181 protein-coding genes, 1 other RNA gene and 4 pseudogenes (2 of these 186 only partly in view) are annotated in these 230,686 nt (G+C 60.4%); 97 read left to right on the top strand and 89 right to left on the bottom strand.

Features of this window, described 5'->3' with window-relative positions; translation table 11 throughout:
* A protein-coding gene (locus HU730_RS07975) for a DUF1329 domain-containing protein (RefSeq protein ID WP_034126328.1) crosses the window boundary here: on the top strand, nucleotides 1-1,163 show its 3' portion. The gene continues 202 nt to the left of window position 1, outside the view; 1,163 of the gene's 1,365 nt are visible here — the last part of the coding sequence; its start codon lies off the left edge, out of view; it ends in the stop codon at nucleotides 1,161-1,163.
* A 311-nt stretch (nucleotides 1,164-1,474) separates the two neighbouring features.
* Nucleotides 1,475-4,204: a LuxR C-terminal-related transcriptional regulator gene (locus HU730_RS07970; RefSeq protein WP_186527587.1), complete on the top strand. Its 2,730-nt coding sequence runs from the start codon at nucleotides 1,475-1,477 to the stop codon at nucleotides 4,202-4,204.
* Between the two features lie 9 nt (nucleotides 4,205-4,213).
* Here the strand turns inward: HU730_RS07970 and HU730_RS07965 are convergent, their stop codons facing one another.
* The 4 genes from HU730_RS07965 to HU730_RS07950 are packed head-to-tail and all read right to left on the bottom strand — an operon-like array spanning nucleotide 4,214 to nucleotide 7,647.
* Nucleotides 4,214-4,771: a PqiC family protein gene (locus HU730_RS07965; protein WP_034126330.1), complete on the bottom strand. Its 558-nt coding sequence runs from the start codon at nucleotides 4,769-4,771 to the stop codon at nucleotides 4,214-4,216.
* Nucleotides 4,772-4,785: 14 nt separating this feature from the next.
* Nucleotides 4,786-6,435, bottom strand: a complete 1,650-nt coding sequence (locus HU730_RS07960; RefSeq protein WP_054897006.1) for an MlaD family protein — start codon at nucleotides 6,433-6,435, stop codon at nucleotides 4,786-4,788.
* On the bottom strand, nucleotides 6,416-7,060 hold the full coding sequence (locus tag HU730_RS07955; protein ID WP_014716963.1) for a paraquat-inducible protein A: 645 nt from the start codon (nucleotides 7,058-7,060) through the stop codon (nucleotides 6,416-6,418). Before HU730_RS07955 ends, HU730_RS07960 begins: the two co-directional genes overlap by 20 nt.
* The gene (locus tag HU730_RS07950; protein ID WP_186527571.1) at nucleotides 7,057-7,647 is read right to left on the bottom strand and encodes a paraquat-inducible protein A; all 591 of its coding nucleotides are present in this window, start codon (nucleotides 7,645-7,647) and stop codon (nucleotides 7,057-7,059) included. Before HU730_RS07950 ends, HU730_RS07955 begins: the two co-directional genes overlap by 4 nt.
* A gap of 155 nt (nucleotides 7,648-7,802) precedes the next feature.
* On the opposite strand from HU730_RS07950, the gene HU730_RS07945 reads away from it, so the two are divergent.
* From HU730_RS07945 to HU730_RS07930, 4 genes and pseudogenes are all read left to right on the top strand, one after another.
* Entirely contained in the window at nucleotides 7,803-8,447 is a 645-nt protein-coding gene (locus tag HU730_RS07945; RefSeq protein WP_186527570.1) for an MBL fold metallo-hydrolase, read from the top strand.
* A 178-nt stretch (nucleotides 8,448-8,625) separates the two neighbouring features.
* On the top strand, nucleotides 8,626-9,396 hold the full coding sequence (locus HU730_RS07940; protein WP_019816951.1) for an OmpA family lipoprotein: 771 nt from the start codon (nucleotides 8,626-8,628) through the stop codon (nucleotides 9,394-9,396).
* Between the two features lie 184 nt (nucleotides 9,397-9,580).
* Nucleotides 9,581-9,739, top strand: a pseudogene (locus HU730_RS07935) (cell envelope biogenesis protein OmpA); the annotation flags it as partial.
* Between the two features lie 184 nt (nucleotides 9,740-9,923).
* Nucleotides 9,924-10,082: pseudogene (locus HU730_RS07930) on the top strand (cell envelope biogenesis protein OmpA); the annotation flags it as partial.
* Nucleotides 10,083-10,284: 202 nt separating this feature from the next.
* Here the strand turns inward: HU730_RS07930 and HU730_RS07925 are convergent.
* From HU730_RS07925 to HU730_RS07910, 4 genes are all read right to left on the bottom strand, one after another.
* A complete protein-coding gene (locus tag HU730_RS07925; RefSeq protein WP_003188655.1) occupies nucleotides 10,285-10,866 on the bottom strand; it encodes a BON domain-containing protein in 582 nt (193 codons plus the stop codon).
* Nucleotides 10,863-11,456, bottom strand: coding sequence for a phosphoheptose isomerase (locus HU730_RS07920; protein WP_007904374.1), 594 nt, complete (start codon nucleotides 11,454-11,456; stop codon nucleotides 10,863-10,865). Before HU730_RS07920 ends, HU730_RS07925 begins: the two co-directional genes overlap by 4 nt.
* Before the next feature lie 93 nt (nucleotides 11,457-11,549).
* On the bottom strand, nucleotides 11,550-11,921 hold the full coding sequence (locus tag HU730_RS07915) for a YraN family protein (RefSeq protein ID WP_034126335.1): 372 nt from the start codon (nucleotides 11,919-11,921) through the stop codon (nucleotides 11,550-11,552).
* On the bottom strand, nucleotides 11,921-13,732 hold the full coding sequence (locus tag HU730_RS07910) for a penicillin-binding protein activator (RefSeq protein ID WP_034126336.1): 1,812 nt from the start codon (nucleotides 13,730-13,732) through the stop codon (nucleotides 11,921-11,923). Before HU730_RS07910 ends, HU730_RS07915 begins: the two co-directional genes overlap by 1 nt.
* Nucleotides 13,733-13,908: 176 nt before the next feature.
* On the opposite strand from HU730_RS07910, the gene rsmI reads away from it, so the two are divergent.
* The 18 genes from rsmI (at nucleotide 13,909) to lpxC (ending at nucleotide 33,434) form a co-directional block, all read left to right on the top strand.
* A complete protein-coding gene (gene rsmI / locus HU730_RS07905; protein ID WP_020301255.1) occupies nucleotides 13,909-14,814 on the top strand; it encodes a 16S rRNA (cytidine(1402)-2'-O)-methyltransferase in 906 nt (301 codons plus the stop codon).
* Between the two features lie 96 nt (nucleotides 14,815-14,910).
* Nucleotides 14,911-15,264: RNase P RNA component class A (rnpB, locus tag HU730_RS07900), an RNA gene on the top strand.
* A gap of 355 nt (nucleotides 15,265-15,619) precedes the next feature.
* A complete protein-coding gene (gene mraZ, locus HU730_RS07895) occupies nucleotides 15,620-16,075 on the top strand; it encodes a division/cell wall cluster transcriptional repressor MraZ (protein ID WP_004371993.1) in 456 nt (151 codons plus the stop codon).
* Between the two features lie 2 nt (nucleotides 16,076-16,077).
* Entirely contained in the window at nucleotides 16,078-17,019 is a 942-nt protein-coding gene (gene rsmH / locus HU730_RS07890) for a 16S rRNA (cytosine(1402)-N(4))-methyltransferase RsmH (RefSeq protein WP_087149552.1), read from the top strand.
* Nucleotides 17,016-17,309 carry a cell division protein FtsL gene (gene ftsL, locus HU730_RS07885; protein WP_003188663.1) on the top strand — a complete coding sequence of 98 codons (294 nt, stop codon included), beginning with the start codon at nucleotides 17,016-17,018 and terminating at the stop codon, nucleotides 17,307-17,309. The genes rsmH and ftsL overlap by 4 nt, the downstream gene beginning before the upstream one ends.
* The gene (locus HU730_RS07880; protein ID WP_019816949.1) at nucleotides 17,309-19,051 is read left to right on the top strand and encodes a penicillin-binding protein 2; all 1,743 of its coding nucleotides are present in this window, start codon (nucleotides 17,309-17,311) and stop codon (nucleotides 19,049-19,051) included. Before ftsL ends, HU730_RS07880 begins: the two co-directional genes overlap by 1 nt.
* Entirely contained in the window at nucleotides 19,051-20,514 is a 1,464-nt protein-coding gene (locus HU730_RS07875; RefSeq protein ID WP_054898899.1) for a UDP-N-acetylmuramoyl-L-alanyl-D-glutamate--2,6-diaminopimelate ligase, read from the top strand. The genes HU730_RS07880 and HU730_RS07875 overlap by 1 nt, the downstream gene beginning before the upstream one ends.
* Nucleotides 20,507-21,877, top strand: a complete 1,371-nt coding sequence (gene murF / locus HU730_RS07870) for a UDP-N-acetylmuramoyl-tripeptide--D-alanyl-D-alanine ligase (RefSeq protein ID WP_186527700.1) — start codon at nucleotides 20,507-20,509, stop codon at nucleotides 21,875-21,877. The genes HU730_RS07875 and murF overlap by 8 nt, the downstream gene beginning before the upstream one ends.
* A complete protein-coding gene (mraY, locus tag HU730_RS07865; RefSeq protein ID WP_003188670.1) occupies nucleotides 21,877-22,959 on the top strand; it encodes a phospho-N-acetylmuramoyl-pentapeptide-transferase in 1,083 nt (360 codons plus the stop codon). Before murF ends, mraY begins: the two co-directional genes overlap by 1 nt.
* Nucleotides 22,960-22,965: 6 nt before the next feature.
* On the top strand, nucleotides 22,966-24,312 hold the full coding sequence (murD, locus tag HU730_RS07860) for a UDP-N-acetylmuramoyl-L-alanine--D-glutamate ligase (protein WP_105225801.1): 1,347 nt from the start codon (nucleotides 22,966-22,968) through the stop codon (nucleotides 24,310-24,312).
* A gap of 8 nt (nucleotides 24,313-24,320) precedes the next feature.
* Nucleotides 24,321-25,532 carry a putative lipid II flippase FtsW gene (gene ftsW, locus HU730_RS07855; RefSeq protein WP_161793210.1) on the top strand — a complete coding sequence of 404 codons (1,212 nt, stop codon included), beginning with the start codon at nucleotides 24,321-24,323 and terminating at the stop codon, nucleotides 25,530-25,532.
* Nucleotides 25,522-26,592, top strand: a complete 1,071-nt coding sequence (gene murG, locus HU730_RS07850) for an undecaprenyldiphospho-muramoylpentapeptide beta-N-acetylglucosaminyltransferase (RefSeq protein WP_003188675.1) — start codon at nucleotides 25,522-25,524, stop codon at nucleotides 26,590-26,592. The genes ftsW and murG overlap by 11 nt, the downstream gene beginning before the upstream one ends.
* On the top strand, nucleotides 26,585-28,033 hold the full coding sequence (gene murC / locus HU730_RS07845; RefSeq protein ID WP_003188677.1) for a UDP-N-acetylmuramate--L-alanine ligase: 1,449 nt from the start codon (nucleotides 26,585-26,587) through the stop codon (nucleotides 28,031-28,033). Before murG ends, murC begins: the two co-directional genes overlap by 8 nt.
* Nucleotides 28,030-28,986, top strand: a complete 957-nt coding sequence (locus HU730_RS07840) for a D-alanine--D-alanine ligase (RefSeq protein ID WP_186527699.1) — start codon at nucleotides 28,030-28,032, stop codon at nucleotides 28,984-28,986. Before murC ends, HU730_RS07840 begins: the two co-directional genes overlap by 4 nt.
* A gap of 4 nt (nucleotides 28,987-28,990) precedes the next feature.
* A complete protein-coding gene (locus HU730_RS07835; RefSeq protein WP_019816943.1) occupies nucleotides 28,991-29,860 on the top strand; it encodes a cell division protein FtsQ/DivIB in 870 nt (289 codons plus the stop codon).
* A gap of 15 nt (nucleotides 29,861-29,875) precedes the next feature.
* Nucleotides 29,876-31,138: a cell division protein FtsA gene (gene ftsA, locus HU730_RS07830; protein ID WP_003188682.1), complete on the top strand. Its 1,263-nt coding sequence runs from the start codon at nucleotides 29,876-29,878 to the stop codon at nucleotides 31,136-31,138.
* A gap of 75 nt (nucleotides 31,139-31,213) precedes the next feature.
* Nucleotides 31,214-32,410 (top strand): cell division protein FtsZ, encoded by a 1,197-nt coding sequence (ftsZ, locus tag HU730_RS07825; RefSeq protein WP_003188685.1) that lies wholly within the window; start codon nucleotides 31,214-31,216, stop codon nucleotides 32,408-32,410.
* A gap of 112 nt (nucleotides 32,411-32,522) precedes the next feature.
* A complete protein-coding gene (lpxC, locus tag HU730_RS07820; protein WP_003171886.1) occupies nucleotides 32,523-33,434 on the top strand; it encodes a UDP-3-O-acyl-N-acetylglucosamine deacetylase in 912 nt (303 codons plus the stop codon).
* Nucleotides 33,435-33,607: 173 nt separating this feature from the next.
* On the opposite strand, the gene HU730_RS07815 is transcribed toward lpxC, so the two are convergent.
* The 6 genes from HU730_RS07815 to HU730_RS07790 all read right to left on the bottom strand — a co-directional run bounded on the left by HU730_RS07815 (nucleotide 33,608) and on the right by HU730_RS07790 (nucleotide 43,282).
* Nucleotides 33,608-35,104: a sensor domain-containing diguanylate cyclase gene (locus HU730_RS07815; protein WP_054898815.1), complete on the bottom strand. Its 1,497-nt coding sequence runs from the start codon at nucleotides 35,102-35,104 to the stop codon at nucleotides 33,608-33,610.
* Between the two features lie 161 nt (nucleotides 35,105-35,265).
* Nucleotides 35,266-36,588 carry an OprD family porin gene (locus HU730_RS07810; protein ID WP_096143161.1) on the bottom strand — a complete coding sequence of 441 codons (1,323 nt, stop codon included), beginning with the start codon at nucleotides 36,586-36,588 and terminating at the stop codon, nucleotides 35,266-35,268.
* Nucleotides 36,589-36,969: 381 nt separating this feature from the next.
* On the bottom strand, nucleotides 36,970-38,334 hold the full coding sequence (locus tag HU730_RS07805) for a heavy metal sensor histidine kinase (RefSeq protein WP_096143162.1): 1,365 nt from the start codon (nucleotides 38,332-38,334) through the stop codon (nucleotides 36,970-36,972).
* Nucleotides 38,324-39,016, bottom strand: coding sequence for a heavy metal response regulator transcription factor (locus HU730_RS07800; RefSeq protein ID WP_003188690.1), 693 nt, complete (start codon nucleotides 39,014-39,016; stop codon nucleotides 38,324-38,326). The genes HU730_RS07805 and HU730_RS07800 overlap by 11 nt, the downstream gene beginning before the upstream one ends.
* 7 nt (nucleotides 39,017-39,023) lie before the next feature.
* On the bottom strand, nucleotides 39,024-42,119 hold the full coding sequence (locus HU730_RS07795) for a multidrug efflux RND transporter permease subunit (protein ID WP_096143163.1): 3,096 nt from the start codon (nucleotides 42,117-42,119) through the stop codon (nucleotides 39,024-39,026).
* The gene (locus HU730_RS07790; protein ID WP_096143164.1) at nucleotides 42,116-43,282 is read right to left on the bottom strand and encodes an efflux RND transporter periplasmic adaptor subunit; all 1,167 of its coding nucleotides are present in this window, start codon (nucleotides 43,280-43,282) and stop codon (nucleotides 42,116-42,118) included. Before HU730_RS07790 ends, HU730_RS07795 begins: the two co-directional genes overlap by 4 nt.
* Nucleotides 43,283-43,495: 213 nt before the next feature.
* Between HU730_RS07790 and HU730_RS07785 the strand changes: the two genes are divergently transcribed.
* On the top strand, nucleotides 43,496-43,729 hold the full coding sequence (locus HU730_RS07785) for a hypothetical protein (protein ID WP_034126350.1): 234 nt from the start codon (nucleotides 43,496-43,498) through the stop codon (nucleotides 43,727-43,729).
* Between the two features lie 162 nt (nucleotides 43,730-43,891).
* Nucleotides 43,892-44,674, top strand: a complete 783-nt coding sequence (locus tag HU730_RS07780) for a transporter substrate-binding domain-containing protein (protein ID WP_096143165.1) — start codon at nucleotides 43,892-43,894, stop codon at nucleotides 44,672-44,674.
* 262 nt (nucleotides 44,675-44,936) lie between these two features.
* Here the strand turns inward: HU730_RS07780 and HU730_RS07775 are convergent, their stop codons facing one another.
* The 5 genes from HU730_RS07775 to HU730_RS07755 all read right to left on the bottom strand — a co-directional run bounded on the left by HU730_RS07775 (nucleotide 44,937) and on the right by HU730_RS07755 (nucleotide 49,432).
* Nucleotides 44,937-45,680 carry a YkgJ family cysteine cluster protein gene (locus HU730_RS07775; RefSeq protein ID WP_096143166.1) on the bottom strand — a complete coding sequence of 248 codons (744 nt, stop codon included), beginning with the start codon at nucleotides 45,678-45,680 and terminating at the stop codon, nucleotides 44,937-44,939.
* 108 nt (nucleotides 45,681-45,788) lie between these two features.
* Nucleotides 45,789-46,271 (bottom strand): GNAT family N-acetyltransferase, encoded by a 483-nt coding sequence (locus HU730_RS07770; protein WP_096143167.1) that lies wholly within the window; start codon nucleotides 46,269-46,271, stop codon nucleotides 45,789-45,791.
* 3 nt (nucleotides 46,272-46,274) lie between these two features.
* On the bottom strand, nucleotides 46,275-47,177 hold the full coding sequence (locus HU730_RS07765) for a chemotaxis protein (protein WP_014716988.1): 903 nt from the start codon (nucleotides 47,175-47,177) through the stop codon (nucleotides 46,275-46,277).
* 176 nt (nucleotides 47,178-47,353) lie between these two features.
* Nucleotides 47,354-48,328 carry a D-glycerate dehydrogenase gene (locus HU730_RS07760; RefSeq protein WP_096143168.1) on the bottom strand — a complete coding sequence of 325 codons (975 nt, stop codon included), beginning with the start codon at nucleotides 48,326-48,328 and terminating at the stop codon, nucleotides 47,354-47,356.
* 144 nt (nucleotides 48,329-48,472) lie between these two features.
* Complete coding sequence (locus HU730_RS07755) at nucleotides 48,473-49,432, bottom strand: LysR family transcriptional regulator (protein ID WP_034126355.1); 960 nt, start codon at nucleotides 49,430-49,432, stop codon at nucleotides 48,473-48,475.
* A gap of 181 nt (nucleotides 49,433-49,613) precedes the next feature.
* On the opposite strand from HU730_RS07755, the gene HU730_RS07750 reads away from it, so the two are divergent.
* Genes HU730_RS07750 through HU730_RS07735 form a run of 4 tightly spaced genes read left to right on the top strand, consistent with a single transcriptional unit; the run spans nucleotide 49,614 to nucleotide 54,374 of the window.
* Entirely contained in the window at nucleotides 49,614-51,125 is a 1,512-nt protein-coding gene (locus tag HU730_RS07750) for an efflux transporter outer membrane subunit (protein ID WP_096143169.1), read from the top strand.
* A 10-nt stretch (nucleotides 51,126-51,135) separates the two neighbouring features.
* Complete coding sequence (locus HU730_RS07745) at nucleotides 51,136-53,313, top strand: FUSC family protein (protein ID WP_096143170.1); 2,178 nt, start codon at nucleotides 51,136-51,138, stop codon at nucleotides 53,311-53,313.
* Nucleotides 53,303-53,503 carry a DUF1656 domain-containing protein gene (locus HU730_RS07740; protein WP_096143171.1) on the top strand — a complete coding sequence of 67 codons (201 nt, stop codon included), beginning with the start codon at nucleotides 53,303-53,305 and terminating at the stop codon, nucleotides 53,501-53,503. Before HU730_RS07745 ends, HU730_RS07740 begins: the two co-directional genes overlap by 11 nt.
* Before the next feature lie 10 nt (nucleotides 53,504-53,513).
* The gene (locus HU730_RS07735) at nucleotides 53,514-54,374 is read left to right on the top strand and encodes an HlyD family secretion protein (RefSeq protein WP_186527698.1); all 861 of its coding nucleotides are present in this window, start codon (nucleotides 53,514-53,516) and stop codon (nucleotides 54,372-54,374) included.
* A gap of 309 nt (nucleotides 54,375-54,683) precedes the next feature.
* Here HU730_RS07735 and HU730_RS07730 read toward each other — a convergent pair whose 3' ends face one another.
* From HU730_RS07730 to HU730_RS07720, 3 genes are all read right to left on the bottom strand, one after another.
* Nucleotides 54,684-55,265, bottom strand: a complete 582-nt coding sequence (locus HU730_RS07730; RefSeq protein ID WP_186527697.1) for a dual specificity protein phosphatase family protein — start codon at nucleotides 55,263-55,265, stop codon at nucleotides 54,684-54,686.
* A 323-nt stretch (nucleotides 55,266-55,588) separates the two neighbouring features.
* Nucleotides 55,589-55,990 carry a DUF4440 domain-containing protein gene (locus tag HU730_RS07725; protein ID WP_186527696.1) on the bottom strand — a complete coding sequence of 134 codons (402 nt, stop codon included), beginning with the start codon at nucleotides 55,988-55,990 and terminating at the stop codon, nucleotides 55,589-55,591.
* Nucleotides 55,983-57,170 (bottom strand): MFS transporter, encoded by a 1,188-nt coding sequence (locus HU730_RS07720; protein WP_034126359.1) that lies wholly within the window; start codon nucleotides 57,168-57,170, stop codon nucleotides 55,983-55,985. Before HU730_RS07720 ends, HU730_RS07725 begins: the two co-directional genes overlap by 8 nt.
* Before the next feature lie 111 nt (nucleotides 57,171-57,281).
* Between HU730_RS07720 and HU730_RS07715 the strand changes: the two genes are divergently transcribed.
* Nucleotides 57,282-58,139 carry a LysR family transcriptional regulator gene (locus HU730_RS07715; protein ID WP_186527695.1) on the top strand — a complete coding sequence of 286 codons (858 nt, stop codon included), beginning with the start codon at nucleotides 57,282-57,284 and terminating at the stop codon, nucleotides 58,137-58,139.
* Here HU730_RS07715 and HU730_RS07710 read toward each other — a convergent pair.
* Nucleotides 58,136-58,948: an SDR family oxidoreductase gene (locus HU730_RS07710; RefSeq protein WP_186527694.1), complete on the bottom strand. Its 813-nt coding sequence runs from the start codon at nucleotides 58,946-58,948 to the stop codon at nucleotides 58,136-58,138. The genes HU730_RS07715 and HU730_RS07710 overlap by 4 nt on opposite strands.
* Before the next feature lie 14 nt (nucleotides 58,949-58,962).
* Entirely contained in the window at nucleotides 58,963-59,427 is a 465-nt protein-coding gene (locus tag HU730_RS07705) for a hypothetical protein (protein WP_034126362.1), read from the bottom strand.
* 403 nt (nucleotides 59,428-59,830) lie between these two features.
* On the opposite strand from HU730_RS07705, the gene HU730_RS07700 reads away from it, so the two are divergent.
* From HU730_RS07700 to HU730_RS07675, 6 genes are all read left to right on the top strand, one after another.
* Nucleotides 59,831-63,781, top strand: coding sequence for a Tc toxin subunit A (locus tag HU730_RS07700; protein WP_186527693.1), 3,951 nt, complete (start codon nucleotides 59,831-59,833; stop codon nucleotides 63,779-63,781).
* Nucleotides 63,782-63,817: 36 nt separating this feature from the next.
* Nucleotides 63,818-68,644, top strand: coding sequence for a neuraminidase-like domain-containing protein (locus tag HU730_RS07695; RefSeq protein WP_186527692.1), 4,827 nt, complete (start codon nucleotides 63,818-63,820; stop codon nucleotides 68,642-68,644).
* An 8-nt stretch (nucleotides 68,645-68,652) separates the two neighbouring features.
* Nucleotides 68,653-73,191 carry a SpvB/TcaC N-terminal domain-containing protein gene (locus HU730_RS07690; protein ID WP_189673600.1) on the top strand — a complete coding sequence of 1,513 codons (4,539 nt, stop codon included), beginning with the start codon at nucleotides 68,653-68,655 and terminating at the stop codon, nucleotides 73,189-73,191.
* Entirely contained in the window at nucleotides 73,188-75,980 is a 2,793-nt protein-coding gene (locus tag HU730_RS07685; protein WP_217862440.1) for an RHS repeat-associated core domain-containing protein, read from the top strand. The genes HU730_RS07690 and HU730_RS07685 overlap by 4 nt, the downstream gene beginning before the upstream one ends.
* Nucleotides 75,981-76,076: 96 nt before the next feature.
* Nucleotides 76,077-78,791 carry an RHS repeat-associated core domain-containing protein gene (locus HU730_RS07680; RefSeq protein WP_169921934.1) on the top strand — a complete coding sequence of 905 codons (2,715 nt, stop codon included), beginning with the start codon at nucleotides 76,077-76,079 and terminating at the stop codon, nucleotides 78,789-78,791.
* Between the two features lie 445 nt (nucleotides 78,792-79,236).
* Complete coding sequence (locus HU730_RS07675) at nucleotides 79,237-79,701, top strand: hypothetical protein (protein WP_034128770.1); 465 nt, start codon at nucleotides 79,237-79,239, stop codon at nucleotides 79,699-79,701.
* A gap of 128 nt (nucleotides 79,702-79,829) precedes the next feature.
* On the opposite strand, the gene HU730_RS07670 is transcribed toward HU730_RS07675, so the two are convergent.
* The 13 genes from HU730_RS07670 to yaaA form a co-directional block, all read right to left on the bottom strand.
* Complete coding sequence (locus HU730_RS07670) at nucleotides 79,830-81,281, bottom strand: mannose-1-phosphate guanylyltransferase/mannose-6-phosphate isomerase (protein ID WP_034128771.1); 1,452 nt, start codon at nucleotides 81,279-81,281, stop codon at nucleotides 79,830-79,832.
* A gap of 186 nt (nucleotides 81,282-81,467) precedes the next feature.
* Entirely contained in the window at nucleotides 81,468-82,124 is a 657-nt protein-coding gene (locus tag HU730_RS07665) for an alginate O-acetyltransferase AlgF (RefSeq protein ID WP_032893493.1), read from the bottom strand.
* 17 nt (nucleotides 82,125-82,141) lie between these two features.
* A complete protein-coding gene (locus HU730_RS07660; RefSeq protein ID WP_054921024.1) occupies nucleotides 82,142-83,314 on the bottom strand; it encodes an alginate O-acetyltransferase in 1,173 nt (390 codons plus the stop codon).
* A gap of 11 nt (nucleotides 83,315-83,325) precedes the next feature.
* Complete coding sequence (locus HU730_RS07655; RefSeq protein ID WP_003188730.1) at nucleotides 83,326-84,858, bottom strand: MBOAT family protein; 1,533 nt, start codon at nucleotides 84,856-84,858, stop codon at nucleotides 83,326-83,328.
* A gap of 189 nt (nucleotides 84,859-85,047) precedes the next feature.
* Nucleotides 85,048-86,157 (bottom strand): mannuronate-specific alginate lyase, encoded by a 1,110-nt coding sequence (locus HU730_RS07650; protein WP_186527690.1) that lies wholly within the window; start codon nucleotides 86,155-86,157, stop codon nucleotides 85,048-85,050.
* 8 nt (nucleotides 86,158-86,165) lie between these two features.
* On the bottom strand, nucleotides 86,166-87,614 hold the full coding sequence (locus HU730_RS07645) for an alginate O-acetyltransferase (RefSeq protein WP_186527689.1): 1,449 nt from the start codon (nucleotides 87,612-87,614) through the stop codon (nucleotides 86,166-86,168).
* An 11-nt stretch (nucleotides 87,615-87,625) separates the two neighbouring features.
* Nucleotides 87,626-89,194: a mannuronan 5-epimerase AlgG gene (gene algG, locus HU730_RS07640; protein WP_186527688.1), complete on the bottom strand. Its 1,569-nt coding sequence runs from the start codon at nucleotides 89,192-89,194 to the stop codon at nucleotides 87,626-87,628.
* Nucleotides 89,194-90,684: an alginate export family protein gene (locus tag HU730_RS07635; RefSeq protein ID WP_034128776.1), complete on the bottom strand. Its 1,491-nt coding sequence runs from the start codon at nucleotides 90,682-90,684 to the stop codon at nucleotides 89,194-89,196. The genes algG and HU730_RS07635 overlap by 1 nt, the downstream gene beginning before the upstream one ends.
* Complete coding sequence (gene algK / locus HU730_RS07630) at nucleotides 90,681-92,219, bottom strand: alginate biosynthesis TPR repeat lipoprotein AlgK (protein WP_254914020.1); 1,539 nt, start codon at nucleotides 92,217-92,219, stop codon at nucleotides 90,681-90,683. Before algK ends, HU730_RS07635 begins: the two co-directional genes overlap by 4 nt.
* 8 nt (nucleotides 92,220-92,227) lie before the next feature.
* On the bottom strand, nucleotides 92,228-93,394 hold the full coding sequence (locus tag HU730_RS07625; RefSeq protein ID WP_034128707.1) for an alginate biosynthesis protein Alg44: 1,167 nt from the start codon (nucleotides 93,392-93,394) through the stop codon (nucleotides 92,228-92,230).
* A gap of 37 nt (nucleotides 93,395-93,431) precedes the next feature.
* Nucleotides 93,432-94,901 carry a mannuronan synthase gene (gene alg8 / locus HU730_RS07620; protein ID WP_034128706.1) on the bottom strand — a complete coding sequence of 490 codons (1,470 nt, stop codon included), beginning with the start codon at nucleotides 94,899-94,901 and terminating at the stop codon, nucleotides 93,432-93,434.
* A 103-nt stretch (nucleotides 94,902-95,004) separates the two neighbouring features.
* On the bottom strand, nucleotides 95,005-96,321 hold the full coding sequence (locus HU730_RS07615; protein ID WP_034128705.1) for a nucleotide sugar dehydrogenase: 1,317 nt from the start codon (nucleotides 96,319-96,321) through the stop codon (nucleotides 95,005-95,007).
* An 879-nt stretch (nucleotides 96,322-97,200) separates the two neighbouring features.
* Nucleotides 97,201-97,980 (bottom strand): peroxide stress protein YaaA, encoded by a 780-nt coding sequence (gene yaaA / locus HU730_RS07610; RefSeq protein WP_034128704.1) that lies wholly within the window; start codon nucleotides 97,978-97,980, stop codon nucleotides 97,201-97,203.
* Between the two features lie 241 nt (nucleotides 97,981-98,221).
* Between yaaA and HU730_RS07605 the strand changes: the two genes are divergently transcribed.
* The 6 genes from HU730_RS07605 to moaE all read left to right on the top strand — a co-directional run bounded on the left by HU730_RS07605 (nucleotide 98,222) and on the right by moaE (nucleotide 106,450).
* A complete protein-coding gene (locus HU730_RS07605; RefSeq protein WP_034128703.1) occupies nucleotides 98,222-99,346 on the top strand; it encodes a polysaccharide deacetylase family protein in 1,125 nt (374 codons plus the stop codon).
* 339 nt (nucleotides 99,347-99,685) lie between these two features.
* The gene (locus tag HU730_RS07600) at nucleotides 99,686-101,080 is read left to right on the top strand and encodes a PhoH family protein (RefSeq protein WP_005785025.1); all 1,395 of its coding nucleotides are present in this window, start codon (nucleotides 99,686-99,688) and stop codon (nucleotides 101,078-101,080) included.
* A 295-nt stretch (nucleotides 101,081-101,375) separates the two neighbouring features.
* Nucleotides 101,376-105,104: an autotransporter serine protease gene (locus HU730_RS07595; RefSeq protein ID WP_186527687.1), complete on the top strand. Its 3,729-nt coding sequence runs from the start codon at nucleotides 101,376-101,378 to the stop codon at nucleotides 105,102-105,104.
* Between the two features lie 181 nt (nucleotides 105,105-105,285).
* Nucleotides 105,286-105,759 (top strand): cyclic pyranopterin monophosphate synthase MoaC, encoded by a 474-nt coding sequence (moaC, locus tag HU730_RS07590; protein ID WP_186527686.1) that lies wholly within the window; start codon nucleotides 105,286-105,288, stop codon nucleotides 105,757-105,759.
* Nucleotides 105,756-105,998: a molybdopterin converting factor subunit 1 gene (gene moaD / locus HU730_RS07585; RefSeq protein ID WP_032903342.1), complete on the top strand. Its 243-nt coding sequence runs from the start codon at nucleotides 105,756-105,758 to the stop codon at nucleotides 105,996-105,998. Before moaC ends, moaD begins: the two co-directional genes overlap by 4 nt.
* Nucleotides 105,999-106,000: 2 nt before the next feature.
* On the top strand, nucleotides 106,001-106,450 hold the full coding sequence (gene moaE, locus HU730_RS07580; protein WP_054921052.1) for a molybdopterin synthase catalytic subunit MoaE: 450 nt from the start codon (nucleotides 106,001-106,003) through the stop codon (nucleotides 106,448-106,450).
* A 144-nt stretch (nucleotides 106,451-106,594) separates the two neighbouring features.
* Here the strand turns inward: moaE and rhlB are convergent, their stop codons facing one another.
* Nucleotides 106,595-108,061, bottom strand: a complete 1,467-nt coding sequence (rhlB, locus tag HU730_RS07575) for an ATP-dependent RNA helicase RhlB (RefSeq protein WP_034128699.1) — start codon at nucleotides 108,059-108,061, stop codon at nucleotides 106,595-106,597.
* A 95-nt stretch (nucleotides 108,062-108,156) separates the two neighbouring features.
* Entirely contained in the window at nucleotides 108,157-108,813 is a 657-nt protein-coding gene (locus tag HU730_RS07570; protein ID WP_034128698.1) for an alpha/beta hydrolase, read from the bottom strand.
* A 346-nt stretch (nucleotides 108,814-109,159) separates the two neighbouring features.
* Between HU730_RS07570 and HU730_RS07565 the strand changes: the two genes are divergently transcribed.
* The 4 genes from HU730_RS07565 to HU730_RS07550 all read left to right on the top strand — a co-directional run bounded on the left by HU730_RS07565 (nucleotide 109,160) and on the right by HU730_RS07550 (nucleotide 113,328).
* Nucleotides 109,160-110,191 (top strand): amino acid ABC transporter substrate-binding protein, encoded by a 1,032-nt coding sequence (locus HU730_RS07565; protein WP_034128697.1) that lies wholly within the window; start codon nucleotides 109,160-109,162, stop codon nucleotides 110,189-110,191.
* Between the two features lie 72 nt (nucleotides 110,192-110,263).
* Entirely contained in the window at nucleotides 110,264-111,445 is a 1,182-nt protein-coding gene (locus HU730_RS07560) for an amino acid ABC transporter permease (RefSeq protein ID WP_054898976.1), read from the top strand.
* A gap of 10 nt (nucleotides 111,446-111,455) precedes the next feature.
* A complete protein-coding gene (locus HU730_RS07555; protein ID WP_014717022.1) occupies nucleotides 111,456-112,553 on the top strand; it encodes an amino acid ABC transporter permease in 1,098 nt (365 codons plus the stop codon).
* A 10-nt stretch (nucleotides 112,554-112,563) separates the two neighbouring features.
* A complete protein-coding gene (locus HU730_RS07550) occupies nucleotides 112,564-113,328 on the top strand; it encodes an amino acid ABC transporter ATP-binding protein (RefSeq protein WP_010444394.1) in 765 nt (254 codons plus the stop codon).
* A gap of 235 nt (nucleotides 113,329-113,563) precedes the next feature.
* Here the strand turns inward: HU730_RS07550 and HU730_RS07545 are convergent, their stop codons facing one another.
* Both HU730_RS07545 and HU730_RS07540 read right to left on the bottom strand, forming a co-directional pair.
* Entirely contained in the window at nucleotides 113,564-114,052 is a 489-nt protein-coding gene (locus HU730_RS07545) for a type II toxin-antitoxin system MqsA family antitoxin (RefSeq protein WP_186527868.1), read from the bottom strand.
* Entirely contained in the window at nucleotides 114,049-114,360 is a 312-nt protein-coding gene (locus tag HU730_RS07540) for a type II toxin-antitoxin system MqsR family toxin (RefSeq protein WP_054897719.1), read from the bottom strand. The genes HU730_RS07545 and HU730_RS07540 overlap by 4 nt, the downstream gene beginning before the upstream one ends.
* Before the next feature lie 159 nt (nucleotides 114,361-114,519).
* Between HU730_RS07540 and HU730_RS07535 the strand changes: the two genes are divergently transcribed.
* Nucleotides 114,520-115,179, top strand: a complete 660-nt coding sequence (locus HU730_RS07535) for a FadR/GntR family transcriptional regulator (RefSeq protein ID WP_096143434.1) — start codon at nucleotides 114,520-114,522, stop codon at nucleotides 115,177-115,179.
* Nucleotides 115,169-116,434, top strand: coding sequence for a CynX/NimT family MFS transporter (locus HU730_RS07530; RefSeq protein ID WP_186527867.1), 1,266 nt, complete (start codon nucleotides 115,169-115,171; stop codon nucleotides 116,432-116,434). The genes HU730_RS07535 and HU730_RS07530 overlap by 11 nt, the downstream gene beginning before the upstream one ends.
* Here HU730_RS07530 and HU730_RS07525 read toward each other — a convergent pair.
* The 8 genes from HU730_RS07525 to HU730_RS07490 form a co-directional block, all read right to left on the bottom strand.
* Nucleotides 116,431-117,075, bottom strand: coding sequence for a DUF1120 domain-containing protein (locus HU730_RS07525; RefSeq protein ID WP_054897722.1), 645 nt, complete (start codon nucleotides 117,073-117,075; stop codon nucleotides 116,431-116,433). The genes HU730_RS07530 and HU730_RS07525 overlap by 4 nt on opposite strands.
* Nucleotides 117,076-117,086: 11 nt before the next feature.
* Nucleotides 117,087-118,226 (bottom strand): DUF1120 domain-containing protein, encoded by a 1,140-nt coding sequence (locus HU730_RS07520; RefSeq protein WP_186527866.1) that lies wholly within the window; start codon nucleotides 118,224-118,226, stop codon nucleotides 117,087-117,089.
* A gap of 11 nt (nucleotides 118,227-118,237) precedes the next feature.
* Nucleotides 118,238-120,664 carry a fimbria/pilus outer membrane usher protein gene (locus HU730_RS07515; RefSeq protein WP_186527865.1) on the bottom strand — a complete coding sequence of 809 codons (2,427 nt, stop codon included), beginning with the start codon at nucleotides 120,662-120,664 and terminating at the stop codon, nucleotides 118,238-118,240.
* 126 nt (nucleotides 120,665-120,790) lie between these two features.
* Nucleotides 120,791-121,495, bottom strand: coding sequence for a fimbria/pilus chaperone family protein (locus tag HU730_RS07510; protein WP_034128691.1), 705 nt, complete (start codon nucleotides 121,493-121,495; stop codon nucleotides 120,791-120,793).
* A 31-nt stretch (nucleotides 121,496-121,526) separates the two neighbouring features.
* Nucleotides 121,527-122,150, bottom strand: coding sequence for a DUF1120 domain-containing protein (locus HU730_RS07505; protein WP_230633879.1), 624 nt, complete (start codon nucleotides 122,148-122,150; stop codon nucleotides 121,527-121,529).
* Between the two features lie 86 nt (nucleotides 122,151-122,236).
* Complete coding sequence (locus HU730_RS07500) at nucleotides 122,237-122,860, bottom strand: DUF1120 domain-containing protein (RefSeq protein WP_186527864.1); 624 nt, start codon at nucleotides 122,858-122,860, stop codon at nucleotides 122,237-122,239.
* A gap of 12 nt (nucleotides 122,861-122,872) precedes the next feature.
* Nucleotides 122,873-123,487 carry a DUF1120 domain-containing protein gene (locus HU730_RS07495; RefSeq protein WP_186527863.1) on the bottom strand — a complete coding sequence of 205 codons (615 nt, stop codon included), beginning with the start codon at nucleotides 123,485-123,487 and terminating at the stop codon, nucleotides 122,873-122,875.
* Between the two features lie 33 nt (nucleotides 123,488-123,520).
* Entirely contained in the window at nucleotides 123,521-124,276 is a 756-nt protein-coding gene (locus HU730_RS07490; protein ID WP_346345348.1) for a DUF1120 domain-containing protein, read from the bottom strand.
* Nucleotides 124,277-124,545: 269 nt separating this feature from the next.
* Between HU730_RS07490 and HU730_RS07485 the strand changes: the two genes are divergently transcribed.
* The 6 genes from HU730_RS07485 (at nucleotide 124,546) to dacB (ending at nucleotide 131,551) form a co-directional block, all read left to right on the top strand.
* Nucleotides 124,546-125,364 carry a response regulator gene (locus HU730_RS07485; protein ID WP_186527862.1) on the top strand — a complete coding sequence of 273 codons (819 nt, stop codon included), beginning with the start codon at nucleotides 124,546-124,548 and terminating at the stop codon, nucleotides 125,362-125,364.
* Nucleotides 125,365-125,560: 196 nt separating this feature from the next.
* Nucleotides 125,561-126,196 carry a response regulator transcription factor gene (locus HU730_RS07480; protein WP_034128686.1) on the top strand — a complete coding sequence of 212 codons (636 nt, stop codon included), beginning with the start codon at nucleotides 125,561-125,563 and terminating at the stop codon, nucleotides 126,194-126,196.
* A 422-nt stretch (nucleotides 126,197-126,618) separates the two neighbouring features.
* Nucleotides 126,619-127,089 carry a nuclear transport factor 2 family protein gene (locus HU730_RS07475; protein ID WP_054897730.1) on the top strand — a complete coding sequence of 157 codons (471 nt, stop codon included), beginning with the start codon at nucleotides 126,619-126,621 and terminating at the stop codon, nucleotides 127,087-127,089.
* Between the two features lie 37 nt (nucleotides 127,090-127,126).
* Complete coding sequence (locus HU730_RS07470; RefSeq protein ID WP_096143429.1) at nucleotides 127,127-127,432, top strand: GIY-YIG nuclease family protein; 306 nt, start codon at nucleotides 127,127-127,129, stop codon at nucleotides 127,430-127,432.
* Nucleotides 127,433-127,515: 83 nt separating this feature from the next.
* Complete coding sequence (locus tag HU730_RS07465) at nucleotides 127,516-129,930, top strand: TonB-dependent receptor (protein ID WP_186527861.1); 2,415 nt, start codon at nucleotides 127,516-127,518, stop codon at nucleotides 129,928-129,930.
* 157 nt (nucleotides 129,931-130,087) lie between these two features.
* A complete protein-coding gene (gene dacB, locus HU730_RS07460; RefSeq protein WP_186527860.1) occupies nucleotides 130,088-131,551 on the top strand; it encodes a D-alanyl-D-alanine carboxypeptidase/D-alanyl-D-alanine-endopeptidase in 1,464 nt (487 codons plus the stop codon).
* Nucleotide 131,552: 1 nt separating this feature from the next.
* On the opposite strand, the gene HU730_RS07455 is transcribed toward dacB, so the two are convergent.
* Nucleotides 131,553-132,332, bottom strand: a complete 780-nt coding sequence (locus HU730_RS07455) for an IclR family transcriptional regulator (RefSeq protein WP_186527859.1) — start codon at nucleotides 132,330-132,332, stop codon at nucleotides 131,553-131,555.
* 120 nt (nucleotides 132,333-132,452) lie between these two features.
* Here HU730_RS07455 and hmgA point away from each other — a divergent pair, with 120 nt between their 5' ends.
* The 4 genes from hmgA to HU730_RS07435 all read left to right on the top strand — a co-directional run bounded on the left by hmgA (nucleotide 132,453) and on the right by HU730_RS07435 (nucleotide 137,180).
* The gene (gene hmgA / locus HU730_RS07450; RefSeq protein ID WP_186527858.1) at nucleotides 132,453-133,736 is read left to right on the top strand and encodes a homogentisate 1,2-dioxygenase; all 1,284 of its coding nucleotides are present in this window, start codon (nucleotides 132,453-132,455) and stop codon (nucleotides 133,734-133,736) included.
* A gap of 3 nt (nucleotides 133,737-133,739) precedes the next feature.
* Nucleotides 133,740-135,026 carry a fumarylacetoacetase gene (fahA, locus tag HU730_RS07445; protein WP_034128679.1) on the top strand — a complete coding sequence of 429 codons (1,287 nt, stop codon included), beginning with the start codon at nucleotides 133,740-133,742 and terminating at the stop codon, nucleotides 135,024-135,026.
* A gap of 12 nt (nucleotides 135,027-135,038) precedes the next feature.
* Complete coding sequence (maiA, locus tag HU730_RS07440) at nucleotides 135,039-135,674, top strand: maleylacetoacetate isomerase (protein WP_034128678.1); 636 nt, start codon at nucleotides 135,039-135,041, stop codon at nucleotides 135,672-135,674.
* A 147-nt stretch (nucleotides 135,675-135,821) separates the two neighbouring features.
* Nucleotides 135,822-137,180 (top strand): aromatic acid/H+ symport family MFS transporter, encoded by a 1,359-nt coding sequence (locus tag HU730_RS07435; RefSeq protein WP_034128677.1) that lies wholly within the window; start codon nucleotides 135,822-135,824, stop codon nucleotides 137,178-137,180.
* 114 nt (nucleotides 137,181-137,294) lie between these two features.
* On the opposite strand, the gene HU730_RS07430 is transcribed toward HU730_RS07435, so the two are convergent.
* Entirely contained in the window at nucleotides 137,295-138,098 is an 804-nt protein-coding gene (locus HU730_RS07430) for a transglutaminase family protein (protein ID WP_034128676.1), read from the bottom strand.
* 187 nt (nucleotides 138,099-138,285) lie between these two features.
* Between HU730_RS07430 and HU730_RS07425 the strand changes: the two genes are divergently transcribed.
* Nucleotides 138,286-139,305, top strand: coding sequence for a Glu/Leu/Phe/Val dehydrogenase dimerization domain-containing protein (locus tag HU730_RS07425; RefSeq protein ID WP_034128675.1), 1,020 nt, complete (start codon nucleotides 138,286-138,288; stop codon nucleotides 139,303-139,305).
* Between the two features lie 55 nt (nucleotides 139,306-139,360).
* Here HU730_RS07425 and HU730_RS07420 read toward each other — a convergent pair whose 3' ends face one another.
* A complete protein-coding gene (locus HU730_RS07420) occupies nucleotides 139,361-139,621 on the bottom strand; it encodes a YebG family protein (protein ID WP_003188807.1) in 261 nt (86 codons plus the stop codon).
* A 330-nt stretch (nucleotides 139,622-139,951) separates the two neighbouring features.
* Here HU730_RS07420 and HU730_RS07415 point away from each other — a divergent pair, with 330 nt between their 5' ends.
* Nucleotides 139,952-140,440 (top strand): phosphate-starvation-inducible PsiE family protein, encoded by a 489-nt coding sequence (locus HU730_RS07415; RefSeq protein ID WP_003188808.1) that lies wholly within the window; start codon nucleotides 139,952-139,954, stop codon nucleotides 140,438-140,440.
* On the opposite strand, the gene HU730_RS07410 is transcribed toward HU730_RS07415, so the two are convergent.
* The 3 genes from HU730_RS07410 to HU730_RS07400 all read right to left on the bottom strand — a co-directional run bounded on the left by HU730_RS07410 (nucleotide 140,437) and on the right by HU730_RS07400 (nucleotide 143,759).
* Entirely contained in the window at nucleotides 140,437-140,754 is a 318-nt protein-coding gene (locus HU730_RS07410) for a DUF3509 domain-containing protein (protein WP_034128674.1), read from the bottom strand. The two genes, HU730_RS07415 and HU730_RS07410, sit on opposite strands and share 4 nt — an antisense overlap.
* 277 nt (nucleotides 140,755-141,031) lie before the next feature.
* Entirely contained in the window at nucleotides 141,032-142,321 is a 1,290-nt protein-coding gene (locus HU730_RS07405) for an HAAAP family serine/threonine permease (protein WP_034128673.1), read from the bottom strand.
* Between the two features lie 61 nt (nucleotides 142,322-142,382).
* Nucleotides 142,383-143,759, bottom strand: a complete 1,377-nt coding sequence (locus HU730_RS07400; protein ID WP_034128672.1) for an L-serine ammonia-lyase — start codon at nucleotides 143,757-143,759, stop codon at nucleotides 142,383-142,385.
* 137 nt (nucleotides 143,760-143,896) lie between these two features.
* Here HU730_RS07400 and HU730_RS07395 point away from each other — a divergent pair, with 137 nt between their 5' ends.
* Nucleotides 143,897-144,844 (top strand): LysR substrate-binding domain-containing protein, encoded by a 948-nt coding sequence (locus tag HU730_RS07395; protein WP_054897740.1) that lies wholly within the window; start codon nucleotides 143,897-143,899, stop codon nucleotides 144,842-144,844.
* Between the two features lie 213 nt (nucleotides 144,845-145,057).
* Nucleotides 145,058-145,468: an HPF/RaiA family ribosome-associated protein gene (locus HU730_RS07390; protein WP_003188815.1), complete on the top strand. Its 411-nt coding sequence runs from the start codon at nucleotides 145,058-145,060 to the stop codon at nucleotides 145,466-145,468.
* A gap of 54 nt (nucleotides 145,469-145,522) precedes the next feature.
* Here the strand turns inward: HU730_RS07390 and HU730_RS07385 are convergent, their stop codons facing one another.
* Nucleotides 145,523-147,034 (bottom strand): MFS transporter, encoded by a 1,512-nt coding sequence (locus HU730_RS07385; protein ID WP_186527857.1) that lies wholly within the window; start codon nucleotides 147,032-147,034, stop codon nucleotides 145,523-145,525.
* 104 nt (nucleotides 147,035-147,138) lie between these two features.
* On the opposite strand from HU730_RS07385, the gene HU730_RS07380 reads away from it, so the two are divergent.
* Complete coding sequence (locus HU730_RS07380) at nucleotides 147,139-148,011, top strand: LysR family transcriptional regulator (protein WP_127880860.1); 873 nt, start codon at nucleotides 147,139-147,141, stop codon at nucleotides 148,009-148,011.
* Nucleotides 148,012-148,143: 132 nt separating this feature from the next.
* On the opposite strand, the gene fecA is transcribed toward HU730_RS07380, so the two are convergent.
* The 3 genes from fecA to HU730_RS07365 all read right to left on the bottom strand — a co-directional run bounded on the left by fecA (nucleotide 148,144) and on the right by HU730_RS07365 (nucleotide 152,128).
* Entirely contained in the window at nucleotides 148,144-150,480 is a 2,337-nt protein-coding gene (gene fecA / locus HU730_RS07375; RefSeq protein ID WP_186526458.1) for a TonB-dependent Fe(3+) dicitrate receptor FecA, read from the bottom strand.
* Between the two features lie 221 nt (nucleotides 150,481-150,701).
* Nucleotides 150,702-151,643 (bottom strand): FecR domain-containing protein, encoded by a 942-nt coding sequence (locus HU730_RS07370; RefSeq protein ID WP_034128667.1) that lies wholly within the window; start codon nucleotides 151,641-151,643, stop codon nucleotides 150,702-150,704.
* Nucleotides 151,640-152,128 (bottom strand): sigma-70 family RNA polymerase sigma factor, encoded by a 489-nt coding sequence (locus HU730_RS07365; RefSeq protein WP_014717061.1) that lies wholly within the window; start codon nucleotides 152,126-152,128, stop codon nucleotides 151,640-151,642. Before HU730_RS07365 ends, HU730_RS07370 begins: the two co-directional genes overlap by 4 nt.
* Nucleotides 152,129-152,299: 171 nt before the next feature.
* Between HU730_RS07365 and HU730_RS07360 the strand changes: the two genes are divergently transcribed.
* The 5 genes from HU730_RS07360 to HU730_RS07340 are packed head-to-tail and all read left to right on the top strand — an operon-like array spanning nucleotide 152,300 to nucleotide 156,059.
* Nucleotides 152,300-152,602 carry a DUF3649 domain-containing protein gene (locus HU730_RS07360; protein WP_096143408.1) on the top strand — a complete coding sequence of 101 codons (303 nt, stop codon included), beginning with the start codon at nucleotides 152,300-152,302 and terminating at the stop codon, nucleotides 152,600-152,602.
* Entirely contained in the window at nucleotides 152,599-154,173 is a 1,575-nt protein-coding gene (locus tag HU730_RS07355; protein WP_186526459.1) for a PepSY-associated TM helix domain-containing protein, read from the top strand. The genes HU730_RS07360 and HU730_RS07355 overlap by 4 nt, the downstream gene beginning before the upstream one ends.
* Nucleotides 154,173-154,499: a DUF3325 domain-containing protein gene (locus tag HU730_RS07350; protein ID WP_034128665.1), complete on the top strand. Its 327-nt coding sequence runs from the start codon at nucleotides 154,173-154,175 to the stop codon at nucleotides 154,497-154,499. The genes HU730_RS07355 and HU730_RS07350 overlap by 1 nt, the downstream gene beginning before the upstream one ends.
* A gap of 7 nt (nucleotides 154,500-154,506) precedes the next feature.
* A complete protein-coding gene (locus HU730_RS07345; RefSeq protein ID WP_054897746.1) occupies nucleotides 154,507-155,085 on the top strand; it encodes an RNA polymerase sigma factor in 579 nt (192 codons plus the stop codon).
* Nucleotides 155,082-156,059 (top strand): FecR family protein, encoded by a 978-nt coding sequence (locus HU730_RS07340; RefSeq protein ID WP_186526460.1) that lies wholly within the window; start codon nucleotides 155,082-155,084, stop codon nucleotides 156,057-156,059. Before HU730_RS07345 ends, HU730_RS07340 begins: the two co-directional genes overlap by 4 nt.
* A 230-nt stretch (nucleotides 156,060-156,289) precedes the next feature.
* Here the strand turns inward: HU730_RS07340 and HU730_RS07335 are convergent, their stop codons facing one another.
* Entirely contained in the window at nucleotides 156,290-156,640 is a 351-nt protein-coding gene (locus HU730_RS07335; RefSeq protein WP_054921114.1) for a glutaredoxin family protein, read from the bottom strand.
* Nucleotides 156,640-157,644, bottom strand: a complete 1,005-nt coding sequence (yejK, locus tag HU730_RS07330; protein WP_003171997.1) for a nucleoid-associated protein YejK — start codon at nucleotides 157,642-157,644, stop codon at nucleotides 156,640-156,642. Before yejK ends, HU730_RS07335 begins: the two co-directional genes overlap by 1 nt.
* A 396-nt stretch (nucleotides 157,645-158,040) precedes the next feature.
* Between yejK and HU730_RS07325 the strand changes: the two genes are divergently transcribed.
* Nucleotides 158,041-158,322 (top strand): HU family DNA-binding protein, encoded by a 282-nt coding sequence (locus HU730_RS07325; protein ID WP_003188840.1) that lies wholly within the window; start codon nucleotides 158,041-158,043, stop codon nucleotides 158,320-158,322.
* Between the two features lie 182 nt (nucleotides 158,323-158,504).
* On the opposite strand, the gene rlmF is transcribed toward HU730_RS07325, so the two are convergent.
* From rlmF to HU730_RS07300, 5 genes are all read right to left on the bottom strand, one after another.
* The gene (gene rlmF / locus HU730_RS07320) at nucleotides 158,505-159,521 is read right to left on the bottom strand and encodes a 23S rRNA (adenine(1618)-N(6))-methyltransferase RlmF (RefSeq protein ID WP_034128662.1); all 1,017 of its coding nucleotides are present in this window, start codon (nucleotides 159,519-159,521) and stop codon (nucleotides 158,505-158,507) included.
* A gap of 239 nt (nucleotides 159,522-159,760) precedes the next feature.
* The gene (locus HU730_RS07315; RefSeq protein ID WP_054897749.1) at nucleotides 159,761-162,607 is read right to left on the bottom strand and encodes a valine--tRNA ligase; all 2,847 of its coding nucleotides are present in this window, start codon (nucleotides 162,605-162,607) and stop codon (nucleotides 159,761-159,763) included.
* A gap of 210 nt (nucleotides 162,608-162,817) precedes the next feature.
* Nucleotides 162,818-163,192 (bottom strand): hypothetical protein, encoded by a 375-nt coding sequence (locus tag HU730_RS07310; protein WP_057976113.1) that lies wholly within the window; start codon nucleotides 163,190-163,192, stop codon nucleotides 162,818-162,820.
* A gap of 7 nt (nucleotides 163,193-163,199) precedes the next feature.
* Nucleotides 163,200-163,628, bottom strand: coding sequence for a DNA polymerase III subunit chi (locus tag HU730_RS07305; RefSeq protein ID WP_034128659.1), 429 nt, complete (start codon nucleotides 163,626-163,628; stop codon nucleotides 163,200-163,202).
* 176 nt (nucleotides 163,629-163,804) lie between these two features.
* Nucleotides 163,805-165,295 (bottom strand): leucyl aminopeptidase, encoded by a 1,491-nt coding sequence (locus tag HU730_RS07300; RefSeq protein WP_034128658.1) that lies wholly within the window; start codon nucleotides 165,293-165,295, stop codon nucleotides 163,805-163,807.
* Between the two features lie 284 nt (nucleotides 165,296-165,579).
* On the opposite strand from HU730_RS07300, the gene lptF reads away from it, so the two are divergent.
* From lptF to tadA, 11 genes and pseudogenes are all read left to right on the top strand, one after another.
* On the top strand, nucleotides 165,580-166,698 hold the full coding sequence (lptF, locus tag HU730_RS07295; RefSeq protein WP_034128657.1) for an LPS export ABC transporter permease LptF: 1,119 nt from the start codon (nucleotides 165,580-165,582) through the stop codon (nucleotides 166,696-166,698).
* The gene (gene lptG, locus HU730_RS07290) at nucleotides 166,691-167,770 is read left to right on the top strand and encodes an LPS export ABC transporter permease LptG (RefSeq protein ID WP_003188851.1); all 1,080 of its coding nucleotides are present in this window, start codon (nucleotides 166,691-166,693) and stop codon (nucleotides 167,768-167,770) included. The genes lptF and lptG overlap by 8 nt, the downstream gene beginning before the upstream one ends.
* Before the next feature lie 257 nt (nucleotides 167,771-168,027).
* Entirely contained in the window at nucleotides 168,028-169,827 is a 1,800-nt protein-coding gene (lepA, locus tag HU730_RS07285) for a translation elongation factor 4 (RefSeq protein ID WP_032877619.1), read from the top strand.
* 5 nt (nucleotides 169,828-169,832) lie between these two features.
* Nucleotides 169,833-170,687 (top strand): signal peptidase I, encoded by an 855-nt coding sequence (lepB, locus tag HU730_RS07280; protein ID WP_003188855.1) that lies wholly within the window; start codon nucleotides 169,833-169,835, stop codon nucleotides 170,685-170,687.
* A 144-nt stretch (nucleotides 170,688-170,831) separates the two neighbouring features.
* Nucleotides 170,832-171,521: a ribonuclease III gene (rnc, locus tag HU730_RS07275; RefSeq protein ID WP_003188856.1), complete on the top strand. Its 690-nt coding sequence runs from the start codon at nucleotides 170,832-170,834 to the stop codon at nucleotides 171,519-171,521.
* Nucleotides 171,514-172,416 carry a GTPase Era gene (gene era, locus HU730_RS07270; RefSeq protein ID WP_005785147.1) on the top strand — a complete coding sequence of 301 codons (903 nt, stop codon included), beginning with the start codon at nucleotides 171,514-171,516 and terminating at the stop codon, nucleotides 172,414-172,416. Before rnc ends, era begins: the two co-directional genes overlap by 8 nt.
* Before the next feature lie 195 nt (nucleotides 172,417-172,611).
* On the top strand, nucleotides 172,612-173,301 hold the full coding sequence (recO, locus tag HU730_RS07265) for a DNA repair protein RecO (RefSeq protein WP_034128656.1): 690 nt from the start codon (nucleotides 172,612-172,614) through the stop codon (nucleotides 173,299-173,301).
* 51 nt (nucleotides 173,302-173,352) lie between these two features.
* Nucleotides 173,353-174,096, top strand: a complete 744-nt coding sequence (gene pdxJ, locus HU730_RS07260) for a pyridoxine 5'-phosphate synthase (protein WP_032893404.1) — start codon at nucleotides 173,353-173,355, stop codon at nucleotides 174,094-174,096.
* Between the two features lie 26 nt (nucleotides 174,097-174,122).
* Nucleotides 174,123-174,209 (top strand): annotated as a pseudogene (locus HU730_RS26620) (outer membrane lipoprotein carrier protein LolA); the annotation flags it as partial.
* 116 nt (nucleotides 174,210-174,325) lie between these two features.
* A complete protein-coding gene (locus tag HU730_RS07255) occupies nucleotides 174,326-175,708 on the top strand; it encodes a multicopper oxidase family protein (RefSeq protein ID WP_060763777.1) in 1,383 nt (460 codons plus the stop codon).
* Nucleotides 175,708-176,199: a tRNA adenosine(34) deaminase TadA gene (gene tadA, locus HU730_RS07250; protein WP_034128654.1), complete on the top strand. Its 492-nt coding sequence runs from the start codon at nucleotides 175,708-175,710 to the stop codon at nucleotides 176,197-176,199. The genes HU730_RS07255 and tadA overlap by 1 nt, the downstream gene beginning before the upstream one ends.
* 117 nt (nucleotides 176,200-176,316) lie before the next feature.
* On the opposite strand, the gene cmoB is transcribed toward tadA, so the two are convergent.
* From cmoB to lon, 5 genes are all read right to left on the bottom strand, one after another.
* A complete protein-coding gene (gene cmoB, locus HU730_RS07245; protein WP_060763775.1) occupies nucleotides 176,317-177,273 on the bottom strand; it encodes a tRNA 5-methoxyuridine(34)/uridine 5-oxyacetic acid(34) synthase CmoB in 957 nt (318 codons plus the stop codon).
* Nucleotides 177,270-178,013 (bottom strand): carboxy-S-adenosyl-L-methionine synthase CmoA, encoded by a 744-nt coding sequence (cmoA, locus tag HU730_RS07240; protein WP_186526461.1) that lies wholly within the window; start codon nucleotides 178,011-178,013, stop codon nucleotides 177,270-177,272. The genes cmoB and cmoA overlap by 4 nt, the downstream gene beginning before the upstream one ends.
* 36 nt (nucleotides 178,014-178,049) lie before the next feature.
* A complete protein-coding gene (locus HU730_RS07235) occupies nucleotides 178,050-178,706 on the bottom strand; it encodes a lysoplasmalogenase (RefSeq protein ID WP_186526462.1) in 657 nt (218 codons plus the stop codon).
* Between the two features lies 1 nt (nucleotide 178,707).
* On the bottom strand, nucleotides 178,708-179,097 hold the full coding sequence (locus HU730_RS07230) for a protease inhibitor I42 family protein (RefSeq protein ID WP_186526463.1): 390 nt from the start codon (nucleotides 179,095-179,097) through the stop codon (nucleotides 178,708-178,710).
* A 197-nt stretch (nucleotides 179,098-179,294) separates the two neighbouring features.
* Nucleotides 179,295-181,715 carry an endopeptidase La gene (lon, locus tag HU730_RS07225; RefSeq protein WP_096143395.1) on the bottom strand — a complete coding sequence of 807 codons (2,421 nt, stop codon included), beginning with the start codon at nucleotides 181,713-181,715 and terminating at the stop codon, nucleotides 179,295-179,297.
* A gap of 332 nt (nucleotides 181,716-182,047) precedes the next feature.
* Here lon and HU730_RS07220 point away from each other — a divergent pair, with 332 nt between their 5' ends.
* Entirely contained in the window at nucleotides 182,048-184,384 is a 2,337-nt protein-coding gene (locus HU730_RS07220; RefSeq protein WP_186526464.1) for a bifunctional diguanylate cyclase/phosphodiesterase, read from the top strand.
* Between the two features lie 126 nt (nucleotides 184,385-184,510).
* Here HU730_RS07220 and HU730_RS07215 read toward each other — a convergent pair.
* The 5 genes and pseudogenes from HU730_RS07215 to HU730_RS07195 all read right to left on the bottom strand — a co-directional run bounded on the left by HU730_RS07215 (nucleotide 184,511) and on the right by HU730_RS07195 (nucleotide 191,875).
* Nucleotides 184,511-185,920, bottom strand: a pseudogene (locus HU730_RS07215) (pyridoxal-dependent decarboxylase).
* Between the two features lie 34 nt (nucleotides 185,921-185,954).
* On the bottom strand, nucleotides 185,955-186,800 hold the full coding sequence (locus HU730_RS07210) for a 2OG-Fe(II) oxygenase (RefSeq protein ID WP_186526465.1): 846 nt from the start codon (nucleotides 186,798-186,800) through the stop codon (nucleotides 185,955-185,957).
* 166 nt (nucleotides 186,801-186,966) lie between these two features.
* A complete protein-coding gene (locus HU730_RS07205; RefSeq protein WP_034127999.1) occupies nucleotides 186,967-189,384 on the bottom strand; it encodes a glucose/quinate/shikimate family membrane-bound PQQ-dependent dehydrogenase in 2,418 nt (805 codons plus the stop codon).
* Between the two features lie 225 nt (nucleotides 189,385-189,609).
* Nucleotides 189,610-189,825, bottom strand: a complete 216-nt coding sequence (locus HU730_RS07200; protein ID WP_089041319.1) for a hypothetical protein — start codon at nucleotides 189,823-189,825, stop codon at nucleotides 189,610-189,612.
* 31 nt (nucleotides 189,826-189,856) lie between these two features.
* Complete coding sequence (locus HU730_RS07195; protein WP_096143392.1) at nucleotides 189,857-191,875, bottom strand: TonB-dependent receptor; 2,019 nt, start codon at nucleotides 191,873-191,875, stop codon at nucleotides 189,857-189,859.
* A gap of 169 nt (nucleotides 191,876-192,044) precedes the next feature.
* On the opposite strand from HU730_RS07195, the gene HU730_RS07190 reads away from it, so the two are divergent.
* Together HU730_RS07190 and HU730_RS07185 are read left to right on the top strand one after the other, a co-directional pair.
* Entirely contained in the window at nucleotides 192,045-192,278 is a 234-nt protein-coding gene (locus tag HU730_RS07190; RefSeq protein ID WP_003188882.1) for a VF530 family protein, read from the top strand.
* A 4-nt stretch (nucleotides 192,279-192,282) separates the two neighbouring features.
* On the top strand, nucleotides 192,283-192,909 hold the full coding sequence (locus HU730_RS07185) for a Pr6Pr family membrane protein (RefSeq protein WP_186526466.1): 627 nt from the start codon (nucleotides 192,283-192,285) through the stop codon (nucleotides 192,907-192,909).
* Between the two features lie 98 nt (nucleotides 192,910-193,007).
* On the opposite strand, the gene HU730_RS07180 is transcribed toward HU730_RS07185, so the two are convergent.
* Together HU730_RS07180 and HU730_RS07175 are read right to left on the bottom strand one after the other, a co-directional pair.
* Entirely contained in the window at nucleotides 193,008-193,775 is a 768-nt protein-coding gene (locus HU730_RS07180) for a siderophore-interacting protein (protein ID WP_072447586.1), read from the bottom strand.
* On the bottom strand, nucleotides 193,772-194,281 hold the full coding sequence (locus tag HU730_RS07175) for a PadR family transcriptional regulator (protein WP_186526467.1): 510 nt from the start codon (nucleotides 194,279-194,281) through the stop codon (nucleotides 193,772-193,774). The genes HU730_RS07180 and HU730_RS07175 overlap by 4 nt, the downstream gene beginning before the upstream one ends.
* A gap of 462 nt (nucleotides 194,282-194,743) precedes the next feature.
* Here HU730_RS07175 and HU730_RS07170 point away from each other — a divergent pair, with 462 nt between their 5' ends.
* The 5 genes from HU730_RS07170 (at nucleotide 194,744) to HU730_RS07150 (ending at nucleotide 200,461) form a co-directional block, all read left to right on the top strand.
* Nucleotides 194,744-195,244: a CS1 type fimbrial major subunit gene (locus HU730_RS07170; RefSeq protein WP_054897684.1), complete on the top strand. Its 501-nt coding sequence runs from the start codon at nucleotides 194,744-194,746 to the stop codon at nucleotides 195,242-195,244.
* A 112-nt stretch (nucleotides 195,245-195,356) separates the two neighbouring features.
* Nucleotides 195,357-197,879 (top strand): CS1-pili formation C-terminal domain-containing protein, encoded by a 2,523-nt coding sequence (locus HU730_RS07165; protein WP_186526468.1) that lies wholly within the window; start codon nucleotides 195,357-195,359, stop codon nucleotides 197,877-197,879.
* Nucleotides 197,880-197,900: 21 nt separating this feature from the next.
* The gene (locus HU730_RS07160; RefSeq protein WP_054922508.1) at nucleotides 197,901-199,148 is read left to right on the top strand and encodes a hypothetical protein; all 1,248 of its coding nucleotides are present in this window, start codon (nucleotides 197,901-197,903) and stop codon (nucleotides 199,146-199,148) included.
* A 66-nt stretch (nucleotides 199,149-199,214) separates the two neighbouring features.
* Entirely contained in the window at nucleotides 199,215-199,973 is a 759-nt protein-coding gene (locus HU730_RS07155; protein WP_072447588.1) for a pilus assembly protein, read from the top strand.
* Between the two features lie 5 nt (nucleotides 199,974-199,978).
* On the top strand, nucleotides 199,979-200,461 hold the full coding sequence (locus HU730_RS07150; protein ID WP_034127990.1) for a CS1 type fimbrial major subunit: 483 nt from the start codon (nucleotides 199,979-199,981) through the stop codon (nucleotides 200,459-200,461).
* Nucleotides 200,462-201,254: 793 nt separating this feature from the next.
* Here the strand turns inward: HU730_RS07150 and HU730_RS07145 are convergent.
* Nucleotides 201,255-204,353 carry a transglycosylase domain-containing protein gene (locus HU730_RS07145; protein ID WP_186526469.1) on the bottom strand — a complete coding sequence of 1,033 codons (3,099 nt, stop codon included), beginning with the start codon at nucleotides 204,351-204,353 and terminating at the stop codon, nucleotides 201,255-201,257.
* Between the two features lie 183 nt (nucleotides 204,354-204,536).
* Between HU730_RS07145 and HU730_RS07140 the strand changes: the two genes are divergently transcribed.
* Both HU730_RS07140 and HU730_RS07135 read left to right on the top strand, forming a co-directional pair.
* Nucleotides 204,537-209,117, top strand: a complete 4,581-nt coding sequence (locus HU730_RS07140; RefSeq protein WP_186526470.1) for a hypothetical protein — start codon at nucleotides 204,537-204,539, stop codon at nucleotides 209,115-209,117.
* 376 nt (nucleotides 209,118-209,493) lie between these two features.
* On the top strand, nucleotides 209,494-210,912 hold the full coding sequence (locus HU730_RS07135; RefSeq protein WP_034126435.1) for an amino acid permease: 1,419 nt from the start codon (nucleotides 209,494-209,496) through the stop codon (nucleotides 210,910-210,912).
* A gap of 334 nt (nucleotides 210,913-211,246) precedes the next feature.
* Here HU730_RS07135 and HU730_RS07130 read toward each other — a convergent pair whose 3' ends face one another.
* From HU730_RS07130 to HU730_RS07115, 4 genes are all read right to left on the bottom strand, one after another.
* Entirely contained in the window at nucleotides 211,247-212,377 is a 1,131-nt protein-coding gene (locus HU730_RS07130; RefSeq protein ID WP_034126436.1) for an OpgC domain-containing protein, read from the bottom strand.
* Between the two features lie 125 nt (nucleotides 212,378-212,502).
* A complete protein-coding gene (locus HU730_RS07125; protein WP_186526471.1) occupies nucleotides 212,503-212,799 on the bottom strand; it encodes a cupin domain-containing protein in 297 nt (98 codons plus the stop codon).
* Nucleotides 212,800-212,860: 61 nt separating this feature from the next.
* Nucleotides 212,861-213,145, bottom strand: a complete 285-nt coding sequence (locus tag HU730_RS07120) for a putative quinol monooxygenase (RefSeq protein ID WP_054897692.1) — start codon at nucleotides 213,143-213,145, stop codon at nucleotides 212,861-212,863.
* A 12-nt stretch (nucleotides 213,146-213,157) separates the two neighbouring features.
* Nucleotides 213,158-214,777, bottom strand: a complete 1,620-nt coding sequence (locus tag HU730_RS07115; protein ID WP_034126439.1) for an FMN-binding glutamate synthase family protein — start codon at nucleotides 214,775-214,777, stop codon at nucleotides 213,158-213,160.
* Between the two features lie 256 nt (nucleotides 214,778-215,033).
* On the opposite strand from HU730_RS07115, the gene HU730_RS07110 reads away from it, so the two are divergent.
* Both HU730_RS07110 and HU730_RS07105 read left to right on the top strand, forming a co-directional pair.
* Nucleotides 215,034-215,912: a hypothetical protein gene (locus HU730_RS07110; protein ID WP_052199946.1), complete on the top strand. Its 879-nt coding sequence runs from the start codon at nucleotides 215,034-215,036 to the stop codon at nucleotides 215,910-215,912.
* A 161-nt stretch (nucleotides 215,913-216,073) separates the two neighbouring features.
* The gene (locus HU730_RS07105; protein ID WP_034126440.1) at nucleotides 216,074-216,346 is read left to right on the top strand and encodes a type B 50S ribosomal protein L31; all 273 of its coding nucleotides are present in this window, start codon (nucleotides 216,074-216,076) and stop codon (nucleotides 216,344-216,346) included.
* Between the two features lie 20 nt (nucleotides 216,347-216,366).
* Here the strand turns inward: HU730_RS07105 and HU730_RS07100 are convergent, their stop codons facing one another.
* The 4 genes from HU730_RS07100 to HU730_RS07085 are packed head-to-tail and all read right to left on the bottom strand — an operon-like array spanning nucleotide 216,367 to nucleotide 222,431.
* On the bottom strand, nucleotides 216,367-217,746 hold the full coding sequence (locus HU730_RS07100) for an ATP-binding protein (protein WP_034126441.1): 1,380 nt from the start codon (nucleotides 217,744-217,746) through the stop codon (nucleotides 216,367-216,369).
* Nucleotides 217,743-219,560 carry a DAHL domain-containing protein gene (locus tag HU730_RS07095; RefSeq protein ID WP_186526472.1) on the bottom strand — a complete coding sequence of 606 codons (1,818 nt, stop codon included), beginning with the start codon at nucleotides 219,558-219,560 and terminating at the stop codon, nucleotides 217,743-217,745. The genes HU730_RS07100 and HU730_RS07095 overlap by 4 nt, the downstream gene beginning before the upstream one ends.
* Nucleotides 219,557-220,522 (bottom strand): cytochrome c peroxidase, encoded by a 966-nt coding sequence (locus tag HU730_RS07090; RefSeq protein ID WP_186526473.1) that lies wholly within the window; start codon nucleotides 220,520-220,522, stop codon nucleotides 219,557-219,559. The genes HU730_RS07095 and HU730_RS07090 overlap by 4 nt, the downstream gene beginning before the upstream one ends.
* Before the next feature lie 34 nt (nucleotides 220,523-220,556).
* Nucleotides 220,557-222,431 carry a GGDEF and EAL domain-containing protein gene (locus HU730_RS07085; RefSeq protein WP_186526474.1) on the bottom strand — a complete coding sequence of 625 codons (1,875 nt, stop codon included), beginning with the start codon at nucleotides 222,429-222,431 and terminating at the stop codon, nucleotides 220,557-220,559.
* Between the two features lie 199 nt (nucleotides 222,432-222,630).
* On the opposite strand from HU730_RS07085, the gene HU730_RS07080 reads away from it, so the two are divergent.
* A complete protein-coding gene (locus tag HU730_RS07080; protein ID WP_186526475.1) occupies nucleotides 222,631-223,944 on the top strand; it encodes an HD domain-containing phosphohydrolase in 1,314 nt (437 codons plus the stop codon).
* Here HU730_RS07080 and HU730_RS07075 read toward each other — a convergent pair whose 3' ends face one another.
* Complete coding sequence (locus HU730_RS07075; protein WP_060763760.1) at nucleotides 223,945-228,126, bottom strand: hypothetical protein; 4,182 nt, start codon at nucleotides 228,124-228,126, stop codon at nucleotides 223,945-223,947.
* 197 nt (nucleotides 228,127-228,323) lie between these two features.
* Between HU730_RS07075 and HU730_RS07070 the strand changes: the two genes are divergently transcribed.
* Nucleotides 228,324-228,734: an NUDIX domain-containing protein gene (locus HU730_RS07070; protein ID WP_060763761.1), complete on the top strand. Its 411-nt coding sequence runs from the start codon at nucleotides 228,324-228,326 to the stop codon at nucleotides 228,732-228,734.
* Nucleotides 228,731-229,231, top strand: coding sequence for a GNAT family N-acetyltransferase (locus HU730_RS07065; protein ID WP_060763762.1), 501 nt, complete (start codon nucleotides 228,731-228,733; stop codon nucleotides 229,229-229,231). Before HU730_RS07070 ends, HU730_RS07065 begins: the two co-directional genes overlap by 4 nt.
* Before the next feature lie 132 nt (nucleotides 229,232-229,363).
* Here HU730_RS07065 and metR read toward each other — a convergent pair whose 3' ends face one another.
* Nucleotides 229,364-230,281, bottom strand: coding sequence for a transcriptional regulator MetR (metR, locus tag HU730_RS07060; protein WP_034126449.1), 918 nt, complete (start codon nucleotides 230,279-230,281; stop codon nucleotides 229,364-229,366).
* 182 nt (nucleotides 230,282-230,463) lie between these two features.
* Here metR and HU730_RS07055 point away from each other — a divergent pair, with 182 nt between their 5' ends.
* On the top strand, nucleotides 230,464-230,686 hold the beginning of the coding sequence (locus HU730_RS07055) for an alpha/beta hydrolase (protein WP_034126527.1). Its footprint extends 797 nt past the window's final position; the window shows 223 of its 1,020 coding nt (coding positions 1-223); the start codon lies at nucleotides 230,464-230,466; its stop codon lies off the right edge, out of view.

The raw sequence follows: 230,686 nt of genomic DNA, 5'->3' as shown, positions 1-230,686 counted from the left end.
CCCGTGGTTTCCTCGCCAACCCGTATGCCAGCGAGCAACCGCAGTTCACCATCACCGCGCAGAACGTCGAGCAGTACAAAGACAAGCTGGCCCCCGGGCAATATGCGATGTTCAAGCGTTACCCGGACAGCTTCAAGATGCCGGTGTACCCGACCCATCGCGGCGCCACCGTGCCGGCGGAGGTGTTTGCCTCGATCAAGAAAAACGCCACCACCACCAACCTGGTGTCCGGCGGTAACGGCCTGGAAAACTTCGAAACCGCCGTCCCGTTCCCGATTCCCAAGAGCGGCGTCGAGGTTATCTGGAACCACATCACCCGTTACCGCGGCGGCAGCGTGACCCGCCTGGTTACCCAGGCCACCCCGCAAACCAACGGTTCCTATAGCCTGGTGTACTTCCGCGACCAGTTCGTGTTCCGCGACAAGATGAAGGACTTCGATCCGAAGAACCCAGGCAACGTGCTGTTCTACTTCAAGCAGCAAGTGACTGCGCCAGCGCGCCTGGCCGGTGGTGTACTGCTGGTGCACGAAACCCTGGACCAGGTCAAAGAGCCGCGTTCGGCCTGGGTCTACAACGCCGGGCAGCGCCGTGTGCGTCGGGCGCCGCAAGTGTCCTATGACGGGCCGGGTACTGCCGCCGATGGCCTGCGCACCTCCGATAACCTCGACATGTACAACGGTGCGCCGGACCGCTACGACTGGAAGCTGGAAGGCAAGAAAGAGATGTACATCGCCTCCAACAGCTACAAGGTCGACGATCCCAAGCTCAAGTACGCCGACATCATCAAGGCTGGCCACATCAACCAGGACCTGGCTCGCTACGAGCTGCGCCGGGTCTGGCACGTGGTCGCCACCTTGAAGGAAGGCCAGCGCCACATCTACGCCAAGCGTGACTTCTACATCGACGAAGACACCTGGCAAGCAGCGGTGATCGACCACTACGACGGTCGCGGCCAACTGTGGCGCGTTGCCGAAGCACATGCCGAGAACTACTACGACAAGCAAGTGCCGTGGTACGCCCTGGAAACCCTCTACGACCTGCAGTCCGGCCGCTACCTGGCCCTGGGCATGAAGAACGAAGAGAAGCAGGCCTATGACTTCGGCTTCACCGCCAGCACCAGCGACTTCACCCCAGCGGCCCTGCGCCAGGACGGCGTTCGCTAACTGATCGCTCCCACGCTCTGCGTGGGAGCGCTTCCCGTGACGCTCTGCGTCACGCCTCAAAAGTCGACGCGCAGCGTCGAAGTCTGTATTCCTACGCAGAGCGTGGGAACGATCATTCCTGGATGGGCGCGTTGTTTTTGAGCGCTTCGCGAGCAAGCTCGCTCCTACTTCTTTCCAGGAGGCTGGACGGGATATTTCTTGTCGCAGTTCTTTTTCAGCCATTTGTTGCAAAGATCTACAATCCCGCCGCTTTTACCGCTAGTCTGCGGACATCTGCAATGCCGACAACAGCCTTCTACAAGAGCCCGGCGATGACTGATCTGTCCCGAACCCATGGGCCTGCCAGTGTGGTGATGCCGACCCTGGAAGGCCGCTTCTACCGGCCCCCGCTGCCTGACGGCTACGTGCTGCGCCCGCGCCTGTGCGAACGGCTGAATGCGGGCCTTGATGGGCGACTGCTGCTGGTCAGCGCGCCCGCGGGGTTTGGCAAGAGTTCGTTGGCGGTGGAGTTCTGCCAGGGCTTGCCTGCCCAGTGGCAAAGCCTGTGGTTGGGCCTGAGCCCTCGGGACAGCGACCCCGGCCGTTTCCTGGAGCGGCTGCTCGACGGCTTGCAACAGTATTTCCCGCAACTCGGCGCCCAATCCCTGGGGTTGCTGAAAATGCGCCAGCGTCACCAACCCTTTGCCTTCGAAGAATGGCTCGATGGCCTGCTCGACGAACTGGCAGTGCACCTGTCTGCACGTTCGCCGTTATTGCTGGTGCTGGATGACTATCACCTGGCCCAAGGCCCGGTGCTGGATCGCTGCCTGCAGTTTTTTCTCAATCATTTGCCTGATGGCCTGGTGGTGCTGGTCACCAGCCGGCAGCGTCCGGACTGGCACCTGGCACGCCTGCGCCTGTCGCGGCACCTGTTGGAACTGCGTGAGCAAGATCTGCGCCTGACCCATGACGAGTCCCTGGCGGTGCTGGATGGACACGGCAATGCATTGCGCGGCGAGGCGTTGGAAAACCTGATCCGCCGTAGCGAGGGCTGGGTCGCCGGCCTGCGCTTTTGGCTGTTGGCGGCCTCCGAAGCCGGCAGTGAGAGCGCCTTGCCGCAAAGCCTGCACGGTGGCGAGGGTCTGATTCGCGATTACCTGCTCGAAGAAGTCATCGACTGCCTGCCTGCGGAGGTACAAGCGTTCCTGTACGACACCGCACCTCAGGAGCGCTTTTGCAGCGAACTATGCGACGCCGTCCGCGAGGCCCATGACAGCGCAGAAATCCTGCGCTATTTGCAGGCTCATCAAGTGTTCCTGGTGCCGTTGGATGAGCAAGGCCATTGGTACCGCTACCACCACTTGTTCTCCGACCTGCTGCGCACCCGCCGCGAGAAAAGCGCCACCTTGCCGCCGGCCAGTTTGCACTTGCGCGCCTGTCGCTGGTTTAACGCCCAGGGCTTGATCGACGAGGCGGTGGAGCAGGCGCTGCGGGCCGGGCATCTGGATGTGGCGGCGAACCTGGTGCAGAACCTGTCCGAAGAGCAACTGCTGGCAGAGCAGAATGTGGGCATGCTGTTGCGTTGGAAGATGGATTTGCCCGACAGCCTGCTGATCAGCACGCCACGTTTGATCGTGCTGTATAGCTGGGCGTTGGGGCTGGCGTGCCAATTGGATGCGGCACAGGAGCTGTCCAGTTACCTCAGCCGCTTCCTGCCTGCCCCGTCGGCCACCGCGCAAAAATCCATGTTGGCCCAGTGGTTGGCGCTGAGTGGGATTATTGCCCGTGGGCGTGGGGACCGTGAGCTGACCCAGCGCTATTGCCAAGAGGCGTTGGAAAGCCTGCCGCAAAAGCGTTACGGCCAGCGCCTGATGTGCCTTTCGACCCTGTCCAACCTGGCGATCGTCGATGCCGACCTGTGGCGCGCCCGTGGCCTGAACCGCGAATCGTTGGAACTGGCGCAGCGCGTCGGTAACCCCTTGTTTGAAGCCTTGGCCCATTACGACCGGGCCCGGGTACTGCAGGCGCGGGGGGAGATCCTGCGTTCCCTGGATGAAGTCCGTCAGGGCCTGGAGCGCTTGCATGGGCTCGCCTCCCAACGCCTATATGCCGTGCGCGCGCGCCTGTCGCTGTACGAAGGCTACCTGCTGCTGGTGCGTTACCAGCCCGAGGCCGGCCTGGCGCGTTTGCGCGCCGGCCTGGCCGAGGCCCGTGCCTGCCGCGATATCAGCGTGCTGATCGGGCACTGCGTCATCGCCAGCTTCGAAGGGCGGCGTAGGGAGTTTGCCAATGCTTTTGCCGAACTGGCCGAGGCCGAACGCTTGATGCACATCTGGGATGTGCCGCCGATCTATTACCTGGCGATGATCACCCTGATCAAATGCGAGTTGTGGCTGGCCCAGGGGCGCACTGACCTGGCCGACGCCTGGCTGGCGCGCCTGGGGCAGACCTACAACGGCGAGCACGCCGCGGCGGCCCCCGAGTTTCATCCGCACCTGCCGCAACATATCGAGCTGCAACAAGCTGCGCTCGATGCCACGCGCCATCAGCCCGACAGCGCGCTGCAACGCCTGGAAGCGTTGGCCCAACAGGCCCATGACAGTGGGCGCCAGATGATTGCCCTGATGGCGCTGGTCCAGCAGGTGCAGTTACTTCTGGATAATGGCCTGGAAGCCAAGGCCCGGCCGGTATTCGCCCGTGCCCTGGAAGCCGGTTCGGGCGGTGCGTTGCAGCCGTTTCAACGGTTGTTGGAGGGTTATCCGCAGTGGATGCGCGATCAGTTGGGCAAGGATTCCCATGGGCTGCTCAATCAGAGCTTGCTGGCGTTGCTGCCCCAAGCCAGCGCAGTTGAAGCCACACCTCAACAGGAAACCCTCAGCACCCGAGAGCTGGCGGTGCTGCAACTGATTGCCCAAGGCTGTTCAAACCAGGAAATCAGCAACCAGCTGTTCATCTCCCTGCACACGGTGAAGACCCACGCCAGCCATATCAACAGCAAGCTCGGCGTGGAGCGTCGTACCCAGGCGGTGGCGCGGGCCAAGGCCATGGGGTTGTTGGCCTGAGCCCTGGGTTCATGGCGTGGTTGGGCAGCCTTTGAGTGAGGTGTCGACGGTCTGATTGATCAGCGCCGCGAAACGCTTGAGGTTGTTCTGATGCGCCACCACCAACTCGTCGATGCTCGGCCCGGCAGGTGATTGCAAGGTGGTGCGGCAGGTCAAGGCCGGGCGATCGCCATTGACTTGCCTCACGCGCCAGCGCACATCGAGCAATGCGTACTGCCCCGGTACCGAGTCAAACCGCTGCACGTCTACGCGCAAAGCCACGGCTTGCCGGGCTTTGCTGTTGGCTAATTGATCCACCAAGGCGCTCCTCAGTTCATCGGCGAGGGTGGCGGCCCACCACTGGGTTTCAAGAATCGCCAGGCCGCTGTCGCCCTGGCGGATAACGATCTGCGCGCGGTCGACCTGAGGCGGCACGCTGATGCTCTCAATGCGCACACCGCCGGCCTCTGCTCGCGTACTCGGGCTCAAGTGCGCCGGGGTCAGGGTATGAAAAGCGATGGGTTCACTGCGGCAGGCACCGAGCAGCAGCAGGGTGCTCAGCAACGTGATCTTCAACGGCAATGTCATGGCGGCTCCAATGGTCATTTGCGGGGTGGCCCTTGCAGGTCCGTCGGTGCGGCGTTATCGGGGCGGCCGCGAATCAGCGACTCCGGATGCCGGCCCAGGTAATCCGAAAGCTCGCGCAGGGAGCGCGACATGCGCCCCAACTCGTCGAGGGTCTGGGTCAGTTGTTCACGCTGCGGCGAGTCTTCGGCCAAGGTTGAACTGGCCGATTGCAGGGTCTTGCTCACGTCGGCCAAGGTCGTCTGCACACCCGGCAGCGTCTTGGCGTTGAATTGCGCCAGGCCCTTGCGCAGTTCGACCAGGCTGGCGTCGAGGTTGCCGGCAATGCGCTCGACAGGCAGTTGGCTGATCTTGTTGACGATGCCTTCGAACTTCTCTTGCAGTTGTTCCAGGTTGCCCGGGATCGTGGGGATGCCCACGGGGCGCTGGTTCGGGTCGAACGCGACTTTCTCGGCCTTGGGGTAGAAGTCCAGGGCGATGTACAGCTGGCCGGTCAGCAAGTTACCGCTGCGGGCCTGGGCGCGCAGGCCGTTTTCGATGAAGGTGCCGATCAGGCGTACGCCGGCTGCCTCATCGTCAGGGTTATTGTTCATGGCCTTGAGCAACTTGGTGTGGGCCTCGCCGAGCAGTTGCGGGTAGATCACGATGCCGACATTGACCGGGAAAGTGCGTTTCTTCGCATCGAAATCCAGGTTGATCGATACAACCCTGCCGAACTCGACGCCGAGGAACTCCACCGGCGCGTCGACTTTCAGCCCACGCAGGGCCTGATCGAAGCGCAGGACCATGTATTGCCCCTTGCCGTTGGGCGGGGCGAGGGCGCTTTGCTGGTCTTCGAACAAGTCAAAGCTGCGACTTTCTTCGGCCGGTTTGTCATTGGGGTTGTAGGGCGGCGCCTGGAAGGCAATCCCACCCATCAACATGGACGACAAGGATTCGGTTTTCAGCGCAAAGCCATTGGCACCGACGCTCAAGTCGACGCCGCTGGCATTCCAGAACCGCGTGTTCTCGGTGATGTACACATCATTGGGCGCATGCACGAAGATTTCGACATTCACGCCCTTGCCCTCGTTGTCCAGCTCATAGGCCACCACCTGGCCCACCGGGATCTTGCGGTAATAGACGGGGGAGCCGATATCCAGGGAGCCCAAGGCCTGGGTGTGCAGCGTGAAGCGCTTGCCCGGTTCGCCGTAAGTGATGGGCGGCGGGTTTTCCAAACCGGTGAAGTGCTTGGCGCGGGTCTCGGACTGGCCGATGTCCGCGCCGATGTAGTCGCCGGACAACAACGTGTCGATGCCCGACACGCCGCCTGCGCCAATGCGCGGGCGCACCACCCAGAATTTCGAATCTTCGCGGGTGAAGCTTTCGGCCTGTTTGACCAGCTCGACGGTGGCATTGACGCTTTTCTGGTCATCACTCAGAGCTACGGCGGTTACTTGGCCGATCACCACGTTGCGGTATTTGACCTCGGTTTTGTTGGCAACCAGCCCGCTGCCGGTCTTGAAGTTGAGGACGATGGTCGGCCCTTGTTGCATGACGCTGTGAATCACCAGCGAGATCCCCACCAGTACGGCGACAATCGGCACGATCCAGACCAGCGAGACACTGAAACGACGCGTCTTGATCACGGGTTGCCCCGCAGGGGTGTCAGCCTTGGATGAGCTCATCCGAGGTCTCCTCGTTATGTGGGTTTTCCCAGATTAGCCGGGGATCAAAGCTCATGGCCGCGAGCATCGTAAACACGACCACCAGGCCAAAAAACAGAATGCCCAGGCGCGGTTCTATCGTGCCCAGGGCTTGAAACTTCACCAGTGCGGCCACCAGGGCGACCACGATGACATCGAGCATCGACCAATAGCCGATCAGTTCGATAAACCGAAACAGCTTCGAACGCTCCTTGCGCGCCCACTGGCTATTGCGCTGCACAGTGACCAGCAGCAGCCCCAGCGACAGGAACTTGATGCCCGGCACGGCAATGCTGGCGATGAAAATGATCAGCGCAATGTCCCAGGCGCCATGCTGCCAGAACTCCAGCACGCCGCTCATGATGGTGCTGTCTGCGCCCGAGCCGAGCATGGTGGTGTTCATCACTGGCAATAAATTGGCCGGGACATAAAAGGCGAGGGCGGTGAGCATGTAGGCCCAGGTTCGGGTCAGGGACTGCACCTTGCGCCGATGCAACGCGGCGCCACAGCGGTCGCACTCGGTGGGCTCAAGGCGCATGTCGCAGGGCTGGCCGCAGGTGTGGCACAGGCACAGGTTCAGCTCGCGGGCGGTGGGCGGTGAATTCATACGGTGTCCCACAGGTCGCGCAGATCGCGCCCGGCAATGCGGATCAGCAACAGGCTCAGGGCGGCCAAGGCGAACAGGCCGGTGCCAGGGATCACATCCAGCATGCCGGCCAGCTTGAAGACCGCGACCATCGCGCCCAGCAGGCACACCTCCAGCATGCTCCAGGGCCGGAGTGCTTCGAGCCAGCGCATGCACAGCTTGAATGCCGGCGAGCGCTTACCGGCCAACGCGAAACTCAGCACCCAGATCAGCAAAAGCAGCTGAAACACCGGCGCGATAATGATGGAAATCGCCGCGACCAAAGCAATGAACGTAATCGGCCCCAGGCTCAATGCAACGACTGAATCCCAGAGCGTCGCGCTGTTTTTCAAGCCCTGCAGGCTGATGCTCATCACCGGATAAAAGTTCGCAAAGGTCCACAGCACTGCGGCGGTCACGGTCAGGGCGAGACGTTGCTGCACCGACAGGCCGTTATAGCGCTGCAGCACGCCAAAACAACGCACACACAGGGCTTTTTGATGTTTGGCGAGCGTGACTTTCTCGTACACGCAGTCGCAGTGTTCGCAGATGATCTGTTGATTCGCCATGGGTGTTGCTCCAAATACGACTGACTGCAGCAGGGGATTTCAATGGCGCTTGCGTAGCTTAGCAGCGGATGGACCGCGTAATCGACTCCTTCCAGAGCAGGGCCAAGCTACACCATACTGCACTTGGAACGCGCCAGAGAGCTTGCAGGACACTCATGACTATTGAAAAACAACCGTTGATTCGCGAAACCTTCCCCGTCGGCCCGTTGCAGTGCAACTGCACCATCATTGGCGACCCGATCACTAAAAAAGCCATCGTAGTCGACCCCGGTGGCAATCACGAGTTGATCCTGGCGCGCCTTGATGCGCTGGGACTGAAGGTGGTGAGCATTATCCACACCCATGCTCACCTCGATCATTTCCTCGCCTCCGGGCAATTGAAAGAAAAGACCGGCGCCACGCTGCATCTGCACAAAGATGATCAATTTCTATGGGACAACCTGGAAATGCAATGCCAGATGTTTCGCGTGCCCTACGTCCCGGTACCGTCGCCGGATCGCTGGCTGGAGCATGACGAAGAACTGGCCTGCGGCTGTGGCGTAGCCTTGCACACCCCAGGGCATACGCCGGGCTCGATGAGTTTCTGGTTCGCCGACGCCAAGCTGTTGATCGCCGGCGATACCTTGTTTCGTCGCGGCGTAGGGCGCACGGACTTATGGGGCGGCGACCAGGCGACGATCGTGCGGTCGATCAAGCAGCGCTTGTATTCGCTGGACGAGGGCGCGACGGTGGTCACTGGGCATGGGCCGGATACGTTGCTGGGCGATGAGATGCGGGAGAATCCTTTCGTGCGTGCGTGATGGGTTGTCGGCTCTGATACAAGCCGGTACAGACACACAGACACAGGCCCGAGCCAAAGACAGCTATGCTTTACGCACCCCTCCACGGAATTTTTGCCGTTTGTCGCGTTCCAAACTCGGCACAGGTCCATTGCCAATGTCCTCTGCATCACAGAATGCAAAAGTAGGAGCTTCCTTCATGTTCACTCCGCGTCGTCTGCTTGTTGTCGCTACCGCCGTAGCCCTGTTGTCTGGCTGCGCCTCACCTAACCCTTATGACGGCAGCCAGGGACAGGCCAGCAATGGTTCCGAAAGCGGCATGAGCAAAACCGCCAAGTACGGCGGCCTAGGTGCGCTGGCTGGTGCATTGGCCGGTGCGGCCATCGACCATAACAACCGTGGCAAGGGCGCGCTGATTGGCGCAGTCGTTGCGGGTGCCGGTGCGGCGGGCTATGGCTACTACGCCGACCAGCAAGAGAAAAAACTGCGTGAAAGCATGGCGAACACCGGGGTCGAGGTGCAGCGCCAGGGTGACCAGATCAAGCTGATCATGCCGGGCAACATTACCTTCGCCACCAACTCGGACGCGATCTCCAGCAGCTTCTACCAGCCGCTGAACAACCTGGCCAACTCTCTCAAGCAGTTCAACCAGAACACCATCCAGATCGTTGGCTACACCGACAGCACCGGTAGCCGCCAACTGAATATGGACCTGTCCCAGCGCCGTGCGCAGAGCGTGGCCAACTACCTGACCTCCCAAGGCGTTAATGGTGCCAACCTGAGCGCACGCGGTGCCGGCCCGGATAACCCGATTGCCAGCAACGCCGACGTGAATGGCCGTGCGCAGAACCGTCGCGTCGAAGTCAACCTCGGCCCGATCCCTGGCCAGCAATACGGCCAGCCTGGTCAGCAGCAGGCGCCACAGCAGAACAACCAGTTCCAGGGCAATCCGTACCAGCAATACCAGTAAACCCTGGGCACTAAAAAGGGCGCCGTGCAGTCAATGCACGGCGCCCTTTTTTGATCGTTCCCACGCTCTGCGTGGGAATGCCCGCTCGGACGCTCCGCGTCCCACTGATGGCGCAAAAGTCGAGGCTTGTGCGGTGACGCGGAGCGTCACGGGATGCGTTCCCACGCAGAGCGTGGGAACGATCATTGCCAGCAACGCCGACGTGAATGGCCGTGCGCAGAACCGTCGCGTCGAAGTCAACCTCGGCCCGATCCCTGGCCAGCAATACGGCCAGCCTGGTCAGCAGCAGGCGCCACAGCAGAACAACCAGTTCCAGGGCAATCCGTACCAGCAATACCAGTAAACCCTGGGCACTAAAAAGGGCGCCGTGCAGTCAATGCACGGCGCCCTTTTTTGATCGTTCCCACGCTCTGCGTGGGAATGCCCGCTCGGACGCTCCGCGTCCCACTGATGGCGCAAAAGTCGAGGCTTGTGCGGTGACGCGGAGCGTCACGGGATGCGTTCCCACGCAGAGCGTGGGAACGATCATTGCCAGCAACGCCGACGTGAATGGCCGTGCGCAGAACCGCCGCGTCGAAGTCAACCTCGGCCCGATCCCTGGCCAGCAATACGGCCAGCCTGGTCAGCAGCAGGCGCCACAGCAGAACAACCAGTTCCAGGGCAATCCGTACCAGCAATACCAGTAAACCCTGGGCACTAAAAAGGGCGCCGTGCAGTCAATGCACGGCGCCCTTTTTTGATCGTTCCCACGCTCTGCGTGGGAATGCCCGCTCGGACGCTCCGCGTCCCACTCTTGGCGCAAAAGCTGAAGCTTGTGCGGTGACGCGGAGCGTCACGGGATGCGTTCCCACGCAGAGCGTGGGAACGATCAGGCAGCTTCGATCTACATCAGTCGATGTATTCGAATACCTTGACGATCTTCTGTACGCCCGACACGCCTTGCACCAGGTTGGCGGCGCGGGTGGCTTCTGCCTGGGTCAGCAGGCCCATCATGTAGACGATGCCGTTATCGGTGACGATCTTGATTCGCGAGCCTGGCACTGCACTGTCGGTCAGCATCTGGGCCTTGATCTTGGTGGTCAGCAAGGCATCGTTGCTGATGGCCAGCAGAGTGATCGGGTCCATGACTTGTAGTTCGTTGTGGACCTTCTTGACGCGTTGCACGCCGGCAGCGGCTTGCTCGGCCTGGGCCTTGAGATCGGCGCGGGGTGTTTGGCCTGCCAGCAGGACCACGCCGTTGAAGCTGGTCACCACGATGCGCGAGGCACCGTTGCCCAGGTCGGTAGCAGCCTTGGCGACGTTGACCTTAACCTTGGTTTCGATCAGCGAATCATCAATGGTGCTGCCGAAGGTGCGCGTGCCCCGGTCGTCCTGAATAGGGGTGTCCCGTGTAGCGGTGATAGCCGAGCTGCAGCCGCTGATGGCGACGCACAGCGTAATGGCCAAAAGACTGAGGCGATTAACGGTCATTCTTCACTCCCGAACAGTTGGCTGTCGATCAGATCGCACAGGCAGTGGATCGCCAGCAGATGAACTTCTTGGATACGTGCAGTGACATTGGCCGGGACGCGAATCTCCACGTCCTCGGGCAGCAGCAGCGAAGCCATGCCGCCGCCGTCGCGACCGGTCAAGGCTACGACAATCATTTCGCGATCATGTGCGGCCTGGATCGCTTGAATAATATTTGCCGAGTTGCCGCTGGTGGAAATCGCCAGCAATACATCGCCCGGCTGGCCTAGGGCGCGGATCTGCTTGGAGAAGATTTCGTTGTAGCTGTAGTCGTTGGCGATCGAAGTGATCGTCGACGAGTCGGTGGTCAATGCAATGGCCGGCAGGCTCGGGCGCTCGCGTTCGAAACGGTTGAGCAGCTCGGAGGAAAAATGCTGGGCATCGCCGGCCGAACCACCGTTGCCGCACGAAAGCATTTTGCCTTCGTTGAGCAAGGCATTGACCATGACCTGACTGGCTTGCTCGATGTGCGGTGCAAGTACGTCCATCGCCTGTTGCTTGGTGTCGATGCTGGCCTGGAAAAGCTGGCGAATTCGGGATTGCATGTCCATCTGTGTGACCTTAAGTAGCGCGGCTGTTTGGCACAGGTAGTGTGCAGCCCGCAATGCAAAGAGCAAAAGTGAGTGGTGAGGGTGCCCGGCGAATCAGCTGTCGAAGGCATTTTTAAGCCAGGTCAGATCAGCTGTGCCTGACGGGGTGCTTTCCATTGCAACCACATCGAAACGGCAGGGGCGGTCAGCCCAGCGATGCTCTTTTTGCAGGAAAAACTGCGCAGCGAGTATCAGCTTTTGACGCTTGCGCTCGTCGATACTGGCGAGCGCGCCACCCCATTGTGCGTGTTTTCTGTAGCGGACTTCGACGAATACTACTGTATCGCCGTCAAGCATGACCAGATCAAGCTCGCCGCGTCTACATAACCAGTTCTGCGCCAGAAGGCGCAGACCCTGTTGTTGCAGGTAATCGAGAGCATGCAGTTCGGCATCCTTGCCGCTTTGTGCGCTGGACCGCTGGGGCATCAGCGCGGGGTATCGGGCAGGCGCTGTATTTCGCCGCCGACGAACTTCGCCCAAGGCATCTGGCGGTCCACGCGCTGGTTGGCGCTGATGCCCAGGTTGCCCGAGAGGCCGTCGACACGGGTGTCAGGCAGTGCCTTGAGCTGGCCCAGGCGTGGTGCCAGGCGATAGGCATCGACGCCCATTGCGTAAAGGCGGCCCAGGCTGCCATTGGCTTGCGGCCATTGCGCCGCAACCTGGTTGCGCAGTGGGTCGGTGGTGTTGAGCAACCAAGGGGTTTCGCAGAACATCACGTTGGTCATGTCCAGGTACTGGTTACGGTCACCGCTGGCACTGAACACGTGGGAGGTTGCGTACACCGGCACATCGCCGGCGTATTGGAAGTTCAGGGTCGGCTTGATCTGCTGGGCCAATTGTGGCGTGACGGCCAGGAAGATGAACTCGATGTCCTGGCGACGCGAAGGCTGGGCGGCTACGTCGGTGCCTACTGTGCTTTGCAGGCTCTTGGCGCGGCCTTCGCTCTTGCGCAGTTGGAACAGATCGGCGATCTGCTGGGCCAAGGCAACAGGCTGATCGACATATTCAACGCCCATGACGGTGCCGCCATTGGCTTCCCAATCCTGGCGGAACGCTTTATAGACACGCTCACCCCATTCGCCACGGGGCACCATGGCGGCGGCGCGGTGCAGGCCGTCGGCACGGGCACGGCGCGACACTTCGCGGGCTTCGTCTTCAGCGGCCAAGCCGAACTGGAACAACTGCGCCGGGCCCTGATCGGTCTCGCTGTAGTTCAGGGCGAGGGTGGTGATCGGCAACTGCGGGCGTGCGCTGAGTTGCTTGACCAGCGGTTTTTCCAGCGGGCCGACGACCAGTTGCACGCCGGCGGCCTGGGCCTTGGCGTAGAAGTCGTCGAGGGAGCCCAGGCGCGAGCTGTCATAGAACTCGATGACCGGTGGCTTCTGCCCGGCTTGCTCAGCCTGGTAGTGAGCCGCCATGAAGCCTTCGCGCAGCGCTTTGCCCACAGCCGCCAGCGGCCCTTCCTGCGGCAGCAGCAGGGCGATCTTGTTCAGGGGCTGGCTGGCCAGTTCCTTGAGCTTGGTCAGCGGCGCTGGCAATTGCACTGCAGCCGGGTGGCCCGGGTTCTGTGCGCGCCAGGTGTCGATGGCGGCTTGTTGTTGCTCCAGCGTACCGGCGCCCTTGACCGCCTGGGCCAGGGTGATCCAGCCATCGAGTGTCGGGTTGCCAGTGGCTTGCAGCTGTTCGGCTGGCAGCGCGGCAATCAATACCCAGATGGCCTCGTGGTTGTTGTTGGCAGCCTCACCCGTCAGCAGGGGCGCCATGGACACCCGCTCGCGAGCGGCGGCGAGGGTCTGCCCATCGGCTTCATAGGCACGTGCATGTACGGTACCGGTGCGGATCTGCTGGTCGGTCGGCAACTCCTTCAGGCTTTGCAGGCTGGGGTGGTTCAGCGCTGCCAAGGCCGCCTTGGGCTGGTTGCGCCCCATGGCCAGTTCTGCGGCCAGGGTGCTGGCAAATACTTGCGCGGCTGGCTTCAGGGCGTCCAGGGGCACTTGCGCAAGGATCTGCGAGGAGCGGCCGGGGTTGTTCTGCTGGTAAGCCAGGTCTGCCGCGCTCAGGCGCAGCAACGCGGCTTTTTCTGGCGTCTTGGCGTTCGTCGCCTGTTCGAGCAGTTGCTCGATACTGGCGTCGGGCGTGCGTGGCAGTTCGCCAAGACTGGAGGAGGGCGAACTGGCGCAAGCAGCCAGCAAGGCAGCGAGGCAGAGGGCGGAGAGCAGCCGCAGGCAAGCGATCATGTAAGTGTTCCTGATACCGATCAAATTAGCGTGGAAGTGTACCCAAGCACTGGCCCAGGCGCGATGTTCATGGCGTTAAACCGTGGATTTAGGTCGTGCAAATGTTGTGTTTAGCTAATGGTGGCTGAAACGGCATCGGCCGTGATGGCATATTTTCAAGGCGTCTACGCGCTACAATGTGGCTTTTGCCAACCATCGAGGTGTGCGCTTTGACTGCTCCAGGTCCTTTGAATTCCACTGCTGGCTCGCTTTTTGTGGTGGCGACGCCCATTGGCAACCTGGACGACATCAGTGCCCGGGCGCTGAAAGTGTTGCGCGAGGTGAAATTGATCGCGGCAGAAGACACGCGGCACTCCCAACGGTTGATGCAGCATTTTGGTATCAGCACGCCATTAGCGGCCTGCCACGAACACAACGAACGTGAAGAGGGTAGCCGCTTTATCACACGTCTTTTGGCGGGTGATGACGTCGCGCTGATTTCCGACGCGGGCACGCCCCTGATTTCCGATCCTGGTTACCACCTGGTCCGCCAGGCCCGTGCCGCTGGTATCAATGTAGTGCCTGTTCCCGGAGCTTGCGCGCTGATTGCTGCATTGTCGGCCGCCGGGTTGCCCTCGGACCGCTTTATCTTCGAAGGCTTCCTGCCCGCCAAGGCTGTAGGGCGTCGGGCGCGTCTGCAGGCACTTAAAGAAGAACCGCGCACCTTGATCTTCTATGAGGCTCCGCATCGTATCCTTGAATGCCTGCAAGACATGGAGCTGGTGTTCGGCGGTGAGCGTCTGGCCTTGCTGGCCCGAGAGTTGACCAAGACCTTCGAAACCCTCAAGGGGTTGCCGCTGGAGGAGCTGCGAGCGTTTGTCGAGGGCGACAGCAATCAGCAACGTGGCGAATGCGTGGTGTTGGTAGCAGGCTGGACCGCGCCGGAGAATGAAGATGCGGTGGGCAGCGAGGCGATGCGCGTCCTCGATTTGTTGCTCAAGGAAATGCCACTCAAGCGCGCCGCCGCCCTGGCAGCGGAAATTACCGGCGTGCGCAAGAATGTGTTGTATCAGGTCGCGCTCGATAAGCAGAAGGCCGAATAGTTCCAGGGGCAAATCTGTATTTCGTCTGAACGTGATGGCAATGCCGCACTTTTAATACTTGTCCTCAAGCCGCCGTGCCGTTAACCTGCGCGGCGGAGAGTCGATTGGACAGTCGCTGCCCTCTATGAAAATTAGGGGGGGGAGGAAAGTCCGGGCTCCATAGGGCGAAGTGCCAGGTAATGCCTGGGAGGCGTGAGCCTACGGAAAGTGCCACAGAAAATAACCGCCTAAGCACTTCGGTGCCGGTAAGGGTGAAAAGGTGCGGTAAGAGCGCACCGCACGACTGGCAACAGTTCGTGGCTAGGTAAACCCCACTTGGAGCAAGACCAAATAGGGTCCCAAGGCGTGGCCCGCGCTGGGACCGGGTAGGTTGCTAAAGATGTCCAGTGATGGCCATCGTAGACGAATGACTGTTCAAGACAGAACCCGGCTTACAGATCGACTCTCCACCTTTTTTCCTTGCGTTCGAATCTCGTGCGCAAACCCGGTAGTAACGCAAGAATCCCTCCCTGCCAAATCATTGGCAGATGCATCTTCGTAATACCAAAAAAATCTTACTCTTAATAAATTACTTTAACTTTAGCCTCTAGCTCTCTGAGCTATTTGCCGTTGTTGAGTCAAAAACATCGCCAAACTCTCGTTTCTCCTCCTTTTGCACTCCTAAATCTCCGTTCTGTAAGGCTTTTCCTTGAATACGCGCCTTGACGGTGTGGTGGGCGCATTCCTATAGTGTGCGCAAGTGGCGGAAAGTGGCACAAAGTGGGTTTTTTGAACGTAAAACGCTAAAATTTGGAGAAACGCATCTGTGTTTCGCGGAGCTAACGCTATCAGTCTCGATGCAAAAGGCCGTCTCGCCATGCCGAGCCGGTATCGTGACGAGCTCATTTCGCGAAGTTCAGGGCAGTTAATCATCACGATTGACGCCGTTGACCCCTGTTTATGTGTTTACCCTCTCGATGAGTGGGAGTTAATTGAAACCAAGTTGCGCGCGCTGCCTTCATTGCGTGAAGAAAACCGCCGCCTCCAGCGTTTGCTGATCGGTAATGCCGTTGACCTTGAACTCGATGGCAGCGGTCGTTTCCTGGTGCCGCCGCGACTGCGCGAGTATGCCAGGCTCGACAAGCGCGCAATGCTGGTAGGCCAACTGAACAAGTTCCAATTGTGGGACGAAGATGCCTGGGATGCTGTGTCTGCAGCGGACCTGGCTGCTATTCAACAACCGGGCGCCATGCCTGATGAACTGCGTGATTTGATCCTGTGACTATTGATAGCGGCTTTAACCACATCACCGTACTGCTTGACGAAGCCGTTGAGGCTCTCGCCGTACGTGCCGATGGCTGCTATGTCGATGGCACATTCGGCAGGGGCGGGCATAGTCGGTTGATACTCAGCCAGCTCGGGTCCGACGGCAAACTCCTCGGGTTCGACAAAGACCCTCAAGCGATTGCCACCGGGCAAGCGCTAGCGGCCGAAGACGGCCGCTTTGTCGTTGTGCAGCGCAGCTTTGCCGAGCTGGGTGCCGAAGTTGCCGAGCGCGGTATGGCGGGCAAGGTGGCCGGGGTTCTGCTCGACCTGGGCGTGTCTTCGCCACAGCTCGACGACCCGGAGCGCGGCTTCAGCTTCATGAACGACGGCCCCCTCGATATGCGTATGGACCCCACTCGTGGGGTCAGTGCCGCACAGTTCATCGCCACCGCGCCGGTAGAAGAAATCGCCCGTGTGTTCAAGGAATACGGTGAAGAGCGCTTCGCCGGTCGAATGGCGCGTGCCGTGGTCGAGCGCCGCGAAATCCAGCCGTTCGAACGCACCGCTGACCTGGCCGAAGTGCTCAAGGTCGCCAACCCTGCCTGGGAAAAGGGCAAGAACCCGGCCACCCGCGCATTCCAAGGGTTGCGCATTCACGTCAATAACGAATTGGGCGATCTGGAAGCCGGCCTCGAAGCCGCTCTGGATGCTTTGGAAGTGGGCGGTCGCCTGGTGGTGATCAGCTTCCACTCCCTGGAAGACCGCATCGTCAAACTCTTCATGCGTCGTCTGGTAAAGGGCGAGTCCGATAACCTGCCGCGTAACCTGCCGGTGCGTTTCGAAGCCTTCGTGCCGAAAATCAAAATCCATGGCAAAGCGCAGTTCGCTTCCGAAGCCGAACTCAAGGCCAACCCACGTTCCCGTAGCGCCGTCATGCGTGTTGCGGAGAAATTGCGGTGAGCAAGCTTTTCGCCAAGCCCCTCCCGGGCGGCAGCTTCTTTATGTTGCTGCTGTTTGTCGGCGTGCTGGTGTCCGCGATAGCGGTGTCCTACAGCGCCCACTGGAACCGTCAGTTGCTCAATACCCTTTACGGGGAATTGAGCGTGCGCGACAAAGCCCAGGCAGAATGGGGCCGGTTGATTCTTGAGCAAAGCACCTGGACGGCCCACAGCCGTATCGAAGTGCTGGCTACCGAACAGTTGAAGATGCACATCCCAGGCGCGGCTGAAGTTCGCATGGTGGCGCCATGATGAAACTCGAAGGGGCACTCTACCCATGGCGCTTTCGCCTGATGCTCGGCTTGCTGGCATTGATGGTGGGCGCGATCGTCTGGCGCATCTTCGATCTTCAGGTCGTCGACCGCGACTTCCTGATCGGCCAGGGTGACGCTCGCAGCCTGCGGCACATCCCGATTCCTGCACACCGTGGCCTGATCACCGACCGTAACGGCGAGCCTCTGGCCGTCAGTACCCCGGTGACCACCCTGTGGGCCAACGCCAAAGAGCTGCAAGTTGCCAAGGACAAGTGGCCTGAACTGGCCGCTGCCCTCGGGCAGGACCGCAAGGCCCTGACCGAACGCCTGGAAGCCCAGGCCAATAAAGAATTCATCTACCTGGTTCGTGGGCTTACCCCTGAGCAAGGCCAGCAAGTGCTCGATCTCAAAATTCCCGGCGTCTACGGCATCGAGGAATTTCGGCGTTTCTACCCGGCCGGTGAAACCACCGCGCACATGGTGGGGTTCACCGACATCGATGACCACGGCCGCGAAGGTGTCGAACTGGCCTACGACGAATGGCTGGCCGGGGTTCCGGGCAAGCGTCAGGTCATCAAGGATCGGCGCGGCAGACTGATCAAGGACGTCCAGGTCACCAAGAACGCCAAGGCCGGCAAGCCTCTGGCGTTGTCGATCGATTTGCGTCTGCAATATCTGGCCAACCGCGAACTGCGTAACGCGATCATCGAGAACGGCGCCAAGGCCGGCAGCCTGGTGATCATGGATGTGAAAACCGGCGAGATCCTCGCCATGGTCAACCAGCCCACCTACAACCCGAACAACCGCCGCAACCTGCAGCCGGCGATGATGCGTAACCGCGCGATGATCGACGTGTTCGAACCCGGTTCGACCATGAAAGCCATCTCCATGAGCGCTGCCCTGGAAACCGGCCGCTGGAAACCCAGCGACAAGGTCGAGGTTTACCCAGGCACCTTGCAGTTGGGCAAGTACACCATTCGTGACGTGTCCCGCACCGAGGGGCCAGTGCTGGACCTGACCGGCATCCTGATCAACTCCAGTAACGTCGGCATGAGCAAGGTTGCTTTCGATATCGGCGGCGAGACCATCTATCACCTGGCGCAAAAGATCGGCCTGGGGCAACCCACCGGCCTCGACTTCCCGGGCGAGCGGGTCGGTAACCTGCCGAACTACCGCGAGTGGAGAAAAGCCGAGACTGCCACGCTGTCCTACGGCTACGGCCTGTCGGTGACCGCCATCCAGTTGGCCCACGCGTTCTCGGTATTGGCCAATAACGGCCGTATGGTTCCGCTGAGCCTGATCCACGTCGACGAAGCGCCAAAAGCCACCCAAGTGATCCCGGAAAACGTCGCCAAGACCATGCAAGGCATGCTGCAACAAGTGATCGAGGCACCGCGTGGCGTATTCCGCGCCCAGGTGCCGGCGTACCACGTTGCTGGCAAGTCCGGTACGGCGCGTAAGACCTCGGTGGGCACCAAGGGCTATGCCGAAAACTCCTACCGTTCTTTGTTCGCCGGCTTCGGCCCGATGAGCGACCCACGCTATGCCATCGTCGTGGTCATCGACGAGCCTAGTAAAGCCGGCTACTTCGGTGGCCTGGTTTCGGCGCCGGTGTTCAGCAAAGTGATGTCCGGCACCCTGCGCTTGATGAATATCACGCCGGACAACCTGCCGCCGACGCAACAAGCCAACGCTGGTCCACCGGCTGCCGCTGTTAAAGCCAATGGAGGGCGCGGCTGATGTCTCTTAGCCTGAACAAGATTTTTGCCCATGCCGGCCACGATCTGCTGATTCGTGAGCTGACGCTGGATAGCCGTAATGTACGCGCCGGTGACCTGTTCCTGGCGGTACCTGGCGGCAAGCTCGATGGCCGTGCGCATATCGCCGATGCCCTGCAACGCGGTGCGGCTGCGGTCGCCTATGAAGTGGAAGGCGCCACCGTGCTGCCGATCACCGATGTGCCGTTGATTCCGGTCAAGGGCCTGGCAGCGCAGTTGTCCGACATCGCCGGGCGTTTCTACGGTGACCCGAGCCGTCAACTCAACCTGGTGGGCGTGACTGGCACCAACGGCAAGACCAGTGTGACCCAGTTGGTTGCCCAGGCTTTGGACCTGCTGGGTCAGCACTGCGGCATCGTCGGCACCCTGGGCACCGGTTTCTATGGCGCGCTGCAAAGCGGCCTGCACACCACGCCAAACCCGATTGCCGTACAAGCGACCCTGGCCGACCTGAAAAAGGCCGGTGCCAAGGCGGTAGCCATGGAAGTGTCTTCCCATGGCCTGGACCAAGGGCGTGTCACCGCACTGGCTTTTGACGTGGCCGTGATGACCAACCTGTCCCGCGATCACCTCGACTACCACGGCACCATGGAGGCGTACGCCGCCGCCAAGGCCAAGCTGTTTGCCTGGAATGACCTGAAGTGCCGGGTGGTCAACCTCGACGACGCATTCGGCCGCCAACTGGCGGGCGAAGGGAGCGACGCGCGCCTGATCAGCTATAGCCTGCAAGATGCCAGTGCCTACCTGTATTGCCGCGAAGCCCAATTCAATGATGAAGGCGTGCGCGCCACATTGGTGACGCCGCAGGGCGAGCACCACTTGCGCAGCACCTTGCTCGGGCGGTTCAACCTGAGCAACGTGCTCGCCGCTATCGGTGCACTGCTGGGCCTGGACTATGCCCTGGATGAAATCCTGCGCGTACTGCCAAAGCTGGAAGGCCCGGCTGGTCGCATGCAGCGCCTGGGTGGCGGTACACAACCGCTGGTGGTGGTCGATTACGCCCATACTCCGGACGCCCTGGAAAAAGTCCTCGAAGCGCTGCGCCCACATGCCAAAGGCAAACTGCTTTGCCTGTTCGGTTGCGGCGGTGATCGCGATCGCGGCAAGCGCCCGTTGATGGCCGAAATTGTCGAGCGCTTGGCCGATGGCGTACTCGTCACCGACGATAACCCGCGCAGCGAAGACCCGAGCCAGATTTTCGACGACATCCGTGTCGGTTTCAAAGACGCCTCCAACGTCACTTTTGTGGCTGGTCGCGGCGCCGCCATTGCCCAGTTGATCGCCGGTGCCGGCGCGGACGACGTAGTGGTGCTCGCGGGTAAAGGCCACGAGGACTATCAGGAAATCAACGGTGAGCGCCATGCCTTCTCCGATCTGGTCGAGGCGGATCACGCCCTGACCGCCTGGGAGGTCGCCCATGCTTAAGGCGATGACGTTCAGCGAACTGGCCCAGGCCCTGTCGGCCCGTGTGCTGTCGAGCGACTGCACATTCACCGGCGTCAGTATCGACAGTCGTAACATCCAGCCGGGGCAGCTGTTTGTCGCCCTGGCCGGCCCGCGTTTCGATGGTCACGACTACCTCAACGACGTTGCCGCCAAAGGTGCCGTCGGTGCCTTGGTACAGGGTGAAGTGGCCGATTCTGCCTTGCCGCAATTGCTGGTAGCCGACACCCGCCTGGCCCTGGGCCAACTGGGTGCGCTTAACCGTGCTGCTTTTGATAAGCCGGTGGCGGCCATTACCGGTTCCAGCGGCAAGACCACGGTCAAGGAACTGCTTGCAGGCGTCTTGCGTACGCGCGGGCCGGTACTCGCGACCCGTGGCAACCTGAACAATGATTTCGGCGCACCGCTGACCCTGCTCGAATTGGCCCCGGAACACACGGCGGCAGTGATTGAACTGGGGGCTTCGCGCATCGGCGAAATCGCCTACACCGTGGCGCTGACCCAGCCTCACGTGGCGATCATCAACAACGCCGGTACCGCCCATGTCGGTGAGTTCGGCGGCCCGGAAAAAATCGTCGAAGCCAAGGGCGAAATCCTTGAGGGCCTCGACGCCTCGGGCACTGCGGTACTGAACCTGGATGACAAGGCCTTCGAGACCTGGCGTGTACGCGCCGCCGGTCGCAAGGTCCTGACGTTTGCAGTGCTGAATGCTGCAGCCGATTTTCACGCCTCCAACATCAATGTCGATGCCCGTGGCTGCCCGTCCTTCACCTTGCACACCCCGCAAGGTGATGAGCACGTGCAGTTGAACCTGCTGGGCAACCACAACGTCGCCAACGCCTTGGCCGCCGCCGCTGCCGCCCATGCCCTGGGTGTGTCGCTGTTCGGTATTGCCACCGGCCTGGGCGCGGTGCAGCCGGTCAAGGGCCGCACCGTGGCGCAACTGGCTGGCAACGGCATGCGCGTGATTGATGACACTTACAACGCCAACCCGTCCTCCATCAATGCCGCTGTGGACCTGCTCAAAGGCTTTGATGGGCGCAAGGTGCTGGTGCTGGGCGATATCGGCGAATTGGGCGATTGGGCTGAACAGGGCCACCGTGAAGTCGGCGCCTATGCCGCCGGCAAAGTGGACGCGCTCTACGCCGTTGGCACAAACATGGCCCATGCGGTCAACGCTTTCGGCCCTGGCGCGCGGCATTTCCCGAGCCAGGCCGAGCTGATCCAGGCGTTGACGGCGGCTGAACATGACAAACACACAACCATTTTGATCAAGGGATCGCGCAGCGCGGTGATGGAAAACGTCGTCGCAGCCTTGTGTGGCTCAAGTACGGAGAAACATTAATGCTGCTGCTGCTGGCTGAGTATCTGCAACAGTTCCACAAAGGCTTCGCGGTCTTCCAGTACCTGACCCTGCGCGGGATCCTGGGTGTGCTGACCGCGCTGTCTTTGTCACTGTTCCTGGGGCCGTGGATGATCCGCACCCTGCAGAACCTGCAAATTGGTCAATCGGTTCGTAACGACGGCCCGCAGTCGCACCTGTCCAAGTCCGGCACGCCGACCATGGGCGGTGCGCTGATCCTGTCGTCCATCGGCGTCAGCACCTTGCTCTGGGCCGACCTGCATAACCGCTACGTGTGGGTGGTGTTGCTGGTGACCCTGCTGTTCGGTGCCATCGGCTGGGTGGATGACTACCGCAAAGTGATCGAGAAAAACTCCAAGGGGCTGCCAAGCCGCTGGAAGTATTTCTGGCAGTCGGTGTTCGGCCTGGCCGCCGCGATATTCCTGTACACCACCGCGCCAAGTGCCGTGGAAACCACCTTGATCATCCCGATGCTCAAGGATGTGAGCATCCCGCTGGGTGTGGGCTTTGTGGTGCTGACCTACTTCGTGATCGTCGGCTCCAGCAACGCGGTGAACCTGACCGACGGCCTCGACGGCCTGGCGATCATGCCGACGGTGATGGTGGGCGGTGCGCTCGGCATCTTCTGCTACCTCTCGGGTAACGTGAAATTCGCTGAATACCTGCTGATTCCTTATGTGCCGGGCGCCGGTGAGTTGATCGTGTTCTGCGGCGCCTTGATCGGTGCCGGCCTGGGGTTCCTGTGGTTCAACACCTACCCGGCACAAGTCTTCATGGGCGACGTCGGCGCACTGGCGCTGGGCGCAGCCTTGGGCACCATCGCGGTAATCGTTCGCCAGGAAATCGTGCTGTTCATCATGGGCGGTGTGTTCGTGATGGAAACCCTGTCGGTGGTCATCCAGGTGGCGTCCTTCAAGTTGACCGGGCGTCGTGTGTTCCGCATGGCGCCGATTCACCACCACTTTGAACTCAAGGGCTGGCCTGAGCCACGCGTGATTGTCCGCTTCTGGATCATCACCGTGATTCTGGTACTGGTCGGCCTTGCCACCCTGAAACTGAGGTAGAAACGAGTGTCCCTGATCGCTTCAGACCACTTCCGCATCGTTGTCGGCCTCGGCAAGAGCGGCATGTCGCTGGTTCGCTTCCTGGCGAACCGTGGCACGTCGTTTGCCGTAGCTGATACGCGGGAAAATCCACCGGAGCTGGTCACGCTGCGCCGTGACTACCCGCACGTGGAAGTGCGTTGTGGCGAGCTGGATGTCGAGTTTCTGTGCCGTGCCGACGAGCTCTACGTGAGCCCGGGCCTGGCCCTGGCGACACCGGCCCTGCAAGCAGCTGCGGCCCGTGGCGTGAAGCTGTCTGGCGATATCGACCTGTTCGCACGCAACGCGAAGGCGCCGATCGTGGCCATCAGTGGTTCCAACGCCAAAAGCACCGTCACCACCCTGGTCGGCGAGATGGCAGCGGCGGCGGGCAAGCGTGTGGCCGTCGGCGGCAATCTTGGCGTGCCGGCCCTGGACCTGCTCAGCGACGACGTCGAGCTGTATGTGATGGAATTGTCGAGCTTCCAGCTGGAAACCACCCACGACCTGGGCGCTGAAGTGGCGACGGTATTGAACGTCAGCGAAGACCATATGGACCGCTACAGCGGCCTGCCGGCTTATCACCTGGCCAAGCACCGGATCTTCCGTGGCGCCAGGCAATTTGTCGTCAACCGCCAGGATGCCCTGAGCCGTCCGCTGATGGGCGAGGGCATGCCCTGCTGGACCTTCGGCCTCGGCAAACCGGACTTCAAAGGCTTCGGCATTCGTGAAGAGAACGGCGAGAAGTACCTGGCGTTCGAATTCCAGAACCTGATGCCGGTACGCGAACTGAAAATCCGTGGCGCACACAACCAGTCCAATGCCCTGGCGGCCTTGGCACTCGGTCACGCGGTTGGCCTGCCATTCGACGCCATGCTCTCGAGCTTGCGCACGTTTGCCGGGCTTGAGCATCGCTGCCAGTGGGTGCGCGACCTCAATGACGTCAGCTATTACAACGACTCCAAAGCCACCAACGTCGGTGCAGCCCTGGCGGCCATCGAAGGCCTGGGTGCCGATATCGACGGCAAGCTGGTGCTGATCGCCGGTGGTGATGGCAAGGGTGCCGACTTCAAGGACCTTAAAGCGCCAGTGGCCGCCCATTGCCGCGCCGTGGTGCTGATGGGCCGCGATTCGGACCTGATCGCCGCCGCCCTCGGTGACGCTGTACCGCAAGTACGCGCAGCTTCCCTGGACGACGCCATTGCCCAGAGCAAAGCCCTGGCCCAGCCTGGCGATGCGGTGTTGCTGTCGCCCGCGTGCGCCAGCTTCGACATGTTCAAGAACTATGAAGAGCGCGGCCAACTGTTCGCCCGCGCCGTGGAGGCTTTGGCATGAGCCTCAATCTGAGAAACATCATCAAGCCATACCCGTCGCCGATCATTACCGGGCGCGGCATTGACCTTGATTTCCCTATGCTCGCCGGTTGCCTGGCGCTGCTCGGCCTGGGCCTGGTGATGATCACTTCGGCGTCCTCGGAAGTGGCGGCCGTGCAGTCGGGCAACACGCTGTACATGATGATCCGCCACCTGGTGTACCTGGTGATCGGCCTGGGCGCCTGCATCGTCACCATGATGATTCCGATTGCCACCTGGCAGCGACTGGGTTGGTTGATGCTGATCGGTGCGTTCGGCTTGCTGGTCATGGTGATCGTCCCGGGCATTGGCCGCGAGGTGAACGGTTCGATGCGCTGGATCGGCTTCGGCGCGTTCAACGTGCAGCCTTCGGAAATCGCCAAGGTGTTCGTGGTGATCTACCTCGCCGGTTACCTGGTGCGCCGTCAGAAAGAAGTACGCGAAAGCTGGATGGGCTTCTTCAAGCCGTTCATCGTGCTGCTGCCCATGGCTGGCCTGCTGCTGATGGAGCCCGACTTCGGGGCCACGGTCGTGATGATGGGCGCCGCCGCCGCGATGCTGTTCCTGGGAGGGGTCGGGCTGTTCCGCTTCACCTTGATGGTGGTGCTGGCGGTGGCGGCCGTGACCATTCTGGTACAGGCGCAACCCTATCGGATGGCGCGTTTGATCACCTTTACCGACCCCTGGTCCGACCAGTTCGGCTCCGGCTACCAGTTGACCCAGGCGCTGATCGCGTTCGGTCGCGGCGAGTGGCTGGGTGTGGGCCTGGGCAACAGTGTGCAGAAGCAGTTCTACCTGCCGGAAGCCCACACCGACTTCGTGTTCTCGGTATTGGCCGAAGAGTTGGGTGTGGTGGGCTCGCTGTGCACCGTGGCTCTGTTTGTATTCGTCTGTGTGCGCGCCATGTACATCGGCTTGTGGGCCGAGAAGGCCAAGCAGTTCTTCGCCGCCTACGTTGCCTATGGGTTGGCCTTCCTGTGGATCGGCCAGTTCCTGATCAACATCGGCGTGAACGTCGGCCTGCTGCCGACCAAGGGCCTGACCTTGCCGTTCCTCAGTTACGGCGGCAGCTCGTTGGTGATTTGCTGCGCCTGTCTCGGGTTGTTGCTGCGTATCGAGTGGGAGAGTCGCACCCACCTGGGCAGCGAAGAGATGGAGTTCAGCGAGAGCGACTTCGCCGAGGAGCCGACTCATGGGCGCTAACGTGCTGATCATGGCGGGCGGTACCGGGGGGCATGTGTTCCCGGCCCTGGCCTGCGCCCGTGAATTCCAGAACCGTGGCTACACCGTGCACTGGCTGGGTACGCCCCGTGGCATCGAAAACGAATTGGTGCCCAATGCCGGTTTGCCGCTGCATTTGATCAACGTCACCGGGTTGCGCGGCAAGAGCAAGTTGTCATTGCTCAAGGCGCCGTTCGTGTTGCTCAAGGCGGTCATGCAGGCGCGCAAGATCATTCGCGAGTTGAAGCCGGTGTGTGTGCTTGGCTTTGGTGGTTATGTGACCGGCCCTGGTGGCGTTGCGGCGAAACTCGCGGGCGTGCCGGTGATCGTCCATGAACAGAACGCCGTCGCCGGTACCGCCAACCGCCTGCTGGTGCCATTGGCCGCGCGGGTGTGTGAAGCCTTTCCGAAAACCTTCGCCGCCTCCGACAAGCTTCGCACCACCGGTAACCCGGTGCGTACCGAACTGTTCATGGCCATTGCGCGTGACGCGCTGGCGGGGCGCAAGGCTCACCTGCTGATCCTGGGCGGAAGCCTGGGTGCCGAGCCACTGAATAAATTGCTGCCTGAAGCCGTTGCGCAACTTCCTGAGGATGTGCGCCCGGAGATCTTCCACCAGGCCGGCAAGAACCACGATGAAGTCACCGCCGCGCGTTATCGCGAGGCCGGTGTAGAGGCCAATGTACAGCCCTTCATCAAAGACATGGCCCAAGCCTATGGCTGGGCCGACCTGGTGGTCTGCCGCGCTGGTGCGCTGACCGTCAGTGAACTGGCGGCCGCCGGTCTGCCGTCCTTGCTGGTGCCTTTGCCCCACGCCATCGACGATCACCAGACCCGCAACGCCGAATATTTGGCCGGGGAGGGCGCTGCCTTCCTGCTGCCGCAAAGAACGACTGGCGCCGCCGATTTGGCCGCACGCCTGACCGAGGTTTTGATGCAACCGGAACGACTCAACAGCATGGCGAGCACCGCAAGCCGCCTGGCCAAACCTGACGCAACCCGCACCGTGGTCGATATCTGCCTGGAGGTGGCCCATGGTTGAGAATCAGAAAGCCATGCCGCAACCCGAGATGCGCCGCATCCGTCGTATTCACTTCGTCGGTATCGGTGGCGTGGGCATGTGCGGGATTGCCGAAGTGTTGCTGAACCTGGGCTACCAGGTGTCCGGCTCGGACTTGAAAGAGTCGCCGGTCACCGAGCGCCTGAAGTCCTTTGGCGCACAGATCTTCATCGGCCACCGTGCCGAGAACGCCGCCGAGGCTGACGTGCTGGTGGTGTCCAGCGCCGTGAATACTTCCAACCCGGAAGTGGCCACCGCCCTTGAGCGCCGTATCCCTGTGGTACCGCGTGCCGAGATGCTTGCCGAGCTGATGCGCTATCGCCACGGCATCGCCGTGGCCGGTACCCATGGCAAGACCACCACCACCAGCCTGATCGCCTCGGTGTTTGCCGCCGGTGGCCTGGACCCGACCTTCGTCATCGGTGGCCGCCTGAATGCAGCTGGCACCAATGCCCAACTGGGTACCAGCCGCTACCTGATCGCCGAAGCCGATGAAAGTGACGCGAGCTTCCTGCACCTGCAACCGCTGGTTGCCGTCGTCACCAACATCGACGAAGACCACATGGCGACCTACGACGGCGACTTCAACAAGTTGAAGAAAACCTTCGTCGACTTCCTGCACAACCTGCCGTTCTACGGGTTGGCGGTGGTGTGCCTGGACGACCCGGTGGTGCGTGAAATCCTGCCCCAGGTCAAACGCCCTACCGTGACCTACGGCTTCAGCGAAGACGCCGACGTGCGCGCAATCAATGTGCGCCAGGAAGGCATGCAAACCTTTTTCACCGTGCTGCGCCCCGATCGCGAGCCTCTGGACGTGTCGGTGAACATGCCGGGCAATCACAACGTGCTGAACTCTTTGGCGACCATCTGCATTGCCACCGATGAAGGCGTCAGCGATGAAGCCATTGTCGAGGGCCTGTCGCGCTTTGCCGGTGTGGGCCGTCGCTTCCAGGTCTACGGCCAACTGCCGGTCGAAGGCGGTGACGTGATGCTGGTGGACGACTACGGGCACCACCCGACCGAAGTTGCGGCCGTTATCAAGGCCGTGCGCGGTGGTTGGCCGGAGCGCCGGCTGGTGATGGTGTACCAGCCGCACCGCTACAGCCGCACCCGCGACCTGTACGACGATTTCGTCAATGTACTGGCCGATGCCAACGTGCTGCTGCTGATGGAAGTCTACCCGGCCGGTGAAGAACCGATCCCGGGCGCTGACAGCCGCAAGCTGTGCAACAGCATCCGCCAGCGCGGCCAGTTGGACCCCATCTACATCGAGCGTGGCGTGGACCTGGCGCCTATCGTCAAGCCGCTGCTGCGTGCCGGTGACATCCTGCTGTGCCAGGGCGCCGGTGATATCGGTGGCCTTGCGCCCAAATTGCTGGCGAGCCCGCTGTTTGCAGCCGCCGCCAAGGGGAAGTCGAAATGACCACTGATTACGGCTCCCTGTTTTCCACCCTTGCGCCTGCCGACTTCGGTCGCGTGGCCGTGTTGTTCGGCGGCAAGAGCGCCGAGCGCGAAGTGTCGCTCAAGTCCGGCAATGCGGTGCTTGAGGCGCTGCAAAGTGCTGGCGTGAATGCCTTCGGTATCGATGTGGGCGATAACTTCCTTGCCCGCCTGCAGGCCGAGAAGATCGACCGTGCCTTTCTCATTCTTCACGGCCGCGGCGGTGAAGACGGCAGCATGCAGGGCCTGCTCGAATGCGCCGGCATCCCTTACACCGGCAGCGGCATCCTCGCGTCGGCCTTGGCGATGGACAAGTTGCGCACCAAGCAGGTGTGGCACAGCCTGGGCATTCCGACCCCACGTCACGCCGTACTGTGCAGTGAAGACGATTGTATTTCTGCGGCCAAGGAACTGGGCCTGCCTTTGATCGTCAAACCAGCCCATGAAGGCTCCAGTATCGGCATGGCCAAAGTGAACTCGGCCGCCGAATTGATCGACGCATGGAAAGCGGCAAGTACCTACGATTCGCAAGTGTTGGTGGAACAGTGGATTTCCGGTCCCGAGTACACCATCGCCACCCTGCGTGGCCAGGTATTGCCGCCCATCGCTTTGGGCACGCCCCACACCTTTTATGACTACGACGCCAAGTACCTGGCTTCCGATACTCAGTACCGGATCCCGTGTGGGCTCGAAGCAACCAAGGAACAGGAATTGATGGACCTCACGGCGAAAGCCTGTGAGGCGCTGGGTATCGCCGGTTGGGCGCGGGCAGACGTGATGCAGGATGACCAAGGGAATTTCTGGTTCCTTGAAGTCAACACCGCACCGGGCATGACCGACCACAGCCTGGTTCCCATGGCAGCCCGTGCCGCCGGTCTGGATTTCCAGCAGTTAGTGCTGGCGATCCTGGCCGACAGCATTGAGCCAAGAGGCTAAACACATGAACGGCGCATCGCTTCGTCATCAGCCCCCACAAGCACCGAGCCGCAAGCCGGTGCCACGGGGTGCAAGCCGAATGGTGGCTAAAGAGCCGATGTCGGCGCGCCTGCCAAAAGCCAACTTTGGTTTTATCAAGGCGCTGTTCTGGCCGGTGCTGCTGGTGGTGCTGGGCTTTGGCACGTACGAAGGCGCGCAGCGTCTGTTGCCGTATGCCGACCGGCCGATCACCAAGATCAGCGTGCAGGGCGACTTGAGCTACATCAGCCAGCAAGCGGTACAGCAGCGCATCGGCCCATACCTGGCGGCGAGCTTCTTTACCATCGACCTGGCTGGCATGCGCTCGGAGCTGGAGCAGATGCCGTGGATCGCCCACGCCGAAGTTCGCCGGGTATGGCCGGACCAGGTCACGATCCGCCTGGAAGAACAACTGCCCGTGGCCCGTTGGGGCGATGAAGCGCTGTTGAACAACCAGGGCCAGGCGTTCACTCCGCGTGAGCTGGCCAACTATGAACACCTGCCGCAGCTGTTCGGGCCGCAGCGGGCGCAGCAGCAAGTGATGCAGCAGTACCAGGCCTTGAGCCAGATGCTGCGGCCACTGGGCTTCTCCATTGCACGCCTGGAATTGCGTGAGCGGGGCAGCTGGTTTTTGACGACCGGGGCAGGCAGTTCCGGCCCGGGCATCGAGTTGTTGCTGGGACGCGACCGCTTGGTGGAAAAGATGCGCCGCTTTATTGCCATCTATGAAAAAACCTTGAAAGAACAGATTACGAACATTGCGAGCGTCGACCTGCGTTACGCCAACGGCCTGGCCGTCGGCTGGCGTACACCGGCTGCGCCCACGGCAGCACAACCCGCTGTCGCGAAGAATTAAGAAGAGGCAGGACCCATGGCAAACGTGCAAAGCGGCAAAATGATCGTCGGTCTCGATATCGGCACCTCCAAGGTGGTGGCGCTGGTGGGCGAGGTCGGGGAAGACGGCGCGATCGAAATCGTCGGTATTGGCACGCATCCGTCCCGGGGCCTGAAGAAGGGCGTGGTGGTGAACATCGAGTCCACCGTGCAGTCGATCCAGCGCGCCATCGAAGAAGCGCAGCTGATGGCCGGTTGCCGGATTCACTCGGCGTTCGTCGGCGTGGCAGGCAACCACATCCGCAGCCTGAACTCCCACGGCATCGTGGCGATCCGCGACCGTGAAGTCAGCTCGGCCGACCTTGAGCGCGTCCTCGACGCTGCCCAGGCCGTGGCGATCCCGGCGGACCAGCGCGTGCTGCACACCCTGCCGCAGGACTACGTGATCGACAACCAGGAAGGCGTGCGCGAGCCCCTGGGCATGTCGGGCGTTCGCCTGGAAGCCAAGGTCCACGTGGTGACCTGCGCCGTCAACGCCGCACAGAACATTGAAAAATGCGTGCGCCGCTGCGGCCTGGAAATCGACGACATCATTCTCGAGCAGTTGGCCTCGGCCTACTCGGTCCTGACCGACGACGAAAAAGAACTGGGCGTGTGCCTGGTGGACATTGGCGGCGGCACCACCGACATCGCGATCTTCACCGAGGGTGCGATCCGTCACACCGCCGTGATCCCGATTGCCGGCGACCAGGTCACCAACGACATCGCCATGGCGCTGCGCACACCGACCCAGTACGCCGAAGAAATCAAGATCCGCTACGCCTGCGCCCTGGCCAAGCTGGCCGGTGCCGGCGAGACCATCAAGGTGCCAAGCGTGGGTGATCGTCCACCTCGCGAGCTGTCGCGCCAGGCCCTGGCCGAAGTGGTCGAGCCACGCTACGACGAACTGTTCACCCTGATCCAGGCTGAGCTGCGCCGCAGCGGCTACGAAGATTTGATCCCGGCCGGCATCGTGCTGACCGGTGGCACCTCGAAGATGGAAGGCGCGGTCGAGTTGGCCGAGGAAATCTTCCACATGCCGGTGCGCCTGGGCGTGCCCCATGGCGTGAAGGGCCTGGGCGACGTGGTGCGTAACCCGATTTATTCCACCGGTGTGGGCTTGCTGTTGTACGGGCTGCAAAAGCAGACCGACGGCATTTCCCTGTCGGGCCCGAGCATCCGTGACAGCTACCGCAGCGACGACGAGGCGAAAGCGCCATTGTTCGAGCGGCTGCAGGCTTGGGTAAAAGGCAATTTCTAAAGATTTACCGCGACACCGCAACACCCGCAATAAGCAGTAGGCGAAAAAACTAGAGAAAATGAAAGGAGAGGGAACATGTTCGAACTCGTAGACAACATCCCCGCTAGCCCGGTTATCAAAGTAATCGGTGTCGGCGGTGGCGGCGGCAACGCTGTCAACCACATGGTCAAGAGCAACATTGAAGGCGTTGAGTTCATCTGCGCCAACACTGATGCCCAGGCGCTCAAAAGCATCGGCGCGCGGACCATCCTGCAATTGGGCACCGCGGTGACCAAAGGCCTCGGCGCTGGCGCCAATCCGGAAGTCGGCCGTCAAGCCGCCCTGGAAGACCGCGAGCGTATTGCCGAAGTGCTGCAAGGCACCAACATGGTGTTCATCACCACCGGCATGGGCGGCGGTACCGGTACCGGTGCTGCACCGATCATTGCCGAAGTGGCCAAGGAAATGGGGATTCTGACCGTTGCTGTCGTGACGCGTCCGTTCCCGTTCGAAGGCCGCAAGCGCATGCAGATCGCCGACGAAGGTATCCGTCTGCTGTCTGAAAGCGTCGACTCGTTGATCACCATCCCCAACGAGAAACTGCTGACCATCCTGGGCAAGGACGCAAGCCTGCTGTCTGCGTTCGCCAAGGCTGACGATGTACTGGCCGGTGCCGTTCGCGGTATCTCCGACATCATCAAGCGTCCGGGCATGATCAACGTCGACTTTGCCGACGTACGTACGGTCATGAGCGAAATGGGCATGGCGATGATGGGCACTGGCTGCGCCAGCGGTCCGAACCGTGCACGCGAAGCCACCGAAGCGGCCATCCGCAACCCGTTGCTCGAAGACGTGAACCTGCAAGGCGCACGCGGCATCCTGGTGAACATCACCGCCGGTCCCGACCTGTCCCTGGGTGAGTACTCCGACGTGGGTAGCATCATCGAAGCCTTCGCTTCCGAGCACGCCATGGTCAAAGTCGGTACCGTTATCGATCCGGACATGCGCGATGAGCTGCATGTAACCGTGGTTGCTACCGGGCTGGGTGCAAAAATCGAGAAGCCTGTGAAGGTCATCGACAACACCCTGCACACCAGCCAGGCCAGCCAGGCAGCTGCCGCTCCAGCCCCTGCTCGCCAGGAACTGCCGTCGGTCAACTACCGTGACCTGGACCGTCCGACCGTGATGCGCAACCAGGCTCAGGCCGGTGCTGCGGCGTCCCGTAGCCCGAATCCGCAAGATGACCTGGACTACCTGGACATCCCGGCATTCCTGCGTCGTCAGGCCGATTAATGGAATGTATCAGGGCTATGAAGGTGATTGGTGTTCAGCAAAGGTCTGGTCTGCTATTATCGCCAGCCTTTGTTGATACCAGTTCGCAATTTGCGCTGAAGCGGTCCAAGCCATGATTAAACAACGCACCCTGAAGAATATTATTCGTGCCACAGGTGTAGGTCTGCACTCCGGGGAGAAGGTATACCTGACCCTCAAGCCTGCACCTGTCGACACCGGCATCGTGTTTGTGCGTGCCGACCTGGACCCTGTGGTGCAGATTCCTGCTCGCGCGGAAAACGTTGGCGAAACCACTATGTCGACCACATTGGTCAACGGTGACGTCAAAGTGGACACGGTGGAGCACTTGCTCTCGGCCATGGCTGGCCTGGGCATCGATAACGCCTACGTCGAGCTCTCCGCGTCCGAAGTCCCGATCATGGATGGCAGCGCTGGCCCCTTCGTATTCTTGATTCAATCTGCCGGCCTGGAAGAACAGGACGCAGCCAAGAAGTTCATTCGCATTCTGCGGGAAGTGACAGTAGAAGACGGCGACAAGCGCGCCACCTTCGTCCCGTTCGAAGGCTTTAAAGTGAGCTTTGAGATCGATTTCGATCACCCGGTATTCCGTGACCGCACCCAAAGTGCAAGCGTGGATTTTTCCAGCACTTCGTTTGTAAAAGAAGTCAGCCGCGCCCGCACCTTTGGTTTCATGAGTGACATCGAGTACCTGCGCAAGCACAACCTCGCACTCGGCGGCAGCGTGGAAAACGCCATTGTGGTCGACGCGGATGGTGTACTGAACGAAGACGGCCTTCGCTATGAAGACGAATTCGTGAAGCACAAGATCCTCGATGCAATCGGTGACCTCTACCTGCTGGGCAATAGCCTGATAGGCGAGTTCAAAGGCTTCAAGTCGGGCCACGCCCTTAACAACCAGCTGCTGCGCAAGTTGATTGAGCAGACAGACGCTTGGGAAGTCGTGACCTTCGAAGATGCCAGCACCGCACCGATCTCTTACATGCGTCCCGTTGCGGCGGTGTAAGTAACAACTCTCTTTCTTTAGTTTTGAAAGGCTACCTTCGGGTGGCCTTTTTTTATGCCCGACGAAGATCCAAATGTGGGAGCTGGCTTGCCTGCGATAGCGGCCTGCCAGTTAGCTTATAGGTAGCTGACCCACCGCCATCGCAGGCAAGCCAGCTCCCACACCTGACCTCATCAGTTTGAGGTTTTTGAAACATCCACTATCCGGTTACGGCCGCTGTGCTTGGCCTGATACAACGCCTGGTCAGCCTTGAGCAGCAGGTCTTCAAGGGAGATACGGCTGTGCTTCTGCCAGGTACTCAGTCCGATGCTCACAGTGATCGGTTGCTCATCCCCGGCCACTCTCGGCAAGTGCTGGACCCCCTTGCGGATATGCTCGGCGATCACCCACGCGCCCTTGGCGTCGGTATTGGGCAGCACCACCGCGAACTCTTCACCGCCATAACGCGCCGCCAGGTCGGCAGGGCGGCGGATATGGCTGGCGATCACATGCGCGACTGCACGCAACGCCTCATCGCCGCCCTGGTGACCATGGCGGTCGTTGAAGGCCTTGAAGTGGTCCACATCGATCATCAGTACGCTCAACGACTCGGTGGAGCGTTGTGCCCGGTCCCATTCCAGCCGCAAGCGTTCGTCCAGCGTGCGACGGTTGGCCAGGCCGGTAAGGGCGTCGGTGGCTGCCAGTTCTGACAGCACCTGTTCAGCCCGATGGCGGCGGCGCAACTCCATGCACAGTGCCCAAGTCAGCCACAACAGGCCCACGCACAACACTCCGGTCGCGATGCTGACCAGCCACGCCGCACGCCGCCAGGGTGCGAACATTTCATCGCTGGACAAGGCCACCGCCACGATCAGCGGCAAGTTGCCCACATTCGAAAAACTGTAGAGCCGTGCCTGGCGATCGACACTGGAGATACTTTGGAAGCTGCCGTCCCGTTCGCGCAGCATGCGCGCCACATTCGGGCGCTGGCTCAGGTCCTTGTCGACGATATCTGCTTCCAGCAGAGGCTCTTGCGCCAGCAGGATGCCTTGGTGGTTGAGCAGGTTGATGGTGCTGTTGCTGCCGATGTTCAAGCTGCTGAACAACTGATGAAAGTACGATAGGCGCATGGACGCGACCGCCACTCCCAGGAAACGCCCATCCGGTGACGAAACGCGACGGCTGAACGCGATGCGCCAGGGGTCGGCACACTGGCAGCGCGCCATGAACGGGCGGCTGATATACAAGCCCAGGTCGGGGTTGGTGCGGTGCGCCTGAAAATAGTCCCGATCGGCAAAGTTACCCAGCTTTGGCGTGAGCAGGGACGAATCGGCAATCACCTCGCCGGCCGGGTCCAACAGCAGGATATCGCCCTTGTACGGCGCCGCTGCGGAACGATCAAACAGCACCAAGTGCCTGATGCTCTCTGAAACGTCTTGCAGGTCGGTGCGCTCGGTGGCGCTGATCAAGCCTTTGAGGGCCATGTCGTAAAGTTCGACATTGCGCAGCACGTCCGCGTCGATCAATTGAGTGATGGTATTGGCGGTGCGCTTGGCCGTCTGCAGGGTATTGGCATGTTCACGAATCAGCAGCGCAGTGACGACCCCCACGATCAGCAACACCGTGAGCGTACTGCCCAGGATCAGCAGGCGCTCCGGGCGGCGGTTGGGGCGGGTAAGGCTTGAACTCATCGGGCACACTTCTGCGTTGAGAATGCCCTTAGCGTAGTAGCAACTCTTAAATATGGCTGTAGGAGCGAGCTTGCTCGCGAAAACTCACAGACGCCGCGTTTATTCAGGAAGCACGCGTTATCGTTAACGTTTTTCGCGAGCAAGCTCGCTCCCACCTGTACTCAGAACACGTTGATCGGGTAATCCACGATCACACGGTATTCATCCACATCGCGGTCCACTGCAGAGTAGCCATTGCTGCCGCGATTGGTCGCCCATTGCAGGCGCACGGCCAAGTCCTTGGCCTTGCCGCCCTGCACCACATATTTCAGGTCGATATCGCGCTCCCAGTGCTTGGCGTCCTTGCCATCGGCGCTGTACCAGTTGCTGTAGCCACGACTGTTGGGGTCGACCTTGGTCAGGTCGGTCTTGCCGCTGATGTAGGACACGGCGGACGTCAGGCCGGGCACGCCGAGGCCGGCGAAGTCGTAGGCGTACTTGAGCTTCCAGGAGCGCTCGTTGGGCCCGTTGAAATCCGAGTACTGCTGGGAGTTGTCCAGGTACACGCTGTCGCCCTGGGTGATGTAGTCGAACGGCGTGTTGCCATTGACCCGCTGATAAGTCGCCGTGACGCTGTGGTTGCCCACGCCCACGGTGAAATGCAGGCTGTAGGTGTTGTTGTCGATATCCCCCAGCAGCGATTGGCCGGTGTCCTGGGTATGGTAGTAGTGCAGGCCGGGCGTCAGGCTGACCAGGTTGTTCAGGGCATAGGTGTATTCCACGTCGTAGTAATACTGGTGCCAGACGTCCTTGAGTTCGGAGGCGTACAGGTTGCTGGTCAGCCCCTCGATCCCGCTGAACGACACGCCAGCCCAGTCCAGATGCTGGCTGTCGGTGTTGGCGGGCAGTGTGCCGTAGCTGGTGCCGATGCGCCGATGGCCGCTCTGGTTGTAGAGCTTGGTAAAACTGGCCTGGCCACCTTCGATCATCCAGCCGTCAAAGCTGTGGTTGGTCAGGCTCACGCCACGGAAAGTCTGCGGCAACATGCGCGTCATGCCGCCGGCGATCACCGGGTTGTTGAGGAACAGGTCGCCGGCTTTCAGTTCGGTGTCGAAGGCGCGCAGCTTCAAGGTGCCGCCAGCCGTCGAGAACGAACCCGGCGCTTTGCCGTTGCCGCTGCCATACGGAAGGATGCTGGAACCATCCGTACCACCACCGCCGTCGAGCTTGAGGCCGAGCATGGCATTGACGTCCAGGCCGAAGCCGACGGTGCCCTGGGTGTAGCCGGATTCGAAGGTGCCGATAAAGCCCTGGCCCCATTCCTTGCTGTCATCGGTATGAATATCGCGCCGGTCGCGGTTCATGTAGTAGTTGCGGGTGTTGATCGTGAGGTGTGAACCCTCGACGAAACCTTCGACGGGCGGGGCGTCTGCCGCGTGGGCAAGGGGGACGATCGTTGCTGCGATTGCGAGGAATAACGGGGTGAACGTCAGCGAGTTCTTCACCGGTGGAGCTCCTTTGGTCAATCATGAACGGCCAGTGTCGTGGGGGTGTGCCCGGCCTTTTTTCACGGCAAAAAAAAGCCGCTGAAGTCAGCGGCTTTAAGACAGATTCCCAGTGTAGAGCCCTGGAAATAAGTCGAGGGAAATTCGGGTGAGTGGTCAGCTGCCTTTGCCGTCGCGCTCATCGATGCGTCAAAGTAACGCAGGCGAGCGGTGCGATACAGAGTGTAACAAGATAATAACTATTGCCCAAACCGCAACAGTGAGGGCCATGGGATCTTCTGTGGGAGCTGGCTTGCCTGCGATGCAGACACCTCGGTATGCCAGGCCTACCGTGGTGATGCTATCGCAGGCAAGCCAGCTCCCACATTTTGACCGAGTTGTTTAGATCGGCAGGGTGATACCAAACGTATTGCCACCGCCTTCACTACGCACAAACACATCCCCCCCATGCATCAACGCAATCGCCTTGACGATGGCCAGCCCCAGCCCATGATTGGCCCCGCTGTTGCTGCGCGATGCATCCACCCGATAGAAGCGTTCGAACAGGCGTGGCAAGTGTTCGCTGGCAATGACCTCGCCGGGGTTGGTCACGCCAATCGTCACCTGGTGTGCCTGCACTTCAATGTGCACGTCGATGACGTGCCCCGGCGCCGTGTGTTGCACGGCATTGCTCAGCAGGTTGATCAGTGCGCGACGCAGGTGGGCCTTTTCGATCTGCACTACGGCATCGCCGTGCACGCGCACTTCGACCTGGGCGTCTTCGAGGATGAAGTCCAGGTAGTCGAGGGTGGTGGCCACTTCATCGGCCAGGGCACTTTCGATCAGCTTGGTGGCCTTGCTGCCCTGGTCGGCGCTGGCGAGGAACAGCATGTCATTGATGATCGAGCGCAGCCGTTCCAGCTCTTCCAGGTTCGATTGCAGCACCTCGAAATATTGCTCCGCCGACCGACCGCGAGTGAGGGCCACCTGGGTCTGGCCGATCAGGTTGGTGAGCGGCGAGCGCAGTTCATGGGCGACGTCGGCGTTGAACGATTCCAGGCGCGAATACGCCTGCTCGACACGGTCGAGGGTGGCGTTGAACGAATTGACGAACTGGCTCAATTCCGGCGGCAGCGGCGACAGGTGCAGGCGCCCGGAGAGTTTCGGCGGCGCAAGCTTTTGCGCCTCATCCGAGAGTTTGCCCAGGGGCTTGAGGCCGATACGCGCGACCCAGAACCCCAACAGTGCCGCAAGTACCACACCGACCAGCGCCAGGCTGACCAATGCCACCAGCAAGTGATGCTGGGTGGCGCGGAAGTTCTCCGTGTCGATGGCAATCATGAAGCGCAGCGCCGGGCGCTGTTCCTTGGCTGCAAACTGGCTGACCAGCACCTTGAAGGGATAATCGTGACCCGGCAGGCGCAGGTCGCGCTTACCCGTGGCGCCCTCGGCAAAGGCACGAATCTGCGCATCCGGCTCACCGTATTCGTAGCTCGGGTCGCTGCTGACCACCCAGAAACGGATACGCTTGTCTTCTTCCCCCAACAGCTTGAGCTTGGACCTGATCTTGGCCCAATGCTCCGGCGTGCCGAAGCGATTGATCGACGACTCCAGCACGCTGTAGCGCGCATCCAGCTCGGCACCTGGCAACAACCCCAGGCCACGGTCGACCTGCTGGTACAGCGCGCCGCCGATCAACAGAAAGATCAGCAGCGCCACCAGGGTGAACATGCCACTCAGGCGCAGGGCGATGGAATTAGCGACCACTGTGGTTTTCCTGCATGCGGTTCTCCAGCACATAGCCCATGCCACGAATGGTGTGCAGCAGCTTGTGTTCGAACGGCCCGTCGAGCTTGGCGCGCAGGCGCTTGATCGCCACTTCCACCACGTTGGCATCGCTGTCGAAATTGATGTCCCAGACCATCTCGGCAATCGCAGTCTTGGACAGGATCTCGCCCTGGCGCCGCGCCAATACGCTGAGCAGCGAGAACTCCTTGGCGGTCAGGTCCAGGCGCAGGCCGTTACGGCTGGCCTTGCGACTGATCAGGTCGATCCACAGGTCTGCGACGGTGACCTGCACCGGTTCGTGGCCGCCGCTGCGGCGGGTCAGGGCTTGCAGGCGGGCCACCAGTTCCAGGAACGAAAACGGCTTGCCCAGATAATCGTCGGCGCCTTCGCGCAGGCCGCGGATGCGGTCTTCAACGCGCTCGCGAGCGGTGAGCATGATCACCGGCGTCTGCTTGCGGGCGCGTAAGGCACGCAACACACCGAAGCCATCCAGGCCGGGCAGCATCACGTCGAGCACGATCACGGCGTAATCGTTTTCCAGCGCCAGGTGCAGGCCCTCGATACCTTCCCGGGCCACATCGACGGTGTAGCCTTGCTCGGTCAGGCCGCGGTGCAGGTAGTCCGCGGTTTTTTCTTCATCTTCAATAATCAGGACGCGCATGACCGCCTCAGTGTGTGGTCGCCAGCGTCAGCGCTGGTTTGGGCCTGTGGAAAAAACGTTCAAGGTACAAGTATATGACCGGCGTGGTGAACAGCGTCAGCGCCTGGCTCACCAGCAAGCCACCGACCACCGCGATGCCCAGCGGCTGGCGCAGTTCCGCCCCGGGGCCTGCGCCGAGCATCAACGGCACGGCGCCGAGCAACGCGGCAAGGGTGGTCATGATGATCGGCCGGAACCGCGTGACGCAGGCTTCATAAATCGCATCTTCGGGCGGCAGCCCGCGTACCCGCTGCGCCTCCAGGGCGAAGTCGATCATCAAGATACCGTTTTTTTTCACGATGCCGATCAGCAGCACCAGGCCGATCAAGGCCATGATCGAAAAGTCCTGTCCCAGCAGCCACAGCATGATCAGCGCACCGAGGCCCGCCGAGGGCAGGGTGGAAATGATCGTCAGCGGGTGCACAAAACTCTCATACAGCACACCCAGGATAATGTAGACCGCTACCAGCGCCGCGAGGATCAGCCAGGGTTGGCTGGCCAGCGAGCTCTGGAACGCCTGGGCCGCACCCTGGAAGTTGCCGATGATTGTGCTCGGCATCCCGATTTCGTTTTTGGCCTGGTCGAGCATGATCACTGCATCGCCCAGGGCCACGCCGGGCGCCAGGTTGAACGACAGGTTGGCAGCAGGGAACATGCCGTCATGGCTGATGGACAACGGCCCGACCGTGGGCGGGTCGACTTTGGCCAAGGCCGACAACGGCACCATCTCGTTGGTCAATGGCGAGCGCAGGTAAAAATAGTCGAGGCTTTCGGCCTTGCCGCGCTGTTGGCTGTCCAGTTCAAGTATCACTTGGTACTGGTTGATCTCGGTCTGGAACTCGTTGATCTGGCGCTGGCCGAAGGCGTCGTACAACGCCTGGTCGACATCGGTGGCGGTCAGCCCGAAACGTGCGGCGGCCTGGCGGTCGATGCTGATATGGGTGATGCTGCCGCCCAGTTGCAGGTCGTTGGACAGGTCGCGAAACGCCGGGTTGGCGCGCAGTTTTTCGGTGAGACGCTGGGTCCAGGTGTTCAGCGTCGGGCCGTCGTTGCTCTTGAGCACGTATTGGTACTGGGCGCGGCTGGGGCCGGAGCTCAGGTTGATGTCCTGGCCGGCGCGCAGGTACAGCACGATGCCCGGCACCTTCGCCAGTTGTGGGCGGATGCGGTCGATGAACTGGCTGGCGGACACATCGCGCTCACTGCGGTCTTTCAAGGCGATCCAGAAGCGGCCGTTGGCGATGGTCTGGTTGCTGCCGGTAACGCCCACCGAATGGGAAAACGCCTGCACCGCCGGGTCGGCCTTGACGATCTCGGCCAGGGCCTTGTGCTTGGCGACCATGTCCTTGTACGACACATCGGCCGCCGCTTCGCTGGTGCCGAGCACGAAACCGGTGTCCTGCACCGGGAAGAATCCCTTGGGAATGAACACATAGCCGACCACCGCCAGGGCCAGGGTTACCACGAAGATCGCGGCCATGCTGCGTTGGTGCGCCAAGGCCCGGCGCAGGTTGCGCGCATAGCCGGCCAGCAGGCGTTCGCTGAAGCTGGGTTTGGCGTGGGCAGGGTGGGTAGGGGCACGCATGAACAAGGCGGCCAGCGTCGGGGCCAATGTCAGCGAAACCACCACTGAAATCAGAATGGTCGCGGTGGCCGTCAACGCAAACTCCTTGAACAACCGACCGACCACTCCGCCCATGAACAGCAGCGGAATAAACGCCGCCACCAGCGAGAAGCTGATGGATACCACGGTAAAGCCAATTTCTCCCGAGCCCTTGATCGCTGCTTCGCGCTTGCCCAGGCCTGCCTCCAGGTGCCGATGGATGTTCTCCACCACCACAATCGCATCGTCCACCACAAAGCCCACGGCGATCACGATGGCCACTAGAGTCAGGTTGTTCAGGCTGAACCCCATCACATACATCAGGGCGAAACTGGCCACCAGCGAGACACCCAGCACCGCAGACACAATCAGCGTCGCCGACAGTTGACGCAGGAACAACGCCATCACCGCCACCACCAGCAGGATGGCGATCAGCAGGGTCATTTCCACTTCGTGCAGTGAGGCGCGGATAGTCTTGGTGCGATCGGTCAACACGCTGACCTGCACCGAGGCCGGCAACATGCCTTGCAGGCGCGGCAGCTCGGCTTGAATGCGGTCGACGGTGTCGACGATGTTGGCGCCGGGCTGGCGCGAAATCACCAGGTTCACCCCAGGCGTATCGCCGGACCAGGCTTGTACGTAGGCGTTTTCCGAGCCGTTGACGACGTTGGCGATATCGCGCAGTTGAACTGGCGCACCGTTCTTGTAGGAAACGATCAGTTGGCCGTATTCCTCCGGGTGAAACAGCTGGTCGTTGGTCGACAGGGTGGACACGCTGTTTTCGCCATAGATCGCGCCCTTGGCCAGGTTGAGGCTCGACTGCTGGATGACCAGGCGTATATCGGCGAGCGTCAGGCCAATGGCCGCGAGCTTGTCAGGGGAGGCCTGCACGCGAATCGCCGGGCGTTGCTGGCCGGTGATGTTGATCTGGCCGACGCCGTCGATCTGGCTGATCTGGCGCGCCAGCAGGGTTTCCACGTAGTCGCTCAGCTCGGTGCTGGGCATGCTGCTGGAACTGACGCTGAGGATCAGCACCGGGCTGTCTGCCGGGTTGACCTTCCTCCAGGTAGGCAAGCTCGGCATGTCGCTGGGCAGCTTGCCGGACGCGGTGTTGATCGCGGCCTGGACTTCCTGGGCGGCGGTGTCGATGCTTTTTTCCAGGGTGAACTGCAGGGTCAAGAGGCTGGAGCCCAAGGCGCTGCTGGAGGTCATCTGGGTCATGCCGGGGATGGCGCTGAACTGCACCTCCAGGGGCGTGGCCACCGATGAGGCCATGGTGTCCGGGCTGGCGCCGGGCAGTTGCGCGGTGACCTGTATTGTCGGGAATTCCGCTTCCGGCAGTGGCGCGACGGCCAGGTTCGGGAAGGCAATAATCCCCAGCAACACCAACGCGAAGGTCAACAGCAGGGTGGCGACCGGGTGATCAACGCACCAGGCCGAGGGCGACCGGCTGGCGCTCATGGCTGCACCTGGGCGTTGGCGGTGTGGATCACTTGCGGCGGCTCCTTGAGCACCTCCACCTGCGCACCGGCCTTGAGCCGCGATTGCCCGTCGCTGACCAGCACATCGCCGGCCTGCACGCCTTTGATGATATTGATGTCGCTGTTCTGGTAGGCGACCTCCACCGGCACCACCTCGACTTTTTCAGCGCTTACGCGGTACACGAAATGTGAGTCCAGCCCGCGCTGCACCACGGTCGGCGGTACCACCAGGGCGTCCTTGTCGAGGGCCGTCTGGATTTTGATGGTCACCAGTTGTCCCGGCCATAGCTTATGCGCCGGGTTGCTGAACTCGGCCTTGGCCCGCAGGGTGCCGGTGGTGGAACTGATCTGGTTGTCGATCAGGCTCAGGTGGCCTTCGCCGAGCAGATCGCCGGTCTGGCCATCGGTGTCGGCGCCCAGGTAGGCGTCGACGGTGGCCCGGGTGGGGGCGGCGATCAGGCCCTGCAAGGTCGGCAGCATCTGCTGTGGCAGCGAGAACTCAACGGCAATCGGGTCGAGTTGGGTGACGGTAAACAGCCCCTGGGTGTCGCTCATGCGCAGGAAGTTGCCTTCGTCCACATTGCGGATGCCCACGCGGCCGCTGACCGGGGAGCGAATCTGGGTATAGGAGAGTTGTACTTGAGCCGCATCAATGGCCGCCTGATTGCCCTGCACCGTGGCCTTGAGCTGGTTGACCAGTGCCTGTTGCTGGTCATAGGTCTGTTTCGACACACCGTCGTCGATGCTTAGCGCCTTGTAACGCTTGAGATTGACCAATGCCACTTGCAACTGTGCCTGGCTTTCGCCCAATTGAGCCTTGGCCTGGTCGAGGCTGGCGCGGATCGAGCGGTCGTCGATGGTAGCCAACAGATCGCCAGCTTTCACCGATTGGCCTTCCTTGACCAGCAACTGGGTGAGGATGCCGTCGATCTGCGGGCGAATCATCACGCTGTGCAACGACAGCACTGAGCCTATGCCGCTGACAAACCTGGGAACGTCCTGTTGCGCGACGCTCACCACCCGTACCGGGATCGCCGTGGGCGCTGCCAGGCGGGGCTTGGCAGACCGTATTACTGCCCAGGCGGCCACCGTCAATACCAAGAGGATGCCCACCATCAGGGCCGTGTTTCGTTTTATCTGCATGGGAGGTGCCGGGCGCAGTTGCACGTTTTAAGCTGCAAGCTGCCAGTTGAAGGTTGGGTAGCTGCTTTATAGCCCGGTAATGCGGTCAGCACGGTGACGCCAAACTGACAGCCGCGACAGCTAGCGCTTTTTACTTGTGGCTTGAAGCTTACCGCTTGCCGCTTTGCCCCCGTATACTGGCGCTTTTACGCCTATCGCTGCGCCGGAGCCCCTATGACTTCCCCAACCCAACCCCCTGTCGACGCGGCTGACCTCGTCGATTCGGCCACCGCCGACGGCGTTGAAAAAGCCGAGATCCCGGCGTTCAAGTTCCCCTTCAAACCGGGTGAGCTGGCTGGCGCCAAGAATGCCAGCCAGCCCTGGTACAAAGGCGGCGCCAAGAACGGCCATACCAAGACGCCAGGCATGGCGCCTCCGGGCACTCGCCGCTCCATGGGTAAACGCTAAGATTAAAGCGTTGCGTGCGTTATAGGCAGTTGCCTACATCGCCCGTGGACATTTCTGCTTGTAGGTCCGCGACCGATTCTTGAAAGCTTGCACAGCGTTTGCTTCGTCCCGATGACACTCATCGGGGCGTGGTGAGTCAGCTTTCCGGAAAAGGACATTCCCGTGGCCCTGATACACCTTTGTGCGGTGCTTGCCCTCTTGCTCTCGACAAGTGTCGTTGCCGCCGACGCCCAACCTCGGCGTGAAATCCGTTTCGCCGTCGCCGCGCATTTTCCGCCTTTTCAAAGCCGCAATTCCCAAGGGCAATTGGTGGGGCTGAACATCGAACTGGGCAATGCCCTGTGCGAGCAGCTCAACGTGCGCTGTACCTGGGTTGACCAGATCGTCATGGAGAATTTCCCCGCCCTTGAAGCCAGGCAGTTCGACGCGATCATGGGCATGGCGCCCACCTGCAGTCGACGGCGACGGGTGAGTTTCACCCGTGATCTCTACCCGATCACCACTCGGCTGGTGGCGCGTAAAACCTCGGGCCTGCGCCCTAATCGACGGTCGCTCAGAGGCAAGCGTGTCGGGGTGCTGGTGCGCAGTAATCGGGAAGCCTTTGCCCTATCGCAGTGGGCGCCGGCAGGGGTAATCATCAGGAGTTTCTGGCTCAACGACCAACTGGTGCAGAGCCTGGTTTCGGGCGATATTGATGCGACCCTTCAAGGCGCCGTGGAGATCCGAGAGGCCCTGCTAGACACGCCCCAGGGCTTGGACTTCAATTTCATGGGGCCGCCTGTGTCGTCTGGCCTGCTGGGTAATAGCGTGGCGATTGCGGTGCGAAAAACCGATACCGCGTTGCGTAATGAGCTTAATCACGCGTTTGAGCAACTGATGCACAATGGCGAATACCAACGCATCCTCCAGCCCTATCACCTCGATGTGTTGCCTGCCCATCCATGAGCGCTAATGTGTGAGTGCAACTCTGTTCCCGAGAGGCGCCTATCTACCTGACACTCCGAGCTCCAAATGTGGGAGCTGGCTTGCCTGCGATGGCGGCCTGGCAGCCTGCGACTATCTAGCTGACACCCCACAGTTGGATCGAGGGGCGTCAGGGAAATTGTCGTCGAATGGTAGGCCGTCGCGGGAGCAAGCTCCCTCGCCACAGGTCCAGCGTCGCGCTGAAGTTGAGTAGATACCTACGCCAAAATAAGGCCGTAGTAGCCTAAGCCGCCCTCAACGAGATAAATGCATAATTGGCCGGCACCTCAGTGGCAATTTGCGCCCCGGCATCCAACACCTGTTCAGCGATGTCCATCCCCGACACATGAAACACCCATTCATTGGCCATTGCCGGCTGTTCAAGCGCCTGCTCAATGGCCTGGGCAAACGCCTGCATGTCCGGCAAGTACGCGGTGAACCCGTCGCCCTTGAGTGCGGTCGTGCGAATGCCAAGCAACGCGCACACCGCTTCTTTGGTCTGCACGTCATCACGGTCGGCCTGGCGTGAACGGCGAATCAGTTCGGCCAGTTGCGCATCCATCAACTCACCACCGACGATCAGCGCAGGGCCTTGCTCCCAGGATTCCGGCGGGCAGTCCTTGGCGCTTGGGTTCAGTGGGATATGCGGGTTGATCTCCATCGGGTAGATGCGGCACACCAGCGGGCGCCGTTCGTAGATGCGGCAGCGGTTGTCTTCGTCAAGATTCCGGCAGCGTCCGGCGTTGTAGGCGGCAAAGGTAATTGCCACAAACGCCTCGGTATTGCCGCTGGGCACGATCACTGAGCGGCGCTCGGCATGTTCCCGTTGTTGCAGGGGCAGGCCCAGGCCGTTACCCAGAAAGCCCTCCACCAGAACGATGACGTTACCGCCGTCCGCCGCCCAGCTGCGGGCTTCTTCGAGGGTCAGGGGCACATGATGGTCGCTGCAGCATTTACCGCAACCGACGCAGGAAAAGTGTGTGTTCATGGCGGATCTGTCACCAGGCAAGGTCAGAGGGCACGCTTGAGGGGTGACGGGTTTTTACCTCTATCTACCGCTCAGGGGCTCTGGAAGCAAGTTATGCGCCAGTGAGGATCAGCCCTTGGATACGATGTCGCGCAGCACAAATCGCATGCCCGCACTTTCATACAGTTGCCGGGCGCGCAGGTTGCTCTCCAGCACCTTGAGGTCCACATAGGGTTCACCGCGCTGCTTGAATACCTGGAAGCTGTGCAACAGCAAGGCGCGGCCCAGCCCTTGGCCTTGGGCACAGGGGTGTACGGCCAGGTTCTTGATAAAGGCGCTGGTCCAGCATTGGGCCACCGCGAGAACACCGTCGCGGTTACTGGCCACCAGACACAGCGTCGGGTCGTACTCGGCATCGGTGACGAACTGCTGGCGCCACTCATCCAGGTGGCCGACACGGCCGCCGCCCTGGTCCTGGGTCATGCGCAGCACGGCATGGATCGCCGGGGCCAGTTCATCGCGATAATGATCCAGCCGGGTATCCGCTGGCCACTGCGGGGCGGGAAGGCTGCCGGTGAGGTCGCGACGCAGCAGCTGGTAATACTCGCCCAAGGCTTACAGGCCCTTTTGCGCCACGGTTTGTGCGGCGACGACCAGGCATTTGGTCAATTCTGGGGATGAGAATTTGGTGAGTACTGAGTCGGCACCGGCCAGGCGTGCTTTTTCGCTGTTCATCGCGCTGTCCAGGGAGGTGTGCAACAGCACGTAGAGGTCCTTGAAATCCGGGGTTTCGCGCAGGGTGCGGGTGAGGGCGTAGCCGTCCATCTCAGACATCTCGATGTCCGAGACCACCACGTTGATCTGTTCAACCGTGCCTTGCAGCTCCAGCAACACGTCGATGGCTTCCTTGGCGCTGCGGGCGGTGTGGCAGGTCAGGCCGAGGTTGCGCAGGGTGTGGACCGATTGCTGCAAAGCCACCTGGCTGTCGTCCACCACCAGGATGCGGGCGTTGCCCAGCACTTCGGCTTCTTCCATGGTCAGGTCGGTCGGCGCCGCTTCAATCGGTGCCGGGGCGATGCCATGGATGACTTTCTCGATATCCAGCACCTGCACCAGCCCACCTTCCACCTGGGTCACCCCGGTGATAAACGCCCGATTGCCGCCGGAGCCGTAGGGAGGCGGGCGGATATCGGTGGTCAGGCAATGCACGATCTTGCTCACCGCCTGCACGTGCAGGCCCTGTTTGGAACGGCTGACATCGGTGACGATCAGGCAGCCGCCATCCGGGTCTTGCAAGGGCATTTCACCCAGGGCGCGGCTCAAGTCGATCACCGACAACGAGGCGCCGCGCAAGGTGGCGATGCCTTTGACGTGCGGGTGGGACTCCGGCAGCTTGGTCAACGGCGGGCAGGGGATGATCTCGCTGACTTTCAACAGGTTGATGGCCATCAGCTTGCCGCTGCGCAAGGTAAAGAGCAGAAGCGAGAGTGAGTCTGCGCGGGCTTTGGTGGTGGACATAAAAACCTTCTGTGGATCAGGGATGACGATCTATACACCGTTATCGACCTTGTCCTCGAAAACTGTAGGAGCGAGCTTGCTCGCGAAGAACTTCAAAGCGCCGCGTTAAAACAGATTTTGCGCGTTATCGTTGACGTTTTTCGCGAGCAAGCTCGCTCCTACAGTGGGGTGGGGTGTCAGCCCTTCCAGGCCTGTGGGTTCACCAGATCCTGCGGGCGTTGGCCCAGCAGGGCGCTGCGCAGGTTGTCCACGGCGCGGTTGGCCATGGCTTCGCGGGTTTCACCGGTCGCCGAACCAATATGCGGCAGGGTCACCGCATTGCTCAGCTGGAACAACGGCGATTCAGCCAGCGGTTCCTTTTCGTACACATCCAGCCCGGCACCACGAATACGCTGGGTTTGCAGGGCTTCGACCAGCGCAGGCTCATCCACTACTGGCCCACGGGAGATATTGATCAGGATCGCGCTGGACTTCATCAACCCCAGCTCCCGGGTGCTGATCAGGTGATGGGTCTTGTTGCTCAACGGCACCACCAGGCAGACGAAATCCGCCTCGGCCAGCAACTGCTCCAGGCTGCGAAACTGCGCGCCCAGTTCCTGCTCCAGCGCGGTCTTGCGGCTATTGCCGCTGTAAAGGATCGGCATATTGAAGCCCAGGCGCCCACGCCGGGCCACGGCCGCGCCGATATTGCCCATACCGACGATGCCCAGGGTCTTGCCGTGCACATCGCAACCAAACAAAGGCGCGCCCACGCTGGCTTTCCATTGGCCGGCCTTGGTCCAGGCGTCCAGCTCGGCCACCCGGCGGGCGCTGCTCATCAGCAGGGCGAAGGCCAGGTCGGCGGTGCTTTCGGTGAGCACATCAGGGGTGTTGGTGAGCAGGATCCCGCGCTCGTTGAGGTACGGCACGTCGTAGTTGTCGTAGCCCACCGACACGCTGGACACCACCTCCAGCTTGCTCGCGCTTTCAAGCTGCTCGCGGCCCAGCTTGCGGCCCACGCCGATCAAGCCATGGGCATGGGGCAGGGCTTCGTTGAACTGTGCGTTGATGTCACCCAACTTGGGGGTGGGCACGATCACCTCGAAATCCTGTTGCAGGCGTTCGATCATCGGTGGGGTGATACGGCTGAAGGCCAGGACAGTCTTTTTCATGGCAGAACTCCACTCAACATGTGGGAGCTGGCTTGCCTGCGATGACGGTGTGTCAGCCACTATTGTGTTGGCTGATCCACCGTCATCGCAGGCAAACCAGCTCCCACAATGAATTTATAGGGGGTGGGAAGCAGCATTTCAAAATCAGTTCGCCATCCGCACACCACCGCTCAACTCATACGCCACCAACTCCGCCTGGTGCGCCGCCAGAATTTCCGGCAACGAACCGCGCAGGTATTCCACCCAGGTCTTGATCTTCGCATCCAGGTATTGGCGCGAAGGATAGATGGCGTACAGGTTCAATTCCTGGGACCGGTAGGTCGGCATCACCCGCACCAGTGTGCCGTTGCGCAGCCCTTCGATGGCGGCGTACACCGGCAGCAGGCCGACGCCCATGCCGCTGGTGATCGCGGTTTTCATCGCATCGGCCGAGTTCACCAGGAAGGGCGAGCTGTTGATCGCCACGCTTTCCTGGCCTTCAGGGCCGTTGAAGGTCCATTTGTCCAGCTGGACCACCGGGCTGACCAGGCGCAGGCACGCATGGTTGAGCAAGTCCTGGGGCCGTTGTGCGCAGCCCTTGGCCTTGACGTAGTCCGGCGAGGCGCAGGCGATGCTGTAGGTGATGCCCAGGCGCTGGGACACGAAACCTGAGTCCGGCAGTTCGCTGGCCAGCACGATGGACACGTCGTAGCCCTCGTCAAGCAGGTCCGGCACGCGGTTGGCCAGGGTCAGGTCGAAGGTCACGTCGGGATGGGTGCGGCGGTAGCGGGCAATGGCGTCAATAACGAAATGCTGGCCGATGCCGGTCATGGTGTGCACTTTCAACTGCCCGGCCGGGCGCGCATGGGCGTCACTGGCTTCGGCCTCGGCCTCCTCGACATAGGCGAGGATCTGCTCGCAGCGCAGCAAATAGCGTTTGCCGGCTTCGGTCAGCGCGATGCGCCGGGTGGTGCGGTTGAGCAAGCGGGTTTGCAGGTGGGCCTCAAGGTTGGAGACCGCGCGCGAGACGTTGGCCGTGGTGGTGTCCAGTTGCACGGCGGCGGCGGTGAAGCTGCCGGCTTCGGCCACGCAACTGAAGGCGCGCATGTTTTGCAAAGTGTCCATGGAGTGTTCTCAAGGGAGATAGCAAATTGTGACAGAAAGTTACGCTTTCAGTGATCCCTACCAACGGATTATCGCCTGAACGGTAACAAAGATTCACAGGAATGCCAGCTTATCGTCCTCCCTGGCGCCGCCTAGAATTGCGCCACCTCTCCCGCAACACCCTCTCAGGAATTCGCTTGCCGTGCCGCGTCGCATCAGCAGAGAGCTGAAGACTCTCAGTGTTTGGGCCTTAACGTCAGTCATCAGCGGTTGCATCGGAACCGGAGGAATCGCCCCGCAGGGCCAGGCGATCAACGCCAATAGCCTGGCCACCGACGCCGCGATCCAGAGCGCCGCCCGCGACGCCCACTGGCCCACCGCCCAATGGTGGCAGGCCTACGGCGACCCGCAGCTCAACCGTTGGGTCGAACTCGCCACCCGCAACAGCCCCAGCCTGGCCGTGGCCGCCGCCCGTGTACGGCAAGCCCGAGCGCTGGCCGGGGTGGCCGAGTCGGCCGAGTCGCTGCAGATCAACAGCGACACCACCCTCAAGCGCCACAACTGGCCGAAGGATCAGTTCTACGGTCCTGGCGAATTGAGCGGCGCCAACACCTGGGACAACAATTCGTCCCTGGGACTGAGCTACGCCCTCGACCTGTGGGGCCGGGAAAGCAACACGACCGAACGTGCGGTCGACCTGGCGCACATGAGCGCCGCCGAAGCGCGCCTGGCCCAGCTCGAACTGCAAAACAACGTGGTGCGCGCCTATATCCAGCTGTCGTTGCAGTACGCCAACCGTGACATCGCGGCCGCCACCCTGGCCCAGCAACAGCAGATCCTGGACCTGGCCAACAAACGCCTGGCCGCCGGGATCGGCACTCACTTTGACGTCAGCCAGGCCGAAACCCCGCTGCCGGAAACCCATCGCCAACTGGATGCCCTGGACGAGGAAATCGCCCTGAGCCGTAACCAACTGGCGGCGTTGGCCGGCAAAGGCCCGGGGGAGGGCGCGCAATTGCAGCGCCCGACCCTGGCCCTCGCCGCGCCGTTGAAATTGCCCTCCAGCCTGCCGGCGCAATTGCTCGGCCAACGCCCGGATGTGGTTGCAAGCCGCTGGCAGGTAGCAGCCCAGGCACGGGGTATCGATGTGGCTCATGCAGGCTTCTATCCCAACGTCGACCTGGTCGGCAGCCTTGGCTACATGGCCACCGGCGGCGGCATGCTGGAATTCCTGGCCGGCAAGAAATTCAACTACAACGTCGGCCCGGCGATCACCTTGCCGATCTTCGACGGCGGCCGCCTGCGTGCGCAATTGGGTGAAGCCAGTGCCGGCTACGACATCGCGGTGGCCCAGTACAACCAGACCCTAGTCAATGCGCTCAAGGGCATCAGCGACCAGTTGATCCGCCGCGAGTCCATGGACAAACAGTCGACCTTCGCCGCGCAGTCGGTGGCCTCGGCGCAGAAAACCTACGACATCGCCATGGTCGCCTATCAACGTGGCCTCACTGACTACCTCAACGTGCTCAACGCCCAAACCTTGTTGTTTCGCCAGCAGCAGATCGAACAACAGGTGCAGGCGGCACGCCTGAGCGCCCATGCCGAGCTGGTGACCGCCTTGGGCGGCGGCCTCGGTGCTGGCGACGATGTGCCCACGCCTGCCAAGACACTCCCAAGCAAGACTCCGGCGGCGCTCGCCGTGTTTGATCACTGAGTAGGCCTTGATGACTCCCTTGCCTGCACCGCTGCGCTGGCTGCATTCCCTTGAGTGGCGCCGTGGTTTCTTCGACTGGGCACGCAGCGATGGCGTGACCTGGGTGTATATCTTCAAAGTGCTGGTCGCTGCGTTCCTGACGCTGTGGCTGGCCATGCGCCTGGAATTGCCGCAACCGCGCACGGCGATGATCACCGTATTTATCGTGATGCAGCCCCAGAGCGGCCAGGTGTTCGCCAAGAGTTTCTACCGTTTCCTCGGTACCCTGGCAGGCTCGGCGGTGATGGTGCTGTTGATCGCCTTGTTTGCGCAGAACACCGAACTGTTCCTCGGTTCGCTGGCGATCTGGGTCGGCATTTGCACCGCTGGCGCCACGCGCAACCGCAACTTTCGCGCCTATGGGTTCGTGCTCGCCGGCTACACCGCGGCGATGGTCGGCCTGCCGGCCCTGGCCCACCCGGACGGCGCTTTTATGGCGGCGGTATGGCGGGTGTTGGAAATTTCCCTGGGGATACTGTGCTCGACACTGGTCAGCGCCGCCATCCTGCCGCAGACCTCCAGCGCCGCCATGCGCAACGCGCTGTACCAGCGCTTTGGCGTGTTCGCGCTGTTTGTGACCGATGGCCTGCGCGGGCGCAGCCAACGGGAAGGCTTCGAGTCCAGCAACGTGCGCTTTATTGCCGAAGCCGTGGGCCTGGAAGGCTTGCGCAGCGTCACCGTGTTCGAAGACCCGCACATGCGTCGGCGCAACGGGCGGCTCAGTCGCCTCAACAGCGAATTCATGAGCATCACCACACGCTTCAACGCCTTGCACCAATTGCTTGAACGCTTGCGCGCCGATGAGGCCGACCATGTAGTGGCAGCGATCAAGCCCGGCCTGCAAGACCTGGCCGAAGTGCTCGACAGCTTCTCTGGCCGCGCCCTCACCAGCCCCGATGCTGCGCGCCTGGTCAACCAACTGAGCGCCTACAAGGACGGCTTGCCCGCCAAGGTGCGCAGCCTGCGGGCGAGCTTCCAGGAAGACAACCCGACGGACGCCGAGCAGTTGGATTTCCACACGGCCTACGAGCTGCTGTACCGCTTCGTCGACGACCTGCACAACTACGCGCAAACCCACGCCTCCCTGGCCGAGCATCGCCATGCACGGGAGGATTGGCACGAAGCCTACACGCCAAAGACCAACTGGCTGGCCTGTGCCGCTGCCGGTGTGCGCGCCTCGTTTATCCTGGTTGTGCTGGGCAGTTACTGGGTGGCCACGGCCTGGCCCAGCGGCGCCACCATGACCCTGATCGCGGCGGCCACGGTGGGCCTGTCTGCTGCCACGCCCAACCCCAAGCGCATGGCGTTCCAGATGGCCTGCGGCACCTTGATCGGCGCTTTGGTCGGCTTTGTCGAAATGTTCTTCGTGTTCCCCTGGATCGACGGTTTCCCGCTGCTGTGCGTGATGCTCGCGCCGGTGATCATCTTCGGGGCCTTTCTGTCTTCACGCCCGCAATACGCCGGTGTGGGCGTGGGCCTGCTGATCTTCTTCAGCACCGGTTCGGTGCCGGATAACTTAACGGTCTACAACCCTTACACCTTTATCAACGACTACATCGCCATGGTCATCGGCATGCTGGTGTGCGCGGCGGCGGGGGCGATCATCCTGCCGCCCAACAGCCGCTGGTTGTGGCGCCGCCTGGAGCAAGACCTGCGTGAGCAAGTGGTGTATGCCATCAGCGGCAAGCTCAAGGGCCTGGCGTCGAGCTTTGAAAGCCGCACCCGCGACCTGCTGCACCAGGCGTATGGCCTCGCGGCCGGCGAGCCGCAGGTGCAGCGCGATTTGCTGCGCTGGATGTTCGTGGTGCTGGAGGTCGGCCACGCGATCATCGAGCTGCGCAAGGAGCAGGCGATTTTGCCGGTGCACCCGGCGTATGCCGAGTCCCAGCCGTGGCGCCAGGCGATCCGCGTGATGGGGCGCTCGCTGGTGCGGCTGTTCCTGCAACCCAGCGCCAGCAACCTGGAGCGCGGGTTGATTGCCGTCGACCATGCGATCAGCCGCGTGCAGGCCACCGACGAACCCTTCGCCCCGCACTTCGACACCTCGGCCCTGCGCCGTGTGAAGAGCTACCTGCACTTTATTCGCACCTCGTTGCTCGACCCGCAATCGCCTCTGGCCGCCCTCAAAGGAGCCCCGAATGCCTCGTGAGATTGCATTCCACGGCATCTATATGCCGACCATGACCCTGATGTTCTTGATCGCAGCCGGGCTGGCCTGGGTGATTGATCGCTTCCTGGCCGGGTTCGACCTGTACCGTTTCTTCTGGCACCCGGCGCTGCTGCGCCTGAGCCTGTTCGCTTGCCTGTTCGGCGCCCTGGCGCTGAGCGTCTACCGTTGAGAATGCCCCGATGAAAAAGTTTTTCAGCCTGCTCGCCACCTTGCTGGTGCTGGCGTTGGCGATCTGGATTGGCCGCACGTTGTGGGTGCATTACATGCAAACGCCGTGGACCCGCGATGGTCGGGTGCGCGCCGACATTATCAATGTGGCGGCTGACGTCACCGGCGAAGTGGTGGACGTACCGGTACGCGATAACCAGTTGGTGAAAAAAGGCGACCTGCTGATGCAGATCGACCCCGAGCACTACCGCATTGCCGTCAAGCAAGCGCAATCGCTGGTAGCTTCACGCAAGGCCACCTGGGAAATGCGCAAGGTCAACGCGCACCGCCGCGCCGACCTCGACGCCCTGGTGATCTCCAGGGAAAACCGCGACGACGCCAGCAACATCGCCGACTCGGCTCTGGCCGATTACCAGCACGCCCTGGCACAACTGGAGGCCGCCGAACTCAACTTGAAACGCACGCGAGTGCTGGCGGCGGTGGACGGTTATGTCACCAACCTCAACGTGCACCGTGGCGACTATGCGCGTATCGGCGAAGCGAAAATGGCCGTGGTGGATATGAACTCGTTCTGGGTCTATGGCTTCTTTGAAGAAACCAAACTGCCCCACGTGAAGGTGGGCGACAAAGCCGATATGCAATTGATGAGCGGCGAGACCTTGAAGGGCCATGTGGAAAGCATCTCGCGCGGCATCTACGACCGCGACAACCCCGAGAGCCGTGAACTGATCGCCGATGTGAACCCGACCTTCAACTGGGTGCGCTTGGCCCAGCGTGTGCCGGTGCGGATTCACATTGATGAAGTGCCGGAGGGCGTGTTGTTGGCGGCGGGGATTACTTGCACCGTCATTGTGCAGGCAAACCGGCTGTAAAAATGGTTATAAGTGCTAACTGAATAGCAAGGCGGTAGCGCGTGCGATAATGATTGGTTTCGTACGATTCTTATATGGAAAAATTCTGGAGGTGATCTACGTGGAAGGGCTGCTTCGTTAGAGCCAAAATGTCTGGCTGTTTTTAAGTTTTGATAGCGACGAGTTTGAGTGTGATGGAGCTATTTAAAATTAAGCGGTGGGGCGTGATCCCTCGCTGAGTTTTGGTGTGTTCGTATAGTCAGAAAGCAGCATGTGGTGAGGTCGCACCTATTTAGAGTAAGGTGCGACACTTGATATGGCGGTCCCTCGTTATAGCTCGGTTTTTACATTAATTACGTTTAGGCCAGTTGCAAGTTCCAGCATAACTGATTCTTGGCCTGTTGTTTCGGCGGTAGAGTCCTTGATGATTCTGCTGACCTCAGTTTTAAGATTCTGGTTTCGCGGGAGGCTATAAATTTGGAATGCGCTCCATAAAGTTCCTGTGCGCCCTGCGCCAAATCCACAATAAATGAGAGCTTTATCTCCCTTGGTAATGGTATCATGCAATAATTGACAACAAATGTATAAGTCCGCGAGCGTTGGCGTACCGAAGTCTTTTACTGGCTTGTTGATGTGAGTGATGCCCGCTGCAGTTAGCTTTAGCATGCCCTCTTCGGTTACACCGTTCGCGTTTAAACTAATAATTAATTTTATATTATATTCTTTCAATAGGTTGATGGCATCATCATCAAAATCTTGGATAGTGTCGTCACTTCCAGTGTAATAAGGTTGGGAGCTTCTGAATACTTGTGTCCCAGCTTTGTCGAGAGTCACCCAGTTTGAAAAAACTACTTTTCCATTTTTTCTAAGGGCATCTGTGTAACCTTGCAGGTTCCATACGTCTACGTTCATTTTACCCTCCGTTTGATTTGGGTTGTTGCAGTTCGCTGAATTAGAATCCGCTCAGCTGCCCAAAGGTGTCTACTGTCAGAATTAACAGGTACGGAGAGAAAGTGATGAGCGGTAGGCTAGCGTTGATTAGGCATAATTCCGCTGCGAAACTGCTAGGAACTCCAATTGTCGTCGACGTACAAGATGGATAAGGTTATGAGTGAGCATGAAATTAAAGAGCTACTTCGCTCTCTGATTGAGTTTTTTGTACACAGCAAAGGCTCAAAGCGGAAGGGGCGACTGAGTTCCTGCATTCGCAAGCAAATCTGATTTCGTCTATTCGATTACGCCTTGATAAATGTCTCATGCAAATGCCGCCACAACAGCGCGCCACTGGCCAGCTTCTCAAATACCACGGTGGCGCGGCGATCGGTCCGCGTGCCGCTGTCGTCAACCTGATGTTCGCGATAGGTCACCGTGGCGCCGCGTGCATGGCGGTCGATGCCGGTCATTTCACTCAGGGTGATTTTCAGTCCCGGACGCATCCCGCCCAGGCGCGTGAACAAGGCATTGACCCCGGCCGTGTTGACCCGCGTACCGGTGGCGGGCGCCACCATGCTGAACTCGGGTGAGAAGCGCGCCAGCAGATTTTCCAGCGTGCCCTCAGGCGCAACGCCGGCAAACCATTGTTCGATCTCGACGTGGGTCTGGATCACTTCTTCAAAAAAATCGCTGTAGTCAATCATGTTTGGGCTCGCTGCAAGGGTGAAGCAGCGCGCGTACCCTGGAAGAATCCAGGCGCAACACTGCGAAAAGCGGCAACAGGGTCAGAGCTGCCGCCATCGTGAAGGTAATCGCGAAGGAATCCAACGCCGACAGTACTGCACTGAGCACGGCGGCGCCCACGCAGAAACTCACTTGCCGGTTCATGTTCCACAACGCGCTGGCGTGGCCCATGCGCTCGGCGGGAATATCCAGAAAGGCCAGGGTTTGTGCGGTGCTGCTGCACAAGCTGCCGCCCAGGCCCATCAAGACGTAGGCCGCAATAATCAGCGTCGGCTCGTTGAGCAGCAGGATACCGCCGCATTGCAGCGCCATGCCGGCCAGTAACAAGGGTTTGGGGCCAAAGCGATTGAAGAGTCGCTTGCTCAGGTAGATCGCCACGGCCGAGGCCAGTGCCCACGGCAGCATGAGCGCGCCGGTCTGGGTGGCGTCATACTCCAGGCCACGCACGTAGAGGATGGCGATCAGGCTGGTGCCGATAAATACCCCCGGAATACACAGGTAAACCAGCATTGCCACGCGCAGCATCGGGCTGGCGGCTTGTTTGAACACACTGCCCAGGTCCAGGGGCGGGCGCTCGGTTAAAGGCACATCGGGTTTTATCCACAGCAGCGCCAGCAGCAGCGTCACTAGCGCCAGAGGCAGGTTGGCGTAGAAAATCCAACGCCAGGACAGGCTGTCGACAATCACCCCACCCAACGCCGGGGACAGCGCTGGCACCAGCAACGCCACCGACATCACCCGCGCTGTCAATTGGCTGCGCTCGGCCGCGGGAAAGTGTCGGTAAGCCATGGCTTGCCCCACCGGAATCAGTAAGCCGCCGCCGAGCCCCTGCAAGGCGCGCCAAGCTATCAACGCTTCGATGGAGCCAGCCTGGCCGACCATCACCGATGCGCCGGCAAACAGCAGCAGGCTGGTAGCGATCAGGGTGCGCTCGCCCATGAGCGCCGCCAACCACACACTCAAGGGAATGATCACTGTCAGCCCGAGCATGTAGGCATTGCTGATCCACGCCAACTGGGTGACCGAGGCTTGCAATTCGCGAGCGATATCCGGGTAGGCGACGGTGGCGACAAACATGTTCACCAGGTCCAGGGCAAAGCCCAACAAAAAGATCCAGGCGACTTTCGAGCGGTAGGTCATGAACGCGTTCCTGCGAGTGGAGCCGGCAGGGTAGGCCGCACGCAGGGTTTGGGATACGTCGGTTTGCCTGCTAGTTTGTCAAAAATATTTTGACAAAGGAGGGAGTTCACCATGGTCAGCCTGGACCGTTTTGACACTTTCAAGGCCGTGGTCGAGGCCGGCTCGCTCACCGCTGCCGCGGACCTGCTGGGCCAGACTCGCGCCGTGGTCAGCTTCAACCTCAAGCGCCTGGAGGCGGAACTCGGCGTCACCCTGCTGACCCGCAACACCCGCCAACTGGCACTGACCGACGCGGGTGAGCGCTTCTACCTGCGCTGCACGCGCATGCTTGAAGAGGCCCGCCTGGCGGTAGAAGAAGCCCGCAGTGAACATGCCCAGCTCAAAGGCACCCTGCGCATCACCACCACTGTCGAATATGCCCTGGCCGTAGTTGCTCCGGCGGTAGAAGCCTTTCGACGCCTGCACCCGGACCTGAATATCCACTTGTCCACATCCTCCACCCACGCCGATCTGATCTCCGAACGTTTTGACGTGGCGATTCGGCTGGGGCGCTTGCTGGACTCCAATCACCGCGCCGTGCAGTTGTCCACATTCGACGTGTTCGCCGTCGCGGCGCCGCAGTTTGCCGGGGTTCAAACCCTGGCTGAGTTGGAGCAGTTGCCCAGGCTGGGCCACGGCCGCTTGAGCGAACTGAGCGTCACCGACCCGGCAGGTCTCGAACACCCTTATCGAGCCGGCCCGTCAGCCTTGGTGGCCGACAGCGCGGCGGTCCTCCAGGCATTTGCGGTGCGCGGCCACGGTGTGGCGGTTTTACCGCAATGGTTGGTGCAGGGGGATGTCGACGCGGGACGCTTGGTGCGCCTGTTGGCGGACCACCGCTTTGCCCCGCAAGGGGTTTACGCGATGTATCCGGACACGCGGCATTTGCCGCTGAAGGTGCGGGCGTTTATTGATTTCATGAAGCCTTAGAGCCTACCCCCCAAGCCAAAGCGCTTCTTCAGCACCTTCTCCAACAACCCCTTGGGCAACAGCGCCGCCATCAACGGTAACGCGCGGCTGCCGTTGCCCGAACGCAACAGGCGCGGCGGTTGCGCTTGCTGCACCGCCTTGAGCACGTCTGCAGCAAACTCACTGGCCGGGGTTGGCTTGTCCTGGGACGCTTGGCTGCGTGCACGAATGCCCTCGCGCAATGGCCACCATGGCGACTGTTCCTGGATCAGTAACTCGGCCTGGGCGCCGGCATTCTTCGCAAAGCTTGTATTGATCGCACCAGGCTGCACTTCCATCACCCGCACGCCAAACGGTGCCAGCTCCATGCGCAGGGCGTCGCTCAACGCATGCACGGCGGCTTTGGATGCGCAGTAGGCGCCGGCGAACGGCGTCACCAGTACGCCGGAAACACTGCCGATATTCACCGCCAGGCCCTTGCTGCGACGCAAGGCAGGGAACAGCGCCTGGGTCACGCCGACGATGGAAAACACATTGGTTTCGAATTGGCGTTGCATCGCCTCGGTACCGCCGTCGAGCAACGGGCCCATGGCGCCGTAGCCGGCGTTGTTGACCAGTACATCCAGCTCGCTCAATTGCTCGGCCAGGAGTTGTAAAGCGGCGCTGTCATTGACGTCCAACTGCACAGCATTGAAGCCTGCGGCCGCGAGGGCGGCGACGTCATCGGGTTGGCGGGCGCTGGCCCATACCTCGAAGCCTGCGGCTTTGAACGCGTCGGCGAGGGCGCGGCCGATGCCGCTGGAGCAGCCGGTGATCAGTACGTTGGGCATGGGTCCATCCTTTGTCAGTCCGAGAAACTGCCTTGCAGGTGCTCGGCGCGAAATTCCAGGGTTTGTGGGCGATAGCCGGGGCGCAGCGGCGGGGTGGGCAGGCAGTCATCCCAGGTGGCGCCCGCCTGCAACTCGCCGGGGCCGCGATAGCGTGGGGCGGCGTAGACATTGTCGGCCAGGTTGACCGTATCGCCCGGTGCGTAGGCGGCCACGCGCCAGCGCAGTTCGGTGAGCGGTACATCGTTGCCGTTGTTGAGGGTCAGTTTGAGCGGTCGGTCGGCGGGGCAGTCTTGCGGCGCGTAGGTGATGCGCAACTCAAGACGCGCCAGTTGTGACGCTTCGCGATTGTCCAGCCATACCACCCAAACCGCGACAAACCCCAGGCCGACGGCAGCGGCCAACGATACCGGCAGCGCCTTGGCCGGGTAGCGCAGCAGCAGGATCAGCCAGGTGATGATCAGGAGAACGCCGAAAAACATGGAGACCACCTCGAATAGGGAACGAGCATCCTAACTTAAGCGTAGGCGGGATTGGTTAGCTTGAGCATTGTGCTGGCCGGGCGCACGCCATCGCAGGCAAGCCAGCTCCCACAGGTTGACCCTATTCCAAGGACGTACCCGGTCAAACTGTGGGAGTGGGCTCGCCCGCGATGACTGACTTACTGAGCACAAGCATCGGCCTGCAAGCCATCAATGCAAGCTTCCACCAAAGCCAAGCCAGTTTCCGCCAACTGCAGACTCGTCCAATTCAGGTAGCTCTGGTGTTCGGCCGTCCCCAGGTACCGTTCGTCGTTACTGTCAGAGTTCACAGGTTCTTTATTTTTTAGAACCACTCAGTTTGTTGGACATAGCGGTGTATCTCTACCTGAGGGAATGCGTGGGCATGGACAACGACTCGAGAACTGACCGTCTGCTTCTTACGTTGGTCAACGAGCCCGAACGGCAAGTGGGCCTGGAAAAAGTCAGCTTCATCACCGCGATGCAGCAATTGGGCATGGCGTCGGTGTTCGACATCATCGCCCAACCCAAGCCCCACTTCGTCCAACGCCTGGGTGAGATCTGCGAGGCGGATGGCGAGGTGGCCTATGACAATGCCATGTGCTATGCGGTGCAGATCGGTCGGCTGTACCGTGAGCACCAGGTATCCAACGGCAGAACCCAGTACCAGGGCCAGCAGACCGGTGTGCGTGCGCTGGTCGATGTCGGGCCGAGTTTCCCGAACCTGTTCAAGGAAAACTGGGATGAGTTCTGCAAAGTGGGCGCGATGGCGGCGGTCGATTCGCCGGTGGCCTACCTCAGCGCTCAATATCGTTTCGCTACGCGCACCCTGGAAGGCTCCGGCCAGGGTGATCGGCCCAAGATTCTGTTGAGGACTCGGCGGCCCGATCTGGAGGGGTTGATCATTGACCAGCAAAGCACCTTTACCCCCAGACCGATGCTGGAGTTAGTCAATGAGATACTTATGGCCGACATCGCCCGGTACCGGACAGGAAAGCCGGATGCCAACAAGCCGATTTACGACGTACTGGCCGAGCGGCGCTATCCGTTCATGTTTCCGTATTACTACCCTCACCACCAATGCCGATTAGGGCTGGCCGAAAAGAAGCTTGAGTTGGGGGAGTTGAACTACCGTATCAGCTTGCAGTTGCCCATCAGCCAACGGGGCTTGAACGATTATGGCGCGGTGCAGAACACTGCAGCGCAAGCGCAACTGTTGATGTCGGGGTTAAGCCCACAGCAACAGCAACTGTTGATCGAACCTTCAATGTTCACCACGTTTTATCTATCGAAGGCTGAGCTGACGGCGGCCTGGGGAGGGCCGGGGACTTCTCATCTGAGTCCGCATTCGGCCATCAGGATTGCTTTACTGATATCCCCACAGTCAAGCCTGAAGTCTGTTGTGCCTCAGGCAGAAACCTTAGTCAACCAAGGGAATTTGACGAGCACGGCAACGATTGAATTCTCGGGGCCTGACGATGCTAAACGAGAGGGTCTTTTCTGGATTAATTCTGGGACGCCGTTATATGCGAACACGGCGAATATATGGACGCCTAATTATCTTCACCCCGCGAATACCTCAACAATCTGCACAGTTATCCGCTGGGGGGGAGAAGAACCGTTTCCGATCGAACCGGGCTATCGAGCCTCATTTACTGTCACCACCACCACGGGCACTACCGCTAGGCCAGTTTCACTGGCGGTACTCAGCTTCACCATTGTCCTGGATGAGTACGTGACATGGACGGCCGAGCAGCAGGAGTTTTTTCAGCGCAGTTACGGTCTCCAAGGTATTGGTCACGTTGACAACCCACTGGTGCAACTCGAGACCTTCATGCAACGGTCGGAGCTGGATGCCGAGCAGGTCGAGGCGCTTTTATCCCAGCGTCAGCATTTCCCCCGCGTGTCTCCCAATTGCCCCAGCGGCAACCCACAATGGACGGGGGGCGCGGGAGTCGGCAAGGCATACCCGCACGCCTCTCACTATGGCGCGTGTTATGTCAACGGTCATGGCAGTGAGCGTTATGACAGTGTTGTGCCTGCTACCGTTGTCTCGACGCGTGCGGACCAGTTCGACAATTCCATGGGCCTCAAGGAAACCACGCTCGGTAGCCGTACGGTCTGGTACCTGACTAAAACGTCCCCTCAACGGTTTGACCGCTTGCAACGCATGATTCGTCTGCAGCGCTGGCTGAAGAAAGACCTGGGTATGGACATGTCCTATGCCGAACTGGACACGCTGCTCATCTGCGCCATCCGCAGTGAGGGTGAACACAACCTGACCATGGACCTGAACAGCAATACCCTGCGGGTCCTGGGTGTTTATCGTTATTTCAGCCGACGTTATGGCATCAAGCCCGAAGAATTTGCGGCGTTCCTCCACGATCTCACGCCTTACGCCACGGGTGACAAGGTGCCGCTGTTTGACCAAGTCTTTAACCCTGCTGCGCTGTTCGATACGCCGTTGGAACTCAATAGAGCCGCCTTTAATATCAGTGGGACAGACGCTGCGAACAAAAAAATCGTCGCACAAATCTGTGCCGCGCTCGGCCTTGAGCCTACAGAGTCATCGCTTTCTCGCTTGGCCAACCAAACGAAGGATTTTGTTGGGCCGTTACTCCGCGACCTTGGCACCCTGTCCTCTCTCTACCGTCAGGCGCGTATTCCGCAAATGTTTGGCTTGTCGCCGGAGGAAGGCTGGGGCTTGGTGGATATGCTGGGGGGGCTGGAGTACCAGCGATTACTCTGTACCGGGCGCCTGCTACAACCCTCATTGTCGTCCCTCAGGCCATGGTCGTTGACTGCGCAGGGCGCCAGCGATATGAGCATCAGGCTGGTGCTGGTGGTTGATGCCGCGCATGAAGATACCTTATTGCGTCTGCTACCAGGTTCAGCCTTGTTTGTGCTGGCGGGGACCGACTTTGCATCAGCAACTGGCACGCGGGTGTTTACCCTGGAGCGGCAGCCCCAGCATTCAGACGAAGAAAACTTCGTGCGCAATCCTGACGGCAGCGCGCTTACGCTTGAACCGTTGAGCGCTGGTGGGACGTTGTCGCTCAGCGGCAAGCGCCTTTCAAGGACAGCTTGGGAGGTAATAACCAGCCAACTGTCTTCAATTCACCACCTGCAAGTAAAGTGCGGCTCGCTGCCTAAAAGACACCTACCGACCGTAGAGGCTTGGGAAGAGGATGCGATGGCGCCCGCGCCTGACGTTCTCGATGTGTTGATGCAGATGGATTGGGCCGTGAATTGGCTCAAGGACAGCAAGCACAGTGTTACCGGGGTACGCCGCGCGTTGGGCCTGGAGCCTGGAGATTACCTGCCCCCCCAAGGCTTGGTGGACCGCTTGGGCATATTGGCCGCCGCGACGCGAGAGGTATTGATTACCGACGAGCAGATCTCGGCGCTGAATCTGCCTGTTTATGAACGACCCAAGTCCGCTGCCGCACGAGAGCCTATCAAATGGCGCGAAGTGCTGCAGTATTTGCTGGACCCGCAGGGGCTCGTGAGGCCTGTTCCGCTCACAGGTCTCGAAGACCCCCATCAGTACTTGCAAGAAGCGATTAACTATCGAGTGGGGCAGTTGAACCTCTTCCCAGATGAACGTGAGCAGAGCGTGGCGAAGCTTGTCGGCTTGTTACTGGCCGGGCATGACCGCCAACTGCGGCTGATCGAAGGTTTGGCACAAGAAATGATCAACCTGCCGATGGACCGCACCCAAGTTGTACTGCGTTGGGCACAGACCTCGGTACACGCCCTGTTGTCAGCGGTGTTGGGGCTAGCTACTGCAGCCGCCACTGACTCATTGATCAATCAACTCGAGCGTGTATTGCGTCATGGGACAGTGGTGATGGACCTGCGGTTGAGCACCAGTGCCTTGCGTGTGTTTTTGCTTAATCCGCAATGGCTGGGAGTTCCGGGTAGAAATCTGGAGTTGAACCTCAAGAGCTTCTACCTGCTGAGCTGCTACAGTCAGTGGTTTCATGGCCAAAGCCAGGCGGAGGAGGCATTGCTGGGTTATTTCATCGCGGCCAACCCCGGGAAAACAGCGCTCAAAAACAAAACATTGCGCGCTGCAGTCAGCGACCAGGCCGCTTCCGTTTTGGCCAGGCTGTTGGGGTGGCGGCAGGACGACGTGCATGAGCTTTTCCAACTGCTGGCGCAAAAGCGCGCCTGCTCCATGGCCGACATCGACTGGATCCTGCGCAGCCAAGCCACCTGTGCCGCCAGCGGGCTGGCTGCGGCGGACTTGCTCAGGGCCACAGCCCTGCACGGCGACAGTACGGGTGTGGCCTGGCAAGCGGTAGGCAATGCGGTCATGGCTGCCCGGCGCTGAGCGCCTGCGCACTTTTACGATGAATAAGGAGCGAGCATGTCCAGCTCAATCGATAGCCAGCTCAACGAAACCCTGCGCGATGCCCTGGTGGCCTACTATCTGGATGAGGTGGTACCGAACGCAGCGGAGTTTGTCGACGCCCAGTTGGGCGACAAAATCAAGACCGCCAACGACCTCTACCAATACAAGCTGCTGGATGTGCAGGTCAGCCAGGCCGTGCCCACCAGCCCGGTGGCCTCGGCCATCGCCAGTATTCAGCAGTACATCAATGCCGCGCTGATGGGCATGGAGCCGGGCTATGAAACCAAAGTGATGGAAGATCACCTGATCAGGCAGTGGCGCGAGATCGACTGCCAATACCCCATCTGGGCGGCCAACCAGCAGTTGAGCTATTACCCGGAACTGTATATCGACCCCTCGTTGCGCCTGACCAAATCCAAGTATTTCCAGCAACTGGAAAACGACCTCAATCAGAACAAGATCGAGATCGACACCACTCAGGAAGCGGTGCTGTCTTATCTGGCGAGCTTTGAGGAAGTGGCCAACCTGACGATTATCAATGGATACATCAATATCACTGATTTCAAGAATGGCATGTATTACTTTATCGGCAAGTCCCGGGCCGAGAGTGTGTACTACTGGCGCTCGGTGGATATGTCCCAGCGTACTTACATGAACCTCAACGGCACGGATCCCAACCGGCCAAAGTTCGATTATCCGCAGCCGGGGGCGTGGTCAGACTGGCACAAGGCTAACTTGCCGATTTCGGCCAGTGCGATTGAGCGCACCATCAGGCCAGTGTTGTTCAATAACCGCCTGTTTGTATTGTGGGTGGAGTGCGTGGATAACGACCCTGCTCAGATGACGGTTGAAGAAGGTTATCGCCCAGGTGGTACCCCCATACCGCCAGATCCGGGCTCACCGGTTATCAAAGTACACAGTAACCCGATGTTGCGTTTGAACATGGTCTACAAGAAGTACGACGACAGTTGGAGTATGCCGCAAACCGTCATTGAAGCCTGGAGTGGGTCACCGTTGTTCAAGACTATGGACTTGGCGGAGCAGGTTGAGAGCATTGCCGTGGCCGACAGTTCGACGATGCCGGAGTCGATGTTTGTGGCGATGTATATGGGGTATACCGCAGGTAATGCAACGGATGGTGCGGCGGATCAATATGCGTTTCTAAAAACGGCGATGATCGATAAGAACTTTAATGTAACGGCGCTGTTTCCCAATCGTGGGTATGTGCCCAGTATCGGAACTCGAAAGGAGATCAAGGCACCCCATGTCTTGAGGGTGGGAAGGTTATTTGCTCAGGATAATAAAGGGCGGTTTCAGTTCAAAGTGCCTGAGCTTAGTATAGCGCTGAAAAGTGTCGAGTCGCATCGGCCGCATCAAGAGCTGGATAACTGGAATTTTGAAGAGAGGCAGGTTTCGATTGTTAGCCCTTCCCGTGGAGATGATGTTACTTATGATAAGTCTACAGGGGAAGTGTTCTTTAAATCTAAAATATCAGCTGTATTTTCAAAGCCTCCTGATGTGACGTTTTCTATAACGGCTTTTGATTCGGAGACGCAAGATAGATATAAGCTTGAAATGGTTTTGCCCGCAAACCAAACGACGGGCTATGAGACGCTTTTGAACGGTTCTAGAATTCAAGTGTTGAGTGGTTCGCAGTTTAGTGGTGGGGGGAGGTGTAGGGTTAGTTTGATATCTTCTCGTACTAATGGATACGTTGGAAGCGGGTTATTGTCTTATTTCTTGCGTGACACATATGATGCTCATCATTGTACTCTTGGTCTGCCGGATGCAAATGGTTTTATATCAATATCTTCTAAGATTGCTGTGCTGGTGCGTGATTATTTGATGCACACCGGTTTAGTATTAAAAACAGTGCAGACGGATTGGCCTGCTGGATTCCGTCACGCTGAGGTCCAGGAGTTTATAAGGCCCCCTACTTATGTTTTTCAGCACGTTATTCTGCGACCTCTGAATCTGAGTGATCCGATGGCAGCTAATCCTGGCGCGGCGTCACTTTGGCACTCCGGTGGATTCGCAGTAATAAATCCACCCGACACCCATACATTAAAGCTCCCCATTAACCCTGAAACCCTGTTGCCTGACTGGCCGGGAGCCTGGCCCATCGGCTCAAAAAAAATTCCGATTATCCATGGTATCAAGGTGTTCAACGGTACCACCTGGCAGGTTTTGGGACATGCCCTGAAAATGACCTACGTAGAACTGGAGCTTGTCGCGCAAGTCACCACACCGCTGATCGCCCCTCGCATCAACACCCGTGCCAGCCCAACTCTGGGCATCGCCGAATTCATCGATTTCACCAACTCTGGCATCAAGCTAAACGATGCCGGCACCGCTCCACGCCAACCCATCCGCATGAATACATTGTTTGCACGCGAGTTGATCAACCGCGCCAATATCGCCCTGGAAAACCTGCTGTCCTGGGATACTCAGCTCCTTGAAGAGCCCCCTCTCAATCCACCAGCGGCCATTAACCAGATGGATTTTCACGGTGCCAACGGCTTGTATTTCTGGGAGTTGTTCCTGCACCTGCCTTTCATGGTCAGCCACCGTCTGAACCAGGAGCAAAACTTCGAAGGCGCCGAACAGTGGCTGGGCTTTATCTTCGACCCTTCGCGCAAAAAAGACGAGAAGGGCCGTCCGGCCTACTGGAACGTACGGCCTTTGATGGATGACCCGGTAGAAATGGACTACGTGTCGCGCAAACCCGCCGATCCGGACGGTATCGCTAGCAGCCACCCGGTGCGTTATCGCAAGGCGATCTACATGTTCTACATCAAGAACCTGCTGGACCGGGGTGACGCCGCCTACCGGCAACTGACCCCCGACAGCCTCGTAGCGGCCAAGCTGTGGTACGTGCGCGTGCTTGACCTGCTGGGGCCGCGCCCTGATATCAACGTGGTGGACCATTGGCAACCGATCCCCCTGAAAACCCTGAGCGACGCCACCAACTCAAAATTGCGCGAGTTCGAACAGCGCCTGATCCGGCAGGACCAACTACGCGAAGAGAGTGCCGCGGCCAACGATGGCGAGTCGCTCTACCACTTCGCCGAACCGCCGCTGTACCTGCGCACTTTCGCGCCCGACCCTACCCTGCTTGATCTGGATAACAGATACCTGCGCTTGCCCTTCAACCGTGAGTTGGTCCAGAACTGGGATACCGCCGAGGCGCGCCTGGACAACCTGCGCAACAACCGTACGCTGGACGGCAAGCCGCTGATGCTGCCCTTGTTTGCCGCCCCCTTGAACCCGCGCGATCTGCTGGCGGCGTTCGGTCAGGGCGCGGCCTCCGGTGGTGCCGCGCGGTTGTTGGCCCAGGAGGTGCCACCTTATCGCTACAGTGTGATGCACAACCGTGCCAGCAGTGCTGTGGAAACCCTGATCCAATTTGGCAATACGTTGTTGTCATTGATCGAGCGCAAGGAACAGGCGCAACTGCAGGAGCTGCAATACCACCAGGCTTGGGAGTTCGCCCAATTTGCGGTGGACCTTCAGCAGCAGGCACAAAAGATCGACCTTGAGCAGAAAAAAGCGCTGGAGGCGAGTAAGGCACTGGCTCAGGGACGCCTGGATTTCTACCGTAAGTTGGCCGATGAAGTGGTGAATGCCGGTGAAAAAGCTGCTGCAGCGCTGCACTTGGAAGGGCGGGTGTTGGACAACATCAGTCAGGTGGCCAATGCCGTTGGCAGTGGCCTGAAGGCCCCCCCCAATTCGGCTGGCGGCGGCGGCGGGGCTCACGCGGGTTTGACTAATGGTGCCGTTGCCGTAGCGTCCTCCGGGGGATGGCGCCTGGAGGGCGTCGCCGAAATGGTCAGTGCCTATTCTTCAGCCAGGGCCGCGATGCTCCATACCATTGCGGAGGCGACGGACCGCGCTGAAAACTTCCGCCGTCGCCACCAGGAGTGGATGCAAGCCGGTGACCAAGCCACGCTGGAAATTGCCCAGATCGAGGCACAAATGCAAGTGCTTGAAGCACAGGCCCGCGCTACCACTCTGCAATTGAACCAGGCCCGCGTCGCCCAGGATCAGGCGTTGGCCAGCTATGATTTTCTGCGTACCCGTTTCAGCAATGCGCAACTCTATCAATGGCTCAACGGCCAGTTCGCGACCTTCTATTACCAGGCCTACGATGCCACCTTGGCGCTGTGCCTGGCCGCTGAAGCCTGTTGGCAATTTGAACTCGCCGACTTCAGCACGCGCTTTATCCAGGCGGGCGTCTGGAAGGACAGCTACCGAGGCTTGAGCGCCGGCGAGGCGTTGAAGTTGTCCTTATTGAAAATGGACTCGGCGTACCTGAGTCGCAATGAACGACGGTTGGAGATCACCAAGACGGTGTCCCTGCGCCAACTCAAGGACAAGGATCCGACCTCCGCCATCAATCAGGACTGGGACACCATCAAGCTTGGCCTGATAGACAACTGCCGCGTCGATTTCCAGCTGACGCAGCCCATGTTCGACAGCAATTACCCTGGGCATAGCGTGCGCCGGATCAAACGTATCAGCGTGTCGTTGCCTGTGGTCCTGGGGCCCTACGAAGACATTCACGCCACCTTGACCCAAACCTACAGTGCCGTGCAGATAGGCGACACCCTCAAGGAAAACCTGCGGGCCAGCCAGCAAATCGTTTTGTCTGGCGGGGTGGATGACGATGGGCTGTTCACTTTCAGTTTCGATGATGAGCGTTATTTGCCCTTTGAGGGTACGGGCGCTATTTCAGGCTGGGCGTTGGAATTCACCTCTACTGACGTTGCGGCGCGAAACCGTCTGTTCGAATCGCTGACCGACATCATCCTGAAGCTGCATTACACGGCCAAGGCTGGCTAGGAGCAAGCATGGTGAACCATGACGAGTCGCTGCAAATCGCCGCGCCGTCCCTGCCCAAGGGCGGTGGCGCCATCCAGAGTATCGGCAATGGCCTGGGACCGGTCGGTATCAGCGGTAGTGCATCGTTCGAGTTGCCCTTGCCAATCTCCCCAGGGCGGGGTTTTGCCCCGGACCTGACGCTGGGTTACAGCAGCACCAACGGCAACAGCTCGTTCGGAATAGGCTGGGGCAAGACGCCCAATGCGATCACTCGACGAACGTCCACAGGGGTGCCGGCGTATACCGATGAAGACGTGATCCTGGGGCCGGATGGGGAGCCCTGGATGCCGGAGCGCAACCCGAGGACGGGTACAGAGGTTTCAAGGGTCGAGACGGCCTATAACGGCTTGCCGGTGGGGCCTTACACCGTTGTACGCTACTGGCCTCGCACCGAAGGCGCATTTGCACTGATCGAGCATTGGTCCGATACCGACGACCCGGGGGGGTTCTGGCTGATTCACAGCGCGGACGGCAATCTGCACCTGTACGGCAAAACCGCTGCTTCACGACGTGCCGACCCGGATGTCGATGCGCGTGTGGGGGAGTGGCTGCTCGAAGAAAGCCTCAACCCGCGTGGCGAGCACATTGTCTACCATTATCAGGCCGACGATCACGCAGGTGCCCAGCGTTACTTGAGCAAGGTGCTTTACGGCAATGCGCTCGCCGATGACCAGCTGTATGCGTGGCGCGTTGAGGCTGGGCAAGGTGTGCTATGGCATTTTCATCTGGTGTTCGACCATGGTGAACGTCCTATTGCCCTCATGACCGCTCCCCCTTATGAGGCCACCCAGGCATGGCCTGGACGCAGCGATCCGTTCTCCAGCTATGCCTATGGTTTTGAGCTCAGGACGCGGCAACTGTGTCGGCAGGTGCTGATGTTCCACTACTTTCCCGATGAGCCAGACATGGGGCCGGCGCCCGTGCTGGTGCGCCGACTACTGCTTGAATATCGGCCATCGTCACTGGGTTATAGCCTGCTGCATGCGGCCCATGAACAAGCCATTGACCGGGCCGGGAAGGTACAGAGTCGGCCGCCGTTGGAGTTCATCTATAACGCGTTCGAGCTCGCACCGGATCCCCAGCGCTATCAGCCATTTGAAACGATGCCGGGTCTTGACGACGGCCAGCGTTATCAATTTGTCGACCTGTACGGCGAAGGTTTTCCGGGCATTTTGTATTCTGACGATAAAGCCTGGTATTACCGCGCACCTATGCGGGCCAAGGCGGCGAGCCACCCTGACGACGTGGCCTATGACGATTGGCATGAGTTGCCAGAGATTCCGATAGCTGACCGCCTGCAAGCACCCCGGCAGTTTTTAAGCGACCTCACCGGTGATGGCTGCCTTGAATGGGTCGTAGCCCAGCCTGGGCTGTGTGGTTTTTTTACCTGCAACCCGGACCGCAGTTGGTCGAACTTCGCGACCGTGGATGCCTTCCCTCACGAGTTTTTTCATCCCCAGGGGCAATTGGCCAATCTGATGGGGGGCGGCTTGTCTGACCTGGCGATGATCGGCCCGCGCAGCGTACGTTTGTATGCCAACCAGCGGCAAGCGGGGTTTGCCCCCGCCACCCAGGTTAAGCGCAAGGAAGGCGAGGATGATCTGCCGTTGATCAGTAACGCCGCCACCGAGTTGGTCGCCTTCAGTGACGTGCTCGGCAGCGGCCAGCAGCACCTGATCCGCATCCGCCACGACCGGCTTGAATGCTGGCCCAACCTGGGGCGAGGCCGCTTTGGTAAAGGGTTCAGGTTCAGCACGCTGGGTTTTGCTTATGACGAGTTCGATGCATCGCGGGTCTTGCTCGCGGATCTGGACGGCTCCGGTGCCGCAGACCTGATCTACTTGAAAGCCGAGTGCGCGCTGGTGTTCATGAACCGTTGTGGCAACGGCTTTGACGACGCCGTCGAGCTTCCTTGGCCCAAAGACGTTCGCTATGACAGATTTTGCCGGGTGAGTACCGCTGACTTGCAAGGGCTGGGTTGCTCCAGCCTGGTGTTGACGGTGCCGCATATGTCGCCCATGCATTGGCGGTATGACTTTGTCGCAGCCAAACCCTATTTGTTATGTGCAACCAATAACAACCAGGGCGCCGCCGCGAGCGTGAAATATCGCAGTTCGGCCCAGGAGTGGCTGGATGAAAAGCAGCAATTGCTCGCGAGCAATCAACCGGCCGTGTGTCGTTTACCTTTCCCCGTGCCGGTGGTGAGTGAGCAGGTTCAATGTGACGAAATCACGGGTAATCGGCTGACGCAACGGTTCGAATATCGAAAAGGCTTTTACGACGGACAGGTACGAACGTTCCGAGGTTTTGCCCTGCTCCTGGCGACTGATACCGACGCTGCTGCCGAGGCATCACCGGAGTCGGGTTTCAGTGAGCCGGTATTGCGCAAGACCTGGTTTCATGTCGGACAGGTGATCGACCCAGCGTGCGATGAGTATTTCAACGGTGATCGGGCTGCTCACCCCTTGGGAGCAACCTTGCTTAGCCATTATCACGAAGCCGACGGTGTCGATGAACTTGTCGTACCCCAGGCCGATGAGTTGCCTGGCATGCTCCAAGCACTGGCAGGCCAGGTATTGCGTGTGGAAACCTATGGAGGGCGCAACGCAGGTGACGTCCCCTATAGCGTCGAGCAAAACCGCTACCTGGTACGCGTGCTGGATCGGCCAGTAGGCGGTCAATTCGCACCTTACAAGGTGATGCTGGCGTTATCGTTGGAGTCGATCGCCTACCAGTACGAGCAACAGGTCGATGACCCGCAGTGCCAGCACGGGATCAACCTGCGCTGGGATGCCTTTGGCAGCCTGACCCATGGCGTCAGGGTCAGTTATGCCCGGCGCCTGACGGCCCAGGATGATCCGGCCTGCCAGGTGGACCCGAATGAAATCACACCGCAGAAACGCTGGTGGTGTGATGCCCATGATTCGGCGCAGCAGGTTTACTACCTGAGTGAAAGCCTGGCGCGGTTTATTCACCTGACACACCCACAGGGCTGGCGCCTGGCCCTGCCTTTTCAGCAACGTGACAACGCGCTGGTGCTGGGTAAGGGCTCTGGTCCCAACGGCTTGCAACCCGACGCGATCAGCTATGAAGCCTTTATCGCGCAAACCGCCGCAAACCCCTTGAATCCCCAAGCTCAGCGAACACTGGTGGGGCAGTCGGTGCAGCGCTACCGGGACTTGTCCGGGGTTCACCCCTTACCGGATGGAGAGGCCATGTTCCTGGCCTTGGCCGATGAGTTGGAAATTGCCGAGCTGGATGAGGCAGCGCTCAAGGCGTACGACTTGCTGCGCAATGACGAGGGTGAAATGCCGTTTGACCTGGAGCAAAAACTCCTGGAGGTCGGGTACCACAAAATGCGCCTGGTTCTGCCGTCCATCGACGGGGCGCAAGCGCCATTGTGGTCGGTCAAGCGCGGTTTCAATACCTACGCCGGCCTCGCGGGTTTCTATAACGTCATCACCGTGCAGCAAACCCGCAGTCATGGTGTGACCCATCTGAGTTACGACCCCTATGGCTGCCTGAATACTCGGGTACGCCTACCTGACGGCTGTGAGACGCGTGTGGATTCGATTGACTATCGCTTGCTGCAACCGGCGCGCATTATCGACCCCAATCAAAACACTCAGGAGGTGCTTTACGGGGCATTCGGCCAGGTGATCGCCACCAGTTTTTTCGGCACCGAACGTGGTCAACCCGTGGGCTTTGCGTCGCTCGATGACTACCGTCCTCCACTCGGCGGCACACCTGGCCAAATCATTGATGCACCGGCCGCGGCGTTGCAGGATGCCGCCACTGCGCACTTTGCCGACCCGTTCAGTTGGATGGGCCGAGTGCCTGACGCCGACCTGCAGGATCGCCAATGGCTGGACGAATGCGTAGCGCAGGGCGACCTGCTACCCAGCGGGCATATTCGTGTGTCGCCCCGTTTGCTCTCGCCATCCGATGCATTGACGCCCGCGCGACAACGCCTGTTGAGCTTGATCCCTCAGGTGCGCCGCGAGCCTGTTCACGCCGTTACCTTGCAGGCTGATCGCTACCCGCTCGATCCGGAAAAACAAATCCGCGTCGCCTTGAGCTGTTGGGACGGTTTCGGTCGCGCCTTGCAGAGCAAGCAAAAGGTCGAGCGCGGTTATGCCTACCATGTACAGGAAGATGGCTCGTTGGCGCTTGACGGCAATTGTCGGCCGGTGACGGTACAGGATGTTGAGCGCTGGCGGGTCAGCGAGCGGGTCGAGTACAACAACAAGGGGCTGATTGTGCGCATCTACAGGCCCTATTTTGCCGATCATCATCGCTACATCAACGATGTCAGCTTCCGGCAACACGGTTACAGCGACCGACAATTCTATGACCCGTTGGGCCGTCCTACTCGTACCGTCCTCGCCAAGGAGGACTACCTGCGGCGTCATACCTACTGGCCTTGGTACAGCATTTACGAGGATGAAAACGACACCTATGAAGAGGTGATGGCGATGAAAGAGGCCCGGGGGAAGACATTGCAATGACCGCCCTTGCGCTGCACCGGCAGACCCCAGGCCTGAGTGTGAGCGACCCTCGCGGGCTGACGGTGCGCACGGTGCGCTATTGGCGTGAGAGTGGGCGGGAGCAGGCGCAGGCAAGGAGCAGTCGTAGTGGCTTCGACGGTGCGGGCCGAGTCGTGGCCGAGTGGGACCCGCGTTTGGTGGAGCGGGCCAACCTGACGCAGGTTTACTCGCTCGGCAGCAAGGTACTGGGCTCCCACAGCGTTGATGCAGGATGGCGTGTCAGCCTGTTCACGCAGGCGGCTGAACAGGTGCAAGCGTGGGACGCTCGCGGTAATGAGCGACAGGTTGAATACGATAGTTTGCTAAGGCCTGTGGCGGTGTTCGAGCAAGCTGCGTGCGTCGAACGTCATCACTACGCCGATGCGTCGCCGCACTATGCCGCGCACAACCAATGCGGCCAGTTGATCCGCCACGACACCCCGGCTGGAACGCAGCATTTCAATGAGTTCGGCTTGACCGGCGCGGTGCTGGAACAGCATCAACACTTTCTGCAAAGCCTGGATATGCCCGATTGGCCACTGCCCCTTGATGAGAGAGATGATTTGCTTGAACAAGCAGCCGGTGCTCGCAGCGCTTTGCTGCTCAACCCGGTGGGCAATGTGCTGGAGCAAACCGATGCGCAGGGTAATCGGCAGCGTTTCAATCACACCATCGACGGCCGATTGCGCGAGGCCTGGCTGCAGCTGAAAAACGCGACCGCCGCGCAGCGGCTGGTACATGACATTCACTACAACGCTCAAGGACAGATAGAACAGCAAACGGCAGGCAACCAGGTCACCAGTCGGTTTGATTACTGCCCGAAAGACGGGCGATTGAACCGTCTGAGCGCTGCCGGGCCTAGCGACGAACCGCTACAGGATTTGCACTACGTCTATGACCCGGTGGGCAATATCCTTAGCCTTGAAGACAAGGCCCTGCCGGTGCGCTTCTTTGCCAATCAACGCATCGAGCCGATCAACCGCTATACCTACGACAGTCTTTACCAGTTGATCGAAGCCACCGGCTGGGAGGCCGGCAGCGCTAATCGCGGGCCTGCTCATCTCGAGGATCCGGCTGCCGTGGCTAACTATCGTCAAACCTATCGCTACGACGCTGGCGGCAATTTGCTCGAGCTGATCCACCACGGCCCACAGCAACATGGGCGTGTGTTGACGGCGGCCAAGCACAGTAATCGCTGCCTGCCCGAGGTGGGCGGGAGGCCACCGACCGAAGCGGAGATTGCCGAAGCCTTCGATGCCAACGGCAACCTGTTGATGTTGGACCGGGGCCGAACACTGAGTTGGGATGCACGTAACCAACTGAGCCATGTGCATATGGTGGAGCGCACGTTGCGCCTCAATGACACCGAGCGCTACGTCTACGGTGCCGACGGCATGCGCCAGCGCAAGGTGCGCACAGCACAAACCAACGCCCGCACGGTGATCAGCGAGACGTGCTATTTACCCGGTCTGGAAACCCGCACGATTGATGACGAAAAACTGTATGTCGTCACTGTTCAGGCCGGCCGCACCACGGTGCAGGTGTTGCACTGGGAGGGCGCGGTGCCGCGTCAACTGGCCAATGATCAATACCGCTACAACCTGAACGATCATTTGGGGTCCTGCTCGCTGGAGCTGGACAGTGAAGCGCGGATCATCAGCCGCGAGACTTATCATCCGTTTGGCAGTACGGCGTTCACTGAGAGGGGAGACTCGAGCGAGCAGAGTTATCGCACGTTGCGTTATTCGGGTAAGGAGCGGGATGCGACCGGCCTTTATTATTACGGTCTGCGCTATTACATGCCCAGGTTTCAGCGCTGGATTAACCCGGACCCCGTGGGTGTCAGTGATGGTTTAAATGTATTCGCCTTTCTAGGCGGTAATCCCATTGGTTATCGAGACGCTGTGGGTGAGAAGCGCGAGCCGGTGAATAAAGATATCCACTTGATATGGGTGGGCGAGTCAGCGGAAGCGTTGGCGGCGCATGTCAGCAATATTAATAATACTGTCGAGCAGGCGAGCGGGTATAAAGTTCATCTTTATCTTGAGTCAGGTAACGAGGATGCATTTGCGAATGTCCTACAGGATCTTAAAGTTCATAATGTTGTCTATTTGAGAGAGGAGAAACTCTTCAGGAAATTCAAAAAAAGTCCAGTGGGGGCTATTTATAAAGACTTCAGGTCGGGAGATCCAAAAAACTTTGCGTTTGCGGTGGATACGCTACGGCCCTATTTGGTTCGCAAGAAAGGAGGGCTCTACTCCGATGTCGATGACCAGTATCTCGGTGCTGAGAGTGAAGGGCACGAGCGCCTGGGCGACACGACGCTTTATGCAAGACCCGACGAAATAATCACAAACTCACCTGTTCGGGTGCCTTGGGAAAATAGGGGCTCCAGAAATGCGGTGCTGATAAACAATAGCTCGTTTGCCGCGCATGCTGGAAACAAAACACTGAAGCATATCGAGAAAGAAATGGTCGTGCGTTATAAAGAAGTTGTTAAGTCTGAAGAGTATACGGATGGTCACGGTCGCATCGGAGCCGGGATACTCGAGTTGGAAACACCTGAGCGAATAAAGTTAATGAGTTCGATGGTAGGTCCAAAGGTGTTTAGCTCGATCATAAGAGAATATGATAGTGAGGCTAATGATATCGTTCGTCAGGCTATATTGGTCGAGTCGGGAGGCGACGTTCAGGGCTTTAATGATCGTAGAAATGAAAAGATGCCGCTTAGACGCTTCATTAAGGTAGGTAGTGCAAACTCTTGGAAATAAAATCCCCATGAGCGCTATTAACCACGAACTTCGAACGGAGATGGCCGGTGTGAAATGAATTTTATGTCGGCAATCCTCAAGTAGAGAGACTCAGCCATGCTCAGCTTGAATAGCCATACCCCCACATTGACTGTTACCGATCCGAGAAGTCTACCCGTTCGCTCGGTGAAGTATTTACGATCGACTGCCGGCCAAGCGGCACAGGCACACATCGACCGCACTGCGCATGACGCGGTAGGCAGAGCGACAGCGCGCTGGGACCCGCGTCTGCAGTCGGTGCAAAAAGACGACCCGCAGGTGCCTGCCAACCTGAATATCCTTCACTCGCTTGGCGGCCAAGTATTGTTGATTCAAAGCGTCGATGCGGGTTGGGATGTTCAACTGTTCGGTGAGGCTGGGCAGGGTGTGCAGTTCTGGAATGGGCGCGGTAGTCAACGCCGCGTAGTATTCGATGCGCTACTGCGACCTGTGGCGATTATTGAAAATTCAGCCTGCACCGAGCGCTTTGCATACGGGATGGCTGAGCCGACTGCGGCTGAACGTAATCAATGTGGGCGGGTGGTGCGCCAAGATGACCCGGCCGGTACTCGTCATTTCGACTACTACGGGGTAGGTGGCGAGCCGATAGCGCAAACCCAGCGTTATCTGCAAAGCCTGGATATGCCTGATTGGCCACTGCCCCTTAATGAGCGGGATGATTTGCTTGAGCAAGCAGCCGGTGCTCGCAGTACTTTGCAGTTCAACCCGGTGGGCAATGTGCTGGAGCAAACCGATGCGCAGGGTAATCGGCAGCGTTTCAATCACACCATCGACGGCCGATTGCGCGAGGCCTGGCTGCAGCTGAAAAACGCGACCGCCGCGCAGCGGCTGGTACATGACATTCACTACAACGCTCAAGGACAGATAGAACAGCAAACGGCAGGCAACCAGGTCACCAGTCGGTTTGATTACTGCCCGAAAGACGGGCGATTGAACCGTCTGAGCGCTGCCGGGCCTAGCGACGAACCGCTACAGGATTTGCACTACGTCTATGACCCGGTGGGCAATATCCTTAGCCTTGAAGACAAGGCACTGCCGGTGCGCTTCTTTGCCAACCAACGCATCGAGCCGATCAACCGCTATACCTACGACAGTCTTTACCAGTTGATCGAAGCCACCGGCTGGGAGGCCGGCAGCGCTAATCGCGGGCCTGCTCATCTCGAGGATCCGGCTGCCGTGGCTAACTATCGTCAAACCTATCGTTATGACGCCGCAGGTAATCTGTTGGAGCTGATCCACCACGGCCCACAGCAACATGGGCGTGTGTTGACGGCGGCCAAGCACAGTAATCGCTGCCTGCCCGAGGTGGGCGGGAGGCCACCGACCGAAGCTGAGATTGCCGAAGCCTTCGATGCCAGCGGCAACCTGTTGATGTTGGACCGGGGCCGAACACTGAGTTGGGATGCACGTAACCAACTGAGCCATGTGCATATGGTGGAGCGCACGTTGCGCCTCAATGACACCGAGCGCTACGTCTACGGTGCCGACGGCATGCGCCAGCGCAAGGTGCGCACGACGCAAACCAACGCCCGCACCTTGGTCAGTGAGACCCGATATCTACCAGGGCTGGAAACGCGCGATGGGGATGGCGAGAAACTGCACGTCGTCACCGTCCAGGCCGGCCGCACCACGGTGCAGGTGTTGCATTGGGAAGGCGCGGCGCCGCAGCAACTGGCGAATGATCAATACCGTTACACCCTTAGCGATCATCTGGGCTCTTGTTCGCTGGAACTGGACAGTGAAGCGCGGATCATCACTCGCGAGACGTATCATCCGTTTGGTACGACGGCCTTCACGCAGAAGGGTGATTCTAGCGAAGAGAGTTATCGCACGTTGCGTTATTCGGGCAAGGAGCGGGATGCGACGGGGCTCTACTACTATGGGTTCAGGTACTACGTGCCGTGGTTACAGCGATGGAGTAATCCCGACCCTGCAGGTGAAGTGGATGGGCTTAATCGCTATGAGATGGTGCGCAATAACCCAGTGACGTTCACAGATATCCTTGGGCTTTCACCCACCGTGTGGTTTACCTATGTTGATGGTCAAGAGCGGGCGTTAAGTGATAATGAACTGAGAGCTGCGTTTAGCGATGGGACACCTAAGATCATATTCTCGGGGGATGGCCACGCCAGTCCCTCATTTGCTTACGCCTCGGATATACCTGATGTAATGGCTGCAAACAGAAACGGTGCGCTAAGTTTGTATGTGGAAGCCACTCCAACTGACGCAGCCATTAAGGTTGAAAAATTCATTCCTGAATTTATCGACAAAAATAAAAGCGCGGTGATTGGGTGGGAACCAGAAGAACTCTCGACTTCGATGCTAGAGCTCTTTATCATCGCGATGGAACATTCTGAGTCGAGTGTAATCTCGTCGGGCGCGGTTTTGGATGATGTCGAGATGCTTGGAGCGAAAGTTACCAGCCAGTTATTTATGCAGGCTGAAGAATTAGCCAAGGAGTTTTCATTGGTTATTTCAGACTTTACAAAGCCGGAAGGTTATCCCGAGAGTACCGTTGAGCGATTAAGAACTATCACCTCGTCGGTTTGGAGGGATGAATTCATTAACCCGTATCTGGCGGAAAAAGTCGGGGTTGAGGCGAGTGCAAATAATGACCGTACATTTATGGTTTCAGTAGGGTTTGCCCATCTGGATGTTCGCTACAATCCGGTTCAGCAGATATTGAACGAAATAAGAGAGACTCATGGCTTTCAACAACGAATCTTTTTTAATCGATCCAACAACCCTATAGTAGTTAAAGCAGAGCAATAATTTTTTAATCAATAAAGGGTGTTTGCACTCAGTAAAAGCGTTCCCGCCACTAGCGATGGATCAGTGGTGTGCTGTCTGCCGACATCACGAGCCCACAAAGTTTTTCCGTAATCTATGGGGGCCGTCAAGCTGTGAAAAGGGCTCCCGAAGAAGACTGAACAGGCACCGCAAAGCCCAAATAAAAAGCCCCCACCCAACCCACTCATAGCTGACATGGATCTTCTGAAAAAGAAGGGATCCTATGAATCTCTGAGGCCGTCAAACCTCATCACGAATGCGTCGTGGTAGGCGCAAGGGTCGGCAAGATGAGGGTAAGGTTCAACGTAGGTCATTGCACCCGACGATGTGGGAACCGGTTTGAATAACTTGCCACACAGTTTGCGCAAGGAGGCTTGGTTGATCAACGACGGAACCCAACGTTGCACTTATACAATGTGAGTTTTTTATGAATATTTCAGACGCCGCTGTAAGCCTGTCCACCCCTCTCAGCGTGTCCGCACCAGCGGAGGCCTCCAGCCAGGCAGGACACGTGCAAGCGAGTGCCGCCCCCCTCGAATCGCGCTCGGGGCCGCGTATGCAAAGTATGGGGCTTACGAGCTTGCGGCAAACTGTGCTGCAAGGCCTCGGCGATACAATTCGTTCGCATGTTTTGCCATCCTCAGTACTTCATAGCACCGACAGTTCGAAAGACAAAGCCTATGGGGCCGGGTTGACGTTCGTTGGCGGGATGGCGAAGGTGGCCGGCAGGAAGATGGCAAGCTCAGGTGGCCTTTCCTCGAAAGTCGCAGGTTCGGCGCTGATGTGGGGGGGTAAAGCGGCGGAGAAAATCGGCAAGAACACGTATAAAAATGCTGAACCCAAGGAGGACGGCAATTACAACGCGTTTGCACCGCGTAACTGGGTTCGTTAAACACAGGCCTGACATCCTGCGAGGAGCTGTCTGTCTGTTTTGATGGTCATTGAACCGAAAAGCCCCCACCCAACCCACTGCGGATAGGGGACGCAATGGGCTGGGCGAGGGCTTCTTGTACGACTGTTTTACTGCGCGATAGTTTTCACCGATACACCACGTTCAACCGGTGTCGAGCGACCGTAGATATCTTCGAAGCGCTCGATATCGTCCTCACCCAAATAGCTGCCCGATTGCACTTCGATGATCTCCAACGGGATCTTGCCCGGGTTGCGCAGGCGGTGCACCGAGGCGATCGGGATGTAGGTGGACTGGTTTTCGCAGAGCAGGAACACGTTGTCGTCACAGGTGACTTCGGCGGTGCCGCTGACCACGATCCAGTGTTCGGCGCGGTGGTGGTGCATCTGCAGCGACAGGCACGCGCCCGGCTTGACCGAGATGTGCTTGACCTGGAAGCGGCCGCCCATGTCCACCGAGTCGTAGGAGCCCCACGGGCGGTAGACTTCGCAGTGGTTCTGGGTCTCGCTGCGGCCTTGTTCGTTGAGGGTGTTGACCATCTGCTTGACGCCCTGGACCTTGTCCTTGTGGGCAATCATCATCGCGTCCTTGGTTTCCACCACCACGATGTTGTCCAGGCCGATCACCGACACCAGTTTGCCGTTGCCATGCACCATGCAGTTGCGGCTGTCCTGGATCACTACATCGCCTTTGCTCACGTTACCGTTGGCGTCTTTATCGTTGACCGCCCACAGCGAAGCCCAGCAGCCCACGTCGCTCCAACCGGCTGCCAGCGGGACTACGCAGGCGCGCTGGGTTTTTTCCATCACGGCGTAGTCGATGGAGTTGTCCGGGCAGCACGCGAACGTGGAGTCGTCAAAGGTCACGGTGTCGGCGGTCTGCTCGCTGCGTTCCAGGGTCAGCACGCAGGTGTCATAGATATCCGGGTCGTGCTTTTTCAGCTCTTCGAGGAAGCGGCTGGCGCGGAACAGGAACATGCCGCTGTTCCAGAAGTAGCCACCGCTTTTGACGAACTCGACCGCACGTTTTTCATCGGGTTTCTCCACGAACTGCTGCACGCGGCTCACGCCTTCAGGCAGCAGCGAGTCGTTGGTGGACTTGATGTAGCCGTAGCCGGTTTCCGGCCGGGTGGCCGGCACGCCGAACAGCACCATCTCGCCACGCTCGGCGGCCACGGTGGCCAGGGCCAGTGCGCGTTGCAGTGCTTTCTGGTCGTCGATCACGTGGTCGGCGGGCAGTACCAGCATCAGCTCGTCACGGCCTTCGTTGACCAGCATCATCGCGGTCAGGGCCACGGCCGGCGCAGTGTTGCGGCCGAAGGGTTCCATCAGGATGCGCTGGCAGTCGAGCTTGCGTGCGCTCAGTTGCTCGTTGACGATGAAACGGTGGTCTTTGTTGCAGACCACGATGGGGGCGTCCATGCCTTCGAACACCAGGCGCTCCAGGGTTTGCTGGAACAAGGTGTGCTCGCCGGTCAGGGCCAGGAACTGCTTGGGGAACTGTTTACGGGAAAGCGGCCAAAGACGTGAGCCGCTACCACCGGAAAGGATTACTGGGATCATGGTGTTTCTCCTTGAATCGATATGGGTCAGAGCTACGAAGGTTTGTCGTTTCACTCTTGTTTTTGTCTCGGTCCTGAGTTGAAACCCGGTCAGTGTGGGAGCTGGCTTGCCTGCGATGGCGCCTACAAGACCGCCATCGCAGGCAAGCCAGCTCCCACAAGGGGGCATGTCAACTCAGGGAAATCGTCAGCGGGTCGACACTGGGCGTTTCACCCACACTGGCGACAGGCTCGAGCCCGAGCCGGTGACATACAGCACCGCCGCTTCACCGCGTTCCAACGCAACCGGCTTCACATCGCCGACTTTCTTGTCACCGTCATACAACGCCAGGCTCACTTTCACCGGGTTGATCTCCCGCTCGCCACGGCCCTTGGCAGCCACCGACTTGACCACATCGGTCTTGCCGTCGGCGGTTTTCAGGGTCAGGGCCTTGTCGCTGAGGTTCTGCACGCGCACCAGGGATTTCTGCTTGTTCTTGAACGGGGGTTCTTCAATCAACTGCGGCTGGCCGCTGCCACTGTTGACCAGGGTGTAGTAGTGGTCGGCAGCCAGCTTGACCGGCAGGGTCTGGCTGCCGACCTTGGCGCTGTAGTCGCCGCCCGGCATGAAGCTGAAGTCGCTGCTGGCCAGTGGCGCAACGTCGCTGAGGTTGGTGCTGCCGACGGTGGCGCTGACCTCCTGGTTGCTGGCGTTGTAGATACGTACAAAGCTGGAGCCTTTTGGTGCAGTCGGGCCATACAGGGCGGCGTCACCGGCAGCGAAGGCCGACAGGGATACGAAGCTCAAGCCCGCTGCGATAGCCAGGGTTTTAGCGAGACGACGAGGAGTAGTAGTGAAAGTCATTGTGAGTTACCTCTCTTTCAGTTTTGCGCCCGGTCGGGCGTCTCGGATTTAGATGTGTTGATTGCCATGTTCTGTTGGCGCGAACCGGCTTGTTTAAGCTGCGCAACCCAGGCTGGGTCGGCATCACCGATTTCGTTGTTAACGGGCAGATAGCGTTCAGGAAACTCCCAGATCAGCACCTGGGGCGGGCTGTTCTTGAAGTCATCACTTTTGAGATAGCTGAGCATCGGCAGGATCGGGCCATGGCCGTCTTCGGCGTAGCTGACCACGTCGCTGTGCAAGGCTTGCTTGAGCGCACCGACGAAGTTCCAGTTGGGGTTGGCGCTGTAGCTGGTGCCGACCAGTGCCACCGGGGTTTCGCTGTCGCTGAACAGCGCGTCATCACCTTTCTCTTCGGCCAGGTGGGTGACGCGTTTTTCCAGCGGCTCTTTGGGCGGCATCAGGTTTTCGAACAGCGGGTCCAGAGGCAGGAACAAACGCAGGTCGCCTTTATGCGGTTCGGTTTTCTCGGCCTCGGTGACAAAACGCTGCGGCTCGCCGCTCAGTGGGGTCTTGTCGGCAATCGCCTTGGCCAATTGCTTGGCGGCGACTTCGGCACCGTCCGGGGTCCAGTGGGTATCGGTACGCAGGAACACCTGCTTGCCGGCGAGCTTGGCCTGTTGCAGGGGGCCGAGCAGGTCTGGCGCCGGGATGTTGTCTGCCGCCACGCGGGCGTGGAAGTCCTGGTACAGGTTGGCGTGGATGCTCGCCGGTTTCACCTCACCCAAGTGCTCCGGGTACAGGCGCACCTTGGCCGGTACGATCGCCATCACCAGTTGGATGCCCTGGGCCTTGAGCTTCTGGCGTACGCCTTCGACCAGCGCGTAGTTGCCTTGCAGGTTCTGGTCTTCGTTGACGGCGGGGTTGAATTCCTCGTCGCTGTACAACCAGTGGTCACGGCCCAGCACCACGCCAGGGCGGCCTTCATTGAACAGCTTGTAGTCCAGCGCTGCCCACAGGTTGGTGCCCAGGCGCTTGATCGGGAACTCGTCGTCGTAGTGAGTCTCGACGGCTTTGGTCCAGCGACCGTTAAGCACCGTGGCATCGGCGTTGGTGCTGAAGCCAAAGAAGCTGCGCAGTGACCAGGCGCCCAGTGCCAGCAGCAGCACCAGGAACAGACTTATGTAGAGGACGCGTAATGAACGGGTCATGGTCGGCTCCCTCAGAATTGGAAGTAAAGGAACGGCGAGAAACTCTGCGCCGACAGTTTGAGAATCGACGCCACGAACAGCAGCAGCACCGCAGCGCGCATGGCGTAGCGTGGCCAGTCAGCGGTCCAGTAGGCCGGTTGCACGGCAGCGTCACGGCCCACGCTGAAACCGGGCTCGTGGATGCTGCCCGGATTGTCGCCGGGTACGGCCTTGATCAGGCTCGGGTCGGCTGGCTTGGCCTTGTCGGCCGGGCGGTTGGTGTAGAAGTCGCGCAGACCGAAAAACGCCAGCGTTGCGTAGGCCACCACCAGGGTTGCCACTTGCAGGCCGGTAAGGTTGGCGCGGTTGAGTTCCGACAACGACCATTCGCTGAAGCTGAACATCGCACCGTACATACGCCCGGCAACGTGCAGGTTTTCGGCGCGGAAGATCACCCAGCCCATCACCACCAGCAGGAAGGTAAAGGCCCAGCGCAGCACATTGAAACTGCGCGGCGCGGTGTTCAGGCCGATGGCTTTTTCAATCGCCAGCCACATGCCGTGCCAGGCGCCCCACACGATGTAGGTGATGTTGGCGCCGTGCCACAGGCCACCGAGCAGCATGGTCAGGAACAGGTTGCGGTAAGTGGTCAGGGTGCCTTTGCGGTTGCCGCCCAAGGTGATGTACAGGTAGTCACGCAGCCAGGTGGACAGGCTGATGTGCCAGCGCCGCCAGAACTCGGTGATCGACTGACTGATGTAGGGTTGCTTGAAGTTTTCCATGAAGCGGAAACCCATCATCAAGCCCAAGCCAATGGCCATGTCGCTGTAGCCGGAGAAGTCGAAGTACAGCTGCGCGGTGTAGGCCAGCGCGCCGAGCCAGGCATCGCCTGTGGTGGGGTTTTGCAGGGCGAAGCAATGGTCGGCCACCACCGCCAGGGTGTCGGCAATAAAGACCTTCTTGATGAAACCCTGCATGAACCGCGTGCAGCCCTCGGAGAATTTATCCAGGGTGTGGGTGCGGTTGTTGAACTGGTCGGCCAGGTCACGAAAGCGCAGCACGGGACCGGCGATCAGGTGCGGGAAGATCGCCACGAACGCCGCAAAGTCGATGAGGTTGCGAGTCGCCGGAGTGTCGCCACGGTACACGTCGATGATGTAGCTGATGGACTCGAAGATGTAGAACGAGATCCCGATCGGCAACAGCACGTGGGTGAGGATGAACGGCTCCAGTCCCGCGGACTTCATCATCACATTGATGCTGTCGACGCCGAAGTTGGCGTACTTGAAATAGCCGAGGATGCACAGGTCGACCGCCACGCCGAGCAACAGCCAGCGCTGCGCCGGCTTGGTGCGCACACCGGCGGCACCGACCTTGAGGCCGATCCAGTAGTTCCACAGCGTGACGGCCGCGAACAGCGCCAGGAAGTCCACTCGCCACCAGGCGTAGAACACGTAGCTGGCAATCAGCAGCAGCAGATTGCGATAGCGTTGCCCGCTTAAGTAGTACAAGCCGAGAAAGATCGGCAAGAACAGAAACAGGAACACATTGGACGAGAAAACCATCCCGATCTCTCCATGTTTAACCAACAGTCAAGGGCCGGAGCCCCCCCAAACCCCCCCACGATTTCGGGGGAGGTTGTGATCGTTCCCACGCTCTGCGTGGGAATGCCTCTTGTGACGCTCTGCGTCACGCTTTGGGACGCAGAGCGTCCCGTGCTGCATTCCCACGCAGAGCGTGGGAACGATCAGCGACTAGCTGCCTTTGTTGCCTTTTTCATGCGCCGGGTCGTAGACCTTGGTCAGGTCGCCGCCCAGGCGGAAGGTCTTGAACGGTTGCATGCCATGCTTGCGTTCGATCACGTCCGGGGCGCAGGTGTAGAGCGTGCAGAAGGGCTCAAGCCAGGCAAATTTCATGTCTTCCTTGAGGTCCTTCATGTCCTGCTCTTTGCCGTTCTTCTGCTCGAAGATGTCCGGGTCTTTCACGCCGGCCAGCACCTTGTCGCCCAGGCGTTTGAGCGCGCTGTTGTTTTCCTGGCGCAGGTCCACGCCGTTGACCAAGGCAAAGCTGGCGATCATCGACAGCGGCGGCAGGGCGTAGTTGTGGTACGACAGGGCGCGTTGCTGGCGCTTCAATTCGTTCGGCAGGAAACCCTGGTCATCGACCTGGTTCACGCCGACCTTGTATTCCTTCACCGCCCAATCAAACAGGTCGCGGCGGTTGGTAGCGATGGACGTTGCCATCACCGACCAGGCTGCCCAGTAAGAGTGGTTGTTGGTTTTTTCCAGGGGCAGGTTGTCCCAGTCGCTCACCACCTGGTCGGCCAGCTTGTTGAACCAGGCTTCGATTTGCTGGGCTTCCTGCGGGTGCTTGGCCAGCGGCTGCGACTCGGAGAACTTCAAGCGCACATAGGCCGAGGCCATGCTGCCCAATGCCCATTTGCGCATGGACTTGCCGGTGTGGTTGAAGTCCTTGGACATCAACGCATCGGCCTTGGCCCACGACACCAGCCAGTTGAGCGTGCATTCGAGTTGCTGCGGGCGACCGTCACGCATGAACTGCATCACGCGCTTGCTGGTGTCTTTTTCCAGCTTGGTGATGTCGGCGGTGCTGTCGCGAAAGGCTTTTTCCGACTGCACATTCAGGGTCGAACGGGCCTTGTCGGAGCCTTCGTACTTGCTGCGAAACTGCAATGGCCCGGTGTAGGGCGTTGGCATGCTGTCGCAATCATTCTTGAAGTCGCCGGTCTTGAACGCTTCGATCGGTGCGAAATAGCCCTGGGGCGGGCGCAACGGCGCGGCCGCATTCACGGAGCCGGCAAACACGGCCAGGCCCAGCAGGGTAGGGAACAATAACTTTTGCATAAGTAACCTCACTTCCCGAGTTGGGCGGTCTGCTGACCACCGCTTGGGAATACGTTGCGTGTGCAAATTTTCGCTTCAACCTTCTGCGCCGCAGCGCCCGCTTCGGGGCCCTGCACTTCCACGGCCAGCAAGTTCTGCGAGGCCCAGTCTTCATCGGTGCGCAGTTCAAAGGCGAAACGCCCGTCTGTATCGGATGTTTCGGGTTTCTCGATCTTGATGTCCTCGTGGCGCCCGTTCATGTACCAGAGGGTGGCTTGCAAGGTTTTCACCGACGGATCGGCGAAGCGGATATCGACCTGATGGTTGGCGTTGCGCAGGTCTTTGTTCGCGCTGTTGACCATCAGTTCGTTTTTGCCCGGTTTGAGCGTGGTGCTGGCCGACATCTGCGCAGTCTTGCCTTCGCAACCGTTGTCCAGCAGCGCCATCATCTGGCGATAGATGGTTTCCTGGTCGAGACGGTACAGCGGCGAGAATTCCCAGATCAGGATCTTCGGCGGGGTTTTCTGGAACTCGTCGCTGCCTAGGTACTGCAGCATCGAGCCTTCCAGGCCACCGCCGGGGAAGGCGACGTTGAGGATGTCGGCACCGATTTCTTCTTCCAGAAAGCCGGCGAAGTTGTAGTTCTTGCCACTGTGGCTGGTGCCCACCAGAGTGATCTGCGGGTTGCCCGAATCGCCGAACAGGTCGCCGTCACCGGCTTCGCCCTTGGGCTCGGTGGTGAACTGGTCCATGTACTGGATCGCATAGCTGGTGCCGCACAGTTGCCCGGCCATGTTGTGCAGGGTGCCGGTCTTGCCCATGCGGCCCGAGCGCTTGGTCTCGAATTCACGCTTGGGAATCTCGGCATATTCCGGCATCTGCTTGACCTTGGCCGCGACGATTTTCGCGGTGCGCTGGGCGCCGTATGGGGTCCAGTGCTGGTCGCCACGGAAGTAGAAATCGTGGGCCGGCAACTCATCCGGCAGTTGCTCGTTGGTCAGCGGCGACAAGTCTGGCACCACGTAGCCCATCTTGGCGAAACGACCGAGCATGGTCTTGTAGTTGGTCAGGGCCTTGTCGAAATCGTACTTGGCCTTTTCCTCAGGGTTGAGCTTGTTGCGGTTCACCAGGCCACGGGTCGGCTGGTAGACCACCACCAGTTCCACGCCCTTGCTCTTGAACGCATCGTGTAGCTGCTGCATGCGCTTGTAGCCGGCCGGGGTGGTGTCGAACTCGGTGCGCAGGTCTTCCTGGGTACGGAACAGCCAGTCGCCCTGGGCTTGCTCCAGGGTGGTGAAGTTCTGCTGGTAGCGCGTGGTGTAGTTCTTCGCGTCATGGGCGGCGGGGCACAGGCTGCAGCAGGGTTCAGCGGTGAAGGTAGGAGCTTTGACTTCATCGGCGCGTACGCCCTGGCTGGCCGCCAGCAGGCCGAGGGTCAGACCCGAGAGGCTCAGCAGTTTGATCATGTGTGGGTGCATAAGGGTCATCCTCAGTCCTGCAATTCGGTCTGGCGTTCGACGGGGTCGATCAGCACGGCTTTCTGCTGGCGCACCAGCAGGTCGAGAATTTCTTCCTGGCGGTCACCCAGGATGCCGGAGAAGCTGATACCGCTGGATTTGGTCGGCGCCAGCATCGACACGCGATACAGCTCGATACTCAACGGCGAGTCGATAGACAGCGGCCCGCTGCCGTTACCCGCCAGTTCACCGCCAACCACGATCAGCGACACCTTGGCATCGAACGGGTCGAGGGCGATGTCGCGGTCGGTGTCGGTCAAGTCCTTGATGTGGCCGTACACGCCGGTCAGCCCGTTGGCCATCGAGGTGTTTTCGTAGAGCTTGATGTTCACGCTGTTACGCACACGAATGCCGTGGCGACGATTGGCGATGACCTTGTTGCCCCACAGCAGGTTGTCACCGCTCTCATAGAGGGTGATGCCGTCGGTGTGGTTGCGGTAGATCTCGTTGTCGGCGATCAGGTTGTTCACGCTGTTACGGTCGATCACCAGGCCCGAAAGCTTGTTGTCATAGCTGCGGTTGTTGAAGATGAAGCTGTCGTTCACTTCCCGGGAAATGATGATGCCGTGCTTCTTCTTGGTGCCGTACACGGTGTTGTCCGCGATGATCAGGCCGTGAGAACGGTCATGGGGGTCAATGCCGTAGACGATGTTGTCTTTGTAGGTATTGCCCTTGATCACAAAGCCTGTGGTCTCGTAGCAGTAGAAGCCGTACCACATGTCCGAGAACTCGGAGTCGATGATCCAACCGGTCGGCTCGGGGCGCTTGAGCACCTTGGCCATGTTCGGCGTGTACTGGGAAATACTCACCCCGTAGGACTTACTGTTGGCGTAGCCGAAGCTGGCCATCTTGGTCTTGGAGATATAGGTCTCGGTGCCGCCCCAGGCCAGCAGGAACGGGCGGAACTCCTTGGCCGACTTGAACAGCGCCGGGCCGTTGGCTTTTTCATCCCAACCGGTGACCTTGGTGTCACGCACGAACAGCTGGCCGTCATTGATCAAAAATGAGCCGGCTTGCTGGGACAGGCGCAGTTCCTGGGTGTTTTTGTCGATATCGAGGATGCCTTTACGGCCCACCACGATCGGCAACTTGGCCAGGAACACGCCCGGCGACGTTTCGCTGAAGTACTGCTTGGGCACCTTGCCCAGCAGGTCCTTGAGGTTCATGTAGCCGTCGTCGACAAAGATCGCCTGGGGAATGCCGTGTTGGCGCACTACCCATTCGGCCATCTTGTTATCGCCGCCGATAAAGTCCTTGAGTGCGTCTTCCTGCATCATGCGGCGGATGCTGATTTTGCCGGCTTTGGCCTTGACGATTTTCTTTTCCATCGCCTGCGCGGTGTAGCCCGACAGGTCGGGCAGCGCCGGCTTGGCCATTTCCAGCGGCGCGGTGGGCGGGCTGGAGATGGTGTAGGTTTTGGCCTGTTGCAGTTCCTTGGCGATGATCGGCGCCTTGGCCGCCGTATCGGCAAACGCTGTGGCGCTGGCCATCAGCATCGCCGCGACGAGTAGGCTTTGAGCATTCATGGCGCAGGCTCCCATCAGAATTTCCAGACCACGTCGACAAACGCGCGGTGCATGTAGGAGTCGACCTGGCTGCCATAGGCATCGCCGGGCTTGAACACGCCGGCACGCAAACGCACCAGGGCTGAAGGCTCGTCGATCGACTGGCTCAGCGCGGCTGGCAGCAAGCCTTTCTTGAAGTACTTGGTGACCACCAGGTCCATTTCTTGGCCGAGGTCTTTCTTGCCGTCTTCCAACGGCAGGGAGGTGCTGGAGAGGATCGCGCCGGTGACGTCATCGGTGTTGTTCTGCACCGCGTCGATACCGTTGCTGCCCACCGGCTTGTTGCCGTCCACGCGCCAGAACTTGTGGTACACCAGGCTGGCGTCATAGTCCTCGCGCAGTTGCCAGGAACCGAACAGGCTCATGGACTGCATGTTGTTCATCTCGCCGCGAAACGCTTCACCGAAGCGATGCACGCGGGACTGGGTGCCGGTCCAGTTCGAACGGTTGCTTTGCAGGCCGTTCTGTTCGTACTCGGCACTGGCGCGCGAGTACGCGGCACCCACTTGCCACTGCGGATCCAGGCGCAGGCGCACGCCGATATCGGTGGCCCAGCCGCTCAGGTCATCGCTGCGCTTGGCGCTGGTGGGGCGTGTGCCGTCGGCGTTCAAGGCGTTGACCTTGTCGCGGTCGCCGCGCATGCCGGTGATGCTTGCCCAGTAGTTGACGGTGTTGGTGTTGCGCCAGTTGTAGGCGTCGCTGTTGGCTTCGATGCCCAGCCAGGTCAGGTCGCCGTTTTCGCGCTTGTCCAACGGGTCGTTGGCGACACCCGGTTCGGCGTAGTCGAGCTTGCCGTCGTCATGGGTGTGGTGGCCGCGCACGCCGATCCACTGGCCCGGCGTCCACTGGTAGGCAGCGTCGGCGTAGAAGTGCTGGCGGTCCTTGTCGACCGGCGACAGTTCCTTGAGGTCGGTGCGGTATTCGCTGAAACGTTCGGCAGCGCCGACATTGGCCTTGAGCAAGGTGGTGTCGAAGGTCCAATTCAACGCTTCGATGTTGGTGTCGCGCCATTGGCCGTCGTCATTGCGCAGGCGCTGGCGGCCGAACTTGAGGATCTCGCCGGGGTAGGGCGTGAAGCCGCTGTAGCCGACCCAGAACTCACGCAGGGCCAGATAGTTTTTCTTGGCCTTGCGGTCGTCGTTGCTCGACTGCTGCTCGGTGGTGTCATCGGCCGACTGTTGCAGGGTGTCGGTCTCGATGATATCGCTGGAAACCACTGCCTGGCCCATGGCGTAGGCGCTCCATGCGCCGCTTTCGCCGTAGATCCAGGGGCGCAGGTCGAGGCCGATGCCGTTGACGTCGCCGCCTTTCTGGGTGCCGAGGTCGCGGTCATCTTCAGACTGCGCGGTGGCTTTGACTTCCAGGCCGAAGTTCTTGGCTTCGGTGAGCGCGGCCAGGGTCGGGCACGACCACAGCAGGGCGAAGGTCAGGCCGATACCGGCCTTGACGAATGGGTTGAGCTTCATAGGGATTCCTCGCCGTCTTCTTGCAGGGCGTGCAGTTGCAGCGTGCTTTGGGCCAGGGTGCCGCGGGCGGCCAGTTCCTGTTGCACCAGGCGTTGGCCTTCGGCGCGTTGCTCAGGCGTCAGCGGCGCTTCGAGCTGGGTGGCCAGGTCATTGGCCTCTGGCGTGTCCTGGGCCTTGGCCAGTTGGCTGAAGACATAGGCGTTCAACGGGTCGGGCTTGGTGCCCTTGCCTTGGGAAAACAGTTGGGCAATGGCGAAGTCGGCGCTGTTCTGGCCGTTGCGCGCTGCGGTCAGCAGGTGGTCGAGGGCTTTTTGCGGGTAGACCTTGCCCAGGTAGCCACGGCGGTAAATCTGGCCGAGGTAGTAATCGGCGGCCACTTCACGGCCCACGGCTTTCTCGAAATGCGCCTCGGCAGCCTTGGCATCGGCCGGCACCCACTTGCCTTCGTAGTAGAGCTTGCCCAGCAGCAATTCGGCGCGTGGCTGGTCGGCGGCACGGCCGTTGTCGAGGTACTTCATCATCTGGTCGACATCGCCCAGTTCGGGGAAGTCGTAGAGCAGTTGCGCCAGGCTGACCCAGGACGCCGGGTAGCCAGGGGCGATTTTTTCCAGCAATGCCTGGGCAGTTTTTTCGTCCGGGGTACCGAGGGTGGCATCGCCGAGTACGCGGGCCACGCTGTCGACGCGCTGCGCAGTCACGGTGCCACGGCTTACGCCTGCTTCCATTTGCTTGAGCAGTTCGGCCTGTTGTTCCGGCTGCTGTTTTTTCTGATAGACCGTGGCCAGTTCCACGTAGCAGATATCGGTGGTGTTCAGCGCGGCTTTGCAGATGCGCTCCACATCATCCAGGTGCTGATCGTAGGTATCCTGGGTGCGATACAGCAGCACCTGGGCCAGGCCGGCCTCCGGGTAACCCGCCGCCTGCCATTGGCTGATCTGCTGTTGGGCATTCACGTTGGGAAAGCTGTGTGGGTATTGCAGGTACAGCATTGCCAGCGGGATCAAGGTATTGCCTTCACCATTGGCAAAGGCTTTTTTCAGCAGGCTTTCGGCTTCATGGTGTTCGGCCTCAGTGGCGTCGGGCTTGGCCGCCAACAGGCGACCCAGGCGTGCCTGGGCACGCGGCGACGTATCTGCCGCCGCACGGTAGGTGGCTTCGGCCTGTTTGATTTGCGCGGGGTCACGGGTGCCGACCTGGATATCGGCCAGGCCCACCTGGGCCTCGCTGTAGCCCAGGTCTGCCAGTTGCTGGTAATTCTGCTGCGCGGTGACGGTGTCGCCGCGCTTGAGGGCTTCGTTGGCCAGGCGCTGGTCGGGCAGGCCGGCGCAACCGGCCAGGCTGATTGCTAGGGCGATCAACGCTACCGAACCAATGTGGGCACTGCCTTTGTGGCGAGGGAGCTTGCTCCCGCTGGGGTGCGCAGCGCCCCCAAAAGCCGGCTCCAGCTGCGCTGTCGAGCGGGAGCAAGCTCCCTCGCCACAGCAAGCCCGCTCCCACAGGGATTGTGGTGTTTTTGAGAGAGTCATCACAGGCATGTCCTCGCTTACAGACCGTGAGCCATGGCTTTGTCGATCAGCCAGTTCAGCGATGGGCCACGGTCGCTGGTGACTTCCACCGGGCGGCCGGCGTAGGTGCTGTCCAGCGGTGCATCAGGCTTGATCTGCACGCGGATGTCGGAGGACAGGTCGGCGCTGTTCAGGCTGGTGCTGCTGACGATGGTGCCGGTGCGAACCTGTTCTTCATCGGCGACCTGAAAGCTCACCGGCGTACCTGGGCGTACATCGCCAAACTGGCGGTAGGTGAAGCGGGCTTCAACGTTAGCCTGGCTGCCACGCGGCACCAGTTGGAAGATCACATCGCCCTTGCTGGCGTACTGGCCGTCGGCGACCAGTTGCTGGGCCACCACGCAATCGCACGGCGAAGTCAGGGTGCCTGTCATTTGCTTGCCGAACAGTTCTTCGACCTTGGCCGGTTGCAACTGGTCTTCGTCCAGGTGGCCCTTGAGCACGTCGAGCATGCTGGTGCTGAATGTCGCCAGCGGCGCGCCCTTGGCTGCTACCGAATCACCCTTGAGCAGGCTTTGCACGGTGCCGTCACGGGGCATGGTCACGTTCATGCCCGGTACGCTGACGAGGCCGGCCTGGGCGTGGCTGACGAAGTACATGCCGTAGAGCGACTTGACCACAAAACCGAAGGCCGCCAGGCCGACCAAAAAGATCGCCAGGCTGAAGGTCACGGCGCGCAGGCGACCGAACGCAGTCATGCCGCTGCCGCCGTCCTTGACCTTGCGTGCCTTGGTGAAGTTGTCGCGTTGCAGGGTCGCGAGTACGTCGCCCATGGTCACGATGTCGCCGGACAGGTGCGAGGTGATCAGGTGACGCAGGGTGGAAATATCCTGGGCATCGAGGTTCTGGAACTGGCAACCGGTGCGGCCGGTCTGGCGGTCGTAGGAGCGAATCTGCAGCTCCACGTCCATGGCCAGGCCGAGGTTATCGATCACGAACTGCAGGCGACCCTTGTGCACTTGGCCGATGGTGAGCGGCTGGGTGGCGGTGAAAGCCAGGCCGCCGGCGGACAGGTCGATAACCTTTGCTTCGGTCGGCGTGCGGTCGCTGTTGAAGAAGCGCAGCTTGGCCGGGATTTTCACCCGGGCGTGTTGGCGCTGGGCTTCGGATTCGTGGACAACGTTGGCGTTTACTTGGCTATTCATCGGGTGTAATTCCTAGGTTAATTCAGGCTTGGCAGGGTCAGACCATCATCAGCAACACGGCAACGAAGATGCTGCCGGCGGAGAAGGTCATGGTCCGAGACGACCAGGTGTTGAACCAACGTTGAAAGCTGGCCAAATCGCGGGTCAGTTTGGTGTCCTGGCGGGTCCAGGACTGTTGATCAAGGCGGAAGAACACGTAGATCTTCACCAACGCGCCCATGATCTGGTTGTAATAGAGAATCAGCGGGTAGGCCGGGCCGATCTTGTGGCCGGAGCACGACAGCAGCAGGGTGAGGATCAGGCGGGTGATGCCGATCCACAGCAGGTAGGCGAGGATGAACGCGCCGCCGTACTTGAAGGTGGCGATCATGGCCACGGTCAGGCCGAGCAGGGAGGTCCACATCGATACGCGTTGGTCGAACAGCACCACGCTGGTGAACAGGCCGAGGCGACGCACGCCCAGGCCCAGGGCACGGGAGTTCTGGCGCAGGTTGTTGCCGTACCAGCGGAACATCAGCTTGCGGCTGGCCTTGATAAAGCTCTTTTCCGGCGGGTGTTCCACGGTGTTGATGGCGGCGTCCGGCACGTAGAAGGTGTCGTAGCCCAGGCGCATCAGGCTGAACCAGCTGGACTTGTCATCCCCGGTGAGGAACTTGAAGCGGCCCAGGCGCCAGTGTTGCAGCGAGTCGCTTTCCACGTCGGCGATAAAGCCCGGGTCAGTCACTACGCTGGCGCGGAATACCGACATGCGCCCGGTCATGGTCAGCACGCGCTTGGACAGGGCCATGGAGCACATGTTGATGTGGCGTTGGGCGAAGCGCAGTTTGTGCCATTCGCTCATGATGTAGCCGCCGCGCACTTCGCAGAATTCGTTGGTGGTCAGGCCGCCGACATTGCCGAACAGCTGGAACCACGGCACGGTCTTGCGCACTACGCCTTCGGCCAGCACGGTGTCGCCATCGATCACGGCAACCACGGCGCGGTCGTCCGGCAGGTGACGCGAGATGGCGCGAAAACCGAAGGCCAGGCCGTCACGCTTGCCGGTACCGGCGATACGCACGAAGTCGAGCTTGACGTGAGCCGGCGGGTTCATCTTTTCCCAGAGGCTTTTCACCAGCAGCTCATCGGACATTTCCACCAGCGAGCACACCACGGTGGTGGGGAAGCCGCAGTCGATGGCTTCGCGAATCACCGAGCTGTAGACCTGTGCGGTGGTCAGCGCATCGATACGAAAACTGGTGACCATCAGGAACACATGGGACGGGTCGGCGGCCTTGCCCAGCTTGCGCACTTTGCGGCGCAGGTGCGGGTACACCACGTACAGGAACAGCATGCCGCGAAAGAAATGCGTCGCGCCCATCGAGTAGCGCCAGATACCCACGGCACCAATCAGGAAAATAAAATTCTTCGATTGCGAATCGAAGGTGCTGGCTGGCAGAGCCAGAGCTAGAAGCGCTAAAAGCCCCAGAAATAGTAGCCAGCCAGTCGCTTGGTTTAACCGTTGCATATTCGCGTCCGTCACAGAGAAGTCGGGCGGCAAGCCACAAGCTACAAGCCGAAAACCAGCGCTTCTAACTTGCAGCTTGCCGCTTGAAACTAGCCGCTGCTCCTTACCAACAAATACCTTCGGTACGGCCGCTCACGCTGGTGGCCTTGGACATGAAGCCCACCAGGTCGACCACTTGCTTGCCGTGCGGGGCTTCGTGCGCAAGGGCGCGGAACTTCTCGTCACGGTTACCGAGGATGATCACGTCGGAGTTGTTGATCACTTCGTCGAAGTCCGAGTTGAGCAGGGACGACACGTGCGGGATCTTGCCTTCGATGTAGTCCTTGTTCGCGCCGTGCATACGGGCGTACTCGACGTTGCTGTCATAGATGCTCAGGTCGTAGCCCTTGCCGATCAGCATTTCCGCCAGTTCTACCAATGGGCTTTCACGCAGGTCATCGGTACCGGCCTTGAAGCTCAGGCCCAGCAGGGCGACTTTGCGCTTGTCGTGGCTGGAGACGATGTCGAAGGCGTTCTGCACCTGGGATTCGTTGCTGCGCATCAGCGAGTTGAGCAACGGTGCTTCCACGTCCAGGGAGCCGGCGCGGTAGGTCAGGGCACGCACGTCTTTTGGCAGGCACGAACCGCCGAAAGCGAAGCCTGGGCGCATGTAGTACTGGGACAGGTTGAGGGTCTTGTCCTGGCAGACCACTTCCATCACTTCACGACCGTCAACGCCGACGGCCTTGGCGATGTTGCCGATCTCGTTGGCGAAGGTGACTTTGGTGGCGTGCCATACGTTGCAGGTGTACTTGATCATCTCGGCAACGGCGATGTCCTTGCGGATGATCGGCGCGTCGAGTTCTTCGTACAGCGACTGCAGGACGTCGCCGGAGGCTTTGTCGAACTCGCCGATAACGGTCATCGGTGGCAGGTCGTAGTCGGCGATGGCGGTGGATTCACGCAGGAATTCCGGGTTGACCGCGACGCCGAAATCAACACCGGCTTTCTTGCCGGAGCAGTCTTCGAGGATCGGGATTACCACGTTGGCCACGGTGCCCGGCAGTACGGTGCTGCGCACCACGACGGTGTGGCGGGTGGTCTTGTCACGCAGTACAAAACCGATCTCGCGGCATACCGACTCGATGTAGTTCAGTTCCAGGTCGCCGTTCTTCTTGCTCGGCGTACCGACGCAGATCATCGACAGGTCGGTGTCGCGGATGGCTTCGGCGAAGTTGGTGGTACCGCGCAGTCGACCGGTTGCGATGCCTTGGCTCAACAGTTCGCCCAGACCCGGTTCAACGATGGGGGATTTACCCGCATTGATCAGGTCGATCTTGTCCTTGGAGATGTCTACGCCGACCACTTCATGGCCACGGGCAGACAGGCAACCGGCACACACGGCGCCAACGTAACCCAAACCAAATATGCTGATGCGCATCGCAATTACCTCTATGTTTAAATCATGCCATTAGATGGCCGGAGTTCATGTTTGCAAGCGTCACTGATGCCGCGAAAGTTAGGCGAATAGACGCCGACTTACCGCGTGCAGGCATGTTAAATAGCGAGTGACTAACTATTGCACTCAAGTTGTGCGCAACGTGGCCTTGTTATTGGGGCTTGCCCTGAAATGCAGCCGGTTTTCCATGGCGGAAGGGTCCGGTGCCAGTGCCACAGGGCTTTGATACGGGCGAGAAGCCTTTTGATATCAATGCCTTGGGTTTTAACACTGGCTCATTTAGGTCAGCGCTGCCTTGGCCTTTGGGGGGTTGGCAATGAGTCCTTATCGCCGCCCTCAACTCAATCAGTTGATGATATGACCCTCGAGCCAAAGTGCTTTATGACAACTTGGCTACTTCCATTGGTCGGTATGTAAGTCATCTCTTACGTAAACAGAGAATTTCGTTACCGGTGGTATGAGCGGTGCTTCAGGACGAAGTTCCGGGCCGCTCATCCCCTTTCCGGAAATTTTTTGAAATATTAGAAAAGATGGCACTAGTACTATATTGATAGCACTTGCTATTTAGGCCAGTAGTTGTGGGGAGTTGGTGCGAGAGGATAGTTTTGTGCCACTACCGTTAAAAAAAAGTGGTGCCACTACGAAAAAAACCGACGAGTGTCGAGTGAAGAAATTGTTAGAGATGTGTCTTGATATTTTTTGACGTCAAATAAATGACGATTGGTGGGGTGAAATGCAGGCAAAAAATGTGGGAGCTGGCTTGCCTGCGATAGCGGTGTATCAGCGACATGTGAGTCGGCTGACCCTCCGCTATCGCAGGCAAGCCAGCTCCCACAGTTGATGTTGGTGGCTGTACAGGCCTTATTCCGGTGCGTGATCGCGCAAAAACACCAGGTTATCCGGCTTGGACTGCTCCGCATTGAAGCGATAGCCCTGTACATCGAACTGCTTGAGCTGGGCCGGATCGTTGATGCGTTCTTCAATCACAAACCGGCTCATCATGCCCCGAGCTTTTTTCGCGTAGAAGCTGATGATCTTGTACTGGCCGTTCTTCAGGTCCTTGAACTCGGTATTGATGATCCGCGCGTTCAAGGCCGTGCGCTTGACCGCCGAAAAATACTCATTGGACGCCAGGTTGAGCAGCACATCGTCGCCTTGCTCGGCCAGGGCTTCATTCAACCATTCGCTGATGCGTGTGCCCCAGAACGCGTAAAGGTCCTTGCCGCGGGCGTTGGCCAGCTTGGTGCCCATCTCCAGGCGATACGGCATCATCAGGTCCAGCGGACGCAGCAGGCCGTACAGGCCCGAGAGCATACGCAGATGGTCCTGGGCATAGCTGAAATCGGCCTCGCTGAAAGTCTCGGCATTCAGGCCGGTATACACATCGCCCTTGAACGCCAGCAGCGCCTGCTTGGCGTTGGCCGGAGTGAAGGCCGGCGTCCAACTGCCGAAACGCGCGGCGTTGAGGCCACCGATCTTGTCGGAGACGTGCATCAACTCACTGATTTGCGCCGGGCTCAGTTCGCGCAGTTGCTCGATCAGTTCCTGGGAGTGGTCCAGGTACTGCGGCTGGGTGAAGCGCGCTGTGACCGGCTTGGACTCGAAGTCGAGGGTTTTGGCGGGGGAAATCACCATCAGCATGAAGTTGGCTCCTGGAATCGTGGGGGGATTCTAGGGGGTTGGAGCGTTCGACTCCACCTATCAAGCCGATAGGCCCCGGTTTTTGTAGGAGCGAGCTTGCTCGCGAAAGTCGTCAACGAGAATGCTGGCAGACTGAATAGACGCGGTGCCCGGACGTTTTTCGCGAGCGAGCTCGCTCCTACACAAAAAGGGCGGACCAGTCCGCTATGATGGGCGGTAACTCTGTAGAGGGAGACCTCGTGTGCGATTAGCGCTTTTATTGTCCGCTTGCCTGCTGTGCCTGAATGCCCACGCCGCGCCGGTGGATGTCGCCAGCCTGGACCGTGGTACCTGGCCGGAAAAACTCGCCAGCCCGGCGCTGTTCGATGTGGCTTCGCGTGCGGAGATCCTGATGTTCGCCCACGGCCTGCTCGCCAGCGAAGCCCTGGACGACGCGGCGCTCAAGCAACGCCTGGGGCTTAAGATCATCAACCTGGCCGCCATCGGCGATCTGCGTCGCCAGCTCTGGCAACGGCTGTTGGAGAACTACACATTCGCCCAGCAGAGCTGCGAAGAAGACGCCTCGTTCTGCTACCTGGTGGAAAACATGGACGACCTGCGTGAGCAGGCCGGCAAGTTCGAGGTCAGTGACAACTCTTTCTATATAGGCTGGGCCGCCCCCAGCCGGCACTTTCACGAACGCTATCTGGACGAGTTGTTGCGCAAGGCCGCGCTGTTTCCGCAGATCAGCAGTGAAGTGGCGCGCTTTGGCGATCATGAGCGCAACGGTGATGAACTCAATGACCGGATGTTTTTACTGACCTTCGACGGTGGCCCTGCACCTGTCAGCGGCAATACCGACTGGCTCACCGATTACCTGCGCAAGCAAAAGATGAACGCGACGTTCTTTGTCCTTGGCAGCAGCTTGCAAACCCGTGTGGAGCGCAGTTCGGCCGCCGATGTGCAGGCGCTGTACCAAGGGCAGTGCGTGGGGCTTCAGGGCTGGCAGTACCGCTCCCACAGCCATTGGGTCGACTGGCAAAGCTCCATCACCCGCAGTGCCGGGCTGGTACAGAACCTGATGCCGGAAAACTATGTGCCCTTGTTCCGCCCGCCGTATGGGCAGCGCCGCGCGGACAGCCAGGGATTCTTCCAGCAACAGGGCCTGCAAGTGGCGTTATGGGACATCGACTCCCAGGACGAGCCGGGCAAGCTCAAGGCCGATGAGTCGGCGCAACGGGTGCTGACATTGATGCTGCTGTGGCGCAAAGGCGTGATCGTGTTTCACGACACCCAGGACAAGGCGCGGGTGGCATTGCCGGTGGTGTTGCAGGCTACGGCGCAGAGTGGCTTGGGTTGGCAGGAGTGTCGCGAGGCATTTCGATGAAGTGCCCGGCTTTGCTGGGGGTGGGGTGTTTTCGGGGCGATTTGCTGCGACATTTCGATGCAGGCGGACTTCCGACTTTAACGGGGTACATGGCACTCGGCTAGTGCTATTCGTCATCCTGAAAAATAAACTTCAAAAAAGCGTCAAAGTGCTTTTTCCTGTCATGGGTTTTGCGGTATTACGAAGTCAGACCGCCGAAACCTGCAACACAGGTGGCGTCTTCCAAGACTCCGCATGTGGGCATTGCACTTGACGTCCCTCAGGTGCACTCGGTGGTCGAATCGAGGCGCAGCACCGCCCAGGTATTGCGTCGAATGGCTCCCACAAAGGTGACCGAGTATGGATGATCATGGACGTAACCCTTCTTCCGACCAGCCAATCCTTTATGTGCTTGATACCAACGTATTGATCCACGATCCAAACGCACTGCTGAACTTCGAAGAACACCACGTCGCCATCCCAATGATCGTGCTTGAGGAGCTCGACAAACTCAAAAGCGGCCACCACAGCGTTGCCGCCGAATGCCGCCAGGCCATCCGTCTGATCGACAAGACCCTGGGTGAAGCTTCGCCCGAGGACGTTGAAGTCGGCGTGCCCATCCAGCGTGGCAAGAGCGGGCCCAAGGGTTTGCTGTCGATCCTGATGAGCAAGCGCAGCGAGCCCAACAGCCTGCTGCCGGAAAACCTGAACGACAACAAAATCATCAACCAATTGATTGACCTGCACGCCCGCGACAAGGACCTGCGCGTGGTGCTGGTGACCAAAGACATCAATATGCGCCTCAAGGCACGAGCGTGTGGGATCGCTGCCGAGGACTACAGCACCGACCAACTGGTCGACGACGTGTCGATGCTCTCGCGTGGTTATCACATGATGACCGGCTCGTTCTGGGACCGTGTCAGCAAGGTCGAAACCCGTCAGGACCACGGCCGCACCTGGCACCAGGTACAGCTGATCGACAACCTGCCGGCCGTGCATATCAATGAGTTCATCGTCGACGAACAGGGCTTCGTGGGCTGGATCAAAGAGATCCAGGTCGACAAGCTGCTGATCCTCGACCTGCATCAGGAACCCCTGTTGCACCAGGAAGCCTGGGGCCTGAAACCGCGTGATATCTACCAGAGCCTGGCGCTGTATGCGCTACTCGATCCGGACATTCACCTAGTCAACCTGACGGGCGCCGCAGGTTCGGGCAAAACCATCCTCGCCCTGGCCGCCGCCATCGAACAGACCATGGTGACCAAACGCTATCGCCGCATCATCGCCACCCGCAGCGTGCAGGGCCTGGACCAGGAAATCGGTTTCCTGCCCGGTACCGAGGCGGAAAAAATGGAGCCGTGGCTGGGGGCGATTACCGACAACCTCGAAGCCTTGCACATGGATGACGAAAACACCCATGGCAGCGTCGACTACATCCTCAGCAAAGTGCCGTTGCAGTTCAAATCCCTCAACTACATCCGAGGTCGCAGCTTCCAGCAAAGCCTGATTCTGATTGATGAATGCCAGAACCTTACGCCGCACCAGATGAAAACCATCATCACCCGTGCCGGCGCCGGTTCCAAAGTGGTGTGCCTGGGCAACCTGGCGCAGATCGACACCCCTTACCTGTCCGCGACCAGCTCCGGGCTGACTTACCTGACGGAACGCTTCAAGGACTTCCCGAACGGCGTGCACATTGCGCTGCAAGGGGTGCCACGTTCGATCCTGGCTGAATACGCCGAGTCCCACCTGTAACTACGCTGAAACCGCTGCGAAAAACCCCGGATTTTTCACGAAATCCGGGTTTTTTTGTTCTGTGCGACATTTGCCTGCGTTAACGCGTCCTGGGTGCCTGTGTTCTCTGTAATCATTTTGTTACATTTTTTCTGCGGTAAAAACAATAAGAACACTGCTTGACCCCGTCGGAACACCACCTCCTTGAGTCGACGAACGTTTAGAAAACCTGTCCAGGGTTTTCACCGTGACCCTGCCTATTACAAAGCCCGAAACACCGTTCATTGATGACGCACATATCCAAAGGGAAAGGAAAATGGACTTAGCAGGTAATCGCTTCACTGTGGCGCAACGCAATCGCACCCCTCGTTTCAAGACCATACCCCTTACATCCATAGCACTCGGCCTGGCCTTATGGCTGGGCCACGGTTCCGTGGCCAGGGCAGACGACAACCCCTACACCCCGCAGGTATTGGAATCGGCGTTCAGGACAGCCGTCGCCTCATTCGGCTCTGATACCGCCGTGTACAAAAACCTCAGGTTTGCCTACGCGGATATCGTCGATCTCGCGGCCAAGGATTTCGCTGCCCAGTCCGGCAAGTTCGATTCGGCCCTGAAGCAAAACTACGAGCTGCAACCCGAAAACCTGACCATCGGCGCCATGCTCGGCGACACCCGACGGCCACTGGACTACGCTTCGCGCCTGGATTACTACCGCAGCCAGCTGTTCAACAACAGCGGCCGTTACACCACCAATATCCTCGACTTCTCCAAGGCTATTATCGCCAACTTGCCGGCCGCCAAGCCTTACACCTACGTAGAGCCGGGCGTGAGCAGCAACCTGAGCGGGCAATTGAGCGCAGGTCTTTCCTGGGCGGGCGTAACCCGTGACTGGAGTGCCAACGCGCAAACCTGGAAGACGCCGGAGGCCCAGGTCAACTCCGGCCTGGACCGCACCAACGCGTATTACGCCTATGCCTTGGGCATCACCGGCAAGGGGGTCAATGTTGGCGTGCTCGACTCGGGCATCCTCACCGAACACTCCGAGTTTCAGGGCAAGAACGCCCAGGGCCAGGACCGAGTGCAGGCGGTGACATCTACCGGCGAGTACTACGCCACCCATCCGCGCTACCGCCTTGAAGTGCCCAGCGGCGAGTTCAAGCAGGGCGAACATTTCGGTATTCCAGGGGAATACGACCCGGCGTTCAACGACGGGCATGGCACGGAAATGTCCGGGGTGCTGGCCGCCAGCCGCAACGGCACCGGTATGCACGGCATTGCCTTCGACGCCAATCTGTTTGTCGCCAACACCGGCGGCAGCGACAACGACCGCTACCTAGGCTCCAACGACCTCGACTACAACGCGTTCATGGCCAGCTACAACGCCCTGGCGGCGAAGAACGTGGCGATTGTCAATCAGAGCTGGGGGCAGAGCTCGCGCGATGATGTGGAGAACCACTTCGGTAACGTCGGCGACAGCGCCGCGCAAAACCTGCGTGACATGACCGCCGCCTATCGCCCGTTCTGGGACAAGGCTCATGCAGGACAAAAAACCTGGATGGACGCCATGACCGACGCGGCCCGTCAGAACACCTTTATCCAGATCATCTCGGCGGGCAACGACAGCCACGGAGCCAACCCGTACACCAACGCGAACCTGCCGTTTTTCAAACCGGATATCGAAGGCAAGTTCCTTTCGATCACGGGCTATGACGAGACCAGCGCCCAGGTCTATAACCGCTGCGGTACGTCCAAGTGGTGGTGCGTGATGGGCGTGTCGGGCATTCCGTCTGCCGGCCCCGAGGGCGAACTCATCCCGAATGCAAACGGCACCTCGGCCGCCGCGCCGAGCGTCTCCGGGGCCTTGGCGCTAGTGATGCAACGCTTCCCCTATATGACGCCCAGCCAGGCGCGGGACGTGTTGCTGACCACCTCCAGCCTGCAAGCGCCGGATGGCCCGGACACGCCGGTTGGCGAACTGACCGGAGGCCGCACCTACGACAACCTGCAACCGGTGCACGATGCCGCGCCGGGTGTGCCGCAAGTGCCGGGTGTGGTCAGTGGCTGGGGCTTGCCAAACCTGCAAAAAGCCATGCAAGGGCCGAGGCAGTTCCTCGGTGCGGTGGCAGTGGCGTTGCCCAGCGGTACCCGCGATATCTGGGCCAACCCGATTTCCGATGAAGCCATTCGCGCCCGCCGCGTAGAAGACGCTGCCGAGCAGGCGACCTGGGCCGCCACCAAGCAGCAAAAAGGCTGGCTCAATGGCCTGCCCGCCAATGCCTCGGCCGACGATCAGTTTGAATACGACATCGGTCATGCCCGGGAGCAGGCAACACTCACCCGCGACCAGGACGTGCTCACCGGCAGCACCTACGTCGGTAGCCTGGTCAAGTCCGGGGATGGCGAGTTGATGCTGGAAGGCCAGAACAGCTATTCGGGCAGTACCTGGGTACGCGGAGGCAAATTGTCGGTGGACGGCGCATTGACCTCTGCCGTGACGGTAGATAGCAGTGCCGTGGGCACGCGTAATGCCGATAACCGCGTGATGACCACACTGGGCGGCACCCTGGCCGGCAACGGCACGGTGGGCGCCTTGACCGTCAACAACGGTGGGCGAGTGGCCCCGGGGCATTCGATTGGCACACTGCGCACCGGCGATGTCACGTTCAACCCGGGTTCGGTGTATGCCGTCGAAGTCGGGGCCGATGGCCGCAGCGACCAGTTGCAGAGCAGCGGGGTGGCGACCCTCAATGGCGGTGTGGTGAGCGTGTCCCTGGAGAACAGCCCCAACCTGTTGACCGCTACCGAGGCGCGCAGCTTGCTGGGCCAGCAGTTCAATATCCTCAGTGCCAGCCAAGGTATCCAGGGGCAGTTTGCAGCGTTTGCCCCCAACTACCTGTTCATTGGCACTGCGCTCAACTATCAACCGAATCAGTTGACCCTGGCGATAGCTCGCAACCAGACGACCTTCGCCAGTGTCGCGCAAACCCGCAACGAGCGTGCGGTGGCGACGGTGGCCGAGACATTGGGCACTGGCAGCCCGGTCTACGAAAGCCTGCTGTCATCGGATTCCGCCGCCCAGGCGCGGGAGGGCTTCAAGCAACTTTCAGGGCAATTGCATTCGGACGTGGCCGCAGCGCAAATGGCCGACAGCCGCTACCTGCGTGAAGCGGTCAACGCTCGCCTGCAACAGGCGCAGGCACTGGACTCCAACGCGCAGATCGACAGCCGTGACAACGGCGGCTGGGTACAGTTACTCGGTGGACGCAACAACGTCAGTGGTGACAACAACGCCAGCGGCTACTCCTCGTCCACCAGCGGCGTACTGCTGGGCCTGGACACCGAGGTGAACGAAGGCTGGCGCGCGGGCGCGGCGACCGGTTATACCCAAAGCCACCTCAACGGCCAGTCGGCGTCGGCGGACAGCGACAACTATCACCTGTCGGTCTATGGTGGCAAACGCTTCGAGGCGATTGCCCTGCGCCTGGGCGGTGCCAGCACCTGGCACCGCCTGGACACTTCGCGACGGGTGGCCTATGCCAATCAGTCGGACCATGCCAAGGCCGACTACAACGCGCGTACCGACCAAGTGTTTGCCGAGATCGGTTACACCCAATGGACCGTGTTTGAACCCTTCGCCAACCTCACGTACCTGAACTATCAAAGCGACTCGTTCAAGGAAAAAGGCGGTGCCGCAGCCTTGCATGCCAGCCAGCAAAGCCAGGACGCGACACTCTCCACCCTGGGCGTGCGTGGCCATACCCAGCTGCCGCTCACGTCCACCTCGGCGGTGACCCTGCGCGGTGAGCTGGGTTGGGAGCACCAGTTTGGTGATACCGATCGTGAAGCTTCTCTGAAGTTTGCCGGCAGTGACACGGCCTTCGCCGTCAACAGCGTGCCTGTGGCCAGGGATGGCGCGGTGATCAAGGCCAGTGCGCAAATGGCGTTGACCAAGGACACCCTGGTGTCGTTGAACTACAGCGGTTTGCTCTCCAACCGGGGTAACAACAACGGGATCAATGCCGGGTTTACCTTCCGGTTCTAACCTTGAATGTAGGAGCGAGCTTGCTCGCGAAAAACGTCAACGATAACGCGTGCACCCTGGGTAAACGCGGCGCCTGAGAGTGTTTCGCGAGCAAGCTCGCTCCTACGGGATGGGATAAACAGCCCTGCGCAAATTTTGACCCACAGGTTTACAATCGCTGCTCCTGATCAGGAGTATCCCTGTGCTGACTCATCTCGATTCCCAAGGTCGCGCCCATATGGTCGACGTCACCGAAAAAGCCGTGACGTTCCGTGAGGCGGTGGCCGAAGCGCGGGTGCGCATGTTGCCCGCCACTCTGCAAATGATTGTTGACGGCGCCCACCCCAAGGGCGACGTGTTTGCCGTGGCCCGCATTGCCGGGATTCAGGCGGCGAAAAAAGCCAGCGACTTGATCCCCTTATGCCATCCGTTGATGCTGACCGGCGTCAAGGTGGAGCTGCGCGCCGACGGCGTAGACGCTGTGCATATCCTCGCGCGCTGCAAGCTCTCCGGCCAGACCGGCGTTGAGATGGAAGCCCTGACCGCCGCCAGCGTCGCGGCACTGACGATCTACGACATGTGCAAGGCGGTGGATCGCGGCATGACCATTGAGAGTATTCGCCTGCTGGAAAAACTGGGCGGTAAGAGCGGGCATTTCAAGGCGGATGAACAATGAGTATCAACGTACTGTTTTTTGCGCGCTACGCCGAAGCGGTGGGTTTCGACTCGCTGGAGATGGAAGGTGAGTTTGCCAGTGTTGATGCCGTGCGCCTCGCGCTGGCTGCTGACCCGGAATTCGCCGTGCTCAACGAAGCGAGCCTGATGTGTGCGCGCAACGAGGAGTTGTGCAGCCTGGACGAGCCGGTGCAAGCCGGCGATGAAGTCGCCTTCTTCCCACCCGTGACCGGAGGCTGACCATGGCCATTCGTGTGCAGGTCGAAGCCTTTGATCCCGGTGCCGAAGTCAACGCCATGCACGCGGCCAACGTGGGCGTGGGCGCGGTGGTGAGCTTTGTCGGCTATGTACGCGACTTCAATGAGGGGCGCGACGTGTCAGGGATGTTCCTGGAACACTACCCCGGCATGACCGAAAAGGCCCTGGGCAAGATCGCTGTGGAAGCCGAGCAGCGTTGGCCGTTGCTCAAGCTGGAGGTGCTGCACCGTATCGGCGCGCTGGAGCCGGGCGAGCCGATTGTGTTTGTCGGCGCGGCCAGTGCGCATCGGCAGGCAGCGTTTGATGCCTGCGCGTTTGTGATGGATTACCTGAAGACGCGGGCGCCGTTCTGGAAGAAGGAAAACACCAGTGAGGGGCCGCGTTGGGTAGAAGGGCGCAGCAGTGACCACGCCGCAGCGGATCGCTGGAAGTAGCCAGCCAGACGCAGAAACCAATGTGGGAGCTGGCTTGCCTGCGATAGCATCACCTCGGCGTGACTGAAAAACCGAGGTGTCTGCATCGCAGGCAAGCCAGCTCCCACACAAGCCCGCTCCCACATTTTTTTACCGCATTTCAGCTCAAGGGCGTTTGCGTTCTACAGCCCGCAGCAAGTGCGTCGGCGGCGTCTCACAGCTGATCTTGCGCCCCAGCAACGCCTCGATGGATGGCAACTGGTACGAGTCATCCTCGCCCGCAAAGCTGATCGACACACCCGCAGCCCCAGCACGCCCGGTACGGCCGATGCGGTGCACGTAGTCGTCCGGTACTTCCGGCAGGGTGAAGTTGATCACGTGGCTGATGCCGTCGATGTGAATACCGCGACCGGCTACATCGGTAGCCACCAGCACGCGGATCTTGCCTTCACGGAAGCCTTCCAGGGTCTTGATGCGCTTGTGCTGCGGCACATCACCCGACAGTTGCGCAGCGTTGACGCCGTCGCGCACCAGGCGTTCTTCGATGCGGCGCACTTCGTCCTTGCGGTTGGCGAATACCATCACGCGCTCCCAACCGTTGTCGTTGACCAGGTTGTAGAGCAGCTTGTACTTGTCGGCACCGGCGACGGCGTAGATATGCTGCTCGACGTTTTCGCTGGCAACGTTGAGTGCTTCGATCTCGACGATGGATGGGTCGGTGGTCCACTGCTTGGCGAGGTTCATCACGTCTTCGGTGAAAGTCGCGGAGAACAGCAGGGTTTGGCGCTCGGTTTTCGGCGGCGTCTGACGAATGATCTGGCGTACTTGCGGGATAAAGCCCATGTCGAGCATGCGGTCGGCTTCGTCCAGCACCATCACTTCGACCATGTCCAGGTGCACGTCGCCACGCTGATTGAAGTCGAGCAGGCGGCCCGGGGTGGCGACGAGGATGTCGCAATGACGGGCTTCGAGGTGCTTGAGTTGCTTGTCGAAGTCCATGCCGCCCACAAACGTCATCACGTTGAGGCCGGTGTACTTGGTCAGGTCGGCGGCGTCCTTGGCGATCTGCACCACCAGCTCCCGGGTCGGGGCGATGATCAGCGCGCGCGGTTCACCCATGTAGCGTTCCTTGGGCGGCGGCGTTTGCAACAGCTGGGTGATGATCGAGATCAGGAACGCGGCGGTCTTGCCGGTGCCGGTCTGGGCACGGCCGATGGCGTCTTTGCCCGCGAGGGTGAAGCCCAGCACTTGCGCCTGGATGGGCGTGCAGTACGGGAAACCCAGGTCCTGGATGGCGTGCATCAGTTCCGGGGCCAGTTTGAAATCGTGGAAGCGGGTTTTGCCTTCCTGGGGTTCGACGACGAAGTCTTCGAGTTTCCAGGGGGTCACGGGCGGTTTGGGCGCACGTTCGCGACGGGGCTTGGCCACAGGCGCCGGGGCGGGTGCGGCAGGCTTTACCTGTTCAGGCGGCGTCACCGTGGTTTTGTTCGGTGAGGCGGCGGGCGCGTTCCGGCCGGGCTGTTGACCGTCATTGCGGTTGCCGGGCTTGGGGGCAGGAGCACTGGGAACAGGCGCGAGCGGCTCAGCCTCGCTTTTGCCGAACATCTTCTTGAGTGCTTTGAGCACGGTCATCTCATTAATTGATTAAGGAATGTACGCCGGCCAGTGTAATGCAAGAATCGGGCGCGGCGTAGTGCGTCTGTCATACGGCTACATAAACACGGGATTCAGCGTAGGCGTTCAGTCAGCCAGGTGCCTATATCGTGTATCTCTTGGGGTAACACTTCGTGGCCCATTGGGTATTCCTGCCATGTCACGGTGACACCACGGCCCTTCAAATGCTCGTAGGCGCTGCGGCCCATGGCGTTCTGCACCACATCGTCGTACTGGCCATGCAGGCAGAGCGTGGGAATGCGTTGCTGGCTGGCGGATAATTCCAGGTCATTATCGAAGGTTGGCGCATAGGTGGAGAGGGCGATCACACCGCCCAAGGGCCCCTCCCATTTCTTGAACGCGGTGTGGAAAACCACCGCGCCACCTTGAGAAAAACCGGCGAGGAAAATTCGCGAGGTGTCTATTCCGGTTCTCTGTTGCGCCTCAATCAGGTCTGTGACCATTTTTGCCGACGCTTCCAGTTCTTCCAGGCTGATCGAACGGGCCGGGCTCATGGCCTTGATGTCGTACCAGCTCGGCATCTCGTAGCCACCGTTAATCGTCACCGGACGCGTGGGCGCCTGGGGCAAAACGAAGCGGGTGGTCAGCAGGGTTTCCTGCAGGGCTTCGGCCACCGGCAGGAAGTCGTAGCGATCGGCGCCCAGGCCATGCAACCAGATAACGCAGGCGTCTGCGGGCTTGGCGGGCTGAAGAATCAAGGGTTCGGTCATGTCTGCTCCATAGATGTGCGGGCGCTCCGATGAGGTGCGTCGGAACGGTGCGCGACAGGTTGATCTGTTAAGAGAATGTCGCAAGGTTGAATCTTTTGCCATCGAAGCGCAGTTACAGCCACTCGGCCAAGACTCTGGTACGCGCCTTGCTATGTGTAGCTCGATGTCAGAACTCTCCCAGGGCGGTAACACTATCAGTGACTGCCGCTCGTGGGAAAGCAACTGGAATTACCGCAAAAACCTCATGCTGCTTGGCCCCAAAAAAAACCAACACGGGTCGATATCGCCTCATAAGGGTGCGCTGAGGTTGGAGCTCCGACACAACAAGAGCAATTGGAGGTTTGTAATGAAGGTATTGAAATCCACCCTGGCCATCGTCTCTGCGGCGGCTGTACTGGGTGTCAGTGGTTTTGCCCAGGCGGGCGCCACCCTGGACGCCGTGCAGAAGAAAGGCTTTGTGCAGTGCGGTGTGAGTGACGGCCTGCCGGGTTTCTCGGTGCCGGATGCCAGCGGCAAGATCCTCGGGATCGACGCTGACTATTGCCGCGCTGTGGCGGCTGCCGTATTTGGCGATGCCACCAAGGTCAAGTTCAGCCAGTTGAATGCCAAGGAGCGTTTCACCGCGCTTCAGTCAGGCGAAGTCGACATCTTGTCGCGCAACACCACCATGACCAGCTCCCGCGATGCGGGCATGGGCCTGAAATTCCCGGGCTTCATTACCTACTACGACGGCATCGGCTTTCTGGTGAACAACAAGCTGGGCGTCAAGAGCGCCAAGGAACTGGACGGTGCGACCATCTGCATCCAGGCCGGTACCACCACCGAGCTGAACGTTTCCGACTATTTCCGCGCCAACAACCTCAAATACACCCCGATCACCTTCGACACCTCCGATGAAAGCGCCAAGTCGCTGGAGTCCGGGCGTTGCGACGTGCTGACGTCCGACAAATCCCAGCTGTTCGCCCAGCGCAGCAAGCTGGCTTCGCCGAAAGACTACGTGGTGCTGCCGGAAACCATTTCCAAGGAGCCTCTGGGCCCGGTCGTGCGTAACGGTGATGACGAGTGGCTGGCCATCGTGCGCTGGGTGGGCTACGCCATGCTCAACGCTGAAGAGGCCGGTGTGACCTCCAAGAACGTCGAAGCTGAAGCCAAGGCCACCAAGAACCCGGACGTTGCGCGTCTGCTCGGTGCCGACGGCGAATACGGTAAAGACCTGAAAGTGAAGAAGGACTGGGTGGTACAGATCGTCAAGCAAGTGGGTAACTACGGCGAGATGTTCGAGCGCAACCTGGGCAAGAGCACGCCGCTGGAAATCGACCGTGGCCTGAACGCCCTGTGGAACAACGGCGGCATTCAATACGCACCCCCTGTGCGCTGATCGCTGATGGTTCTGTCACCCGGTAGGCCAACTGCCGGGTGATGTTCTGTTCCATTATTTTCGGGGCACTTCATGCAAAATCAAATCGGCGCACCCAAGCAGAAGCTCAGCTTCAGCGACCCCAAAGTGCGTGCGTGGCTGTTCCAGATCATTACGATCGTGGCGGTGGTCTCGCTGGGCTGGTACCTGTTCCATAACACCCAGACCAACCTGCAACACCGGGGCATCACCTCGGGTTTCGACTTTCTTGAGCGCAGTGCCGGTTTCGGCATCGCGCAGCACTTGATCGACTACACCGAATCGGACAGCTATGCCCGGGTGTTTGTCATCGGCCTGCTCAACACTTTGCTGGTGACTGTCATCGGTGTGGTGCTGGCAACCCTGCTCGGCTTCATCATCGGCGTGGCACGCTTGTCGCCCAACTGGATGATCAACAAGCTGGCGACGGTGTACGTGGAGGTATTCCGCAACATTCCGCCGCTGTTGCAAATCCTGTTCTGGTACTTCGCGGTGTTCCTGACCATGCCAGGGCCGCGCAACAGCCATAACTTCGGTGACACCTTCTTTGTCAGCAGCCGTGGCTTGAACATGCCGGCAGCGCTGGCGTCCGACGGGTTCTGGCCGTTTGTCACCAGCCTGGTGGTCGCTATCGTTGCCATCGTGCTGATGACCCGCTGGGCCAACAAGCGCTTTGAAGCGACGGGGGTTCCTTTCCATAAATTCTGGGCGGGCCTGGCGCTGCTGGTGGTGATCCCGGCGTTATGCGTGTTGATCTTCGGTACGCCATTGCATTGGGAAATGCCCAAGCTTGCGGGCTTCAACTTTGTCGGTGGCTGGGTACTGATCCCAGAGCTGTTGGCGTTGACCTTGGCGCTGACGGTGTACACGGCGGCATTTATTGCCGAGATCGTGCGCTCGGGCATCAAGTCCGTCAGCCATGGCCAGACCGAAGCGGCACGTTCACTGGGCCTGCGCCCGGGGCCGACGCTGCGCAAGGTCATCATCCCGCAAGCGTTGCGCGTGATCATTCCGCCGCTGACCAGCCAATACCTGAACCTGGCGAAAAACTCGTCGTTGGCCGCCGGTATCGGTTATCCGGAAATGGTTTCGCTGTTTGCCGGCACGGTGCTCAACCAGACCGGCCAAGCCATTGAAGTCATTGCCATCACCATGAGCGTGTACCTGGCGATCAGCATCAGCATTTCTCTGCTGATGAACTGGTACAACAAGCGCATTGCGCTGATCGAGCGGTGAGGACACACCCATGACTACGCATACGTTCAAACCTGATATGCCGCCGCCGAGCAAAGTCTTCGGGCCGGTGGCCTGGATGCGCGCCAACTTGTTCTCGAGCTGGCTCAATACACTGCTGACCTTGCTGGCGATCTACCTGGTGTACCTGGTGGTGCCACCGATCCTGCACTGGGCCATCCTCGATGCCAACTGGGTGGGCACCACCCGCGCCGACTGCACCAAGGAGGGCGCCTGTTGGGTATTTATCCAACAGCGCTTCGGGCAGTTCATGTATGGCTATTACCCCGTCGACCTGCGCTGGCGCGTGGACATGACGGTATGGCTGGCCATCGTGGGCGTGGCGCCGTTGTTCATCTCGCGTTTCCCACGCAAGGCGATCTATGGCCTGGGCTTTTTGGTGCTGTACCCGATCATTGCCTACTGCTTGCTGCATGGCGGCGTGTTCGGGCTGAGCAACGTGGCGACCAGCCAATGGGGCGGCTTGATGCTGACCCTGGTTATCGCCACGGTGGGCATCGCCGGCGCCTTGCCGCTGGGCATTGTGCTGGCGCTGGGGAGGCGTTCGAACATGCCGGCCATTCGGGTGGTCTGCGTGACCTTCATCGAGTTCTGGCGCGGCGTGCCGTTGATCACCGTGCTGTTCATGTCTTCGGTGATGCTGCCGCTGTTCCTGCCTGAAGGCATGAACTTCGACAAGCTGCTGCGGGCGCTGATCGGTGTGATCCTGTTCCAGTCGGCCTATGTGGCCGAAGTGGTGCGCGGTGGTTTGCAGGCGATTCCCAAGGGCCAATATGAAGCCGCTGCGGCGATGGGTCTGGGCTACTGGCGCAGCATGGGCCTGGTGATCCTGCCGCAAGCCTTGAAGATGGTGATCCCTGGGATCGTCAACACCTTCATTGCCCTGTTCAAGGACACCAGCCTTGTGATCATCATCGGCCTGTTCGACCTGCTCAACAGCGTCAAGCAAGCCGCCGCCGACCCCAAATGGCTGGGCATGGCCACCGAAGGCTATGTGTTCGCCGCCCTGGTGTTCTGGATTTTCTGTTTTGGTATGTCGCGCTATTCCATGCATCTGGAACGCAAGCTCGACACTGGCCACAAGCGTTAGGAGTTTTTTGATGAGCGAAGCAATCAAACAGCCTGTGAGCCCTGAAGGCATTATCCAGATGCAGGGCGTCAACAAGTGGTACGGCCAGTTCCACGTGTTGAAAGACATCAACCTCAACGTCAAGCAGGGCGAGCGTATCGTGCTGTGCGGCCCGTCGGGCTCGGGCAAGTCCACCACCATCCGCTGCCTCAACCGCCTGGAAGAGCACCAGCAAGGCCGCATTGTGGTCGATGGTGTGGAACTGACCAATGACCTCAAGCAGATCGAAGCGATCCGCCGCGAAGTCGGTATGGTGTTCCAGCACTTCAATCTGTTCCCGCATTTGACCATCCTGCAAAACTGCACGCTGGCGCCGATGTGGGTGCGCAAGATGCCCAAGCGCAAGGCCGAGGAAATTGCCATGCACTACCTGGAGCGTGTGCGCATTCCGGAGCAGGCCCACAAGTTTCCCGGGCAGCTTTCAGGTGGTCAGCAACAGCGTGTGGCGATTGCCCGCGCGCTGTGCATGAAGCCCAAAATCATGTTGTTCGATGAGCCGACATCGGCGCTGGACCCGGAGATGGTCAAAGAGGTACTGGACACCATGATCGGCCTGGCCGAAGACGGCATGACCATGTTGTGCGTGACCCACGAAATGGGCTTTGCCCGCACAGTGGCCAATCGCGTGATCTTCATGGACAAGGGCGAGATCGTCGAGCAGGCGGCGCCGAATGACTTCTTTGATAACCCGCAGAATGAGCGGACCAAGTTGTTCTTGAGCCAGATATTGCATTGATGGAAGGTTAAAAAACAAACCCGGCCTGGTGCCTAATGCCAGTCAGTTAAGAGCTAGAGCAGACAACCAGTGACTTGTGGCGAGGGAGCTTGCTCCCGCTGGACTGCGTAGCAGTCCCATTTTGGGGGCCGCTTCGCGCCCCAGCGGGAGCAAGCTCCCTCGCCACAGTTACCGATTCTGTCTTAACTGACTGGCATTAGCCTGGTGCCGGGTTTATTTTTGCCTGTTGGTCTGTTCAGGATGCTTGTGCCGCACGTTGTTGCTCATCTTTTGCTATGAGCAGGCGATTGAGGTCTTCTCCGACATTGAGCGCCTCGATCTCGGCCAGCAGATGCGGATGCTTATCCAGGAGGCGCATGAGTGTAAACAATGGTTCAGGAGGGAAAACCTCAGCCCTTTCGTAGCGAGAAAATGAGTTTTGCCCGCGCACAGTCAACAGCTTCACTGCCTCCTTCTGAGTGAGCTGCAGTTTGCGACGGATTCGCTTCATTTCAGCCGCGATGACTTTTCTGCCATCAATCAATAATTGGTCACTGGCATCGGAATAACGCTCTGCGCTGTCATCGTCATGATCGAATTCGATTTCCTTACAAACCTGGCATTCCCAGCCCGCGATGTTTGGAATGTCGCGCATCATGCCGCGTGTGTTGATGGTGAAGGTGCGACCTGCGAAATACTGCATTCCATCATGGGTTCCGCAATTCACGCATTGTTGGGTTTTCATAAGGTTTTCTCCTTGAAGGAGATTACGGGAGCTTCGCCGCCTGGGCGGTGAGTCACCTTGATGTAAATCTCCGTACCGTACATCTTGATCAGATAGACGTCCTGCCATATCCGGTGGTCTGCATAGGTTGTCATTGATTTGTACAACATTCGCGTTTCAAGGGCGCAGACCGCCAACCGCATCTGGCCGATGCTCAATTCAAGTTGACGAGCGCTCTCCCGCGCAGTTGCCGTAAAGGCTCTGTGGCCCAGCCGGATGACTTGCGCCTTGATCAAGGCCAGATCGTAATGAGGTGTGTACTTTTCCATAAGACACCTGAGTCCAATAATTACCCTCTGAGGGTAATTTTACCAATCGAAAATACTGCTCCTTTCCCTGCCTAAAAACCCTAGTGCGTTGCCTTTGTAGGCGACTCCTAATAGGCTGTAGGAAAATTCATCCTATGATTGGACGAAAGCGTAAAGCCCATGACAGACATCGCCCCGCTGATCAAACGCTCTCTGGTTGACCAGGCGCTGGAACAACTGCGTCTGCGCATTGCCGAGGGTGTGTGGGCCGTTGGCGAACGCCTGCCCACCGAGCCCGAACTGTGCGCCGAACTGGGGATCAGCCGTAATACCGTGCGTGAAGCCATGCGTGTATTGGCATTCTCCGGGTTGATCGAAATTCGTCAGGGCGACGGCAGTTATCTGCGCTCGATGACCGACCCGTTGGGCACGATGCGTGCGTTGTCTCATTGCACCCTGGGGCAGGCGCAGGAGACGCGGCAGATTCTGGAAGTGGAAGCCATCGGCCTTGCTGCGCAACGCCGTACTGCAAGTGACCTGCGAGCGTTGCGCACAGCGCTGGATACCAGCGCCGCGCTGTATCAGGGCGACCTCGAGGCCTATATCAGCGCCGACCTGGCGTTTCACCAACGTTTGGTGGACGCCGCACACAACCCGGCCTTGAGCGAGCTGTATCAGTATTTCTCCGCTATCGTCGGCGCGCAGTTGCGCCAGACCCTGAACCTTTCACCGCGTCGCCAGGCCGTGTTCGACTTGCACGTTGCCCTGCTTGACGCCGTGGAACAGCAAGACCCCGAACGTGCCAAATCCCTCTGCCGGCAGTTGATCAATGAACCCTGAAACCCAACACACACCCGAACTTGAAGAGTTGTTGATTGACGCCGAGGCCGATGACGACGTGGTGCAACACAACCACCCGCTGGTGAGCCGGCCCTGGTTGCTGTTGCTGGGCCTGATCCTGGTGGCGCTCAACTTGCGCCCGGCCTTGTCGAGCCTGTCGCCGCTGTTGGCCGACGTCTCCAGCAGCCTGGGCCTGTCGGCGGCCCAAGCCGGTTTACTGACCACCCTGCCGGTGTTGTGCCTGGGCCTGTTCGCGCCCATGGCGCCGATCCTGGCCCGACGCTTTGGGGCTGAGCGGGTGGTGTTCGGCATCTTGCTGACCCTGGCTGGCGGGATCATCCTGCGCAGTTCATTCGGGGAAGTGGGCCTGTTTGTCGGCAGCCTGATCGCCGGCGCCAGCATTGGCATCATCGGCGTATTGCTGCCGGGTATCGTCAAGCGCGACTTCGCCGCACGCGCGGGCGCCATGACCGGCGTCTACACCATGGCCCTGTGCCTGGGCGCCGCATTGGCGGCAGGGGCCACGGTACCCTTGAGTCATTACTTCGGCGACAGTTGGCCCCTTGGTCTGGGGTTCTGGATTCTGCCAGCGCTGTTGGCGGCGTTGTTCTGGTTGCCGCAAGTCGGGCAGAAGCACGGCGCACACCGCGTCGCTTACCGTGTGAAGGGGCTACTGCGTGACCCGTTGGCCTGGCAAGTGACCTTGTACATGGGCCTGCAATCGTCCCTGGCCTACATCGTGTTCGGCTGGTTGCCGTCGATCCTGATCGGCCGTGGCCTGAGTGCCACAGAGGCGGGATTGGCGTTGTCCGGCTCGATCATTGTGCAGTTGTTCAGTTCCCTGGCCGCGCCATGGCTGGCTACCCGTGGCAAGGACCAGCGCCTGGCGATCGTGGTGGTGATGCTGCTGACCCTAGGCGGCCTGTTCGGCTGCCTGTATGCGCCGCTGGACGGTTTGTGGGGTTGGGCGATTCTGCTCGGTCTGGGGCAGGGCGGTACCTTCAGCCTGGCGCTGACCTTGATTGTGCTGCGCTCGCGTGACGCTCACGTAGCCGCCAACCTGTCGAGCATGGCCCAGGGGATCGGTTATACCCTGGCGTCCCTTGGCCCTTTCGCTGTGGGCGTGGTGCATGACTGGACCGGCGGCTGGACGGCCATCGGCTGGATCTTCGCAGTGATCGGCCTCGGCGCCATCGTGGCGGGCCTGGGCGCCGGACGTGCGCGCTACGTGCGCGTCACCTGTGAGAAGGTCTAGAGATAAACCACTTCCAGCGTGGCCGAACCGTCAATCGGGGTTTGCGTGCTCAAGTCCAGATTCTTGCGAGCATTGATCACGGTCTGCACCGTGACGTGGCTGCCTATTATGCCAATGGCGGTGGGGCCGCTGACGCTGCCCTCGATCGACGTAAAGCCCAGGTAGCTCCTGGAACCGATGTCGATGGGGTTGAGGTTGGACGTGCGCCATGCCAGGCCCCCGGTGGTGGATTCGGTGCCGTAGAGTTGCCCGTTGTTGCTGGCCTGGGTTTGCCGAGGATCGAAGGTCATGGAGTAGACGCCCAGGGGCGTGCCGTTGCTGTCGAAACCCAGCCCGTAGTAAATCTCGCTTTCGACCAGGGTCGAGTCGCCGCGGTTGTCTTGCATGCGCAGGGCATAACGTACCGGGCCGGTACACGCCATGCCGAAGAACAGAGTCTTGGCGGGAAGACGGGTGCGGGTTTCCAGGTTCAAGTCTTGTTGAGATATTTTGCCGTAGTCAATCAGGCCGCCGTTTGACAGTTGCGGCAGGCACGCGGCGGGCGTGACCAGCCCCTGGACGCTGAGGTCCACCGTCGAGGCCGCCAGCGCCGCCTGGGTGCTGGTCAATAATAGAAGGCTGCAAAGGGCAGGAATTTTCATGGTACGCACTCCTACAAGTAAATGATTTCGAGGGTGCCGGACCCATTGATACGCACGACGTCGCGCAGGTCCAGCGATTGGATGGGGGCCAGGTACGTCTTGATGCGCATCGTGCCGGTCAGGACCTGTATGGCGAGCGGGCCCGTAGTCACGCCGGTCTTGTCGGTAAAGCCCATGAGGCTGTTGGCAGCCATGGGGATCTGCCGCGCAGTGGAACTGCTCCAGGCTGCGCCATTGCTGGTGGAGTCGGTGCGGTACAGCGTGGATAAGCTGTCGGCGCTGAATTCCGCTGGGTCGACCGTCAGGTAGAAACGTCCGATTTTGTTGTTGCTGGCGTCCAGGTCCAGGCCATAGGCCGTTTCATCGGTGCCGCCGGTGGCTGAGCCATCGCGATTGTCTTTCATGCGCAGGCCGAAGCGGGCCGGAGCATCGCAGGTCACGCTCAGGCGCACGGTGCGCGTCGGTAGCGGTGTTTCGTGAGTGGCACTCAGATCCTTGGCGTACAGCGTGCCGTAGTCCACGACTCCCTGGTCCGACAGTGTCGGTTGGCAGGCGGTCGGCGCGAAGTGGGCGCGCAACGTGAGGTCGCGGTAACGCCCGCTTGCGCTGTGGTACATCATCCCGCTGACTTCCCAGGTGGTGGCGTCGCGCACCTGGGTGGCGGCCGGGTCGGCCCAGGCGCGCAGAGTCAACTGCAACGCCAGGGTTTTCCCCTGCAATACCGTGCCTTGGTGCAGCGGCGCGATGCCATGGTCGGGCCGCCATTCCAGCACGCTGGCGCTGCTCACCGGCGCCTGGCCTGCGCCGGGCAACAAGCCCAGTTCCACCGCCCGACCGTCGAGTACGGCGTTGCCGACCTCGATGGCGTAGCTGCCGTTGGGAGTGAATTGCAGACGTTGCGCGGAGGCGGCGGTGCCGCGATAAAACAGGCTCAGGTCCTGGGCCTGGGGGCAGGTGAACGTCAGGCTCAAACGGCGCTCGCCGAGCAGGCGTTGCGGCGCGCTGTCGCTTTGCGCCAGGCGACTCATCAAGCCCAAATCCACCAGCGGTTCGCTGAGGTTGAATTGGCATTCCTCAAAGGCTTGAGCAGTGCCGGCAAACGCGAGCAATAACCCCAGGCTCACGTAGCGCAAACAGGTTGCAGGGTGCATGGCAGTAGTCCTCATGGTGTGTAGCAACGAGCAGGTGCGGTTTCGAAATACACCGTGGGGTCGGCTTTTGCCGGCAGTTGGTAGCGCAATTCACAGCGTTTGCCTTGCGAGGTGGTGATCCACAGCGCTCCTTGGTCCAGCACATTGGGCAGGAACACCTGGCTGGCGTCCTGCACCAAGGTGATGAACTCACCTGTGTTCGTCGTAACGGACGCTCCCACGGGCATGGGGTTTCCCTGATCGTCGCTGACGGTGAGCAGCATGCGGCGGGTCAGGCCCACGCCGAACTCGACCCGATCGACAGCGCCACGCCCGGCCGAGATCATGGCCAGGCCATTGTTGATATCGGCGTTGCGCGGTAGAGAGCGGGTCTGCACTTCCACTGGGCTGCGCCCGTAGGCGGCCACCTGCGACACCACGGCCTGGCCTTGCCAGTCGGTCCAGACCGGGCCACTGGGGGTGCTGAGTTTGATGCCGCTCATGTCGCCGACGGAAACCAGAGCGAAGGTGTCGCGCACCGGGTAGGGGGTAAATGTCATACCGTCGCCATGCACGACTACACCGCCGCGGGCGCCGCCCTGGTAGCTCGAACGCTCGGCATCGGAGCGGCTGTAGCTCAAGTCGAGTTGGGTATAGCGTGGCAATGCCGAAATGCCCACGCTGGTTTCCACCTCATGGTCACTGCTGTCGTGTTCGGCGCTGACGCGGTAGCTCAATTGGTCGTCAAGCTGTTCGGTCAGGCCCAGACCGGTACGGTTTTGGCCGCCGGAGTTGCGCACCCAACTGCGCACCCGGCGGCTTTCGCCCAACGGCACGCTGACAGTGAGGTAGACCGCGTTGTCCTGTTGCTGGCGTCCGCCCATCTGCCACTCGGCGCTGGCCGATAACGAGACTGCGCCAATGCTCGTGCCCCACGCTGCGAGCGCGCGGCTGCTGCTGTTGCCCTCGAAGGTACTCGAACGTGAAACGCCGGCGCTGAATGCGCCCAGCTGCGGATGTGACCACCCCAGGTTGATACTTTGTTGATCGCGATAGCGTGAGTTGCGCTGGCTGCCGTCGCGCTCGTAGGTGCTTTCCTCCAGTTCGCGGTAGCCGCTGCTGCGCCAGGAGTTGGCGGCGCTGAACGACCATCGCTCGCTCAGGCGCTGTGACCAGGAAAGATCAGTCTGCACGCCCGAGACTTTTTCCCACGACTGGGTGTTGGACAATTGGGTAGACACCTGGATCTGACTGTCCAGCCACGGCAGCCAGCCCAGGCTGGCGCCCGCCGAGCGATACTCGCCGGTCGCCAGCACGCCACTGCCCAGGGTCAGTTGCGGATGCAAGTTCCCGGTCCAACCGGCGCTGACCACCCACGGCGCCTCTGCCTCGGCCCCGCCGACGTTGCGTACGCGCCCCGCTGCGACCGAATAGCCGGGTGCAGGCAGGCCGAGACCGAGCATGGCGGCGGGTACGGTGAAACGTCGTTCCCCGCCGACACTTTCCTTGACCGTGACTTCGACGTCCGAGCGCGTATTCAGGCGACGTACATCGTTCAGCACAAACGGCCCGGCAGGCACCACGGTGGAGTGAATCAGCGCGCCGTTCTGGCGCACTTCTACCTGTGCCGGGCTGTTGGCGATCCCCTGGATTTGCGCGCTCTGGCCTTGCTCCTGAAGGGCGTGCTCGGTCAGCACCTGGACGCCGGTGATTTGTGCGCCAGACAACACCGGGTTATAGAGGTTGATCTGCCCGGCCTGCAGCACTGCCTGATGGCTGGCGAAGGTCCGTTGCGCATAGGCCTCCAAGTGGGTGCTGCGCGATAAGCCATCCTGCCAGGTCTGCACTTGGCGGCTGCGCACGATCCAGTCGCCGGCGTTGAAGCCGACTTCGGTGTTGGCTGAACCAAACCGGCTGGCGTCTTCGCCAAAGCGGTTGTAGAACCCGCTCAGGTCGTAGTTGAGCATCCCGGCAAACCCGCCGGTCTGGTAGCCCGAGATGTCCTGTTGCACGGGGCGCAGTGCTTCGGTGGGCACGACCAGTGCCAACGTCAGTGTCGACGGGTCCGGTTCCACCAGGCTTTGCGGATACCGCAGAAGAAAATCCTGACAACCCACGGGGTCAGCGGGTATCACCAGGTTGGCGGCGTCCAGCAACGCACGGTCCAGGCAGGGGTTGCCCTGTTGATCGAAACTGACCTCCAGGCGTCCCCGGCGCAGGCCATTGACCCGCAGGTTGACGTTATGACGGCCGGCGGCAAAGCGCGGTGTTGCCAGCAGCAGGCTGGCCAACTGTGGATCGATGCCGCGCTGATGCAAGGTCTGGGCGTCGAAGCCTGCGGAGCTGGTGTCGTCGGCCCACGCCTTGTCCGGCATAAGCGCATACAGCAGCAACACCAGCGGCAAGGCTGGGCGAATGGGCACGGCTTCGCCGTCACGGTAACTCAATACTGTTTTCACGCAAGGTACTCGCTTAGTGAACGCACAGCCCTCATTGGGTTCGGGGCTTTGGGCGTTCTGGTGACGGTCGATAAGCCGTCACTTCGTTATCCAGGCGGCGGTCTTGGCGACGCCTGTGGTTTTCTGTCAGAGGGTGATGGGGGCGTCGTAGGCCTTGACCGCAAACCCGTACACAGTGGCCGGTTGCAGCCTGACCGTCTTGGCTTGGCCACCGCTGGCAGGCACGCTCAAGGCTTCACCTGGCAGCACGTAGGTGCGCGGCAGCATCGCCTTGCCGTCACCGGGCAACAGCCGCAGCTCCTGGGCCAGGCGCACCACATAGGGCGTGTCATTACGCACCTGCAATTGGCCGTCGCGCAGGGTCCATGTCAGGCCGGTCCAGGGGCTGCGATTGGGTGCCAGGCCCTTGGGATGCACAATCACCGGCAGGTTCTGGCGCACGGTCACGCCCACGCGGGCATGACCGGCGGCAGTGGCTGCGCGGCCCTGGGGCATGCCTTCGAACACGGCGCGTTTGAGCCGCTGGGTGAGCAACGGTTTTTGGTTTTGCAGAATAAAGCGCACCAACTGGGATTTGGACGCTTCGACTCGAGACAGCGGCGGCGTCACCACCAGCAGGGGTTCGGTATCTTCCGGAATATCCTGCAAGGTCACATGCAACAACGAGAGCTGGCTGTCGGAGTTGGTCACCGAAACGGAAGCTTCACCATCGGCCTCGTGGACGATCACCACGGATGTGTCCGGGACCATGCCGTCAGCCTTTGCTTGGTTGCCGAATATCAGCAGCAGGGCAATAAGGCCGAACGCGGTGTTTGAGCATGTCATCGTCATGATGGGTTTTCCATTAGGCGAAATGAGTGGGTCAGAGGTAACGCAAATCCAGAACGATGGAGCCGTCGAGGGGCACTTCCTGATTCAGGGTCAGGTACTGCGAAAAGTTGATGGCGGTGTCCACTTGAAGCTGGACCCTCAACTGGCTGATGAAGTCGGGTTGACGGTCGCCCGTCGGGGCAAAGGCCATATAGGATCGCGGGTAGCCATTGGGCTCGGGCGTCCAGCTTTCGCCGCTGTTGGTGGAGGCCAAGACCTGCATGGCCTGTGAGTCTCCCACCGGGTTGCGGTACGACAACGCCACGGAGCCGAGGCGTTCGTCCGGTGCATGGATGTTTCTGCCCAGCCCATAGAAAAAATCCGGTGCCAGGGAAGACTCCGCACGATTGTCGATACCCACCAGCGCAAACAGCATGGGCCTGGCGCATTGCACCTGCAGCTCGAGTTGCCGGCTGGGCAGCACGGTGAATTCGTCGACAAGGAGGGTGTGTGCGGGGATCTTTCCGTGGTCGACAAAACCTTCATCCGACAGCTCGATATAGCAGGCATCCGGTGTCACACGACCGGTTACCGTAAGCTCGGCAGCGGCGCCCGCACTGACCTTGGCCGCAGCGCCCAGGGATAACCACAACACGGCAAGGAAACGGGTGAACATAGTCATCGATTCATCACTGGCACGGGTGAACACAGCCCACGGCGAAGCCCATGCCCGTCAAGGATGAGGGCATGGGGCGCCATGGGTCAGAGGTACTTCACTTCAAGGGTGGCGGAGCCGTCGATGGTTACTTCGTTGCTCAGGTCCATGCCATCGGCGCGGTTGATAGCGGTGTACACGTTCAGGTCGACGGTCAAATCCTTAACTGCCAGGGGCTGGGTGTGGTCATCCATCGAGGCCACCGACATGTAAAGGCCTGCGTCCCACTCTGGCCATCTCATCCAATTCTGAAGGTCAGTGGAGGAGATCGTCTGCACTACCACGCCTTCATCGGCGACCGGGTTGCTCATGCGGATGTAGTAATAACCCAGTTGCTGGGTCTCGTTGATAAAGCCCAGCCCATAATATCCTGAGCCTGGCGGGCTTGAAGTTGCACGGTTATCCACCGAGTGCAGGGCAAACTGAATCGGGGCGTCACAATTGACTGTCATTGCCAGGGTCTGTCTACCGAGAAATGTCTGCCTGTCTGTATTCAAGTCCTTGGCGGAAATCTTGCCATGGTCGATCACGCCACCGCCGGACAAGCTGGGTGTGCAAGCGCTGGGCACGATCAGGCCTTTGACGGCCAGGTCCACGCTGGAGGCAGCGAAGGTGGTGGTCGAGCCGAGCAGCAATACGCCGGCGGCCAGGGTGGTCAATCGGGTTTTCATCGTAGGGACTCCTTAAAGGTAATTGACTTGTACGGTGGCGTGACCGTCGATAGGGACTTCGTCGGTCAACGTCAGGTTGTTGGCAGGTGCGATGTGGGTGATCAGGCGGATCTCGGCGTCCAGTTCCTGAACTGCAATCGGTATCACGTCGTCGCTGTGGGCGATCGCCGTCAGCAAGGTATGGCTGAGCATCACCGAAGGCATCCAGGTCACGCCGCCATCCCTTGAGGTGATGGTGCGCACGGAGACGCCGTCGGCCACGGGCAAATAGAGACCCAGCCCGGCATCGCCGACTTTTTCATCGCTGGGTGTGGTGCCCAGCCCATGCCAGCTGAAGTGGCTGGCGGCGGTGCCTGAACGGTTGTCGATGGTGTTGAGGGTGAAGTACGTCGGCCCGTCGCAGCGCACACTCAACAGCATGGTTTCTCTGGGCAGATCGGTGTAGGTGTCGGTGTTGAGGTCCTTGACCGACACCTTGCCGAAGTCCACAGTCCCGCCGCCGGAGATGACTGGTGAGCAAGCGCTGGGGGTGATGCTGCCGCGCACGAGCAAGTCTGTGTTGCTGGCGGCGAATGCTGTCGGGCTGAGGAGCAAGGCGCCTATCAGGCCGGATGCAAAAACATTCATGTCAGTGAGTCTCCTTGGGCAGGGGCAGAGGCGTTATAGGTATTTGACTTCAAGCGTGGCGGACCCGTTGATTGGAACCTCTGTGGTCAGATCCATTCCTGCTGTCGGCGCGATGATGGTTGCCACCATGAGGTCTGCCAACACCTGCTGGACCGGGGTGGGTGCCCACCTGCCGGTGATGTTGTCGCCAAACGAAGCGAGGTAGGAGGCTGGCCACATGTCACCCGGGAAACTTGCCCGCCAGGTGAGGCCGTTATCCGAGGACTCAATCATGGAGATCGCTGCGCCATCGGCGATCGGATTGCTTAAGGTCAGGGAGAAACTGCCTAATTTTTTTCCGCTGACCAAGCCCAGGCCATAGCTGTTCCTCGGATCGTGGGCGTCACCAACGTTATCAATGCCCTTCAGGGCTAGCAGGGTTGGCGCATCGCACGTGATGCCCAGTTGCAGGTTGTGACTTTTAAGCACGGTCCATCCATCCGGCCTCAAATCCTTGGCCGAAATTTTTCCGTGATCGACAATCCCGCCGCTTGAAAGGCTAGGTGCACAGGCGCTGGGTGTGATCAGCCCTTTGACGGCCAGTTCCACGCTGCTGGCTGCGAATGCCGATGAACTCATGGCGAGCAGCAGGGCACTGCTCAATAGGGCTACAGGGCTCTTCATTTTTCTGTTTTTTCCATTGCAGGCTGGCAGATAGAGGTGCGTGCAACGCAACGCCCGCTTCGGTGTCGGCGGGTGGTTGTCGGTGCGACGGTCTCGATATTTTTTGCGGCGGCCGAGGAGTGGCAAGCCGTCCCTCTTTTGGGGTGGGGCACAATTTAGCGAGAGGTGTGCGCGGGGGAAATACAACTAATACGACATTGGCAGGGTGGATCGAATAGGGCAGTTCGCGTTTTTTCGTAGTTGTTGTATCGGCTTTAAGTCACTCAAAAGGTTATTGGTTTTGTGTCGATAGCATTCAAAGGAATGTGGCGATCGTTGCTGCCTAAGTAGGCCTCTATGGCTATTGCGCCAGTGCCGAAGGTTGCTGCCGTATCAATAGCTACGAAGAGGTACTGATGGGTTCGCTGTCAGGTTCAACCGCAGGCGCGAGCCGCAAATCGAGATCGCCTGTTACTCCCCCGCCTCACTGGCGGCAGTTGCATGTCCTGGTGGCGGAGGATCATTCAGCCCACCGTCTATTGCTGGGTTGCTTGCTGCGAAAACTCGGGTTGGACCATGAGCTGGTCGCCGACGGGTATCTCGGGCGAGTGGCTTATGCTCGTCGGCCCTTTGACCTGGTGATCACTGATTGCCAGATGCCCGTCATGGACGGTTACAGCATGGCCCGCGCCATTCGCCAATATGAGCACCACGTCGGCTTGAGGCGAGTGCCGATCATCGCGTTGACCGCCGACCTGCAAAACGACAGCCCCCAGCGCTGCCGCGACGCGGGCATGGATGCCTGGCTGCTCAAGCCTCTGACCCTGGAACAATTAAGTGCCGTTCTGGCGCGATGGCTCCCGGATGCCGATCACGTGCCCATCGGTGAGGAGCCTGTTGCGCGGGTTTCGGGGTGGCCCGCCCGCGCGAGCCTGGTCGCGACGTTTGGCAGTGAACAGGTGGTCAATCAACTGTTGGAAAATCTGCTGGTCGAGGCTTGGCAAGACCACGACCTGTTGGGCCGTGCCTGTGCCGCATTGAACGCATCATTGACCGCCGAACGCCTGCATCGATTGACGGGTAGCCTGGTATTTATAGGAGGAACAGGGCTTGAGTCCTGTGCCGTGAGGTTGATCGAGCAGGTTCAGCGCGATGGCGTGTCTGCGCACCAGGCGGAGTTGACATCGTTCCAGGCACGCTTGCGCACCTATCTGGATTATCTGTCCACTCTGTGAAAGGTGTTTACAGAGGGTTTAAGTTATTTGGAAGTCTAGTTTTTGCTGTAGGTGGTTTCCTATTATGTTGTAGTCCAAAAAATAGCCGCTACTAAACATTGGCTTCGGCTGCAAGTGGGTCTTTGTTAGTAGTTGTTGATGAGCGCTGACAGAGGTATTTTGCGCGGATTCAAGTTGCCACCATTCGTAGGTATCTATGCTTCGAGTAATTATTGCTGACGATCACCCTATTGTTCGAGTCGGGCAGAGAGTCGTGATTGAGGCGAATGGCAAGTGCAAGGTGGTCGGCGAAGCCGACGGCCCCGATCAATTACTCGGGGTGTTGAGTACTACGGCATGTGATGTGCTGGTCACCGATTTTGCCATGCCGGGCGGTCAGCAAGCTGATGGCTACAGCCTGTTGAGCCTGTTGCGTCGTCAGTACCCGAACGTGCCGGTGATCCTGGTGACGATGTTCGCCAACGTTGCCACCCTGCGTGCCTCCTTCGCCCATGGTGCCAAGGCAGTGGTCGCCAAAAGTGCCTCTGCCAAGGAGTTGCCCCTGGCGATCAAAGCCGTGTGCGCGGGCCAGACCTTCGCCAGTGAATGCCTGCGGGTGCAACTGGTGGAGGCGGGGACAGGCAATCAGTCCCATGAGCCGCAGTTGTCCGGCAAGGAGAGCGAGGTGGTGCGTATGTTGGCCAGCGGCATGACTGTCAGCCAGATCGCGGCCAAGGTCCACCGGAGTATTTCCACTATCAGCAAACAGAAAAGTACAGCGATGCAGCGGCTGAGTATCTCTACCGATGTTGAACTGTTCGCCTATGCGCGTGCATCGGGAATGGTGCCTTAGAAAGTTGCAGTTTTATGACAGTGGTTTAACTAAAGGCCAAGTGCAGGATTCGTATTAGTTGTGTGGGGCTGGTGCGCTAAGTGCTCTAACTTGTTGTTAGCGCCTGCTGGCATTAGTTGAGGGTTGTTTAAATTCCCGGTCAAATTAGTTGAGACGAAATACCCATTGTGCGATGTACTTGCTTGTGCCCGCGTAACCGCTGGTTAATCGACCGTAAGTGATGCGACCCTGACGGAGGTCAGTTGCAACGCGCCTGCATTGATAGCCGTCAAGGCCGCGCGGCTAGTGTTCAAATCCGCACTGACGACCGCTGAAGAGATCCAGATCGACGGCAGCGCTATTTTTGTCATGAATGCCCATGGTCTTCGCGGCCTGTGCGGATTATCGTGCAGGCCTGACAATAATTGCTGCGGAACCTGCCCATGAGTGCTGCCCACGATGCCCTGATCCACCGCTTCTATGAGGCCTTTCAGCGCCTTGACGCCGAGGCCATGGCCGCTTGCTACACCGACGATGTGGTCTTCAGCGACCCGGCTTTCGGCGAACTGCGCGGGCGAGACGCCGGTGATATGTGGCGCATGCTTACCACGCGGGCCAAGGATTTTTCCCTGACGTTCGACCATGTGCGCAGCGATGACAGCACCGGCAGTGCCCATTGGGTGGCGACGTATTTGTTCAGCGCCACCGGCAATACCGTGGTCAACGATATCGGTGCGCGGTTCGTGTTCCGTGACGGCAAGATCTGTGAACATCACGACCACTTCGACCTGTGGCGTTGGTCGCGCCAGGCGTTGGGCCTCAAGGGCCTGTTGCTGGGTTGGTCGCCCGCGCTGAAAAACGCGGTACGTGCCCAGGCGCTCAAAGGCTTGAAGGCATTTCAGGCCGGGCGTTGATAAGCTTGGCGCTCTTCTGGTTTGCCGACATCGACTTGTGACTGATCCCTCTGAACCCAAACCCTGGTTCGTCTACCTGGTGCGTGCCGCCAATGGCTCGCTGTACTGCGGTATCAGCAATGACCCCGTGCGCCGGTTTGCCGCGCACCAAAGCGGCAAGGGCGCACGGTTTTTTCTGTCCAGCCCTGCCGTGGCCTTGGTCTATACCGAGCAATGTGCGAGCAAGGGCGAGGCGCTGCGTCAGGAGCGCTTGATCAAGAAATTGAAGAAGAGTGCCAAGGAGTGCCTGGCCGCGAGTGGCCTCGAGGGCGGCATACACAAAAATAGTTGCGAACCCATGTGAGGTAAACCTGCGCCCCATCCGTGTAGTGCTTGAAACTGCGATCTATTCGCATTAACAGCGTTTTCAACACGGGTTCTCAGAGCATGAAGTCGACGGCGGGCGGTTGGGTAAAACAGTGGCTGGGAGCTTCGGTCTTGGCAGTGTCGGGGCTGGCGTTGCTGCCCTTGAGCGTTGCGCGTGCGCAGGAGCAGCACAGCGCCCAGTTCAATTTTGCCCTGGCAGCCAAACCACTGCCCCAGGCCCTGAGCGAGTTCAGCCGGGTCACCGGCATCAGCGTGATCTATACCGATGAAGCGCCCTACGGCCTCAATGCCCCGGCAGTCAGCGGGCCGATGACGGCTCAGCAGGCGCTGCAACGCCTGCTGAGCCGATCCGGCTTCACGTTCCGCCAGATCGATGCCCGCACCCTGGCGCTGGAGCCGGTGCCAACCGACGGCGCGGTCAACCTCGGCGCTACCACCATCAGCGGCGCCAACCTCACCCAGGACAGCACCAGCTACCAACCGCCGCCGACCAGCTCGGTAATGCGCTCCCATGGGTTGCTGTTGGAAACCCCACAAACCGTCAACGTAGTGCCTGCTCAAGTGCTGCGCGACCAGCAACCGCGCAACCTGGATGACGCGCTGGGCAATATCAGCGGTATCACCCAGACAAACACCCTCGGCAGCACCCAGGACGCGGTGATGTTGCGCGGCTTTGGCGACAACCGTAACGGCTCGATCATGAAGGACGGTATGCCAATGGTGCAGGGCCGTGCCTTGAACGCGACAGCCGAGCGCGTCGAAGTGCTCAAGGGCCCGTCGTCGCTGTTGTATGGCATCCAGGACCCAGGCGGTGTAGTCAATATCGTCAGCAAAAAGCCTGAGCTGGTGCAGTCCACCTCCCTGACCGCACGCGGTTCGACCTTCGGCAGCGGCAAGAACGGCAGCGGCGGTAACCTCGACACCACCGGGCCCCTGGGTGACAGCGGCCTGGCTTATCGCCTGATCGTCGACCATGAAGACGAAGACTACTGGCGCAACTACGGCACCCACCGCGAAACCCTGGTGGCGCCGTCCCTGGCCTGGTATGGCGACACCACCCAAGTGCTGCTGGCCTATGAGCACCGCGAATTTCTCGCGCCGTTCGACCGTGGCACCGCCATCGATCCCAAGACCAACCATCCGTTGAACATCCCCGCCACTCGCCGTCTGGATGAGCCGTTCAACAACATGGAAGGCCGCTCCGATCTGTATCGCCTGACTGTCGATCATGATCTGAACGACGACTGGAAAGCCCACTTCGGTTACAGCTGGAACCGCGAGACCTACGACGCCAGCCAGGTGCGCGTGGTCAAGGTCAACACCAACGGCACCCTGACCCGCAGCATGGACGGCACTCAGGGCGCACTGACCACCGACCGCTTCGCCACCGCCAGCCTTGAAGGCAAAGTAGATGCCGCAGGTATGCAGCACGACCTGGTGTTCGGCCTGGACGATGAGTACCGCAAGATCTACCGCGCCGACCTGATCCGCCAGGCACCGCGGGGCAGCTTTGATTACACCAACCCGGTATACGGCAACGAAGTCGCCGGTTCCAAAGTCAGCGCGCCGGACAGCAACCAGACCGATCTTTTGCGCAGCGATTCGCTGTTCTTCCAGGATGCCATCCACCTCAACGATCAATGGATTCTGGTCGGCGGTGCGCGCTACCAGATGTACGACCAATACGCCGGCAAAGGCGTGCCGTTCACCGCCAACACCGACGGCAATGGCCAGAAGTGGGTGCCTCGGGCCGGGTTGGTGTATCGCTACAGTGACGAATTGTCGTTCTACGGCAGCTACACCGAGTCGTTCAAACCCAACTCCACCATCGCGCCACTGGCCAATAAAACTGTGTTGAATGGCAGTTTGCAGCCGGAGGAATCCAAAGCCTGGGAGCTGGGTACCAAGTTCGACCTGCCGGGGCGTATCACCGCCAGCGCAGCACTGTTCACCATCGATAAACGCAACGTGTTGGTGCAGGTAGGCGAGGGCCTGACCTCGGAGTACAGCGTGGCCGGCAAAGTGCGCTCCCGTGGTCTGGAGTTGGATGCCAGCGGCCAGCTGACGGATAAGTGGAGCCTGATCGGCAGCTATGCCTACACCGATGCCGAGGTCACCGAAGACCCCAAGCTCAAAGGCAACCGCCTGCAGAACGTGGCAAAAAGCACCGGCTCGCTGTCAGCGGTGTATGACTTCGGCAGCATCCTGGGCGGTGATCAATTGCGCGTCGGCGCCGGGGCGCGTTATGTCGGCGAGCGGGCAGGGGACGCGGCCAACAGTTTCGAGCTGCCCAGCTACACCGTGGCTGATGTGTTCGCCAGCTACGACACCAAGCTTGAGGGGCAGAAGGTCAAGTTCCAGCTCAACGTGAAAAACCTGTTCGACCGTACCTACTACACGTCCTCGGTGAATACGCAGTTTGTGTCCATGGGCGATGCGCGGCAGGTGTCGGTGTCCAGCACGCTTACCTTCTAACGCCATCCCTTTGTAGGAGCGAGCTTGCTCGCGAAAAACGTCAACGCTCACGCGGGCTGCCTGGTTCAGCGCGGTGACTGTGCGTTCTTCGCGAGCAAGCTCGCTCCTACAGTGTTAGCGTTGCCGTTATTGTTGATTTTGCGGGAACGGCACACTGATGCACTTTGGAAAATGGATACACACCGGCACTCTGCTGGTCGGCTTAAGCTTCTTGCTGGGCGGCTGCGCCAGCGTTTCACCGACTTCCACCCCGGCAACCCTGGATAAGTTGTTAAGCGACCCGGCGCTGCACGGCGCTACCGTCTCGCTGATGGTGCGCGATGCCCGCAGTGGCGCCACGCTCTATCAGCACAACCCTCGTACCCGGCTGGTGCCGGCGTCCAATCTCAAATTGCTGACCACTGCCGCAGCGATGGATGTACTGGGACCGCAATACCGCTTCGCCACCCAACTGCTGAGCAATGGCATACGCCAGGGCGACCGCCTGACCGGCAACCTGTACCTGCGTGGCCTGGGCGACCCGAGCATTCAGTTTGCCGACTACCAGGCGTTGGCCGCGCAATTGGCCAGCCAGGGCGTGCGCCAGGTGCAGGGTGATCTGGTGTTCGATGACACCTGGTTCGATGCCGAGCGATTGGGGGTGGATTGGTCCCATGACGATGAAACCACCTACTACGGCGCGCAGATCTCGGCGCTGACCGTGGCGCCCAATGCGGATTTTGATGCGGGCAGCGTGCTGGTTACGGCCAAGGCGCCATTGCGGAACGGCTCGCCGGTGAGTGTCGATATTTTCCCGCCTACTGATTACCTGCAACTGAGCAACCGTGCCATGAGCGGACCGGGCAACAGCTATGGAATCAATCGCCGTCACGGCACCAACCTGTTGCAACTCAGCGGCGCAGTAGCGCCGGGAAAGCAGAGCCAGCAATTGGTCAGCGTCTGGGAGCCAACGCAACTGGTCGCGAATCTGTTTGAACAAGCCCTGGCGCAACAGGGCATTACCGTACTGGGGCGTCGGGTGATGGGCGGGGCAAGCCCGGCGGCGGTAACGGTGCTGGCCGAGCACCAATCGGCGCCGTTACAGGCGTTGATCACACCGCTGCTCAAGCTTTCGAACAACAATATGTCTGAAGCCTTGCTCAAGGCCATGGGGCGCAAGACGGCCAATAGCGGCACGGCAGCGGCGGGTGCTCTGGCGGTGGCCGGGTTCCTCAAGCGCCAGGGGCTGGAAACCGCCACATTCAGTCAGGTCGACGGCTCAGGCCTGTCGCGGCGCAACCTGGTGTCGTCGCAAACCCTCACCGACCTGCTGCTGGCCGCCAGCAAACAGCCGTGGTTCGACGCCTGGTACAACGCGCTGCCGATTGCCGGCAACACCGACCGCATGACCGGCGGCAGCCTGCGCTATCGCTTGCGCGACACGCAGGCGCAAAACAACCTGCACGCCAAGACCGGCTCCATGGGCGGCGTGTCGTCATTGAGTGGGTACATCACCGATGCCGGCGGGCGCAAGCTGGTGTTCTCGATGCTGACCAACAACTACGTGGTGGCCGGCGCGCAGGTCAAGGCGTTGGAGGATCGCGTGGCCGTGGCCGTGGCGCTGGCGCGCAGCGACGAGTGATTCAGGGCTGATAGCCCATCCGCCAACTCACGGCCCGGGTCGCCGCCAGCAAGCGCTGCGCCGCCGGGCCATCTTCATCGGCATGGAACAGCGAGGTTGGGCCGACCACGGTCATCACCGCCGCGACTTGCCCGACCGCATTGAACACCGGCGCCGACAACGCATCCACGCCGGGCATCAGCAGGCCATGTACAAAGTGCAGGCCGCGGCTGCGGATTTGCTCGCACACGCTGGCATAGGCTTGATCGTCCGCCAAGGTGTGAGCGGTGCCGGCTTGAACCTCGCGTTCGCGCAACTCCACGGTTTCCCGCGACGGCAAGTAGGCGCTGAACACCAGTCCGGTGGACGAGCTGAGCAGCGGCAGCACTGAGCCCAACTGCGTCACCACGGTGACGGCGCGCACGGCTGGCTCAATCTGCACCACGGTCGCGCCCTGGTTGCCCCACACCGCCAGAAAGCAGGTTTCATTCAACTCATCGCGCAGTTCGGCCAAGGGCATGGCGCCGACTTTCAACACATCCATGCTGCCCAGCGCCGCCAGCCCCACGCGCAACGCTTCGCGGCCCAGGCCGTAATGGTTGGTGGCGCTGTTCTGTTCGGCAAAACCCGAGGCGATCAGCGCCTGCAAATAGCGGTGGACCTTGCTCGCTGGCATCTGCACATGCTCGGCCAGGCGTGACAGCGAGGTGGCCGGGGACAGTTCGGCCAGGGCCTTGAGAATATCGGTGCCGACTTCCGCCGAGCGGACTTTCTGTTTACCGGTGTCGCGGGGCTTTTCCATGGACGGGCGAGAATCCGAGAGATGAATGGGCGTCTTTATAGCTTGACGGTCGACAGTGATCAAATTACGTTATGCGTAACTGGATTACGATAAAAACAACTTCTGTACAGAGGAAGATCCATGGACCTCGAATACCTTTCGGGTTTCGGCAACGAATTCGCCAGCGAAGCCTTGCCTGGCGCGCTGCCGGTCGGCCAGAACTCGCCGCAAAAAGCCCCCTACGGGCTCTACACCGAACTGTTTTCCGGCACTGCCTTCACTATGGCGCGTAGCGAAGCCCGGCGCACCTGGCTGTACCGCATCCAGCCGTCCGCCAATCACCCGGCGTTCGTCAAACTTGCGCGGCAATTGGCCGGTGGCCCGCTGGGGGCGGTGACGCCCAACCGCCTGCGCTGGAACCCGCTGGATATTCCGAGTGAACCCACGGACTTTATCGATGGACTGGTCGGCATGGTTGCCAACTCGGGGTCGGAAAAACCTTTGGGCATCAGCATTTATAATTACCGCGCCAATTGTTCCATGGAGCGCGTGTTCTTCAACGCCGACGGCGAGCTGCTGATCGTGCCGGAGCAGGGCCGCTTGCGCATCGCCACCGAGCTGGGTGTGCTGGACGTCGAGCCGCTGGAAATCGTCGTGCTGCCCCGTGGCCTCAAGTTCCGTATCGAACTGCTGGACGCGCAAGCCCGCGGTTACGTCGCTGAAAACCATGGCGCCCCGCTGCGCCTGCCTGACCTGGGGCCGATTGGCAGCAACGGCCTGGCTAACCCGCGCGATTTCCTCACGCCCGTCGCCCGTTACGAAGACCTCAAGCAACCGACCACGCTGGTACAGAAATTCCTCGGCGAACTGTGGGCCTGCGAGCTGGATCACTCACCACTCAACGTGGTCGCCTGGCACGGTAATAACGTGCCGTACAAATACGACCTGCGTCGCTTCAACACCATTGGCACGGTGAGTTTTGACCATCCGGATCCGTCGATCTTCACCGTGCTGACCTCGCCCACCAGCGTGCACGGCCTGGCCAACCTCGACTTCGTGATCTTCCCGCCGCGCTGGATGGTGGCCGAGAACACCTTCCGGCCGCCGTGGTTCCATCGCAACCTCATGAACGAATACATGGGCCTGATCCAGGGCGCCTACGACGCCAAGGCCGAAGGCTTCGTACCCGGCGGCGCGTCGCTGCACAGCTGCATGAGCGCCCACGGCCCGGATGGCGAGACCTGCACCAAGGCCATCAACGTGGACCTGGCGCCGCACAAGATCGATAACACCATGGCCTTCATGTTCGAGACCAGCCAAGTGCTGCGTCCGACCCAGTTCGCCCTGGAGTGCCCCCAACTGCAACCTGCTTACGACGCGTGCTGGGCCTCGCTGCCCGCCACCTTCAACCCGAACCGGAGATAACCCATGACTCAACCAACGCAGACCCGCAGCTGGGTGGCCTCGGCCAATGGTCACGCGGATTTTCCTCTGCAGAACTTGCCCCTGGGCGTGTTCAGCATCAACGGCTCGGCACCGCGCAGTGGCGTGGCGATTGGCGACATGATCCTCGACCTGCACGCCGCGCTGGATGAGTTTGACGGTGATGCCCGGCGCGCCGTCGAAGCCACTGCGGGCGGGCAGTTGAACGCGTTTTTCGAACTGGGCCGTGGGCCTCGCGTTGCCCTGCGCCAGCGCCTGCTGGAACTGCTGGCCGAAGGCAGCAAGCTGCAAACCCGCGAGGCGCAAGTGCTGCACCGTGCCGCCGATTGCCAGATGCACCTGCCGGCCAAGATCAATGACTACACCGACTTCTATGTCGGCATCGAGCACGCGCAGAACGTCGGCAAACTGTTCCGTCCCGATAACCCGCTGTTGCCCAACTACAAGTACGTGCCGATTGGTTACCACGGCCGTGCATCGACCATTCGTCCCTCGGGTACAGAGGTGCGACGCCCTAAGGGCCAGACCTTGCCAGCCGGGCAGTCCGCGCCGACCTTTGGCCCATGCGCGCGCCTGGACTATGAGTTGGAGCTGGGCATCTGGATCGGCCAGGGCAATGCCATGGGCGATGCGATTGCCATTGGTGATGCCGCCGAGCATATCGCCGGTTTCTGCCTGCTCAACGACTGGTCGGCGCGGGATATCCAGGCCTGGGAGTACCAGCCGCTGGGGCCGTTCTTGTCGAAAAGCTTTATCACCAGCGTCTCGCCGTGGGTGGTGACTGCCGAAGCCTTGGAGCCTTTCCGCAAAGCCCAGCCGCCGCGCCCTGAAGGTGATCCGCAACCGCTGCCTTACCTGCTGGATAAGCGCGATCAGAACGCGGGCGCTTTTGATATCGAACTGGAAGTGCTGCTCACCACGGCCTCGATGCGTGAGCAAAACCTGCCCGCCCATCGCCTGACCCTGAGCAACACCGAGCACATGTACTGGACCGTGGCGCAAATGGTGGCGCACCACAGCGTCAATGGCTGCCAGTTGCAGGCGGGTGACCTGTTTGGTTCGGGCACGTTGTCTGGCCCGCAGCCGGGGCAGTTCGGCAGCCTGTTGGAAATTACCGAAGGCGGCAAGAAGCCGATTGAATTGGCCTCCGGCGAGGTACGTAAATTCCTTGAAGACGGCGACGAAATCATTCTGCGTGCCCGTTGCAGCCGAGAGGGCTTTGCCTCCATCGGCTTCGGCGAATGCCGCGGTACCGTGGTTGCGGCGCGCTGAGAGGGCAGGGCCATGGAACTCTATACTTACTACCGTTCTACCGCGTCGTATCGAGTACGTATTGCCCTGGCTCTCAAAGGCCTGGATTTCACCGCGCTGCCGGTCAACCTGCTGGTGCCGACAGGCGGCGCCAACCGCCAGCCTGAATACCTGGCGATCAACCCCCAAGGGCGCGTGCCGGCGTTGCGTACCGATGAAGGGGCGTTGTTGATCCAGTCACAGGCGATCATCGAGTACCTGGAGGAGCGTTATCCACAGGTGCCGATGTTCTCCAGGGATTTGCTCGTCAGGGCTCATGAGCGGGCGGTGGCGTCGATCATCGCCTGTGATATCCACCCGTTGCATAACTCCAGCACCCAGAACTTGCTGCGCAAGTGGGGGCACGATGAGGCGCAATTACTGGAGTGGATCGGGCACTGGATCAGCCAGGGCCTGGGCGCTGTGGAGCAGTTGATTGGCGACACAGGGTTTTGCTTTGGCGAGCAGCCGGGCTTGGCCGATGCGTTTCTGATCCCGCAGTTGTATGCGGCCGAGCGCTTCAAGGTGCCCTTGGCGGCATACCCACGCATTGGGCGGGTGGCGGCGTTGGCGGCCCAACATCCAGCCTTCGTGCAGGCCCACCCCGCCAATCAACCTGACACCCCCTGAACCCCCTGTAATGATCGTTCCTACGCTCAGCGTGGGAACGCCTCATGTGGCGCTCTGCGTCACGGCTCTAAAAACGGACGCGGAGCGTCCAGGGCTGTATTCCCACGCAGAGCGTGGGAACAATCATAAAAAAACAGGTACCTTGCGATGCACAATCAGATTGCCAGCTTTCGTGCGGCACTCGACGCCCGCCCGGTGTCGCGCTACCAATGGTTGATTCTCCTGCTGCTGGCACTGTTACTGGTCACCGATGGCTATGACGCCCAGGTGCTGGGCTATGTAGTGCCGGCGCTGGCCCAGGATTGGGGCCTGGAAAAGTCCGCGTTTGGCCCCGTGTTCAGCGCCAACCTGCTGGGCCTCACCCTGGGCTCGCTGTTGGTGACACCGCTGGCGGATCGGTTCGGCGTGCGACGTATCCTGCTGGCATGCGTGCTGATCTACGCCAGCCTCACGGTATTGATGGTGTTCGCCAATTCGCTGACCACGTTGATGGCGGCGCGGTTTATCTGCGGCATTGGCATGGGCGGCGCGATGCCCAGTGCCATGGCATTGATGTCTGAATACTCGCCGCCGCGGATGCGTACCTTGATGGTGACCCTGGCGGCCTGCGGCTTCTCGTTCGGCGGTGCAGCAGGCGGCTTTGTGGCGGCCGGGTTTATCGATGGTTTTGGTTGGCAGGCGGTGTTCCTGGCGGGTGGTGTGACGCCGCTGCTGCTGTTCCCGTTCCTGGTGTGGCTGTTGCCCGAATCCTTGCCACGCCTGTTGCGCGATGCACCGCCGTATCTGCGTTTGCGCAAAGTCACGGCGCGGATGCTGCCCGATTGGCAACCGCCACCGGCGACCGAAGCTGAAAACTTGCAGGAGCAGGGCAGCAAACTGACGGTGGTGGAGCTGTTTCGCAACGGCTACGCGCGCCCGACGCTGCTGATCTGGGCGACCTTTTTTGTCAGCCTCATCCTGCTGTATTTCATGATCAGTTGGTTGCCGTCGCTATTGCTCGAAAGCGGCCTGGCATTGAACGAAGCCAACCTGGTCACCTCCATGTTCCTGTTCGCCGGCACCTTGGGCGCCATCCTCATGGCCTGGTTTGCCGACCGTCTGAAAAGCAAAGTGCGGTTGCTGTCCGGCGTGCTGGCGGCGGCAGCGCTGTGCACCATTCTGCTGGGCTTGAACCACGACAACCCACGCTACCTGGTGGCCTGCGTGTTTGCAGCAGGGTTCTGCATCATCGGCGGGCAACTGACCCTCAATGCCTTCGCGAGCAACTTCTACCCGGCGCACGTGCGCGCCACCGGCACGGGTTGGGCGTTGGGTGTGGGGCGATTCGGATCGATTCTGGGACCGCTGTTTGGCAGCCTGCTGCTGGCGATGCATATACCGGTCGAGCAGATTTTCTTCTTCTGCGCGATTCCGGCGGTGATTGCAGCGTTGTTGATTATTCAGGTGCGCTCGCCGGGACCCACTACACCGAACACGCCATTGCCTGGCGATATTCTCAATCGCTAACTGTAGGAGCGAGCTTGCTCGCGAAAAACGTTAACGATAACGCGGGCATCATGGTTAAAAGGGGTGGCCTGGGTTTTTTCGCGAGCAAGCTCGCTCCTACAGTTGGGAGTTGGGTCAATGCACCACTGAGTTGGGCGGCAGATGCCCCAGCCGCTCGGTCAGGCGCAGGCGCTGGATCGGGTCGTCGCTGAGCAGCAGGGCGTGTTCCAGGTCGAAGCGTTCGGCGCTGGGGCAGTCCAGGCGTTGATACAGGCTGGCCCGCGCCAGGTAGTCGGAGGCGCTGGCGTTGCCCAGTTCCAGTACCCGCTCGGCGTCCACCAGGGCGGCCAGTGGCTCGTCGTTGGCAAGGTAGAGTTGGCGCAGGTTGCGCGACAGCCGTTGCAGGATGGCCCGTGGCTCGGCGGTCAGCAGGTGATCGGCCTGCAATTTCAGCTTCGCCCCGTACTGGCGCGCCAGCAACTCGCGACAGTCGTTGGGGTACAGGCGCCGGCCGCCGCAAGGGTCCAACAGGTGATCGGCTCCCGGTACCCGAAGCAGGAAGTGCCCAGGGAAGTTCACGCCGACCAGGGGGATATCCAGGCGCCGTGCCATCTCCAGTGCGATCAGGCCCATGGCCAAGGGTTGCCCGCGTTTGCGTTGCAGCACTTTGTCCAGCAGCGCGGCGGCGGGGCGCAACGGCGTGTGGTCATCCTGGGCAAACCCCAGGTCATTCATGCGCCGCAGCAGCGCCTGGCCGAGTTCATCCGCCGGTAGCAGGGGCATGCCCAGGCTGACCTGTTGTCGTAGCGCGCCAAGGTCGTGCAGGATCAACGCCGGCTGCACGCTGGCGTCATGCTCGGCAGCAATCCACAGCGCGGCCTCAAACAGCGCGGGGGGTGAACGGTCCAGGCAGGCGAAAAAGGCGGTGCGGGGATTCATTGAGTTCTCCGGCATATGCCCCCGTTTTAGCCTTGCTGCGAATTTTCGTCCAGCATCTTGAGAGATATCCCACGCTCTTATGTCGTAGATCCCACGAAAACGCGCGGCTTATTCCAGCGCAATCCAGCAGTTTTCTGCCGCAAGCCTATACTTGGCCCACTACCAGAAGTGATTCGGGAGCCCATTGATGTTTGCGCTCATGCACAGCACCCGCCTTGAATCGCTGCACCTGAGCGTTGATCCGGTGACCGGCTTGAAGGCGATCATCGCCATCCACAACAGTCGCCTGGGCCCAGCGTTGGGTGGCTGTCGCTACCTGGCTTACCCTAATGATGAAACCGCCGTGGCCGATGCCGCGCGCCTGGCGCAAGGCATGAGCTACAAAGCCGCGCTGGCCGGACTGCCGGTGGGCGGCGGCACGGCGGTGATCATCCGCCCCGTGCACGTGGAAAGCCGTGCGGCGCTGTTCGAGGCGTTTGGCCGTTGTGTGGAAAAACTCGACGGCCGCTTCATCACCTCGATCGACAGCGGTACCTCGGTCGCCGACATGGACTGCATTGCCCAGAACACTCGCTTTGTCACTAGCACCACCGCCGCCGGAGACCCTGCACCTCATGCTGCCATGGGGGTGTTTGCCGGTATCCGCACTACCGCCATGGCGCGCCTGGGCAGCGACAACCTCGAGGGCCTGCGCGTCGCGGTGCAAGGCCTGGGGAATGTCGGTTATGCCCTGGCCGAACAATTGCACGCCGCCGGTGCCGAGCTGCTGGTCAGCGACATCGACCACGGCAAGGTGCAACTGGCCATGGAGCAACTGGGTGCCCACCCGATTGCCAACGACGCCTTGCTCAGCACGCCCTGCGACATCCTCGCACCGTGCGGCGTGGGCGCCGTATTCAACCGTAACAGCGTCGGCCAGTTGCGTTGCGCCGCCGTGGCGGGTTCGGCCAGCGCTCAACTGACCAACCTGGACATCGCCGACCAATTGGAAGGCCGCGGCATCCTCTACGCACCGGACTATGTGATCAACTCTGGCGGGCTGATCTACGTCGCCCTCAAACACGCCGGTACCGACCTGCCAGGCATCACCGCGCACCTGTCGAACATCGGCAGCCGCCTGACCGAAATCTTTGCCCACGCCCAAGCCGAAAAACGCTCCCCCGCGCGGGTGGCCGATGAACTGGCCGAACGCTTGCTGTACAAATAGGCCAGGCATTAAAAAGGCCCTGAATCCATGATTCAGGGCCTGTTCAATTCGGGCTTTACTCCGCCGCCGGGTTCAGCAACTCGGACAATGCGTCCGGTTGGCTCTTGAACGCCTTGGCAAATACATCACGGTTCTTCGCCATGTAGATCCCGGCTTCTTCCACCTGCTGCTCGCTCAACGACGGCACGGCTTTTTGCAACACCTCTGCCAGCAACTCAGCGAGTTCAAGCATCTTGTCATGACGGTCAGCTTCGGCTTTATCCATGAACAAACGCTCCAGATCTCGGCTGCTGCGGTATACCACTTCGACGGCCATTCACCACCTCACATGCCTTCACGATAGTTGTCTTTTGCGACTACTGTATTTATATACAGCGAAAAGGATAAGCCAAACGTCGGGGTTTGGGTAGTAGGTTTTTAATGTAGCTGGGAAATAGGGGGCTGAACCGGAAATTTCGCACGGCACGCTGAGGTCGATGGTCGATCGTTCCCACGCGGAGCGTGGGAACGATCGGGGGGTAATTTAAGTGCCTCGTGTCACACGGCCACCATCTTATTCCCCAGCCCTGGCCTTTTTTCTGCATGCAGAACAACCGTCACGTCCACCCCGCATTATCCGGTCGAGCCGACCTAAGGAAGCATCATCGTGAAAATCAATTGGGCCGAAAGGCTGCGTCAGCAAGTACACGGGCTGGCCGAGTCGCTGGGTAATCTGTTTGTCGAGTCGTTCCATTACCTGGCGCTGTTCGCCATTGGTGCGGTGACCGCCTGGGCGGCGGTGATGGAATTTCTGGGGATGCTGGAGAACGGCCATATCAAGATCGATGACATCTTGCTGCTGTTCATCTACCTGGAATTGGGTGCCATGGTCGGGATTTACTTCAAGACCAACCACATGCCGGTGCGCTTCCTGATCTACGTGGCGATCACTGCGCTCACGCGTTTGCTGATCTCCAACGTGTCGCACCACAACCCGCCGGACGTGGGCATCATCTACCTGTGCGGCGGCATTTTGCTGTTGGCGTTTGCGATCCTGGTGGTGCGCTACGCATCGTCGGCCTTCCCTTCGGTGAAGGTCGAAAGCCCGCGTCGCAAGGGCGAGGCGAGCCTGGAGACCGAGAAGGGCGAGCTTTAAAGCCCGACGCTGAAGGGCAGGGTACGGGCGGGCGGTCGCTGCAGGAGTTTGTGGCTGTCGCCGTCCGTCATCAGCTCCAGAATTTCCACGGCGCTGTGGCCCTGTTCGATGGCGATGCCGAACTGGATGCTTTGCACCAGGCGCCTGAGGCGCTGCGGGTCGTTGCGTTGTTCGGCGCTGATCATGCGCTTGGCCACCACGCCAGTCTCGTCAGACAGGGTGAGCATGATGCTGCCGTCCAGCCTTTGGATGCTCAGGTTGACGCGGTATTGGGGGCTGAACGTGTCGGTGATGATCTGAAAAGGATTGTCCATGGTGCGTTACCGCCTGATAAGAACATGCAGTCATTGACGGCCGGTGTCGGGATTAGTTCGCATTGCCTGACCACTGGCCAAATTCCGTTTTCCTCAAAAGTTCTACAGCAAAGGGCGTGCCGTACAGCGATTTACCCGACATAGATATTCAAATGTGGGAGCGGGCTTGCCCGCGATTGCGGTGTATCAGCCAACAAGTACTTGGCTGAAGGACCGCAATCGCGAGCAAGCCCGCTCCCACATTTTTTGTGCTGTTTTTGGAGATCAGTGAGCTAATTCAGGGCATCACGGAAAAAACGATCGCAGACAGCGCAATCAGCCCGATCACCACCACAAATACATTGGATGCCTGGCCTGAATACTGGCGCAAAGATGGCACTCGGCGGATGGCGTACATCGGCATCAGGAACAGCAGGCACGCGATGATCGGCCCGCCCATGGTTTCGATCATGCCCAGGATGCTCGGGTTGAAGGTAGCCACGGCCCAGCAGGTCAGCACCATGAACAACGCGGTGCAGCGTTCCAGCCATTTGGACGACATCGAACGGTTGCGCCCACGCAGGGATTTGACGATCAGCCCCTGGAAGCCTTCGCTGGCACCAATGTAGTGACCCAGGAAGGACTTGGTAATCGCCACCAGCGCGATCAACGGTGCGGCGTAGGCAATCACCGGCGTCTGGAAGTGGTTGGCCAGGTACGACAGGATCGAAATGTTCTGCGCCTTGGCAGCGGCCAGGTCAGCCGGTGACAGCGCCAGCACGCAGCTGAAGCAGAAGAACATCACGGTCAGCACCATCATGCCGTGGGCGGTGGCCAGGATGCCGCTGCTTTTGCGCTCGGCCTGGGCGCCGTAGACGCGCTTCTGGTCCACGGCAAAGGCGGAGATGATCGGCGAATGGTTGAACGAGAACACCATCACCGGGATCGCCAACCACAGCGTTTTGAAGAACAGCGGCAGCGGCATGCCTTCGCTGGCCGAGGCGAAGAACGCGCCGTTCCAGTTGGGAATCAGGCTGAATGCCAGCAGCAGCAAGGCGGCAACGAAGGGGTACACCAGCACGCTCATGGCCTTGACGATTACGCGCTGTCCACACCGCACGATGGCCATCAGGCCGAGGATCAGCACCAGCGACAGAATCGCCCGTGGCGGCGGCGCCATGTGCAATTGGTGCTCCATGAAACTGCCCAGGGTGTTGGTCAGCGCCACGCTGTACACCAGCAGGATCGGGAAGATCGCAAAGAAATACAGCAGGGTGATCAGCTTACCGGCGCCGACACCAAAGTGTTCCTCGACCACTTCGGTGATGTCGCCGGATTTGCCCGACAGCACAAAGCGCGTCAGCCCACGGTGGGCGAAGAAGGTCATCGGAAAGGCCAGCAGCGCCAGCACGATCAGCGGCCAGAAACCGCCGACGCCGGCATTGATCGGCAGGAACAGGGTGCCCGCGCCGATGGCAGTGCCGTAGAGGCCGAGCATCCAGGTGGTGTCGTGTTTGGTCCAACCGGTGGTTACTGTGTTTTCTCTGACATCGGGATTTTCGGCAGCAGGTGTACGTACATCAGTCATCGGTATTGCCTCGTTATTATTTTTGCGCGGGCTCACGTTGGGGCGGGTAGCAGTGCTCCGATCAGCACTCCACCCAGCTGACCGCCAGGCCGCCCCGTGAAGTTTCTTTGTATTTGTCATGCATATCGGCGCCGGTATCGCGCATGGTGCGGATGACCCGGTCGAGGGAGATGAAGTGTTTGCCGTCGCCGCGCAGGGCCATCTGCGTGGCGTTGATCGCCTTGACCGCTGCAATGGCATTGCGCTCGATGCACGGCACCTGCACCAGGCCACCGACCGGGTCGCAGGTCAGGCCGAGGTTGTGTTCCAGGCCGATTTCGGCGGCGTTTTCCAGTTGCTCCGGGGTGGCGCCGAGGATATCGGCCAGGCCTGCGGCGGCCATGGCACAGGCCGAGCCCACTTCGCCCTGGCAGCCGACTTCGGCGCCTGAGATGGAGGCGTTTTTCTTGCAGAGGATGCCGACGGCAGCGGCGGCCAGGAAGAAATTGACCACGTCGTCGTCAGACGCGTCGGCGTTGAATTTCATGTAGTAATGCAGCACTGCCGGGATAATTCCGGCCGCGCCATTGGTCGGGGCGGTGACCATGCGCCCGCCAGCGGCGTTTTCTTCGTTGACGGCGAGGGCGAACAGGTTGACCCATTCCATCGCCGACAAGGTCGAGGTGATCACGTTGGGCTTACCGATTTCCAACAGGTTGCGATGCAACTTCGCGGCGCGACGGGGCACATCCAGGCCACCGGGCAGGATGCCTTCATCGCGCAGGCCCTGTTCCACGCACTCGCGCATCACCGACCAGATATGCAGCAGGCCGCTGCGGATCTCTTCGTCGCTGCGCCACGCCCGTTCGTTGGCCATCATCAACTCGGATACCCGCAGGCCGTGCTTGTTGCACAAGGCCAGCAGTTCTACGGCGCTGGAAAAGTCGTAGGGCAATTGCACGTCGCTGGTCGGCGCAATGCCTGATGCAGCTTCGGCGGCTTCGATGATGAAACCACCGCCCACCGAGTAATAGGTTTGTTCGCTCAGCAGGCCGCTGTCGCCATAGGCGTGCAAGGACATGGCGTTGGGGTGGTACGGCAGGCTTTCGTCCAGCAGCAGCAAGTCGGTGTGCCAGTTGAAAGCAATTGCCTGAGAGCCCGCCAGCAGCAATTGGCCGGACTCGCGCAGTTGCTGGATACGCGCATTGATCGATGTGGGGTCGACGCGATCTGGCCATTCACCCATCAAGCCCATGACACAGGCGCGGTCGGTGGCATGGCCGACACCGGTAGCGGACAGCGAGCCATACAGGCGCACTTCGACGCGACGGGTTTGGCTGAGCAAATGCAGGTCGGTCAGGGCTTGGGCGAATGTCGCGGCAGCGCGCATCGGGCCGACGGTGTGGGAACTGGAAGGGCCGATGCCCACCTTGAATAGATCGAAAACACTGATAGCCATGCTAAAGCCTTACAAGCAATGGAGTAGAAATCGCTGCCATGTTTTGTAGAGCAGGCGGAATTGGCGCGATACTGAGCCTCTGGATCAGTACTGACCAACGAATTATCCTAAGACACCCTTTAGCAGGACTAAACGCTATGACTCGCCCCCTCCATGGCCAGACCTATGTCTGGCTGCATGTGTTTTCCTGCGCTGCGCGGCATCTATCGTTCACCCGCTGCGCCGAGGAACTGCACATCACGCCGGGAGCGGTGAGCCAACAAATTCGCCAGTTAGAAGAGCGCCTGGGCTTTCGACTGTTTCATCGGCGTGCGCGAGGCGTTGAACTCAGCGCCGAGGGGCAGCGCCTGGCGGCCGTGGTGGGTGAGGCTTATGGCAGCATTGATGCCGAACTGCAGCGCCTGGACGCCGGGATGATCAGCGGCACCTTGCGCCTGCGTTCTATCCCCTCGTTTCTGGGCAAGTGGCTGACCCCGCGTCTGCCGCGTTTTCAGCAGCGTTTTCCGGACATTCAACTGCGCATGGTCGCCGAAGACAGCAGCATCGCCCTGCATGAAGGCGACTTCGACCTGGCCATCGACCTCAACGACGGCAGCTACCCTGGCTTGTTATCCACAGCCCTGTTGGACGAACAGATATTCCCGGTGTGCGCCCCCAGCCTGTTGCGTGGCCGCCCACCCTTGCATGGCCCGGCGGACCTGGCCCATTTCCCGCTGCTGCACGACATCACGGCCTGGCGTGGGAGTTATGAATATGCCGAATGGGAGTTTTACCTCAATGCCATCGGCTACCACGGTGCCGACGTACGGCGCGGGCACACCTTCAACCGCAATCATCTGACTATCGAAGCCGCCATCGCCGGCATGGGCGTGGCGATTGCGCGGCGCACCTTGCTGAACGATGAGCTGGAGCGCGGCACCTTGATCGTGCCGTTCGGCCTGGCCGTGCCCAACCATAAACGCTACGTGCTGCTGTATGCGCCGGGCGCGTTGAACCATCCGGGCGTGCGTGCGGTGCATGACTGGCTGGTGGAGGAAGCGGGGATTTTTCGCAGCTTGCACCCGTTGGGAGAGGGGCAATTGTGAGGAAAACAGAACGTAAGAAGTTGCAACTAACTCCCCACCCTACCAGCGTTTTTGCTCGTCGTCAGGGTTAATTTGTAATGTAGGATTTATCTTTGCAAAGGGGTTGAAATGTTTCAGCAGGTGCTCAATTGTGTAATCAAGAGGTCATGGTTTCACCACCCCGGTGTTGCAGTTTGTGACCTCTGGCGAGCTAGCTGAAATAAGGGAAGAACTATGCAAATCCAAGTCAATAGCGATAACCATATTGAAAGCAGCATCCGACTGGAGGAGTGGGTACGTACTACCATTGAGAGCACGCTCGAACGCTACGAAGAAGACCTGACCCGTGTAGAGGTCTACCTGCGAGACGAGAACGGCGACAAGCCCGGCCCTCACGATTTGAGTTGCCGCCTGGAAGCACGGCCAAAGGGCCATCAACCAGTTTCCGTGTGCCATAAAGCCGATACGCTGGAGCAAGCGATCGATGGCGCCGCAGTCAAGCTCGACCACGCACTGGAACATCTGTTTGGCAAACTGCAAGGCAAGCCGCGCGCTGCCGGTAAAAACCAGCCAATCAACAAAGTGAACGAAGACGCTTTGGAAGAGGAATTCCTGGAAAACGAAAACGCTGCCATTAACGGCTGATTTTTTCCATTCCCCCAATGAAAACGGGCCTGCACATGCAGGCCCGTTTTTCGTTCAGCGCTCGCGCCGGAAGAAATGCCGGCTCAGCAGCGCCAGCCCGCAGGCACCCAACCCCGCAAACAGCATGGCCCAGCCGGCGCCGCTGCGCAGTGCTGTTTGCGCATCCAGGATGGTCAGCCCCGGGGCATCCAACTTGCCGGCGGCAATATGCTGGCTGAGGCTTGCCCACTCCATTGCCGTGCTGTCAGGCAGCACATGGGCCAGGTTGTGGCTGATCCCCAACAACAACACAAGGCCCATCAGCGCGATATTGAGCGCCAGGGTGATCAGCCGTGCGCTGAAGTCGATGCCCGAGGCCATGCCTGCGCGGTCATTCGAGACGGAGCCGGTGGTGGTGTTGGTGGTCGGCGAATTGGTCAACGCCAGTCCGATACCGGCGATCACGCAACTGAGCAGCACCAGCGCCGTGCTGGGTTGTTCGGCGTAATTAACGGCGGCCATTCCCATGAACCCTGCGCCCATTACCCCCAGGCCCAGGGGAATGATGCGTTCGGCGCCAAAGCGTAGGGCCAGGCGTTCGGCCAGCGGCGGTACCAGCAAAGTCGGCAAGGTGTAGGCGAGCAAGGCGGCGCCTGTGGTCAGCGTGTCGTAACCCAGGCCCGCCTGGAAGTACAACGGCAGGTAAATCATGAACGGCCAGAAGCTGAAGTTCATGCCGATCGAGCCCATCAACGCGCCATTGAAACGTTGGATGCGGAACACCGAGAAGTCGAACATCGGATGGGCGCTGCGCCGCTCAATCAAGATAAACAGCAGCAGCCCGAAGACCGACAGGCCAGCCCAGCCGAGCATCGCCGGGGCGCCAAAGCCGATTTCGCTGCCCTGGGTGATGAAATAAACCAGCGCAAACACCGTGAGTGTCATGGTCAGCATGCCGGCGATGTCGAGGCGATGGTTGGCCGGGTCGCGGGACTCCTGCACGCTGATATGCAACAACGCCAAGGTGAACAGGGTCAGCGGTACATGCACCAGGAACACCCAGCGCCAGTCCGCCACGGCCAGGATCATGGCTCCCACCATCGGTCCGAAACCCAGGCCCACGCCAGCGATCACGCCCCATATCGCAAAGGCCCGCGCACGCGCCGCCGGCTCGCGGAACTGATGGGACAAGATCGCAAATTGGCAAATCATCATGGCCCCGGCGCCAATGCCCTGGACGAAACGCGCTGCGATCAGTGTCGGCGCATCGTTGGCCAAGCCACAGGCCAGCGAGGCCAGGGCGAATACCCACAGACACACCACCAGCACACGCCGACGACCGAAGCGATCCGCCAAGGTCCCCGCCGCCATCAGCACGCTGGTGCAGGCCAGGGTGTAGGCATTCATGATCCATTGGGCGTCTTGAAAGCCCGTGCCCAGTTCCTGTTCCAGCGTCGGCAGGATGACCGGCACGCTGGAGATTTCCAGGCCGAACATCAGGGCCACCAGGCAGACGGCGGTGAGGGCCAGGCCGTTCCTGGCGGTGCGCGGGGGAGTGAGGGCCGAGAGTGCGGCGGCGCGGGGCATACGACATTCCTTTCGAAAGCGGGAGGGGCTATTCTCTCGGGAATAAGGTTCCTTATTGGTGATAACTTTTCCACAAACAAGGGAATACAGGGCGACAATTAAGCATGGCTACTCCACGTTTTGATGGTGTCGAACTCTTTCTGCAGATTGTTGAAAGCGGCAACCTCACCGAAGCCGCCGAACGCCTGAACCTCACGCGTTCTGCGGTGGGCAAGGGCCTGGCGCGCCTGGAAGCACGCCTGGGCACTTGCCTGTTACAGCGTTCCACCCGGCGCCAGCGGTTGACCGAGGACGGGCAGGCTTACTACGAGCATTGCCTGCGCGCATTGGCAGAGCTGGAGGCCGCCGAGTCCGTGCTGGAAAGCGGCCGCCAGCAACCCCGCGGGCGTTTGCGAGTGAGCGTGCCCCTGGCGTTTGGGCATCACTATGCCGCGCCAGCGTTGTGGGCCTTGCTGGATCGTTATCCGGAACTGGAAATCGACCTTTGTTTTTCCGACCGCATGATCGACTTGGTGCAGGAGGGCTTCGATATGGCCGTGCGCATCGGCCCGTTGCCCGACACCGACCGCCTGAGCGCACGGCGCCTGGGGCAGCAGGCCATGGGGCTGGCAGCGTCGCCGGCGTATTTGCAGCGCAAGGGTGCTATTGGCAGTATCGAAGACCTGGCCGCTCATCGTGGCATTGCCTACCGCAGCAACACCGCGCAGCGCTCGCGCCTGGCTTCGCCCTTGATCGTGGACGACCTCCAGGCGGTAGCCGATGCCGCCATCGCGGGCGTAGGCCTGGCCTGGTTGCCGAGTTGGTTGATTGCCCACTATGCGCTGCGCGGGCAGTTGCAGGCCGTGCTGCCCAGCTACCGTGAGCAACCTGCGCCGATCCATGTGATCTGGCCGACGGCGGCGCATATGCCGGCCAAGACGCGGTGTGCCATTGACGCGTTGGTGGCGGCCACCCCGAGTTGCCTGGCGGGCAGTTAGATCCTGAACATACTGAAAACCATCTGTAGGAGCGAGCTTGCTCGCGAAAAACGTCAACGATAACGCGTGTTTGCTGAATGAACGCGGCGCCTGTGAGTTTTTCGCGAGCAAGCTCGCTCCTACAAAATGCAGTCAGAACGCGATAGAAGTCTGCACATACACCGTACGCGGCTCACCCACATACTTGCCCTTGTTGTTGTCGTCGAACGAGCGGGTGTAGTACTGCTTGTTGAAGATGTTCTTCACCCCCACCGCCACATTCAAGTCCGACAACTGCGGGCCGAAGTCATAGGCTGCGCGGCTGCTGAACAGCATGTAGCCGGGGATGCGTCCATTGGCACCGTCGGCGCTTTCGGCCTGGGTGTTGGCGTTGTCGGCGAACTGGCTGCTCTGGTAGCTGCTGTCCACATTCAGCTTCCAAGGGCCTTCGGTGTAACCCACACCGAGGGTGCCTTTGTGCTTGGAGGAGAAGGGCACACGGTTGCCTTTGTTGGGGCCGTCTTCGCGGATGGTCGCATCCACATAGGCGTAGGTGGCGTAGACATCAAAGCCGGCCAGTGCGGGGCTCAGGCCGTCGAGGGCGTAGTTGATGCTCGACTCGATGCCCTGGTGACGCGTTTCACCGCGTGCGATCACGGTGTCGTTGGTCTGGTTGCTGTCGTACTGGTTGTCGAAGTTGATCAGGAATGCGCCGATTTCTGCGCGCAAGCTGCCGTTGTCGTAGCGCGTGCCGAGTTCCCAGGTGCGGGCTTTTTCCGGTTTCACTTCGCCACTGTTCACACGGTTGGGCATCTGGCTGTACTGCACGCTGCCGAACGAGCCTTCGGTGTTGGCGTAGAGGTTCCAATCATCGGTGAGGTGATAGAGCACGTTCAGCGCTGGCAGTGCGGTGTTGTAGTCGCCCTTGTATTTGACGTTGCTCAGGTTGTTAGTCTGCTGGGACTCGATCATCTCGTAGCGAATGCCTGGGGTGATGGTCCACTTGCCGATGTCGATGCGGTCGTCGATGAAGAACGCATTGGCTTCGGTGCCGCCGCGCGTGTCGCGGTCGTTGCGGCTGTTGGTGGTGGGGATTTGCTGGTTGACGGCAATCGGCGTGCGGTAGCGCAGCTCGTGGCCGGCTTCATTGATGTAGCGGTAGCCAACACCCACTTCGTGGCTGGTGGGGCCGAGGTCGAAGCCCTGGGCGAAGCGCGTTTCCAGGCCACGTACCCAATATTCCCGTGGCGACAGCGACAGGAAGCTGCCTTGGTCCAGGTAGCCGCTGCGCAGGGTCTTGGTGAAGAAACTGTTGACCGTGAATTCGCGGCGGTCCTGCTCGTAGCGGTAGCCGACGTTGAACATCGTGCGGCGGCCCCAGAACTTATCATACGGGCGGGTGGACTGGTACGGATCAGCCTTGTAGTCCTTGACGTTCAAACCGCCCGGCATGTCGGCCTGGCCTTCGTAGTACTGCGCCATGGCGTTGAAGCTATTGGCGTCGTCCAACTGGTATTTGCCCTTGAGGATCAGGTCGTCGATGCGCGTGTTGCTGTTTTCGCGCCAGTCGCCGCCGCGGGTGCCGGAGTACAGCAGCGCGCCACCCAACCCATTGTCGGCGGTGCCGCCAGCCAGCAAGTTGCCGGTGGTCTTGAAGCCGTCGTGGCTGGAGGAGGGGCTGGTCTCGGTCTGCAAACCACCCTTGACCGTCGGCGCATCCGGGATGGCACGGGTGACGAAGTTGACGATGCCACCGACGTTTTGCGGGCCATAGCGCACCGCACCGCCGCCACGTACTACATCCACCGCGTCCATATTGCCCATGCTGATCGGTGCGAAGGAGAGTTGCGGCTGGCCGTAAGGCGCGAAGGGCACCGGGATGCCATCCATCAGCACGGTGGAGCGCGACGCCAGGCGCGGGTTGAGCCCGCGAATGCCGAAGTTCAGCGCCATGTCGTGGCTACCGGTGCCGTTGTTGTCCGGGGCGTTGACGCCAGGGATGCGGTTGAGCACATCGCGGGCCTGGGTGGCGCCCTGGCGTTCGAATTCTTCACGGCGGATCACATCTCGGGCGCCGGGGTGTTCGAACACGTTGGTTTGCGCCGCGTCACCGAGCCAGTCGCCGACCACGTTGGAGGTCTGCAACTCCAGTGTGGCGGGGGCGCCGGCCGGTTGCAGGCTGTAGGCGTTATCCCCCTCGGCGCGGGCTTGCAGGCCGGTGCCCTCCAGTAGTTTTTGCAGGCCCTCGGCAGTGCTGTAGCTGCCCGATAACCCAGGGCTTTGCATCCCTGCCGTCACGGCGGAGCCGAAGGACACCAGTACGCCGGCGTCACGACCGAATTGATTCAGGGCCGCTTCCAGGGTGGTCGGGGCGATATGGTACGCCTTGGCGTCGGCTGCCATCACCGCCGGCAGTGTGGTCAGGCTGAGACTGGCACCGAGCAGGAGTTGGCGCAGGGTACGGGCGAGAAGCGTCGGGTGCTGGGGCATGAAGGGCGGTCCTGAGAAGGAAGGATCAAGGTGGCTTTCCTTCTCTGTCACGCCAGGTGCGGAAAACGGCTCACAGCTGCAAAAAATATTTCGAGCTCACCGCCCACTGTAGGAGCGAGCTTGCTCGCGAAGGTCGTCAACGATCACGCGGGTTGTCTGGTTTAACGCGGTGGGTTGAGGTTTTTCGCGAGCAAGCTCGCTCCTACAAAAAGCGCTATGCATCACGCACGTGCCTGCACGGTCACCCAATAACGGGTAAAGCGTCGTACTTTCACCGGCAGGCTGATCTCCAGCAGGTCGAGGATGCGTTCGCTGTCATCCAGTGGGTAACTGCCGGACAGCAGCAGGTTGGCGACTTGTGGATCGCAATGGAGCTGGCCGCGACGGTAGCGTCCCAATTCATTGAGGAAGTCTTCCAGGCGCATGTGTGCGGCCACCAGCATGCCGTCGGCCCAGGCGCCGCTGTTGGCGTCGGTGGGGCGCGGGGTGTCCCAGCCTTTGCGGGTGAAATTGACTTGGTGCGCGGCGTCGACGCTCAGCGGCAGGCCGTTGTAGCGGTTGGGCATCACCTCGACCTGGCCGGCCAGTACCGCCAGTTGGGTGTGGTCGTTGAACTGGCGTACAGTCAAGCGCGCTGCCTGGCTGCTGAGCAGACCCTGGCCGGTCAGCACGTGCAACGGCGCCTGGCCTGCACGGGCGGTGAGCAGGATTTCACCTTCAAGCAGGCGCACCAGGCGCTGTTGGCCGTCGAAATGCACATCCACCGCGCTGCCGGTGTTGAGCTGCAACTGGCTGCCGTCGGCCAGTTGTACTGTGCGGCGCTGGCCCACCGGGCTGCGATAGTCAGCCGTCAACGGCGGCAAGATATGTTGCTGGCGCAGACTCCAGGCGGCGGCCGAACCGGCACCCAGAATCAACAGCAATTTAAGCGCCTGACGTCGGCTGCTGGAGGTGGGCGCGTTCAACGCTGCGTGGGCCAGGGGCGAGGGCACGCCGCGCAGGCGTTGGTTGACGCGCTGGATCTGCTCCCAGGCGCGTTGGTGTTCGCTGTGGGCATTCAACCATTGCTGCCAGGCCGCCTGCTGGCGTGGGTTGAGCGCGCCTTGCTGCATTTCCAGCAACCAGTGCACGGCTTGTTCGGCGACTTGGCTGGAGACGTTCATAGGGCGAAGTAGCAGCGCATGGCCGCTTTGGTCAGGTGGCGTTTGACCGTGGCGATGGAGATGCCCAGTTGCGCGCCGATTTGCGCGTAGGTCAGGCCGTCGAGTTGGGCCAGCAGGAAGGCGCGTTTGACCTGCTTGGGCAAGCCGTCGAGCAGTTGGTCCAGTTCCAGCAGGGTCTGCAGGATGATTGCGCGGTCTTCTTCCGACGGCGCCACATGTTCGGGCATCTGCGCCAAGGCCTCGAGGTAGGCGCGCTCCAGGTCCTGGCGGCGGTAGAAGTTGAACAGCACACGCTTGGCCACGGTGGTGAGGAAGGCGCGCGGCTCGATCAGCGTTGGCGCTTCCCGCGCACTGAGCACGCGGATAAAGGTGTCCTGAGCCAGGTCGGCGGCGTTTTCCGGGCAGCCGAGCTTGCGTCGCAACCAGCCGGTGAGCCAGTGGTGATGGTCGTTGTACAACACTTCGACGGGGTTGGACGGCTGCAACGCGATCACTCCGCAAGCATTCGACATGCTTTAGAGAACAAGAATTGTTCGCATTGTAGGGTGCATGACAGGGTTCGGCAATCGGCCAGGGCAGGTGATTCATCCGTTCTCTTTTGCTTATGAGAATATTTATCATTAATATTGCGCGCTGATGAACCAGGCGCCTGCCGCATGAAAAGCAAAATCTCATTGCCCGTTTCCTACCGCCTCGCCGTCACCTCGCGCGTGCTGGCGGCGGTGATTGGCGGTTATCTGATGGCCTCCCTGGCCGCCATCTGCCTGGCGCTCTGGCTGCCCACCTCCCGTGCCGATGCGGTGGTCACCGGCATGATGAGTTCCTTTGTGTTCTACCTGCTGGCGGTGCTCTGGTGTTTTGCCTGCCGCACGGCATGGCGCGCCTGGGCAGGGGTGATGGTGCCGAGCGCACTGTTGGCTACCCTGGCCGGCATTGGTTTCTGGATGGCTCGCACATGAAAGAGGGCTTTCGCCAGGCCATGGCATGGCTGCACACCTGGGCCGGCTTGATCTTCGGCTGGCTGCTGTTCGCGATTTTCCTGACGGGCACCCTGGCCTATTTCAAAGATGAAATAACCCACTGGATGCAGCCCGAAGTGCAGGCCCATCCCCTGGACGATGGGCGCAGCCTCGCCGTCGCGCAAAACTATCTGCAACAGCAGGCGCCTACCGCCGCACGCTGGTTCATTACCTTGCCGAACCGCCGCGACCCCGGCTTGTCGGTGATGTGGCAAGACAAGGTCGAGCCCGGCAAGCGCGGTACTTTCATCCAGAAAGTCCTCGACCCCGTCACCGGCCAACCGGTGCAGGCCCGGGAAAGCAAGGGCGGCGAGTTCTTCTATCGTTTCCACTTCCAACTGCAAATGCCTTACCCGTGGGGCCGCTGGCTGTCGACCATCGCCGCCATGGTGATGTTCGTCGCGCTGATCACCGGCATCATCACCCACAAGAAAATCTTCAAGGACTTCTTCACCTTCCGCCCGCGCAAAGGCCAGCGCTCCTGGCTGGACGGGCACAACGCGGTGGGGGTGCTGGTGCTGCCGTTTCACCTGATGATCACCTACAGCAGCCTGGTGATTTTCATGAGCATGGTCATGCCTGCGCCCATCGTGGCGTCCTACGGTGACGACAGCCGGGCGTTTTTCAGTGAGCTGTTCCCCGCTACTGACAATGCGCCGGCCCTCGGCCAGCCGGGCAAACTGCTGCCGTTGATGCCGATGTACCAGCAGGCGCGGGAGCAGTGGGCAGGTGGTCATGTAGGGCGTGTGGCGGTCAACAACCCCGGCGATGTCAACGCCTCGGTCAATGTGTTCCGCGTCGGCTCCGACAGCGTAGTGCATGCGTCGGGCAGTACGTTGTCGTTTAGCGGCACCACTGGCGAGCTGTTGCGGGCCAGTGCCGAGCCATCGTTGCCAGCGGTCGTTGGTGGCAGTTTCTACGGTTTGCACATGGGCCATTTCGCCGGCCCGGTGCTGCGCTGGCTGTACTTTATCTGCGGCCTGGCGGGCACGGCGATGATCGGCACAGGCTTGGTGATCTGGCTGGGCAAACGCAAGCTCAAGCACGCCAAGGCCTCGGTGATGCCCTTTGAACTGCGTTTGGTGGAGGTGCTGAATATCGCCAGCATGCCCGGATTGATGATCGCCATTGCAGCGTTTTTCTGGACCAACCGCCTGTTGCCGGTGAGCTTCACCGAGCGTTCGGACTGGGAAGTGCAGGCGTTCTTTATCGCCTGGGGCCTGAGCCTGTTGCACGCCTTGCTGCGGCCCGGTCGCCAGGGCTGGGTCGAGCAACTGAGCCTCGGCGCGCTATTGTTTGCCGCCATTCCATTGCTTAACGCCATCACCACCTCGCACCACCTGGGCGTCTCCGTGCCAAGTGGCGACTGGGCCATGGCCGGCTTCGACCTCACCTGCCTGGCGAGTGGCGTGTTCCTCGCCTGGGCAGCCTGGACGATGCACCACCGCAGCGCGCCGCTACCCAAGGCCGAGCGTGCCCGCGGGTTAACACTCAAGCAGCAGGCCAACTGATGCTTCTGGCGCTATTGATGTGCTACGCCGGGTTCATGGCACTGTGCTTGTCCACCGACCGTCACCACGGCGAACTGCTGCACAGCAAACCCACGCCCATTCGGCGCTTGGGGTTGCGGGTGGGCGGTTGGTTGCTGCTGGGCGTGTCGATCTGGCCATCGGTGCTGGGCGCCGGTTGGAGTCAGGGCCTGGTGGAGTGGTGCGCGGTGTTGATGCTCAGCGCCTTGCTACTGGTGTTGCTGTTGCCGTATCGGCCGAGGCTGGCCTTGATCCTCGCGGGGCTCGCTCTTCTGGCCAGCCCTGTTGCGGCGTTCGCCCTCTCTTGAGCCGGCCATGAGGACCCAACCACCGCAATCTTCTCAGGACACTCCGCACCCGGATGCAGCGGGTGGACGCGCGCATTTCCTGCAGGTGTTTTTGTCCCAGCGCTCGCAAATGGAGGCGTTGGTCAGCCGCCGTGTGGGTTGCCGCGCCACGGCAGCCGACCTGGTGCAGGATCTGTTCCTGCGCTTCTGGCGTCGCCCGCTGGTGCAGGTCGAAGAGCTGAGCACCTACCTGCTGCGCTGCGCCGGCAACATCGCCATCGACCACCTGCGCAGCGAAAGCGCACGGGCGCGCAGCAGCGAAGGCTGGCTACCGGAACAATCCGACCACCAAGGCTGCGAACCCCAGGCAGCGCTGGAGGCGGGCAATGATCTGCGTCATGTGGAAGCCGCCTTGCGCAGCTTGCCCGAGCGCACCCGCCAGATTTTCCTGCTTAACCGCATCCACGGGCGCAAGTACACCGAAATTGCCAAGGCCATGGGCCTGTCCCAAAGCGCCGTGGAAAAACATATGATGCGCGCCCTCGAAGCCTGCAAGGCCAGCCTTCGCGAACCATCGCCTCCACGCACGCCAGGGAACGCCCCGTGAACGTCACGCCCACGCCCGCCCAGGAACAGGCCGCGCTCGATTGGTTGTGCCTGCTGCATGACCAGCCCAGCAGCGGCGACCAGGCCACGTTCAGCCGCTGGTTACGCGCAGATCCCGCACACGTCGAGGCATACTCCCAAGCCCAGGTGCTCTGGGAATTAAGCGAAGTACCGGCGCGCCAGCTGGCCGACGAGGACGCGCTCGCGTTGCAGGGCTACCTCAACACGATCAACGCCTCCAAACGCTCCCGGGTAGCGCGTTGGTCTGGTGCCTTGGCCGTCGCCGCCTGCTTGCTGCTGATGGTGTCGATGGGCGTCGGTTGGCAGCCGTCACGCTGGGTCGATGAGTGGGGCGCCAATTATGTGACGGCGCCGGGGGAGGTGAAGACCTTCACCCTGGCCGATCAATCCAAGGTCACCCTCGACGCCGACAGCGCCATCGCCGTGGATTTCAGCCAGGGCGAACGGCACATCCAATTGCGCCGTGGTGCAGGTTTTTTCAGCGTGACCCACACCGGCCAACCCTTCGTGGTGGAGGCGAGCGGCGGTGAAACGCGAGTACTGGGAACTCAGTTTGAAGTGCGCCTGCAACCTGACGGCGCCGAGGTCACTGTGCTGTCCGGCCGTGTGGGCGTGACGCCCTCCAAACAGGGCCAGCAACAGGTGCTGACAGCAGGCCAGCAAGTGGCCTACGCCGATGGTATTGCCGACCCTTTGCATGGGGTCGACAGCGCCTCACGCCTGGCCTGGCGCGAGGGTTGGCTCAACTACTACAAGGCCCCCCTGGCCGATGTGGTCGAGGACCTGAGGCGTTATTACCCCGGTCGAATTCTTCTGCTTAACGAGGACATGGCCGCCAAACGCGTCAGCGGCAGCTTTTCGAGCCAGGACCCTGTAGCGGTCTTGAACGCCTTGCAAGCGGTGCTGGGTTTTGAACAGCACAGCCTGTTGGGCCGCATGATTGTGCTGCGCTAGGCCTGCGTTGCGGTTTTCGCTGCTGAACCTGTCAGGCAAGAAATACCTCAGCTCGACACGCTCGGCGATGGTGTCGCTGGAGGCCAATTTTCAATCACACCCCAGAGCTCGATGCGCAGAGCAGACTTGTGTGGGAGCTGGCTTGCCTGCGATAGCGGTGTGTCAGTCACAGGTATTGAACCTGTTACACCGCCATCGCAGGCAAGCCAGCTCCTACATTTGATTGGGTGTTACTTCAGGGCGGCCATGATTGCTTCGGGGTTGTAGTCGCGAATCAAGGTGCCGTTCACGTCCACAAACGGAATCCCGCCACCGCCCAGCGCCTCATACGCCTTGCGCGCCTTGGCATCCTTCTCGATATCGACGGCTTGGTACGGGATACCCTTCTGGTCCAGAAAACGCCGGATCTGCTTGCAGTACCCACACCACTCGGTGGCATAGAGCACCACCCGCGCAGAGGCACGTACGTGCTCGGGCGCCACCTGGGACGGGTTGAACAGCCGCTCCACCTTGCCCCAGTTCTGGATCGCAACCACCACCAGCAATACCAGCAGGACTTTCTTGAGCACCCCGCCCAGCATCAGTTACGGCGCTTGAGCTGGTCGGTCAGTTGGGTCGGCAGGCCCTTGATGATCAAGGTGCCGGCGGCTTCGTCGTACTCGATCTTGTCGCCCAGCAGGTGCGCTTCAAAGCTGATGGACAGGCCCTCGGCGCGCCCGGTGAAGCGGCGGAACTGGTTGAGGGTGCGTTTGTCGGCCGGAATCTCCGGCGACAGGCCGTAATCCTTGTTGCGGATATGGTCGTAGAAGGCTTTTGGCCGGTCTTCATCGATCAGGCCCGAGAGCTCTTCCAGGCCCATGGGTTCGCCGAGCTTGGCCTGGCTGCTGGCGTAGTCCACCAGGGTCTTGGTTTTCTCGCGGGCGGACTCGTCGGGCAGGTCTTCGCTCTCGACGAAGTCACTGAATGCCTTGAGCAGGGTGCGGGTTTCGCCCGGGCCGTCGACGCCTTCCTGGCAGCCGATAAAGTCGCGGAAGTACTCCGAGACCTTCTTGCCGTTCTTGCCTTTGATGAAGGAGATGTACTGCTTGGACTGCTTGTTGTTCTGCCACTCGGAGACGTTGATACGCGCCGCCAGGTGCAGTTGGCCCAGGTCCAGATGGCGCGAGGGCGTCACGTCCAGCTCGTCGGTCACTGCCACGCCTTCGCTGTGGTGCAGCAGGGCGATAGCCAGGTAGTCGGTCATGCCTTGCTGGTAATGGGCAAACAGCACATGGCCGCCGGTGGAGAGGTTGGATTCCTCCATCAGCTTTTGCAGGTGCTCTACCGCCGTGCGGCTGAAGGTGGTGAAGTCCTGGCCACCGTCAAAGTATTCCTTCAACCAACCGCTGAACGGGTGCGCGCCGGACTCGGCATGGAAGAAACCCCAGGCCTTGCCTTGTTTGGCGTTGTAGCTCTCGTTGAGGTCGGCAAGCATGTTCTCGATGGCAGCGGACTCGGACAGCTCCGAGTCGCGGGCGTGAAGAACTGCGGGTGTGCCGTCGGGTTTTTTGTCGATCAGGTGGACGATGCAATGACGGATCGGCATAGGCTTCTCGGCTGGTTGAAGGGGAGCGGTTGGCCTCCCCGAAAAGTCGCCCAGTGTACCGCACCCATTGGTCAAGACGTGCCCCGAACGGCATTTTGCACGCCCTCCCACTGGCCATATGCCTTTTTTTCACGGTTTAGAGCGATAAAGCTGACCAAATGGGTATGTTGAGGCGGATATTTCCCCGTCTCTGTGCTAGTTTTGCCCCGTCTTACGCCAAGTCTCGGCGTTAAGCGTGCATTCAGCATTTGTCAGGTCGAACCAATCCCCGTTTCAAGCATCTATAACCCCGATCTCCGTGGTTATGGCCGGGGATGCCAGGCCATGACGGTCGGGCTCGACGGCTGACACTGCACTCTGCAATCCATATGAATTTGATAGGGAAGGAACACCACAATGGCTATTACTAAAGACCAACTGATCGCTGACCTGGCTGAAGCAGTAGACGCACCGAAAACTACCGTGCGCGCTCTGCTGGACCAACTGAGCCAAGTTGTTGCTGATCAGCTGGAAAATGGCGGCGAAATCACTCTGCCAGGCGTTGGCAAACTGAAAGTGACCGAGCGTCCTGCCCGTACTGGCCGTAACCCTTCGACTGGCGCTGCCATCGAAATCGCTGCCAAGAAAGTTATCAAGCTGGTTGTGGCTAAAGGCCTGACCGACGCTGTTAACAAGTAAGACGCAGCAAAAAAACCGTGCTTCGGAGTGATCCGGGCACGGTTTTTTATTGCCTGCGATTTTATTGTAGAGCGCGGTTATTGTGGCGAGGGAGCTTGCTCCCGCTGGAGTGCGCAGCGCTCCCAGGATTTTGGGGCCGCTGCGCTGCCCAGCGGGAGCAAGCTCCCTCGCCACAATGATTCTTATCGAACCCAGCGCTGGCGCCAGATCTGCTGCTCGTTCTTGGTCTGGAATGTCCAGGCCACAAAGCGGCTCTGCTTCTGCCCCTGGGACATCTCCACCACCTGGCTTTCCAGCACGCCGGCTTTTTTCAGCGCGGTTTCGATCGCCGGCAGGTTGGACGCTTTGGACACCAGGGTGCTGAACCACAGCACTTTATGCGCAAAATGCGCGCTCTCGGCGATCAGTTGCGTCACAAATCGCGCTTCGCCACCTTCACACCACAGTTCGGCCGATTGACCACCGAAGTTAAGCACCGGCAACTTGCGTTTCGGGTCGGCCTTGCCCAAGGCGCGCCATTTACGCTCGCTGCCTTTGGTGGCTTCGTCCATGGATGCATGGAACGGCGGGTTGCACATCGTAAGGTCAAAGCGCTCACCCGGCTCCAGCAGGCCCAACAGGATCTGCTTGGGGTTGGGTTGCTGGCGCAGCTGGATGACCTTGCTCAGGTCGTTGGACTGCACGATGGCCTTGGCGGCGGACACGGCGATCGGGTCGACCTCCGAGCCCAGGAAGTTCCAGCGGTACTCCATATAGCCAATCAGCGGGTACACGCAGTTGGCGCCCATACCGATGTCCAGCACCTTGACGATCGAGCCCCGCGGGATCTTGCCGTCGTTGACGCTGGCCAGCAGGTCGGCGAGGAAGTGCACGTAGTCGGCACGCCCCGGCACCGGTGGGCACAGGTAGTCGGCAGGGATGTCCCAATGCTGGATGCCGTAGAAAGACTTCAACAGTGCCCGGTTGAACACCCGCACCGCATCCGGGCTGGCGAAGTCGATGCTCTCTTTGCCGTAGGGGTTGATGATCACGAACTGCGCCAGTTCCGGCGTGGTTTTGATCAGCGCCGGGAAGTCGTAACGGCCCGTGTGGCGGTTGCGCGGGTGCAGGGTGGCCTCTTTGCGCGGCGCGACGGGTTTGGCCGTGGCGGCGGTTTTAGGCTTCTTGCGCGGTGGTTTGGGCGTAGTGGGGGCGGTCATGATGATTCTGGTGTTGGCTCAATGTGGTGGGCATTGTCACACATTCCTGAACACAACTCGGTCAAATGTGGGAGCTGGCTTGCCTGCGATAGCATCACCTCGGTCTGCCTGATACACCGAGTCGTCAGTATCGCAGGCAAGCCAGCTCCCACAGGGATAGGGTTTTGATTGGGAAATGGTGTCGCTTTCCTGGACAAAAAAAAGAGGCCCGAAGGCCTCTTTCTCTACACGGTTTCCCCTTACAGGCTGGAAATCCGCGCATGTTGCTCCGCCAGCTTGCCCAAGGCCTGTTCAGCCTCGGCCAACTTGGCGCGTTCTTTCTCGATCACTTCAGCCGGCGCCTTGTCAACGAACGCCGCGTTGGACAGCTTGCCGCCCACTCGCTGCACTTCGCCTTGCAGACGCGCAATTTCCTTGTCGAGGCGGGCCAGTTCCGCACCCTTGTCGATCAGGCCGGCCATCGGCACCAGCACTTCCATATCACCCACCAACGCGGTGGCAGACAACGGTGCTTCGGCATCGGCAGCCAATACGGTGATCGACTCCAGCTTGGCCAGCTTCTTGAGCAGCGCATCGTTCTCGCTGAGGCGACGCTGGTCTTCGGCACTGGCGTTCTTGACGAACACGGCCAGCGGCTTGCCCGGACCGATGTTCATCTCGGCGCGGATGTTACGTGTGCCGAGCATCAGAGTCTTGAGCCATTCGATATCGCTTTCGGCGGCCTCATCGATGCGCGCTTCGTTGGCCACCGGCCAAGGTTGCAGCATGATGGTCTTGCCTTCGATACCGGCCAGCGGCGCCAGGCGCTGCCAGATTTCTTCGGTGATGAACGGCATGAACGGGTGCGCCAGGCGCAACGCCACTTCCAGCACGCGCACCAGGGTGCGACGGGTGCCGCGCTGGCGTTCGACCGGCGCGTTTTCGTCCCACAGTACCGGCTTGGACAGTTCCAGGTACCAGTCGCAATACTGGTTCCAGATGAACTCGTACAGGGCCTGTGCGGCCAGGTCGAAACGGAACTGGTCGAGCTGGCGGGTCACTTCGGCTTCGGTGCGCTGCAACTGCGAGATGATCCAGCGATCCGCCAGGCTCAGCTCATAGGCTTCGCCGTTCTGGCCGCAGTCTTCGCCTTTGTCCAGCACGTAGCGCGCCGCGTTCCAGATCTTGTTGCAGAAGTTGCGATAGCCTTCGACGCGGCCCATGTCGAACTTGATGTCGCGACCGGTGGAGGCCAGCGAGCAGAAGGTGAAGCGCAGGGCGTCGGTGCCGTAGCTGGCGATGCCGTCGGCGAATTCGTCGCGGGTCTGCTTCTCGATCTTTTTCGCCAGTTTCGGCTGCATCAGGCCCGAGGTGCGTTTCTGCACCAGGGTTTCCAGGTCGATGCCGTCGATGATGTCCAGCGGGTCCAGGACGTTGCCCTTGGACTTGGACATCTTCTGGCCCTGGCCGTCGCGTACCAGGCCGTGTACGTACACGGTCTTGAACGGTACCTGCGGGGTGCCGTCTTCGTTCTTCACCAGGTGCATGGTGAGCATGATCATCCGGGCAACCCAGAAGAAAATGATGTCGAAGCCGGTGACCAGCACGTCGGTGGAGTGGAATTTCTTCAGGAACTCGGTCTGCTGCGGCCAGCCCAGGGTGGAGAAGGTCCACAGGCCCGAACTGAACCAGGTGTCCAGTACGTCGTTGTCCTGTTGCAGCGCGATGTCCGCGCCGAGGTTGTGCTTGGCACGCACTTCGGCTTCGTCGCGGCCTACATAGACCTTGCCCGACTCGTCGTACCAGGCCGGAATACGGTGGCCCCACCACAGCTGACGGCTGATGCACCAGTCCTGGATGTCGCGCATCCACGAGAAGTACATGTTTTCGTACTGTTTAGGCACGAACTGGATGCGGCCATCTTCCACGGCGGCAATCGCAGGTTCTGCCAGCGGCTTGGTGGACACGTACCACTGGTCGGTCAGCCACGGTTCGATCACGGTGCCGGAGCGGTCGCCCTTCGGCACTTTCAGGCCGTGGTCGTCAACGCTTACCAGCAAACCGGCAGCGTCGAAGGCGGCAACGATCTGTTTGCGCGCTTCAAAACGGTCCAGGCCTGCGTATTCGGCCGGGATCTTGCCGTCAATGCTGTCGTTGAGCGTGCCGTCCAGGTTGAACACCTGGCAGGCCGGCAATACGGCGGCATTCTTGTCGAAGATGTTCAGCAACGGCAGGTTGTGGCGCTTGCCGACTTCGTAGTCGTTGAAATCGTGGGCCGGGGTGATTTTCACGCAGCCGGTGCCGAACTCAGGGTCGCAGTAGTCATCCGCGATGATCGGGATACGGCGGCCAACCAGTGGCAGTTCGACGAATTTGCCGATCAGCGCCTGGTAGCGCTCGTCGTTCGGGTTAACGGCCACGGCGGCATCGCCGAGCATGGTTTCCGGACGGGTAGTGGCGACGATCAGATAATCATTGCCTTCAGCGGTCTTGGCGCCGTCGGCCAGTGGGTACTTGAGGTTCCACAGGAAGCCTTTCTCGTCGTGGTTTTCCACTTCAAGGTCGGAAATGGCCGTGTGCAACTTGGTGTCCCAGTTGACCAGGCGCTTGCCGCGGTAGATCAGGCCGTCTTCATGCAAGCGCACGAAGGCTTCCTTAACGGCTTCGGACAGGCCGTCGTCCATGGTGAAGCGCTCGCGGCTCCAGTCTACGGACGAACCCAGGCGACGGATCTGACGGCTGATATTGCCGCCGGACTGGTCTTTCCATTCCCAGACTTTCTCCAGGAATTTCTCGCGACCCAGGTCGTGACGGTTCTGGCCGGTGGCTTCCAGTTGGCGTTCCACCAGCATCTGGGTGGCGATACCGGCGTGGTCGGTGCCCGGTTGCCACAGGGTGTCGCGACCCTGCATGCGGCGGAAGCGGATCAATGCATCCATGATCGCATTGTTGAAGCCATGGCCCATGTGCAGGCTACCAGTGACGTTCGGTGGCGGAATCATGATGGTGTACGAGTCGCCCGCACCTTGTGGGGCGAAATAGTTCTCGGACTCCCAGGTGTTGTACCAGGAAGTTTCGATAGCGTGGGGCTGGTAGGTCTTATCCATGCGCGGCGGGACCCTAGTTGGCATTTATTCAGGAAAGCCGGCAAGTATAACGGGGGATAGGGGCGAGGGCGAGGCGAAGACGGTTAAGACCGATGCAGAATTAATGTGGGAGCTGGCTTGCCTGCGATGACGGTGTTTCAGTCAGCATCTTCGGCGACTGATTCGCTGCCATCGCAGGCAAGCCAGCTCCCACAGGGGTCTATGCAAGGTTTAAGACTGGTATTGGCTGAGCAACCGCTCCATCCGCGCATCCATCCGACGCTTGATCTCGGCCTCGATATGCGGCGCAAAGTCATCGATCACATCCTGCATGATCAATTGCGCAGCGGCGCGCAGTTCGTTGTCCAGGTGCAGCAGCAGGGCGTCGGGGGCTTTTTCGGCGGCTGGAGCGGGTTCTGCAATCGCAGGTGCCGGCGCGGCAGGCTTGCCGCCGACCATGTCGAACAACAGCGGAATCTGTACCTCACCCTCGACCGTCTCGGTCAGCAGCGGCGGTTGCAGGTTGTCATCACCCAGCAACTGACGGATCGACTCCAGGTCGTCCAGCAGGTGTTCGTCTTTTTTCAGCGGGTTGGGAGTGTCCATCATGTACTCAAAGTCGTTGTAGCCGGTGATCTTGCAGAGGATAGCCCTGTTCACGGTAGAAACGGAAACTCTCCCGCGCAGCCTGACGAATAGCCGGGTCTTCCACTACCACTTCCGCCACACGGGCGAACGCTTGGGCAAAGGCCGGTACTTTCAGGTCGAGGTTGACCAGCAAGTCATGGTGATCGCCGCAATTGTCCCCCAAGCCCAGGACTACCAGGCTTTCAGGTTCGGATTCGGCGGGGCCGTGGGGCACGAAGCTTTCGCCCTTGAATCGCCACAGACGGGCATCAAGTTCTTCACGTTGGGCGGCATCGCTGCAGTGCAGGTAGATGCGATGGCCCATGCGCCAGGCTTTTTCAGTGAGTTTGCAGGCAAAGTCCAGGCGCGCTAGGGGGTCGGCGCTGGGCAATATATAGAAGTCGACTTGGGGCATTGGAAATCCTGGGGCTGGCCTGGTTGCCCCTCTGTAGGAGCGAGCTTGCTGTGGCGAGCAAGCTTGCTTGCGCTGGGGTGCGGAGTGCCCCTAAAAAGCCGGGGACTGCTACGCAGTCAACGGGAGCAAGCTCCCTCGCCACAGCAAGCTCGCTCCTACAGAAGGGCCGGGGCCGCTTAAGCCTTGGCGCGATCCAGCAGGTATTGGGTTAGCAGGGGTACCGGACGGCCAGTGGCGCCCTTGTCCTTGCCGCCGCTGGTCCAGGCCGTGCCGGCGATGTCCAGGTGAGCCCAGTTGAAGTTCTTGGCAAAGCGCGACAGGAAGCAGGCTGCGGTGATGGTGCCGGCTTTCGGGCCACCGATGTTGGCGATGTCGGCGAACGGGCTATCGAGCTGTTCCTGGTACTCATCGAACAGCGGCAGTTGCCAGGCGCGGTCGTCGGCGGCCTTGCCGGCGCTGAGCAGTTGCTCGATCAATTCGTCGTTATTGCCCAGCAGGCCCGAAGTGTGGGAACCCAAGGCAACGATGCACGCGCCGGTCAGGGTCGCGATGTCGATCACGGCCTGGGGCTTGAAGCGCTCGGCGTAGGTCAGGGCATCGCACAGCACCAGGCGGCCTTCGGCGTCGGTGTTGAGGATCTCCACAGTCTGGCCGCTCATGGTGGTGACGATATCGCCTGGGCGAGCCGCGCCGCCGCTCGGCATGTTCTCGGCACAGGCCAAAATGCACACCAGGTTGATCGGCAGCTTGAGTTCCAGCACGGCACGCAGGGTGCCGAACACGCTGGCGGCGCCGCCCATGTCGTACTTCATCTCGTCCATGCCGGCACCGGGCTTGAGGCTGATACCGCCGGTATCGAAGGTAATGCCTTTACCTACCAGGGCGTAAGGCTTCTCGGACTTCTTGCCGCCGTTGTATTGCATCACGATCAGGCGTGGCGGCTGGTCGCTGCCCTGGCCCACGGCATAGAACGAGCCCATGCCCAGGTCCTTGATCTTCTTCTCGTCCAGCACTTCAACCTTCAGGCCCTTGAACTCTTTGCCCAATGCCTTGGCCTGTTCGCCCAGGAATGTCGGGTGGCAGATGTTCGGCGGCAGGTTGCCCAGGTCGCGAGTGAACGACATACCGTTGGCGATGGCCTGGGCGTGGGTGACGGCGCGCTGGACTTCAGCCTGGGCAGCCTTGATGGTCAGCAGGGTGATTTTCTTCAGGGCGCGGGGTTCGGCTTTCTGGCTCTTGAACTGGTCGAAAATATAGCCGCCGTCCACCAGCGACTCGGCCAGCAGTCGGGTCTTGCCGTAGCTGTCGCGGCCCTTGACCACGATTTCATCGAGCGCCAGCACCGCATCGCTGCCGCCCAGGCCCTTGAGGGTGGTGAGGATGCCGCTGACGATCTTGCGAAACGGACGGTCGCCCAGTTCGGCATCCTTGCCCACGCCCACCAGCAAAACGCGCTCGGCTTTAAGGTTGGGCAGGCTCTGCAGCAACAGGCTCTGACCGACCTTGCCGGCCAGGTCGCCGCGTTTGAGCACTGCGCTGATAGCGCCGCCGCTCAGTTCGTCCAGTTGCTTGGCGGCGACGCCGAGTGTGCGGCCTTCGCCGACAGCGACCACGAGGGTGGCGGTTTTCAACGTTTCGGGGCTAACGCTTTTTACAACCAATTCCATTTTCGGGTCCCTTATCAAGGTCTGTGAGCCGGGAGCTTGTACTCCGGCTTTAAAGCTCGGCAGCGTTGTAAACCGCCAGCGACAAAGGCCGCAGTTTGAACCTCGCCAACGGAGCCTGACAACCCTTGGCGCACGCTTTGTGCGTGCGCATGAGTAAGCTCCGTGACAGGCGAGGTCAATCACAGGATAATGCGCCATCTTTTTAGCCGGCCCGTGGTAAGCGGGTCGACTCGGTATGCTTGCTTGTTTGGCCGCCTTAGCCTGACAACCCTGGAGTGTCTGGTTTGATTGTCTTCCGTTATCTGTCCCGCGAAGTCCTGTTGACCCTGAGTGCCGTGAGTGCGGTGTTGCTGGTCATCATCATGAGTGGTCGTTTCGTCAAGTTCCTGGCCCAAGCCGCCGCTGGCGCCCTGGATCCGGGCTCACTGTTCCTGATCATGGGCTACCGGATGCCCGGCATGCTCCAGTTGATCCTGCCGCTTGGCCTGTTTCTCGGCATATTGCTGGCCTATGGCCGGCTGTACTTGGAAAGCGAGATGACCGTGCTGTCGGCCACCGGCATGAGCCAGCAGCGCCTGCTGGCCATGACCATGGTGCCTGCCGCCGGTGTTGCCCTGGTGGTGGCCTGGTTGAGCATGAGCCTGGCGCCCCAGGGGGCCATGCAGTTCCAGCTGCTGCTGAACAAGCAGGATGCGATGACTGAGTTCGACACCCTCGAGCCCGGTCGCTTCCAGTCGCTCAGCGACGGTTCGCGGGTGACCTACACCGAAACCATGACCGACGACCGCTCCAACCTCGGCGGCGTGTTCATCTCCCAGAAGAACCTCGGTCAGAACCAGAAGGATCGGGGTATTTCGATTCTGGTGGCCGACAGCGGTCGCCAGGAAATCCGTCCCGATGGCAATCGCTACCTGATCCTGGAAAACGGCTACCGCTACGACGGCAGCCCTGGCCTGGCGGATTATCGGGCGATCAAGTACGACACCTATGGCGTCATGCTGCCCAAGGCCGAGATCAGTGACGAGGTCACCGACCGCGACGCACTGCCCACCTCATCGCTGTTCGGCAGCCCGGAGTTGCGCTCCATCGCCGAGTTGCAATGGCGCCTGTCCCTGCCGCTGCTGGTGTTTATCGTGACCCTGATGGCCGTGCCGCTGTCGCGCGTCAACCCGCGCCAAGGGCGTTTCCTCAAGTTGCTGCCAGCGATCCTGCTGTACATGGCCTACCTGACCATCCTGATTTCTGCCCGTGGTTCCCTGGAGAAGGGCAAGTTGCCACCGGCCTTGGGCCTGTGGTGGGTGCACGGGGTTTTCCTGATGATCGGCCTGGGGCTGCTTTACTGGGAACCTATCCGTTTGAAAATGAAGAGCCGTCGTGGCCTGAAGGAGTTGGCCCGTGGCTAAGCTTGATCGCTACATCGGCATTAGCGTACTGATCGCCATCCTGGCGGTACTGGGCATCATTCTCGGCCTGGCCTTGCTGTTCGCCTTCATTGATGAAGTGGGCAACGTTACTGACACTTACACAGTCACGGACGTGCTGAGCTACGTCGCACTGACCGCGCCGCGCCGCCTCTACGACATGATGCCAATGGCCGCGCTGATCGGCTGCCTGATCGGCCTGGGCACCCTGGCCAGCAACAGCGAGCTGACCATCATGCGCGCCGCCGGGGTTTCCATCGGCCGTATCGTCTGGGCGGTGATGAAGCCGATGCTGCTGCTGATGGCGTGCAGCGTGCTGATCGGTGAATACGTCGCGCCACCGGCCGAAGCCACCGCCCAGGCCAATCGCGCCCTGGCCCAGGGTTCGGGCGATGCGCAAAGCGCCAAGCACGGCCTGTGGCACCGCCAGGGTGACGAGTTCATCCACATCAACGCCGTGCAACCGGGTGGCCTGTTGATCGGGGTGACCCGCTACACCTTCGACAAAGAACGGCACATGTTGTCGTCCAGCTTCGCCAAGCGCGCGCAGTACAGTGGCGAGCAATGGCAACTGAGCGACGTCACCACCACGCACTTCCGTAACGTGGGCCAGGGCACCCAGTCCAGCACCGAAGTGGTCAACGTGCCGACCGAACAGTGGGATATCGCCCTCAAGCCGGAATTGCTCAATACCGTGGTCATGGTGCCGGAAGCCCTGCCGATCTCCGGTTTGTGGAGCTATATCCACTACCTCAAGGAGCAGGGTTTGAACAATGGCCGCTACTGGCTGGCGTTCTGGGTGAAAGTCTTGCAGCCGGTGGTTACCGCGGCCTTGGTGTTGATGGCGATCTCCTTCATTTTCGGGCCATTGCGTTCCGTGACCCTGGGCCAACGGGTATTTACCGGCGTGCTGGTGGGCTTCACCTTCCGCATCGCCCAGGACTTGCTTGGGCCGTCGAGCCTGGTATTCGGCTTCTCGCCGCTGTTTGCGGTGCTGGTGCCAACAGCTATTTGTGCCGTGGCCGGGTTCTGGCTGCTGCGCCGGGCGGGTTGAAGCCGCGCTCGCTAAATGCCACTCACTGTAGGAGCGAGCTTGCTCGCGAAAGTCTGCGAAACGCCGCGTTTATCCAGAATAAGCGCGTTATCGTTGGCGATTTTCGCGATCAAGCTCGCTCCTACAGTTTTAAGCCCCATTAAAGTGGGGCTTTTTTGTATTGGTCAGCAAAGATGACGTCTGGCCTGAGCATCAGGTACAATTCCCGGCTATTTTTCAGCGGGCAATCTGCCTGCAGCCTTTTTGAGTGTTGATCCGTGAGTGATTTGAGTCATATCCGCAATTTCTCCATCATCGCCCACATTGACCATGGCAAGTCGACGCTGGCCGATCGATTTATCCAGATGTGCGGCGGCCTTGCCGAGCGTGAAATGGAAGCCCAGGTACTGGATTCCATGGACCTCGAACGCGAGCGCGGGATCACCATCAAGGCCCACAGCGTCACGCTGTACTACAAGGCCAAAGACGGCATCACTTACCAACTGAACTTCATTGACACCCCTGGCCACGTTGACTTCACCTACGAAGTCAGCCGTTCGCTGGCGGCCTGTGAAGGTGCGTTGCTGGTGGTCGATGCCGGCCAGGGCGTCGAGGCGCAGTCGGTTGCCAACTGCTACACCGCGATCGAGCAGGGCCTGGAAGTCATGCCCGTGCTCAACAAGATCGACCTGCCCCAGGCCGAGCCTGAGCGCGTCAAGGAAGAGATTGAGAAGATCATCGGCATCGATGCCACCGACGCCGTCACCTGCAGCGCCAAGACCGGCCTGGGTGTCGACGAAGTGCTCGAACGTCTGGTGCACACCATTCCCGCGCCGACCGGCAACTACGAAGATCCGCTGCAAGCGTTGATCATCGACTCCTGGTTCGACAACTACCTGGGCGTTGTGTCCCTGGTGCGCGTGCGCCATGGCCGTGTGAAGAAGGGCGACAAGATCCTGGTCAAGTCCACTGGCAAGATCCACCTGGTGGACAGCGTCGGTGTATTCAACCCGAAACACACCGCGACCACTGATCTGAAAGCCGGTGAAGTAGGCTTCATCATCGCTGGCATCAAGGATATTCACGGTGCACCAGTGGGTGACACCCTGACCCTGAGCTCCACGCCAGACGTCGACGTGCTGCCCGGCTTCAAGCGCATCCAGCCACAGGTCTACGCCGGCCTGTTCCCGGTCAGCTCCGATGACTTCGAAGATTTCCGCGAAGCCCTGCAAAAACTGACCCTCAACGACTCGTCGTTGCAGTACACCCCGGAAAGCTCCGACGCCCTGGGCTTCGGCTTCCGTTGCGGGTTCCTGGGCATGCTGCACATGGAGATCATCCAGGAGCGCCTTGAGCGCGAATACGACCTGGACCTGATCACCACCGCGCCAACCGTTATTTTTGAGTTGCTGCTCAAAACCGGTGAAACGATTTACGTCGACAACCCCTCCAAGCTTCCGGACCTGTCGGCCATCGAAGACATGCGCGAGCCGATCGTGCGGGCCAATATCCTGGTACCGCAGGAACACTTGGGCAACGTCATTACCCTGTGTATCGAAAAGCGTGGCGTGCAGCGCGACATGCTGTTCCTCGGTACTCAGGTACAAGTGACCTACGATATGCCGATGAACGAAGTGGTCCTGGACTTCTTCGACCGTCTCAAGTCCACCAGTCGCGGCTATGCTTCGCTGGACTACCATTTCGATCGTTACCAATCGGCTAATCTGGTGAAACTGGATGTGCTGATCAACGGCGACAAGGTAGATGCCCTGGCACTGATCGTGCACAAGGACAACGCGCATTACAAAGGTCGCCAACTGACCGAGAAGATGAAAGAACTGATTCCGCGCCAGATGTTCGACGTCGCGATCCAGGCCGCCATCGGCGGGCAGATCATTGCACGGACTTCCGTCAAGGCTCTCAGAAAGAACGTACTGGCCAAATGCTACGGCGGTGACGTAAGCCGTAAGCGCAAACTGCTTGAGAAGCAAAAGGCCGGTAAAAAACGCATGAAGCAAGTAGGCAACGTGGAAGTTCCACAAGAAGCCTTCCTTGCGGTGCTCAGGTTGGATAGTTAGGTCCTATGTCACTAAATTTCCCGCTGTTGCTGGTCATTGCCGTTGCCGTCTGTGGTCTCCTGGCGTTGCTCGATCTGGTGTTCTTCGCCCCGCGTCGTCGGGCGGCCATCGCTTCCTATCAGGGCAGCGTCAGCCAGCCCGATGCGGTGGTGGTCGAGAAGCTGAACAAAGAGCCCTTGCTGGTTGAGTACGGCAAGTCGTTCTTCCCGGTGTTGTTCATCGTGCTGGTGTTGCGCTCGTTTCTGGTAGAGCCGTTCCAGATCCCTTCGGGGTCGATGAAACCCACGCTGGACGTGGGCGACTTCATCCTGGTGAACAAGTTTTCCTACGGCATTCGCCTGCCGGTGATCGACAAGAAAGTCATCCCCGTGGGTGACCCGCAGCGCGGTGATGTGATGGTGTTCCGCTACCCAAGCGACCCGAACGTCAACTACATCAAACGTGTGGTCGGCCTGCCGGGCGACGTGGTGCGCTACACCAGCGACAAGCGCCTGTTCATCAACGGTGAGTCGGTGGCCGAGAAGCTGCTGGGCGCCGAGCCGAATACCCTGGGCAGCGCCGAGCTGTACCAGGAAAAACTCGGCGCGGTGGAGCACCAAATCCGCAAGGAAATGAGCCGCTACCGCGCGATGCCGGATGGCCAGTGGAAAGTGCCTGCCGGGCACTACTTCATGATGGGCGACAACCGCGACAACTCCAACGACAGCCGCTACTGGGATGACCCCAACATTCCCAAGGACCTGCTGGGCATGGTGCCCGACGAGAACATTGTCGGCAAAGCCTTCGCGGTCTGGATGAGTTGGCCGGAACCCAAGCTCAGCCACCTGCCGAACTTCTCGCGGGTCGGGCTGATCAAGTAATACAAGCGGCGCTGTGAACACAGCGCCGAATGCTTTTCTGGGGCTTGGACATTTTCCGATGCCCGGTACCCATCAGGATTTGAATTTGAACACTGCGTCAATCGTCGATGGCCGCCGGTGCCATCAACTAGATATGGATAAACCGTGACCGTTTCTCTAAGTCGTCTCGAGCGTCAGCTCGGCTACACCTTCAAGGACCAGGAATTGATGGTCCTTGCCCTCACACATCGCAGCTTTGCAGGGCGCAATAACGAGCGCCTGGAATTCCTCGGTGACGCTATCCTCAATTTCGCCGCCGGCGAGGCGCTGTTCGAGCGCTTCCCCCAAGCGCGAGAAGGCCAGCTGTCGCGCCTGCGCGCACGCCTTGTGAAAGGCGAGACCCTGGCCGTGCTGGCCCGAGGCTTTGGCCTGGGCGAGTACCTGCGGCTGGGTTCCGGTGAGTTGAAAAGCGGCGGTTTCCGTCGCGAGTCAATCCTGGCTGATGCCCTGGAAGCCTTGATCGGTGCGATCTACCTCGATGCAGGCATGGAGACGGCCAAGGAGCGCGTTGTCGCCTGGCTGGCCTCGGAAATCGAAAGCCTGACGCTGGTAGATACCAACAAGGATCCCAAGACCCGCCTGCAAGAGTACCTGCAGTCCCGCGGTTGCGAACTGCCACGCTACGAAGTGGTGGATATCCAGGGCGAGCCCCATTGCCGGGTGTTCTTCGTGGAATGTGAAATCACTTTATTGAACGAAAAAAGCCGAGGTCAGGGTGTGAGCCGTCGTATTGCCGAACAGGTAGCGGCCGCTGCAGCACTGATTGCCCTGGGCGTGGAGAATGGCCATGACTGATTCAACCGCAACACGCTGTGGCTATGTTGCCATCGTCGGCCGCCCGAACGTGGGCAAGTCCACGCTGCTCAACCACATCCTCGGCCAGAAGCTCGCGATCACCTCGCGCAAGCCCCAGACCACCCGCCACAACATGCTGGGCATCAAGACCGAAGGCAACGTGCAAGCGGTGTATGTCGATACCCCTGGCATGCACAAAGGTGGCGAGAAAGCCCTGAACCGCTACATGAACAAGACCGCCTCGGCCGCGTTGAAAGACGTCGACGTGGTGATCTTCGTGGTCGACCGCACCAAGTGGACCGACGAAGACCAGATGGTCCTCGAGCGTGTGCAATACGTGACCGGCCCGTTGATCGTCGCGCTGAACAAGACCGACCGTATCGAAGACAAAGCCGAGCTGATGCCGCACCTGACCTGGTTGCAGGAGCAACTGCCGAACGCCCAGATCATGCCGATCTCAGCCCAGCACGGCCACAACCTCGAAGCCCTGGAGCGCGTGATCGCCGGTTACCTGCCGGAAAACGAGCACTTCTTCCCGGAAGACCAGATCACCGACCGCAGCAGCCGTTTCCTTGCCGCTGAACTGGTGCGTGAGAAAATCATGCGCCAGATGGGCGCCGAGCTGCCGTACCAGATCACCGTCGAAATCGAAGAGTTCAAGCAGCAGGGCAAGACCTTGCATATCCATGCGCTGATCCTCGTCGAACGTGACGGCCAGAAGAAAATCATCATTGGCGACAAGGGCGAGCGTATCAAGCGCATCGGCACCGAAGCGCGCAAGGATATGGAGTTGCTGTTCGACTCCAAGATCATGCTCAACCTGTGGGTGAAGGTGAAGGGTGGCTGGTCCGATGATGAGCGTGCGTTGCGCTCTCTGGGCTATGGCGACCTGTAACGGGTTGCACAGTGACTGGCGGGCTTGCTGTGGCGAGGGAGCTTGCTCCCGCTGGGCCGCGGAGCGGCCCCAACAAGGTCGACGAGGTTTTTCAGGTATAACTCGGTGGCTGCTAGAGGGGCTGCTTCGCAGCCCAGCGGGAGCAAGCTCCCCTCGTCACACAAGCGCTCTTCTTCTTTAGAGATTCCCCGTCTCATGTCGCAATCCCCACCCCCCAGCCAACCCGCCTACGTCCTGCACAGCCGCGCCTACCGCGAAACCAGTGCGTTGGTGGACTTCCTCACGCCCCAAGGCCGACTGCGCGCAGTCTTGCGCAGCGCACGGGGCAAGGCGGGTACCTTGGCGCGGCCGTTCGTGGCGCTGGACGTGGAGTTTCGCGGCAAGGGCGAGCTGAAAAACGTCGGCCGCCTGGAAAGCGTTGGCACCTCGGCCTGGCTGAATGGCGATGCGCTGTTCAGCGGCCTTTACCTCAATGAACTGCTGATTCGCCTGTTGCCCGCCGAAGACCCGCACCCGGCGGTCTTCGATCACTACGCTGCTACCTTGCTGGCCCTCGCTGAAGGCCGTCCGCTGGAGCCGCTGCTGCGCGCTTTCGAATGGCGCTTGCTCGACGACCTTGGCTACGGCTTCGAACTGGCCAACGACCTGCACGGGGAGCCCATCGCCGCCGATGGCATGTATCGCCTGCAAGTCGATGCGGGGCTTGAGCGTGTGTACCTGCTGCAGCCCGGCCTGTTTCAGGGCACCGAACTGCTGGCCATGAGTGAAGCCGACTGGCACGCTCCCGGTGCGCTGTCCGCCGCCAAGCGCCTGATGCGCCAGGCCCTGGCCGTGCACCTGGGCGGGCGGCCGCTGGTCAGTCGCGAGTTGTTTCGAAAGCCCTGACATCCCCGTGTATGCTGTGCACCGATTCTTTCCCTTTTCAGGAGCGCTTCCGTGACCACCAGCAATCGCATTCTTCTTGGCGTCAACATCGACCACGTCGCCACCCTGCGCCAGGCCCGGGGCACCCGTTACCCTGACCCGGTCAAGGCCGCGCTGGACGCCGAAGAAGCGGGCGCCGACGGCATCACCGTGCACCTGCGCGAAGACCGCCGTCACATCCAGGAGCGCGATGTGCTGCTGCTCAAGGACGTGCTGCAAACCCGCATGAACTTCGAAATGGGCGTCACCGAAGAAATGATGGCGTTCGCCGAGCGCATCCGCCCGGCGCATATCTGCCTGGTGCCCGAAACTCGTCAGGAACTGACCACCGAAGGTGGCCTCGACGTCGCCGGCCAGGAAGCGCGGATCAAGGCCGCGGTGGAGCGCCTGTCGCGGATCGGCAGCGAAGTCTCGCTGTTTATCGACGCCGACGAACGCCAGATCGAAGCCTCCCGCCGTGTTGGCGCCCCGGCGATCGAGTTGCACACTGGCCGTTATGCCGATGCCACCACGCCGACCGAAGTGGCCGACGAACTGCAACGCATCATCGACGGCGTGAACTGCGGGCTCAACGAAGGCTTGATCGTCAATGCCGGCCATGGCTTGCATTACCACAACGTCGAAGCCGTGGCTGCGATCAAGGGCATCAACGAACTGAACATCGGCCATGCGCTGGTCGCGCACGCGCTTTTCGTCGGTTTCAAAGGCGCCGTGGCCGAGATGAAAGCCCTGATTTTGGCTGCTGCCAAGCCCTGATCGCACATTAACCTGTAGGAGCGAGCTTGCTCGCGAAGGTCGTTAACGATGACGCGGGGAGTCTGGCTCTCCGAGTTGTTCTCAGGTCTTTCGCGAGCAAGCTCGCTCCTACAGGTTTGTGCCGTCTTTCATCTGTGCGGCAATGCGAAGCCTTACTGTTTAGCCGACGCAGGTGTATCGTATCAGCCCTTTGCGGGCCCTTGGCCTGCGGCAGATACGCGAGGTTGTTGTGTCCCGATCCTTTTCCCGTCGACAAATCCTGGGTGGTCTTGCTGGCCTGGCCGTAGTAGGCGTCGGTGTCGGCGGTGGCTACCGCTACTGGCTGGGGAAAGTCGCTGAGTCCGAGGCGGGGCACGATTACGAGCTGATCGCCGCGCCCCTGGACGTAGAGTTGGTACCGGGGCACAAGACCCAGGCCTGGGCGTTCGGCCCATCGGCGCCGGGCACCGAGTTGCGGGTGCGCCAAGGCGAATGGCTGCGGGTGCGCTTTATCAACCATCTGCCAGTCGCCACTACCATCCACTGGCACGGCATCCGCCTGCCGCTGGAAATGGACGGCGTGCCCTACGTCTCGCAATTGCCGGTGCTGCCTGGCGAATACTTCGACTACAAATTCCGCGTGCCCGATGCCGGCAGCTACTGGTATCACCCTCACGTGAGCAGCAGCGAAGAACTCGGCCGTGGCCTCGTCGGCCCGTTGATCGTGGAAGAGCGCGAACCCACCGGTTTCCAGTACGAGCGCACCTTGAGCCTGAAGAACTGGCACATCGACGAAGAGGGCGCATTTGTCGAGTTCAGTATCCCCCGTGAAGCGGCGCGTGGCGGCACGGCCGGGCGCCTCTCGACTATCAACGGCGTGCCCCAGGCGGTGATCGACCTGCCGGCTGGGCAAATCACCCGCGTGCGCCTACTCAACCTCGACAACACCCTGACTTATCGCCTCAATATTCCTGGCGTCGAAGCGCAGATCTATGCCCTGGACGGTAACCCCATCGAGCCGCGCCCGTTGGGCAAGGAATATTGGCTGGGCCCGGGCATGCGCATTTGCCTGGCGATCAAGGCGCCACCGGCGGGCGAAGAACTGTCGCTGCGCAACGGCCCGGTGCGCCTTGGCACCTTCCGCTCTGTCGCCAATACCGACGCGCCTACCGCATGGCCACCGGCATTGCCGGCCAACCCGGTTGCCGAGCCAGACCTGGCCAATGCCGAGAAACTCAACTTCAATTTCGAATGGGTCGGCTCAGTGTCGGTCAACGTCGAAAACGGCAAGCCGCCGAGCCTGTGGCAGATCAACGGCCAGGCCTGGGACATCACCGACAAGACCTGCGCCGACCGCCCCATTGCCAAGCTGGAGAAGGGCAAGAGTTACATTTTCGAATTGAAGAACATGACCCAATACCAGCACCCGATCCACCTGCACGGCATGAGCTTCAAGGTGCTTGCGTCCAACCGCCACAAGGTGATCCCGTATTTCACCGACACCTACCTGCTGGGCAAGAACGAACGCGCCCGCGTGGCCTTGGTGGCGGATAACCCAGGGGTGTGGATGTTCCATTGCCATGTGATCGACCACATGGAAACCGGCCTGATGGCCGCCATCGAGGTGGCGTGATGCGCCAGATTCGTCCCGCCGCGATTATCGACCGCAGCCGCGACCAGGACTTTATGCGCGAAGCCCTGGCGCTCGCCGCCCAAGGCGCTGCATTGGGCGAAGTGCCGGTGGGTGCGGTGCTGGTGCAGGACGGTGAAATCATCGGCCGCGGCTTCAACTGCCCCATCAGTGGCAACGACCCCAGCGCCCATGCCGAAATGGTCGCGATCCGCGCCGCTGCACAAGCGATCAGCAACTATCGGCTGGTGGGCAGCACGCTGTATGTGACGCTGGAACCGTGCAGCATGTGCGCGGGTTTGATCGTGCATTCGCGGGTTGCGCGGGTGGTGTATGGCGCGCTGGAGCCGAAGGCGGGCATCGTGCAAAGCCAGGGGCAGTTTTTTACCCAGGGTTTTCTTAACCATCGGGTGTTGTTTGAAGGCGGGGTATTGGCCGAGGAGTGTGGGGCTGTACTGAGCGAGTTCTTCAAAGCCCGACGAGCTAAACCGTGATGATCGTTCCCACGCTCTGAGTGGGAACGCAGCACAGGACGCTCTGCGTCCCAAAGCGTGACGTAGAGCGTCACAAGAGGCATTCCCACGCAGAGCGTGGGAACGATCATAGTGGTGTCATTTACGAGCGATGATCACCGCCCGCATCGGCGCCGGCAGCCCTTCAATGGTCTTGCTGTGATCCTCAGGGTCCAGGAAATCACTCAGCGACTGATACTTCATCCACTGCGTTCCACGCTGCTCCTCAACCGTGGTCACGCTCACATCCACGCACCGCACATCACTGAACCCGGCCCGGCGCAGCCACAGCATCAACGCCGGTACCGAAGGCAGGAACCACACGTTGCGCATCTGGGCGTAACGGTCTTCTGGCACCAGCACTTGTTGTTGGTCGCCTTCCACCACCAATGTTTCCAACACCAACTCGCCGCCCTTGACCAGGGTGTCCTTCAACGCCAGCAAATGCTCGATGGGCGAGCGGCGGTGGTAGAACACGCCCATGGAAAATACCGTGTCAAAGCCTTCCAGGTTCGCCGGCAAGTCTTCGAACGGGAACGGCAAGTGCCAGGCCTTGGGCTCGGACAAGTAGCGCTGCACCGCCTGGAACTGGCAGAAGAACAGCCAGTTGGGGTCCACGCCAATCACGCTGTCGGCCCCGGCGCCGAGCATGCGCCACATGTAGTAGCCGTTGCCGCAGCCCACATCGAGGATACGCTTGCCTTTGAGGTCCAGGTGCGGCGCGACCCGCGACCACTTCCAGTCCGAACGCCACTCGGTGTCCACATGCACGCCGAACAGGTGGAACGGGCCTTTGCGCCAGGGGCTCAGCCCCATCAGCGCCGTGTGCATCTGTGCGCGGGTGGCGTCGTCGCAATCGGTGTCCAGCGCCAGGCCGTTGAGCAAATCTACGCTGTTGGGCTGGATCTTCGGCAATGCATCCAAGGCGCTCTGCCAGCGCTCCAGGTCGCCATGGCCTTTTTCCATCTTGCTATCGAGTTGCGCTTGCAGGCCCTGGGCCCACACGGCCAAAGGAGTGCCGACCAGGTGGCGGGCGAGGGGGGACAAATCAATCATGGCAAGGCAATCAACGAGGCAAAGTTAAGACACTGGAACCACGGCACGACTTTCGAGAACCCGGCCGCCAGCAGGCGTTCGCGGTGTTCTTCGAGGCTGTCGGGCTTCATGACGTTTTCGATGGCGCTGCGCTTCTGGGCGATTTCCAGCTCGCTGTAGCCGTTGGCGCGCTTGAAGGCGATATGCAGGTCGGTCAGCAGCGCGTGTTCATCAACATCGTTGAAGCGCAGCTTTTCCGAGAGGATCAATGCCCCGCCCGGCAGCAACGCCTGGCGAATGCGCCCAAGCAACGCCAAGCGCTCCTGGGGGGCGATAAATTGCAGGGTGAAGTTCAGGGCCACCACCGAGGCGGGCTTGAATTGCAGGGCGAGGATATCGCCCTCGATCACCTCCACGGGCAGCAGCTCCTGGAACATCGAGTCCTGGCCATTGAGGTATTCGCGACAGCGCTCGACCATCGCGGCGGAGTTGTCCACGGCGATCACCCGGCAACCCTCGGTGCGTACATGGCGGCGCAGGGCTTGGGTCACGGCCCCCAGGGAAGAGCCCAGGTCATACAGCACGCTATGGGGCTGGGCAAATTGCGAGGCCAGTACGCCGAGGTTCTCGACGATGGTGGGGTAACCCGGCACCGAGCGCTTGATCATGTCCGGGAACACCCGCACCACATCCTCGTTAAAGGCGAAGTCCGGCACCTGGGGCAGGGGCTGGGCGAATAGGCGATCGGGTTCTTTGCTCACGGCTGTTCCGGCGACGGTGGGGGAAAGGCCGGCATTTTAGCCAAGTTGGCCCTCGGATGCGCGGGTTGTCTGATGGAAAGCCGAGGCGGTGATGCCCCACTGCCCGAGCCAGTAAGTGGCGATCAGCAAATACGGCGCTGCCTCGAACGCCAGCACAAACCGATTGATGCCGATCAGCGCGTCGGAAACCACAAACGACACCGCACCCGCCGCCGCCAGCCACGCTGAACGCTTGGGCACCTCGCTGCCCAGTCGCGCCAACGCACGCCAGAGCATGGCGCTGATCACCAGCGCGTAAACCACCACCGGTATCAGCAGTTCACCGAGGCCGTGGGAGATCAGGATGCTCAGCAAGATTGCGCCCAATCCGAGGGCCAGCACCAGCGGCAGCAGCGCCAAGCGCCGACAGTCACTGAAATAAGCTTTGAGATAAGCCAAATGCGCGAACAGAAACGCGCCCAGGCCAAAGATAAACAGGTCGCCTGGCCAGGCAAGTAACACGTCGCCCACCACGGAAAAAATCAACCCCAGGCTGATCCAGCGTCGATACTCGGTGGGCGGCGCGTCATGCAGCCAACCCAGCAGCGCCAGCACCGGCAGCGGCTTGACCAGCAGGCACAGCAGCGTTGCATGGGTCGCCAGGCCGTAGACAAAGGTGCCGGCGCCCATCAAGGCAAGGATCAGCCAGGGCATATCAGTTCACCGTAATGGCGCAGTCAAAGGTTTCGACAGGTTCGGCCTCCTGCTCCCAAGGTTGCTGGGATGTCAGGCGCAAACGCCCTTGCCCTGCGGCAAACGCCTGGAAGCGCCAGGTGGACTGGCCGCCACCGCCGATCACGCCGGACTCGGTGCTGCTGTAGACCTCGGGGCTCAAGGCGCGCAACACGCCGCCGGCGGAGTCCTGGATGGCCCAGCGGTAACCGGTGGTGGGGTTGCTGGGCAGGGTGAGGATCAGGTTTTGCCCGTTTTTAAGCTGGAGCGGGCAGGCGCTCTGGTTGTCCACGCTGACGTTTTGCTTGGGGGCACTGGCGCATGCGGCCAGCAAGACAAGGCTCAAGGGGAGAAGCAGGCGGGCAGCGGTCATGAAGGCTCCGTTAATACACGACGAAGGGGGAGCATAACCGAAGATGAGACAAGGTGTGACAAGGAGGGGTTTGCGTTGGCCGATCGTTCCCACGCGTGGGAACGTTGCCTTGGACGCTCCGCGTCCGCTTTGTGACGCGGAGCGTCACGGGATGTATTCCCACGCAGAGCGTGGGAATGATCAGGTCTGGATATTTCTCAGAAGAGCACCTTCGCCACATCCGCAAACCGCTTGGCAAAGTGCACCGTCATCCCTTCCTTCAAATAGTCCGGCAACTCTTCAAAGCTGCCACGGTTGGGCTCCGGCAAGATCAACTCGTGAATCTTCTGGCGCCGCGCCGCAATCACCTTCTCGCGCACCCCGCCAATCGGCAGTACATGCCCGGTCAAGGTCAGTTCGCCGGTCATCGCCACGCCTTTTTTCGGCGGTTGGTTGCGGGCCAAGGACAGCAACGCACTGGCCATGGTCACGCCGGCACTCGGGCCGTCTTTCGGCGTGGCGCCTTCCGGCACGTGCAAGTGCACGAAGGCTTCGTCGAAGAACTTCGCATCGCCGCCAAACGACTTCAGGTTGGAACTGATGTAGCTGTAGGCGATTTCGGCGGACTCTTTCATCACTTCACCCAACTGCCCGGTGAGCTTGAAGCCGCGGTTGAGCGTGTGGATGCGCGTCGCTTCGATCGGCAAGGTGGCGCCGCCCATGCTGGTCCACGCCAGGCCGGTAATCACGCCGGTGCCGGACAGCACTTGCTCATTACGGAATACCGGCATGCCCAGGGAGCTTTCCAGGTCCTTGTTGCCGATCTTGATCACCGAGTCCGGCTCATCCAGCAGTTTTACCACCGCCTTGCGCACCAGCTTGCCCAGCTGTTTCTCCAACTGACGCACGCCGGCCTCTCGCGCATAACCGTCGATCAAGGCGCGCAAGGCACCGTCGGTGATGGTCAGGCTGTTTTTGGCCACGCCGGCTTTTTCCAACTGCTTGGGCCACAAGTGGCGCTTGGCGATGGCGACTTTTTCTTCGGTGATATAGCCCGACAGGCGAATCACTTCCATGCGGTCCAGCAATGGACCGGGGATTGAGTCCAGGGTGTTGGCGGTGCACACGAACAGCACTTTGGACAGGTCCAGGCGCAGGTCCAGGTAATGGTCGAGGAATTCGACGTTCTGCTCCGGGTCCAGGGTTTCGAGCAGCGCCGACGCCGGGTCGCCCTGGAAGCTCTGGCCCATCTTGTCGATCTCGTCGAGCATGATCACCGGGTTCATCACTTCCACGTCTTTCAACGCCTGCACCAGCTTGCCAGGCAGGGCGCCGATGTAGGTGCGCCGGTGGCCCTTGATCTCGGCCTCGTCGCGCATGCCGCCAACACTGAAGCGATAGAACGGCCGCCCCAGGGATTCGGCGATGGACTTGCCCACACTCGTCTTGCCCACGCCCGGCGGGCCTACCAGCAATACGATGGAACCGGCGACTTCGCCCTTGTAGGCGCCCACCGCTAGGAATTCGAGGATGCGGCTCTTGATGTCATCCAGGCCCGCATGGTGCTTGTCGAGCACTTTGCGCGCGTGCTTGAGGTCTAGCTTGTCTTCTCCGTACACGCCCCACGGCACCGAGGTGGCCCAGTCCAGGTAGTTGCGCGTGACGGCGTATTCCGGCGAACCGGTTTCCAGGATCGACAGTTTGTTCAGTTCTTCATCAATGCGTTTTTTCGCTTGCGCCGGCAGCACTTTGCCTTGCAGGCGCTGTTCGAACTGTTCGACATCGGCGCTGCGATCGTCCTTGGTCAGGCCCAGCTCCTGCTGGATGACCTTGAGTTGTTCCTTGAGGAAGAACTCACGCTGGTGCTCGCCGATCTTGCGGTTTACCTCGGCGGAGAGTTCTTTTTGCAGGCGCGCGACTTCCACCTCTTTGCGCAGCATCGGCAGCACTTTTTCCATGCGCTTGAGCATGGGCACGCAGTCCAGCACTTCCTGCAGTTCATTACCTGTCGCCGAGGTGAGGGCGGCGGCAAAGTCGGTGAGCGGCGACGGATCGTTGGGGCTGAAGCGGTTGAGGTAGTTCTTCAACTCTTCGCTGTACAGCGGGTTGAGGGGCAGCAGTTCCTTGATCGCATTGATCAGCGCCATGCCGTAGGCCTTGACCTCATCGGTCGGCTCGCTGGGCTGGTGCGGGTATTCGACTTCCACCAGGTAAGGTGGGCGGTGGTGCTTGAGCCAGGTCTTGATGCGCACGCGGGTCAGGCCCTGGGCGACGAACTGCAGCTTGCCGTTCTCGCGGCTGGCGTGGTGCACCTTCACCAGGGTGCCGTACAGCGGCAGGGCGGAGGTGTCGAAGTGCCGTGGGTCTTCGGGCGGCGTGTCCATGAAAAACAGCGCAAGGGAATGGTGGTCGGATTTGCTCACCAGCTCCAGGGTTTCGGCCCAGGGTTCTTCATTGACGATCACCGGCAACACTTGTGCCGGAAAAAACGGCCGGTTGTGGATCGGGATGATGTAGACCTTGTCCGGCAGGTTTTGCCCAGGCAGGGCCAGGCCAGTATTGGACGAGGCGGTTTCAGCGTTTTCGGGGTCGGCGTAATCGTTGAGGTCGTAATCTGGAAATTCTTGCTGGTCGCTCATGGGGCACCTGCATCAGTAAGTATGCAGGTTAGATGGGGCGGGGTTGCGGTGGTTTCAATGGGGGGGCGTCGTTAGCAACAATTTGCATGAAATAACGGGAGGGTTGCGGTCAACGTACTTTACCCCTCCGCTTTTCGAACTGATCGTCAATAATGTGACGGCTAGACCCAGCTTTTATTGGGTTTACTTATCCCCAGTCCCAGCTAACCTGCTTTAATAAAATTCCCCATAAAAAAGGATGTTTTTTTGACGCCGGTTAGCAGTCGGCAGGGACGCGTATGACACAAGGAAAGCACGGCCAAGAGCGACGAGCGCGGCCCGAGGGCGCGGCCATGCACTGGCGCCACACGTTTCAGACCCGCATAGCCGGGGTGCTGGCGCTGTTGTTGCTGGTGGTCGTGGCCGCCACCTATTTTGCCGTGCACGCTGCCACCACCCGTGCGGTGGAGAATCAGGCCGACGTACAGTTGAACACCGGGCGGCAGGTGTTCGAGCGCCTGCTGGACCTGCGCGGGCGGCGCTTGCAGTACGGGTTGGACTGGCTGACCGCCGATGGGCCGTTCAAGCAGGCGGTGGCCGGCGGCCGGACGGTGCCGATCCTGGAGGCCCTGGGCACCCATGGCACCGGGGTCAGTTCCAGCGAAGTGGTGGTGCTGGGCCTGGATGACAGGGTCATGGTCAGTACCCTGCTGGTGCAGACGCGGGGCCAGTTGTTCCCGTATGCCGATGCCTTGCGCAAGGCGCGGCGCAGCGGCCAGCAAATGTTGATCGTCGCCATGGCCGGGCGCCCCTATTTGCTGGTGCAAAAAGATGTGCTCGGGCCTGTGCCGATCGCACGCGTGGTCATGGGCTTTCCCATGGACACGCAATTCGCCCATGAACTGCGCTCCATGAGCAATCTGGAGGTGTCGTTCCTCAGTGTGCAGGACGGCCATCTCGGTCAGCTGTTCACCACCCACCCTGGCAATTGGCGCCCAAGCATTATCAACCTCTTGCATGGCACGCAGGTCGATCCTGAGGCGAAGATCCAGCTGTTCCATGGCCAGCGTGTGCTCAGCCAAGTGTTGCCCTTGGCCAACAGCGGCGAAGGCGATGAAGTGCGCGTGTTGCTGCAAAGCCCGCTGGACCATGCGCTGGAATCCTTCGCGCCGCTGGACCGGCAGTTCATGGGGATTGCCCTGGCGGTGCTGCTGGTCTCGCTGGCGGTGGCATTATTCCTGGCGCGGCGAGTGTCACGCCCGCTCAATGCGCTGGTGCAAGCCGCTGAACGGATCGGGGCCGGTGACTACCGCACCCCGGTGCGGGTGCGCAGCCACGACGAGTTCGGCCTGCTGGCGCGGGCGTTCAATGCCATGCAAAGCGGCATCGCCCTGCGCGAACGGCAACTGGCCCACAATGCCTTGCATGACCCGCTCACCGGATTGCCCAACCGTGCCTTGGCCATGGAGCGCCTGGGCAGTGCGATCAGCGCACGGCGGTCGGTGGTGTTGCTGTACGTGGGGATTGAAAACTACCGAGTCATCAACGAAGGGTTTGGCCCCGAAGGTGTCGAGCACATGTTGTGCGAGGCCAGCCGCTGCTTGTCCAGCAGCCTGTTGGCCAGCGACACCGCCGCGCGCATCGCCGGCAGTGAGTTTCTGTTGTTGCTGGAAAACACCGAGATCGACTCTGCCGTGGCCCGCGCCGACCAGTTGCATGGGGCGTTGACCGAACCCCTGCGCATCGGTAATGACGAAGTGCGCCATGAAGTGAGCATCGGCATCGCCGCGTACCCTGCTGATGGGCAGCAGGTGGAAGAGTTGATCAACCGCGCGGCCATCGCCCGGCACGACGCGGCCAACCTGCCGGGGCATTTGCAGATCTACCAACCGGACCGCGACCTCGCCCACCAACGCCAGATCACCCTGATTCGCGACTTGCGCCGCGCCGTGATCGAAGGCGAGTTGTTCCTGTGCTACCAGCCCAAGCTCGACCTGCGGCACGGCCATGTGAGCCAGGCCGAAGCCTTGCTGCGCTGGCAACACCCGACGCTGGGGCAAGTGTCTCCCGGGGAGTTCATTCCTTTGGCCGAACGCACTGGCAGCATGGGTGCCCTGACCCTGTGGGTGATCGAGGAAGCCATCCGCCAGATTGCCGAATGGGCGCAGCGTGGGCTGGTTATCCAGCTGTCGGTGAATATCTCCGTGAACGACTTGGCGGATGATGACTTGGCCATTCGCGTCACTGCGTTATTGGCCCAATACCACGTGGGCGCCGAGCATTTGATTTTCGAGATTACCGAGAGCGCCATCATGCACAACCCGCAGCAGGCCCTCAGCGTGCTGGAGCAGTTGCGCAATTGCGGGATCAGCCTGTCGGTGGATGATTTCGGCACCGGTTACTCGTCCCTCGCCCAATTGCAGCGCCTACCGGTGCAAGAGCTGAAGATCGACCAGTCCTTTGTGCGCAACCTCGACAGCACCAGCGGCGACGGCGTGATCGTGCGCTCCACCATCGAGATGAGCCATAGCCTGGGGCTCAAGGTGGTCGCCGAGGGCGTGGAGTTCGAACACAGCCTCACCTTGCTCAAACGCTGGAACTGCGACACGGCCCAGGGCTACCTGATCAGCCGGCCGCTCAATGCCATGGCGTTCGAGCGGTGGATGCGGCGTGAGCAGGTGCCAACCTAGACAGTTTGACTGTGGCGAGGGAGCTTGCTCCCGCTGGAGTGCGAAGCGCTCCCAGGATTTTCGGGCCGCTGCGCAGCCCAGCGGGAGCAAGCTCCCTCGCCACAGGGGGGGCTACTTTGGCTGCGTTCAAGCGACCAGGGCTTGCAATCGCACCCACAACCTTTGGACATGCTGATGCTCGGTGCCCAGCGCGCCGATGGACACCCTCACCATCCAGCGCTCATCGAGGATGGCGGGGGTGACGTAGGCATCGCCTGACTGGTTGAGTTTTTCTGCCCAGGCTCGCGTGTGATGGTCCAGTGCCTGGCCTTCCAAACCCGGCGGTTCATGGCGAATGCACAGGGTTTGCAAGGCGGGCGTGGCCACCAGTGTCCAGTGCTCAGTGGCTTCGATCTGCTCTGCCAGCCAGCGCGCATTGGCCAGGTCTCGCCGCAACCGCGCTTGCAGGCCGCTGACGCCTTGCTCGCGTATCAGGAACCACAACTTCAAGGCGCGGAAACGGCTGCCCAGGGAGATCCGCCAGTCACGGTAGTTTCGCACTTGGCCGTCTGCGCTGGACTGCAGGTAACTCGGGTTGGTGGTCATGATGCGAATCAAATGCTCGGGGTCGCGCACGAAGTACACCGAGCAATCGAAGGCCGCGCCCAGCCATTTGTGCGGGTTGAGCACTAGGGAGTCAGCCTTTTCGATGCCATCCCATAAGGCCCGGCATTCCGGCAGGATCATCGCGGCGCCGGCCATGGCCGAGTCCACATGCAGCCACAGGCCGTAGCGTTGGGTGAGGTCGCCAATGGCCTCCAGGGGGTCGATCGCCATGGCGGCCGTGGTGCCGGTGGTGGCAATCACCACGCAGGGCGTGTTACCGGCGGCCAGGTCCTGTTCGATGGCGTGCGCCAGTACCTGGGGCGACATCGCATTGTGTGCGTCGGTGGCGATGGTGCGGATATGGTTCTGGCCGAACCCGGCCAGGATCGCCGCCTTGTTGACCGAGCTATGGGCATGGGCTGAGGTGTAGACGATCAGGGGCGCGCTGCTGTTTTGCAGGCCGTTGTGCATCAGCGCGTAATCGGAGCTGCGTTCCCGGGCGCTGATAAGCGCCACCAGCGTGGAGGTGGACGCAGAGTCCTGGATCACACCGCTCCACGTGTTGCCCAGGCCGAGCATGTCGCGCAGCCAGTCAGTGGTGACTTCCTCTATTTCGGTGAGAGCCGGACTGGATTGCCAGGACAACCCAATCACACCCAGGCCGGTGCTCAGGCAATCGCCCAGCACTGAGGACAGTTCCACATTGGAAGGGAAGAACCCGAAGAAACTGGGATGCTGCCAATGCAGCAAGCCGGGCATGATCAGTTTTTCGACGTCGCCCATGATCTGTTCGAACGGTTCGGCGGTGTCAGGCGGGCTGGCCGGCAGGGCAGCTTTGATCTAGCCAGGTCGGGTGGTGGGCTGCACGCCGCGTTGTTCGATGTTCTGTCGGTAGTCTGCAATCAGGTCGATCATGGCATAGCCATGTTGGCGGAATTCTTCGGGGGTCATAGATAAACGTCCATGTGCACGAGCAATAAAAGTATTAGCACCAGAAGTAAAACGGTTCGCCGGGGGTATAGCCGATAAACGACTGCATGCTGACGCGTTTTCCCGAATCGAACCCGCAGATGGCGTGGGGGCGGCGGGTATTGATGAGCACCAATTCGTTCTTGCGTGGGCGGATGCGCAGCGGTTTTTGTAAACACTGTTCGGGCAGTTGGGCACCCTCGAAGCGCTTGACCTCGTCATAGCTAAAGGCTTGGGTATCCCAGATGATCAACTCGCCCTCCGAAGGCGGTGTTTGCAGGTAGATATTGGCGCTGAATTGATGCTGCAGTTCAGCGATTGTGCGGGGCAGGCAATCCACATGGGGCACCGTTTCCGAGAGGTGCGCCGTCTCCGGGAACATGACGCGGATGATCCCGCAAAACATCGCTCGGCCCTGGAACGCAGCGGCTGTTGCACCTTGCGGCCAGAGCGCCTGGAACTGTTCCATCAGCTGTTGAATGGGCGGTTTTTGCGGCGCACAGAGGCTGTCGATAAGGCCGCGCATACGGGCCGCGTCTGCATAATATTTTTCTTGGGCGTCACCGCCGGCGGCCTTGCCGTACGTGGAGTTGAACGGGGTGCCCCAGCGATGCACACCATAGAAGTGCTGAACGACGCGCCCCTCTTCGTAGGTTTCATGGCCGTAGTGTTCCAGGGTGGCGGTGTCGTCGATGGCCTGAATCAACCGTGCGCTGGTGTTCGCGTTGGCAAACTCAGGTACGCGAATGGCGAGCACTTCGCCACTGATGAGTTTTTTCAAACTGGCAGTATTGAGGTGTTCAAGCTCCAGGATTTTTGTGGGGGTGGAAAGAATTGGTTTTGTAGCGACATGGTCCGTCATGCAATGAAGCTCCCTTTAAAGTTTTATCCGTACGCCTTTTGTATTACGCAGGGCGTGCGCACTAAATTAGTTTTAAAGGGTTGAGGGGAAACGCTGGGGCATTATCAGCAGGCAAAAAAAAAGCGGCTGCCCGTTCGGGCCGCCGCTTTTTTACCGCCAGCGCTACTTAATCCGGCAGTTTGAACGCCATTACATAATCACCCTGCTTGGTCCCCAGGGAACCGTGACCGCCCGCCATGACCAGCACGTATTGCTTGCCGTCCTTGCCGGTGTAGGTCATCGGGGTGGTTTGCGCGCCTGCAGGCAGGCGGCCTTCCCACAGTTGCTTGCCGTTTTTCACGTCATAGGCACGCAGGTACTGGTCCAGGGTGCCGCTGAGGAACGCGACGCCACCGGCGGTGGTGAACGTACCACCCAGGCTAGGCACGCCCATGGTCAGTGGGATTGGAACCGGCGAGCTGTCACGCACGGTGCCGTTCTTGTGCATCCAGATGGTCTGGTGGGTGGTCAGGTCGACCGCCGCCACGTAGCCCCAGGCCGGTGCCTGGCACGGCAGGCCCATCGGCGACAGCAGTGCTTCAAGGATCACACCATACGGGGCGCCTTTGTTCGGCTGCACGCCTTCGGTTTCGCTGACGCGTGGGCCTTGCTTGGCAATGTCGGCAGCCGGGATCAGCTTCGATTTGAACGCCATGTAGCTTGGGTTCACGAAGGCGATCTGGCGCACCGGGTCAACCGAGATACCGCCCCAGTCGAACACGCCGAAGTTGCCTGGGTACACGATCGAACCTTGCAGGGACGGCGGGGTGAACGGGCCGTCGTAGCGCATGGATTTGAAATCGATCCGGCACAGCATCTGATCGAACGGTGTCACGCCCCACATGTCGCGTTCTTTCAACGGCGGCGGCATGAAGTTCAGGTCGGACTTGGGTTGGGTAGGGGAGGTGCGGTCGCCCGCCACTGCGCCCTGTGGCACCGGGATTTCATTGACGGGCACCACTGGCTGGCCAGTGGCGCGGTCCAGCACGTAGATGCTGCCTTGCTTGGTCGACGCCATCACCGCTTGCTTCACGCCCGCAGCGGTCTTGATGTCGATCAGCGAAGGCTGGCCGCCCACGTCCATGTCCCACAGGTCGTGGTGGGTGAACTGGAAGGTCCACTTCACGTGGCCGGTGTCGATGTCCAGGGCGGTCAGGCCCGCGGCGTACTTCTCGGACTCATCGGTACGGTCGCCGCCGTACTGGTCGGGCATCTGGTTGCCCATCGGCAGGTAGAGCATGCCGAGTTTTTCATCCACGGCGAACATGGACCACATGTTCGGCGAGTTGCGGGTGTAGGTCTTGCCCTCGGCCAACGGTGTGGTGTCGTCCGGGTTGCCGCTGTCCCAGTTCCACACCAGCTTGCCGGTGTGCACGTCGAACGCGCGGATCACGCCGCTTGGCTCGTCGATGGAAACGTTGTCGGTCACGTGACCGCCGATCACGACCAGGTTCTTGGTCACGGCCGGTGGCGACGTGGAGTAGTAACCGCCTGGGGCGAAGCTACCGATGTTGGCACGCAGGTCGACCTGACCTTTGTCACCGAAGTCTTCGCACATCTTGCCGGTGTCGGCGTTCAGGGCGATCAGACGGGTGTCGGCAGTCGGCACGAAGATGCGTTTCGGGCAGGCATTCGGTGCGGCGGCCGGGCTGGCAGTGCCAGTCGGGCTCTGCTCGGAAGCGTAGGCAGCGTCATCGTGGTACGACACGCCACGGCAGGTCATGTGCGCCCAACCTTTGAAGCTCTCAGCACCCTGGGTGGTGATCTTCGGGTCGAAACGCCAGATTTCCTTGCCGGTATCCGGGTCCAGGGCAATCACTTGGCTGTGCGGTGTGCACACGTAGAGCATGCCATTGACTTTCAGCGGGGTATTTTCGGCGGTGGTTTCACCGGGATCGCCTGGGCCAGGGATGTCGCCAGTGCGATAAGTCCACGCCGGCACCAGCTTATGGGCATTCTCCGGGGTGATCTGTGCCAGTGGCGAGTAACGATCACCAAAGGCCGAACGGCCATAGGAGTTCCAGTCGCCATCGGCCTGGGTTGGCGCAGCGCTGGCCATACCCGGCACCGCGTCGCGGTCCAGTTGGCCGGTCTTGACCATTTCACCTGGGTTGGTGAATTGGCTGGCCAGGGCGGTCGCGCCCGCCAGCACCACGGCAACGCTCAGCGCGCCAGTGCCCAGCGGTGCGGCTTGGCCACGCAGCAATGGCCGACGAAACCACGGCAGCAGCATGACGATGCCGAGGGCGAACAGCAGGGCCAGACGCGGCACCAGTTGCCACCAGTCCAGGCCCACTTCCCACAGGGCCCACACGGTGCTGGCAAACAACACCAGTGCATACAGGCCCAGCGCGGCGCGGCGAGTGGCCAGCAGCAATACGCCGGTCACGGCAATGCCGATACCGGCCAGCAGGTAGTACAGCGACCCGCCGAGCATACTCAGCTTGACGCCACCGGCCAGCAAGGCCAGCCCCATGATCAGCAGCAAGACCCCCAGCAGCCTGGGCAACAGGCGGCTTGGGCTTGAGGCACCATCAGTGCTCATAGTGTGTTTCTCCGTTACGTTGGAATTATGTAACCCCGTGCTTCACTCACTGTAGATGACGATTCGGCTCGGGCTTGGTTCATCGTTATTTTTGGTTTTTTCTGTGGATAACCGGGTTATCCACAGGCGGGCAATCAACCCCCCTGGCGCAGGTCGATTCAAGACAGCGCTGTCTTTGTGCAGGAAGAAATTCGGCAAAGGGAGTCGACCGGGAGGTGAAGCGTTTCAGATTGTTGCGAAGGATAATGCGGCGGGGCGTTTTGAGAAAGGGTGAATCGCAAGATGCATCATTTCAGTTTCGGTAACAGTGACAGATAGTCGCTGCAAAAATAGCCTGATGGCAGGCTCTATCTCTGTAGGAGCGAGCTTGCTCGCGAAAAACTCACAGGCGCCGCGTTTATTCAGGAAGCGCGCGTTATCGTTGGCGTTTTTCGCGAGCAAGCTCGCTCCTACAGGGGGGGTGAGGTGACGGTTAGAAAGTGGTACGGATGCCGAACTGCACACTGCGCCCCGGCGCCGGTGCGATGTCGCGCAGGATCGAGCTGGCATAGCGCACGGTCTGGTTGGTCAGGTTCTCGCCATTGACGAACGCCAGCCACTGGCTGCCGCCCACATTGAAGCGATACCCCGCGCTGGCGCCGAGGGTGGTGTAGCCATCGGTGCCGCTTTCGTTATCCGGCACACGCCCTTGGCCTGCGGCATGTTCCACGTCGATACGCGCTTGCCAGCGATCCAGTTCCCACAGCAAGCCGCTGTTCAAACGCAATGGCGCAATGCGCGGCAAGGCTTCGCCGGTGTCCAGGTTGGTGGCGCGGGTGTAGTCGCCCGACAGTTCCAGCGCAAACTTACCGTAGGCGCCTTCGCCGAGCTTCCAGTGATCCTGGGCTTCGAAGCCGGCGAAACGTGCGCGCACACCAGAATATTCGTACTCGGGAATACCTCCCGCGTCCTCTTCGCCTTCATCGTTCAGGGTACGACCCGTGCCCAACAAGCCGATGTAATTGGAGAAGTGGCTATAGAACACGCCGAAGCTGCCCTTGTGGGTGCCGTTGTCAAAGCGCAGGGCCAGGTCGCTGGACACGGCCTTTTCTTTCTTCAGGTTGGCATCGCCCAACTCGTAGGTACCGGTGGCAACGTGGGCGCCGTTGGCGTACAGCTCGTAAAAGGTCGGCGCGCGTTCGGTGTAGCCGAGGGTGGCAGCCAGGGACCAGATCGGCGTGAGGGTGTACACCGCACCTGACGACAGGCTACCGGCGGTGAAGTCACTGCTCTTGTCGGCATTGGCAAAACGCTCGTTGCCTTTGGCGTTCGGGTCGACGCTGGTGTGTTCCAGGCGTGCGCCGAGGCTGAGTTTCAGGCGTTCGGTGGCTTGCATTTCTTCGAGGATAAACAGCGCGCCGGCGTTGGTGTCGGTCTGCGGCACGAAGGCTTCTTCGCCCAGGGCCGAGAACTCGTTGCGGGTCACTTGGGCGCCGACCACGCCATCGAATGGGCCAATCGGCTGGTGACGAGCTTCCACCCGCGCTTCATAGCCTTTGTTCTTGAAGGTGGTGCCGGTTTCACCGCCTTCGATTTCGCGGTGTTCGTAGTCGGTGTACCCGGCGTCGATTTTCACCGAGGTAAACGGCCCTTGCAGGTTGCGAATCTCGGAGGCAAAGGCGTAGTGGTCCTGTTTCATGCGGATGCGCACATCCTGCTCGGCGGGTGAGCCGTAGTTACTGTCGTAATTACTGTAGGACAGCCCGGCATAACCATCGTCCCAGGTGTAGGAACCGCCCACCGCGCCGCCGTCCTGGCGCCCATTGCTGTTACCCAGGCGCCCGTTTTTGCCGGGTCCGTTTTCGCTTTCCGGCGCGTGGCGGCTGCGGGCATAGCCTGGGATTTTAAGGTCGTTGAACTCGCGCGCATTGGCATCCAGGTGCAAGGCGAAGGTGCCGTTGCCGGCTTCCAGCTTGCCGGCGCTGCTGCGGGTGGTGTCGGCGCCGCCGTAGCGCAACTCGCCAGCGCCATGGATGCCTTCGATGGCTTCGGTGGGGATGCGATTGTCGAAGGTGTTGACCACCCCACCGATGGCGCTGCCGCCGTACAGCAGGGCTGCCGGGCCCCGCACGATTTCGATGCGGTCAACGTTGATCGGGTCCAGTGGCACCGCGTGGTCGTAGGACAGCGACGAGGCATCCAGCGCCCCCACGCCGTTACGCAGGATGCGAATGCGGTCGCCATCCTGGCCGCGAATGATTGGGCGGCTGGCCCCCGGGCCAAAGTACGAAGACGACACGCCCGGCTGCTTGTTCAGGGTTTCACCGAGGCTGCCTTTTTGTTGCAGGGTCAGGTCATCGCCTTCCAGCACGGTGGTGGGCGAGGCGAGTTGTGTGCTGCCCAGCGGGTTGCCGGTGACTACTTGGGGTGGCAGTTCAAGGGCATGGGCCTGGGAGCCAATCAACAGGGCGGCGGCGAGGGGCGACAAGCGCCAGAGAGAAGGCAGCGACATCGGAAATTCCTGGGCAAAATGACTGATAATTTAAGTTACAATATAACATCTCTTTTCTGTGAAAAAGGGGAACTTTTCCTGGCGGGCTATATTCAATGCGATGCTTCCACCTGCTCGCCCCGTCGGCTAAGGTGCGCGGCTGTGTTCCTCTTTTTGCAAAAGGCCCGGCATGACCGCGACAAGCAACGACCCGCTCCACGGTGTGACCCTGCAGCACGTGCTCACCACCCTGGTGGAGCATTACGAGTGGAGCGGCTTGGCCGAGCGCATTGATATCCGCTGCTTCAAGAGTGACCCGAGCATCAAGTCGAGCCTGACTTTCCTGCGCAAAACCCCGTGGGCGCGGGAAAAGGTCGAAGGCTTGTACGTCAAGCTGATGCGTACCAAACGCCCACTGGATTGAGTGCATGAAGCGCTTTGTTGCGGCGGCGGCGTTGGCCGGTTGGGTGGGGTTGGCGATCCAGCAATACCTGATTCTCTATTCGCGCTGGGCCAGTGGCGCGAGCTTGCTGGGCGGCCTGATCAGTTTCTTCAGCTTCTTCACCGTTCTGACCAATACCTTGGTGGTCGTGGTGCTCAGCTACTCACTGGTCAAGCGCGACTCAGCCGCCAAGCGGTTTTTCCTCGCGCCTCGCATCAGTAGCGCGATTGCCGCGAGCATCGTGGTGGTGAGCCTGGCCTACAACCTGCTGCTGCGGCATCTGTGGAGCCCGCAAGGCTTTCAATTTATCGCCGATGAATTGCTGCACGACGTCATGCCGTTGTTGTTTGTGGTGTATTGGTGGCGGTGCGTGCCCAAGGGTACGTTGCGGCTCAAACACATTGCCGGCTGGGTGATCTACCCATTGGTGTACTTCGGTTATGTGCTGCTGCGGGGGCATATGCTCGGGCAGTATCAGTACCCGTTCATGGATGTGGACAGCCTCGGTTATCCACAAGTGTTTGTGAATACCGGAGGGATTTTGGCAGGGTTTATCGTCATTGGGCTGGTGATCGTTGGCCTGGACAAGCGCCTCAAATCACCCTCGATTTAAAGTGAGCACCATTAAGGTGGGAGCTGGCTTGCCTGCGATAGCATCACCTCGGTGTAACTGATAAACCGAGGTGCTTGCATCGCAGGCAAGCCCCACCTTTATTCTTCTTCGCTGCCCTCAGCACGCCAGTAACCCACGGCCTTGAGGTATTCCTCATTGACCTTGTGCGTATCCAGCAGCACCCGCCGTACCTGGCGTGACAACTTGGTTTCGGTGGCGACAAAGCTGTACAGCGTGCCGCTGGGCAGCGTCAGGTTGCGCACCACGTCGAGCAGGTCATCCTGGCCGCGCATCACCCAAATAATCTCGACGTCCGCCGCGCTTTGCAGCGCTTGTTGCTCCGCCGCATCGGCGATTTCAATCACCGCCAGCACCTTGCGCCCGGCCGGCAGTTCTTCCAGGCGTCGACCGATGGCGGGCAGGGCGGTTTCGTCGCCGATCAGCAGGTAGCTGTCGAAAATGTCCGGCACGATCATTGAGCCTCGTGGCCCGCCGATATACAGGTGCTGACCGACCTGCGCCTGCTCGGCCCAGGTAGACGCAGGGCCATCGCCATGCAGCACGAAGTCGATATCCAGCTCGCCGATTTTCAGGTCGTAGCGTCGTGGCGTGTAGTCGCGCATGGCCGGTTGCGGGCCGTCGCCCTTGATGGCGAACGTCGGGCTTTCCAGCGCCGCTTGCTCGGCGGCGTTCTGCGGGAACAGCAGCTTGATGTGATCGTCGCTGCCCAGGCTGACAAAGCCCGCCAGCTCAGGCCCGCCCAGTGTGATGCGGCGCATGCGCGGGGTGATGTCCACCACCCGCAGCACTTCCAGGCGGCGGCGTTTTATTTCATGGGTTACGCGGTGAATAGCTTGTGTGTTCATTGGTCTGTCCCGTCGGCAATGGCTTGGGCGGTGCGATTGAGTAGCGCCGCAACACGAACGATTTCCTGCGGGCTCCAGTGCCCGTTGTGCGAATGCAAGGCGTGGCGCAGGTTATGCACCGCTTCGTGGATTTCAGGTGGGCGGTCGTGGCCGCGCAGTGAGCGTTTGCTGACGTCGATGCGCATGCGCACGCCGTCCAGAGCAACGGCCTGCTCACTTAGAAAGAGACGACCGGAGTCGGTGATTGTGTAGTGCTTTTTTCCGCCTTCGGCATTGCCGCTGATCAGCTCGCTTTCTTCGAGGAAGGTCAAGGTCGGGTAGATCACGCCGGGGCTGGGGCTGTAGGCGCCGTCGAACAGGCTTTCGATGCGGCGGATCAGGTCGTAGCCGTGGCATGGTTGTTCGGCGATCAGCGCCAGCAGCAGTAATTTCAGATCACCCGGTGCGAAGACGCGAGGACCGCGACCGCCACGTTTTTCGAATTCACCGCGAGGTTCGTTTCTCATGCAGTCTCTCCAGACAGGTTTAGATATAACTTAAGATATATCTTAACGTGACGATAGGGCTTGGCGACCAACGGTCGTCGGCGCCTTTTCCGGCAGAGGACCTTGGAATACGTGGAATACAATTAATTTTAGAGTCATAACTTTAATTAGAGTTTAAACTCAGTTAAGTTTATGTCCGGCAGCTTGTTTGTGGTATTTTTCTGAGCGAAAGTTCTTTTGGTTGGCCCTGTTTTTTGTGTTGTAGTCTTGTTCTTACAGCTAATTTAAAAGTTTTGGCAAAGTGCCATGTTTTTCTCTCAATCCCTGATTAATAGGGCTACGCAGGCGTGAGAGGTTGCCTGCATACCTACTGTTGTTTTGAGTTGATCATTGTTTGGCGTTGCAACTAACGGCGGCGCGTTCGTTGTTAAGGCGGTTACTTGGCGACGAATCACTCAATGTTGATAACTACAGGTATTGACCATGTTCAAGAAGTTTGCGATTGCTGTTCCCCTGGCTGTTATGGCGCTGTCCTCCTCGGTAACAGCTTTTGCTGCCGGTGAAGCCAGCCACACCGTCAACATGAAGGCCACCATCCCGACTACCGTGTTCCACGCCCAGCCGCGTGACCCGAACTGGGGTCGCGATGAAACCATGACCTACAACCTGGTCAGCGGTGAGCTGGCGCCGTTGAGCGCCATCTACGACATCAAGAACACCAATGGTTCGGTTCACGCCTACATCGAAGGCGGCCCGGCCGTGCTGTTCAACGGTGACCCAAGCCAGAACATCCCGCTCACCACCACCCTCAATGGTGTGACCCTGACCGGCACCCCACAGGAAGTGGTCAACGAAGCCGACTCCACCCCAGGCGTAGGTGCGGAGATGCGCATCGTCGCAGCCAAGCCTTCGGCGACTCAGCGCGGTTCGTACACCTCCGTGATGCCAGTGGTCTTCGATGCGGTACTGCCAGTAGCGCCTTGATGCCACTTAATGCCCGCTTGGCGCGGGCATGACTTTTCAGGTCGGCGAATGCCTCCTCCGTTCGCCGGCCTGGTTTTCGATTCTGGTCTCCTGGCATTCAGAGTATCCGTTCATGTTCCCGATGACGCCTATCGCGGCTGCGCTTGCGCTGCTGATATGTACGAGTGCGCTGGCGGCACCTGCTGCTTCCGGTGCAGCCACGCCCGGCAGCCTGATCACTCAGGCCCAAGGCTTGCCCGCAGGCTTTGCCGATCACTTTTTCGATGTACCCCTGGCGGTGCGCGTAGACCTGGACCACCAACTGCTTGGCGAAGCGCTGATCGTGCTGTCCCGGGATGACCGCGTTACCCTGCTCGAATTCACCGACACCGGCGATAGCAAGGTGCCGGCTGCCACCCGCGACACCTGGCAAGGCCTGCTGGAAAAAGGCGTGGCGTTGGGCGCCTGTACCCAGTCTTGCCCGCAAAAGATGATCTCTGCTTACTACAATCTGGAAAGCTCGCAGTTGTCGATCCTCACGCAGGACGTTGAACTGAGTAGCGAAGCCCCGCGCTTTTACGACCAGCCCGACGGCGGCAGCCTGGGGTTGATCATCAACAACCAGCTCAACCTCAATGGCGGTCAGCAAGACAGCCTCGGCGGCCGTTATGGTTTGCAAGCCAGTTCCAGCGTGGGCAACTGGAGCCAGGTGTTCAACCTGCAACTGGCGCGCCAGAGCGGTAATGACCAACCCATGCGCCACGCGATTCATGAGCTGTATACCCAGCGTGAACTGGAAGGGCAATTTTTTCGCCTCGGCCACTTCACCCCCAATTCCGATGGCCTGACCCGTCAACTGCGCAGCTTCGGCGCCAGCCCCGACACCGCCTTGGGCATCATGTACGGCAGTTCCGACAGCCTGGCGATCAACAACCCCAAGCCCAGCGTGTACCCGATCTACGTCACCGCCAACCGTCAGGCAGCGGTAGAGATTTATCGCAACGGCTTGTTGATCAACACCCAGGCCGTGGCCGCCGGCCTGCAAACCCTGGACACCCGGCCACTGCCCGGCGGTATCTATGAAGTGGAAGTACGCCTGGTGGAAGACGGCCTCACCACCAGCACTACGCAGGAGCTGGTGTACAAGCCCGGTAACTGGCGCAACGCCGAAGACCGCTGGCGCTACAACCTGTTCGCCGGGCGCGAAACCAAGCTGTTCAGCAACTGGGACGAGCAAGCCTCGGGTGCGGTGACGGCCGGCGCGTCGCTCAATTACCTGCTCCACCCGCGGGTGATTCTTGGCCTGTCGGCCCGCCAGGTGCGCGAGCAACTGCAATATGGCAGCTCGGTGGACTGGACCGTTGCCGACAACACCAGCCTCTATGCCAATGTTTATCAAACCCGTGAACATGGCACGGGCCTTGACCTGCAAGGGCTCTACAGCTTCGGCGCGACCAACCTGGTGTTCAGTCACAACCGCAGCTGGCTCGACACCCGCGACACCTACGAAACCCTGCCCGACGGCACGCGCCTGCGGCGCAACACCTTTGTCGGCCAGGCCAGCAATTCGGCGTTGTCGGTCAACCATCGCCTTGATGCGAAAAACACTTTGAACATGCGAGTGTCCCACAGCCAAGGCAACGTCGAAGGTGCGGGGCTGGACCTGGGCTGGAGCCGTCACGACAGCTTTTTCGGCAGTGATGCCAACTGGCGTTTCTCGGTGTTCGACCGCCCCGGCAGCGCCGGCACCAATGACCAGCGCAACCGTGGCGTGGATGTGAGCCTGAGCGTGAACCTGGGCAGCGATGGCCGGCAGATTTCCGGCAGCATCGGCACCCGCACCGCCCGTGATGGCGGCCGCGATAACAATGCGTCGATCACGTATCGGCAGAACCTCACCGACCATGTGCTGCAAAGTGTCTCGGCCACGGCGATCACTGATACCTACGGCGTCGGCCTGTCAGGCATGGCCAACTTCAGCACCGACGTGGTCAGCGGCGACGGCTTTGTGCAGCGCAGCTCCTTCAATGGCGATTTCAGTGGTGGCTTGAACCTCAACAGCACCTTCGTCGCGGGCGCCGGGAAAATGCTGCTCAGCAGCCAGTACCAGGGCAACGGCGCGGGGATGATCATCGATGTGGAAACCGACCTCGACGAGATCGCCCTGCGCGCCGACGACCTGGGCGGCGGCAGCGCGGTACTGCGTCCGGGGCGCAACTACGTGCCGGTCTCGGCCTACAAGAGCAGCAGCGTGAGCTTCGACTTCGAAGGCAACCACCCGCCGGCGGCGAACATCCAGCCCGCACGCTCCAGTTACCACCTGAACAAGGGCGGCGTGGACTACCGCAAGATCACCGTGATGAAAACCGTCACCGTACTCGGCCGCCTGCTGGATGAACGCGGCGCGCCGCTTAAAGGCCATCACGTAATCAATCACGCCAGCCGTGGGGTCAGCGAAGTGGACGGGTTCTTCTCCATGGAGATGAGCGCCAGCGCGCCGACCCTGCAGGTGCGCTACCAGAACCAGTTGCTCTGCCAGTTCCGCCTGGACCCGAGCACTGCGCCGGATGAAAACGACGTGCTGATGATCGGTGATCTGCGCTGCACGCCGGACACGCTGGCCGAAGCTAACCACAAGGGCGAAACCGCCGGTTGACGGCGGTTGAAACGGGAGTTCATGACCTTGATTACCGCAATGAAAAAACGCTTGGGGCTCTGTGCATTCGCGCTGGTTTTGGGCGCTACCTACAGCTTGCCGGCACTGGCTATCGTCGAGCAGATCACGGCGGTGTTTCGCCCCGATCCGGCCAACCCAACGAGCAATAAATTCGTCAATACCACGCCGCAAAGTGGCTTGTGTCCCTGGCACGTTCCAGCCAGGTGCGAGGCGGTCAATACCTTCAGTATTCGTAACAGTTCGTTCCGGGCCTATTCCAATGGGCCGATACCGGCGTTTCCGGAGGATCCGCGCCAGAGCGCCTATTTCAAGGTGCCCTCGGCATTTCGCGATCTGCAAGTGACTCACACCGTCACCGGTCGTGCGGAGACGGTACAGATGCGCATTGCCGGTATTGGGGGACGGTGGAATGTCTCTTATCCACCGGGTGTGTCCGGCTGGGCCACGCCAGGCGTGGGCTGGAACGCTTATTGGCGAGGGGCGCCGGCACCGTGCTTGCCGATCAATTACATGGCGGCGGGACAAGCGTATGCGCTTTTTTTCTGGATCGTTCCAGAGAACGCCGGAGCCTGCAGCGTTACAAATGGTATGGAAATCGGGCGGATGAGCTACAGCACGCTTGAGTACGGCTACGAACTCAAGACACCAAACCCTCTGGGTATGGACGCTGGTACTTATGAGGGTTCCATCACTTACACCATGGGCCCGGGCGGCGATATGGATTTCGGCACAACCATGATCCCCGACGAAAACACCCTGACCTTCAACTTCATCTTGTCGGTGGAGCACGTGCTCAAGATTGACCTGCCGGCGGGCGGCAATCGCATCGAGCTGTTACCCGAGGGCGGTTGGCAGGCCTGGCTCAACCAGGGGCGGCGCCCCTCGCGGCTATGGCGTGACCAGACCTTCGCAATCTCCGCCAGCTCACGTTTCAAGATGACCCTGGAGTGCGGGCTGGTGATCGGCAACACCTGTGGCCTGCGTAACAACGACGGTGACGAAGTGCCGCTTCAAGTCGCCGTGAGCCTGCCCTATGGCTTGCGTGATCAGCACGACCAGGGCGTGAACAAACTGCCCCTGCGCCTCGACGGCGTCGGCACCGAACTGTTCCAGCCGTTGCAGTACGTGAACAACCGCGAGGGCAAGTTGCATTTCGAGGTGGGCAAGGATGACGTGGCCGACATGCTCAAGAAACCCGGCAGCACCTATTCCGGCGTGGCCACGGTGATCTGGGATTCGGAAGTCTAGGCGAGCCCGGCTCGCATATCGGCTCCCTGTGGTGGGCCGCGTTCAATCAATAAGGCGTAATCAAACATGAAACAAGCAGTGTTAGGGGCTGGGCTGTTGCTGATGTCATTGGCGGCGCAGGCCGGGCCGGCGATCAATGTCGGCGTGGTGTATGACTACTTGGAGGGCGACCGCAGTTCTTATCTCAAGCGGGTGTTCAACGGCGGCACCAGCACCGCCTTTATCAAGGTCAATGTGCTGGAAATTGTCTATAACGCCGACGGCACGTCCAGGGAAATCCCGGTGGCCTCCCTGACGGATGACAAGGGCGCCGCCACCAGCCGCGACGGCCTGATGGCCAGCCCGGCGCGGTTGATCGTTCCGGCGGGCGGGCGCCAGGGGACGCGCTTGCTGTACATGGGCGAGCGCGACAAGGAGCGTTACTTCCGGGTGCGCTTCATCCCGGTGGTGCCGGAGAAGGAAGACGACTTCGCCGTGACCGACGCCGAGCGCGACGAGTACAAAAAAGATCTCGCCGCCGGCGTCAACGTCATGGCCGGTTACGGCACGGTGTTTTTCGTTCGGCCCAAGGACACCCGCTTCGATACGAAGGTCGTCGAGACCGCCGACCAGTACACACTGCGCAACGCCGGCAACAGCGTGGTGGTACTCGATGAGTTCCGGGACTGTTCAGCGGCGAAAAAAACCGACTGCGAAGCCACCACCAAGCACCACATTCTGCCGGGGCGCCAATGGCAGCTTGAGAAGAAGCCCGGGCGTGAATACCGCTTCCAGATGATCGAAGGCCGCGACAAAACACCGATGACGGTCAACAGCAACGGGTGATGACAATGTTCAAGCAACTGACGGTATGGGCGGGGCTGGTCGCAACGTTATTCATCGGCGCGCCGGTACAGGCGTTTCAGGAACGCCAGAGTTTTGATGTGTCGGTCACTATTCCGATCCACGAAGCCTATGTGCTGCCCTCCGAACCCGACTGGATGGCGCAGGACCAACTGCTGGCATGGGACCTGGCGACCTCCAGGCTCGGGCGCCTGCGCAAGAACTTCGACGTGAAAAACCTCAATGGCGGCGTAGCCGCGCGGCTGGGGGACGTGCCCTATCTGTTGAGCGGCCGCGACCGTATTGATTTGCGCGTGCTGTTCAACCGGGTGCCCCTGACCCTGGACTCGACCCAGATACTCAGCGCTGACGAGGCGGGCATGGGCCGGCGCGTCGAGCTGGAGATTGCTCCGATCGAGCCGCAGGGTGGATACCAGGGCGGGTCCTACTACGGCACGGTGCACCTGATGTTTGATTTTCTGGCGCCTTGACCGTTTGGGCTCATTTCATCGAGCTGCTGGTACTTCAGGTCGAAGGTGTTGCCGTTGTTCCATTTGGCGGTGGGGTTCTGCTGCTCAAGGTAACGCTCCCAACCTTCTCAACCGGGCTACCAGCGTACTGCGATAGGCCAGATGAATACCGGCCTCGTCGTCCGATGTGAGCCGGTGCTGGTCCAGCTGCGTGCGGGTAGCGGGGCTCGAATAACAGGGTTGGGTTGTCTGTAAGTCAGATGACTTACCCTAATCACGTCCATGAAAGCATGGGTATCTACACAACTTTTTGGTGCGACGCCGGACCTGTGGGAGGGGGCTTGCCCCCGATGGCGGCCTGGCAGCCGGTCAGGATGTTGGATCGGATCGAGTACATATCCATTCCTGCGGTAACGGCCACTTAGGGTTCCGCTTTTACAGCGGGTCACTTTTGGAAAAGAGCCCCAAAAGTAACCAAAAGGGCTCTTGCCCCACCACTCGGCACCTCGCTTAGGCTCGGTGTGCCCGTAATCCGCCAGTGATTTGGGGGGCCGCCGCCACGCGCCATCCATGGCGCGGGGCGGCTAAACCGGCATCCCTGCCGGTTTACCCCCCAAATCCCTGTCGAATTCCGGCCAGCGTGGTTTGACGGGGCGCCTAAGATCAAGATCAAAAGCAGAGCAAGAGCAAGAGCAAAAGCGGCTCGCTTCGCATCGTGGGTACGGTTGGCAGTGGCTACAAAAGTTGTGTAGATACCCATGCCCATGAAAGGCCAGGCATACATAACCACTGCATCGCAGTTTGCGCTGCACGTTCATTTACCGATGCTGCTCACGCAGGCGTTCTGCTCGTCGCCTTGCAGGTATGGCATCAATAGGGGCGCCATGCCTTTAAGCACCTGCACCGGCAGCGCCGAGGTGAAGGTGAAACCCTGCGCCGAACTGCCGGGCACGAAGGCGGTGAGCGTGCCGAAGTGGCGCTCGCCGATATAAAACACAAAGGTGGCGGTGCGGTTGATCGCTTTGGAGCTGAGAATGCGCCCGCCGGCACCGATGGCTTCGATACGATTATCGCCAGTGCCGGTCTTGCCGCCCATGGCCAACGGTGTGCCGTCGGCGTGTTTGAAACTGCCGGCGACGCGTTTGGCGGTGCCGGCATCGACCACCTGGGAGAGCGCGCCGCGCAGGGCCGTCGCCACCTCGGAAGGCATCACTCGGCGGGCGCGGTCGGGGGCGTTGATCAGGCGGGTGTCATAGGGCGTACCGGCAGCAAAGTGCAAGCTGTCAATGCGCAGCACCGGAATGCGTACGCCGTCATTGAGGATGATGCCCATCAACTCGGCCAGCGCTGCCGGGCGGTCGCCGGAGCTGCCGATGGCGGTCGCCAACGATGGCACCAGATGATCAAACGGATAGCCCACCGCTTTCCAGCGCTGATGAATCTCCAGAAACGCTTCGATCTCCAGCATGGTGCGGATACGCCCGTCGCGGGCGCTCTGATGGCGGCTTTTGAATAACCAGCTGTAAACCTCCTGGCGTTCGAACTGACTGGCTTTGACGATCTCGCTGAACGTCGCGTCCGGATGGTTGAGCAGGTAGCCCATCAGCCACAGGTCCAGCGGGTGCACCTTGGCGATATAGCCTTGGTCAGGCAAGTCATAGGCGCCTGGGCCGTAGCTGTCGTACAGCGTGTCGAGGCGTTTGTCGTTCAGCGTCTGCTGGCCTTTGGTTCCCGCCAGGCGCGCACGCAGGAAGCTGTTGAAACTCTCGCGGCTGGCGTCGGGCAGCAGGTATCGGTGCACAGCCGCCAGGCGGATCGGCGTGGGATGCAGACTGTCGAGGAAGGTTTCCAGGCGCGCCTGGGTGTCTTTTTTCTGGTACTTCTTCCAGAACTTGAGCAAAAAAGCGGTGCCTTCGCGGTCGGCGAATTGCGCCAGGTATTCCTGGCGGCGTGGCTCGCTGTCGTCCTTGAGCAACTGCGCGCTGTTGTTGGCGCTGGTGTAGGTGACGTAGCGCACCAGGTCGCGCATCAGGCGGATGAACGGCAGGTTGATCGACTCGCGCAGGGCATCGCGCAGGCTCGGGTTGCGGCCGTTGTCCTGGTTGCGAAAGTTATGGAAGCGGTGCAGGCCGCCACCGGTGAAAAAGCTTTCGCCGGGGCTGGCCGAATAGGTGCGGTCCAAGGCCGCTTCGAGCATGTCTGCCAAGGATTTGCCGGGATTTTGCAGCAGGTAGTCCACGGCCCAACGGCTGAGGCGGTCCTGCTCGGCGACCTCGACTTTTTTCAACGCTGCTGGCGTCAATGCGCCGTAGCGCTCATGTAGCTCGGCGATGATTTGCAGGTAGGTGGTCAGCACGCGCAACTTGGCGGTAGAACCCAATTCAAGCTTGCTGCCCTCGTTGATGTCGAACGGCTGGTCGGTGTTGTCGGTTTGCACCCGCACGCGCGCGCTGTCGGCGGTGCGCTCGAACAAGGTAAAGCTGTAGCGCACCTGCGGCGTGCTGGCGGGGGTGAGCAAGCGCTCGCCCAGCAGCCCGATCTCTTTGGCATAGACCGGGTCGGCCAGTTGCTTGAGGTACGCGGTGATTTGCTCCTGCAGTCGGCCTTGCAAGGTGCTGGTGGCGGACAGGTCCAGGCGGTCGAGGTCGTACAGCGGGCGATCGAGCAGCGCGGCCAGGCGGCTGCGGGCCACGCTGATGCCTTTGTTGGCCTCGATCTTCTGGGTGGTCGGTTGTTGCTGCCAGTCGCGGTAGGTGACCTGGCTGGCCAGCGCTGCCTTCAATAATCCCGGCTCGATCACGCCCTGTTGCGCCAGCAGTCGCAGGTGACTGTCGGTCAACTGCGCCAGCTCATCGCGGCCCTTGGTCAGGTAGTGGGACGGGCGGCGCTGGGCGATCATCAGCGACAGCACTTGGCGCAACGCCAGGCCACGGGCCGCCAGGCTGGGCGCGGTGTTCGTGGTGTCGGCCAGGGCGCGGTTGACCTGGTTGAAGTCGGCGCCATACCACACCCGCAGGCCTTCGGCCATGCCGTGCACTTCGCCGTGGCCGGGCACTGCCGAAAGCGGCACGCTGTTGAGGTAGTCGCGCACCACGTTCTGCCGAGCGAGGAGGGTGTCGGGGCCGTGCTGATAGGCGCGCACACTGGCCGAGAGCATCTGGCGCAGTTTTTCGCTGCCCGACAGGGTCAGGCCGTCCGGCGAATGGCGGTACTTTTCCAACTGCGTGGCCAGGGTGCTGCCGCCCGCCGTTTGCCCCGGCAGGTGCAGCTGGCGCGCAACCTGTGACCACGCGGCCTTGGCAAAGCGCGGCCAGTCCACCGCCGGGTTGGCCTGGGCCGGCTGCGGGTCGAGCAACTCGCGGTTTTCGATAAACAGCAGGCTGCGCACCATCAACGGTGGCACGTCGCTGAACTGCGCATACAACTGCGTCGGGTAATTGAATTGATACAGCGGCGCGGCGCGGCAATCGGTGATGCTCAGCCCGGCCTGGATTTTTTCTGCGTAAGGAATAAACAGGCCGTGACGGCTGTAGTTCATCAGCGCCGCGGAGAAGCGTGCCTGGGACTCGATCACGTAATTACGCTTGAGCAGGCGCGGCAGGAAGTCGCCCAGGGCGCTGTAGCCCAGGCGCTGATCGAAGGGCCCGGCGCCGGGGTACAGGATCGCATCGCTGGCTCCGGGTTCGACGCGGTAGGTCAACTGCGCGGCCCATTGGCTGAGGGTGCGAGCTTGCCAGCGAGCGCTGTGCATCTCGCGCAACACGGCAAAACCCAGGGCGAGCAGCACCAGCAGCAGGATCAGCCAGAACAGCCGGCGCCATGGCCGGGGAGGTCTGAATTTTTTCGGCAATGGGGCGGGTGACGGGCTGTCGGCTTCAGCCTGGTGCGAGTCGGTTTGCCACAGTGCGCCCATAGTCGACTGATCCATTCCTACAGATTGATCGGACTTGTCTGAAGCGTAGACGCGAATTGCCTTGCCCATGAAGTTTGTCGACGGGGCAGCACACAGCGCGTCATGGCAGGCGTTAATTGTCTAGGCCAGCGGGTCGCTCGGCGGCGGTTAGCGTTTGATTTTAACTGCCCTCAGAGTATCAACATGACCGCTTCCACCCCTCCAGCCGACTCACAGCACCTCATCACGAGCGAGCAAATCGAAACGTTGTTTCGCGAGCCGCCGTCATTGCTGGCGGTAGCGCAAGAAAGCGCCCAGGCCTACCTTGACCAGCATTTTGCTGAACACAAATGGCAGGCCGGTCTGATTTATATCGCTGCGCCCGCCGACACTGACGGTAGCCTCGTTTACCAGGCCTTGTCCGAGTGGCTGCTGCAACGCCTGGCCCTCGCCGGCCCGGTGTTGCTGGTGGCGGACTATCACGTGGTCGCCCAACGGGTGCGCGAGGTGTTTGTGGAAGGTGGCCCGAGCCTGGTTGAACTGGAACGGCTGATCAACCGTTGCGGCGCACTGCTGTGGAGGACCTATGTGAAACGCCTGCAAGCCTGGTGGTCTGAAGAGCTGCCGGTGAACATGACGCGCTGGGGCTACCTGTCGGATGACCTGCTGACACTGCTATATGACTCACCCAAGCCGCCGGGATACAGCGAGGAGCAATTCGCCACACTGTTCCCCAAAACCCTGCTGCATCCGATTCGCCCGGATAACGAGTGGAGCGCCCACGGCGATGCATTGCGGGTGCAGGCGGTTTACCTGGCGGGGCCGCCCGTCGAGATGCTGCCGGTGCTGGTCCTTATTCACGGACAACAGCGCTTGCTGTTCAGCCCGGCCAGTGGCCTGCACCCGCTGCGCGAGGAGGACGAAATCGCTGCATGGTTGCCGGCTTTTGCTGAGGGCGCGCGCGTAGAGCAATGGTTTGCCGAGGACGTTGACAGCGATCCGTTCGACGCCCTGGCCGCGAGCTACCTGGCACGTCAACTGCGCGACATCGACCGGATCGACCGCAACCTGGCACTTGCACCGGGGCAGCATCAGGCGTTGCTCGACTACATCACCGATCCGCGACGCTGGTTCGTCGCCAGCCTGGGCGCACGTCAGCAAGCGCTGCGCAGCGCCATGCCGCTGTGGCTGGCTCACGCCGACGAGCAAGACAGCATCGCCTATGCGCGCCTGCTCCAGGCGCTGGTGGTGGCCCGCGAGCAAAATGGCGGAAAACAGTATCTCGACGGTATCGACTCGATCCGTCAGTTTGCCGATGACGCGCTCAAAACTTGCCTGCACGCTCAACCAGCGGCGCGCAAAGTGCTGCCTGCCGATGTTCAGCTGACCTTTAAACGGGTGATTGCCGCCGCAGTGCCGGTGCCGGGAGGTTTCATAGCGGGTGAAGTCGACCTGATCACCGTAAGCCTGACCGAACTGGCGCTGGAAAACCTGGCCGGGTTCCCTCACACCGTCACCAGCATCACGTTGAACGACGCCCCGGCGCCCGGTTGGTTGACTTACGACCTGCTCAGCGGGTGTGTGCAAACGGCTGACGTCGGCCAGGCTTACCCGGCTTTGTTGAAAAGAAAGCTGTTGGATGATCCAACCGAAAACGCTCGGCGCTTGCAGTTGTTCAAGCGCCAATTACGCGTGCAGTTGCCGATGCTGGCGTTGGAACTGAAGATCAAGGACGAGCACGGCCTGACGCTGGATGGCTTCAGGCGCGTGCAGGCTGCGCTGCAATCGCGCCTGGCCGATCGTACGGTACAGGACCAGGCAATGGCGCTGTGGCCGCTGGCGTTCAAGGCTTCGGCGGCTGCTGACGCCGATGAGGTGACCGCGCACTTCATCATTGGCCCAAGGGCCGGGCAGGCGGGCGTGCATCTGCTGTACCGGCCATTGCTCGAACCGATGTTGCAGGAGTACGCGTCGATCCACGCGTTGTTCGAGGCCATCAAGGCGCCAGGCCCATTACAGGACAGCGTGTTGACCTGGATCGCTCCGGCACGCCAGGCGGTCTACGCCAACGGCGGTTTCAATGAACCGCATATCCGTCGCTTTTTGCCTGGCGATGAGTTCGGCGTGTATGACAAACCGCCGGCGGCGCAACTGCACAAGCAGTTGGGCACGCAAGGCCCCTGCACCCTGGTGTTCAACGGCACGGCAAAGGCTCTGGTTGCCCTGGCTGACCGGCAATCGGTATCGAACGCCGAACAACGCTGGGCCCATATGAAAGAGGTAGGTTGGCTGTTGTTTGCCAGTGTTCTGCCGTTGACCAGCGGGCCGTTGCAATTGGGCGGATGGTTGGTGCAATTGGTCGACAGCCTGCAGCAGGATATTCAGGCCCTGGCCAGCGACGATGAACAGGCCAGGAACAAAGCCGTTACGGATGTACTGAGCAACCTGATGGCAATTCTTGCGCACCAGGCCACGCCCCACGCCCCCCATCAGGCGCTGCAACTGGAGCACCCCGTCTTTGCGCCGTTGGCACACGCCGAGCCCGCCGCGTCGGTGCCCGTTCGTGTCCCCGTGCCTGCAATGTTCCACACCCCGATCCGTTGGAGTAATGCGCGTAAAGACCTGACCACCGCGCAGAATGCTCGGGCACGCCGCCTGAGCCTCAGGGTTTTCTCCGGAGAATGGAGCAACGCCGAGCAAAGCGGCCCGCGCCAGGGTTTGGTCTATGACACTTCCTTTTCACCACCGCAATGGCATGCCTTGGTACGCGGGCACGTGTATCGGGTGGTGGACGAGGCCAATGCGGTGCGGGTCGTCAGCGCCGATGGCCGCGAGAAAGGTCCCTGGTTGAAATCCTTGGGTGACGGGTATTGGGATTTTGATGCGCGATTGCACTTGCCAGGGGGCAATGCCGATTCCGCGCTCGAAGCCGAACTGCAGGCACTTGAAGTGTCCGAGCCGAGCCTTGAACAGCAATATCGTGATGCTGGGCGCGCACGTGACAGGGCCGGTGCAGCCATGATCGTGGCGCGTAAGCTAGCGCGCGAATCAAAGGGCAAGGTTACCGAGGCACAGTTGGCGCAACTTGAGGAACGCTACCGCAAGGAAATGCAGAATAAGGTGACGTCCTCGCAACAAGAGCTGCAATTGCTGATGCGTTTGCGTGCGATCAAGCCACGGCCTCGGTATGAAGAAGAACTTTGTGAAGTGCTGGAATCACTGATTCTGGGCCTGCAATTACTGGATGCCGACACGCGTGAGCAGATGCTGCAGATCAATGCGCGCATCCGCCCTCTGCTCGATGTCCTGCAAGATGAGAGTGAGGACGAAGCCGGCTCCGATCTTAATCGCCAGGCCCATGCTGACCTGGACCGCAACATGCGTGAGCAAGTGGCAGCCGAGGAGGCGGCGATTCGCTGGCGCACGCTGGAAAAAACCTATATTGACCAACTCAGGGCAGTGCCGCGGCTTGGGCGCAACAAGGCCCGCGAGCTGCAAAATGACTTGGCTGAAAGGCCTTCGGTCCTGGATTTGCAAGCGTTGCAAGTGACCACACTGTGGGGCATCACCATTGATATCGAAGGCCCACCGCTGGAGGCGGAGTTTTTTGACAGCTTGAACCAGGTGATCAATCGTGCCCGCTGGGCCAGCCGCTCCCTGGCGGACCTGGAGCATCTTTCCATCGCGCGGGAAGAACGTGTAGAAGTGCTCAAAAGCCTGGGGCGCATCTATGCGCTCACCGACGACCACATTCAGTTCTGGCGCGCCATGGCGCCGGACACCTTTGACTTGGCCAATCTGCAAAAACTCCAGACGTTGCTGTCTGGCCTGCACCGTCAGGTTGAGGAGCAACTGGCTGACCTGCTGGACACCGCCCCCGGCGTGGTGTCGGTCAAGGCAGAGGCAGCAGGCTCGCGGCAAAAAAAGATCATCCGCACGCGCAACCGCGATGTGTATGTGGCCCGGGTCAAAGGCCCGACCGGCACCGCAGAGCTGGTGGACGACAAGGGCAGTGTGATCGCCACCTTCACCGAGGCCGACGACGGCGTATGGGAAGCGGTGGAACCGCCGGCCAAACCCCGTACGGCCAACCCGCAACTGGGAGCGCTGGTGAACAAGGGCCTGCGGCTGTTGGCAGGCGTCGACAACGCGATTGCGAAGGTGCAAGGCATGTCGGACAGGTGTGAGCCCGAATCCCTGCAAGCCCTGTTGGTGGCGCAAGCCAACAGTCGGCGTATGGTGGCGGCGGATATCGACAGAAAATTACGCAGCCTGGACGTGTCACGGCTGGCCGCCACCCAGCAGGCCAACGCCAGGGTGCGGGCCAGCGACTTGCGGGCCGCGGCGACGCGCCTGGAGGCGGCGGGTGTCGAGGCGCGTGTCCGGGCCAGCAAACTCAAGCTGACGCGGGCCGAAGATGTCGATTTCCTGCACGCGCTCAATGAGGTGCGCATCCAGCGACAAGGTGCCCGCGTACGCCTCAAGGGTAAAACCGTGGATTTTCTGCAAGTCTATGTTGTGCAGGATGCGCAAACGGCGCAGCCGCTGTGTTACGCGCACTTTCACTATGGAACCCGCCTGGGCCCGGACGATCACTACACCGCCGCCCACATCAAAAGCCCCGAGCAGCAGCGACTGGGGCGCCAGGCCCAGGCCGAAGCTGAAGCCCAGGCGTTCGCCCGAATGCGCAGCGGCCAGACCGGGCGCGTGCAGCAAACCCTGGACATCGACCGTGCGAGCATTTCCCGGCTGCTGGCCAGACGTTTGTTTTTCAGTGTGGACTGAACGGCACGCCGGCTCCCACATTTGAACGGCCTCGGGGTGCAGAACCGCGCCATCATGTGCTTGCCCCCAGGTGTCCCGATCCTGACCGGTTATGCAATACTCTGCGCCGTTTTGCGCCGGGAAGGCCGATCTAGACGCTTGGTGCTTGCACCGTCCAATCGGTTTTTCTCGGGGCTTATCGCCAAATTTCCCTGTTTATTGAGTGAAAAGACCTGACGTTAGCTTTTTATACTGCACGCCCGCTGACCTGTGCGCGTGAGTCGCACCAGGCGGATTTGCCCATGAGGCGAGTCCGGTCCAGCCGGTGTATCAGCCCATCCGCGGATACGCCCAGGCTCGGTGGCTAAATCCAATAACAAAATGAGGTTGTATTCCTATGCCTGTCGGCAAACCACTGCCCCCTGGCGAGACCGCTCAAGGCGGCCCGCTCAAACGCGAACTCGGCGAACGGCATATCCGCCTGATGGCGCTCGGCGCGTGTATCGGTGTGGGGCTGTTCCTGGGGTCGGCCAAGGCCATCGAAATGGCCGGCCCGGCGATCATGCTCTCCTACATCATTGGCGGCCTGGCGATCCTGGTGATCATGCGCGCCCTCGGAGAGATGGCCGTGCACAACCCGGTGGCCGGTTCGTTCAGCCGCTATGCGCAGGATTACCTCGGTCCATTGGCAGGCTTTCTCACCGGTTGGAACTACTGGTTCCTGTGGCTGGTGACCTGCGTCGCAGAAATTACCGCGGTGGCGGTGTACATGGGGGTCTGGTTCCCCGACACGCCACGCTGGATCTGGGCACTGGCGGCGCTGATCAGCATGGGCACCATCAACCTGATCGCGGTCAAGGCGTTCGGTGAGTTCGAGTTCTGGTTCGCGCTGATCAAGATCGTCACCATCATTGCAATGGTGATCGGTGGCGTCGGTATCATCGCCTTCGGTTTCGGCAATGACGGCGTGGCGTTGGGCATTTCCAACCTGTGGACCCATGGCGGCTTCATGCCCAATGGTGTGCAGGGCGTGTTGATGTCCCTGCAAATGGTGATGTTCGCCTACCTGGGCGTCGAGATGATCGGCCTTACCGCCGGTGAAGCGCGTAACCCGCAGAAGACCATTCCCAGCGCCATCGGCTCGGTGTTCTGGCGCATCCTGCTGTTCTACGTGGGCGCGCTGTTCGTGATCCTGTCGATCTACCCGTGGAATGAAATCGGCACCCAGGGCAGCCCGTTCGTGATGACCTTCGAGCGTCTGGGCATCAAGACTGCCGCGGGTATCATCAACTTCGTGGTGATCACCGCCGCGCTGTCGTCCTGCAACGGCGGCATCTTCAGCACCGGGCGTATGCTCTACAGCCTGGCGCAGAACGGCCAGGCGCCGGCGACGTTCGGCACCACCTCCAGTAACGGCGTGCCACGCAAGGCCTTGCTGTTGTCGATCTTTGCCTTGTTATTGGGCGTACTGCTCAACTACCTGGTGCCGGACCAGGTGTTCGTATGGGTGACCTCCATCGCCACCTTCGGCGCGATCTGGACCTGGCTGATGATCCTGCTGGCCCAGCTCAAATTCCGCAAAGGCCTGAGCCCGGCGGAGCAGGCGGCCCTCAAGTACCGCATGTGGCTGTACCCGGTCAGCTCCTACCTGGCGCTGGCGTTCCTGGTGCTGGTGGTGGGCCTGATGGCGTACTTCCCGGAGACCCGTGTGGCGCTGTATGTCGGGCCTGCGTTCCTGGTGCTGTTGACCGTGTTGTACTACGTATTCAAGTTGCAGCCCGCCGTCGCCAATAGCAGCGCGACCCGCTCCGTTTAAATGTGCGGGCTTGCCTGCGATAGCGGTGGTTCAGTTGCAGATTAATTGACTGGCCCGCAGCCTTCGCGAGCAAGCCCGCTCCCACAGGGGGATCTGTGCCGGGCGTTGATCCTGTGGGCAATACCCAACCAATGTGGGAGCTGGCTTGCCTGCGATAGCGGTGGTGCAGTTAAAAAGTCAGTGACTGACACTCCGCTTTCGCGGGCAAGCCCGCTCCCACAGGGGATCTGTGCCGGGCGTTGATCCTGTGGGCAATACACGACCAATGTGGGAGCTGGCTTGCCTGCGAAAGCGGTGGTTCAGTTGCCATCCTGGTGTCCGGCGGCGTCGCTAACTATGTAGTCGTGACGACGGCGCGGCTGGCGTAGCGTTGGTCCAGGCGCTTGTTCAGGTCCAGCCATGCCGCCAATAAGCCCATCAACACAGCGCCCGCCAAGGCCGTGGATAACTTGATCGCCAGGCTGTCGCCGGCCATGGCATTGAGCATGTCGGCCAGTGGCGCCAGCACCACGCCCAGGCAAAACACTTCCAGGGAGTAACGCCCCATCCTCGCCAATTGCAGGGCCAGCCACTGCTGCGTCCAGCCGACGTCGGGGAGCAATTTGGCGGTGACGTAGGCCAATGCCAGGAAGTGCAGCAGGCGCACCGGGGACAGGTCGGTCTTGCTGATGGGGTACAGCCATTCGCCAATTACGCGTGGCATCCAGGCGTCATGCACCTCGGGCCAGCGCCACGACAGGGTGATCACACAAGTCACCAACACGTAGAGCGCAGCGGCCACGAACAAGGGTTGGCGCAGCAACGGCCGCGCTTCGGCGCGGCTGGGTGAGCGCAACGCGGCTGCGCCGCCGAGGATGAACAAGCATTGCCAGGTGATGGGGTTGAAGTACCACACTCCGCCGTTGCTCGCGGGCAAATTCCAGCCCTGCCAGGGCGCCAGCAGGTACACCGCCACCGAGATCGCCACCATCACGTTGGGCACATACACCAGCAGTGGCAGGGTGAGCGGCAGGCTCAGAATCAGCACGATGTACAACGGCAACGGGTCGGTGAGGTTGGGCTTGAAGCGCAGCAGCAACTCATCCATCAAGGCCTGTTGGGTATCGCTGAGAAAATACCCCAGGCCCATTTCCTGCACCAGGTCGCGAGTCTCGATATGGCTGTTGGCGAAAATCACGATGCCCATCAACAGCGCCAACAGGAAAATATGCGCCACGTAGAGTGTCCACACCCGACGCAGGATTTTCAGGCAGGCGAAGAGATAGCCCTCGCGCTGCAGAATCTTGCCGTAGGCCAGCACGGCTGCGTAGCCGGCCAGGAACACGAAGATTTCCGCGGCGTCACTGAACCCGAAGTTCTGCACGGTGATGTTGGCGAGGGGGTTGTGAGGCACGTGATCCCAGAAAATGAAGATCAACGCCAGGCCCCGAAAAAAGTCGATGCGCGGGTCGCGTCCGTTCAGCATGGCAGCGGGCTCTTGAACAAGTTGTTTAATGACGATAGGTGAGCGCGGGCGTCGCCGCACGTCGGGCGGGCGGAGGTTGGCGGTATTTGTAAGCAATTGCAAAGGCTGGGTATTACTGAATGTCTCTAGAGATCAATGATCACCAGGGTGCCCTGGCTGCCGGCGAGCACACCGTGGGCAGTGCCGGCTTCCACCAGGTACATCTGGCCGGCGTCCACCCTGATGGCTTTATCACCGATGCGCAGGTGCAAGTACCCACTGATCACCAACAACCCTTCGTTGTAGTCGTGGGTTTCTTCCTCGTACGTCTGTTCATCCATGCGCAGCACTTTGATCCGCGCCGGGCCAACCTGGCCCAGGCGTGTGGATGTCCAACTGTCGGGCAGTTGCGCGGCGATTGCGGCGAAGTCCAGTAACGGCATGTGAATCTCCTTGTTTTCAACGATGCCGTCGGTGGTCCGGTTCAGCAGGCGGTGGGTCTTGTCAGAAAATGTCCATCAACAAGACCCGGCACGGCTTGGCTTGATGCTCATTGATCTGGGGCACCAACCGGGTGAAGTGCTCGGTCTGGCAGTGCGCATCCAGCGCCGCTTGATCTGGCCATTGCTCGATAAAAATGAAGTGCCCGGGGTCTTTTTGATCGATGAACAAATCGTAGGCGATGCACAGCGGTTCCTGGCGGGTTTTTTCCACCAGTTCAGCGTACCAAGGGCGCACGGTTTCCAGGTGTTCCGGCTTGATGAAGTCTTCAGCGATGACTTTCAGCATGGCAGGCGTCCTTCAGGCTGCTGCGGTTTCATGAGGCTCGAAACTGTCCGCCCGCGCCATCTGCCACATGCGCGAATAGAACTCGCCATTCACTTCACCGGTGAGCAACTCCCCAGGCTTGAGAAACACATGCAACTGAGAGAACAGCTTGATCTCCGTCGCCGACATCCGACGTACCAAATGCTTGGCCGACAACTGCGACGGATGCTCCAGCCCGGCGGCGGCGAGCATTTCTGCCAAAGCGTGCAGCGTGTTGCGGTGGAAGTTGAACACGCGCTGGGCCTTGTCCGGCACCACCAGCGCGCGTTGGCGCAGCGGGTCTTGGGTGGCGACGCCAGTCGGGCATTTGTTGGTGTGGCATGACTGCGACTGAATGCAGCCAATGGCGAACATGAAACCACGCGCCGAGTTGGCCCAGTCGGCGCCGATGGCCAGGACGCTGGCGATGTCGAACGCGCTGACAATCTTGCCGCTGGCGCCGAGCTTGATCTTGTCGCGCAGGTTTAGGCCCACCAGGGTGTTATGCACGAACAGCAGGCCTTCGCGCAGCGGTACGCCGATATGGTCGGTGAATTCCACCGGCGCGGCACCGGTACCGCCTTCCTTGCCGTCCACCACGATAAAGTCCGGAAGAATGCCGGTTTCGAGCATGGCCTTGGCGATGCCCATGAATTCCCACGGATGGCCTAAGCAGAACTTGAAGCCCACAGGTTTGCCGCCGGACAGTTCGCGCAACTGAGCGATGAACTGCATCAGCTCGATCGGCGTGGAAAACGCGCTGTGACGCGACGGCGAGATGCAGTCTTCACCCATCATGATGCCGCGGGTGTCGGCGATTTCCTGGGTGACCTTGTGCTTGGGCAAAATCCCGCCATGGCCGGGCTTGGCGCCTTGACTCATCTTGATTTCGATCATGCGCACTTGCGGGTTCTGAGCCTGCACGGCGAAGCGTTCGGGGTCGAAACGGCCGTCGCTGGTGCGGCAGCCGAAGTAACCGCTGCCCAGTTCCCAGGTAAGGTCGCCGCCGTTTTCTCGGTGATAGGGGCTGATGCTGCCTTCGCCGGTATCGTGGGCAAAGTTGCCGAGCTTGGCGCCGTGGTTGAGCGCACGGATCGCGTTGGCGCTCAATGAGCCGAAGCTCATGGCCGAAATATTGAACACCGACGCCGAGTACGGCTGTGTGCACTGCGGGCCGCCGACCATCACGCGAAAACTGCTGGGGTCGCTCAGTGGCGCAGGGCGCATGGAGTGGCCGATAAATTCGAAGCCTGACTGGTACACGTCAATCAGGGTGCCGAAGGGTTTGTCTGCCGTTTCGTTCTTGGCGCGCGAATACACCAGCGAGCGCTGGGCGCGGGAGAAGGGCAGGGCGTCGCTGTCGGACTCCAGCAGGTACTGGCGGATTTCCGGGCGGATGGTTTCTACCAGGTAACGGATATTGCCCAGGATCGGATAGTTGCGACGCACCGCATGGGGGCTTTGCAGCAGGTCGACAATGCCGATCAGGCTGAGTACGCCGGTTACCAGCGTGATCGGCCACAGCCATTCATGTTCGATAAAGGGGAGGCTGGCGAGGGTGAAAATGACGCACACAGCAAAGAAGGCGTAGCGGCTTAACAAGGACAGGCTCATACGGTTTCCTTGGGTTCGGACTCTTCAGGTCGATTAACCATTCTGCACCTATCGACAAAGCACGGACAAGGATTGATCGTCCAGTCAGCTATTTGAGCCTCTGCGTATTTGTACCGACAAAAAAACTATCAGCTTGATCAGGAACGTATTGCTGCCCCGTCACCATTCATTGAGTGTCTGGTTGTGACCGGGCGCTGTGAAGTAAGGACACTTTATCAAGAGGGAGTTTATAACGACCAAAACGAGTGACTTACCTATGACGACATCGATAGCGGTAGCGAATGTTTTTTCCAATGTCTGGAATTCTGCCCCCTCCAGCCACGATTGGAATAAAAGCCAGTTAACCGGCCCGCTACGGGAGCAAGTCGCCCAAGAACACAAACGCATTGAAGGCATCGAAAAACCTGAGCAGGATGTGAGCCGAAAGCCGGAGATCGCCACAGGCCGCCCACCGGGTGATAACCGCACCGCCGAACAAATCATCAACGATAATCCGATCCTCAAAAAACTGGGTCATCAAAAAGATATCAATCGCTCATTGGCTTACAAACTTCTTGGGGATTGGACGAGCAACAACAAAGACCCGGACGCACGGGCTGATGCAGCCTTCAACGCTGCGCGGGTGCTCAACTATATCGATACGTCCTTATCGGCTGACGGAGAACACCGAGGCAAGGCCCACGGCAATGGCGACCTTGAAGGCATTACCCATAGCGGCGACGCTCGGCACGGTACACCTGCAGGCGTGTGGAAAGACTTTACGGAGCAGGGTTATTTAGCCTTGCGTGAGCATCACCGTCTGGATAGTACCAGCGACACCCATGTCAGGAAGGACGGCACCAACAAAGATAACGTGCAATGGGCTGCCGGCGAGGCTGGAAAGAGAACCCGGTTTATCCCTGGACTCAGCAACATTCTTCTAGGTATTGGCGATTCGGAACCGGGAGTGATCGGAGCTATCAAAGGGGCCAAGGCGGGTTTTGACAAAACTCGGGCTGATGGTTTCGATGAAGCGCTCGCCAGCGCTACGAGAGGAGATCTTGTCGGCGTCGTTAAAGGGTATATCAATGCTGTGAAGAACAACGAAGCCAAGCCGAATGAGGCCCAGTCAGCACTGGATAAGATCAGCAGTTAAGCCAGTTTGGTTTTCAATGGTTGGACGCCCCAGGAAACGGATTTCCAGAAGGCCCCATAGCTCCTCGCGCTCTACCTTTATTGCAAGAGGTTCTCGTTTGGATGTTCGGTGTTGTGTTACTGTATAACAAATCAACCGCACCCAGACGCCCCGGAGGCCTCATGAAAGCTGGTATCCACCCCGACTACCGCACCGTGCTGTTCCACGACACCGCCGCCGATGTGTTCTTCCTCATCGGTTCCACCGCCGACAGTGATCGCACCCAGAAACACAGCGACGGCAACACCTATCCCTACATCCCCCTGGACGTCTCCAGCGCCTCGCACCCGGTCTACACCGGCCAGCAGCGCAAGACCCAGGCCGAAGGCCGGATTGCCGGGTTCAACAAGCGTTTTGCATCGTTTGGGTCGAGCCCGAAAAAAGCTGACGCATGAGCATGATTCGGCGGCGTGCCCTACGCCGCCGTCTGCCGAATCGGCAGCACTACCCGAAACTTCGTACCCTTGCCCACCTCACTGCTGACGCTGATATCGCCACGGTGTTTCTTGACGATCCCGTAAGACAACGACAAACCCAGCCCGGTACCTTCGCCCACAGGCTTGGTGGTGAAGAACGGGTCGAAAATCTTCTGCACGGTGTCGGGGGCAATCCCACAGCCGTTGTCTGCGACTTCCAGCCACACGTTCTCGCCGTCCACCCCGTTGCTGATGGTGATGGTGCCGCGCTCAGGGCCCATGGCTTGTGCGGCGTTGATCACCAGATTCATCACCACCTGGTTGAGTTGCGAAGCCAGGCACTCGATTTCTGGCAGCGGCGTGTAGTGCTTGACCACATCGGCCTTGTACTTGAGTTCGCTGGCGACGATGTTCAGCGTCGAATCGATGCCTTGCTGCAGGTTCGCGAATTGCCAGGTCTGGTCGTTATCCACCCGTGAAAAGTTCTTCAGGTCCTTGACGATCTGCACCACGCGGCCGATGCCTTCCTTGGATTCGCGGATCAGGATCGGAATGTCGTCCTTGAGAAAATCCAGGTCCAGCTCGTTGCGCAATGCCATGAGCGGTTCGCGATGTTCTGGCGCCCCGATGTGCGCTTCGCTGCGCTGGTAGGCATCGAGCATCTGTTGCAGCTGCTTGAAGTAACTGTCGAGGGTGCTGAGGTTGGAGGAAATAAAGCCCACGGGGTTGTTGATCTCATGGGCGACGCCGGCCGCGAGTTGCCCCAGCGAGGCGAGTTTTTCCGACTGCACCAGTTGGCTTTCCAGATGCTTGCGCTCTTCAATTTCCAGTTGCAGCGCTTGGGTGCGCTCTTCCACCAACCGCTCCAGCTGCGAGGTTTGCAAGGAGGCGCGGCGCGCCATGTCCCATTTGTTGGCCAGGGTGTTGGCCATTTGCTGGACTTCTATGTTGTCGAACGGCTTTTTCAGGATCAGCAGGCGGTCGTGGGCGTGCAGGCGAAACAACAGGTCATCCCAGGAATAGTCCGAGTAGGCGGTGCACACCACCACTTGCAGGTCGGGGGCGACTTTCCACAGTTCTTCAATGGTCTTGGCGCCGTCCCAACCCTGGGGCATGCGCATGTCAACGAAGGCCAAGGCATAGGGGCGCTGTTGCGCCATGGCGCTGGTCAGCAAGCCCAGGCCTTCCTCGCCGCCATACGCGCCGTGCAGTTCGAATGCCTGGATTTGAGGTTTGGCGGTGTCGCCAAACAGTGCCGACTCCATCTCATCCAGCGCTTCGGTTGAGGCTTCGTCGGGCATCAGGATCTTGCGAAAATCCTCATGAATAGACGGTGTGTCATCGATCAGCAGGATGCGCCGGTTGGGAGGTTGGTTCATGAGCTGCTTCCGGCAAGGGTCATGGGGATGGTCAAGGTGAAGACGGCGCCAAGGCCCGGCCCGTCGCTGTGGGCGCTGAGCTGGCCGTTCATTTCCACGGCGGCCAGGGCGCAGCTGTGCAGGCCGAAACCGTGGCCCTCCTTGCGGGTGGTAAAACCGTGGGTGAAGATGCGTGCCATGTTCTCGGGCGGTATGCCTTCGCCATCGTCCTTCACACTGATCTTCAGGGTCTCGTCGCCTACCGATTCCACCGCCAGGGTGATTTGCCGTGGCCGCTCAGACAGTTTGTCCATGGCGTATTTGGCGTTGCTGATCAGGTTGACCATGATCAGCAATAACCTGTGCTTGTCCGCCAAGATCTCCGGCACCGGGGCGTACGCCTTCACAACAGTGACATGGTGACGGCTCAGCGCGCCGGCGTTCATGCGCAGGGCGTCGTCCATCAAGGCGCTGATATTGACCGGCTCCAGCAAGGTAGACGCACCCGCATAGGATTGCTGGGTTGAGACGATGTCCTTGATGTGGTCCACGCTTTTGCTCAACTGCGCCAGCTCATCGCTCATGCCTTGCTGTTCGATGGCAATCGCTTCGACCAACTGGTTCAGATAGCCCGGCAGCAACTTGCCCTTTTCATCCTCGGTAAGGAAGGTGCCCAGGTCGCCTTGGTGAGCGTTGATCAGTTGCATGGCCTTGCCCAGGCCGAGTGCCTTGCTGCTGCGCAGCTTGCGGCTGACCAGGTCGGCAGAGATGTTCACACTGTTGAGCACGTTACCGACGTTGTGCAGCACGTTGGTGGCGATCTCCGCCATGCCGGCCTGGCGGGCGCTGTTCATCAGCTCGCTCTGGGCATCCTTGAGCTGTTGCGTGCGCCGTTCCACTCGTTGTTCCAGGGTTTCGTTGGCGGCCTGCAACGCTCGGTTGACGCGGTTGATCTCGGCGAAACTGCGCAAAAGGCGCACCGCCAGGGAAAGCAGCAGCACCACCAGCAAGGTCGAGAAGATCAGCAGGTAGCGATGGTACTGATGATCGATGAGGTCCGTAGCCTGCTGGTCCTGATTGAGGTGAGTGGTCAGGTCATCGAGGTGTTCGGCCACCGGCACGGCGGCAATCCGCTCGAGCAGGCTGTTGACCAGTGGCTGTTCGCGCAGGATCAGCGAAATATGATTGCTGAGGATCTCCACCGGTGCCTGGAACTCGCTGGGCAGGCTCTGTTGGTTGATGGCCAGCTTGCCCAGGCCCACCAGGATATCGGCGGCACGTTCGTCGCTGGTGACTTGGGCGAACTCCAGGCTGCTGAGCAGCAGGTCGTAAGTGTCGGTGGCCACGCTTTGCAGTTGCAGGCGGCCTTCGTCGGTCATGCTGTTGAATTGGGCCTGGATGTCGTCTTCGGCCGTCGGTAAAAAAGCCAATGAGTTACGCAGCACTGCGTTGTGGGATTTGAACTGGTCGACGAGCCGGGCTTTTTCCTCGATGGCCGTCAGGTACTCCGCATGGCTGGCTTGCCAACCGGGCAGGTCGGCAGCGCTGTGGTAGGTGTCGCGGCTTTCCAGTTCAGCGCCGATACGGGTCATTTCGGTCAGCGGCGTGACCAGTGGGTCGTAGTTGTGGGTGATCGCGATGCGGGCCTTGAGCACTTCGCTGTCCCACTGAGCATTGAGCTGCTGGAGTTGGCGGATCAAGTCGCGCGACTGGGTATAAGTGGCTGTCTGGTCGCGTGAAGACTTGAGGTACAAAAACACCAGGGTGGAGGCCAGGAACAGGGTGATGAGGCCTAGCAGGATTTGGCTGGTGCGTCGGCGTGACAAGGGTCTCATAACGGCTTGCCCGCCCATTCGCCGGTCAGGGTCTTGAGAAACTGGATAATCAGGTCCTTGTCTTCCTGGGACGGGTTGCGCCCCAACTGGTACTTGAACATCACGTCAACCGCCTCTTCAAGGGTCTTGGCCGAGGCGTCGTGGAAGTACGGCGCCGTGACGGCCACATTGCGCAGGCTGGGCACCTTGAACACATGGCGGTCTTCTTCATCCTGGGTCAGCAGGTAGCGCCCCAGGTCCGATTCCAGCGGGTTGCCGCGGGCCTTGAAGTAATCGCCCATCACGCCGAATTTCTGGAACATATTGCCGCCAATGTTCACGCCCTGGTGACAGGCAATGCAGCCGTAATCCTTGAAGCGTTGGTAGCCGTATTTTTCCTGGCGGGTCAGGATATCGGTGTTGCCCAGCAAGTATTGGTCAAACCGCGAATTGGGTGTCAGCAGCGTACGCTCGTAGGTGGCCAGGGCGTTTTGCACATTGGAAGCGGTGACGCCATCGGGATAGGCCTGTTTGAACGCGTTCTGGTAGGCGGGCAGGGCGGACAGGTTGCGCACCACGGTATTCCAGTCACTGCCCATTTCCACCGGGCTGATCACCACCTGCTCGACCTGGGCCTGCAGCGTGTCCACCCGACCGTTCCAGAACTGTTTGAAGTTCAGGCTGGCATTGAATACGGAAGGGGTATTGATCTGCACCGGTTTGCCGTCAAAGCCAATGGAGAATGGCTTGTTGTCGACGCCGCCGCTGGTCAGTTGGTGACAGCTCGCGCAGGACAAGGTGTTGTTGACCGACAAGCGCGGCTCATTGAACAACTGGCGACCCAACTCAACCTTGGCCGGGTCCAGTACTGGCATCACCGGCAAGGGCTTGAGCGCTTCGTCCAGCGGCGCGGCTGACAGCGATGCAGTGCCCAGGCATAACGCGAACATCAGGCCGGAACGGTGGTTTACGACATTGCTCAAGCGAGCACTCCTTGCAGGCCCAGGGCTATTTATTTTATTGATCCGGCATCAGTGTCGCGCTATCCGTTTGCAGCAGCTGCACAAAATCTTTCGAAGGCAACGCCTTGCTGAACAGAAAGCCCTGGCCCTCCTCACACCGCTGGGCTTTGAGGAAATTCAATTGGTCGACGGTTTCCACACCTTCGGCAATGATGTTCAGCTCCAGGCTCTTGCCCATGCCGATGATAGCGCTGATCAGTTGTTCGTCCTGGCTATTGATGCGCAGGCCGCGCACGAAGGATTGGTCGATCTTCAGCACGTCGATGGGAAAGCGCCGCAGGTAGCTGAGGCTGGAGTAGCCGGTGCCGAAATCGTCCAGGGCCAGGCGGATGCCCATGGCCTTGATCTTTTGCAGGGTTTCCACGGTTTCGTCGACGTTCTGCATCAGCACGCTTTCGGTGATTTCCAGTTCCAGTTGGGTGGGCGGCAGGCCTGTTTCTTTCAGGATGGCGGCCAGGTTGTCGACGAAGTCCCGTTGGCGAAAGTCGATCGCCGAGATGTTCACCGACATGCGCAGGGGCGCCAGGCCCATCTCGCGCCAGGCTTGGGCTTGTGCGCAGGCTTGGCGCAGTACCCACTGAGTCAGGCGCACGATCAGGCCGCTGTCTTCGGCGACCGGAATGAACTCCGCCGGGCTGACCCAACCCGACTGCGGTCGAAACCAGCGGGTCAGCGCTTCCGCACCGACGATGCGCCCGGACTCCAGCGCCAGCTTGGGTTGGTAATGCAGCACAAATTCATCGCGGTCCAGCGCCTGGCGGATCGCGCTTTCCAGGTTTTGCTGATGCTGGGCGCGCAGGTTCATGTCTTCGGTGTAAAAGCTGAAATCCCCCGGGCCGCGTTCTTTGCTGGTGCGCATCGCGGTTTCAGCGTGCTTGAGCAAACCCACGGCATTGTCGCTGTCATCGGGGTAAATACTGATGCCCAGGCTGGCGCTCACACTCAGGTCATGCCCCGCAACATGGCGGGTCGCGCTGACGGCATTGAGTACCTTTTGCGCAATGTGCTGGGTTTGCTGGGGATGCAGGATATCGTTAAGCAGCACCACAAACTCGTCGGAGCCATAACGAAACACCGAATCCGACGCCCGCACCGCCGCCACCAGGCTCAGGCTGACCTGTGCAAGCACCTCGTCGCCGGCCGGATAGCCCAGGGCGTTGTTGATGCGCTTGAAGCGGTCGAGCCCCAGAAACATCACCGCCAGTTGCGTGTCGTGCCTGCGGCCCAAGGCGATCGCCTGGGTCAGGCGGTCGCCCAGCAACGTGCTGTTGGGTAACTCCGTCAGGGCGTCGTATTGCAATAAGTGCGAGACCTTGAGCAGCTCCTGCACGCGTTCCTCGATGGTGCGCTCCAGGCTGATCACTTTGAGGGCCGCGTCCTGGGCCAGTTGCCATTTCCAGGTCAGGGCGCTGGCCATCTGGCGGATTTCCAGGTGGTCGAAGGGCTTTTTCAGGATCAGCAGTTGGTCGTTGTATTTCAGGCGCGCTTCGATTGCCTCGAAGGAGTAGTCGGAATAGGCCGTGCAGAGCGCGATTTGCAGGTTGGGGTCCGCCTCCCACAACTGTTCGATGGTGTGCAGGCCGTCCCAGCCAGGGGGCATGCGCATGTCGATAAACACCATTGCGTAGGGCGAGTGGGCGTCGAGGGCTTTTTTGACCAGCGCCAAGGCTTCCTGGCCCTGATAGGCCGAATCCAGGTCAAACGCCTGGCGCGCCGGTGCGGTGGTGCCGAACAGGGCGGACTCCAGAGTATCGAGGGAGGGCTCGCCATGCTCGTCGGCACAGAGGATCTTGCGAAAATCCTGGTGGATCGAAGCCGTGTCATCCACGATCAGGATGCGCCGGTTGGCCCGGCCCGATTCCGTCCTCATGGCGCACTCGGCACGTGCAAAAGGCTTGATGGCATGACAATTCCTTCCCTGGTTCTACAACTGAACGGGGCGCGAGCATGCAGTGCAGCATAGTTGAGTTCCCTTGATATCGACGGCCAGTTGGCGTCAAATCAATCGCGCTTTGTATTGCGCGGATTCAATTTAGCCTAACTTCGTTTAATTTGAAGGCAGAGTCGCCATGGATGAACAACTCGCTACGAAGTCCGCTGTTTTGCTGGTCGACGATGAAGAGTCGATCCTTAACAGCCTGCGCCGCCTGTTGCGCGGCCAGCCCTATGAGGTGGTATTGGCCACCAGCGGCGCCCAGGCGCTGGAGATCATGGCGACCCGGCCTATCGATCTGGTGATGAGCGATGCGCGCATGCCCGGCATGGACGGCGCCACGCTGCTGGCCGAGGTCCACCGCCGTTATCCCGCCACCAGCCGCATCCTGCTCACCGGCTACGCCGACCTGACCACCATCATCAAGGCGATCAACGACGGGCAGATCCACCGCTACATCAGCAAACCCTGGAACGACGAAGAGTTGCAACTGGTGTTGCAGCAAACCCTCGAGCACCAACGCCTTGAACGCCTGGCCCGAGACCAGACCGAACAGCTCAAGCTACTCAACGCCACCCTGGAAAAACGCGTGGCGGCGCGTACCGCCGAGTTGCAACAAACCGCCGACATGCTCGACCTGGCCTACGATGAGCTCAAGCGCAGCTACGTGACCGGGACCGAAGTGTTTTCGCTGCTGGCCAACCTGCGCTTGCCCAAGGACAAACAGACCAACCGTGCGTTGATCGAGTTGATCCGGGTGTATTGCGCCGCCCAGTCCATGGACGAATCCAGCACCCGTGACCTGACCATGGCCGCCGCGTTGTACAACATCGGCAAGTTGAGCTGGACGGACAGCATGATGGTTGCACCGTCGGACAAACTGCACAGCACCGACCGCGGCTTGTACCGTGAGTATCCGGGGCAGAGCGAGTCGCTGCTGATGACCCTTGAGCCGATGAAGGACGCGGCGCGGATCATTCGTCATCACCAGGAACGTTGGGACGGCACGGGGTTTCCCGACCACCTCAAGGGCGATGCGATCCCGCCCGGTTCACGGCTGCTGAAGCTGGCGGTGGACTTTATCGAATTGCAGAAAGGCCTGATCCTGGAGCGGCACCTCAACAGCGACGAGGCGCTGCTGTATATCCGCAAGTACGCCGGGCGCCTGTATGACCCGGCGTTGGTGGAAGATTTCGTGCAAGCCTGCGCGACCTTCCTCAGCGATGTGACCCTGGGTGATCCGACGGTAAAAGTCCTCTCCACCCGTGAGCTGGAAGCCGGCATGGTGCTGGCGCGCAACCTCAATGCCGACAACGGCATGTTATTGCTCAATGCCGGCAAGGTGCTGAACCTGCCGCTGGTGGACAAGCTGATCGCGTTCGAGGCGATGGAGGGCGCCAAGTACAGTGTGTTTATCAGGGCGCCGGACGAGGTGCCGCCCCTCCTGTAGTTATACGCCCCAGGCTACGTGCTTGCTGGCGTGGTAATCAAAGATACCCCTGATGATGTAGACATCTTTGCCACCTTCTTTGCCGTTTTGTTCAATTGCCACGCGCCAAAGACCACGGCCTGTGCCGGGCTGCACCTGGGGGAGATCGACGTAGGTGAAGTTGCCTATTCGCTTGCGGCTGAGGCGACCGGCTTGGATATCCTGGGTGATCTCCTCAAGTTTGGCGGTGGCGGGGGTGGGCAGGAGTTTTTTCTGGGTTTGCGCCAGTTCATCCAGCTTCACGATGTTGATGTGCGGATCGCGAGTGGGCACGACTTCCGGCCCGACAGGCAGCGCCGGCGCTGGCCTTTCAACTCTATGGGTTTGAACGCGGGGGACTTCGAACTCCAGAGGCGTTGCAAACTTGGGCAGGGCTTTTTCGAATGCTGTGACGTCTCTACTGTCTACCATCGCTACGCCAGTATCTGCCCCATGCTGGCCTCGGGATAGGGCGATATAGGGAATACCGGATTTTTTGAAATCCTCTGAAAAGGAGGTGACTTGAAGCTTGGCGAGTTTGGCCTTGAAGGTCTCCGTCATGAAGGCATCCAGGGTGCTTTTTGTCTCAGGCAGCAATAAGAATCGACGTATCGCTTCCTGGCGTGTAATTCTGAGATCTGAGGCGAGTTGATTAATACGTACGAGGTGTTCGGGCTTGTATGCAAACACTTTCAGTGCAGCATCCCGCCAAGTATAAAGTTCATATTTTGCTGCGAATTTATTCATCGCATGCTGGTGTTTGTGGGTGATGGCGTACCCGACAAATTGTGCGCCAGTATCGGGGTCGGCAACGGCAATCGATGTTCTGATTTGTTTGTCGAGGTTCTCGTTTTTGCCAATGAGCCTTTTGACTTTTTTAAACAGTTCTTCCTTGTCCCGCGCAGACAGGGGTTGCGCAAAATGTTGTGTCGACAGGTGTATATGTTCAACCGTGGCCAGTTCGAGCCGCAGGTTTAACAGGGAACTACGTAACCTCTCTTGATTGGCTCGGCTCAAGCTTTTCGAGTTCGACATCCAGCGGCGAAATTCAGCTTCATCCAGGGTGCCAAGCTGTTGTCGGGCGCGAGTGATCAAATCGAGCTTCAGGGAAGCGTCGGTTTGTTCTATGACGCGCACGAAATCCCGCATTTCCCCTTCTGTTGCAAAAAGCCGCATCGCCGCGATCAGGTCCGCATCCACTTGCTGTTCAGGGGTGAGAGGACGCAGGGCACCCAGAACGGAACCTCCGCCCACAGCGTCTCGTTCGAAACGGGGCTTCCAGCTCTTTGCGTCTCCCGGTACGACCATAAAGTCCACGTGGTGACCTGCCGGGTCTTTTACATAGCGTGCGCCGTCTTCTACATAGGACTGATACAGGTGATAGCGGCCTGTTGGGTCGCGCATCGCGATGAACTGGTTATTGTGTTTATCAAAAAAACACGGTGCGCGGCCCGACTGGCGCGACAGTCTGTATCGGTGGGTGTCGGCAAACTCCACTACGTCAAAGAACGGCTCCATTTGTTCAGGCAACCGATATGGCATCACATTGACCCAGGCGGGTTCCAACGGGCGGAGGGAGGCACCCGTCAGTACAATGGCGGTGCTCCTGTCCGTACCGACTTTACTGGCCAGCCCCGGAATGCGCCGCCCCAGCTGCTTGGCCACGCCTAATCCGCGGTTGATAGCTCGGCGCAAAAACGACAGGGCGGTTTTGCCGGGTATCAACCCGAGCAGAAAATCGGCAGTTTCCACCCCGAACATAAAGGCGTTTACCGCCGATTCGCGGAAAATTTGCGCATTGCTCCGTGAACGGTAGTCGGCGTGCGCGAGTTGAAAACCCAGTTGCGCCGAATACAGGTATGCGTGGAAATTGCCGGTTATCGGCGTCAAGGTATAGCGGTACACACTGCGCGTATCGTTGAAGATCCGTGTGATCTCTTTCGTATCCTTAGTGGCCATCTGGGAAGTGAAATAGGTCTGCCATTCCGGTTTTGCTTTCAGCGTGTCCAGCTCCACCAGCCCCTTGGTCAGCTCCCGGAAGGCAACGCCATCTGGTGCATCCGGGGTATACAGCACACTGACCCCGTCAGGCTTGGTGCCTTTTCGATGAATGACCAGGACACGATGCATGACCTGCCCGCCTTGGCCCCTCTCTTGCGCGGCGCCCAATACCAGCAGGTTGACCTCTATCTCGAATTCGCTGACTCGGGGGCGGGTGGTTGAATCAGGGTGTTCAGTGACGGCTTTTATCCAGTCAAACCCACTGCCTGGCGTCTGGAATGTAAACAGTTTGGCTGCGTCAGGGTTGAGACGGTTCTCAAGCGCGTCCTTATTCATTTTTGCCGCGTTGGCGCGCTGCCAGACTGTAGCGAAGCTGCTTGTCCCGCTGCTCAGCGAGAAGGTTGACCGCAGATACGTATCGTATTTTTGGCCAATGTCAGCTTCTGTTGCGAGTGCGCGCAAATCATCGTTGCCAAGTTTTCCGTGAGGGTTGCCGGCTGTGTCAATAATGTTGGCGGTGGCACTGATCGTTCTATGTATGCCATGCACCGACCATGGGTCGACATTACGTTGGGTATAACTTCCCAGTGTGCGCAGATCCACCACGGTTTGGGTACGCCAGGTGCCCCACATCAGTTTTTTGCCTGGCAGGCACTGCGGGATATTGATCTTGCGGTCTTCGCTGATGTAGACAATGGTGGCTTCCTCGTTACGATACCCCGTCATTTCGGCTGACCGGGAGGACGTTGTGACGCGCAGATGAACCAGGCTTCTATAAGGGTCAATATCAACGTTGGCATACACAGGTTTCTGTTTTTTCAGCACCTTGTCGGTCTCCTGTTGGGAGAACGCTTCCAGTGTCAAGATTCTCTCAAGATGAGGTGTGAGTTCCTCATTGCTGTCGATCAGTTCTTGTTCCAGTTGCCTGTACCGAGCTTGGTCTTGCTCGCCGGCGGTTTTCAACCATGCGGGTTCGGCCGTCAACAGGCGTAGATTGCGCACCATAAAAGCATTAGCGACATCCCACTGTGGCGTCAGGTCTGCGGCCAGGTCGAGCTCGCCTGTGGAGGGCAACGTCTCCCTGCGCAAGGCTTCGCGAACGGAGAAATGTTGCCTGACTCGCAATGCGCGGACACTGTCAGCAATCACGTCAGCGTCTATCTGGGACGGGGCCGTCGTCAGTACGGGCAAGCCGCTCAGCGCGGTACGAGCGGCTGTCGGCAGGCTTGCGATCAACAGCTTGCCTGGCGCTGCGCCGTCTTGTATGCGGGCTGCGACGGTGTCATTCAAACGCGCCAGGTTTTCAAACTCCTCAAACTCCTCGCTTGGGCTATAGAGCATCACTTTGCCCGTCAGAGGCGTCGTGCCCGTGGGGGTCAGAATGAATGCGCCGGCGAATTCACTGCCATCCTCCAGTGCCAGTCGGTACACCGTGGGCCTGTTGTCGACGGTAAACACCTGTTCACGTGCCGCAGCACTTGGGTACTTGAGCACATTCTGCGCCAGTGTCCGTGCATGCGCCGACAACGTGCCGTCCACCGAGCGCAATGCCAGTTGATGGGCCAGCACTTGTCGTCGCAGTGCGACCAATTGCTCCTCCGTGTTGGGTTGGGAGGGCTCGCCAGCCCCCCAGAATGTATTCAGGCTCAACGTGATGGCTATTTCCAGCCTGGCGGCCAGGGTTGTCGTCGAGGCATTGGCAGAGAGGATTTTATCGGTGTCCAGGGTGTTGCATTCGCGGTAGAAGGCGCCGCTCTCCTGGGTCAGATAAGACTCTGCGCCAGGCGCGCGTAAGGTGGCCAGCAGCGAGCCCAGTGGTTCGCAGGACAGCAGGTGCTTTTGTCCTTCCTGGTCTTCGCGATAGCGGCTATAAAAAATCTGGTTGGGATTGATGGGCAGATGTGCATCGGGAAACATCTCGGCCAATTGCTGCTGGTACACGCGGCCGACACTCGGCTGTCGCCTTACCAGTTCAGAGGTCTGTGCATTGAGTTTGTCGAGTTCACGGGTGAGGTAAGCCAGTTGTTCTTCGGCAGAAAGTGACGCCGGCGGCACGACCGCAAGCGTCATCGGTTGCACGGTAGGGGTTGACGTGCTGTCGGCCGGCAGCGGTTGTGGTTCGTCAGTGGATGATTGTTTGAGGGTGGGCAATGAATTGTGCATGAGTAAACTCTTATAAAAGAGCGCGGCGCACCGAGGTGCAGCGAGCCCTGCTGAATATGAGTTTGCGAGTTTAGGGTGGCCGAAACTGGACCCTGCGGTGTATGTATGTCGGAAAAAATCGGCCTGCACTCGCGAGTTGCGTGTGCAGAATGCGCGTGGGATCCTTGGCCGCTTTTCAATCCGAGAGAGGGCTTTCCATGTCCAAGACTATCCGCATTGCAGCCGCGCTGTTGGTCCGTGGCGACGGTCAAACCCTGCTTGTGCGCAAGCGCAATACCCTGGCTTTCATGCAGCCGGGCGGCAAAATCGACGCCGGCGAGCAACCTGCCGAGGCGCTCGTCCGTGAGTTGCACGAGGAGCTGAACCTGCGCGTTGATCCGAGCCAAGCCGTCTATCTTGGCCAGTTCTCGGCACCCGCGGCCAACGAACCGGGTTTTACCGTAGAGGCGGAGTTGTTCAAGGTGCAGGTCGACGTCGCCGTCACCCCTGCAGCAGAGATTGAAGAAGTGTGCTGGATCGATCCCATGGGCGAAGGTGACTTGCATCTGGCGCCATTGACGCGCGATTTGATCCTGCCGTTCTATCGTGATTCGCTGGCAACCGCATGATGATTCGCCCGCTGGACGCCGACGATGCGCAAGCCTATCGGGCATTGATGCTCGAGGCCTATGGCGCGTATCCGCAAGCGTTCACGTCCAGTGTCGCGGAGCGCGCCTCGATGCCATTGAGCTGGTGGCAAAAGCGTCTCGACAGCCCGCTGGATTGCCTGTTGGGCGGCTTTGATGGGGCGCGACTGGCCGGCATCGTTGGCCTGGCCTACGAGCCTCGCGAAAAGGCGCGGCACAAGGTGACCTTGTTCGGCATGTACGTGACCGAGGCTTATCAACAGCAAGGGCTGGGGCGGCAGCTGGTGCAAGCCGCACTGGAAGAAGCCCGCCGCCACCCGCGCCTCAAACTGATCCAGCTGACCGTCACCGCCGGCAATGACGCGGCCTTTGCGCTCTACCAGCGCTGCGGTTTCATTCAGTACGGCCTGGAGCCACTGGCCGTGCGGGTAGGCGTCGAATACTTCGACAAGATCCACATGTGGCGCGAGCTACATTGATCGTTCCAACGCTCTGCGTGGGCACGCATCCCGTGACGCTCCGCGTCACCACGTGGACGCAGAGCGTCCTTGGCGGCATTCCCACGCAGAGCGTGGGAACGATCGGCACTCGCCCGCACACTCAGAGCCCGCTCAACGCACCGCGCTTACGCCATCCAAGGTGGAAAACGAGGTGTCCTTGGCCGTCAGCAAGAAGTCGCGCATATAAGGTGCATCCAGCATGTCGGCACGAATGCCCGCATACAAGGTGGCGAACAAACCCTTCTCACCCAACCGCTTGGCCTTCACATACCCGCGTGAGCTGTATTCATGCAGCGCCCAGTGGGGCATACCGCACACCCCACGGCCGCTGGCCACCAGTTGCATCATCATCACGGTCAGCTCCGAAGTCCGCACCTGGGCCGGTTCAACGTCGGCCGGTTCCAGGAAGCGGGTGAAGATGTCCAGGCGGTCACGTTCCACCGGGTAGGTGATCAGGGTTTCTGTCTGCAGGTCTTCCGGCACGATGTAGGACTTGTTCGCCAGCGCGTGCTGGTTGGCCACCGCCAGCATGGCTTCGTAGGTGAACAGCGGCACGTAGGTGATACCCGGCAGTTCCAGCGGGTCGGAGGTCACCACCAGGTCCAGGTCGCCACGGGCCAGGGCCGGCAGCGGCGCGAAGGCAAAGCCCGAGGCCAGGTCCAGCTCGACTTCCGGCCAGGCATCGCGGAACTGGTCGATGGTCGGCATCAGCCACTGGAAACAACTGTGGCATTCGATCGCCATGTGCAAGCGCCCAGCGGTACCCCCGGCCAGCCGCGCAATATCGCGCTCGGCACCGCGCAACAACGGCAGGGTGGCGTCGGCCAATTGCAGCAGGCGCAGGCCGGCGCTGGTGAAGCGCACCGGTTTGGTCTTGCGCACGAACAGCGGCATGCCCAGGCGCTCTTCCAGTTCTTTGAACTGATGGGAGAGGGCGGACTGGGTCAGGTGCAGGCGTTCGGCGGCTTCCACCAGGCTGTCGGCTTCGCGCAAGGCGTGCAGGGTTTTCAAGTGACGGATTTCGAGCACAGGCGCTCCATGAAGAAAATTTGCGACGAAAACGGAATGCTTGATTTTGTCTCATGTTGTGGGGCGTGTCGACCATGACCACTGGGCGCTCTTCATCAAACTGTCATCGAACTGTGGCAGCGCGCTTGAACAAACTTCATCAGACTCGCGCTCTACTGGGGTTCTGCGTTTTGGTGTTTTTCATGCGTGCGTTGTTTTTAGTGGCCGCTCTACTGTTCGGCCTGCCGTCTTTTGCGGCGTCTCGATGTGATGTCAATGTCCCGACCCAAACGGTCGACCTGGCTCAGGTGAGCATCGCCTATCAAAGTATCGGCCGTGCGTCCGACCCTGCGTTGCTGCTGGTAATGGGCCTGGGCGGGCAGTTGATCCACTGGCCGGACGAAGTGGTGGTGGCCCTGTGCGAAC

This window comes from Pseudomonas sp. SWRI22 (genome assembly GCF_014268395.2).
GTDB lineage: Bacteria > Pseudomonadota > Gammaproteobacteria > Pseudomonadales > Pseudomonadaceae > Aquipseudomonas > Aquipseudomonas paracarnis.
This window is presented reverse-complemented; position numbering and strand designations above follow the sequence as displayed.

Excerpts from the sequence above, each read along its gene's own strand:
- HU730_RS07335 (WP_054921114.1), bottom strand. The coding sequence starts at position 156,640 with ATGCTGGGCGGGGTGCTCAAGAAAGTCCTGCTGGTATTGCTGGTGGTG.
- HU730_RS07775 (WP_096143166.1), bottom strand. The coding sequence starts at position 45,680 with ATGAACACACACTTTTCCTGCGTCGGTTGCGGTAAATGCTGCAGCGAC.
- HU730_RS07135 (WP_034126435.1), top strand. The coding sequence starts at position 209,494 with ATGCCTGTCGGCAAACCACTGCCCCCTGGCGAGACCGCTCAAGGCGGC.
- HU730_RS07525 (WP_054897722.1), bottom strand. The coding sequence starts at position 117,075 with ATGAAAATTCCTGCCCTTTGCAGCCTTCTATTATTGACCAGCACCCAG.
- moaD (WP_032903342.1), top strand. The coding sequence starts at position 105,756 with ATGAGTATCAACGTACTGTTTTTTGCGCGCTACGCCGAAGCGGTGGGT.
- HU730_RS07465 (WP_186527861.1), top strand. The coding sequence starts at position 127,516 with ATGAAGTCGACGGCGGGCGGTTGGGTAAAACAGTGGCTGGGAGCTTCG.
- HU730_RS07940 (WP_019816951.1), top strand. The coding sequence starts at position 8,626 with ATGTTCACTCCGCGTCGTCTGCTTGTTGTCGCTACCGCCGTAGCCCTG.
- murG (WP_003188675.1), top strand. The coding sequence starts at position 25,522 with ATGGGCGCTAACGTGCTGATCATGGCGGGCGGTACCGGGGGGCATGTG.
- lepB (WP_003188855.1), top strand. The coding sequence starts at position 169,833 with ATGTCACTAAATTTCCCGCTGTTGCTGGTCATTGCCGTTGCCGTCTGT.
- HU730_RS07210 (WP_186526465.1), bottom strand. The coding sequence starts at position 186,800 with ATGACGGACCATGTCGCTACAAAACCAATTCTTTCCACCCCCACAAAA.
- HU730_RS07125 (WP_186526471.1), bottom strand. The coding sequence starts at position 212,799 with ATGCCGTTACTGGACTTCGCCGCAATCGCCGCGCAACTGCCCGACAGT.
- HU730_RS07815 (WP_054898815.1), bottom strand. The coding sequence starts at position 35,104 with ATGAGTTCAAGCCTTACCCGCCCCAACCGCCGCCCGGAGCGCCTGCTG.
- HU730_RS07920 (WP_007904374.1), bottom strand. The coding sequence starts at position 11,456 with ATGGACATGCAATCCCGAATTCGCCAGCTTTTCCAGGCCAGCATCGAC.
- HU730_RS07540 (WP_054897719.1), bottom strand. The coding sequence starts at position 114,360 with ATGGAAAAGTACACACCTCATTACGATCTGGCCTTGATCAAGGCGCAA.
- fecA (WP_186526458.1), bottom strand. The coding sequence starts at position 150,480 with ATGCCCCAGCACCCGACGCTTCTCGCCCGTACCCTGCGCCAACTCCTG.
- HU730_RS07345 (WP_054897746.1), top strand. The coding sequence starts at position 154,507 with ATGAGGACCCAACCACCGCAATCTTCTCAGGACACTCCGCACCCGGAT.
- HU730_RS07205 (WP_034127999.1), bottom strand. The coding sequence starts at position 189,384 with ATGAGCACTGATGGTGCCTCAAGCCCAAGCCGCCTGTTGCCCAGGCTG.
- HU730_RS07100 (WP_034126441.1), bottom strand. The coding sequence starts at position 217,746 with ATGAACCAACCTCCCAACCGGCGCATCCTGCTGATCGATGACACACCG.
- HU730_RS07740 (WP_096143171.1), top strand. The coding sequence starts at position 53,303 with ATGCCTCGTGAGATTGCATTCCACGGCATCTATATGCCGACCATGACC.
- HU730_RS07945 (WP_186527570.1), top strand. The coding sequence starts at position 7,803 with ATGACTATTGAAAAACAACCGTTGATTCGCGAAACCTTCCCCGTCGGC.
- HU730_RS07600 (WP_005785025.1), top strand. The coding sequence starts at position 99,686 with ATGGATGATCATGGACGTAACCCTTCTTCCGACCAGCCAATCCTTTAT.
- HU730_RS07690 (WP_189673600.1), top strand. The coding sequence starts at position 68,653 with ATGGTGAACCATGACGAGTCGCTGCAAATCGCCGCGCCGTCCCTGCCC.
- HU730_RS07615 (WP_034128705.1), bottom strand. The coding sequence starts at position 96,321 with ATGCGCATCAGCATATTTGGTTTGGGTTACGTTGGCGCCGTGTGTGCC.
- HU730_RS07150 (WP_034127990.1), top strand. The coding sequence starts at position 199,979 with ATGTTCAAGCAACTGACGGTATGGGCGGGGCTGGTCGCAACGTTATTC.
- HU730_RS07500 (WP_186527864.1), bottom strand. The coding sequence starts at position 122,860 with ATGAAAACCCGATTGACCACCCTGGCCGCCGGCGTATTGCTGCTCGGC.
- HU730_RS07310 (WP_057976113.1), bottom strand. The coding sequence starts at position 163,192 with ATGGACACTCCCAACCCGCTGAAAAAAGACGAACACCTGCTGGACGAC.
- HU730_RS07910 (WP_034126336.1), bottom strand. The coding sequence starts at position 13,732 with ATGATCGCTTGCCTGCGGCTGCTCTCCGCCCTCTGCCTCGCTGCCTTG.
- HU730_RS07545 (WP_186527868.1), bottom strand. The coding sequence starts at position 114,052 with ATGAAAACCCAACAATGCGTGAATTGCGGAACCCATGATGGAATGCAG.
- HU730_RS07755 (WP_034126355.1), bottom strand. The coding sequence starts at position 49,432 with ATGGACACTTTGCAAAACATGCGCGCCTTCAGTTGCGTGGCCGAAGCC.
- HU730_RS07385 (WP_186527857.1), bottom strand. The coding sequence starts at position 147,034 with ATGCCCCGCGCCGCCGCACTCTCGGCCCTCACTCCCCCGCGCACCGCC.
- HU730_RS07685 (WP_217862440.1), top strand. The coding sequence starts at position 73,188 with ATGACCGCCCTTGCGCTGCACCGGCAGACCCCAGGCCTGAGTGTGAGC.
- HU730_RS07835 (WP_019816943.1), top strand. The coding sequence starts at position 28,991 with ATGAACGGCGCATCGCTTCGTCATCAGCCCCCACAAGCACCGAGCCGC.
- HU730_RS07170 (WP_054897684.1), top strand. The coding sequence starts at position 194,744 with ATGTTCAAGAAGTTTGCGATTGCTGTTCCCCTGGCTGTTATGGCGCTG.
- HU730_RS07960 (WP_054897006.1), bottom strand. The coding sequence starts at position 6,435 with ATGAGCTCATCCAAGGCTGACACCCCTGCGGGGCAACCCGTGATCAAG.
- HU730_RS07675 (WP_034128770.1), top strand. The coding sequence starts at position 79,237 with ATGAATATTTCAGACGCCGCTGTAAGCCTGTCCACCCCTCTCAGCGTG.
- HU730_RS07645 (WP_186527689.1), bottom strand. The coding sequence starts at position 87,614 with ATGCACCCACACATGATCAAACTGCTGAGCCTCTCGGGTCTGACCCTC.
- rsmI (WP_020301255.1), top strand. The coding sequence starts at position 13,909 with ATGTGGCTTTTGCCAACCATCGAGGTGTGCGCTTTGACTGCTCCAGGT.
- dacB (WP_186527860.1), top strand. The coding sequence starts at position 130,088 with ATGCACTTTGGAAAATGGATACACACCGGCACTCTGCTGGTCGGCTTA.
- HU730_RS07705 (WP_034126362.1), bottom strand. The coding sequence starts at position 59,427 with ATGTTTTTCGGCGTTCTCCTGATCATCACCTGGCTGATCCTGCTGCTG.
- HU730_RS07235 (WP_186526462.1), bottom strand. The coding sequence starts at position 178,706 with ATGCCCTGGCTGATCCTTGCCTTGATGGGCGCCGGCACCTTTGTCTAC.
- ftsZ (WP_003188685.1), top strand. The coding sequence starts at position 31,214 with ATGTTCGAACTCGTAGACAACATCCCCGCTAGCCCGGTTATCAAAGTA.
- HU730_RS07745 (WP_096143170.1), top strand. The coding sequence starts at position 51,136 with ATGACTCCCTTGCCTGCACCGCTGCGCTGGCTGCATTCCCTTGAGTGG.
- hmgA (WP_186527858.1), top strand. The coding sequence starts at position 132,453 with ATGGACCTCGAATACCTTTCGGGTTTCGGCAACGAATTCGCCAGCGAA.
- HU730_RS07120 (WP_054897692.1), bottom strand. The coding sequence starts at position 213,145 with ATGCTGAAAGTCATCGCTGAAGACTTCATCAAGCCGGAACACCTGGAA.
- HU730_RS07760 (WP_096143168.1), bottom strand. The coding sequence starts at position 48,328 with ATGAAAAAGACTGTCCTGGCCTTCAGCCGTATCACCCCACCGATGATC.
- HU730_RS07435 (WP_034128677.1), top strand. The coding sequence starts at position 135,822 with ATGCACAATCAGATTGCCAGCTTTCGTGCGGCACTCGACGCCCGCCCG.
- HU730_RS07145 (WP_186526469.1), bottom strand. The coding sequence starts at position 204,353 with ATGGGCGCACTGTGGCAAACCGACTCGCACCAGGCTGAAGCCGACAGC.
- HU730_RS07765 (WP_014716988.1), bottom strand. The coding sequence starts at position 47,177 with ATGTCCACCACCAAAGCCCGCGCAGACTCACTCTCGCTTCTGCTCTTT.
- HU730_RS07315 (WP_054897749.1), bottom strand. The coding sequence starts at position 162,607 with ATGGATAAGACCTACCAGCCCCACGCTATCGAAACTTCCTGGTACAAC.
- HU730_RS07840 (WP_186527699.1), top strand. The coding sequence starts at position 28,030 with ATGACCACTGATTACGGCTCCCTGTTTTCCACCCTTGCGCCTGCCGAC.
- HU730_RS07175 (WP_186526467.1), bottom strand. The coding sequence starts at position 194,281 with ATGAGAAACGAACCTCGCGGTGAATTCGAAAAACGTGGCGGTCGCGGT.
- HU730_RS07495 (WP_186527863.1), bottom strand. The coding sequence starts at position 123,487 with ATGAATGTTTTTGCATCCGGCCTGATAGGCGCCTTGCTCCTCAGCCCG.
- algG (WP_186527688.1), bottom strand. The coding sequence starts at position 89,194 with ATGGGAGCCTGCGCCATGAATGCTCAAAGCCTACTCGTCGCGGCGATG.
- HU730_RS07300 (WP_034128658.1), bottom strand. The coding sequence starts at position 165,295 with ATGGAATTGGTTGTAAAAAGCGTTAGCCCCGAAACGTTGAAAACCGCC.
- HU730_RS07725 (WP_186527696.1), bottom strand. The coding sequence starts at position 55,990 with ATGATTGACTACAGCGATTTTTTTGAAGAAGTGATCCAGACCCACGTC.
- HU730_RS07305 (WP_034128659.1), bottom strand. The coding sequence starts at position 163,628 with ATGCCCCAAGTCGACTTCTATATATTGCCCAGCGCCGACCCCCTAGCG.
- HU730_RS07480 (WP_034128686.1), top strand. The coding sequence starts at position 125,561 with ATGCTTCGAGTAATTATTGCTGACGATCACCCTATTGTTCGAGTCGGG.
- alg8 (WP_034128706.1), bottom strand. The coding sequence starts at position 94,901 with ATGCAACGGTTAAACCAAGCGACTGGCTGGCTACTATTTCTGGGGCTT.
- HU730_RS07070 (WP_060763761.1), top strand. The coding sequence starts at position 228,324 with ATGTCCAAGACTATCCGCATTGCAGCCGCGCTGTTGGTCCGTGGCGAC.
- HU730_RS07485 (WP_186527862.1), top strand. The coding sequence starts at position 124,546 with ATGGGTTCGCTGTCAGGTTCAACCGCAGGCGCGAGCCGCAAATCGAGA.
- HU730_RS07425 (WP_034128675.1), top strand. The coding sequence starts at position 138,286 with ATGTTTGCGCTCATGCACAGCACCCGCCTTGAATCGCTGCACCTGAGC.
- rlmF (WP_034128662.1), bottom strand. The coding sequence starts at position 159,521 with ATGACCGCCCCCACTACGCCCAAACCACCGCGCAAGAAGCCTAAAACC.
- HU730_RS07735 (WP_186527698.1), top strand. The coding sequence starts at position 53,514 with ATGAAAAAGTTTTTCAGCCTGCTCGCCACCTTGCTGGTGCTGGCGTTG.
- HU730_RS07105 (WP_034126440.1), top strand. The coding sequence starts at position 216,074 with ATGAAAGCTGGTATCCACCCCGACTACCGCACCGTGCTGTTCCACGAC.
- HU730_RS07075 (WP_060763760.1), bottom strand. The coding sequence starts at position 228,126 with ATGCACAATTCATTGCCCACCCTCAAACAATCATCCACTGACGAACCA.
- rhlB (WP_034128699.1), bottom strand. The coding sequence starts at position 108,061 with ATGACCGTGCTCAAAGCACTCAAGAAGATGTTCGGCAAAAGCGAGGCT.
- HU730_RS07720 (WP_034126359.1), bottom strand. The coding sequence starts at position 57,170 with ATGACCTACCGCTCGAAAGTCGCCTGGATCTTTTTGTTGGGCTTTGCC.
- HU730_RS07785 (WP_034126350.1), top strand. The coding sequence starts at position 43,496 with ATGACTTCCCCAACCCAACCCCCTGTCGACGCGGCTGACCTCGTCGAT.
- HU730_RS07420 (WP_003188807.1), bottom strand. The coding sequence starts at position 139,621 with ATGGCCGTCGAAGTGGTATACCGCAGCAGCCGAGATCTGGAGCGTTTG.
- tadA (WP_034128654.1), top strand. The coding sequence starts at position 175,708 with ATGCGCCAGATTCGTCCCGCCGCGATTATCGACCGCAGCCGCGACCAG.
- HU730_RS07195 (WP_096143392.1), bottom strand. The coding sequence starts at position 191,875 with ATGTCGCTGCCTTCTCTCTGGCGCTTGTCGCCCCTCGCCGCCGCCCTG.
- HU730_RS07535 (WP_096143434.1), top strand. The coding sequence starts at position 114,520 with ATGACAGACATCGCCCCGCTGATCAAACGCTCTCTGGTTGACCAGGCG.
- HU730_RS07110 (WP_052199946.1), top strand. The coding sequence starts at position 215,034 with ATGACGACATCGATAGCGGTAGCGAATGTTTTTTCCAATGTCTGGAAT.
- era (WP_005785147.1), top strand. The coding sequence starts at position 171,514 with ATGACTGATTCAACCGCAACACGCTGTGGCTATGTTGCCATCGTCGGC.
- HU730_RS07080 (WP_186526475.1), top strand. The coding sequence starts at position 222,631 with ATGGATGAACAACTCGCTACGAAGTCCGCTGTTTTGCTGGTCGACGAT.
- HU730_RS07410 (WP_034128674.1), bottom strand. The coding sequence starts at position 140,754 with ATGGACAATCCTTTTCAGATCATCACCGACACGTTCAGCCCCCAATAC.
- HU730_RS07965 (WP_034126330.1), bottom strand. The coding sequence starts at position 4,771 with ATGACATTGCCGTTGAAGATCACGTTGCTGAGCACCCTGCTGCTGCTC.
- HU730_RS07155 (WP_072447588.1), top strand. The coding sequence starts at position 199,215 with ATGAAACAAGCAGTGTTAGGGGCTGGGCTGTTGCTGATGTCATTGGCG.
- mraY (WP_003188670.1), top strand. The coding sequence starts at position 21,877 with ATGCTGCTGCTGCTGGCTGAGTATCTGCAACAGTTCCACAAAGGCTTC.
- HU730_RS07140 (WP_186526470.1), top strand. The coding sequence starts at position 204,537 with ATGACCGCTTCCACCCCTCCAGCCGACTCACAGCACCTCATCACGAGC.
- HU730_RS07180 (WP_072447586.1), bottom strand. The coding sequence starts at position 193,775 with ATGAACACACAAGCTATTCACCGCGTAACCCATGAAATAAAACGCCGC.
- HU730_RS07595 (WP_186527687.1), top strand. The coding sequence starts at position 101,376 with ATGGACTTAGCAGGTAATCGCTTCACTGTGGCGCAACGCAATCGCACC.
- lpxC (WP_003171886.1), top strand. The coding sequence starts at position 32,523 with ATGATTAAACAACGCACCCTGAAGAATATTATTCGTGCCACAGGTGTA.
- HU730_RS07950 (WP_186527571.1), bottom strand. The coding sequence starts at position 7,647 with ATGGCGAATCAACAGATCATCTGCGAACACTGCGACTGCGTGTACGAG.
- HU730_RS07350 (WP_034128665.1), top strand. The coding sequence starts at position 154,173 with ATGCTTCTGGCGCTATTGATGTGCTACGCCGGGTTCATGGCACTGTGC.
- HU730_RS07085 (WP_186526474.1), bottom strand. The coding sequence starts at position 222,431 with ATGAGGACGGAATCGGGCCGGGCCAACCGGCGCATCCTGATCGTGGAT.
- HU730_RS07660 (WP_054921024.1), bottom strand. The coding sequence starts at position 83,314 with ATGACCCGTTCATTACGCGTCCTCTACATAAGTCTGTTCCTGGTGCTG.
- HU730_RS07915 (WP_034126335.1), bottom strand. The coding sequence starts at position 11,921 with ATGCCCCAGCGGTCCAGCGCACAAAGCGGCAAGGATGCCGAACTGCAT.
- HU730_RS07455 (WP_186527859.1), bottom strand. The coding sequence starts at position 132,332 with ATGGAAAAGCCCCGCGACACCGGTAAACAGAAAGTCCGCTCGGCGGAA.
- HU730_RS07570 (WP_034128698.1), bottom strand. The coding sequence starts at position 108,813 with ATGACCGAACCCTTGATTCTTCAGCCCGCCAAGCCCGCAGACGCCTGC.
- HU730_RS07800 (WP_003188690.1), bottom strand. The coding sequence starts at position 39,016 with ATGCGCGTCCTGATTATTGAAGATGAAGAAAAAACCGCGGACTACCTG.
- HU730_RS07510 (WP_034128691.1), bottom strand. The coding sequence starts at position 121,495 with ATGACGATGACATGCTCAAACACCGCGTTCGGCCTTATTGCCCTGCTG.
- HU730_RS07325 (WP_003188840.1), top strand. The coding sequence starts at position 158,041 with ATGGCTATTACTAAAGACCAACTGATCGCTGACCTGGCTGAAGCAGTA.
- HU730_RS07970 (WP_186527587.1), top strand. The coding sequence starts at position 1,475 with ATGACTGATCTGTCCCGAACCCATGGGCCTGCCAGTGTGGTGATGCCG.
- HU730_RS07680 (WP_169921934.1), top strand. The coding sequence starts at position 76,077 with ATGCTCAGCTTGAATAGCCATACCCCCACATTGACTGTTACCGATCCG.
- HU730_RS07405 (WP_034128673.1), bottom strand. The coding sequence starts at position 142,321 with ATGACTGATGTACGTACACCTGCTGCCGAAAATCCCGATGTCAGAGAA.
- lon (WP_096143395.1), bottom strand. The coding sequence starts at position 181,715 with ATGAGCGACCAGCAAGAATTTCCAGATTACGACCTCAACGATTACGCC.
- algK (WP_254914020.1), bottom strand. The coding sequence starts at position 92,219 with ATGCCTGTGATGACTCTCTCAAAAACACCACAATCCCTGTGGGAGCGG.
- HU730_RS07710 (WP_186527694.1), bottom strand. The coding sequence starts at position 58,948 with ATGCCCAACGTACTGATCACCGGCTGCTCCAGCGGCATCGGCCGCGCC.
- HU730_RS07430 (WP_034128676.1), bottom strand. The coding sequence starts at position 138,098 with ATGAATCCCCGCACCGCCTTTTTCGCCTGCCTGGACCGTTCACCCCCC.
- HU730_RS07370 (WP_034128667.1), bottom strand. The coding sequence starts at position 151,643 with ATGAACGTCTCCAGCCAAGTCGCCGAACAAGCCGTGCACTGGTTGCTG.
- HU730_RS07380 (WP_127880860.1), top strand. The coding sequence starts at position 147,139 with ATGGCTACTCCACGTTTTGATGGTGTCGAACTCTTTCTGCAGATTGTT.
- HU730_RS07650 (WP_186527690.1), bottom strand. The coding sequence starts at position 86,157 with ATGCAAAAGTTATTGTTCCCTACCCTGCTGGGCCTGGCCGTGTTTGCC.
- HU730_RS07230 (WP_186526463.1), bottom strand. The coding sequence starts at position 179,097 with ATGACCGCTGCCCGCCTGCTTCTCCCCTTGAGCCTTGTCTTGCTGGCC.
- ftsA (WP_003188682.1), top strand. The coding sequence starts at position 29,876 with ATGGCAAACGTGCAAAGCGGCAAAATGATCGTCGGTCTCGATATCGGC.
- HU730_RS07565 (WP_034128697.1), top strand. The coding sequence starts at position 109,160 with ATGAAGGTATTGAAATCCACCCTGGCCATCGTCTCTGCGGCGGCTGTA.
- HU730_RS07220 (WP_186526464.1), top strand. The coding sequence starts at position 182,048 with ATGCACTGGCGCCACACGTTTCAGACCCGCATAGCCGGGGTGCTGGCG.
- moaE (WP_054921052.1), top strand. The coding sequence starts at position 106,001 with ATGGCCATTCGTGTGCAGGTCGAAGCCTTTGATCCCGGTGCCGAAGTC.
- HU730_RS07520 (WP_186527866.1), bottom strand. The coding sequence starts at position 118,226 with ATGCACCCTGCAACCTGTTTGCGCTACGTGAGCCTGGGGTTATTGCTC.
- HU730_RS07670 (WP_034128771.1), bottom strand. The coding sequence starts at position 81,281 with ATGATCCCAGTAATCCTTTCCGGTGGTAGCGGCTCACGTCTTTGGCCG.
- HU730_RS07715 (WP_186527695.1), top strand. The coding sequence starts at position 57,282 with ATGGTCAGCCTGGACCGTTTTGACACTTTCAAGGCCGTGGTCGAGGCC.
- HU730_RS07190 (WP_003188882.1), top strand. The coding sequence starts at position 192,045 with ATGACCGCGACAAGCAACGACCCGCTCCACGGTGTGACCCTGCAGCAC.
- yaaA (WP_034128704.1), bottom strand. The coding sequence starts at position 97,980 with ATGCTGATGGTGATTTCCCCCGCCAAAACCCTCGACTTCGAGTCCAAG.
- HU730_RS07880 (WP_019816949.1), top strand. The coding sequence starts at position 17,309 with ATGAAACTCGAAGGGGCACTCTACCCATGGCGCTTTCGCCTGATGCTC.
- HU730_RS07355 (WP_186526459.1), top strand. The coding sequence starts at position 152,599 with ATGAAAGAGGGCTTTCGCCAGGCCATGGCATGGCTGCACACCTGGGCC.
- HU730_RS07695 (WP_186527692.1), top strand. The coding sequence starts at position 63,818 with ATGTCCAGCTCAATCGATAGCCAGCTCAACGAAACCCTGCGCGATGCC.
- HU730_RS07700 (WP_186527693.1), top strand. The coding sequence starts at position 59,831 with ATGGACAACGACTCGAGAACTGACCGTCTGCTTCTTACGTTGGTCAAC.
- maiA (WP_034128678.1), top strand. The coding sequence starts at position 135,039 with ATGGAACTCTATACTTACTACCGTTCTACCGCGTCGTATCGAGTACGT.
- HU730_RS07790 (WP_096143164.1), bottom strand. The coding sequence starts at position 43,282 with ATGCAGATAAAACGAAACACGGCCCTGATGGTGGGCATCCTCTTGGTA.
- HU730_RS07555 (WP_014717022.1), top strand. The coding sequence starts at position 111,456 with ATGACTACGCATACGTTCAAACCTGATATGCCGCCGCCGAGCAAAGTC.
- HU730_RS07635 (WP_034128776.1), bottom strand. The coding sequence starts at position 90,684 with ATGAAGCTCAACCCATTCGTCAAGGCCGGTATCGGCCTGACCTTCGCC.
- HU730_RS07665 (WP_032893493.1), bottom strand. The coding sequence starts at position 82,124 with ATGACTTTCACTACTACTCCTCGTCGTCTCGCTAAAACCCTGGCTATC.
- HU730_RS07655 (WP_003188730.1), bottom strand. The coding sequence starts at position 84,858 with ATGGTTTTCTCGTCCAATGTGTTCCTGTTTCTGTTCTTGCCGATCTTT.
- HU730_RS07505 (WP_230633879.1), bottom strand. The coding sequence starts at position 122,150 with ATGTTCACCCGTTTCCTTGCCGTGTTGTGGTTATCCCTGGGCGCTGCG.
- HU730_RS07625 (WP_034128707.1), bottom strand. The coding sequence starts at position 93,394 with ATGAATAGCCAAGTAAACGCCAACGTTGTCCACGAATCCGAAGCCCAG.
- HU730_RS07360 (WP_096143408.1), top strand. The coding sequence starts at position 152,300 with ATGAAAAGCAAAATCTCATTGCCCGTTTCCTACCGCCTCGCCGTCACC.
- murF (WP_186527700.1), top strand. The coding sequence starts at position 20,507 with ATGCTTAAGGCGATGACGTTCAGCGAACTGGCCCAGGCCCTGTCGGCC.
- HU730_RS07095 (WP_186526472.1), bottom strand. The coding sequence starts at position 219,560 with ATGAGACCCTTGTCACGCCGACGCACCAGCCAAATCCTGCTAGGCCTC.
- HU730_RS07130 (WP_034126436.1), bottom strand. The coding sequence starts at position 212,377 with ATGCTGAACGGACGCGACCCGCGCATCGACTTTTTTCGGGGCCTGGCG.
- recO (WP_034128656.1), top strand. The coding sequence starts at position 172,612 with ATGTCGCAATCCCCACCCCCCAGCCAACCCGCCTACGTCCTGCACAGC.
- HU730_RS07795 (WP_096143163.1), bottom strand. The coding sequence starts at position 42,119 with ATGAGCGCCAGCCGGTCGCCCTCGGCCTGGTGCGTTGATCACCCGGTC.
- cmoB (WP_060763775.1), bottom strand. The coding sequence starts at position 177,273 with ATGATTGATTTGTCCCCCCTCGCCCGCCACCTGGTCGGCACTCCTTTG.
- fahA (WP_034128679.1), top strand. The coding sequence starts at position 133,740 with ATGACTCAACCAACGCAGACCCGCAGCTGGGTGGCCTCGGCCAATGGT.
- HU730_RS07390 (WP_003188815.1), top strand. The coding sequence starts at position 145,058 with ATGCAAATCCAAGTCAATAGCGATAACCATATTGAAAGCAGCATCCGA.
- HU730_RS07115 (WP_034126439.1), bottom strand. The coding sequence starts at position 214,777 with ATGAGCCTGTCCTTGTTAAGCCGCTACGCCTTCTTTGCTGTGTGCGTC.
- HU730_RS07530 (WP_186527867.1), top strand. The coding sequence starts at position 115,169 with ATGAACCCTGAAACCCAACACACACCCGAACTTGAAGAGTTGTTGATT.
- yejK (WP_003171997.1), bottom strand. The coding sequence starts at position 157,644 with ATGCCGATCCGTCATTGCATCGTCCACCTGATCGACAAAAAACCCGAC.
- HU730_RS07550 (WP_010444394.1), top strand. The coding sequence starts at position 112,564 with ATGAGCGAAGCAATCAAACAGCCTGTGAGCCCTGAAGGCATTATCCAG.
- HU730_RS07065 (WP_060763762.1), top strand. The coding sequence starts at position 228,731 with ATGATGATTCGCCCGCTGGACGCCGACGATGCGCAAGCCTATCGGGCA.
- HU730_RS07925 (WP_003188655.1), bottom strand. The coding sequence starts at position 10,866 with ATGACCGTTAATCGCCTCAGTCTTTTGGCCATTACGCTGTGCGTCGCC.
- murC (WP_003188677.1), top strand. The coding sequence starts at position 26,585 with ATGGTTGAGAATCAGAAAGCCATGCCGCAACCCGAGATGCGCCGCATC.
- HU730_RS07955 (WP_014716963.1), bottom strand. The coding sequence starts at position 7,060 with ATGAATTCACCGCCCACCGCCCGCGAGCTGAACCTGTGCCTGTGCCAC.
- HU730_RS07475 (WP_054897730.1), top strand. The coding sequence starts at position 126,619 with ATGAGTGCTGCCCACGATGCCCTGATCCACCGCTTCTATGAGGCCTTT.
- HU730_RS07400 (WP_034128672.1), bottom strand. The coding sequence starts at position 143,759 with ATGGCTATCAGTGTTTTCGATCTATTCAAGGTGGGCATCGGCCCTTCC.
- HU730_RS07560 (WP_054898976.1), top strand. The coding sequence starts at position 110,264 with ATGCAAAATCAAATCGGCGCACCCAAGCAGAAGCTCAGCTTCAGCGAC.
- HU730_RS07730 (WP_186527697.1), bottom strand. The coding sequence starts at position 55,265 with ATGAACGTAGACGTATGGAACCTGCAAGGTTACACAGATGCCCTTAGA.
- HU730_RS07160 (WP_054922508.1), top strand. The coding sequence starts at position 197,901 with ATGACCTTGATTACCGCAATGAAAAAACGCTTGGGGCTCTGTGCATTC.
- HU730_RS07395 (WP_054897740.1), top strand. The coding sequence starts at position 143,897 with ATGACTCGCCCCCTCCATGGCCAGACCTATGTCTGGCTGCATGTGTTT.
- HU730_RS07185 (WP_186526466.1), top strand. The coding sequence starts at position 192,283 with ATGAAGCGCTTTGTTGCGGCGGCGGCGTTGGCCGGTTGGGTGGGGTTG.
- HU730_RS07165 (WP_186526468.1), top strand. The coding sequence starts at position 195,357 with ATGTTCCCGATGACGCCTATCGCGGCTGCGCTTGCGCTGCTGATATGT.
- HU730_RS07875 (WP_054898899.1), top strand. The coding sequence starts at position 19,051 with ATGTCTCTTAGCCTGAACAAGATTTTTGCCCATGCCGGCCACGATCTG.